Source organism: Mycobacterium sp. 852014-50255_SCH5639931 (assembly GCF_001665605.1).
Classification (GTDB): Bacteria; Actinomycetota; Actinomycetes; order Mycobacteriales; family Mycobacteriaceae; genus Mycobacterium; species Mycobacterium paraffinicum.
In genome coordinates, this window is record NZ_LZSV01000011.1 from 54,861 (window position 1) to 285,546 (window position 230,686).

Genomic DNA, 230,686 nt, shown 5'->3' on the forward strand with positions numbered 1-230,686 from the left:
AAATGGCACGTGTCCTGGCTGAGCCTACGCAAGTCCACCGACGGTGGGCCCACGACTCGGCCACGGGTGTTAGTGCTTGTCGGTGCGCATCACCTTGGTGCGCAAGACCGACTCGTTGAGGCTCAGCTGGCGGTCGAGCTCGGAGACCGTCGCCGGCTCCGCCTTCAGGTCGACGACGACATAGATGCCTTCGGCGTGCTTGGCGATCTCGTAGGCCAGCCGGCGCTTACCCCAGATGTCGACCTTGTCGACGGATCCGCCGTCCTTACGGACGACGTTGAGAAACGTCTCCAGGGATGGAGCAACAGTGCGCTCGTCGAGCGTGGGGTCAAGAATGACCATGATTTCGTATGGACGCATGGAAACCTCACCACCTCCTCTGGTCTTCGCGGCCACGGTCGTTCCGTGGCAGGAGGGTCGCCTGCGTCGGCAACCGCATCAGGCTACCGGATGGGTGGGTTGGCCTCCAAAATCGCGACGGATCCGGCCGCTCGAGCAATCCGGCTATTGCCGCGCGTCCAAGTATTCGGTGGCCCGGTCCACCGTCGCCTGATCGGCCTTGGCGAGCGCGCCCGAATCGAACGGCGGCTGCGGGTCGTATTCGATGAGCAGCTGAGCGGCCTGCGCGGCCCGGCGGTCCACCAGGAGTTCGACCAGCCGTAAGGCCATGTCGATCCCGCTGGACACCCCCGCGGCGGTGATGATCCGCTGCGGCAAGTGCTCGACGACCCGGTCCGGCACGTACCGGGCGCCCAGCTGGTTGAGCAGGTCCCTGGCGCGCCAGTGCGTCGTGGCGGTGAGCCCGTCGAGCAGGCCCGCGGCGGCCAACAGCAGCGCACCGGTGCACACCGACGTGGTGAAGATCGTGGTCGGGTGCACCGCTTGCAGCCATTCGCGGATGGTGCCGTCGTGGATCAGCTGGCGCGTGCCGATCCCGCCGGGGAACAGCACCACATCCGGCGAGGTGACCTCGTCGAATCTCGCGTCGCAGCTGAGGCCGAGCATCCCGTTTTCCGTGCGCACCTCGCCCCGGCGGTGACCGATGAACACCACCTCGACCGACGGGACGCGTTGCAACACTTCGTAAGGCCCCACAGCGTCGAGCGCGGTCACGCGGGCGAATAACGGGACGGCGACCAAAGTCATGGCGCCACTCCGGCCGGCACCGGGGGCTCGATCTCGGGCACCGTGGCGTGGCGCATGCCGGCCGGTCGTAGCCAGTCCGGCAGCCACCGGGGCGGGGCGTCGGGCGCGCGGTTGAAGGGCCCGCCCGACGGGTCGTCCACCCGGCCGTTCCAGCGCACCAAGTCCTCGTCGGGCCGGTAGATCTGGCGGATCACCAACGCGCACAGCGCGATGACGGCGATGTCGCGCAGCAACACCGTCGTGGTGAAGAACTGCTCCGGCAGCGAGCGGTTCGGGTTGCCATATAGGAAGTACATCCGCGGCACCCATACCACCGCATCGATGGTCATCCACGCCAGCAGGATCCGGCGATGCGGCAGAGCCAGCACCGCCAGCGGGACCAGCCAGAGCGAGAACTGCGGACTCCACACCTTGTTGGTCAACAGAAAAACAGCCACCATCAAGAACAGCAGCTGCGCCAGCCGCGGCCGCTTCGGAGCGGTCAGCACGACATATGCGATTGCCGCACAACCGATTACGAACAAGACGGTGACCACGGCGTTCAGCAGGGTGGGCGGCTCCCAAAACCCCAGCTTGGCATCGAACCCGCGCCAGCCGGTGAACGATTTCACCACGTTATAGAGCGAATCCATGTCGTCGCCGCGTCGGGTGTTGAGCCGGAAGAATTCCGACCACCCGCGGGGAAACAGCACCAACACCGGCAGGTTCACCAGCAGCCATGTCACCGCGGCCGTTCCCGCGGTGCTAGCCAAAGCGCGAAAGCGCCCCGTCCGGATCGCCAGAACCACCATGGGACCCAGGAACAACAACGGATACAGCTTGGCCGCGGCACCCAATCCGATCAGCATGCCGGCCAGCACCGGTTTGCGCCGCGCCCACGCCAGCAGCCCCGCCATCGCGAATGCCGTTGCCAGCGCGTCGAAATTGGTAAAGATCTGGAAGATCAGCAGCGGCGACGCGGCCACCAGGGCCGCATCCCATATCCGGCGCCCCGCCAGGCCGGCGGTCGCCCAGACGGTGGCGAGCCAGGCCAGCGCCAGACCGAACGCCGCGACGTTGAAGAACATCACCACCTCGGCGACCACCGGCAGCGGACCCAGCTTGCTCAGCGCGGTATAGGTCTTCGCCAGCGCCATCGACACGTACTGATACATCCCGGTCAGCACCGGATACTCCATGTAGCGCACCGCCGGCCGGCCGTCGTAGCGCGTCTGCGGGGTACCGCTGCCGTCGGTCTCGACCCAGCTCGACTTGTACGGAAACTTGCCCTGGCTCAACAACTCCGCGCCGTAAAGCGGAACGGTATCGGAGTAGCACAACTCGTAGTACGCGCGTTGGTTCTCCCAGTTGGCTACCCGCTGATCCCCCGTGCCGGTGCCGGTGCTCTGCAGGCAGGCCGCCTTCGTCGACCAGCCGAGCGCCAGGAATACCAGTCCGATCAAGAACATCACCCGCAGTGGCGTCATCACCCGGGCGCGCCCGATCAGCGCGTGTCTGCCCACCGGCCCACCGGCGACTTCCGCCAGGGCGGCGCCCAACGAGTCGGTGCGGCTTGGGCAGTCGCGGTTGTCGACGCTACGCAGATCGCCGGCCAGCGGCTCCGGAGAAATGGAGGTGCTGCGCTGCTCGGCCTCGGTCACGGCGGCGGCTGGCCAGCCGGCGGGGGAGCTTGGGGGCCGCCCGGCGGCACGCCCGGCTCTTGACCGCCGGGACCTCCACCGCCCGGCGGTGCCGGCCCAAGAGTGACCGTCGTGGGCGGACCGATCGGGATGGTGATTCCGGGCGCCACTTCGACGGTGGGCTGAATGACCGTCACGGACGGCGGCGGTGGGGGCGGGGGCGCCGGGACGCCGGCATAGCCGCCGATCTCCGTCGGCTTGGGGAACGATTCATTGGAGGTGCCCTTCAGGGCGCCATCCATGGTGGACTTCCAGATGTCCGATGGCAGCCCCGAGCCGTAAACCGGTGCGCCCGAGGCGGTTACGAGCGGCACGTCGCCTTTCGCGGTGCCCACCCACACGGCCGTCGACAGCGACGGCGTGTATCCGACCATCCAGGCGTCCTTGTCGGCGGTGGTGTCACCCAGCTGTGTGGTGCCTGTCTTGGCCGCCGACGGCCTGCCGCCGGACAAGGAGTGGCCGCGCGAATAGCTGGCGATCGGCTCCATGGCCGCGGTGACGTTGTCGGCCACGGCCTTGGGGATGCGCTGCTCGCCATTGTTGTCGGACTTGCTCGCGTCGAAGAGCACCTGGCCTTCGGAGTTGACGACCTTCTGCACAAAATGCGGCCGGTGGTAGACGCCGGAGGCGGCCAGCGTGGCGTACGCCGAGGCCATGTCGATCACCCGGGTCTGGTACTGCCCCAGCACAATTCCATTGTTGGGCGGCCCGCCTTTGCCGTCCTCGGACAGCGTGTGGTCCACGCCGGGGAAGCTGGTCGCGATGCCGGCCTGGTGCGCGGCGTCCGCGACCGCCTGCGGGCCGCCCTTGAGCTTGAGCATCAGCCGGTAGTAAGAGGTGTTCAGCGATTGCTTGAGCGCCTGGGCGATATTGCACGTCCCGCAGCCCTCGCCCTCGACGTTTGTGATCTTGATGCCGTCGACCGTCAGCGGCGAACTGTCGACCTGGTAACCCAGACCGATCCCCTGCTCAAGCGCGGCCACGAGTGCGAACACCTTGAACGACGACCCGGTTTGCAGGCCCGCCTGCGCGAAGTCGAAACCGTTGGCGTCCGTACCGCCGTAGTACGCGCGTATCGACCCGTCGTGCGGGTCGATCGACACCGCGGCCGACCGCATGTCGGGGTCTTGCCCGTCAAGGTATTTCGATACGGCCTTCTCGGCGGCCTGCTGGGCTTTCGGGTCGATGGTGGTGGTGACCTGCAGGCCCTGGGTGTTCAGAGTCCGCTCGTCGATGTTGAACAGCTCCATCAACTCTTTGGTCACCTGGCGCTCGATCAGCCCGTTGGGACCCGTCGTCTGGTTCTCGGCGCGGGCTTGGTCGGGCGGCACCGTCTGCGGGAAATCCTGCGCGGCACGGTCACTGGGCGACAGCGCCTTGGTCTCCACCATGCCGTCGAGCACCCAGTTCCAGCGGGCCCGGGCGCCCTGCGGGTCGACGGCCGGGTCCAGCGACGACGGCCGCCGGATCAGCGCCGCCAGCAGCGCCCCCTCCGAGACGGTCAACTGCTCGACGGGCTTGTTGAAGTAAGCCTTGGCGGCGGCGGAGATCCCGTAGGCGCCCCGGCCGAAGTAGATGATGTTCAGGTAGGCCTGCAGCACATCGTCTTTCGACCACTCCCCCGACATCTTGGTGGCGATCACGAGTTCCTTGGCCTTGCGCATCAAACCGCTGACGCCGTGTTGAGCCGACCCCACCAGCGCGTTCTTCACGTATTGCTGGGTGATGGTCGACCCGCCCTGCAGGTCACCGTTGCCGAAGAGGTTGTTGTTCACCGCCCGCGCGAAGCCGCTGAAGTCGAACCCGGGGTTCGAGTAGAAATTGCGGTCTTCGGCCGCGATCACCGCCTGGCGCACGTGCACCGGCACCTGGTTGATGTTGACGTCAACCCGATTGCCTTCGGGCGGAATGATTTTAGCGATCTCTGACCCGTCGCTGGCCAGGATGGTGGAGACCTGGTTGGTGCGCAAGTCGCCCGGCTTGGGGATGTCGACGATGAAGTAGGCCATGGCGAACGTGACGATCGGCAACAGCACGAGCACCGCCGCCGACAGGTAGGCCGCTCGCCGCACCCACAACCAGTTGATCTGCTGGGTCCAATGGACGTCACGTGGCGGCCGGGGCCCGAAGCCGTCCGGCCCACCGCGGCGACCCCCCGGCCCGGGCGGTGGTGGTGGCCCTTCCGGCGGACGGCCTCCCGCCGTCGGCCGGGCGCGACGCGGCGGCGTTCGGCTATCCAGCGCCGCCTTGACCTCCTCAAGCGCATCACGCTGCAAGGGCGTCGACGAAGGGCTGTCCAGCGCGGCTTTGACTTCCTCGATGCTGGGATCGGGCCGCCGGGGCGACCGGTCATCGACGACCGGCGGAAGAATCGTGGTCATCCGGTCATCGGGCGGAACCCCACGGCGTTGGCCGGCCGACGACGGCGCGCCACGCGGGCGCTCGCCGCTTCCATGTTTTCCCACCCGCTCAGTCGCCGGCCCATCCGCGTCGCCGGACGACTGGTTGTGGGGTCCGTCGTTATTCAATGGCCGTGCGCGCGCCGTTTCGTGCCGTCCGCGTACCGCGGGTGCCCTTGGGTGGGCGCGCCGCTCCGAGCACGTACGACTTGACCAGATGATTCCACTCGCAGGTCCGGCATACCTCCACCACGTGGACAGCGAACTCCTCGAAGCGACTCGCCAGCAAAACCAACTCTTCGGCGGTGCGCGCCGAGCCCGATACCGGACCAAGGTGTTCGCCGAACACCCACGACACCAGCGTCAGCTGCTCCTTGCGGCAGATCGGGCAGATGACCTGGCTCGGTTTCCCGTGAAACTTGGCGGCGCGCAGCAGATAAGGGTTCGCGTCACACACCTCGGACACGCCCGTGCGGCCCGAGTACACCTCGGCCAGCAGTGCTCGCCGCCGGAGCGCGTAGTCCACCACTTGTCGCTGCAGTCGCACGCCCACCAGAGTACGTCGCCATCCGGGCGACCGATACGCAACCAAACCTGTGGCGGGCCGAGCCGAGTACAGGCGGGCGCATTCTGTGCCGTACCGGGCCCGGACTCTACGATCATCCCCGTGGCGAAATGGCTCGGGACGTCGCTGGGTGGCGGTGTGGCGGCAAGCACCCGCGCCAAAGACATCAATCGGCAGGACGCCTGCAAGATCCTCGACAACGCCCTGACCGACGGCGAGCTCTCCATGGAGGAGCACCGCGAACGGGTCAGCGCGGCCACCAAGGCGGTCACGCTCGGCGATCTGCAGGCCCTGGTGACCGATCTGCAAACCGACAGCAGCGCGCTTCCGACGCCCGCCGCCAAAGCCCTGTCGGTGCCGCCGAAGCTGCGCGGTTGGGGGATGCTCGCCGCTGCCTTCGTCGTCTCGGTGCTCCTGGGCGTCGGCATCGGGTGGGGCATGTACGGCAACACCGACTCGCCGCTGGACTTCACCACCGACCCCGGAGCCAAGCCCGACGGCGTCGGCCCGGTGGTGCTGACCCCGCCGACCCAACTGCATTCGGTCGGCGGGCTGACCGGCCTGATCGAGCAAACACGCAAACGGTTCGGCAACGCCGTGGGGTATCGACTCGTGATCTATCCGACGTACGCGGTCCTCGACCGGCCGGACCCCTCCGACGATCGCCGGGTGCTGGCCTACACCTACCGCGGGGGCTGGGGCGACCCGAGCAGCTCGGCGAAAAGCTCCGCGGACGCTCCCGTTCCGGTTGACCTGGGCAAGTTCGACGTCACGGCGACCGTGGGCATCATGCGCGGCGCCCCGCAGACCCTCCACATGAAGCCGTCGGACGTCAAAACCGAGTACCTGAACATCGAACCGGCGACCGACCCGACCACCCCCGGCGCGCTCTCGCTGTCGCTGTATGTCTCGAGCGACTACGGTGGTGGATACATCGTCTTCGCAGGTGACGGCACCGTCAAGCAGCTCAACTTGCCGTCGTAGCCGCCGCGATTCGATTCGGCGCACCCGGACTAATAGTGGACGAACATCCGGTGGTGTTGTGGCGAATATATCGAGGCGATACGATTACGCGAGGCGTCGAACCGTCGTAACCAACCATGCAAAGGGGGTGATTCGATGCTTGAGCTCGCCATCCTGGGTCTTCTCATCGAATCGCCGATGCATGGTTACGAGTTGCGCAAACGGCTAACCGGCCTCCTCGGTGCGTTTCGTGCGTTCTCGTACGGTTCGCTGTACCCGGCCCTCCGGCGGATGCAGGCCGAAGGGTTGATCGCCGAGGACGCCGCCCCGACCGGAACGCCGGTTCGGCGTGCCCGGCGCGTCTACCAGCTAACTGACGAGGGCCGTCGGCGCTTCGGTGAGCTGGTGGCCGACACCGGCCCGCACAATTACACCGACGACGGCTTCGGGGTGCACCTGGCGTTCTTCAACCGGACTCCGGCGGAGGCGCGCATGCGCATCCTGGAAGGTCGCCGCCGTCAGGTCGAGGAGCGGCGGGAAGGCCTGCGCGAAGCCGTGGCGCGGGCCAGTAACTCGTTCGACCGCTACACCCGCCAACTTCACCAACTGGGGCTCGAGTCCAGTGAGCGCGAAGTGAAGTGGCTCAACGAGCTCATTGCTGCGGAGCGGGCGATGCCCGGCCTCTCCGAGCAGACGTAAAACCCCTGCACGAATTCGATCAGCTGCGACACAAGTTATGGAGTTAGGAGAACGCCCAATGAGTGACCAGAACGCGCCACAGGCGTCGACCGAGGTACGAGTCGCCATTGTCGGCGTCGGTAACTGCGCGTCTTCCCTGGTACAGGGCGTCGAGTACTACCAGAACGCCGACGAGAACAGCACCGTGCCCGGCCTGATGCACGTGAAGTTCGGCCAGTACCACGTGCGCGACGTCAAGTTCGTCGCGGCCTTCGACGTGGACGCCAAGAAGGTCGGCTTCGACCTGTCCGACGCGATCTTCGCCTCGGAGAACAACACGATCAAGATCGCCGACGTGCCGCCCACCAACGTGACGGTGCAGCGCGGCCCGACACTCGACGGCATCGGCAAGTACTACGCCGACACCATCGAGTTGTCCGACGCCGAGCCGGTCGACGTGGTCAAGGTGCTCAAGGAGAACAACGTCGACGTGCTGGTGTCCTACCTGCCGGTGGGCTCGGAGGAGGCCGACAAGTTCTACGCCCAGTGCGCCATCGACGCCGGCGTGGCCTTCGTCAACGCGCTGCCGGTGTTCATCGCCTCGGACCCGGTGTGGGCCAAGAAGTTCGCCGACGCGGGTGTGCCGATCGTGGGCGACGACATCAAGAGCCAGGTAGGCGCAACCATCACCCACCGGGTGATGGCCAAGCTGTTCGAGGACCGCGGTGTGCAACTGGACCGCACCATGCAGCTCAACGTGGGCGGCAACATGGACTTCCTCAACATGCTCGAGCGCGAGCGGCTGGAGTCCAAGAAGATCTCCAAGACGCAGGCCGTCACCTCCAACCTGCAACGCGAGTTCAAGACCAAAGACGTGCACATCGGCCCGTCCGACCACGTCGGCTGGCTCGACGACCGCAAGTGGGCGTACGTGCGACTGGAGGGCCGCGCCTTCGGCGACGTGCCGCTGAACCTGGAGTACAAGCTCGAGGTGTGGGACTCGCCGAACTCGGCGGGCGTCATCATCGACGCGGTGCGGGCGGCCAAGATCGCCAAGGACCGCGGCATTGGCGGCCCGGTGATCCCGGCGTCGGCCTACCTGATGAAGAGCCCGCCGCAGCAGCTGCCCGACGACATCGCCCGTACGCAGCTCGAAGAGTTCATCATCGAGGGCTGACCCCCATCCGCCGATCGTGCGGTGAGGTCGCGCTGCTGCGGCTTCACCGCACTTTCGTTTTGCGGGGTCATTCGGTCACGCCAGCGTGACGCTCGGCTCCCGCAGCCACGCTGGCGTGACGCTCGGCGCTACAGCGGAAAGCCAATTCATCGACACGGCGCTGTGCGGGTGCTTAGCATCATCTCTCGATGACCGTTCAACCCGCGGCGTTCCTGCGCACGACGCTCCCCCTGGACCTGTCCCGGCTCAACGAGTTGGACAGCGGCCGATACCACTCGATCTGGCTGCCCGACCACATGGTCAGCTTCTGGCCCGACTCGATCTGGACCCCCGAGTTCACCGACCTGGCCACCGCGTCCCCGTCGCCGCACCGCCACCTGGACGGCTTGGCGGTGGCCGCTGCGGCCGCCGTTTTAACCGAGAACGTTCCGATCGTCAGCGCCGTCGTCGACACCGTGCGCCGCCACCCCAGCATGCTGGCCCAGACGGCCCTGACCATCGACCACCTCGCCAAGGGCCGTTTCATCCTGGGCCTGGGCAGCGGCGAGAGCGAGAACACTCTGCCCTACGGTTTCGACTTCGCAAGACCGGTCAGCCGTTTCGAGGAAGCGCTGACGGTGATCCGGCTGCTCTGGGAAAGCGAAGGCCCGATCGATTTCGACGGGCAGTTCTACTCGCTGCGCCACGCCCGGCTGGACACCGAACCCTACGCTGGGCGGGCACCGCAGATCTGGATCGGCGCCAGCGGCCCGCGCATGCTGGACATCGCCGGCCGGCACGCCGACGGGTGGTGGCCGGCCGGCGCCTGGACGCCGGAGCACTACGCCGAAATGCTCTCCGCGGTAAGGACATCGGCCGAATGCGCCGGCCGCGATCCGCTGGCGATCACAGCGTGCTTCATCCAGGTCTGTCTGATCGGCGAGGACGAGGACGCCCTGGCCGAGATCCTGCAGGCGCCCCTGGTGAAGGCGTTCCTGCTGCAGGTGTCGGCGGAGACGTTGCGCGGCTTCGGGTTCGAGCACCCCATGGGTGATCGCTGGCGCGGATTCCAGGACATCGACCCGGCGGTGCTGACCCGCGAGCGGATCCTCGCGTTCCTCGATAAAGCGCGGCCCGAGATGGTGCTGGCCGCCGTGCCGCACGGCACACCGGCGGAGGTTGCGAAAATCGTCAAGACGTACGTGGACGCGGGCCTGCGCGTGCCCAAGATCCTGGATTACGGCGCCATGGCCGGCCTGAGGTACGCCGAGGCTTCGGCGGCCAACGTTCGCGCCGCCGAAGACGAACTGATGCGGCTGTGCGGGGGCCCTTCGTGACGACGCCGCTGGGCGCCGCCGAGCTGCTCGCCGCCGCGCAGGCCGAAACCGGACTGAGCGACTACGGCGATCCCACGTTGCCGCAACGCTTCACCGCCGCCGTGGACCACCTGAACGACCTGGGCATGGACGCCGGCGGCAACCGGCAAGCCGCGCTGGTGTGTCACTGGCTGCTGACATCGCGGCTGGAATTCATCGAAGACCGCAACCGCTACCCGATCGCCGACGAGTTCATCGCGGAGCCGACGTTCGTCACGGGCGAGCCCCGTTCGGGGACAACACTTATGCACGCCCTGATGTCCGTCGATCCGCTGGCGCGGGCGCTACGCTTCTGGGAAGTGATGTATCCGTCACCGCCACCGGGCCTGGCCGGTCCCGGCGACGACCGCCGGCGGCGTGCCGACGACGACTGGCGCGAGATCAACGCAAAGATGCCCAAATGGCTGCACAGTCACCCCTACAACGACATGCTGGGCGACGGCTTGCCCGAAGACGAGCGCACCTGGGCGTTCGATTTCCGGGTGATGACGCCCACCGCCTGGTGGCGCGTGCCGATGCAGTCGCTGGTTGGCGGGCTGGCCACCGACGCGGCGGCACAATACCGGCTGCATAAGGCCATGCTGCAGCAGCAGCAATACCGTCGTCCGCGTAAGTACTGGGTACTCAAGGGGTTTCACGGCTTCCGGCTCAAGGAACTCTTCGACACCTATCCCGACGCGCGCATGGTCTGGCTGCACCGCGACCCCGTACAGGTCGCCGCGTCGCGGACCATGATGATGGCCGACATCGCCGAAGGCATCGTCGGTCCGGTCGACCTGCACGCGGAAGCGAAGAAGCACCTCGAGATGACCCGCGCCAGCATCGCCAACACGATGAGCAATCCCTTGGTGGACGATCCGCGCATCCTGCACGTGCGCTACGCCGACTTCATCGCCGACCACATCGGCACCGTGCGGCGCTACTACGCGTTCTGCGGTCGCGAGCTGACGAAAGAGGCGGAATCGGCGATGCGCGCCTACCTGGCCAACAATCGCGGCGACCGGTACGGCAAATTCCGCTACTCCACCCAACTGCTGATCGACATCGGCGAAGACCTCGACGCGCTGCACGCCGAATTCCGGCCGTTCCGAGAGCGATTCGGTGTCGCCATCGAGAACCGGGCCTGACATGACCCGAACCCACGAACGCCTGTCCGTGCACAGCGTCACCTTCTATGGCGACCCGCTCGAAGCGATGGAAGCGCATTGGGCGGCACTCGGCGTGTCCCGGCTGAGCATCCTGGACAGCCAGCTGCTCGACCCGGAATTCCCAATGCTGTTGCGGGGCAACGACTACACCGTGGAGGCCGTGTACCACCTGTTTGCCGGCGGCGCACTGGCCAACGACCCGCGGGCCGCCCGCGCCGCGCTGTGTGCCGTGATCGACGCCGCGGCCGCCGTCGGCGCGCGCACCGTCTACTTGCTCACCGGCGGGCGCGGGGACCTCACCTGGGCACAGGCCGCCGAACGGTTCTGCGCCATGGTGGCCCCCTGCGTGGCACACGCCAAGACGGCCGGGGTGGCGCTGGCCATCGAGAACGCTTCCAGCCTGTACGCCGACATCCACCTCGCCCATACGCTGCGAGACACCGTCGCTCTGGCCGAGATGGGCGACCTGAGCGTCTGCCTCGACGTGTTTCACTGTTGGGCGGAGGGCGATTTCGAGGCGATGGTGCAACGGGCACTGCCGCGGACCGCGCTCATCCAGTTGAGCGACTACGTGCTCGGTGACCGGGCGCTGCCGGGCAGGGCGGTTCCCGGTGACGGCACGATTCCAATCGAGGCGTTCGCCGCCGAAGCGCTCGCCGGCGGCTATCCGCACGGATTCGACCTGGAACTGATCGGTCCCCGCATTGACCGTGAGGGGCGCCTGGAATCCGCCCGGCGCGCATGTGACGTGGTCGGCGCGATGCTCGACAGGCTGGGTGCGTGACGATGGCCTTCGGTGACGGTCCCGACGACGCGGCGCTGCAATCAGCCTGGACGGAATTCTGCGCGCGGTTGCAGCTTGCGGGCGAGCAGGTTTTCAAGCAGGCCAACCCGTCGTCCGGTGTGCATCGTGTCGATGCCTACCGGTTTCTCACCCAAAACCTGGGCCAGGCCTTCGATCTCGCGCTCGAAACGCACGACACCGGCTATCCGACGCTGCACAACTTCTGCGGCCCGACCCGCAAGCTCGGCGGCGACTGCGCCGACTTCACCTACCAGCAGGCGTGGATCGATGGGCGATCGACGTACCGCCTTAGCGGCACCAGGGGCACCGCACGGTTCTTCAACGCGACGGTCCAGGGGCCGCGCACGCCCGGCCCGGGCGTGCTGCACGAACCGTTCGGGGACATACCGGAAGCCAACCTGTTCGGCCATCAGCTCCACGTCGGCGACGACGGGCAATTCGAGCTCTACATTGGCGGGCCCGAGCGCGAGCAAAACTGGCTGCCCACCACCGCCGGGTCACGCAAACTGTTCATCCGCCAGGGGTTCGACCGCTGGGACGAGCTGCCGGCCCAGCTTCGCATCGAGCGCATCGACATGGACTCTCCCAAGCCGTTGCCCTCCCCCACCGAGATGCTCGAGGCGATGCGCTGGGCGGGTGATTTCGTCACCGGCTTGATGACCGACTGGCCCGAGTTTCCGTTCACCCACGGCGGCGTGGACGCCAAGCGCCCGAACGCCTTCCCGCAAGTCGACGCGACCGACGCCGACAGCAAGCGCGGACGGGCCGCCGCCAACATGTATTGGGAACTCGCGGACGACGAGGCGCTGATCGTCGAATTCGATGCCCATGACGGGCTGTGGATGCTCACCAATATGGGTGTTTTCTTCAACAGCATGGACTACCTGTACCGGCCGGTGAGCTACACGCCGAGCCGCACGAAGACCGACGCCGACGGCCGCATTCGGCTCGTCATGGCTCATCGTGATCCAGGCGTGCACAATTGGCTCGACACCCAGGGGTTTGGGTGCGGCAACCTGACCTACCGGCACATGCTCGAGGGCGAACCCGTCGCGCTGAACACTCGGGTGGTCAGGCACGACGACGTGCTCGCCGCTCTCCCGGCGGACACCGCCATGGTGGGTCCCGCCGAACGCACCGCCGCGATGTGGGAGCGGTTCGACGGCATTCGCCGTCGTTACGTCCTCTAGTGTCTGTAGATCGTGACCGAAATCTCCGGAGACGAACTGGACGGACTGTCCGAGTTCTCGCTGTTGCGCGAGAACGCCGAGCAGGCCGGCGTCGAGGGTCCGCTGCCCGACGTCCAGCGCGTCGAATCGGGCACGGCTGAGAGCAAGGTCAGCGCGCTGCGCTGGGGCGGCACTCCGCCGCGGATCGTCTTTCTGCACGGCGGCGGGCAGAACGCGCACACCTGGGACACCGTGATCGTCGGCCTCGGCGAGCCCGCACTGGCCGTGGACCTGCCCGGGCACGGCCATTCGGCATGGCGCGAGGACGGCGACTACTCGCCGCAGATCAACGCCGACGCCCTATTGCCGGCGCTACGCGAGCACGCGCCCAGCGCCGATCTCGTCGTGGGCATGTCGCTGGGCGGGCTGACCGCATTACGGCTGGGCGCCGTGGCGCCCGAACTCGTCAACGAACTCGTCTTGATCGACGTCACCCCGTCGGCGCTGCAGCGGCACTCGGAGATGACCAAGGAACAGCAGGGCACGGTGGCGTTGATGCACGGGGAACGCGAATTCCCCAGCTTCCAGGCCATGCTGGACCTGACGATCGCCGCGGCGCCACACCGCGAGGTGAAGGCGCTGCGCCGCGGCGTGTTTCACAACTCGCGCAGGCTGGACAACGGCAACTGGACGTGGCGCTACGACGCCATCCGCAAGTTCCCCGACTTCGACGTCCTGTGGGAGGACGTGGACCGGCTGTCCGCACCCATCACCCTCATCCGCGGCGGCAAGTCGGGTTTCGTCAGCGACGACGACGCTGCCGAACTCACCCGTCGCACAAAGCATTTCCGCACGCAGCACGTCGTCGAGGATTCCGGACATTCCGTGCAAAGCGACCAGCCCCTCGCCCTGATCGATCTGCTGCGCGGGGTGCTCAACGCGGGCTGAGCCTACGGTGGTCTCATGAGCCCTGATCTCCCCATTCGCATCGGCGTGCAACTGCAGCCTCAGCACGCGCCGCAGTATCGCCAAATCCGGGACGCCGTGCGTCGCTGCGAGGACATCGGCGTCGACATCGCCTTCAACTGGGACCACTTCTTCCCCCTCTACGGCGATCCCGACGGTGCGCATTTCGAATGCTGGACAATGCTCGGGGCGTGGGCCGAGCAGACTTCGCGCATCCAGATCGGCGCGCTGGTCACGTGTAACTCGTACCGGAATCCCGAGCTGCTGGCCGACATGGCCCGCACGGTCGATCACATTTCCGACGGCCGGCTCGTGCTGGGGATCGGCTCGGGATGGAAGCAGAAGGACTACGACGAGTACGGCTACGAGTTCGGCACCGCGGGCAGCCGCCTCGACGACCTCGCGGGCGCCCTCCCCCGGATCAAGGCGCGACTGGCGAAACTGAACCCCCCGCCGACCCGCGACATCCCGGTCCTGATCGGCGGGGGCGGTGAGCGCAAGACGCTGCGGCTGGTCGCCGAATACGCCGACCTGTGGCACAGCTTCACCTCCGCCGACGAGTTCCCGGCCAAGGCGGACGTCCTGGCCCGGCATTGCGCCGACGTCGGCCGCGACCCGGCGAGCATCGAACGCTCCGCCGCCGTGCAGGACGGCGGCGAGCTGATCGACAATGCCGAAAAGCTCGTCGGCCTCGGAGTCACGCTGCTAACCGTCGCGTGTGACGGGCCGGATTACAACCTCGGCGCCGCGGAAGCGCTGTGCCGGTGGCGGGATGGTCGTTAAGCCCGTCGCTGACCATTTATCGGCGAAACACCGGAAAATACGAGCCCACTCGTGAGAAACTTCTCGCGCTGATGGCCGCACCGGGTTTGAAAGAGACTCAACGACGAAATGCCAAAGAAATACGGGGTCAAAGAAAAGGACCTGGTTGTTTCGCACATCCTTCACCTCTTGCTGACGGGGAAGTTGCGCACCGGCGACCGCGTCGATCGCAATGAGATCGCGCTGGGCCTGGGCGTAAGCCGCGTCCCTATTCAAGAGGCGCTGGTGCAACTCGAACACGACGGCATTGTGTCCACCCGCTATCACCGCGGCGCGTTCGTCGAGCGGTTCGACGAAGCCACCGTCCTCGAGCATCATGAGCTCGAGGGTCTGCTCAACGGCATCGCGTCCGCACGCGCGGCCACCAGCCCCACGCCGCGGATCCTGGGTCAGCTCGACGCCTTCATGCGATCGCTACGCACAGCGAAGGATTCGCGGGCCTTCTGCGACATCGCCGCGGAGTACCGGCGCACCCTCAACGACGAATACGCCGGGCCGCGCCTGCACGCCACGATCCGCGCCTCGCAAAATCTGGTTCCCCGAGTGTTCTGGCTGATTTATCAGGGCAGCCGCGAAGAGATGCTGCCGTTCTACGAAGAGGAGACCTCCGCGATCAACCGGCGCGACCCCGAGGCCGCCCGGGCCGCGTGCGTCGGCCGCTCCTACCTGATGGCCCAGACCATGCTGGCCGAACTTTCCCGGCGCAGGGTGTTCACCGCCCCCGACGACGGGAGCCCGGTCGTGCCCGGACCGCTCGAGGTACTCGTCGACGCCGAAACCGTCAGCGTCGAGCCGTCGCTGGCGCTGTAGGGCACGCTCACCCGACGAAGCCGCCGCCCTGTCGATACGGTGGCAGGGATGAATGCGCGCGTGGACCGGCGCACCCAGCGCCGCGCAAGGCTGTTCGGACTGGCCGCGACGACGGTGCTGGTATGCGGCATGGCATTAGGCGGGCCGGCCGCGCCCGCGGCTGCCGACTGGAATCAATGCGCGCCGGCCGGCTTGGACAGCGCAAGGGCCTTGCCCAAGGATCTGACCGAGAGCCGGCCCACGCCCCAGGAAGACCGGGACACGACACAATCCGTCGAGCCGCTCACCGCGGTTGACGTCGGAGCGCTCGGGCTCGGCACACCGGGCGTGCTGACGGTGGGCACGCTCTCGGATGCCCCGCCCAACATCTGCATCAATCCGACCGGCGAATTCAGCGGTTTCGACAACCTGCTGCTGCGCGCGATCGCCGACAAGCTGCGTCTGCAGTTGCGCTTCGTCAGCACCGACTTCTCCGCGTTGCTGGCCCAGGTGGCGTCCCGGCGCTTCGACGTCGGATCGGCGTCGGTGAAAGCGACCGACCAACGCCGTCACACCGTCGCTTTCACCAACGGTTACGACTTCGGCTTCTACTCCCTCGTGGTGCCCCCGGGCTCACCGATCCACAAGTTCAGCGACCTCGGCGCCGGGCAGCGCATCGGCGTCGTCCAGGGCACCGTCGAGGAATCGTACGTCGTCGACACCCTGCATCTGCAGCCGGTGAAGTATCCCGGCTTCGCCACCTTGTACGCCAGCCTCAAGACCCGCCAGATCGATGCGTGGGTGGCGCCCGGAACGCTTGCCTCGACCGTGGTTCGGCCGGGTGATCCCGCGGTGACCGTCGCGAACACTTTCAGCCCAGGCAATTTCGTGGCTTACGCGGTCGCCAAGGAGAACAAGCCGCTAATCGATGCGCTGAATTCCGGGCTGGACGCGGTGATCGCCGACGGCACGTGGGCCAAGCTGTACTGCGACTGGGTGCCGCGCACGCTGCCGCCGGGATGGAAGCCCGGGTCGAAAGCGGCGCCGGTCCCGAACCTGCCGGATTTCGCCGCGATCGTCGCGAGCCAGCACCGCGCGCCGACAGGTCCGGCCGCGCCCAAATCGGCGCTGGCCCAGTTGCGCGATTCGTTCTTCGACTGGGACATGTACCGCCGAGCCATCCCCGTTCTGTTGACGACGGGGCTGCCGAACACCTTGATCCTGACCAACTGCGCCATCGTGATCGGGCTGGCGCTCGGGATGGTGCTGGCTATGGCGGGCATCTCGCATCGGCGCTGGCTGCGCTGGCCGGCGCGGGTATACACCGATATCTTCCGTGGCCTTCCCGAAGTGGTGATCATCCTGCTGATCGGAATGGGCGTCGGACCATTGGTCGGCGGCCTGACGAACAAGAACCCTTACCCCTTGGGAATTGCCGCGCTTGGGTTGATGGCCGCCGCCTATATCGGCGAAATCCTGCGCTCCGGAATACAAAGCGTGGACCCCGGCCAGTTGGAGGCCTCCCGCGCGCTGGGCTTCAGCTACACGACTGCGATGCGACTGGTGGTGGTGCCGCAGGGAATACGGCGGGTATTGCCGGCACTGGTCAATCAGTTCATCGGGTTGTTGAAGGCGTCCGCGTTGGTGTACTTCCTTGGCCTGATTGCCGATCAGCGAGAGCTCTTTCAGGTGGGCCGGGATTTGAATGCCCAGACCGGGAGCCTCTCACCGTTGGTGGCCGCCGGCCTCTTCTACCTGATATTGACCATTCCGTTGACGCATTTGGTGAATTACATCGACGCGCGCTTGCGCCGCGGCCGGGGCGCCCCCGACCTCGACGACAATGCCGAGATGCTGGCGACGAAGTTCGGCCAGGAGATCACGTGAGCGGCGCGAGGCGTCGGTCGGTTTCTTTGGCCGCCAAGGATATTCACCAGACCCTGGGCGGGAACAAGGTACTGCGTGGCGTCGATTTCGAGGCTCCGGCGGGCACCACCGTCGCTGTCATCGGACCGTCCGGCTCGGGCAAGTCGACGCTGCTGCGCACCTTGAATCGGTTGTACGAACCCGATAGCGGCGACATCCTGCTGGACGGTCGATCGGTGTTACGTGACGATCCCAACGAGCTGCGCCAGCGCATCGGCATGGTGTTTCAGCATTTCAACCTCTTCCCCCATCTGAGCGTGCTGAAAAACGTTGCGATGGCTCCGCGCAAGTTGCGGCACCTGCCGGCCGACGATGCCCGCGACCTGGCGCTGAACCAATTGGAGCGAGTTGGCCTGAAGCACAAGGCCGATGCCCGGCCCGGCATGCTGTCCGGGGGCCAACAACAACGGGTCGCCATCGCCCGCGCGCTGGCCATGGCACCTCAGGTGATGTTCTTCGACGAGGCGACTTCGGCGCTGGATCCGGAAACGGTCAAAGGGATTCTGCAACTGATCGCGGACCTCGGCGCCGACGGCATGACGATGATCGTGGTCACCCATGAAATGGGCTTCGCCCGCTCGGCATCCGACGCCGTTGTGTTCATGGATCGCGGCAAGGTGGTGGAATCCGGGCCCCCGGAGCAGATTTTCGAAGCCGCGCAGACCGAACGGCTGCAGCGATTCTTGTCCCAAGTACTTTGACCACCCCATTGCTACTAATTAGTCGGCTTAGCTAGCTTGTACGTGCCTGATATAGCGTTAGACTCCCCGTTTATGGCGGACAGCGAATCCACCGCGGCCGATGTCACCGAGCTTGCGGAAGGTTTGCACCGTGCGCTGTCCAAATTGTTTTCGATTCTGCGGCGCGGGGACCCGAGCGGCACCGCGGCCGCGGGCGAATTGACGTTGGCGCAACTGTCGATTCTGGTCACCTTGCTGGATCAGGGGCCGATTCGGATGACCGACCTGGCGGCCCATGAGCGGGTGCGCACTCCCACCACCACCGTGGCGATCCGCCGGCTGGAAAAGCTGGGGCTGGTGAAACGCTCGCGCGACCCGTCCGATCTGCGGGCCGTGCTGGTCGACATCACCCCGCGCGGACGTGCCGTCCACGGCGAGTCCCTGGCCAATCGGCGCGCCTCGCTGGCCGCGATGCTCAGTCAACTGCCCGCGTCCGACCTCGGCACCCTGATGCAGGCGTTGGCTCCGCTCGAGCGGCTGGCCTGCGGCGAACCGGCACCCGCGCCCGCGGGTGCGCCAGCTGCCCGTAAAGAGGCGTGAAAGTAACTGCCTTTCAGCGAGTTTGGCGGCGCCCGTAGACTACGGTGCATGCCAACTGCACTGATCACCGGCGCTGGCGGTGGCATCGGTTCCGCGATCGCCACCGCGCTGGCCCCCACCCACACTCTGCTGCTGGCCGGTCGGCCCTCCGACCGGCTCGACGCCGTTGCCCAGCGGCTGGACGCGACGACGTTCCCAGTGGACCTCACCGACACCGTGGAGATCGAGGCCGCCTGCGAGATCGTGGACGAACTCGATGTGCTGGTGCACAACGCCGGGGTGTCGATCCCCGGTCATGTCGCGGATTCCGACGTCGACGAGTGGCGCGCCACCTTCGCCGTCAATGTGCTTGGGCCGGTGGGACTTACACTGGCGCTGCTGCCGGCGCTGCGGCGTGCCCGCGGCCAGGTGGTCTTCATCAACTCCGGTGCGGGGCGCAACGTTTCGCCCGGCATGGCCTCCTACTCGGCCAGTAAGTTCGCGTTGCGCGCCTTCGCCGACTCGCTCCGTGCCGACGAACCGCAGTTGCGGGTGACGACGGTCTACCCCGGGCGCACGGACACCGAAATGCAACGGGAACTAGTCGCGTTCGAGGGGGGGACGTACGACCCGGCGAAGTTTCTCAAGCCGGAAACCGTCGCGGCAACGGTCGCCAACGTGCTGGCGACGCCACCCGACGGACACGTCCACGAGGTGGTGCTGCGGCCCGCGGGCCGGTGACTCGCAACCGCTAGACGACCAGGTTCACCAGTCGGCCGGGGACCACGATCACCTTGCGGGGATTGGCGCCCGCCAAGAATGCCTGGACCTTCTCGTCCGACAATGCCGCGGCCTTCAGGGTGTCCTGATCGGCGTCGGCCGCCACCACCACTCGCCCACGCACCTTGCCGTTGACCTGGACCGGGTATTCGACGCTGTCGTCGACCAGGTAGGCCGGATCGGCCTGCGGGAACGGGCCGTGCGCCAGCGACGTGGTGTGGCCCAGCCGCAGCCATAGCTCCTCGGCCATATGCGGGGCCAGCGGCGCCAACATCAGCACCAGCGGCTCCACCGCGGCCCGGGGAACGGCGTCGCGGTGCTCCTTGGTGAGGTGGTTGGTGTACTCGATCAGCTTGGCCGCTGCAGTGTTATTCCGCAGTGCGGCATAGTCTTCCGATACCCCCGCGATGGTGCGGTGTAGCGCCCGCAGGGTGTCGGAGTCGAGCTCCTGCTGTCCGGCCACGTCGAGCACCCGGGTCCGGCCGGTCTGTTCGTCGACCACCAGCCGCCACACACGCTGCAAGAAGCGCTGTGCCCCGACGACGTCCTTGGTGGCCCACGGTCGGGAGGCCTCCAGCGGGCCCATCGACATCTCGTACACCCGCAGCGTGTCCGCGCCGTACTCGTCGCAGATCTCGTCGGGTGAGATCGAATTCTTCAGGCTCTTACCGATTTTGCCGAACTCCTGGAACACCTCAATCTCACCGTCGGGGGCCGGGTAGAAGAAGCCGCCGTCCCGCTCGATCACTTCTTCGGCGGGAACATACGAGCCGCGCGCGTCGGTATAGGCGAAGGCCTGGATGTAGCCCTGGTTGACCAACCTGCGGTAGGGCTCCCGTGAGCTGACGTGCCCCAGGTCGTATAGAACCTTGTGCCAGAAGCGGCAATACAGCAGATGCAAGACCGCGTGTTCGGCGCCGCCGACATACATGTCGACGCCGCCCGGGTCGTCCGGCCCGTGCTCGGCTGGCCGCGGGCCCATCCAGTAGGCCTCGTTCTCCTTGGCGCAGAAGCGTTCTGAGTTGTGCGGGTCGGTGTAGCGCAGCTCATACCAGGAGCTTGCGGCCCACTGCGGCATCACATTGGTATCGCGCGTGTACGACTGAAGGCCGTCGCCGAGGTCCAGTTCGACGTGCACCCACTCGGTCGCCTTGGCCAAGGGCGGGGACGGCTCGCTGTCGGCGTCGTCGGGATCGAACGACACCGGTGAGTAGTCCGGCACGTCCGGCAGCTCGACCGGCAGCGCGGCCTCGTCAAGGGCGTGGGCGCGTCCGTCGCTGTCGTAGACGATCGGGAACGGCTCGCCCCAGTAGCGCTGCCGGGCGAAAAGCCAGTCCCGCAGCTTGAATTCGATCCGCGCCCAGCCGCGGCCGTCCGCCTCCAGGCGGGCGGTGATCGCTTCCTTGGCCGCCGGCACATCCATTCCGTCCAGGTAGCCGGAGTTCACCAGCATGCCGTCGCCCGGGTAAGCGGCCTCCGAAATATCGCCCCCGGCAATGACTTCCACGATGGGAAGGCCGAACTCATGGGCGAAGTCCCAGTCGCGCTGGTCGTGGCCGGGAACCGCCATGATGGCGCCGGTGCCGTATCCGGCCAGGACGTAGTCGGCGATGAATATCGGCACTGGCTTGCCGTTGGCGGGGTTGGTCGCGTAGCTGCCGAGGAAGACGCCCGTCTTCTCCCTGCTCTCCTGGCGCTCGAGGTCCGACTTCGCCGCGATCGCCTGCCGGTACGCGGCGACGGCCTCCCCCGGCGTCGCGGCGCCGTAAGTCCAACGGGCGTCGGTCCCCTCGGGCCAGCTGGTGGCGACCAGTCCGTCGACCAGGTCGTGCTCGGGGGCAAGCACCAGATAGGTGGCGCCGAACAAGGTGTCCGGCCGGGTGGTGAACACCTCGATGTCGACCGTCTCGCCGCCGGCGTTGCTCACCGAGAACAGCGCCCGGGTGCCCGTGGAGCGGCCGATCCAGTTGCGCTGCATGGTTTTGACCGGCTCCGGCCAGTCCAGCAACTCCAGGTCGTCGAGAAGCCGGTCGGCGTAGGCGGTGATCCGCATCATCCACTGCCGCAACCGTTTCCGGAATACCGGGAAGTTGCCGCGGTCGCTGCGGCCGTCGGCGGTGACCTCTTCGTTGGCCAACACAGTGCCCAGGCCCGGACACCAGTTCACCATCGAGTCGGCGCGGTAGACCAGTCGGTGGCCGTCGATCACGTCGGCCCGCTCCCCCGCCGACAGCCTGGCCCAGTCCCGTCCATCGTCAAGGCGGCGGGCGCCGGAGTCGAATTCCGCGATCAGCTCGGCGATCGGGCGGGCCTTGCCGGCCGAATTGTCGAACCAGGCGTTGTAGATCTGCAGGAAGATCCACTGTGTCCACTTGTAGAACTCGACATCGGTGGTCGAAAAGCTGCGCCGGCTGTCGTGGCCGAGGCCCAGCCGACCCAGTTGACGCCGGAAGTTCACGACATTGGCCTCGGTCCGGGTGCGCGGATGGGTGCCCGTTTGCACGGCGTATTGCTCGGCGGGCAGCCCGAACGAGTCGAAACCCAACGCGTGCAGGACGTTATGTCCGGTCATCCGGAAGTAGCGGGCGTAAACGTCGGTGGCGATGTAGCCCAGCGGATGGCCGACGTGCAGTCCCTCGCCCGAGGGATAGGGAAACATGTCCTGCACGAACAACTTGTCAGCGGGGACCGGGCTGCCATCCGTAGGAGCCAACGAGCCGACCGGGTTGGGCACGTTGAACGTCCCGAGCTTCGCCCAGTTCTCCTGCCAGGTGCTCTCGATACGGCCTGCCAGCGCCGCGGTGTAGCGATACGTCGGCGCATCGGGGTCCGTCTGAACGGCACCGGAGTTGCTCTCGGCGGCGGTGGTCGGGGATTCGGTCACCTGAACAGGGTATAAGGGTCACCTCGGGCCGACCGCCGGCCACGGGATGATCTCGGTTCCGTTGCGCACCGATCAGGGGTTCATCCCAGGTGTATTTCGGGCCTATCCACGGCCTTTGACCTGTAGTTACAGTCGGCCTCTAATGACCTGGCAGTGCGCCATTGGAAGGACCGAGGCAGATGATCGAGATCGTCCCCGCCCGCCGTGCGCTCCTCGGGGGTATGGTCGCCGCCCTGATCGGCATGGCGGTTGTCACGGGCGCCCAGGCATCGGCAGACCCCGTACTTCCCGCGCCAGCACCCGCTCCTGCCATCCCGGCGCCGCAGAACGTCGCCGCCGCGCCCGGACAGGCGCCCGCCAACCGGTTCCTCGCCGCCCCGCCGGCGCCGAATCCCGTCGCATCGCCGACGGCCCCGGGTGCAACGGTGCCGGCGGCGGCCGCGCCGGTGGCCCCCGCGGTCACTCCGGCCCCGGCCACCTCCGGGACGGTCCGTGAATACCTGCAGTCGAAGGGCGTCAAGCTCGAGGCGCAAAAACCCCAGGGCCTCAAGGCACTTGACATCACGTTGCCGGTGCCGGCCCGCTGGACTCAGGTGCCCGACCCCAATGTGCCCGACGCGTTCGCGGTGATCGCCGACCGGCAGGGCAGCAGCATCTACTCCTCGAATGCACAGGTGGTGGTGTACAGGCTGGTCGGTGATTTCGATCCTCGCGAGGCCATCAGCCACGGCTACGTCGACAGCCAGAAGCTGCTGGCCTGGCAGCCCACCAACGCCTCGATGGCCGATTTCGGCGGCTTCCCGTCGTCGATCGTCGAAGGTACGTACCGCGACGGCGACATGACGCTGAACACCTCGCGGCGCCACGTCATCGCCACCTCGGGGGGCGACAAGTACCTGGTGTCGCTCGCGGTGACGACCGATCGTGCGGTGGCGGTCGCCGACGCACCCGCCACCGACGCCATCGTCAACGGCTTCCGCGTGACCGTTCCCGGGGCCCCGGCGCCGGCGCCGGTCCAGACTCCGGCGGCCTCGCCGGTCGGGCTGACCCCGCCCCAGGCTCCCGTCCCGCAGGTTCCTGCCGCGGCTCCCGTCCCGCAAGTTCCTGCCGCGGCTCCTGTCGGGCAGATACCGGCCACCGCTCCGGTCGGGCAGGCGCCCGCCACAGCTCCGGTTGCCCAGGCTCCCGCCGTGGCTCCGCTCCGGCAAACCTCGGGCACGGCTCCTCCGGTGGGCTTGCCCACGGCGCCGATGCCCAGCCGTCAGCCCACACCGAACCTGTTAGCCCTGGTCCCCGGCCTCCCCCCGCTCCCCAATTTCACGTTCTTGCAGCACTGAGCGGTGCCAAGGCTCCTCCGGAGCCGACTGAGCGGACCGGTGTCCGGGCTCGTATTGTGAGGCCATGCTTATTGCGGGAGTGCTGTGCATGTGCGCGGCGGTGGCCTCCGCCGGGTTCGGAACTTGGTCATTGGCGCGCACCCAGAACGTCGACCCCACCGCGCTCGCGCTGCGGTCTATGGCTCCGGCGCAACTGGCGGCGGCAATCATGCTTGCCGCCGGCGGTGTGGTGGCGTTGGCAGCCTCCCCACACACCGCGCTGGTGGTGTTGATCGTCTGTGTCGCCGGCGCCTTCGGAACGGTGGCCGCCGGATCATGGCAGAGTGCGCGCTTCGCGTTACAGCGAGAAGCTGCGGCACCCGGCTGCGGGGGAACCTGCGCCGGCTGCACGCAGTCTTGTCACTGAAGCCCGAGCGGACCTGGGGGAGGGGCGCTAGTTGCGGCTCAGATCTATCGGGTGGGTAGCAAGCAACGACAAGGGCAACGGCTGGCGGCGCAGCACCTGCGCCCACAGGTCGGACCTCGACCCCGCCAGAACGTCAGATGGCAACGCGGACAATACGATCCAGTCGTCTCGTTCGATTTCACCTTCCAGCTGACCAATGGTCCAACCGGAATAGCCCGCGAAAATGCGGACTCCCTCCACCAGGGGAGCGATCGTGTCGGGCTCGGCGTCGAGATCGACCATCACCACCCGGCCATCCACATGCCGCAGCCCGGCCACCCCCTGCGGATCGGCGCCAACCCGCAACGCCGCCAGGCATAACGCCGCGTCCCGCTTCACCGGGCCGCCGATGAACATCGTCTTCGGCTTGGCCGCCAATTTGGTCCACTGCGGCAGCACGTTGTACACCGCGGTCTCGCTGGCACGGTTCAGCACGACCCCCAACGTGCCGCCGTCGTTGTGCTCGACGATGTAGATCACGCTGCGCCGAAACGTCGGTTCGAAAAGATCGGTGTTGGCAAGCAGTAACGTCCCCGCGCGCACCCGCTGCGCGGCCGGCGCGACATAGTCCTCTGGGTCCTCGGGCGGCACCCAACCATCATCGCATCCGGCGCCTGCCGCCCGGGGGAATCAAGCGCGGGGCGTAAAGATTTGTACTGTTGGTAAGTCGGCTCGGACGGTGACGAGCTTGCTAGCCCCAACTTTGGAAGTCGGTTTTGTGATCCAATCCCGGATGCACTCAAGCGCACCCGTCGAAATATGGCGGTCGGTGCGCAGTTTGCCAGACTTCTGGCGGCTGCTGCAGGTGCGCATGGCGAGTCAATTCGGTGATGGCCTGTTCCAGGCCGGTCTGGCCGGAGCGTTGCTGTTCAATCCGGACCGCGCCGCCGATCCGATGGCGATCGCACGGGCGTTCACCGTGCTGTTCCTGCCGTACTCGCTGCTCGGGCCGTTCGCCGGCGCGCTGATGGACCGGTGGGACCGCCGGCTGGTGCTCGTCGGCGCCAACGTCGGCCGCCTCATCCTGATCGCCGCGATCGGCACGATCCTCGCCGTCAGGGCCGGCGACGTGCCGCTGTTGTTGGGCGCACTCTTCGCCAACGGCTTGGCCCGGTTCGTCGCGTCCGGACTGTCGGCGTCGCTGCCGCACGTCGTGCCCCGCGATCAGGTCGTGACCATGAACGCCTTGGCCAACGCGTCCGGGGCCATCGCCGCCTTCATCGGTGCCAACTTCATGCTCGTGCCGCGGTTCCTGGTCGGCGCGGGCGACAAGGGCGCCTCGGCGATCATCTTCCTCACCGCGGTACCCGTGTCGATCGCCTTGATGCTGTCGCTACGGTTCGGGTCCCGCGCGCTGGGCCCGGACGACACCAAACGGGCGATCCACGGACCGGTCCTCTACGCCGTGGTCACCGGCTGGCTGCACGGTGCACGTACCGTGGCGCAGCGGCCGACGGTCGCCGCCACGCTGTCGGGCCTGGCCGCGCACCGGATGGTGATCGGCATCAACTCCTTGCTGGTCTTGCTGCTGGTGCACCAGCTGACCGACCCCGCAGTCGGGGGACTGGGTACCGCTCTGGTGTTCTTCGGCGCCACCGGCTTGGGCGCTTTTCTGGCCAACGTGCTGACTCCGCCGGCGGTTCGTCGCTGGGGGCGCTACGCGACGGTCAATGGTGCACTCGCGGCGTCCGCGATCATCGAGGTCGCCGGCGCGGGGTTGCTGCTACCGGTCATGGTGGGGTGTGGCTTTTTCCTCGGTGTGACCGGGCAGATGGTCAAGCTGTGCGCCGACTCGGCAATGCAGATGGACGTCGACGACGCCCTTCGCGGGCACGTATTCGCCGTCCAAGACGCGCTGTTCTGGGTGGCGTTCATCGCCGCGATCACGGCGGCCGCGGCGTTGATTCCCGCGGATGGGCATGCGCCCGCATTCGTCCTGGTCGCTTCCGGGCTTTACCTGGCCGGCCTGGCCATGCACGGCATCCTGGGCCGGCGCGGCGAACAGGCGAATAATCGCTACCCGGCGGGGGCAACCGACGATCGGAGGCAATGATGGCGGGTCCGGAACCGATTGTGGCCGACCTACGCGCCGAAAGCGACGAGCTTGACGCCCTGGTAGCGCCGCTGCCAGCCGAACGCTGGGCCGAACCGACGCCCGCGCCGGGTTGGACCATCGCGCATCAGATCGGGCACCTGTTGTGGACCGACCGGGTCGCGCTGACCTCGGTCACCGATGAGGCCGGCTTCGCCGAAGAGCTGAAGGCCGCCGCTGCGGACCCGACGGGCTTCGTCGACGCGGGTGCCGAAGAGTTGGCGGCTCTGGCGCCGGCCGAGCTGCTCGCCGACTGGGGGTCGACCCGTTCCCGGTTGCACGAAGAGCTGCTGATGGTTCCCGCCGGGCGCAAGCTCCCATGGTTCGGGCCGCCGATGAGTGCGGCGTCGATGGCCACCGCGCGGTTGATGGAGACCTGGGCGCATGGCTTGGACGTCGCCGACGCGCTTGGCGTCAAACGGGTGGCCACCGACCGGCTGCGCTCGATCGCCCACCTGGGGGTGCGCACGCGCGACTACGCCTTTTTCGTCAACAATCTCCCCGCTCCGGCCGAGCCGTTCCTGGTCGAGCTGCGCGGACCCGGCGGCGACACCTGGAGCTGGGGATCGCCGGATGGGGCGCAACGGGTCACCGGTTCCGCCGAAGACTTCTGCCTTCTGGTCACTCAACGGCGGCCGCTCAGCGCCCTCGACCTCACCGCCGATGGGCCCGACGCGCAGCGCTGGCTGGAGATTGCGCAAGCCTTCGCGGGCCCTCCCGGCGCCGGTCGATGAGCGCGCGAGCGCGCGAAGAGAGCCGGCGCCCATCCGACACAAGCGCCGGTCGATGAGCGCGCGAGCGCGCGAAGAGAGCCGGCGCCCATCCGACACAAGCGCCGGTCGATGAGTGCGCGAGCGCGCGAAGTTATTGCAGCGGCCCGCCGTACGTTGCCCGGTTCTCGGCTTCCGCCTCTTCGCGCAGCGCCGAGATCGCAAGGTTCAGCCTGTCGGCAAGCTCGCCGTGGGCATATCCGGTCATCACGCCGGGGTGCAGAGTCAGCTTGAGCAATCGGCCGTCGGAATTCGCCACGGCATAAATGTCACCGAGGTCGACGCTGTAGGTGACGGCCTCGGCCTGGGCCACCAGGGCTTCCCACTTGTCGGCCGCCTCGCTCAGTTCGCGGAGAACTGATTCGACGAGGTCCTTGTCGCTGAGATTCGCGCGACCGCCCGAATCCGACACGATCACAGTATCGTCGCCCCCTCCAACCAGCGTCAATTCAAACTCGCGGGTGACCGGTGCACCCCATGGCGGCTAGGGGGCGGGCGCCTGGGCGGCGAGTTTCTGGTACCAGGCGAGGTGATAGTTCGCCGATACCGCGTCTCCGCTCGCGATGCCTTCGGTGGCGGCCATCAACAGACACTTGAGCAGGAGAGCCGGGTTCACGGTCGGGTACTGGACCAAAAGTTGGTAGCGCGCCGTATCGAGGTGCACGCGCAGCACGTCGACCTCTTGGTCGATGACAACCGCTTCCGCGGCGGCCGCGTCCGCCAACCTCTGCACGATGCGGGGGAGTCCGTCAAACCGGCGCGTGGTCTCGCTCAGCACCCTGGCCAGATCGCTTATAAGCGGCAGCTCGCGTGGTTCCAACGACGATTTCGTGGCGGTGAAGTCGGGCGAGCGGCGCAGCGAATCACCAGGAGCGTAGGTCACCACGCGCGCCGCATCGCCGATCAAGGCGGACACCCTGCCGGTGCGTCGCTCGGGTTCCAACAACCGCACCCCAGCCGGAAGGTTGATACCTGCCGGTATCCAGCCGTGCGCGAGGTCGGTGACCAGGACGGTCGTGCCATCCAAGAGTTCGCCGACCGCCCAATTCAGCCGCGACTCCTGCCGAACCACGAATTCGAGGAGCCGATTCAGCCGGTCCGTGTCGAAACTCGTTGCGGCGGTGTCCTTTTGCCTGCTGGGCCGAGCGGCGGGCTCCTGAGGTGCATCCGGCTCGTCCTGGCTCGCCGGGCCCTCGGCCGGCTCGTCAACCACGGGCTCGGGCTCGGTGATCGCGGGGATGATCTGTGTCTCCTCCATCGAGGCCATCGAGTCCTCGACGGGCTCCGGCTGCTGTGCCAGCTGTTGCGCGTCGTCCTGGGCCGATGCCGGCTCTTCGGACACGGCGTGGTGACGACCGTTCGCGACGGGTTCGTCGACCACGGGTTCGGCCTCGGTGATGGCGGGGATGACCTGCGTCGCCTCCATCGAGGTCGCCGGGGTGTCGTCCTCGGCGATGTGGTGGCTGTCCGGCTCGTCAACCACCGGCTCGGCATCGGTGATCGCGGGGATGACCTGCGTCTCCTCCATCGGCGCCCCCGCGACGCCGTCCGCGGCATCGATGTCGGACCCCCGTTCGGGCTGGTCCTGCTCGGTCGCCGGCTCCTCCACCCCCAGGTGGTGACGACCGTTGGCGACGGGCTCCCAATCGGGCTCGGCATTCTCGGTCGGCGCGTCGACGACGGGCTCCACCTGCGTGACAGCAGGAATGACTTGCGTCTCCTCCATATCCGGCGCGCCGGCGTTCTGTTCGACGGCGGTGTCACGGACAGGTGCCTCGGCCTCGTCCCCGCCTTGCGGCACGGAAGGGGCCGGCTTGTCGGCAACCCGCCAGCGCGGCCGGCGCACGTCCCTGGTCGGCGCTTCGGAAGGTCGCGAGTTCGGGACAGCAGCGATGACCTGGGTCTGGTCCATGTCCGATGACTGCGGCTCGGCGGCCTGCGGGCGGAGATGTCCAGCGGTCACCCCGGCCTTCGCCGCGTGCAGCTGGCGAATCGTCGATTCGACGCGGCGGACGGCGCGGGCCCGCGCCTCGTCGATGACCCGGGCCTCCTCCGCCTGACGCGCAAAATCGGCCAAACCCGCGCGCTTGACCATTTTCAGCTGCTCGTTGGCGCTGTCGGCGATCCGCTGCAGGTCCGTCTTCAGATAGTCTGCGAGCGTGGCATTTTCGGCGGTGATCGTCGACAGCTCGGCAGGCCAAAGCCCACCGATCACCCACGGGGTGCAATCGATGGGAGAGCTGAAGGCCGGCATCGCCAGTGATTCCCGGGTAGCTCTCCGGAGGCGCTGACGCGCCGTCATCCGACCGAAGATCGCCACCGGCTCAGCGTACCGGCATCTGCCGGATGGCTTATTCGGTCAGTGAATTGTGCAGCTTTGACGGCCTGAGTACCGTGCAGATATGGCTGAATCTGCCCTGCAGCAGCAACTCGATGAGGTGCGTGCCTTACTCGCCCGCGCACGAGAGTTGTTCGGCCCCAACCCCGTAGAGCCGCCCACCGACATCGCTCCAGATCCCGAGGCGGCCAAGACCTGGCTGTTGTAGGCCTCTAGATAGCGCTGTGACGGCGGCGAAGTTTATGCGCGAGTAACTTCTCGATCGCCGCATCGAGGTCTCGCGGGGTCGGAACCTCGGCCGAGGGGGTGTGACCGGCCGCCACGATCTCGTCGCGAATCTCCAGCAATGCCTTCAGGCAAGACACGTCGGCGGTCAGCAAAATGCCTCGTGCCAGCGTCTCGGCGTCGGTCTCCATCGCCTCTTCGCTCAGCGCAACGCTGTGCATGTACCCGCCGCGGCAGGAGCGGACCAGGATGTGCCCACTCGGGTGAACGGTGTCAAAAGCGGGATTCGCGTCCGTCATCGACCGCGGTCAGCGATGCCGCCGAGGCTGCGCGCCGCATCCTGCTCGTGCTGTTCCCACATCGTCGCCGACGCCGCCAATTTGTCTGCCAGGTCGGCGTGGTCCGCCGCTTGCTGCTCGTAGCACTGTCGTCTGAGCTCAAGCAGCTCTCGCCCTGCGTCGCGAAGGTCACCGAAGATCGGGCCCAGTGAATCCAGACTTTCCTGGATCGCCTCGTGCGACGACGGGACCGTGCGTAAGTAATCGGAGGTTTCCTGGTGGCGCGCAGCGGCTTGACGCAAGTGCGCGGGGACCACATGGATCGAATCTGCCATCCGCTGTCTCCTGTTCACGGCCGCCGGCCAGACCGGCGAGATCACTATTGTCAGGTGGTCGACGAGGTCGCCGGCCGCGTGGGTGTCGGTGTGTCGGGCGTCGCCGGCGCGGTCGCGGCTGCGGCCGGCGGATGTTCCCAGCCTAGGAAGCTCGGGCCGCTCACGGTGGCGATGTCTTGAATTTGGCCATCGAGGAGGGCTTTTCCTGGGCCGAGGGCAAGCGCGTGCCGATCGATGAACATTCCGATATCGGCCGGAGCGACGTGCGAGGCGTCGATCGGGTTGGCCACCGCGGTGCCCGGCGGCGGAATCGTTATTCCCTGCTGTTGGAAGGCATCTGGTATCGCCGCTCCGCCGACCGCGGCTTTGATTGTCGCTGCCAGCTGGGGGCTGGCCGCCGTCACCGTTTCACCGTCGGGCAAAGTCACCGTGGTGGGACCCGCCGGTGGCGATTCGCCCTCGACTGCCGCAACGTCCTGGCCGGTGTCGCCCGGTTGATCGGACGAAGCGTCGATCTTCGGATCCGCATGGTCCTCGGAATCAGGCACTCCTTCGTCGTCGAGGCCCTTCAGCGCCGGATCCGTTGTGTCGTCGCCCTGCAGGGTGGGAAGCGGCAGCCCGGCCGGCGTCGCGCCGAAGCTCGGCAGTCCCGACCCAAAGTTGGGCATGGGCGGCAGCACAGGAGCCATGGGCGCCGCCGGAGCGCTCGCTACCTCCGGCACAGCGCCTCCCGACAGATCATCGGTTGCGGCGCCCGGATCGTCGGCGAACAACGAATCCAGCAGCGGATCCCACCCGGAATCCTCTGTCGTAGCCGCGTCGGCGCCGACCGTCTGGGCCGCCGGCCGTCCATCGGGACTGCTCGGTTGCCCCTTGGATGCGTCATATAGCGATGTCCAGGCGGCCATCAGCGCCGACTTCGACGTGTCGTCGAGGCTCGCGTTGAGGACCACCGCACGAATGTCTCTGAGCTTGCCGATCAGAAATCGCTGGAAGTCGCGCGCTCCTGCCGGAGTGTCCAGGTCCGACCGTGTTCGCACCGCGGCTTCGATGTCTTGCTGCAACTTGGTCAGCGCTTGACTGCCTTCGACGGCGTTGAGGTGGGCGTTCAAGATAGCCGTGATCACCTGCATATCCAGCTGAGAACTTGCCGAATTCTGGCGTGACAGAGCAGCTTCGGCGTGCGCGATCGCTTCCGCCGCCTCGCCCTGCTCCCGATCCGGTGCGGCCGCATCTCGCTGGCGGATCTTGCCCGCGATCGCTTGCAGCTGTTCGGGGTGCGTCGTCGGGGTGATCACCGCGGCCAGCTCACCGGGCGACAGACCCGCCACCCACGCGTTCGGGTCACCGGTGCGGTCTCGGACATATTTCACCGCGGCAAGCAGCTCCTCGTGCGCCGACATCAGCTACGCACGTCCTTGCGGGATGCGTTGCGACCCCTCCATGCCCGGCGACAGTACCCAGGCTTATCCCCGCCAACAATTCACCATGCCAGGCCATTGTGCATGACACCGAAATCGCCGCCTTGCTAGGCATTGCCAGCGGCGTACCGGTCCCGGAGGCCTTCCAGCACAGCCTTTTTCGCTCGGCTGAGTTCGCGGGCACCCTCGACGACCGCGGTGATCTCGCGTTGTTTGGCCAGCAGGAATCGCTGAAACTCGCGGGCGCCCATGGGCGTATCGACCGCGAGGTTCGCTTGGTGCACGGTGGCGTGGTCGATCTGCTCGGCGATCGCATCCAGACGCCTGGCGCCCTCTCGCATCGCGGCATGCGCGCTGGTGAGCACCTCTGCCAGCACGCGGTCGGCGTCGGCCGCCGTGCCGTGCTGGCCGGCCAGAGCCGACTGCCGCGCCTGCATGGCGGCTACCGAAGGTCCTGCTTGTTCCGTCATCGGCTCACCCTGTTTGTCATAGCGGTCGGCGAATCGCAACGTTGGGGCCTAGTGGGCTGATCCGCACCGAGGCGCCCGGGTAGGGCGCCTCGACTACCAGATTGTTGCCGATGGCCAGCTGGACATGCCCGGCGTGCGGGAAGACGAGGTCGCCCGGCCGGACTTGCGAGCGAGGCACCGGGATCCCGTCGTTGATCTGCTGATAAGTGGTGCGGTCCAAGTGAATTCCCGCTTGCGCGTAGCTCCACTGGACGAGCCCCGAACAATCGAACTGCTCGGGCCCCGTCGCGCCCCACACGTAGGGGCGGCCCAGGCGGGACAGTGCGGCGCGCACCGCGATCGCGGCGCGCCCGTTCAATCCGGCGGGGCGGTGGCGCAGGAGTTGGTAGCGCAGCGCCCGCAGCTCGGCGAGGCGTCGACGCGCCCTGAAGCGGGCCGACAGGACGTGCGCGCGCTGGGCCCGCAGTCGCGCCGCCCGACGACGCATCGCCTCGCGCTGCGCCATCGGTGTCGCCGGAGCCTCCACGGCGGCGGCGCGCGCTTCGTCAAGGACACCCCCGGTCAGATCGCGAGCTTCGGCCCGATCCCGCTGGGCACGGGCGATGACGCCCGCCGCGGCGGCGTCCGTGGCGGCGGCGGCAGCGAGCCGTTGCCGGCTGTGGTCCACCGCGAGCCGATAGCCGCCGCGTGCCACTCCGTCGTTCAGCCCGGCCGCGCTCTGCAGCAGATTGCGGTAATGCCCGGTGCCAGCGTCCACCGACGACGGGCGGATGCCGCCGGCGAACATGTCATGAGCACGGCTCAGCACCTCGATCTCGCTTTGGGTCACGGCGCCCCCTCGCCCAGCTGGCCTCCCGACTCCACGGCGTCGGTGAAGGCGCGCACGCGGGGGAGTGCCCCCGGCGGGATCACCCCCCGGTTGCGGATGTCCCAGAGCTCCTCGACGTCGACACCCACCAGTGCAGCGATGACCGTCTCGGGCAGCGATGACTGCACACATGCCCCGTCGAAGCGGGCGCTCAAGCTGGTCGGCATTCGTTTCAGCAGGGCCGTGCGCGTCGCCTCTAGGGCTTGGAGGTGCGTCATAAGCCGGTCCGTCGAGTCCGCGCCCGCGTTCACGGCGACCCGCCACGAGCCGGCGGCCAGCATCTCTGCTTTCACGCACTGAGCGATCACAGACAGAATATACGTCTCATATTCGTTTGATGTTGTCGCAGGCAAGCGATCGATGACGGATTTGAGCGCTTCCAGTTGCGCTTCGGCATATCCTTCCAGCACTTCTGTGTCGCTGTGACGGTCCACAACCACAGGCCCGTTGCGCCTGGCGGGGACGGCGGCAGGCGGTTGCGCGGCCATCAGCCGGGCCAGTTCCGCGTCCGGATCGGCCGCCACCAACAACCGGGAATAGGTGCCCGGGGGGAGGCCTAGGCCATTCTCGACCTTCTGAACTGTGCTTTTATGCGGCTTGCGGGCACCGCGCTCCAGAAAGCTCAGGCCCATGATGCTGACACCGGTCGCGGCCGCGAGGTCAGCTAGCGACCAGTCGCGCGACTCTCGCAGAGCGCGGATCGCCGCACCTGCCGATTCACGGCTCACAGCAGGCTCCGGCCATAGGCCGGATAGTACACAGGCCACAACGTATCGCTCTGTATATACGTTTTTGTCACGTTTCTCTTGCGTTCGGCTGCTGTGTCTGTATACGCTTTTGCCTACGTTTCAAGCTCGACAAGGAGACCGACATGGGACACCCCTGCGCTACCAACCCGGAACTGTGGTTCGGCTACCCCGACGACGACGGTGGCGACGGCGCGGCCAAGGCCCGTGCGTACGAGCGGTCGGCCGTCGAGGCGCGCATCCAGTGTCTGCGGCGCTGCCCGCTGGCGCAGCAGCGTCGGTGCGCCCAACATGCCATCGCGCACCGCGAGGAGTACGGCGTGTGGGCCGGCGTCAAACTTCCCGGGGGTCAATACCGCAAGCGCGAGCAGCTCGCCCAGGCCCACGACATCCTGCGGCGCATCGCGTCCGGCGAGATCAACTCACGCCAGCTACCGGAGAACGCGGCCCTGCTCGCCAACCACGAACATGAGGCCGTTCCGGTGACCGCGGTGGTGTTGCACCTGCCCCTGGCGCAAGTGGGGCCCCGCTCCGCGGCCTGACGTTCCGTCCCGGGTACAGCCGTTTGCTGACTTAGCCAACGGGGTAGAGCTTCGGCACGAACGAGTCTGTCCACCAAAGGCGGGATCCATGACGTTCGACCTGACCCCGACGGCGGCGCAGCACGACCTGGCCCGGCGGACCCACGAGTTCGCCGAAGAAGTGATCCGCCCGGTGGCGCTCCACTACGACCAACGGCAGGAGTTTCCGTGGCCGGTCCTGGAGGAGGCGGCCCAGCGCGGCTTTTACAGCCCCTTGTTCTACCGCGACCTGATCGGCGATCCGACCGGCCTCTCGTTGCCGATGTTCATGGAGGAGCTGTTCTGGGGCTGCGCGGGGATCGGGTTGGCGATCGTAATGCCGGCGCTGGCTCTGTCGGCGATCGGGCAGGCAGCATCTCCGGAGCAGATGTTGGAATGGGCGCCCGAATGCTTCGGCACACCAGGCGATCTCAAGCTTGCCGCGCTGGCGATCTCGGAACCCGAGGGCGGCAGCGACGTACGGAATCTGCGCACTCACGCGCGCCGCGACGGTGATGACTGGATCATCGACGGCCACAAGATGTGGATCGGAAACGGCGGGATCGCCAACGTGCACGTGGTCAACGCGGTGGTCGACGAGGAACTAGGCCATCGTGGTCAGGCGCTGTTTGTGGTGCCCGGTGGCACCCCCGGGCTCAGACTCGTGCGCAAGCTGGACAAGCTCGGCTGCCGTGCGTCACACACCGCGGAGTTGCTGTTCGAAGGCGTCCGCGTACCGGGCGCCAATTTGCTTGGGGGACAGGATAAATTAGAGCACAAACTCGCCAAAGCGCGCGAAGTGGTTGCGGGCGCAAAGCGATCGGGCTCAGCGACATTGGGCACGTTCGAGCAGACGCGGCCGATGGTGGCCGCCCAGGCCATCGGGATCGCGCGCGCCGCGCTCGAGTACGCGACGGCGTACGCCACGGAGCGCGAGGCGTTCGGCGGACCGATCATCGACAACCAAGGCATCGCCTTCCCGCTGGCCGAGCTGGCCACCCAGATCGACGCGGCGCGGCTCTTGACCTGGCGGGCGTCGTGGATGGCAGCCAACAACGTTGCCTTCGAGCGCGGGGAAGGCTCGATGTCGAAGATGGCCGCCAGCGAGGTCGCCGTCAAGGCCACCGAACGCGCCATTCAAACCATGGGCGGCTGGGGCTACATCACCGATCACCCGGTGGAGAAGTGGTATCGGGATGCCAAGCTATACACCATTTTTGAGGGCACGAGCGAGATTCAGCGGATGGTGATCGCGAACGCGCTGGGTGCCGCCGTCGGCACGCCGCCACTGCATGTGGTGCTCGAGCCGTCCGGCGGCCCGCTGAACCGGGTTTTCGGTCGCGGCACCCCGCTACGCTCCCGCGTCGCCGACACAGCGCTTTCCATGCAGGACCGGGTGCCCGAACCCGTCATGCGGCTGGCCATGAAGGTGCTCCGACCGCCAGGGAAGTAACGGGGTTTGGGTACGGTCGAATGGACCATGAGCAACCTTGAGTCGGCACCCGTCGAACTCGCCTGCGCTACCTCGCCAGGCGTGGGCACCGAGGTGTTGACGCCCAGGGAGGTTCCACTGGGCGGCCCGCGGGCCATGCGGGTGCAGCGCACGCTTCCGCAACGGAACCGTTCGCTGATCGGGGCGTGGTGTTTCATCGACCATTACGGCCCGACGTCGGCGCGCATGGACGTTCCACCTCATCCGCACACCGGACTACAAACGGTCAGTTGGTTGTTCAGTGGGGAAGTGGAGCACAACGACAGCGCCGGAGTGCATGCGGCAGTACGGCCGGGCGAGCTCAACCTCATGACTGCGGGTGCCGGTATCTGTCATTCCGAGGTGTCGGTTACGTCGCCGGCAGCCTTGCACGGTGTCCAGCTCTGGGTGGCGCTTCCCGATTCCGATCGCGACACCGGCCGCGACTTCGCCCACTACGTGCCCGAGCCGGTGTTGCTTGCCGGCGCGACGGCGCGAGTGTTCCTCGGCGGACTGGCCGGCACCCGGTCACCGGTGCATACGTTCACGCCGCTGCTGGGCGCGCAGATCGATCTCGACACCGGCGCTCGCCTGGACATCGATGTCGACCCGGCATTCGAACACGGCGTGCTCTGCGATCTGGGCGCCGTGCGGGTGGAGGAGACCGCGCTGGCGGTTGCCGAACTCGCCTACCTGAGCCCCGGTGCTTCGTCGCTGCACCTGCGCAACGTGGGGGATCGGCCCGGCCGGGTACTCCTGCTCGGCGGCACACCGTTCACTGAAGAACTAGTGATGTGGTGGAACTTCGTCGGGCGAAGCCACGACGACATCGTGGGTTACCGCGAACTGTGGGTGGACGGCGACGAACGCTTCGGCGCCGTCCACGGCTATCGGGGTTCGCTCACCCGATTGCCCGTCCCGCCGCTGCCGACCACGCGGCTGCGGCCTCGACCCGTACCGCAACGAAAGGAAGGCAACCATGACCGCCGATAAGACCGGAGCAGAAGCGACCGTCAGCCTCGAGGAGGGCCGGTACACAATTGCCGTGGAAGGCAAGCAAGTCGGCCTCGCCGACTTCGCCGACCGCGGCGACCAGCGCGTCTTCTACCACACCGAAATCGACCCAGCGTATGGCGGACGCGGCCTGGCGACCATCCTCGTCGAGGAGGCGCTCAACGAGGCCCGCGGCGAAGGCAAGCGCATCGTCCCCGTGTGCTCGATGATCGGCACCGTGCTCAAGAAGCACCCCGAGTTCGACGACATCACCGATGCCGTTACGCCGGAGATTCAGCGGTGGGTGCGGTCGTCGTAAATTCAGCAGAGTTCGGCTTTTACCATGACCTAGTCCTATGAAAGGCCCTTACTGGCTAGGTCGAGGATCTCTTCCGCAGACCATTTCATAATGTGACTAAAGATCGTTGCGTCCCCGATTACAAGTACCGCGCAGGCGCCATCCCGGCATAATTCGATATTGCCCTTTTCCAGTTCAGCGACTTGCACATCAGGCGCGTACCCAAGCCCATAGAGATCGGCACCGAGTGCGCCTGAAGCGAGGTCGGAACGAGCGGAAGTAACCCAATCCCATACCAGGTACTTCTCGACCAACTCGAATGTCGAAAATTTAGCGACGCCATTACGCCGCTGCCCACGGTCGTCAACTATGTCGACACTCCAACCTCCGTCGCCATCACGAAGGTGCACTGAATAGTCGCTAGATGTGAAAGCGATCTCACAGTCGTCACAACTCATCGACGTAGACGGATTGGTCAACCCCGCCCGGGGCGCCCACAACAACCAATTATTTGATAATCGAGAGAAGTTCGCCATTTTCACCGTACCCGTACCAATACTCCATAACGTTGCAGTTCAAGCACCGTACCATTTGTGCCGTCTGGTTTGATGATTCGGAATTGTTGGCCGCCGCCAGGCTGATGGAACCAAGGCGCTACTTCAGACTGTTCGATGTGCCAGCCAGGAGGTAGGCGCGATGGGTCCCCCACGGCGTACTCAAAGTAGGGCTTAACAGCACTTTCTGGCGGCAGTGACAGTTCAGCGAAGGGCGTTCCTTCGGGGGCTAAATAAGCCCCAAAAGGGCTACCAAAACGGCCGAGAATGGTGCCCGGTTTAAGGGCCGCATCGGGAATGACGGTACCCGGCACGGCATATGGTTTGGTCGCCAGCATGTCGTCGGGATAGGACAAACTGCCGTCAGCCTCGGTGAATTCTGGGCCGGGTTCGACCGCGTGGTATCCGTGGAACAACTCGTGCTCAGGGGGTAATGGCGGCGGTGGCGGTGCATCGGGGCGTACCGGAGGCCTGGGGCTGTCCGGCGCCACAGGTACATGCGGACCCGCGGGAGCATGTTCGACGGGAATCTCACCACCACCCGGGTGCGGCGCGTGCTCAACGACGGGTGGCGGCCCAGGATGGGCGGCGCCCGGCACGGGCTGCCCGCTGACATCAGGTAGTGGCGAGCCATGCGGGGGAAGGTCCGCTTCGGCGATCGCCGCGCGGATCTCGGCCGCGCTTAGTGCACGGGGGAGGACGTTGTCGGCGGAAAGGCCCTGCAGCGCTTCACGACTGAAGAGTGTCTTCAGGCCCTGCCAGGCCACCTCCCCGCCGGCCTTGAGTTCAGGCCCGCCGACGGCCAGCGTGATAGCGCTCCACAGCGGCTCGGGGGTGGCTTCCACCTTCCCGGGATCCGGTGTGCGCATGCCGGTCAACTTGCCGCCGCTGAACGCATAGGACGTCTCGGTCGCTTGATCGAAGAATTCGCCCGTGCCGTCCTTGAGCTGGCCGAAAACCTGCACCGGCTGGCCGTCGACCTTGTAGGTGAACATGAAATGGCCGTCGGGAGTGGTGCTCACCGACGCCGGATCGATGCTGTTGTAGTTGGGGATCTTGCCCAGGTCGTCGAGGGCTTTGGCTAGATCGGCCTTGAGCTTGGGAAGCCGGGCGCTGGCTGCTTCCCCTTCCGGAGAACCAGGCCCGTGCGCATAGAGGTCCGCCATAGCCTTATCCAGGGCAGTCTGCGCGGCACGCACCTTGCCCATCTGATCCACCACCGCCTGGTCGGTGATCTGCCGAATATTGGCGAGCGCATTGCGCTGTTCCTCCGACGGCGGGGCTACGCCGTCACTATCGAGGCCATGCAGCGGGGCCCCGTCGTACCCATCGGTGTGCAAGCCATCCAGAGATTTCTGCAGTGAGTTGGAGTAGCCGTGGCGGATCGACAGCATCTGAGCGAGAGCCGCTTTCGTGTCCCGCAGTGCGTCTTCTTCACACGTTCTGATGAAGGCGTGCAGGGCATCCACGTCCGCCGCGCTGAGGTGTTTGTCTTGCAACATCGCGGCGGCTTGGCACAGCAAGTTGGAGATCGCCTGCAGCTGGGAGTCCAAATTCGCGATCTGTGCGGCGCCGGCTTGTTGCGCTTCGGCCAAGCCCGCGGCGATGTTCTCCAGATCGGCACCGATCTTGGGTAATTGAAGGGACTGCGCTCCCAACGATTTCGTCACCCGCTGCACTTCGGCGGTGTGGTTGATCGGGTGGTCGCCGGTCTGATTGTTCCACGCGGCGTCGAAACGGCTGCGGGCTTGCTCGAACGCGTGGTCGGCCTCTGCCGTGCAACGACCGGCCTCGCGAAAGACCTCGGCCAGATTGGAAATCTGCAACGGATCGCCGGCCTGCAGGCTGCGGTTGATCGCCCATGGGTCACCGCCGGCCTCAGCGATCAGCGCATCAATGTCTATGTACGGCAGGCCCATAGCACCGCCCGTGGCTGTGCGGCGCTACGCAGATCTCGCCTAATGAGCCGCGAAGCATGAAGGTCCGCCGAACCCGGGCGTACAGCCGCGACAAACATTGCCACCCCTCCTGAGCTGCCAATTACGCTACTAACGGGAACGGAGACGTCAATTCACTTCGCCGACGCGCGTTTAGGGGGTCAAAAAGATATGGCGCTGTTGTTGCTCGTCCTCAAGGTTGCGTTGATCGCCTTCATCGTCGTAGGAACCGGAGTTCTGATTGCCCGCGCGATTAGGCGTTCCCGGACGAACAGATTGGATCCGCGGTGGAAGGGGCGCAGCGCCCAACCCGGTTACGAGGCGTCGGCGCACGGCGCTATGCCGAATACACCGCTTCCAGAGTGGGCCTACTGGGACGATGAGGACGACGAACACGGCGACGGCCGGCTGCGTTGAGGACGTAGGACGTAGTTGCGCCCTGAAGAACACGGCCCGGAAAGCACGAAGGTCACGAGCTCCTTGCGGAGTTCGTGACCTCAGCGCATGCGGCTCGGGGAACCGCTCCAATGTGGGCGAAGGGGGACTTGAACCCCCACGTCCCGAAGGACACTGGCACCTGAAGCCAGCGCGTCTGCCATTCCGCCACTCGCCCGGAAAAACAACCGATGGACCATACCACTCTAATCGCCGCATTCCCCAACCCGCCTGGTCGGGCCTGGAAGCCGTGGGGCGCTGGGGGACAACGCGTCTGAACAGGGCCGACGCAGTTCTCAGAGTTTCGACGGTGCCGCCGCATGGTGCTGTCCCGATACCATGCTGGAGTGGGAGCTCACCGCGTGAATCGTTTGCCGCGCGCCGGCGACATGCCGTGGCAAGTGCGGGCGAACGCCAGCGCATGAGTAGCCAACGGGGGCTGGCGGCGCGGATCGAGCGCAAGCTCGAGGCGACCGTCGACAACGCGTTCGCCCGGGTCTTCGGCGGCTCGATCGTTCCGCAGGAGGTGGAGGCGTTGCTGCGCCGCGAAGCCCGCGACGGTGTCCGGACGCTGCAGGGCGATCGCCTTTTGGCCCCCAACGAATACATCATTACCCTCGGTAGGCACGACTTCGAGAAGGTGGGCGCCGACCCCGGTCTCACGTCGGGCGCTTTCGCTAGGTACTTGGCCGACTACATCCATGAACAGGGGTGGCAAACGTATGGTGAGGTGGTCGTCCGGTTCGAGCAGTCGTCGAGCCTGCGAACCGGCCAGTACCGCGCCCGTGGTGCTGTCAACCCCGATGTGCAGCCCCGCCCGACGGTCAACGATCCCGTCCGGCCACAATCAAATAGTGCGTTCGGCGCAGAACGAGGAGTAGCACCAATGACTGACGATTCGAGCTACCGCGGGGCTCAGGGGCCGGGGCGGCCCAGCGACGAGCATTACGACGACCGCTACGGGCGTCCGCAAGAGGGTGGCCCGGAACCGCAGGGGGGACCTGATCCACGCGGTGGGTATCCGCCCGAGCAGGGCGGCTATCCGCCGCAGCAGGGCTACCCGCCACCCCGTCCCGAGCAGCAGGGCGGCTACCCCGAGCAGCAGGGCGGCTACCCCGAGCAAGGTGGCTACCAAGGCCCCGGCGGCGGCTACCCCGACCAACGCGGCTACCAAGCCGGCCAGGGCGGTTACCCCGAACAGCGCGGCTATCAAGGCGGCCAGGGCGGCTACCCCGAGCAGGGCCAGGGCGGTTACCCGCCGCAGTACGAGCAGCGGCCTCCCGCGCCCGGCGGGTACGGCGGCCAAGGCTACGACCAGGGCTACCGCCAGGGCGGTGCGTACGGCCCTCCTGCCGGCGGTCAGCCCGGCGGCGGCCAGCAGGGCTACGCCGGGTACGGCGAATACGGGCGCGGACCGGCCCGCCCCGAGGAGGGTGGCTACGCTCCGCCCGAGCAGCGGCCGGCCTACCCCGAGCAGGGTGCCGGGTACGAGCAGGGCGGCGGCTACGAGCAGGGTGGCGGCTACGAGCAGGGTGGCGGCTACGAGCAGGGTGGCGGCTACGAGCAGGGATACCAGCAGGGCGGCGGATACGGCCGGCAGGACTACGGCCCCGGGGATTACACGCAGTACTCCGAGAACGTGCCGGGCGGGGGATACCCCGGTCAAGGCGGATACGCCGAGCCCGCCCAACGCGACTACGAATATGGCCAGCAGGCCGAGTACGCCCAGCCGAGTGAGTACGGCCAGCCCGCCGACTACGGGCAGCCGGCCGGTGGCTACGGCGGTTACGGCGGCGGCTACGGCGCGGCCGGAACGACGGTCACCCTCCAGCTCGACGACGGCAGCGGCCGGACTTATCAGCTGCGTGAGGGCTCCAACATCGTGGGCCGTGGACAAGACGCGCAGTTCCGGTTGCCCGACACCGGGGTGTCACGGCGTCACCTCGAGATCCGCTGGGACGGGCATGTCGCGCTCCTATCGGACCTGAACTCGACCAACGGCACCACTGTGAACAACGCGCCGGTGCAAGAGTGGCAGTTGGCGGACGGCGACGTGATCCGTCTGGGCCACTCGGAGATCATCGTCCGGATCCACTAAACGCGCTGGGCTCAACGCTGCCGTGCTTCGCCCCGCGTCGACCGCCGTCCAAGTATCGTGACGTTGCCGATGTGCTCGGGGTCACGGGCGCCAGGGGGACGACGCAGGACGGAAAGGACGCCAGATGCAGGGACTCGTACTGCAGCTGACGCGTGCCGGATTTTTAATGTTGTTGTGGGTATTCATCTGGTCCGTGCTGCGGATCTTGCGGACCGACATCTACGCGCCCACCGGCGCCGTCATGGTCCGCCGGGGGTTGGCGCTGCGCGGCACCCTGCTGCCTTCGCGGCAGCGCCGCCATGCCGCGCGCTACCTGGTGGTGACCGAGGGGGCGTTGGCGGGCGCGCGCATCACACTCAGCGGGCAGCCGGTGTTGATCGGTAGAGCCGACGACTCGACCCTGGTGCTCACCGACGACTACGCCTCGACGCGGCACGCCCAGCTATCTCAGCGCGGTTCGGAATGGTATGTCGAGGATCTAGGATCGACCAACGGCACTTACCTTGACAGGGCAAAGGTGACCACTGCGGTACGAGTTCCAATAGGAACGCCGATTCGGATCGGCAAAACGGCGATCGAGTTGCGCCCGTGACCCTGGTTCTGCGATATGCCGCGCGCAGCGATCGCGGCCTGGTGCGCGCCAATAACGAAGACTCCGTCTACGCCGGTGCGCGGCTGCTCGCCCTGGCTGACGGCATGGGCGGCCACGCCGCCGGCGAAGTGGCCTCCCAGCTGGTGATCGCCGCGCTGGCCCATCTCGACGACGACGAACCCGGCGGCGACCTGCTCGCCAAGCTCGACGCCGCGGTGCGCTCGGGCAACGCGGCCATCGCCGCGCAGGTGGAGGCCGAGCCCGAGCTCGAGGGGATGGGCACGACGCTCACCGCAATCCTGTTCGCGGGCGACCGAATTGGCTTGGTACACATCGGCGACTCGCGCGGCTATCTGCTGCGCGACGGTGAACTCACCCAGATCACCAAGGACGACACGTTCGTCCAGACCTTGGTCGACGAAGGCCGGATCACCCGCGAAGAGGCACACAGCCACCCACAGCGGTCGCTGATCATGCGCGCGCTGACCGGACACGAGGTGGAGCCGACCCTGACCATGCGCGAGGCGCGGGCCGGTGATCGCTACCTACTTTGCTCCGATGGGCTCAGCGATCCGGTGAGCGACGAAACCATCCTCGAGGCGCTGCAGATCCCCGACGTGGCCGAAGCCGCCTACCGCCTCATCGAGCTGGCGTTGCGCGGCGGCGGCCCGGACAACGTGACCGTGGTGGTCGCCGACGTCGTCGACTACGACTACGGCCAAACCCAACCGATTTTGGCGGGCGCGGTTTCCGGCGACGACGACCAGATGACGTTGCCCAACACCTCCGCGGGCCGCGCCTCCGCCATCAGGCCCCGCGAAGAGGCCGCCAAACGTGTTGCGCCACAACCGGAAACACCCGTCCGGCCGCGGTGGCCCAGGCGGCGGATGTTCTTCGCCGTGACACTGGCGGTTTTGTTTGTTCTCTCCGGCATGGCCATCAGCTGGTGGGTCATCCAGCGCAATTATTACGTCGCCGAATACGACGGCAAGGTATCGGTCGTCCGTGGCATTCAGGGGTCCCTGTTGGGCGTGCCCCTGCAGCGGCCGTACCTGGTGGCCTGCCTGAGCGCCCGCAACGAGCTGTCCCTGATCGGTTACGACGAATCCGGTCATCCGAACTGTCAACTGATGACGCTGCGCGACCTTCGCCGGCCCGGACAGGTTCAGGTTCAGACCGGGCTGCCCGGCGGAAGCCTGGACCAGGCCGAGTCCCAGTTACGGCAGTTGCTGGCTGAATACCTGCTTCCTACTTGTCCGTCCCCGCGCGCCACGTCACCGCCGGGCTCCCCGCCCACCGGGAGCGGCACCCCCGAATCAAGTGTCGCGGCATCGCCAGCACCCACCACCGCACCGACCACCGCTTCTTCCGGCCCCAACGGCCCCCCCAGCGCCACAGCCGGCCCCGCGACCACGTCGCCGGTGGGCCCCCCGACCACTTCCCAAACGGTCACCGCGCTTCCAGCACCTCCACTGCAACCGGGCATTGACTGCCGGACGGTGGCATGACGACACAACTCCAGCCGCCCGTCGCGGTCACACCCCCGCTGCCCACCCGTCGCAACGCCGAGCTGCTGCTGCTGTGCTTCGCCGCAGCGATCACGGTCGCCGCGTTGCTGATCGTGGAGGCGAACCAGAACCGCGAATTGCGTTGGAACGTCATCAACTACGGGCTGGTGTTCATGCTCGTGTTCGGGTCCGCGCACCTGGCCATCAGGCGTTTCGCCCCCTATACCGATCCGCTGCTGTTGCCAATTGTGGCGTTGCTCAACGGACTTGGCCTGGTGATGATTCATCGGCTCGACCTGGTCGACAACCAGCTCAGCGGCCGCCACCACCCCAGCGCAACCCAGCAGATGATGTGGACCCTCGTCGGAGTCGTCGCGTTCGCACTGGTGGTCACGTTTCTCAAAGACCATCGGCAGCTGGCGCGGTACGGCTACATCTGCGGAATCACCGGCCTGGTGCTGTTGGTGATTCCCGCACTGCTGCCGACATCGCTGTCCGAACAGAACGGCGCGAAAATCTGGATTCGCTTCCCCGGGTTCTCGATTCAGCCCGCAGAATTCTCCAAGATCTTGTTGCTGATCTTCTTCTCCGCCGTGCTGATCGCCAAGCGGGGCCTGTTCACCAGCGTCGGCAAACATTTCATGGGCCTGACCCTGCCGCGTCCGCGCGACCTCGCGCCACTGCTGGCCGCCTGGGTGATCTCCATCGGTGTGATGGTCTTCGAAAAGGACCTAGGTACCTCGCTGCTGCTGTATGCGTCGTTTCTGGTGGTGGTTTACCTTGCGACACAACGATTCAGCTGGGTGGTGACCGGCCTGGTGCTGTTCGCGGTGGGCAGCGTCATCGCATATTTCGTCTTCGCGCATGTGCGAGTCCGGGTGCAGATGTGGTGGGACCCGTTCTCCGACCCCGACGGCAGCGGCTACCAGATTGTCCAGTCCCTGTTCAGTTTCGCCACCGGCGGGATCTTCGGCACGGGGCTGGGAAACGGGCAACCCGATACTGTTCCGGCCGCGTCGACCGACTTCATCATTGCCGCGTTCGGTGAAGAACTCGGGCTCGTCGGGCTCGCCAGCATCTTGATGCTCTACACCATCGTCATCGTCCGCGGCATGCGCACCGCGATCGCGACGCGGGACAGCTTCGGCAAGCTGCTGGCTGCGGGCCTGGCCTCCACCCTGGCCATCCAGCTGTTCATCGTCGTCGGCGGCGTTACGCAACTCATCCCGTTGACAGGTTTGACCACCCCATGGATGTCCTACGGTGGATCGTCATTGCTGGCGAACTATGTGTTGCTGGCCATCCTCGCTCGCATCTCCCACAGCGCCCGGCATCCGTTACGCGGCCGAGAGCGCAAGGACTCGCCGATCGCGGCGGCCAAGACCGAGGTGATCGAGAAGGTATGAACACCTCTCTGCGCCGCATCTCGATCACCGTCATGGCGCTGATCGTGCTCTTGCTGCTCAACGCCACGATGACGCAGGTGTTCGCCGCCGACTCGCTGCGCGCCGACCCGCGCAATCAGCGTGTCCTGCTCGACGAGTATTCGCGTCAGCGCGGCCAGATCATCGCCGGCGGCCAGTTGCTGGCCTATTCGGTGGCCACCGACAGCCGCTTCCGCTTTCTGCGGGTCTACCCGAACCCGGCCGTGTACGCGCCGCTCACCGGCTTCTACTCGCTGCGTTATTCCAGCACGGGCCTGGAGCGCGCCGAGGACCCACTGTTGAACGGCTCGGACGAGCGGCTGTTCGGGCGCCGGCTGGCCGATTTCTTCACCGGCCGCGATCCGCGCGGCGGCAACGTCGACACCACCATCAGACCGCGGGTCCAGCAGGCCGGCTGGGACGCGATGCAGCAGGGCTGTGGTGGGCCGCCGTGCAAGGGCGCCGTCGTCGCCCTCGAGCCGTCCACCGGCAAGATCTTGGCAATGGTGTCATCGCCGTCCTACGACCCGAATCTGCTGGCGTCGCACGATCCCCAGGTGCAGGCGCAAGCATGGCAGCGGCTCCGCGACGACCCCGACAATCCGCTGACCAACCGCGCCATCTCCGAGACCTACCCGCCCGGGTCCACCTTCAAGGTGATCACCACCGCGGCCGCGCTGCAGGCCGGTGCGACTGACGCCGAGCAGTTGACCGCGGCGTCCTCCATCGCCCTGCCCGACAGCACCGCGACGTTGGAAAACTACGGCGGCCAGCCCTGCGGCAACGAGCCCACCGTGCCGCTCAAGCAAGCGTTCGCCCTGTCCTGCAACACCGCGTTCGTCCAGCTCGGCATGCACACCGGATCCGATGCGCTGCGCAGCATGGCGCGCTCGTTCGGCCTGGACACCAACCCGAGCGTCATCCCGCTACAGGTCGCCGAGTCAACCGTCGGGATCATTCCCGACGCCGCGGCGCTGGGCATGACCAGCATCGGCCAGAAAGACGTTGCGCTGACACCGCTGGAGAACGCCCAGATCGCGGCGACCATCGCGAACGACGGCGTCACGATGCAGCCCTACCTGATCGACAGCCTCAAGGGCCCGGACCTGGCCAACATCAGCACCACCGCCCCCTATCAGCAGCGCCGCGCGGTGTCACCCCAGGTCGCCGCTAAGCTAACAGAGCTGATGGTCGGCGCCGAGAAGGTCGCACAGCAGAAAGGGGCCATTCCCGGCGTGCAGATCGCATCCAAGACGGGTACCGCAGAGCATGGCACCGATCCGCGTAATACGCCGCCGCACGCGTGGTACATCGCCTTCGCGCCCGCGCAGACGCCGAAAGTCGCCGTGGCAGTGTTGGTAGAGAATGGCGGCGACCGCCTGTCCGCGACGGGAGGTGCACTCGCCGCGCCGATCGGACGGGCTGTGATCCAAGCCGCGCTACAGGGAGGACCATGAGCCCGCGAGTTGGTGTGACGCTGTCTGGCAGATACCGCCTGCAGCGCCTGATCGCCACCGGCGGCATGGGCCAGGTCTGGGAGGCGGTGGACAGCCGGCTCGGCCGGCGCGTCGCGGTCAAGGTGCTCAAACAGGAGTTCTCCCAGGACCCGGAGTTCATCGAGCGGTTCCGCGCCGAGGCGCGCACCACCGCGATGCTCAATCACCCCGGCATCGCCCAGGTCCACGACTACGGCGAGAGCCAGCTGGACGGGGAAGGCCGCACCGCCTACCTGGTGATGGAGCTGGTGAACGGCGAGCCGCTGAACTCGGTCCTCAAACGCACGGGCCGGCTGTCGCTGCGGCATGCCCTGGACATGCTCGAGCAGACCGGCCGGGCCCTGCAGGTCGCGCACGCCGCCGGCTTGGTGCACCGCGACGTCAAGCCGGGCAACATCCTGATCACCCCGACCGGCCAGGTGAAGATCACCGACTTCGGTATCGCCAAGGCGGTCGACGCCGCGCCCGTCACCCAGACGGGCATGGTGATGGGCACCGCCCAGTACATCGCCCCCGAACAGGCCCTCGGCCACGACGCGACCCCCTCCAGCGACGTGTACTCCCTGGGCGTCGTCGGCTACGAGGTGGTGTCGGGCAAGCGGCCGTTCACCGGTGACGGCGCCCTGACCGTGGCGATGAAGCACATCAAGGAGCCCCCGCCGCCGCTGCCCGCGGAGCTGCCGCCCAACGTGCGAGAACTCATCGAGATCACGTTGGTCAAGAATCCCGCGATGCGCTACCGCAGCGGCGGGCCGTTCGCCGACGCCGTGTCGGCGGTACGCGCCGGCCGCCGTCCGCCGCGGCCCAGCCAGTCACCGCCCCCCGGCCGGGCATCGCCGGCGGCCATTCCGTCCAGCCCGACGACCCGGGCGGCCGCCGTGTCGAGCCCCCGGAGCGCGCCGCCGCGCCGATCCCGGCCGGCCACCGGCGGTCATCGCCCGCCCCCGGCCCGGCGCACCTTCTCGTCGGGTCAGCGCGCGTTGCTGTGGGCCGCGGGGGTCCTCGGAGCGCTGGCGATCATCATCGCGGTGCTGATCGTCATCAACTCCCGCACGGACACCCAGCAGCAGCCCCCACCCCCGACGGTCACCGACACCGGGACCCCGCCCGCGCCGTCGGCGAGCAACACCCCCAGCGGCTCCGCGCCACGGCTTAATTGGACGGACCGCGGGGCGCTAAGTAATTCTGGACTGCAACGAGGGCCGGCCGAGCACGGGTGGGGTGAACCACCGACGCTCAGCGCATCACCGGCCCGACACGAGATGCCACGATGACCACCCCTCAGCACCTGTCTGATCGCTATGAACTGGGCGAAATCCTCGGATTCGGGGGTATGTCCGAGGTTCACCTGGCCCGCGACGTCCGGTTGCACCGCGACGTCGCGGTTAAAGTGCTGCGCGCCGACCTGGCCCGCGATCCCAGCTTCTATCTGCGGTTCCGCCGCGAGGCGCAAAACGCCGCCGCCCTCAATCACCCCTCGATCGTCGCGGTCTACGACACCGGCGAGGCGGAGACACCGACGGGTCCGCTGCCGTACATCGTCATGGAGTACGTCGACGGCGTCACGCTGCGCGACATCGTGCACACCGATGGCCCCCTACCCCCGCGGCGGGCCATCGAGATCATCGCCGACGCGTGCCAGGCGCTGAACTTCAGTCACCAGAACGGCATCATCCACCGCGACGTCAAGCCGGCGAACATCATGATCAGCAGCACCAATGCGGTCAAGGTGATGGACTTCGGCATCGCGCGCGCGATCGCCGACAGCGGCAACAGCGTCACCCAAACCGCGGCGGTGATCGGGACGGCCCAGTATCTGTCGCCCGAGCAGGCCCGCGGCGACACCGTGGACGCCCGGTCCGACGTCTACTCGCTGGGTTGTGTGCTCTACGAAATCCTCACGGGCGAACCGCCTTTCACCGGCGACTCACCGGTCGCGGTCGCCTACCAGCACGTGCGGGAGGACCCGATCCCGCCATCGCACCGGCACGAGGGCATCTCCGCAGATCTCGACGCCGTCGTGCTCAAGGCGCTCGCCAAGAATCCGGACAACCGCTATCAGACCGCCGCGGAGATGCGCGCCGACCTGGTGCGGGTGCACAATGGCGAACCGCCCGAGGCGCCCAAGGTCCTCACCGACGCCGACCGGAGCTCGCTGCTCGCGACGGGTGGAAACCTGCCCGGCCCGCGCACCGACGCGCTGCCCCGCCAACCCCTACGTCGCATCGACGACCGCAACGGCGGTTCGGTCGGGCGCTGGATCGTCGCGGTCGCCGCGCTGGCGGTGCTGACGATCGTCGTCGTCATCGCCTTCAACACCTTCGGCGGCACCACCCGCGATGTGCAGGTGCCCGACATGCGAGGCCAAGTCTCCGCCGATGCCATTGCCGCGCTGCAGAACCGCGGCTTCAAGACGCGCACCCTGCAAAAGCCCGATTCGACGATCCCGCCCGACCACGTCATCAGCACCGACCCCGGGGCCAACGCTTCGGTGAGCGCGGGTGACGAGATCACCATCAACGTCTCGACCGGTCCCGAGCAACGCGAGGTGCCCGACGTCTCCTCGCTGGGTTACTCCGACGCGATCAGCAAGCTCAAGGCCGCCGGCTTCACCAAGTTCAAGCAGGCCAATTCACCGTCGAGCCCGGAGCTGCTGGGCAAGGTGATCGGCACCAACCCGCCCGCCAACCAGACATCGGCGATCACCAACGTCATCACCGTCATCGTCGGCTCGGGGCCGGAGACCAAGCAGGTGCCTGACGTAGCGGGCCAGACCGTCGACGTCGCGCAGAAGAATCTCACCGTCTACGGCTTCACCAAGGTCACCCAGGCACAGGTGGACAGCAACCGGCCGGCCGGTGAGGTGATCGGCACCAATCCGCCTAAGGGCCAGATGGTTCCGGTGGATTCGGTGATCGAGCTCCAGGTGTCCAAGGGCAACCAGTTCGTGATGCCCGACCTGAGCGGCATGTTCTGGACGGACGCCGAGCCGCGGTTACGAGCGCTGGGTTGGACGGGGGTGCTGGACAAGGGGCCCGACGTGGACGCGGGTGGCTCGCAGTCCCACCGGGTGGTGTATCAGAACCCGCCGGCTGGCACCGGGTGCAACCGGGACGGGATCATCACGCTGAAGTTCGGCCAGTAGCGGCCGGTTCGGCCGGGAAATGGGGCTGCACCGCGGCCCGCACCTCGTTCTCGAGCCGGCGGACCAGTGTGTCGTTGCGCGCCCACCCGCAGTAGGCGAGCCAGTTCGCCAGCATCCGGTGGCCGCCCTCGGTCAGGATCGACTCCGGATGGAACTGGACACCGTGAATCGGCAACTCGCTGTGCCGCACCCCCATGATGACGCCGCCGCGGGTGCGCGCCGTCACCTCCAGCACCGGGGGCAGCGACTCCGGCAGTATGGTCAGCGAGTGGTAGCGGGTCGCCGTGAATGGATCCGGAAGCCCTTGCAGCACACCGGTATTGGTGTGGAAGACGTTGCTGGTCTTGCCGTGCAGCAGCTCGGGCGCGCGGTCCACGGTGGCGCCGAAGGCGACGCCGATGGCTTGGTGTCCGAGGCAGACCCCGAGCAGCGGGGTGCGCTCGGCGGCACACGCGCCCACCAGCCCGATCGAAGCGCCCGCACGTTCCGGTGTGCCCGGACCGGGGCTGAGCAGCACACCGTCGAACCGCTTGGCGACGGCTGCCTCGTCGGAAAGCTTGGTGTCGTCGTTGCGCCACACCTCGGCCTCGACGCCCAGCTGGCCGAGGTACTGCACCAGGTTGAACACGAAGCTGTCGTAGTTGTCGACGACCAGGATCCGCACCGTGCCAGGTTACCGTCCGCTGGAAATCAGTAGCCGATGGTTCCCATGGGCTGCGCGAAATGCAGCCGGTCCGGCTCGGTGTGGCCGACGACCTGCACGTCGGGCTTGACCTCTTCGCGGTAGCCGAGCCCGAATCGGACCACGTACTGGCGGTACAGCGTGACCAGGGGAGCGGCGGCCAGGGCGGCTTGCATGGCGGCTGCGTTGCCGATCGCGGTGATCGTGTAGGGCGGGCTGTAGGTGCGCCCGTTGAGCAGCAGCGTGTTGCCGACGCAGCGGGGCACGGACGTGGCGATGATGCGCTGGTCCTGCATCTGGATCGCCTCCGCGCCGGCGCTCCACAACGCGTTGAGCACGGCCTCGATGTCTTGCTGGTGCACCACCAGGTCGTCGGGCGACGCATCCCGCGGGAAACGGCCGTTGGCGTCCCGCGGCGCGTCGTCCAGGGTGACAGCGAGGCCCGGCCCGTGCACCGGGTTCATGTCCGCCTCGGCGGCCAGCTCGGCGGAGCGGCGCAGCATCGCCGCCAACGCCAGATCCGAGGACCGTCCGTGCGCGGCATCGAGCTTGCCCGCGAGCGAGTCGCGTTGGGCGTTGAGATGGTTCACCGACGCTTGGGCCTCGCGAACCAGATCGACCAGCCGGGGGGCGTCACTGCGACGGATCTCGGCGCCGCCGGACACCCCGTGGGTGGCCGCAAGGAGCAATCCCGCCGACAGGCACACCACCGGGACGCCGAAGCGCCATGGTGACCGGCGTCCGTCGCTCATTCGGCTCTCCAATTTCCTGGTCGGCGTGCCTTGTGAGTTAGTCTCGTAGCCAAGCTGTGTGTGCAGCTGCGGTCTTATCGTTGCACCCGTCCCACTCACCGTTTTGTTGAGGTAATCATGCCCAAGTCCAAGGTCCGCAAGAAGAACGACTTCGCCGTCAGTGCGGTCAGCCGCACGCCGGTGAAGGTCAAGGTGGGACCGTCGAGCGTGTGGTTCGTCGCCTTGTTCGTCGGCCTCATGCTGATCGGGCTCGTCTGGTTGATGGTGTTTCAGCTAGCCGCCGTGGGCAGCCAGGCGCCCACCGCCCTTACCTGGATGGCGCAACTCGGGCCATGGAACTACGCCATCGCGTTCGCTTTCATGATCACCGGTTTGTTGCTGACGATGCGCTGGCACTGAGCGACGTCAGCCGCGGAATGAATTCATTTTCGGGTTGCCCCGTCACTGCGCCAGCAACATTCCCACCCCCCAATCACACGCGTGTGATTTATCCCCACTGTTGATAGCGTCTGTGGATAACTCCATAGGCCGTGGTGGGAGGGGCTGAGCGGCGCATGCAGCAAACACAATGGGAGCCCCGCACGCCCGGAATCGCTGGTTGTGGGGCCGCCGGTGTTCTGATGGCTATCGCCAGTGTGACGGTGGTCACAGACGCGCCGGGGCAGATTCTCACAGGGATTGCCGCGGTGGGTCTGCTCTTGTTTGCGGGCGCGACGTGGCGCGCGCGGCCCAAGCTGGCAATTACCGCCGACGGCTTGTTGCTCCGGGGATGGTTCCGGACGCAGGTATTACGGCCCGACGACATCAAGATCATCCGAATCATCGAGTTCCGCCGCTACGGACGCAAAAACCGGCTACTTGAGGTCGAAACCGCCGACGGCGGGCTGGTTCTGTTCTCTCGCTGGGACCTCGGGACGGACCCGCTAGAGGTGCTCGACGCGCTGACCGCCGCCGGTTATGCGGGCCGTCACCCGCACTGATCAGAGCGGCCGGCGGCCCAGCTTACGAGATGGTGATCGACTCGATGACCACCGGCTCGGTCGGGCGGTCGTTGGCGTCGGTGGACGTCGTCGCGATCGCCTCGACCACCCGCTGCGATTCCGGGTCCGTCACTTCGCCGAAGATCGTGTGCCGACGGTTCAGGTGGGGTGTCTTGCCGACCGTGATGAAGAACTGGGAGCCGTTGGTGCCGGGGCCCGCGTTCGCCATCGCCAGCAGGTACGGCTTGTCGAATTGCAGTTCGGGGTGGAACTCGTCGGCGAACTTGTAGCCCGGGCCGCCGCGACCGGTGCCGGTCGGGTCGCCGCCCTGGATCATGAAGCCCTGGATCACCCGGTGGAAGACCGCGCCATCGTAGAACGGACCGGAGGACCCGCCCGATGCGTTCTGGGTCGAGTACTCCTTGGTGCCCTGCGCCAGGCCAACGAAGTTGGCGACGGTCTTGGGCGCGTGGTTTCCGAACAGGGCGACTTTGATGTCGCCGCGGTTGGTGTGGAGCGTGGCGGTAGCGGTCTGATGGGGGCTGTTGGTCACGGCATGAGAGTCTGCCACTACGCGTGGGCATGCCCGCACCCGGTGTCGCTCAGGTCGAGCCGCCGCCGAAACTGCGTCGCGCGCATAACGGTTTCGCCGGCGTCCCTATGCTGGCAGTCTGTTCAGCACGCACAGAAAGGCGGCAGATGGGCACAAAGGCGGAACCCCGGCTGACCCCGCGGGAGCGACTGGCTCGCGGGCTGACTTACTCGACACTGGGACCGGTGGACGTCACCCGGGGGGTCGTCGGCCTCAGTGTCCAGTCGGCTCAGTCGACCGCATCGCAAATCCGTCGCAAATACCAAGAGGGACGCCTGGCCAAGGAACTCGCCGCGGCCCAAGAGACGCTCGCCCAAGAGCTGGCCGCCGCGCAGGAGGTGGTCGCGGGACTGCCTCAGGCGCTGCAGGACGCACGCCGGGGGCAGCGGCGCGGCAAGCGCCCGTGGGTGATCACCGGAGTCGCTGTCGCGGTCCTCGCCGGCGGCGCGGTCGCGTTCAGCGTGGTGCGGCGCTCGGTGCGGGAGAAGCCTCAGGAGCCCCAGTCGCGGCCGCCCAGCGTCGACGTGCAGCCGCGCCCCTGACGACCGGCCGCCCTACGGCATCGCCTCGGCCCAGTCGATGTGCCCTTCGAAACCAAGCGTTCTCGCCATCTCCCGGTAGCGATCTCTGAAATGCGAGTAGGCCTCCCTATCGCATCGAGCCCGCGCCAGAAGAGCGCGCATCCGCTGCAGCCAAATCTCACGTATCGCCAGACCCTCGTCGGCCGGCGCGACCGCTAACCGCTCGATCGCGGCCTCGGCTTCGGCCACGTCACCTTCGGTCCCCCGGCCCAGCAGGGTCTCCACCAGAACGCCCGTAGTCGGGATGCCCCATGAGAGCAACTGTCCGCCACGGGCGAGATGGTCGACGGCGGCGCGCATCTGCGGTACCGCTTGGTCGCGATCCGCTCGGCGGGCCGTCTCACGCGCCACGTACGCGTCAAGCAGCGGTAGATCGCACAAGAAGTGCCCCCCGCGCACGAACACTTCGTGGACTTCCGCCAGCAGCTTCTGCCCGCGATCACGCTCGCTATCCGTGTGGCGGTGCACCAGCGCAAGCCCCAGGGTCAACCAGGCGAAACCCAACTGGAGGTTGTCGCCGGACCGTTCGGCAATGGTTAACGCATCCTCGATCTCCCGCACCGCGGAATCGTCGGGCCGCAGCGCGCCGGACGGTATCCCCGCGGAGTAGACATAGCTGACGAGGGTGACATAGGACAGGGAGTCGGCGCCCTGCGCCACGGCCAGGCCGCGCCGCAGGTCCTCTTGCCATCCCGGACGACCCAGGGCATAGCGGGCGATGGCGCGCTGCGCGAAGCCGAGCGCCAGAGGAGACCCGAAAAGGAGGTTGCCCTTCGCGGGGTCACCGGCGGCCAGATCGATGACCCGCTGGGACAGGCGAAGCATCTCAGACCACTCACCGCTTGCCATCTTGGCCCGGATGGGCGTGAAGGACAGCCCTACCGTCAAGGTTGGATCGCCGATGGACTCGACGAGGGTCATGGCCTCCGAAGCTAGCCGCGACGCCTCGGGCACCCGGTCCTGGTACGTGTGATCAGCCACTAGCGCTGCCATGGCGATGGCCAGCGACGCCTTGTCGCCTGCGGCGTTGCACAACCTCCGCAATTCATCGAAACGGTCGCCAGCCACGCTCATACGGACGCGCCAGGCGGTCGCGCACAACATAGTGCGCGGTGCGATGCGCATGGCTGCTCGGTCCGGGTCCTCGGCGGGTAATGCATCGGCGATCTTTCTGGCACTTTCCCAACCCAGACGCGCCGCGGCGATGTCGCGGTAAGTCGCCCACATTGCCGCGCGCATGTGCCACCCGTAGGCATCCCGCAGGTCACCCGCAGCTTCGAGGTGTTCGGCGATCAGTGCCGCGTTCTGGTCGGCCGATTCGGGCTCGCGGGCCTCGATAGCGGCGGCCAGACGCCGGTGCATCTGGGCGCGGTCGGATATCAGTTGTGATTCGTAGGCCACGGTGCGGATCAGCGGGTGGCGGAACGCGAACTCGGCTCCCGGAGTGAAACGGACCTGGTCAATCAGCGCGGCGCTGAGGAGCCCGTCGAGGGCAGGGGCATTGCCCACTGCGGCGAGCAACTCGGGCGTGAAGCGCGAACCGATCACCGCGGCGGCGTTCAGGGTTTGCTTGGCATCGGGATCCAGACGGTCGATGCGCGCGGCGATGGTGGCCTGCAGGGTCGCCGGAACGGTGACGTCGGCCAGGTCTGTGGCGCACGTGAAACCGCCGCGGTCGCCCTCGAGCACTCCGCGCTCGGCGAGCTCGCGGACTATCTCCTGTGCGAAGAATGGGTTCCCGCCGGCCCGTTCGGCAACAATCGACTTGATCCCGGTGACCGACGGATCGGCGCCCAACAACTCGTCGAGCAACGTTGCGGTTTCCGACTCACTCAAGGGCGCCAACGAGATCGTCTGCGCGCCAGCTACATTGGCGAGCGCACCGCGGTACTCGGGTCGGTACGTGATCAGCACCATCGACGGCGTTTGGGGGATGACGGTGAGCAATTCGGCCAGCAGCGACTCGCTAACCTCATCGATCCAATGCGCATCCTCGACGACGTAGAGAACCGGTTGGGTGCGCGTCAACGAGATTGAGTTGATCAATGCGGTCAGCCGCCGGCGCCGCGCGTCGGGACGGATCGTGGGGGGCGGCGTCTCCGGGTCTCTGATTCCCATCAGGTCATACAGCAGCAGCACATCCTCATCGGATGCGTCTGGCACGCTGGCGCGCACCTGCGCCCGCGCCGCCTCATCGTCGAGCTCGGTTATTCGCGCAACGTCGCGCAGCAGGCCCGCCGCCACGAGGAAGGGGACATCGCTGGTATGCGACTCGCAGAACACCGACGACACTTCGACACCACGCTGGCGGGCCATCGAGACAGCCTCGCCGGCGAGTCGCGTCTTGCCGATACCCGCCGGTCCGACGACACGAACCACACATCCCCGGCCACTCACTGATCGATCCAAAAGGCCGGTGAGCGTCGTGAGTTCGAGGTCTCGCCCTACCAACGCACCCTGCAGCGGGCTGCGTTCGTCATGCCCATCGGAAAGGCTCAGCAGACGGCGGGCCAGCACCGGGACGTCGCTGCCCTTTAAGTGAACCTCCTCGGCATCGGCCAGCACGGTGGCGTGCTGAACGAGTCGAGCGGTGGATTCGCTGAGCATCACTCCGCCCGGCGGCGCCACCGATTCCATCCGTTGCGCCATTCCGACCTGCTCACCGATTGCGGTGTAACGGAACGGTCCGGAACCGATTTCACCGGCGATGACCTGACCGGAGTTCAGCCCCACCCGCAACTGCAGCTCCACAGCGTCGCGATCCCGGACATCGAGAGCGAGCCGCTTGATCTCGTCCTGAATACCCAAGGCTGCCAGGCAGGCGCGAACAGCGTGGTCCTCCATTGCTACGGGCGCACCGAACACCGCCATGATTCCGTCGCCGGTGAACTTGTCCACGGTGCCCCCGTAGCGGTGCACCACCTCCGTGCAACGGTTGACCAGTTCGGCCATGATCTCGCGCAACCGCTCCGCACCAACGGCGGTGGCGATGTCCATGGAGTGGACTACATCCGCGAACAGCACCGACACTTGCTTGTACTCCGCATGCGCGGCGGGCTCGGCAACCGGCGTGCCGCATCCGTGACAGAACCGCGCATTCTCGAGGAGATCGATGCCGCACGCCTCGCACGCCGCTACGGCCGTCATCCGACCCCTTCGCCAATCCCGTGCCCCGCGTTTGCCGGGGTCCTCAAAGAATAGGCCGTTGGACGCTCCGCGAGGGGGTGTTGGCTTCACTCCGGGTTACGCCGGCGCGCAGGATCAAGGAGCGGCCGCCTCAATCCTTAGCAAATCGGAACAGCCGGTACGAGGCCTCGCCGTATTCCAGTCGGCGGTAGATCAGCGAGCCGGGTCCGCCTGCGTAGTCGTGGGCTATGCCGCGCAGAAAGGCGATATTCGGCAGACGTCGGATGATCTGGTCGAAGAATCGATTCTTCTCCAGGCCGCGCATGACGTCCGCGTTGATGGCCTTACCCGATATCAGGCGCAAGGGGATGCCGGCGAGGTCCGCCTCCCAGGCGGCGATCTGGTCGGCGTAGCGGATGTCGGCGTACAGGAAGTCTCCTCCCGGGCGCAGCACCCGTTCGACCTCGGCGAAGAACCGGGGGACGTTTTGGTAGTTGATCGCGGCTTCGACATTGATCACTGCGTCGAAGGAACGATCGGGGAAGGGCAGGCTCTCGGCATTGCCCTGCACGAAGTTCAGACCGGGTAGCTTGTGCCGCTTCCGGCAGAACTCTATGCCGACCGTGTTGAGATCCAGGCCGGTGTAGGAGGCCGGGTACAGGGTCCGCATCAGATATGAAGCACCGCCGCCGTGGCCGCAACTGACCTCCAGCACCTGTTTCCCGGCGAGATCCGTTTGGGTCGCGGTGCGGTGGTAGAGCTGAATAGGGAATCGGTCGGGCTCGTCGGAGGCCGCTAGCGGCAAGGCCATCGGCGGATCCTCCTCATATCCGTAATTGAGGAAGAGCACGTCGTCCCTCGTGAGCAGGCGGCTGAGCAACCGATAACCGTATTTGAAGCGCAAATCCAAGAGCTGCAGCGAGATTGGGTTGCGGTTCAGCCGCTCGATCAGGCTTTCGGTTGTTGTACGTCGCAGCCGGTCATCGTGTTCAACGCAAGCCCGGCGCGGCGGGAATGGCCGAGGTAACCTGACGCCCATGCTTAAGTGTCCCATTCCGACACTGCTGGCTGAACGCGCCAGTCTGCAGCCCAACCGGACGGCGTTCACGTTTATGAATTACGAACAAGACCGGGCCGGCATTGCCGAGAGCCTGACCTGGTCGCAGCTGTATCGCCGCGCGCTCAGCCTCGCGCAGGAGCTAAGGCTTCACGGGTCAAGAGGTGACCGCGCCGTGATTTTGGCGCCACAGGGACTCGACTACGTCAGCGCGTTTGTCGGCGCATTACAGGCCGGTCTCATCGCGGTTCCCCTCGGCGGCGCCAGCGACGACCGTGTCGGTGCGGTGGTGCGAGACGCATCGCCCTCCGTCGTTCTCACGACGTCCAGCCTGGCGGCCGATATCGCCCAGTATGTCGGCTCGATGTCGAGTGAATCCGCTCCATCGATTATCGAAATCGACTCGCTGGAACTCGACTCGAAGAAAGGGCCCGCGGCGCGGTTCGACATTTCGACGGACACCGCCTATTTGCAGTACACGTCCGGCTCGACCCGCACCCCCGCGGGCGTCATGGTTTCGTACACGAACATCATGGCCAATTTCGAGCAGATCAATGCCGGCTTCTTCGGAGACCACGGGGGTGTTGCCCCTCCGGATACCACGGTGGTGTCCTGGCTGCCGTTCTACCACGACATGGGTTTGCATCTCGGAATCATCTTTCCCATTCTGACGGGATTCCACACCGTGCTCACCAGTCCCGTCTCGTTCCTGCAGCGGCCGGCCCGGTGGATGCAATTGCTGGCAAGGAACATTCACGCCTTGTCGGCAGGGCCCAACTTTGCTTTCGATCTGGCAGCTCGGAAGACATCCGACGACGACCTGGCCGGGCTTGATCTCAGCAGCGTGCTCAGCATCCTCAACGGCAGTGAGCGGGTACAGCCGGCGACACTGCAGCGCTTCAGCGAGCGGTTCGCCTCCTTCAACCTCCGCGACCGGGTGTTGCGACCCTCATACGGAATGGCAGAAGCAACCCTCTATGTCGCGACCCGCGAAGCGGGTCAATCACCCAGAGTTGTTGATTTTGAATCCGAAAAGCTGACCGCGGGCCTGGCGAAGCGCTGCCCCAGCGGAACCGGCACGCCCCTGGTCAGTTACGGCGCGCCCCGGTCACCGATGGTCCGCATCGTCGATCCCGAGACCCGTTACGAGTGCCCGGCCGGAGCGACCGGCGAGATTTGGGTGCACGGCGGCAACGTCGGAGCGGGCTATTGGCAGAAACCCCACGAGTCCGGGCAAACATTCGGCGCAACGCTCGTCGCTCCGTCGGTCGACACACCCAACGGGCCATGGCTACGAACCGGAGATATGGGTTTCCTCTCCGACGGAGAACTTTTCATCATCGGCCGGATCAAGGATCTGCTGATCGTCTACGGGCGTAACCATTCTCCCGACGATCTCGAGGCGACGATTCAGAGCATCGCGCCGGGACGGTGCGCGGCGATCTCGGTTCCGGACGACGGGACGGAAAAGCTCGTCGCCATCATCGAGTTCAAGAGTCGCACCGACTCCAACGAAGCGGCGGTTGACGCCTTCGACGCCGTGAAACGCAAAGTCACCTCTGCGATATCCAACGTGCACGGACTGAGCGTCGCGGATCTTGTTGTGGTAGCGCCCGGTTCGATTCCCATCACCACCAGCGGCAAGGTCCGGAGGGCGGCCTGCGTCGAACGCTACCGGCAAAATCAGTTCGCCCGTTTGGACGCCTAGTACCGCGGGGTTGTTGTGAAACTTCCGAACCTGCTGCGCACCGAATCGGAGCGCACCGTCGCCGCCGTGCGGCATCACCTACACCACAACACCTCTCACTTCATTTGCGAAACCCACCTGCAGCTTCCTTCGCAGCCTCCGGCCGGTTGCCGCACCCTCGTTTTGTTCGCTCACTTCGACCCCCAGGGGATCGTCGATCCTTACGTCGCCCATTACCTCGAGGCGCTGCACGAGCTCGGAGCGACCATCGTCTTCGTCTCCGGGTCACCCACCCTCACGCCGGAATCGGTCGCTTCCATCCGCTCCCTCTGTGCCGGCATTTACACCCGCCGCACGCTGTCCCTCGACTTCGGCTCGTGGCACCTCGCATGGTCCATCCTCAGGCACCACGGCTGGTCGCTCGATCAGTTCGACCGTTTCGTCGTCGCCAACGACAGCGTGTTCGGTCCGCTCTTTCCCCTTCAAGAGATGTGGGACTCGTTCCACGACGCGGACATGTACGGTGCTATCGAAAACACCCAGATGATCCCCCATCTCCAATCATTTTTCCTGGCTTGGGATCTCAATTCGCGCACCCGCCCGTTCCTCAACCAGTTTTGGGACGATTTTCAGTACGTCGTCCACAAAGGCATGGTCATCTGGCGGTACGAGATCGGCATCTCCGCGCGTGCTCGTAGAGCAGGGCTAAGCGTCAAACCGTTCGTCTCCGCCGCCGCCATCGAAGCCGCCCACCCCTCCCCATCGGCATATCCGTGGGCCCGCAGACGATCCGCGCGGAACAACGGCACCCTTTACTTGTGGGACAGCCTCATCGAGGACTTCCGATTCCCCTTCCTCAAGACGAACCTGGCGCGCTATGACATGCCGTGGCATGCGTCCATGGCACGCATGCGCGACGTCATCGAGCAACACACCGCCTATCCTTTCCAACTGATCCAATCGAACATCGACAGGCTCGGTCGGAAAGCGCCCTCCCTGTTCAGCGGCTATGCCAGCCCGACGGCTAGGTGGATACGCCGTGAAGCGCGCGAAGGCTTTTCGGCCAGGACTGCAGGGTCAACATGAACGACGGCGTCAGCTCAAATGCTGCTTACACCCACGGTCACCAGCATTAGCCCCACAACAGCGGGCACGGCGATGAGAATCCGCCGCCGATGGGCGACAGCCCATTTCTCCAGCTGCAGCATGGCCGCCTGGGTTCTTGCCGGCATCACCAGATAGCTGACGAGCGGGACCTCGACGAGAACAAGCACCACGAGGGTGAATATCACGACTGCGCCAAGTTGGGTGCCGATCGCGGCCCTCGAGGAGACGATCATGATGAGCACGAGGAGGTAGTCGACAGGTGGCACCGTCGATAGCAAACCGACCGCAAACGCCACCCACGGATTCCCGCCTTGCAACGCACGACGGACGCGGGCCCTGAAACGTTCTGGTGCGCTTAGTGTGAGCGGTTTGAGAGCCGGCGCGGGCGGTCCGCCCGTGTACGCCGATGCTACTGCCGCGATGAATAGCGCGAGCACGCCGATGGCGATTTGAAAATAGCCGCCTGTGAAGCGGGCGACCGTGGACCTCATACCTTCCATAACCGTCGGTAGGGAATTGCCGAGCAGTGCAAAAGCGGCGAAGCCTGGAGCAATGCCCGCTGCCAGGCCGCCCACCCAGTATGCGAGAAGGTTGTGCCGGGGGCGGGGTCGTGACATCAAGACTCCGCCGATGACAAGACGCGTCGGGTCGAGCGACACCCAAAGTGCGATCGCCAACAACGTGCCCCACATCATCTAACGCCCTCCCCGAGGACGGCATCTTCAAGGAGATCGGCTGCGGCTGCGACGCTTTCGGCAGGCTTGGTCATGTGCCTCGCGATTTCGCGGGCTCGGTTAGCGTATTGCGGGGCTAGCAGCTTGCGGAGGTGCGCGACCAACGATCCCACGGTGGTGGTCGATAGGCGCCGGGCGCGGCCGACTCGCATTCGTATGACCTGCGCCGCCCATAGCGGCTGCTCGGCCACGTCCCAGAGGATCAACGTAGGAATCCCTGCCCGCAGGCCTGCGGCCGTGGTGCCTCCGCCGCCGTGGTGGACGATCGCGCGGCAGATCGGAAGGACGGCCGTATAGTTCAGCGGGCCAACAAGTCTCACCTGTTCGGGATTCAAGCTGCAGTGGGAGCCGCTCGCGCCGGAATAGATCAAGGCCCGTTCGCCGAGCTCTGCGCAAACTGCGGCGATCATCGCGATCGTGTCGGCGGGGGCTTGAACCGGTGTGCTGCCGAAACCGAAGTAGATAGGCGACGTTCCCGCGGCGATCCACGAAGCCACCTCACCGTCGGCATCCGTCGGCAAGTCCATGGTCAGCGCGCCGACGAAGGGTCGCCGGCCGTTCCATTCCGCCGCGAGGCCCGGAAAGCAAACCGCGTCGTAGGCCTGGATTTCGAGCGCTCCGCGTTGTGCCATCCGTTTCACCGCGGGGGCCGCTGTCCGCGGTAGGCCCAGTTCACGACGTTGCGCATCGTCGACGTCCTTGGTGATGCGCCAATACAGCCACCAAGCCGCCCTCAACGTGGAGCGGACCAGGGGAGCCGGCGAGGGTATCGACGGAAGGGCGAGCCGGCCGTTGACGCAGATCGGCATGTGGTGGAGTGCCGCACACGGAATGTCGTAGTACTCGGCGACATTGGCGACGACCCCATGGTAAGTCTGGCCCGTTATCAGCAGGTCGGCCCCGTCCGCGAGTGAAGTCAGCGTCGTGCTCATCTGCGCCCAGCCCTCGACGAACAGCTCCCTGACGTCGCGGACCAGGTTGATCGGATTCTGCAGCGTAAAGACACGGTGATGGAAATCCGCGAGTGCGTTCACCTGCTTATCCGAATCCGGCCCGTACCCGACCGCACCAAGCCCGGCCGACTCCACGAAATCCACCAGGTTAGGCGGAACGGCCATCCGCACTTCGTGCCCTCGCCGCAACAGCTCCAGACCCATGGCGGCGCACGGCTCGACGTCGCCGCGGGTGCCGTGGGCCGCCAAGACAACTTTCATCGACGCAACCCGGCCCGTCAGTCGTCGTCCGCGTAGGCGAGATCCGTGACTGCTGTCAGTGCTGCACCTCCGGGACGACCGCTCACGACTCGGCTGAAGACGGATTTCAACGCATTCAGGTATCGGGTCACCGAATCCCTTGCCACGGGATTGTTGGGGAAATTCACCCATATCGACACCTCGTCGAAGAGGCGAATCACCGAGATATACACGTGCGCCGGATCTCTTGGGTCGCAGTAGATCCGGATGTTCGCATCCTTCATGTGCGAGGCGACGGTCGCGGAGAACGGCGGCAGCCCCGTATCCATGTAGTTGACCATGGTGCAGTTGGGACCCCACGGCCTGAGCCACGGCGCCAACTTCAATACGTCGTTGAATGACACATCCGCCAGATCGAGATTCGAATCGAAGGAAGCCTGCGCCGCACGGGCGGTCTCTTCAAAAGAGGTCGGCTTGACGGGAACAGTCAATGGAACCACGCCGGTGAACCACCCCATTGTGGAGAACTCCGCCAACGACCTGCGTTTGTCGGTGGGGGTAAGCCCGTAATATGTTGTCGCGCCGGTCATTTCATATTGCGCGAGAGCCACACATGCAAACAAGCCGCCGCTGAAGCGGGCGCCCGCTTGCGTGCAGAGGGATTCGAATTCGGCTGTCTGGTCCTGATCCATCAGCCGCTCCACCGCGAGGTCACCACCAGTGGGTACAGACAAGTCACCGAGGGGGAGGGGGAAGTCCGGCAGGGTCCCGCCGTTGTCTTCGGCGAACTGGATCCACTTACGAACCTCGGGAGAGGCCGGGCTCAAAGCCGACAGCCGCTGCTTTTCCCGAATGCAGAAATCGTCGTGACTGGCCGGGGGTGGTGACTGAACGAGCGCACCGCCCTTAACCAGGACGCGGTAGTTCATCAGGATCTCGGTGTACAAGCCCGAGAGAATCGTCGGGTCACAGTGGATGTGATCGACGATCGAGAAGAACGTGAAGTGGTCCGCAAACTGAATGATGCCGAACCTGAAGCAATCCCACTGCACCGGGTCAGGGGTGGACAGCACAAACTGGTGCCACTCGCTTGGCGTCATCTCCTCGTGCCGGATTGGCATGAATGCGATGTCGGCGGGATCATCGATGGTATGCCGCACAATGGTTTCCGGGTCTTGGTATACGAACCAACTGTGATACGTCTTGTGCCGGCGAAGGTGTGCGTTGATGACGTAACTCATGGCTCGGATATCGCACCGCCCGGGTTCGTCACCAGAGCCGATCACTAGCCGGGCGTAGTCGAGGCCCCGGGCCGCATACCGCGAAAAGCCGCGCAGATGGGCTTCTTGCATGGCACTGAGCGGAACGTCGCTTGTCGGGGCCTGCCGGACCTTCTCAACCGAGGCCGGCGACGCTTGCCAAGACACGACCCTGCCCGGCCCTGGTACCAAGTCATGCACCGTTCCCACGAACAGCCCGCGCGCTGGGCCTGCACCTACGAACACCCTTTCCCCTCAATCCTCTGACTCGGCGGACGTTTCGATGTGCGGGGTATCGGGACCGTCCGCTGCCGGCCATTGAGATTCCAGCTTTTCGGACAGCAGCCCGGCGAGACCCCCAATCGTGGTGATGTCGTTCGTGGTGACGCGTATCCCTGTTTCGGCCTCGACGCGGGTCCGCAGCTCAAGGTTGCCCATCGAATCGAGGCCATATTCGGAGAGAGGGTGATCCGGATCGATAGTGCGCCGCAGGATCAGGCTGATGGCATCGGAAATCATTCGACGAAGGCGGATGGGCCGCTCCTCCGGCGGCAGCGCGCACAACTCGTTGAGCAATTCGCTCTTGCCCGCGGATGTCTGGTCGTTGGACCGAAACAGTTCGGCGAACCGACTGCGTTGCGCATAGCCGGCAAACCACGGCGTTCCCGTCATCCTTGCGTATCCGGAATACGGGCGGTCGTGGCACAGCAGGGCCTGGAAAGCATGGGCCCCCTCATCGGCGGTGAAAGCCGTGTCACGCCAGTGCGCCAGGGCGGTGCCTTCGCCGCCCTGTCCGGGGGGCACATCTTCGCCCGCCTCGGCTCGGCGCTCGGTGGCGCGACCCACCTCGCCCCACAACGCCCATCCGATCGCGGTCGCGGGCAGGCCTTGGGTGCGCCGCCACCGCGCGAAGGCGTCCAACCAGCTGTTCGCCGCGGCGTAGGCCGCCTGCCCGGGCGAGCCCACCAGACCTACCGCCGAGGAGAACAAGCAGAACCAGTCCAGGTCAAGAGCAACCGTGGCTTGGTGTAAGTTCCACGCTCCGTGGACCTTTGGCGCCCAATTGCGGTCGATGAGCTCGTCGGTCATGTTGGCCAGCATTGCGTTTTCGAACACCGCTGCCGCGTGCAGGACCCCGCGCACCGGAAGCCCGGTCGCGGTTGCCGCGGCGACCAGGCGCGCCGCCGTGCCGGCTTCGGTGATGTCGCCGCATTCCACCTCGATGTCGGTGCCCATCGCCCGCATGAACTCGACCGTTTCCAGCGTCTTGGAATTGGGCTGGGTGCGCGAACTGAGCACGATGCGGCCGCAACCGGCCGCCGCCATCTTCTCGGCGAGGAACAGGCCGATGCCGCCCAAACCGCCGGTCACGATATAGGAGCCGTCGGCACGGAAAGCCGGGACGTGCTCGGGGGGTACCACGACTTTCGTGTGCCCGGACTGGGGCGCGTCGAGCACGAACTTGCCCGTGCGTTCCGCGTCGCTCTTCACGCGCAGAGCCGTGGCCGCAGCAGCCATCGGGTAATGAACGATCTGAGGTAACGGCAATTCACCGTTTGCCACGTGCCGGTACACCGTGGCCAACAGTTCGTTGATCCGGTTCGGGTGACTCTCGGACAGCATTGGCAGGTCGATGTGATGGAACGTCATGTTGCGGTGGAACGGGAAGGGGACCGGCTGCGTGTTCGCGTGGCCATCGTGCTTACCGATCTCCACGAATCGCCCGCCGGCCGCCAGCGCTTCCAGCCCGGCCCGCTGTGCGGGGCCGGTGAGGGAGTTGAGCACGATGTCCACGCCCACGCCGTCGGTGTCGCGGCGCACCTGCTCTGCGAATGCGGTGCTATGCGAGTCGTAGACGTGCTCGATGCCCCTGTCGCGCAATAGCCTTCGCCGCTGCTGGCTGCCGGCGGTGGCAAAGATCTCCGCTCCCGCGGCGCGGGCGATCGCGATCGCCGCCTGCCCGACGCTGCCCGTGGCGCGGTGGATCAAGACACGGTCGCCAGCGGTGATCCTCGCCTGATCGTGTAGCCCGTACCAGGCGATGGCGTGCGGTGTGCTCACGGCGGCCGCCTGGTCATCGGCGAGGCCGGGTGGCAATGTCACGGCGAGGCGGGCGTCACAGGTGATAAATGTTGCCCAGCAACCGTTTTCGGAGAACCCGCCGACACGGTCACCCACCCGGTGAGTTGTCACGTCCGGGCCGACCGCGCTCACAATGCCGGCAAAATCCTTGCCGAGCTGTGGTGCATCCCCGTCGCTACCGGAGTCCTGGCCCGAGGCGAAGAGGAGATCGGCGAAGTTGATGCTGGATGCGGTCACCGCGACCTCGATCTGTCCAGGCCCCGTCGGAACGCGTTGGAAAGCGGCAAGTTCCATAGTTTCCAGGTCACCAGGCGTGCGGATCTGTACGCGCATCCCGGCTCGCGTGTGGTCCACGACGGCGGTCCGCCGTTCCTCAGGGCGTAACGGGGCGGGCATCAGGCGCGCCACGTACCACTGGCCGTTGCGCCAGGCGGTCTCGTCCTCGTCCGATGGCCCCAGCAGCTGCCGTGCCAGCTGCTCGGCGTCGGTGTTCTCATCCATGTCGATGTGGGCGGCGCGCAGATGCGGATATTCAGTGCTGATCGCTCGCACCAGGCCGCGGAGCCCGGCCTGCTCCAGGTTGGTCGCGACCCCGGGAAGCACCGCCTGGGCGGCGCGCGACACCACGTACAGGCGCGGCGGTTCTGAGTCGATTTCGGTGATCTCCCGGGCGATTCGCACCAGGTGACGCACGTAGTCCCCGCCGCGCAGGGCACACTCCTCGTCCGGGTTGCCGTTCCGGGGACCGGTGAGTATGACTACTCCGGCGACCCCGTGGCCAGCCAGATGGGAGGCGAGCAATTCGGAGTTGGCCCGGTGGTCCGAATGCTGCGGCCACGTCATGGTTATGCAGCCGGCGCCTTCGGCTTTCAACGCATCGGTCAGGCTCGTGGCCATGACCGCTGCCGTGGTAGAAGTGCTGATCAACAAGCAGGCTCCCGGCCCTACGTGGTCCACAGTGGGCAGCGTCCGCTGTTCCCACTCGATGGTCAGCAGCCGTTCGTTCAGGACGCGATCACGGTTGGCCTTCTCGGAGGCGCCGGTGCCGACTTGCAGCCCGCGCACTGCGACGAGGACGGTCCCGTGCTCATCGAGCACATCGAGGTCGGCCTCCAACCCCGGCCCGGTGCCACATGTCACCCTCGTATAGCAGTAGCGCGCGGCGCGGGCGGGAGCGTAGGCACGGATCCGGTGTAGGCGCAGCGGTAGCAGCAGACCGGAGCTACCCGCGGCCCTGGCGGCGGAATGTGCTGCCACCGACTGGAAGCAGGCATCCAGCAAGGCGGGATGCGCGCCGTAGGCGCTCTGTTGCGAGCGGATCGGGCCGGGCAGCCCGACCTCGGCCAGCAGTGTGCCCACCCCCTCGTCGGCGCCGTGCACCGCGGCCAGTCCGGCGAAAGCCGGACCGTACTGCAAACCGTGCTCGTCGAACTGCTTCCGCAACTCGGCCCCCTCCAGCCGGCGCGAGTGGGCCGCGATTAGGGCGGGCATGTCGTAAGCCGGCGGCGGGTCCTCATCCGCTGCCGCATGCAGCACGGCGGTCGCCCGCCGAGTCTGGGAGCCGTCCTGGAAGGTCTCCACAACGAAATCGACGACGCCCGGTGAGGTCACCGACGCGGCCGCGGATATCGGCGTCTCGTCGTCCAGCAGCAGCGTCGCCTCGAAAGTGATGTCCCGGACCTCGGATCGCTCGCCGAGGACGGTACGGGCTGCGGCCCACGCCATCTCGCAATAGGCCGCCCCCGGCAGGACGGGCACATTGTGAATCCGGTGGTCGCCCAGCCAGGGTTGCGCCGCGGTGCCGACCTCACCCTGCCAAACATGGCGATCCGGCTCGTGCAATCGCACATGCGGCCCCATCAATGGGTGCACCGCAACGGTGCAAACACCGCGTGCCCGCGACTCCTGACCGTTGCGGGTCAACAGCAGCTGGCGGTGGTTCCATGCCGGTAGTGGCGCGTCCACCAGCCGTCCCTCCGGACACGTCACCGAGAAATCGATTGCCGCGCCAGCACTGTGCAGATCCGCCAGGAAGCCACGCAGTCCGTGCGGCAGCTCCTGATCTCGGCGCATGGCGGCGAGTGCGGCCAGCGGCATGCCGAGGCCGGCGGCACTCTGCTCGACCGCGTGGGTGAGTAGTGGATGCGGAGCCAACTCCGCGAATACCCGGTAGCCGTCCTCTAACGCGGCCTGCACGGCTGCGGCAAAACGCACCATGTGGCGCAGATTGTCCGACCAGTACCAGGCGTCGCACACGGGTTCCTCCCGCGGGTCGAACGCGGTCGCGGAGTAGAAGGGCACCTCCGGTGGCATGGGTTTGAGCTCCGCCAGCACGTCGGACAGCTCGTCGAGGATCGGGTCGACCTGTGGGGAGTGCGAGGCGACATCGACGGCGATCTCGCGGGCCAACACGTCCCGTTGCTCCCACGCCGCGACCAGATCGCGTACCGCCTCGGTCGCGCCGCCGATGACCGTGGACTGCGGCGAGGCCACCACTGCCAGTACGACGTCGTCGACGCCGCGAGCCATCAGTTCCAGCAGCACTTGCTCGGCAGGCAGTTCCACCGACGCCATCGCCCCGGAACCTGCGATCGTCGACATTAGCCGCGAGCGGCGGCAGATGACGCGTACCCCGTCCTCCAGCGAGAGCGCTCCCGCCACAACCGCGGCTGCGGCCTCGCCCATCGAGTGACCGATGACGGCGCCCGGCCGCACCCCGTAGGCGCTCATCGTCGCCGCCAGCGCGACCTGCATAGTGAACAGCGCGGGCTGGATCCGGTCGATCCCGCTCACGGCGGAGGGCGCCGAAATCGCGTCAGCCACCGAGAATCCGGACTCCCGGGCGATCAGCGGCTCCATCTTGGCCACTGTCGCGGCGAACACCGGTTCGGTCGCGAGCAGTTCGGCGCCCATCGCCGCCCACTGCGAACCCTGCCCGGAGAACAGCCATACCGGTCCTCGGTCATCCCGCCCGACCGTTGGCTGATATGGGAAGTCTCCTTCGGCGACCTCGGCCAAACCCCGGGTCAGCTCCTCGAGATCGTCCGCGATAACGGACGTGCGCACCGTCCGGTGCGCACGTCGGCGAGCAAGGGTGTACGCCAGATCCGACGCCGTCAACCCCTCGGCGTGTACGTCGATCCAGTCGGCGAGCCGCCCCGCGGTCCGCCGCAGTCCGTCGGCCGACGTGGCTGACAGCGGGAAAAGCAGCGGGCCCGCGATGCCGTCCGAGGCTGGCGCGTATTCGGGTACGCCCCCCTCGGGAGCTTGCTCCACGATCGCGTGCACGTTGGTTCCCGAGAATCCGTAAGACGAGACCGCCGCCCGGCGGGGTCCGTGGTGACCTTTGCTGGGCCACGGCGTATTGTCCTGGGGCACAAAGAGGTTGGTTTCGATTTGCGCCATTTCATCGGGCAGCCGGGTGAAGTGCAGATTGCGCGGAATCACACCGTGCTGCACCGCGAGGACCGCCTTCATCAGCCCCAGCGCTCCGGCGGCCGACTGGGTGTGCCCGAAGTTGGTCTTAACCGATGCGAGCGCGCACGGCCCGTCCAGCCCGTACACCTCCGCCAGGCTGGCGTATTCGATGGGATCGCCCACCGGCGTGCCGGGGCCGTGTGCCTCGACCATGCCGACGGTGCGGGCGTCCACGCCCGCCACAGCCAACGCGGCCCGGTAGGCCTCGACCTGTGCGGCGCGCGATGGCGTCACGATATTCACCGTGTGGCCATCCTGGTTGGCGGCCGTGCCGCGTAGCACGGCCAAGATCCGGTCGCCGTCGCGCAGCGCATCCGGCAACCGCTTGAGCAGAAGCACGGCGCAGCCCTCCCCGGCCACAAACCCGTCGGCGGCGACGTCGAACGCATGGCAGCGCCCGGTCGCAGACAGCATTCCGATGGCTGAACCCGAACAGGACTTGCGTGGTTCGAATGACACGGAGGCTCCACCCGCCAGGGCGATATCGCTCTCACCGTCATGCAGGCTGCGGCAAGCCAGATGCACCGCAGCCAGTCCGGACGAGCAAGCCGTATCCACGGTCATCGCCGGGCCGCGCAGCCCCATCGTGTAGGCGATCCGCCCGGAGCCCATGGCGAAGCTGTTGCCCATGTAGCCGTACGGCCCCTCCAAGGCGTTGGCCTCGGCGTGCACGAACTGGTAGTCGTCATGCATCAATCCCATGAAGACGCCGGTCCGCGATCCGACCAGCGTGTTGCGAGTCAGACCGGCGTGCTCCATGGCCTCCCAGGAGGTTTCCAGCAGCAATCGATGCTGCGGATCCATCGCGGTTGCTTCGTTTTCGGTGATGCCGAAAAACTCGGGATCGAAGCCGGCGACGTCATCCAGGAATGCGCCCCATTTGCACACCGACCGACCGGGCACGCCAGGCTGGGGGTCGTAGAACTCGTCGGCGTCCCAGCGATCAGGCGGAATTTCGGTGACCAGGTCGTCACCCCGGAGCAACGCCTCCCACAACCGTTCTGGTGAGTCGATGCTTCCGGGCAGCCGGCAAGCCATGCCGATGACCGCAACGGGAGTGACTAACGGACACGAAGACATTGCCAATCCTTCGTCTGCACCCCGCTCGATATTGGCCCGCACAAAGCAATTTCCTCCTCGCAGCAAAGGTGGAGATGCGCCGTGGGCCGCCTCATCGCTGGCTAGCACCCTCGCCGTCGTCGGGCTGCCTACTGCGACCTCGATCTTGGGGGGTGTGTGGTCGGGCTTGGGCTTTCTCGCAGGTCAACCGCCCCACAGCGGCTGCGATACACCGGTCACGCGATCGGTGTTTTCACATGTTAGCGGGATCACTATCGGTCGGGACGTTAAATGCACGACGACTCCCGGCGTGGCGTGAGTTACCTGAAATCGGTTTCGGCCGGCCGTTATGCCGATCGGCACGATGCGCTTTCGCAATGCCCGATGACTGGGCGCCCGCGATCTGTGGAGCCTAGGGGAATCGAACCCCTGACACCCGCCTTGCAAAGGCGGTGCTCTACCAACTGAGCTAAGGCCCCTCGACGTGACTGGGTGGTTGACCGGTTGCGTCGTCCACCGCCACGTGCCAGACCTCGACCCCGCGTCGCGAGCGCACCACCGCCGCCACCACAGCGATCAGTGTGATTGGCAGGGCAACTCTTACGCAACGTCTTGACGGGCACATGGTTGTGGGCCTAGGAGGACTCGAACCTCCGACCTCTTCGTTATCAGCGAAGCGCTCTAACCGCCTGAGCTATAGGCCCGTACTCGGGGTACGGCCGAGCGACGAGATTACCGCAATCGCCGCCCCACTCCCAAAAACGCTAGTCGCGGTCCGCCAGCGTCACTTCGATACCGCCGATCAGATCGGTGGTCAGGTTGTAGACGAACGCGGCGATGGTGGCCATCGCGGTCAACAACACGATGTTCACCAAGCCGATCAACACGGCGCCGCCGAAGATGGTGCCGCTGGAGACGAGCTCGCCGCTGCTGCCGCTGGTGTTGTTCAGCAGGTCGCCGACATTGCTGTTCAGCTTCGACCACACGCCCATGCCGCCGAGTACCAGGTACAGGAACGCGACGGCGATCATCCAGACGAAGAACAGCGCGACCGAGAGCAACAGGGAGACCTTGAGCGTGCTCCACGGATCGATCCGGCGGATCTGCATGCTGGCCCGCACCGGGCCGCGCGGGCGCCGGGTTACCTGGGTGTGGCTTTCTCGGCCTTCCCGACCCTCCCGGTTTTCGGAGGCCGATGACCGCCCGGACCCCAGCGGACTCGCCGCTTCCGGCGTGCGGTCGGCCGGCGTCTTGCGCTGCGGGCCGCGCGGCGTCGGGCCGGACAGGTCCGGCAACTCGCTGGCGTACGCCTCCGCCGGCGGCCCTTCACCGCGCCCCGGCGGGGCGTCGGTCTCGTGCGGCGGGTTCTTCGCCTGCTGGGGCGCGCCGGCGCCCGGCGCCGCGGTGCCGGAGATGAACCGGTTCAGTCGGGCCTCGACCCCGGTGGGCGGGCCGGACGACCGTGCCTCGGTCGGGGGCTCGCTCTGGCGCTGCGGCGCTTGCGGCGGCCTGGGCCCGCCACGCTGCCACGCCGGCGACTCCCCGCCGTCCGGCGCGCGGCCGGGCTGTGCGGGCGGCGTCGCGCGGTGTATGCCGGCGCGCTCGGCCGAGCCGTCCCCATTGAGGCCATCGCCCTTTTTGGGGGCGCCCGGCTCGTTCGGTGAGCTCACCCCGACTCCTTTGATCTCCTGCCACGACCCCCGGGGCGGTGGCAGTCACATTTTGTCTGGTCGGGCCGAGTCTAATTGCCCGGCTGTTCCTCGGACCCCCGGGATTGTCACCGACTAGCCGTCGGACTCGGCGGCGCCTTCCGCTTCCTCGACGACTTCGTCCGCGTTTTCCTCGGCGTTGCGGGCGATGGCCAGCAGCGTGTTGTCGTCGCCCAGGTTCATCAGGCGAACGCCCTTGGTCTGTCGTCCCGCCTTGCGGACCTGCCGCGCCGCGGTGCGGATGACCCCACCCCCGGAGGTGATGGCGTACAGCTCGCTGTCGTCGTCGACGATCAGCGCGCCCACCAGCTTGCCGCGCCGCCGGTCGAACATCACTGTCAGCACGCCCTTGCCGCCGCGGCCCTGCACCGGATACTCCTCGATCGCGGTGCGCTTGGCGTAGCCGCCGGACGTCGCCACCAATAGGTAGGTCCCCTCGCGAACCACGTTGAGCGACAACAGGTAATCGTCGGTATTGAACCGCATGCCCTGCACGCCGGAGGTGGCGCGTCCCATCGGCCGCAGCGCCTCGTCGGTCGCCGAGAACCGGATGGACTGGCCGTTGGCCGACACCAGCAGCAGGTCGTCCTCCGACGAGCACAGCACCGCGCCGACCAACTCGTCGTTGTCGCGCAGGTTGATCGCCACGATTCCACCGGACCGGTTGGAGTCGAAGTCGGTCAGCTTGGTCTTCTTGACCAGGCCGTTGCGGGTCGCCAGCACCAGGTATTGGGCGTCCTCGTAGCCACGGATCTGAATGACCTGGGCGATGCGCTCCTCGGGCTGGAAGGCCAGCAGGTTGGCGACGTGCTGGCCGCGGGCGGTCCGGGAAGCCTCGGGCAGTTCGTAGGCCTTGGCGCGATAGACCCGGCCCTGCGTGGTGAAGAACAGGATCCAGTCGTGCGTCGAGCTGACGAAGAAGTGCTTGACGATGTCGTCTTGCTTGAGACCGGCGCCCTGTACGCCCTTGCCGCCGCGTTTCTGGCTGCGGTACAGGTCGGTCTTGGTGCGTTTGGCGTAACCGGTCTCGGTGATGGTGACGACGACGTCCTCGCGGGCGATCAGGTCCTCGTCGCTGACCTCGCCGTCGGCCGCGACGATCCGGGTGCGGCGGTCGTCGCCGTGCTTCTCCACGATCTCGGCGAGTTCGTCGCGCACGATGCCGCGCTGACGCTCCGGCTTGGCCAAAATGTCTTCCAGGTCGGCGATCTCGGCCTCGATCTTGGCCAGGTCGTCGACGATGCGCTGGCGCTCCAGGGCGGCCAGGCGACGCAGCTGCATGTCGAGGATCGCCTGGGCCTGGATCTCGTCGATGTCGAGCAACTCGATCAGGCCGGCCCGGGCGATGTCGACCGTTTCCGACGCCCGGATCAGCGCGATGACCTCGTCCAGCGCGTCGAGCGCCTTGACGAGACCGCGCAGGATGTGGGCGCGTTCGTTGGCCTTGCGCAGCCGATAGGTGGTGCGGCGGACGATGACGTCGAGCTGGTGCGCGACGTAATGGCGGATCATCTGGTCGAGCCGCAGGGTGCGCGGAACCCCGTCGACGATGGACAACATGTTGGCGCCGAAGCTGGTCTGCAGCTGGGTGTGCTTGTAGAGATTGTTGAGCACCACCTTGGCCACCGCGTCGCGTTTGATCTCGACGACAATGCGCAGCCCCACCCGATCGCTGCTCTGGTCTTCGATGTTGGCGATGCCCGCGAGTCGGCCGTCGCGCACCTGCTCGGCGATCGAGGTGATGAAGTTGTCGTGGTTGACCTGATACGGCAACTCGGTGATCACCAGCGAAGTTCGCCCGCGCGAATCCTCTTCCACCTCCACGACTCCGCGCATCCTGATGGAGCCGCGGCCGGTCTTGTAGGCGTCGGAGATCCCCTGGTTGCCCACGATCAATCCGTAGGTGGGGAAGTCGGGGCCCTTGACCCGCTCCATCACCGCGGCCAACGTGGCCTCCTCATCGGCCTCGTGGTTCTCCAGGCACCAGAACACGGCCTCGGCGAGCTCGCGCAGGTTGTGCGGTGGGATGTTGGTGGCCATGCCGACCGCGATGCCGCCGGAGCCGTTGGCCAGCAAGTTGGGGAACCGGCTGGGCAGCACCGTCGGTTCCTGCACCCGGCCGTCGTAGTTCGGGATGAAATCGACTGTCTCCTCGTCGATTTCACGCAGCATCTCCATGGCCAGCGGGGTCAGCCGCGCCTCGGTGTACCGCATCGCGGCCGGCGGGTCGTTGCCCGGTGAGCCGAAGTTGCCCTGGCCGTCGACGAGTGGGTACCGCAGCGACCAGGGCTGCGCCATCCGGACCAGGGTGTCGTAGATCGACGCGTCACCGTGGGGGTGGTAGTTGCCCATCGTCTCGGCGACCGACCGGGCCGACTTGGCGTGGCTGCGGTCCGGGCGGAATCCGGAGTCGTACATCGCATACAGCACGCGACGGTGTACCGGCTTGAGGCCGTCGCGTACCTCCGGCAGGGCGCGCCCCACGATCACGCTCATCGCGTAATCGATGTAGCTGCGCTGCATCTCCTGCTGAATGTCGACCGGTTCGATGCGGTCGCCCGCCTCGTCGCCGGGTGGCAGCGTGGTGTCAGTCATCTATTCCCCTTTGTGGGTTGGCCTGACTCGGCAGCTAGGAAGGTCAGACATCCAGGAAGCGAACGTCTTTGGCGTTGCGGGTGATGAAGCTGCGGCGCGCGTCGACGTCTTCGCCCATCAGGATCGAGAACAGCTCGTCGGCCGCGGCGGCGTCGTCCAGGGTGACTTGACGCAGCACCCGCACCGACGGGTCCATCGTGGTTTCCCACAACTCCTTCGCGTCCATCTCACCGAGACCCTTGTACCGCTGGATGCCGTCCTCTTTGTTGATCTTCTTGCCGGACTTCAGTCCCGCCTCCAGTAGGCCATCGCGCTCGCGGTCGGAGTAGGCGAACTCGGGATCGGTGCGCTGCCACTTCAACTTGTAGAGCGGTGGCTGCGCCAAGAACACGTGTCCGTTCTCGATGAGCGGCCGCATGAACCGGAACAGCAGCGTCAGCAGCAGCGTCGAGATGTGCTGGCCGTCCACGTCGGCGTCGGCCATCAGCACGATCTTGTGGTAGCGCAGCTTGGTGAGGTCGAACTCGTCGTGAATCCCGGTACCCAGCGCGGTGATGATCGCCTGGACTTCGGTGTTCTTCAGCACCCGGTCGATGCGTGCCTTTTCGACGTTGATGATCTTGCCGCGCAACGGAAGGATCGCCTGGAACATCGAGTCGCGACCGCTCTTCGCCGAGCCGCCGGCCGAATCACCCTCCACCACATAGAGTTCCGACTTGCGCGGGTCGGTGGAGCGGCAGTCGGCGAGCTTGCCGGGCAGCCCGCCGAGGTCGGTGGCGCTCTTGCGGCGCACCAGCTCTCGTGCCTTACGGGCCGCGATGCGCGCCTGCGCCGACGACACCGCCTTGTTCACAACGGTTTTGGCCTCCGAGGGATTGGCCTCGAACCAGTGCGTCAGCTGTTCGTTGCATACCCTCTGCACGAACGACTTGACCTCGGTGTTGCCCAGTTTTGTCTTGGTCTGGCCCTCGAACTGGGGCTCGGCCACCTTGACCGAGATGACCGCCGCCAAGCCTTCCCGGATGTCGTCGCCGGTGAGGTTGGGGTCCTTGTCCTTGAGCAGCTTCTTGTCTTTCGCGTATTTGTTCACCACCGAGGTCAAGGCGCTCCGGAAGCCCTCTTCGTGGGTTCCTCCCTCGTGAGTGTTGATGGTGTTGGCGAAGGTGTGCACCGACTCCGAGTAGCCGCCGTTCCACTGCATGGCGATTTCGACTTCGTGGCCCGGGCCTTTTCCGTCGAAGTCGATCACGCTCTGCTGGATCGGGCTCTTGGTGCGGTTGATGTGCTTGACGAAATCGACCAGCCCACCCGGGTAGTGGAATGTGCGGTGCTTGACCTTGTGCGGCGCAGTCGATTCCGCCGCCTTCTCCTCGGCGGACTTGGGCGCCTCGGCGGTGTCGCTGACCACCTCGTCGACGACCTCGTCCTGCTCTACTCGTTCGTCGGTGAGATTGATCGTGAGACCTTTATTGAGGAAGGCCATCTCCTGGAGGCGCCGCGCCACGGTCTCGAAGTCGTACTGCGTGGTCTCGAAGATCTCGGAATCGGCCCAGAACCTGATCGTGGTGCCGGTCTTCTTGGTGGCCTCGCCTTGCTTGAGCGTGCCGGGCACGGCGCGGTCGTAGTACTGGAACCACTCGTGGCCGTCACGTTTGATGCTGACTTCCAGGCGGGTGGACAGCGCGTTGACCACCGAGACGCCGACGCCGTGCAACCCACCACTGACGGTGTAGCCACTGTTCTCGCCACCGAACTTGCCGCCGGCGTGCAGCTGGGTCATCACCACGTCAACGGTGGGGGCCCCGGTGGCGTGCATGGCCACCGGAATGCCGCGCCCGTCGTCGGTGACCTCCACGCTGCCGTCATCGAGCAGCCGCACATCGACCTTGCTGGCGTAACCGGCCATCGCCTCGTCGACCGAGTTGTCGACCACCTCCCAGATGAGGTGGTGCAGCCCGCGCTCACCGGTGGACCCGATGTACATGCCGGGGCGTTTGCGAACGGCCTCCAGCCCTTCGAGCACGGTGATCGCTGAAGCGCCGTATTCGTCTTGCGCCTTCTTCTTCTGGGCAGCCACGGTCGGAATGCTCTCCTTGGGGTTTCATGCGGGCGGTTCCAGTCACCGCATCAGCCGCATACCACCAGTCTACCGTGATGGGCCGTCCGCACCGATTCTCTGGGCGCGTTTCTACCCAGCTAACCGCGCCGTGCGGACGATTTCTCTATTCCCGCCGCGTCCCGACGTGCGTCAAGGCACTTCACGTCGTCCTGGCGGCTTTGAGCGGCCTGTTGATAAAGCGGTGTCTGGGGATCGTCGGCGCCGGTCGAGGCGCTAGCCGTAGGTATCGCGCGGACCCCTCCCGGCGATATGACGGGGCCCCTTGCGCCACGACGGCGCGGCCGGGCCGGTGATTTTCAACGACGTCACGACCCCGTTGCCGACCGCCGCGGCGATCTTGGCCAACAGCTGCGACTGAACCATCCGCAGCTGGGTGGCCCACGCCGTGGATTCGGCGGTCACGCTCAGCACCCCGTCATTCAACGCCGTCGCCGTCGCATGGTCGGCGATCTGCTGGCCCACTACCGACGACCAGTTGCCCAACACCGTCCCCTCGGCGACCTGCGTCGACCACCCGCGTTTCTTCGCCAAGTCGCGCGCCAACCTGCCCAGCGGCTGGGGATCCCGGACGTCGGGCCCAGGGCCCGACCAGCTTCGTCGCTGACCCGCGACCCGTCGGGTCGCCGGCGGGGTAGACCGTCCCCGCCCGGCGTCCTTCCCTTGCGCACGGGCCGCGGCGCGGGCTTCCTCGAGGGTGCGCCTGACCAAATCGATGCCCCGCAACGGACCGGGATGTGCGGTGCCGGAACTTTGTTCGTCGCTGTCGGTCACGACCGCACCACCGAGACCCGACCGAGGTCGTCGTCGCGCAAGTCGATGTGCACCCGCGTGGTGTCCCAGTCCGCTGGAATGTCTTCCAGCACCGCGGCGGTCACCAGGACCTGCTCCGCCGATTCCGCGACCGTCGCCAATGCTCGACGGCGGGCCGCGTCGAGTTCGGCGAACACATCGTCGAGCAGCAACACCGGTTCACTCCCGTCGGCTCGCAGCAATTCGTACGACGCCAACCGCAGCGCCACCGCGAAAGACCACGATTCCCCATGGCTGGCAAAGCCTTTCGCGGGTTGATCACCCAGCCACAGCTCCAGATCGTCGCGATGCGGCCCGACCAGACACATTCCGCGATCCAACTCCGCGTCGCGGCGTTCGGCCAGCGCGGCCAACAGGGCCGCCTCCAGAAACTCGCGGTCGTTGCCGCCCCCGTCCGCCGCCGCGTGTCCGCCGAGGCTGGTGCGATACGCGATCGCCGCCGGCCGCGACGCCGGGGCCAACAACTGATAAGCCTTCTCCACCTCCGGCGCCAGCTGGTTGACCAGGTCGATGCGCGCGGCCATCAACTCCGCGCCGTGCTCCGCCAACCGGCTGTCCCACACGTCGAGGGTGTCCAGGGCACCGCGGTCACCCCGGTGCCGGATTCCGGCAGCGGACTTCAGCAATGCGGTGCGCTGGCGCAGAACCTTCTCGTAATCCGCGCGCACCGCCGCCACCGCCGGCCGCCGGACCGTCGCCAGGTCATCCAGGTAGCGGCGCCGCTCCGCGGGATCCCCGCGCACCAAGGCCAAGTCTTCGGGAGCAAACAGCACGGCGCGTAAAACTCCGAGCACCTCGCGCGTGCTACGCACCGGTGAGCGATTCAACCGCGCCTTGTTGGCCCGCCCAGCCGCGATCTCCAGGTCGATCGCGCATTCCCTGCCCTCGTTGACCACGATCGTCGACACCACCGCGCGGTCGGCACCCGCCCGGATCAGCGGTGTATCGGTGCCTACTCGATGCGAACCCAATGTTGTCGAAAACCACAGCGCCTCAATGAGATTCGTCTTACCGAATCCATTGGATCCGATGAACACCGTCCGGCCCGGCTGCAATTCGAGGTCGGCGTGCGCCCAGGACCGGAAATCGCGCAGTCCCAAATGCCGGACGTACACCTATCCGGGCAACCGAACTGGCATCAACAGATAGACATAATCCGTCGGCAACGCCCCGAAGGGCCCGTTGCCGGTGGGCGGACTGTCGTCGGCCGAAGCCGGCCGCAGCAACGCCGGCTTACCCGGCGTCGTGAAACCGAACGACACCCGCTCCGAATGAACGGCCGCGAGGCCATCGGTGAGGTACGTCGGGTTGAACGCAATCGTTAACGGCTCGCCGACGAAATCGACCGCAAGATCTTCCTCAGCCCGGCCGACATCGTCGGCGCCCGCGGACAGCCGCAGCGAGCCCTCGGAGAATTCCATCCGCACCTGGGCGCCCCGATCGGCCACCAACGCAACCAGCTTGATCGCCTCGGTCAACTCGGCCACGTTGATGGTGGCCACCGCCGTGTGCTCCGCCGGCAACAGCTGGCGGAACTTCGGGAACTCCGCATCGAGGAGCCGCGTCGTACTCCGCTTGCCGTTCCCGCTGATGCCGAGCAGACCATCTTTGCCGACCCCACTGCCCGCTCCCAGCGACAAACGGACCTCGGCACCGTCAGCGCCGGCCCTCGCCGCCTCGGCCAACGTCTTCGCCGGTACCAGGACAGCCGCTTCGATATCGGGCGACGACGCGGACCAGGTCAGCTCGCGCACCGCGAGGCGGAACCGATCGGTGGCGGCCAAAACCACCGTGTTACCCGAGATCTCGACCCGGATCCCGGTCAGCATCGGCAGCGTGTCGTCGCGGCCGGCCGCAATGGCCACTTGACTGATCGCCTCCGCGAAGAGCTCAGCGGGCAGCGTCCCAGTCTCTTCCGGCAACCCCGGCAGCGTCGGGTAATCCTCGACCGCCATCGTCGGCAGCGAGAATCTCGCGCTGCCGCAGTTCAGGGCGACGCGATTACCGTCGACGTAAAAGTCAACGGGCTTGTTCGGCAACGCCCGGGTGATGTCTGACAACAACCGTCCGGATACCAAAACACTTCCGGGAGAAGCGATTTCCGCTGCGACCTGCGCTTCGGCGGAAACCTCGTAGTCGAATCCGGAGATGGTCAAGCCCTCATCGGACCCGGATAACAACACTCCCGACAGCACCGGCACCGCCGGCCGGGTCGGCAGATTCTTCGCCACCCACGACACCGCGTCGGCGAAGGACTCCCGCACCAAACGAAACTTCAAGTCGCTGAGGCCAGCTCTTGTCGTCGCCGCGTCCATAGCGTCCCTTCACCTGCCGAGCGTTTAAAAGTCAGTGGCTAGCCTCTCCCCGCTAGCTTGGGGCTCCGCCACGAACGCCACTGACATGTCATGCCACCGGCGACCGCAACGGCAGTCGAAGAACAACCGTAGATCGTCTGGGGCCATCTTGAAAGCTAATCGCGAAGCCCGACAAGCTGGGTTACCGGCGGATCCTCGACGGGCATTCGAGCACGCGTCCCCAACGCTGTATTTCAAAGAAGAAATGACGAAGAGATCTCAGTACTAGTAATAAGGCCTGTGCAGATTGGGGACAGCGACGGCTTGATGCAGCTAGGGCAGGGGATCGGGCTGTGCATCACCGCGTGGACAACTGTGTGTCGAGTGTTGAGCCGCTGGGGAGGAAGGACGGCTGTGCACGCGGCGCCGCTTAGTACACGGGTGTTTGATTGCGTTGTGCACAGTCCTGCGCACAACCCGTGGGTGTGGCGGGTGTGACAGACGTGCGAGAAGTTTTTTGGAATTAATTGCGCGGGCAGGGCGCAGAGAGCCCGGCGTCAGCGCTTGGAGCGTTGCCGGATGCGAGTGGTGAGCTCTTTGACGTGATCGAAGACCTCACGCCGCTCGGCCATCTCGGACAAGATCTTGCGCTGCGCGTACATCACCGTGGTGTGGTCACGACCGAATGCCTGGCCGATCTTGGGCAGCGACAGGTCGGTGAGCTCGCGGCACAGGTACATCGCGATCTGGCGTGACTGCGCCAGCGCGCGGGTCTTGCCGGGGCCGCGTAGTTCTTCCACGGTGGTGTCGAAGTATTCGGCCGTCGCCGCCATGATGGTCGCCGCGCTGATCTGCATCGTGCTGGCATCGGCGATGAGGTCGCGCAGCACGATCTCGGCCAGCGCCTTATCGATCGGTGTCTTGTTCAACGAGGCGAACGCGGTAACGCGGATGAGGGCGCCCTCGAGTTCGCGGATGTTGCGTTCGATGCTGCTGGCGATGAGCTCCAGGACGTCGTCGGGAACCGCGAGCCGCTCCATCTGTGCCTTCTTACGCAAGATGGCGATGCGGGTCTCGAGTTCGGGAGGCTGGACGTCGGTGATCAAGCCCCACTCGAACCGGGTGCGCAGGCGGTCTTCGAGGGTGGCGAGTTGTTTGGGCGGCCGGTCCGAGGAGATGACGATCTGCTTGTTGGCGTTATGCAAGGTGTTGAAGGTATGGAAGAACTCTTCCTGGATACCTTCCTTTCCCTCGATGAACTGAATGTCATCGACGAGCAGCACGTCGACGTCGCGGTAGCTGCGCTTGAACGCGACCTTGCGGTCGTCGCGCAGCGAGTTGATGAAGTCGTTAGTGAATTCCTCGGTGGAGACGTATTTGACCCGCATCCCGGGGAACAACCGCTGCGCGTAGTTCCCTGCGGCATGCAGCAGGTGGGTCTTGCCCAGACCGGATTCACCCCAGATGAAGAGTGGGTTGTAAGCGCGCGCCGGTGCCTCGGCGATCGCGAGAGCCGCGGCGTGCGCGAAGCGATTGGAGGCTCCGATGACGAAGGTGTCGAAGGTGTAGCGGCGGTTCAGGCTCGTACCGCCGGCTACCGCCGGATCGGCGGAGTGCGGACGCTCGGTGAAGTAGTTCGGCCAACTCTGCGGCGCACCCTCGGCCCCGTCACCGTTCTCCTCGGCCTCATCGGTGTCGGTGGCGTCGTCTTCCGCGAACGACGCTTCGGCTTGGGGAAATGGTTCACCTTGCGGAATCACAACATCGTCGGCGTCGTCGTCGGGCGGCGCGATGCGCACCCCGAGCTGGATCTGCTGTCCAAGGCGGCGGCTCAGGGCGTCGGTGATGGGGGCGCGGAGATGACGCTCGATTTCGTTCTGGACGAAACTGCTCGGCACCGACAGCAGCGCGAATCCCTCGACGATGGTCAACGGCTGCACCAGGTTCAGCCAGGCCCGTTGCTGTGGTGTCAGGGGAGTAATGAGCGCGGTGCGGTTGGCGGCTATTCCGTCGGGGGTGGATTCGCCGGTGAGTTCGGAAACAACCGCGTTCCACACGGTCGTGAAACCTGAACCGGGGTCATCGGTCAACGACGCATCCCCCTGGTTCTCGAGCATCCCGGGTCAAGCTACAACCACGCTTGGTGACAAAGAGACTGTCCACATAGTTATACACAGGTGTGGACAGGATGAGCGTATGCGAACCCGAACCTACCGGCGACGGCTTGCGATCTCCGTGCTGGAAGAAAACCGTTGACGGCTGTCTAGGCAGCTAGTCGACCCACCATCCTTGCTTCGTTGTGGAGCGCCGTTGCAGTCTAAAACGACACTGGCAGAAGCTAACAGTTTTCCGTGCGGCTGCCAACAGTTCTGCTGCATTCCAATCGGGTTGTTTAGGGTTGCTTGGGCCCGGTGCCGCTCGCGACCGGGGGGTGCGTTGGGGCAGGCCAGGTTTGACCAGGCGAAGCGTGGTCAGTACCCTCAAACAGTCGCCCGAAAGTCGGCGATGCGGCTGCGACCCAGGTCTGCCTGGGGACCGCGCCGGCCAGCAGCAAGATTACCTCCGACCGACCCGCAGACGAACTTGAGCGAGACGTCTGGCCGGCCGGATGGAAATGCGAGACACAACGAGGAGAACGTCGTGGCCAAGGGCAAGCGGACCTTCCAGCCGAACAACCGGCGCCGAGCCCGCGTGCATGGCTTCCGGTTGCGCATGCGAACCCGCGCCGGACGCTCGATTGTGTCGAGCCGGCGCCGTAAGGGGCGCCGCGCGCTATCTGCCTGATCGCAACGTCGGGTTTTTCGGCGGTGCTTTCCGCACGCAACCGCATGAGGCGGTCAACGGAGTTTGACGCGACGGTGAAGCACGGTGTCCGCGCCTCGCAGCCCGACATCGTGGTCCATGTCCGGCGGGCGGGAGATCACGATGTGGCGACGGCTCCGCGGGTCGGATTGATTGTCGGCAAGTCGGTGGGCTCGGCCGTGGAACGCCATCGAGTGTCGCGCCGGCTGCGGCATGTGGCGCGATCCGCTTTGGGTGACCTCCAAGATTCCGACCAGCTGGTCATCCGCGCGCTGCCCGGCAGCCGGACCGCGTCGTCGGAGGGGTTGGCACAGGAATTGCGCCGAGGTTTGCGACGGGCGCTCGCGTCGGCGGGACGGCAAGGGTGACCGCGCCGGCGCGCGCCGCCATCCATACGCTGGGTGCGGCAACCGTGCGGGGCCTGATCTCTCTGATCCAGCTGTACCGGCACATGGTTTCGCCCCTGCGGCCGGCAACATGTCGCTTCGTGCCGACGTGCAGCCAGTATGCGGTCGACGCGCTGACCGAGTACGGCTTGATGCGGGGGAGTTGGTTGGCTGCGGTCAGGCTTGCCAAGTGCGGACCATGGCATCGGGGCGGATGGGATCCGATACCGGAGCGCTCGGGATGTCACGTGAACTTCGAAGATGCCAGCGACGCTTGGGCCCGCCCGGCGGCGCGAGGGGAGAGTGGAACTCTTGTTTGATTTCTTTAGCCTCGACTTCGTCTACTACCCGGTGTCGTGGATCATGTGGGCTTGGTACAAGCTGTTCGCCTCGATGCTGGGACCGTCGAACTTCTTCGCGTGGGCGCTGTCGGTGATGTTCCTGGTTTTCACCCTGAGGGCGCTGCTGTACAAGCCCTTCGTGCGGCAGATCCGCACCACCCGTCAGATGCAGGAACTGCAACCGCAGATCAAGGCGCTGCAGAAGAAGTACGGGAAAGACCGCCAGCGGATGGCGCTCGAGATGCAGAAGCTGCAACGCGAGCACGGGTTCAATCCCATCCTCGGGTGCTTGCCGATGCTCGCGCAGATCCCGGTGTTCATTGGCCTGTATCACGTGTTGCGGTCGTTCAACCGAACCACCGGGGGCTTCGGTCAGCCGCACCTGTCGGTGGTGCAGAACCGCCTCACCGGAAACTACGTCTTCACTCCGACGGACGTCGGGCACTTCCTGGATGCCAACTTGTTCGGCGCACCGATCGGCGCGTTCATGACGCAGCGGACCGGGCTGGACGCGTTCACCTTCTTCAGCCGGCCGGCGGTCATCTTGGTCGGCGCGCCGGTGATGATCCTGGCCGGCATCGCGACCTACTTCAACAGTCGGGCATCGGTGGCGCGGCAGAGCCCGGAAGCCGCGGCCAATCCGCAGACGGCGATGATGAACAAGCTTGCGCTGTACGTGTTTCCGCTCGGCGTGGTCGTCGGTGGTCCGTTCCTGCCGCTCGCGATCATCCTGTACTGGTTCGCGAACAACATCTGGACGTTCGGTCAGCAGCACTACGTGTTCGGCATGATCGAAAAAGAGGACGAGGCCAAGAAGCAAGAAGCGCTGGAGCGCCGGGCGGCCAACGCGCCGGCGCCCGGGGCGAAACCGAAGCGCAACCCCAAGGCGGGACAGTCGGGGGGCAACGGGTCGTCGACGGGCGCCGAGCGGGAGGCGGACTCCGAAGCCGCCGACGGCGAAGCCCCAGAGGCGAAGCCTGAGGCGGACAAGCCGAATCCGAGTGGACAAAACGGTGGCACGCCCAACCGCACTCCGCGGCCGGGCGCGCGACCCAAGAAACGCAAACGCTGACAAGGGAGACATCGCCATACCGGGCCGCCCTGGGTGGGTGACCCCGATTGGCAGGGACCCGTGGATGAGGGAGAGAAAGACATGACCGACGCAGACACCACCACCGAACGCGACGTGGATACCGAACTCGAAGCCGAGCGGCCGGCCGAGGAAGGCGCCGAGGACTTCGACGACCAGGAGGAGCGGTTGGTCGCCGAGGGGGAGATAGCCGGCGACTACTTGGAAGAGTTGTTGGACCTGTTGGACTTCGACGGCGACATCGATCTGGACGTCGAAGGCAACCGGGCGGTCGTGAGCATCGACGGTAGCGACGACTTGAACAAGTTGGTGGGCCGCGGCGGCGAGGTGCTCGACGCGCTGCAGGAGCTCACCCGACTGGCCGTGCACCAGAAGACGGGAGTCCGTAGCCGCTTGATGCTCGACATCGCCGGTTGGCGCCGGCGGCGCCGTGAGGAGCTGGCGGCTCTGGGCGACAAGGTGGCGCGGCGCGTACTGGAATCGGGCGAACGCGAAGAGCTCGCCCCCATGACGCCGTTCGAGCGCAAGATCGTCCACGATGCCGTCGCGGCGGTCTCGGGCGTGCATAGCGAAAGCGAGGGCGTGGAGCCCGCGCGGCGAGTTGTGGTGCTGCACGACTAGTCGAGTTACAGCCGTGTAGTTCCGGCGGGCACCCGATTCCGCGCCAGGCAAAGCAGAGGATGTTTCACGTGAAACATGTCGGCCCGGTCGAACCCGACGGGGATCAACCCGCCTCGCCGGAGCCGGACGCCGCGGCGTCGATCTTCGGTGCGCGGCTCGATTTGGCGCGGCGGTATGCGGACCTCTTGGCCGGCCCCGGTGTGGAACGGGGGCTGCTTGGCCCGCGCGAAGTGGAGCGCATTTGGGACCGCCATCTGCTCAACAGCGCCGCGGTCGCGGAATTGCTCGAGGCGGGGGAGCGGGTCATCGACATCGGCAGCGGTGCGGGGTTGCCCGGTATCCCGTTGGCGCTCGCACGTCCGGATCTGGACGTGGTGCTGCTCGAGCCGTTGTTGCGCCGCAGCGAATTTCTCAGCGAGGTTGTCGACCAACTAGGGTTAGCCGTCGAAGTGGTCCGCGGCCGTGCCGAGGAACTGTGGGTACGCCACCAGTTCGGGGAAAGGGATGCGGCGGTGTCACGAGCGGTTGCGTCGTTGGACAAGTTGGCGAAGTGGAGCATGCCGTTGCTGCGACCAGACGGTCGGATGCTCGCGATCAAGGGCGACCGCGGACGCGACGAAGTTGAACAGTACCGGCGTGTGATGGCAGCATCGGGCGCCGTTGATGCCAGGGTGGTGACATGTGGCGCGACCTATTTGCGTCCCCCCGCAACCGTAGTGATAGCGCGACGCGGAAAGCAGCCGCGCCACCAGCCGGCACGGATGGGGAAGGCCGGAAATCGATGAGCAATCCGGGAGAATCACCGAGCGCTCCGCACGTCCAGGCACCCGTGGCGGCCGTAGCGCCGGAGGCGGTCGGGGACCCCGCGGCGAATGTTTCACGTGAAACAGCGGACGAATTCGATACGCCGATAGGCGCCGCCGCCGAGCGGGCGATGCGGGTCCTGCACACCACTTATCCGCCGCTGCGCCGGCCAAGTCACCGACGGGTCCTGACCGTTGCCAATCAGAAAGGTGGTGTCGGGAAGACCACCACGGCGGTGAACCTGGCCGCGGCCCTGGCGCTGCAGGGGATCAAGACGTTGGTCATCGATCTTGACCCACAGGGCAACGCAAGCACGGCGCTCGGTATCACCGATCGGCAGTCGGGCACGCCCTCGTCGTACGAGGTGCTCATCGGTGAGGTTGACGTCAAGGACGCGTTGCGACGCAGCCCGCATAACGAGCGGCTGTTCTGCGTCCCCGCCACCATCGACTTGGCGGGCGCCGAGATCGAATTGGTCAGCATGGTGGCGCGCGAGAACCGGCTGCGGACTGCCCTGGCGGAACTGGACGACCTCGACTTCGACTACGTCTTCATCGACTGCCCGCCGTCACTGGGACTGCTGACCATCAACGCGCTCGTCGCCGCGCCGGAGGTGATGATCCCGATCCAGTGCGAGTACTACGCGCTCGAGGGTGTGTCGCAGCTGATGCGCAACATCGAGATGGTGAAAGCCCACCTCAATCCGCGGCTCGACGTGAGCACCGTGGTGCTAACCATGTACGACGGCCGCACCAAGCTCGCCGACCAGGTCGCCGAAGAGGTGCGCCGGTACTTCGGAACCAAGGTGCTGCGCACGGTGATCCCCCGCAGCGTGAAAGTCTCGGAAGCACCCGGTTACAGCATGACCATCATCGACTACGACCCCGGTTCGCGCGGGGCGATGAGCTATCTCGACGCGAGCCGTGAACTCGCCGAACGCGATTGACCACCATCCGTGAAGGGACGACCATGACGCAGCCGTTACGCAAGAAGGGCGGCCTCGGCCGGGGCCTGGCTTCGCTGATCCCGACCGGTCCCGCCGAAGGCGACTCGGGCCCCGCGACCCTCGGTCCGCGGATGGGGGACGCGGCGGCGGACGTGTTAATCGGCGGCCCGGAGCTGGCGCCGGCGGGCGCGGTGTATCGCGAAATCGCACCCACTGACATCGAGCCCAATCCGCGTCAGCCGCGGCAGGTGTTCGACGACGAGGCGCTCTCCGAGCTGGTGCACTCCATCCGCGAGTTCGGTCTGCTGCAGCCGATCGTGGTGCGGGCCGTCCCAGGAGCCAAGACGGGCCCGCGGTATCAGATCGTGATGGGGGAGCGGCGCTGGCGGGCCGCGCAAGAGGCGGGGCTCGCCACCATCCCCGCCATCGTGCGCGAGACGGGCGATGACAACCTGCTCCGCGACGCTCTCCTGGAGAACATCCACCGGGTGCAGCTCAACCCCTTGGAAGAGGCGGCGGCGTACCAGCAGCTGCTCGACGAATTCGGCGTCACCCACGATGAACTCGCCTCGCGCATCGGCCGTTCGCGTCCATTGATCACCAACATGATCCGGTTGCTCAAGCTGCCGATCCCGGTGCAGCGGCGGGTGGCCGCGGGCGTGCTATCGGCCGGCCACGCCCGCGCTCTGCTATCGCTGGAGGCCGGGCCCGAGGCGCAGGAGGAACTGGCCAGCCGGATCGTCGCGGAGGGGTTGTCGGTGCGGGCGACCGAGGAGGCGGTGACGCTGGCCAATCGGAGCGACGCGAGCACGCCGGCTCCCCAGCGGCGTAAGCCGATCCAGATGCCGGGACTCCAGGAAGTCGCCGATCGGCTGTCGAACGCCTTCGATACCCGGGTGACGGTCAGCCTGGGCAAGCGCAAGGGAAAGATCGTCGTCGAATTCGGCTCCGTGGACGATTTGCAGCGAATCATCGACATGATGACCACCGCTAAGGCCTGACCCGCCATACCCTGTAATTACGTCACTGTGACACCGGAGCGGTTACGGATAAGCAACACCCGGCCCGACGGCCCCGCTGAGTTACGAAAGCGCATGAGTTTCAACGATTTTCGGTAACGAACCGTTCGGGGCGGTAACGCGCTGAGCGTTCCGGCGCCGTGATCGGCGCCTCGACGACAAAGCTGGCCGGATTGCGACCTCCTCTCTTATCCTGGAGGGGTTGCCGGTGCCATTGGCTGCAGTACTGCACAGGAGCCAGGAGGCTAGTGTCCGCTCGAATCACCCCGCTGCGCCTCGAGGCCTTCGAACAGCTTCCCAAGCATGCGCGTCGCTGCGTGTATTGGGAGGTCGACCCGGCGACCCTCGGTAATCAGGACCACCTCGCCGATCCGGAGTTCGAGAAGGAAGCCTGGCTGTCGATGGTCATGCTGGAGTGGGGGTCGTGCGGTCAGGTCGCGACCGCGGCCGTCGACGACCGAAGCCAAACCGAACCGCCGTGCCTGGGCTACGTTTTCTACGCGCCGCCGCGGGCGGTGCCGCGGGCACAGCGGTTTCCCACCGCGCCGGTCTCCGCGGACGCGGTGCTGCTGACTTCGATGGGCATTGAGCCGGGGCAGGCCGCCGACGATCTGCTGCACGGGCTGCTTGCCCGGGTGATCGACGAACTGGTTCGGCGCGGAGTGCGGGCGCTGGAAGCCTTCGGCCGCACGCCGGCGGCGTCGGAGTTGCAGGACCCGTTGGCGGCGGCCCCTGATGTGCGGCCGGTGCTGGAGGCCGTCGGTGACTGCTCGGTGGACCACTGCGTCATCGACGCGGAGTTTCTGCAGGATGCGGGTTTCGTTGTGGTGGCGCCGCACACGTATTTTCCGCGGCTGCGGCTCGAGCTGGACAAGGGCCTCGGGTGGAAGGCCGAAGTCGAGGCGGCTTTGGAGCGCCTGCTGGAAGCCGCACAACTGCAAGAGCCGGTGGGAGCCGGGTCTGCGTCAGGAAATGCGTTGCAGGGCGCCGAAATCGGCTAGGAGCCGCCGAGCCGACTGGCGCGTTCCACGGACAGTTCGTGGGCCAGCAGTTCGGCGAATGTGAATGTGCCGGTGGGCCGGTCATTCTTGCCCAGGAGGTAGAGCCGCTTGACCGCGGCGAGAATACCTTCGGCGATGGCGTCGCGGGTCTGCGTCGAGATCAGCATTGCGCGATCCTGTGGATTGGTGATGTAGCCGACGTCCACCTGCACCGTGGGCATCCGGGTCAGGCGCAGCAGATCCCATGTCCGGCCATGGGTTCGGCAATCTCGTAACCCGGTGCGGGCCACCACTTCTCGTTGAATGAAGTCCGCTAGATTGCGCCCGATCGTGGACACCGAGCCGTGCGAGTTTCCGAAATGAAAGGAAGCCACGCCGTTGGCTGCGGGGCTGGACTGGTTTTCACAGCGCAAGCTGATCATCAGGTCCGCCCCGACGTTGTTGGCCGTGGCGGCGCGTTCGGCGTCCGACGGACTGCGGTTGACCGGCCGTGACAAGAAGGTTTCCATGCCGATGGCAGTCATCCGCCCCTCGAGCCGGCTTGCCAAGTCCCACAACACATCCGCTTCGCTGACCGGTCCCGACGGACCCTGCATCAGCTCGCCGTGATCCGTGCCGCCGCGACCCGGATCGATGATGATCCGCTTGCCCGACAGCTTGGGTCCTGATCGGCGGACCAGCTCCTCCTCGCGTATCGCGTGCGGTGAACCGCCCGTGACGCGGGAGCTCAGAAAATACAAGGAACGCAATGTCTCTGGACCACAGATGCCGTCGGCGGCGAGGCCGTACTCACGCTGGTAAGACATCAACGCGTTGTGCGTCTGCAACCCGAAGTGGCCATCGACCAGGCCGGTGTAGAAACCGAGGTCCTGGAGGCGGGCCTGCAGGGTGGCGACGTCGTCACCGTAGAGGGGGGCACCGAATTGGTGATACAGCGTGCGCGCGCCGAGGCGGTAGGACGCCTCCTTCAGGGCCCGATAGGTGGCCTCGCCGACGATGCCGTCCACCAGCAGGCCGCGGTGCTGCTGGAAAGCGCGTACCGCCTGGTCGAGTTCGATATCGAAGAGCTCGGGGGGCACGTGCCGGCCGGTGGTGAGATCATCTTCGGCGCCGTCCAGCAGCCCTAGCGCTGCCAACGTAGCCCGAATCTCGGTCACGGCTGCGCTGCGGTCACCACAGCGCAGCGCATCGCCGTATTCACGGCGCGGACTCGACATACCAAAGGCCCTCCGGGACACACTGACAGGCTCGTATCTGAGCAACAGCTAACAGCAATTGTCGCAGATGCTTCGCATATTCGGGAAAACCCCAGGCTGAACGCCGGGGCGTGGTGCGGCGAACTTAAATCGCGATCAGCTGAGGTTGGGAACCGCGTCCGAGAGCTCCCGCAGCAGCGCTGCCTTACCTTTGGCGCCGACGATCCGCTTCACCGGCTGGCCGTCTTTGAACAGAATCATGGTGGGGATGGAGACGACTTGGAAGTCGCGCGCGGTCTCCGGATTGGCATCCACATCGAGCTTGGCGATGGTGAGCTGCTCGGCGCGCTCGCTCGCGATTTCCTCGAGCACCGGCGCTACCATCTTGCACGGCCCACACCACGTCGCCCAAAAATCAACCAGCACAGGCTTATTGCTGGACAACACCTCCGTGGAGAACGATGCGTCTGAGACTTCGATTGTGGCCCCGGCTTTTTCGGCGGTCATTGAGGTGCTCCAATCATCTCGGTACTGCCAGGAAATTCGGTTGCGTCGCTTTGAGCAGCAGAGCTTGATTCGACATGGTCGGCCAGCCAGCGTTCGGCGTCGATGGCCGCTGAGCAGCCGCTGCCGGCGGCGGTGATCGCCTGGCGGTACGTGCGATCCACCAGGTCCCCGGCCGCGAACACCCCCTCGATCGAGGTGGCCGTGGTGCGGCCCTGAACCAGCACGTAGCCCTCGGGGTCGGTGTCGAGAACATCGCGCACCAACTCCGAGCGCGGATCGTGACCGATCGCCACGAACACACCCGTCACGGGCAGGGTGGATTCCTCCCCGGTGAGGGTGTCGCGCACCCGCAAACCCGTGACGGTCTGATCGCCTTCGACGCCCAGCACGCCCTTGTTGGTCGCGAAGGTGATCTTGTCGTTGGCGCGGGCGCGTTCGAGCATGATGCGCGAGGCGCGGAATTCGTCGCGGCGGTGCACCAGGGTGACGCTGCGCGCGAACCGGGTCAAGAACGTGGCTTCCTCCATCGCCGAGTCCCCGCCGCCGATGACCGCGATGTCTTGGTCTCTGAAGAAGAACCCGTCACAGGTCGCGCACGAACTCACCCCGCGGCCCAGCAGCTCCTGCTCACCGGGGACCCCCAGATACCTCGCCGCCGCGCCCATGGCCAAGATGACGGCCCGGGCGCGGACGGTCTCGCCCTCGGCGGTCGTCACCGACTTGACCGGGCCGTCCAGCGAAACCGATTCGACGTCTTCCATCCGCAGATCCGCCCCGAAACGGAGGGCCTGTTCACGCATCTGGTCCATCAACTCGGGACCGGTGATGCCGTCCCGAAAACCCGGGAAATTCTCCACCTCTGTGGTGGTCATCAACGCGCCACCAAACGACGTCCCTTCGAACACCACCGGCGCCAACTGCGCCCGCGCCGTGTACAACGCCGCGGTGTACCCAGCAGGACCCGAACCAATGATGATCACGTCGTGCACAGTGTCGGCGGTCATAGAACCCTTTCAAGCGATCGTCCCTGGATTCCTACAAACGCCAGCGTAGGCACGGCTGTTCCCGGCGCCGCACTAAGGGCGGGGGATTTCGGTGTTGGCCATGAGGCCGGTGTCGGCGGCATTGCAGTTCAGCGCGACGACGTAGACCGCCAGGCTGTGTGGAGTGTCGCCTGCCACCACCAGCACGACGCCGGGGCGGGCGTTGATCTCGACCCGGCGCGCGCCCAGCACCTGCGTGGACGCTGGATAGCCGAGGCCGGTGAGGCAGGAGGCGCGCCGTGCCGGGTCCCCGAGGGGGCCGTAATCCGGGCTCTGGTTGAGCAGGCCCAGTATTTCGTCCTGCGACAGCGGCACCACCATCGGCGGGGTCGACACCGTGATGTGCTCGGCGGTGACCGGGGTGCTGGGGGCAGGCTCCGGCGCGGTGATCAGAGCCGCGGTGCCCACGCCGACCGCCGCGAGCAGCGCGCCCACGCCCGCCACCACGGCGACCACCCGCGCGGGCCGGATCCGGGGCCGAGCCGAGTGCGCGACCGGCTGGTCTGTCTCAGCCGACGCCAGCGCCGCCGAGATCCGGGCGGCGACCTCGGGCGGGACGTCGGGCGCCGGGTCGGCTCCCAGCGTGGCGACGTCGCAGCGTGCCCGGTTGAGGGCGCGCAGAACCTGCTCGGCCTGCGCGTCATCGCGGACCCGTCGCCGCACGCGGGCCGCGGATTCGTCGTCCAGGAGGCCGGCCTGCAGGTCGGCGAGAAGCTCGACCGTCAGGGGCGGCTCGTCGGCTTCGTTGTCGGCTTCACTCATCCGCCCCAGTGTCCGTCATGCGCTGCCTGACGGCCATGGGTGGGCCCAGGTCGGGCGCGGCTTTGAGATAGCCGAGAAGCTCGGCGAGACGCATCCGCGCCCGGGCGCACCGGCTCTTGACGGTGCCCTCGGCGACGCCCAGCAACGCGGCGGTGTCGGCCACCGAGTACCCCTGCATGTCGACGGCGACCACCGCGGCCCGTTGCTCGACGGGAAGCCGCATCAGAGCGCGCTGCACCACCATCGCGGTCTCGACCTGGGCCGTGCGATCGGCCACCGGGTAGACGTCTTCGAGCGGGACGGACGGGTGGGCCTTGGTGCGCCGCAGCCGGTCCAGGCAGGCGTTGACGACGATGCGGTGCAGCCAGCTGCCGACCGTGGCGTCATGCCGAAACGCGCCGGCGCCGCGGTGCGCCGAGAGCATGGCGTCCTGCAGCGCGTCCTCGGCGTCCTCGGCAGTGCGCGTGGTGAGCCGGGCCAGCCGGTGCAGCTGTCGCTGGTGGCGCAGGAACAACTCACCGAAGGCGTGCCGGTCGCCGGCGACGTGGGCTGCCAGCAGCTCGGCATCACTGCGTTCACGCTGGATGTCTCCCCGGGAGCCCACGGCCGGACAGTAACCAATCGGCTGCGGGGCGGCACTTCACCACGGCGGGGGCGCTGTGAGTGCGATCAGGAAGCGGCCTGGACCGTGATCTCAAAGAAGCCGGCCTGGCTCTTGCCGTTGGTCGTTCCCAGCGTGGAGATCCACACCAGCAGATTCGACGTCGGCGAACCCGCCCGGACCGGTATGACGTTGTGACCCGGCTTGAGCGTGAAGGCGGACGCCAGCACGGTGGTGTCGTTCAGCGACGCCGGCGAGGCCGTGGCCGACGAGCGAATCTCGACCTTGGTCCCGCTGCTCGGCGTGTCGATCGTGACCTGCCCGACGACGGTGGCGCTGGGCAGCTGCAGCATCAGGCCTTCACCCTGCTTGAAGCTGGGGAACGGGACCGCGTCGGTGTAGACCTCGGTCGCCCAGGCGGTCGAGGGATCACCGTCGATCGCCTGCCCGGCCGTGCCCGCGTTGTCGGCATCGCCGTCGGGGGAGTAGACCGTCGCTTTGGTCGGCTTGACGACGCTGCCGGCGGCCGCGGAGCTGGGGGCCGACGACGAGGTGGAGGAGGAGGGGCCGTTCAGCCCGAGCTCGTCCTTGTTGAGGCCACCGCCGACGTTGCCGAAGATCTTGCTCACCACCGACGCCAGGACCAACAACGCCACCACGATGACGACAACGCCCGCGCCCACGCCGATCAACACGTTGCGGCGCCGCCGCGCGAGGGCGGCGTCGTCCTGACCCGCGGACGCACGCGCGGTGGCGGGCGCCGGCGAATCGTCGATCGGACCCAGCACCTCGGTCCGGTCGGCCACCGCAGTCGCTTGTTGCAGCAGGTTCAAAAGCGTTGACGCGCTGCGTATCCCGCCATCCTCTTGAACCGCGCGGACCGCTACGGCCGAAATCTGGAAGGGAATGCCGCGGTCGATGACCATCGGCTCCACCGGCTGGCCCGTCGAATCGCGCTCGGCCGGGGCGAGCCCACTGCGCACGCTGGACTCCGCGAGCGGCCACCGATTGACCAGCAGGGCATACAGCGCTGCGCCGATCCCGCGGATGTCGCCCTGTGGGTTGGCCTCGGGCATGGTCGCCGGGTACGCCAGCACGACGTCGCCCTCGATGCTCACGCGCACCCGGCTCGGGTGGTCGATCGACAACGCGACGCCGGCGCGGTGGGCCGCGTCCGCGGCCGCCGCCAACGATTGCATGGCCCGGACGGCGCCGACGGGCGACGGCGCGGTGTCGGCCACTTCCTGCAGCGAACCGCCCCGCACCCACTCCGAGACGACCAGGCCGCCGTGGCCGGTGTGGACCACGTCGAGCACCCGGGCGATGCCGGGCTTGTCGATGCGGCTGAGCCGCAGGGTGCGGGACAGGATTTCCTGCAGCACCTCGTCGGGCAACGCCCCGTCGGGGTCGACGAAGGTCAGCGCCACCTGCCGGTCCAGCGCGGTGTCGAGCGCCTGCCAGAACTGCAGGGGCGGCGCGCCGCCGTGGAAGACCAGCAGGCGATACCGGCCGCCGGCGATGCGAGCGCCGGGAACCAAATGGACGTCGTCTCCTGCCGGGTCGCCGCCGCGGTCGCGGGGCGCGTCAAACGGGGGCGGACCGCCGCGCGATTCGGGCGCAACGTCGCCGTTGCGCTGGTCGGACGGGCGTGGGGCCGCCGGCTCGGACGGTCGGTCGGCGGGGATGTCGGGTTGGAAGTCGTCGGCAACCGGTCGTGGCACCTCGGCACCCGACGCGGCACTCTCGACAGGGCGGTCGGTCACCTCCGGTCCTTTCGCTATCCGGGCTGGGATTGCCCGCTCCGGAGGTCTGCGCCGGATCGGCTCCTGGACCGCATTTACCCCAGGCGGGGACGAATTCCTCTGCTCAGGGTACGTGACCGGGGACCGGGCAGACGATCGATCCGGTGTCATCGGTTTGCGGGACGGCACCGCATGGCCCCCGAAGCGGCGTCTGACGGCGTCCAGCGCGGCCTGCGCCTCCGGGACACGCGCGCGGAGCATCACCGTCGCCATGATCGGCAGCATGATGACGGCGAGGATGAGCAGGCGCAGCAAGGAACCCGCGCCGCCGCCATGCGCGGTCAGCCGGTCCAGTCCCGCCAGCCGGTCGGCCACATGGGCCACCAGACCGGCCAGCATCGAGGCGGTGATCGTCACCAGGATGGTGCGCAGCTCACCTCTGCCGATCAGGTGGCCGCCCGTCGGCAGCAGGGTGCGCCGGAGCAAGAGGTAGCCGATGACCGCGCCGGCCAGAAACCCGATACCGTTCGCCAGCCCCAGATAACCGGCTACCAGCTTGGGGTCGTCGGTGAGGTGGGGCGCCAGCACGGATCCGACGATCTTGACGGCCGTGATGACGAGGATGATGACGATCGGCGTCCAGGGCTGCTCGCGCGCGTAGAAGACGCGCAGCTGCAACAGCACCAGTCCGTAGGGGATCAGGGTGAATGCCGACAGGGCGATCGCGGCGCCCAGGTATCCGGCGTCGACTCCGCCGAAGTGGCCGTAGGCGAACAGCGCGCTGCCGATCGCTGGACCACCGACGGTCATGAACGCGACGATCGGGATCAGCGTGATCAGCGTCAGCCGCGTGGCCAGCGACAGGTCGGCGAGCACGGCCTTGGTGTCGTCGGCGGCGGCGTTGCGGCTCAGCCGTGGCATCACCACGGTCAGCACGGTCACGCCGATCATGCCGAACGGCAGCATCAGGACCAGCCAGGTGTAGTTGTAGATGGCGGGCCCCGAAGCGGCCGCCGTGCTGGCGATCTGGTTGCCGACCACCAGGCCGAGCTGGCTGATCAGCACGTAGAGCACCATCGCGGCGGCCATCGTGCCGAAGCGCTTGAGGCGCTCGTCGATCCCCCATAGGGGGCGCAGGTCGACCCGCTGGCGCCGCAGCGCCGCCAGCAGCACCGCGGTCTGCGCGAAGACGCCCAGCGTCGTGCCGATGCCGAGGACCAACAGCTTGGTGTTGCCCATCCGAACGGGGTCGACCGACAGTTCGCCCGGGACGACGGCGTAGACCGCCAAGGTCGCGAGGGCGACGACGTTGTTGACCACCGGCGCCCACGCCGTCGGCCCGAACACGTTGCGGGTGTTGAGGATCGCCATGAACACCGATGTCAGGCCGTAGGCGAGCACCTGGGGGAGCAACAGGTAGGCGAACGCGGTGGTCAGCGGCTCGTTGACCTGCGGGGAGCGGCCGAGCATCAGCTGCACCAGCAGCGGCGCGGCGAGCACCGACAGCGCGGTCGCCAAAACCAGCAGCGCGGTCGTCAACGTGACCAGGCGCCGCACGAACGCGGCGCCGCCGTCGGGGTCGCTCTGTTCGGCGCGGGCCAGCACCGGCACGAAAATGGCGGTGAAGGTCGCCTCGAGCACGAGCGCCGCCACCAGGTTCGGCAGCTGATTGGCCACCGAGAACGCGCTGGACAGCGCGGCGCCCAGGATGGCCGCCAGCAGCACGACCCGGGCGAAGCCGGTCAGCCGGCTGACCAGCGTGGCGAACGCCATCGCCCACGACCGCGATACCAGCGCGGCGTCGGACAGTTCGGGTCGCCGGCGATCGATCCCCGCTGGAACGGGCGGCAGGGGACCCGTGGGCGGCGAGCCCGGGCTTCGGGGGCGCCGCGGCGGCTGTGCCGGGCGGGGGTGTTGCGGCGCGGCCTGCCGGTTGGCGGGTTTCATACTCGGTGCTCTTGCTCGACCCGATCGTCGGTCTGGTCGTCCATGCCCGCGGATCTGGCTCCGGGTGGGTCCGGCCGGTCCAGGTCGGCGCGGTCGGGCTGGCCGCGGAAGCGGTGCCACAGGCGCCGTCCGGCCAGCAACACCAGCACGGCGGCAGCGGTCATGGTGATGGCGAACAGCACCTTGCCGTAGGCGTTGGAATGCACCGACAGGCGAACCGGCTCGCCCAGCCGCAAGCCCTCCGGGGTCCGCAGCGTCACGTCGATGGCGACCCGCTGGGTGAAGTTCACTTCGATCGGCACCCGCAGCGGTAGGTATCCGGGGGGCAATTCGATCTGGCCGACGTCGGTGACCGTCATCCCCGGCGGGGCGTCGACCTGCAGCCGCACCCGGATGGGGACGGCCAGGCCGTTGTGCAGCGCCAGCGGTAGGGGGCTGTGCTCGGTGGCCAGGGTGTAGGAGCCGCCCGGGTTGACGATCGTGACCGCGCCGAAGAGGTCGTTGATCGTCTTGCCGACGACGGCCATCCGCTGCTGGGCCATTCCGTTGCGGGTGTCGGGCGGTTCGGATTGGCTCAGCGCGCGCAGCATGTCTTCACGCAGCGGCGCGGTGTATTGGATGCCGGTCAGCCCGGTGCGCTCGTCGGTGCTCAGCGCCGACGTCAGGCCCGACAGCCGGCCGACCTGGCCGGCCACCGCGGCGGTCACATCGTCGCCGAATCGGCCGCGCACGGAGGTGTAGGCCCCGGCCGGCTCGGACTCCTCGGTGCGGGCCGAGGCCTCGGCAACCACCGCCGGCAGCGGTCGCGGTACCGCCAGACCGGACCGGATGGTGGTGGTGAGCGCCGTCAAGATCACGTGGGCGTCGTCGGCCTGCAGATTCCACGTCGCCGGCGGGACCAGGATCTGGGTGCGGGGCGCGTCATCGTGGCGCAAGGCGTGCCAGAACATCGAGCCCAATGCGTCCTGGCGGCGTGCGGTCACCGAGTCGTGCGCGAGCCGGATCGTCAGCGACGAGTCCAGGTAGGTGGGGACGGCGGGAGAGCTTCCCGCCCCGGCCAGCGCGGCGCCCACCGCCGGGTCGAACGGCGCGACCACCACTTGCGGGGACAGCCGCCGCGGTGCGGTGTCGACGGTGGAATCGGAGGATCCCTGCGCATCCGCGGCGGACAGGTCGGCGGCGGCAACGGCGACGGTGGTTTCGTTTGCGCCGAGCAGGTTGACCGCGCGGTTGGTCAGCGGGCCGTCGGGCACCAGGGTGGCGCCGCGCACGGACGGTACGTCCAGGATGCGGTCGACGATGCTGTTGACGTCGGTGGTCGCGGCGGCGCTCAGCCCGCGGTCGTTGACGCGTTGCAGGGCGTCCAGGTCGGCCTGCGCGTAGGGGAGCGGCGCGACACACGTGCGGCGGGCCAGGGTACGCAGCCGGTTGAGCCATTCGACCGCTGCGGCCTGTCCGGCACCGGGGTGGGTCAGGGTGCCCGGAAGCTGACCGGGGCCCTCGGGCGGATCGGTCACCACATAGCCGGCGGTCATCGCGTTGACGGTGACGAGCAGGTCGGGGTCGACGGCCAAACACAACGCCCGGCCGACCGCGCCGTCGGGGTCGACGTCGTGGCTGGTGGCGACCTCGGCCGCGGACAGCAAGATGTCCAGCCGGCCGCCGCTGGCCAGGGAGGTGGCCAGGTCGTCGTCGACGAGGCGCACGGGAATGGTGCCGCCGGGCACGCCAGGGGCCAGCCGGGGCCGATCGGCCAACGGCCACAACATGGTGATCCACACGGGTTTGGAGGTGTCGGGCGCGACGGCGGAGCCCAGATCACCGCCCTGGTCGGGGGGCACACCGACAACCGGCAACAGGAAGCGCGCGTTGTCGAGCCTGGCGGGGGCGCCGTAATCGGGTGTGCCGTTCACGTTGACCAGGACCGGGTAGATGCCGGGCTTCTCGATCCCCAGGGACTGTTTGGTCAACGAGCGCAGCGGCGCCGACAGGGTGAAGCCGGCTTCTTGGCCGCGTTGCAGTTCGGGAGCGACCGTCAGGAAATCGGCGGCCGGCTGATACCCGTCGGTCTCGCCGTCCAGGGTGGTCCGCAATCCCGTGGACGCGGTGATCGCCCCGGCGTGTTCGAGGCGGACCATGACGTCGCGGACGGGGCGGTCGCCGACGTTGGTCACCATGCCGCTGACGGTGACGACGGGTTGGCTGGACGTGGTGACCACATCCGGGGTGACTTGGTCGATGCGGACGCGGACGAACGGTGTCGCGCCCGGCTCGCCCGCGGCCGCGCGCGGCATGACGGGCGCGGTGAGCATCGCGAACCCGGCCACGATGCCGATCACTGCCGCGAGGCGTAACAAGCAGAGTCGGGGCGCCGTCACGGCCCTGGCCCGTGGCCGTTCTTCCGGCTGGTCGCCGGCTTGTCGGCATGCCGGGTGCGCGAGTGTGTCTGCGGGCGGCGCCGGGGGGAGGTGGGTGGCAGCGGTGGCAGGGCGGCGGGGCCGTGGTTTTGGAGCTTGTCGATCAGCTCGTGGGCCACTCGGGCCAGTCGACGTTCGTCGGCGTAGGCCAGCTTCGACGGCAGCTCGTGCATCGGCACCCAGGCCACCTCGGCCACTTCGAGGTCCTCGTCGGACAACTCGCCGCCGGAGAAGCGCATCAAATAGTGGTGCACGGTCTTGTGGACCCGGCGGCCGTCGGTGACGAACCAGTAGTCGATGCGTCCGAGCGCTGCCAGCACGCTGCCGCGGATGCCGGTCTCTTCGGCGACTTCTCTTATAGCCGTCTGCTCGGCCGTCTCACCGAGTTCGATGTGTCCCTTGGGCAGTGACCACAGCATTCGCCCCCGGCGATCGATGCGGCCGATGAGCGCCGCGACCTGAGAGTCGCGGGGCCCGTCGAGGCCGTCGATGACCAGTCCTCCGGCGGAGGTTTCGTGGACGGTCCGAAGCCGGTCCGGTCCCCGGTGAGGCGCACGGGATCGGCGCGATTTGGTCGGCGTCGAGTCGGCGGGGGCTTGGCCGTTCGTCTGGTTCTCCGTCGAACTCGCAGCGCCACGACCGCGCCGCCGCCCCCGGCGTCGACGTGGCTTGCCTTGTTCGCCGTCCGACACCCAAGCGATAGTAGCTGGCACGGCATAGTCTCCCAGGACATACTCGCCGCTAGCGGGGCGCGCGATGGCTCAGGATCGAGTGTGTCTGGTCAGATCGGGCCGGTTGCTGCGGCGATAACAAAAGCGGGAATGAAGATCACGAGGGAGACCGGCCCGGACAGGCTGCCGATCATCATTCCGCGCCCGATCTGACCACATCTGCCCGGTGCCCGCGCGAGGAGGGCGCTGATGCCGACGTATGCCAGCGTTACCGGGAGAACGACAAATACGAAGGGCCACATCGGCAAAACAAAAAGCCAGGTAACGAAATCCACCACGAAGACGTGGACTATGGCCACGGCGAAAGTCAGCGGCCCATAGCGATTGACTAGAGGTTGGTCTGTCATCATCGGTGACCTTCAGCGCAGGACCAGATAAGCGAAAGCCGTTCCGCCCGCGAGCACGACGGCCGAACAGCCCAAGATGCTGATGCCAAGACCACGATTACGTGGTGACGTCGACCTCAGGAACGTGGCGCCGATAAGCAGCGACACCAAAGTCGTCAGGACGGTGGAGGTCAGCATCCAAGCGCGTTCACCGGCGTACGCACTATCCGTGTCGAACGGCCACTTACCCAGTAGCCACATCGCGACGAGCAGCATCGCCAGTATCAGTTGAACGACAAAGGGTGCCGACCACGTAGCCGTGCGCCAAGCGCGGGCGTCGAAGAAGTTCACTCGCTCAGAGGTCGACATGCTGTTGCCTTCGGATCCTTCCCGTGGCGCGTGACGCTACTACCGAGCGTGGGCCGGTCAATTCACCTTGGGCGCGTGCGAGGCTCCTCACACGGGCTTTTCGGCCTCGGCCGACTACGCTGATCGAACGTGTCCGAAGCCGATGTCGAGCTGCTTGCCGCCGCCGCGGTCGCCCTGAATCAACACGCGCCCATGTTGCGCGAGCTGGGCTCGGCTTTCGACGCCGCGGGCCACGAGTTGTACCTCGTCGGCGGCTCGGTGCGAGATGCCGTGCTGGGCAGGCTCAGTCCCGACTTGGACTTCACCACTGATGCCCGCCCCGAGCAGGTTCAAGAGATCCTGCGGCGATGGGCGGATAACTTGTGGGACACCGGCATCGACTTCGGCACCGTCGGTGTCGGCAAGGGCGAACATCGGTTGGAAATCACCACGTTCCGCGCCGACGCCTACGACCGGATCTCGCGGAAACCCGCAGTGCAGTACGGCGAACGACTCGAAGACGACTTGGTGCGCCGCGATTTCACGGCCAACGCGATGGCCGTGCGCATCACGCCCGACGGGCCGGGTGAATTCCTCGATCCCCTCCGCGGTTTGGCGGCGCTGCGCGAGCGGGTGCTCGACACCCCCGCGGCCCCGTCGGTGTCCTTCGGCGACGACCCGCTGCGGATGCTGCGCGCGGCGCGGTTCGTTTCGCAGCTCGGTTTCGCCGTCGCCCCGCGGGTGCGCGAGGCGATCGAGGAGATGGCCCCCGAGCTGGCCCGGATCAGCGCCGAGCGGGTGGCCGCCGAGCTGGACAAGTTGCTTCTCGGTGATGACCCGGTCTCCGGCATCGACCTGCTGGTGCAGACCGGCATGGGTGAGGTGGTGCTGCCCGAGGTCGGCGGGATGCAGATGGCCATCGACGAACACCACCAGCACAAGGACGTCTACCAGCATTCGCTGACGGTGCTGCGGCAGGCGATCGCCCTGGAGGATGACGGACCGGATCTGGTGCTGCGCTGGGCGGCGCTGCTGCATGACATCGGCAAGCCGGCCACCAGGCGGCACGAAGCCAATGGCGGCGTGAGCTTCCACCACCACGAGGTGGTCGGCGCCAAGATGGCCCGAAAGCGGTTGCGGGCGTTGAAGTATTCCAAGCAGATGGTCGACGACGTCTCGCAGCTGGTGTATCTGCACCTGCGGTTCCACGGGTACGGCGAAGGGAAGTGGACCGACTCCGCGGTGCGCCGCTACGTCACGGATGCCGGGCCGCTGTTGCCGCGGCTGCACAAGCTGGTGCGCGCCGACTGCACAACCCGCAATAAACGCCGGGCCGCCCGGCTGCAGGCCAGCTATGACCGGCTGGAGGCGCGGATCGTTGAGCTGGCCGCCCAAGAGGATCTGGCCCGCGTGCGTCCCGATCTAGATGGCAACCAGATCATGAAGCTGCTCGACATCCCGGCGGGCCCGCAGGTCGGCGAGGCGTGGCACTTCCTGAAAGAGCTGCGATTGGAGCGCGGGCCGTTGACGGCCGATGAGGCGACCGCGGAACTGCTGACTTGGTGGCAATCGCGCGGGAACCCATAGCGGTGATCTCGCGTCCCATCTTTCGTGGACTACTGCATGGCTGGCGACGACGGCACGGCGGATATGTGGCACCGGGACCTCGACCTTGACCTGGACGGCGACGGCCGGCTCGATGCTCTCGGGCTGGATTTCGACGGTGATGGATTGCACGACGATGCACTCGCGGATCTCGATGGTGACGGCATCGCCGATCACGCGGTGCTCGACCTCGACAACGACGGCACTCCCGAGGCGTACTTCACCGACGACGGGTCCGGGACCTGGGGGGTGCCTACGGACCAGGGGCGGCAGCTCCGGTGGTTCGGGCTTGATGGCGTCGAGCACACCGGCGGACCGCTGGTCGATTTCGACGGCCACGGCCGCGCCGACGATCAGCTCTTCGATATTGACGGCGACGGAGTGGCCGACAGGGTGCTGTGCGCCGATGAGGGCGGCGTCACCGGATACGTCGACACCGATGGCGATGGCAAGTGGAATGTCCGGCTGAGTGATAGCGATGGGGACGGCTTGGCTGACGGTGCAAATGCGTTGTGACGCGTGCACACTCTTCTCCGAATCGAGGAGCTGCACCGCGCATCCATCGCCGTCTGCTATTGGTTGCCTCGGACACCGAGACATAGGTGCGGTCGGTTAACCCGGAATCTTGCCCAGGCTGTAGTCGGTGACGTCGAGCACAGCTCGCTGGCCCCTGTCGGTGTTTATGAGTCCGACGTTGACGTCAATCAGCACGTTGTTTTTGGCGGCTATCGCGCGGTCAAGGCGCGCTCGAAGCAAAGGCCCCTGCGCCGTCGCCACCAGAGTGGTAATCCCGTCCTCGACGATGTCGGGGACGCCCATAGCCGTCTTAACGGGCTTAGACCCGGGCGCATGCCCGAACACGGTCATGGTCGAGCCCCCGCACCGGCGCCAGATCGACAATGAATTCGCGAGCTGTTGCTGGGCTGCTGCGGGGTCGCGAAAGGTTAGGACTACTTCGCCCACCATCTGGAGGGGGGGTCCGTCGCGGGGCTCGTTGATGACCAATGAGTAGTAGCCAGTGACGTCCCGCATGTCGTATGAATTGTGAGCCCCGCCCCCGAGAATCGGGCGGCACTCCTCGGGGTCTACGTCGCCAGAAGTTTGGCTGGGCTGGAATGTGGGCGGTTCGGCTAACAAGTTCTGGATACCGACGAAGTTTTTTACATCATCCAGGGGTGGTAACAACCGGGGCAAGTCCGCTGGCTTAACCATGGGCGGTGGAGATGGCGTCGGTGAGGTCACAGTCGTTGGAGGAGCAAGGGTTGTATCGATGATCGATTTGCCGGGCGGCCCTTGGTGGGAGGTCAAGATTGCCGCGGTGAGTGCACCGCCTACGGCCAATATTAGGGCCGCGACTGTAGCCGGTATTCGTCGGCGGGACTTTGGTCCTGCCGGCGCGAAGTTTGGCTGGCCGTTAACGGGAGGTGAGGCGAGTTCGGTCGGCGGGCCGCTCGGATGCTGGTGCCACCACCGCGAGTCAGGTGGGGTGCCAGAGGAAATACCATATGGCTCAAGGCGCGGCGGAGTGCGCCCCGCGGTGACGCATCCCTCCAGGGCCGCAGCGGCGGCATGAGCGAGCTCGCGCGCTGAGGTGAACCGGTGCGCCGGGTCCTTGGCCATGGCGGTGGCGATCACGCCGTCCATAGCCGTCGACAGCCCGGGGAGCCTATCGGTGATCTTTGGGGGTGGCCAATGCAAATGTGCTGCGATCACCGCCACGGCACCACCTCCGGCCGCAAACGGCACTTCGCCTGTGAGAAGTCGAAACAGTGTGCATCCCAAGGAGTACAGATCGGCTCGGCCATCGAAAGACTGCCCGGCAAGAACCTCCGGCGCCGCATAGGACAAGGTGGCCAAGACCGAACCGGTTGCAGTCAGACCGGCATCATCAAGCGCACGGGCGATTCCGAAATCTCCTAGGAGCACTCGCTGATCGGCCCCAGCTTGCCCTGACAACAAAAAATTTGCCGGCTTGATATCGCGGTGCACAACGCCACGTTGGTGCGCATAATCGACTGCCTTGGCGATCTCGCCGATTACGTATACCGCCTGCGCTGCGGGCATGGGCGCGGCTCGCAGCGCGTCTTCAGCATTAACACCGTCTACGTACTGCATTGCGATCCACAGCTGGCCCTCCCACTGACCACGCTGATGAATCGAAACGATGTTGGGATGATCCAGCGCTGCGGCGACATCGGCCTCTCGGATAAACCGCTTCCGGAAATCGGGATCGCGTGACAACTCCGCTGCGAGCACCTTCAAGGCTTCGCTGCGAGGCAAGTCCGGATTACGCGCCAGATAGACGGTTCCCATCCCCCCGGCACCCAACACCCGCTCAATGCGGTACCCAGCAAAGACCGAACCCACGCTCAGCATGACGGCAACCGGCTACCCGCGACTAGTCGCAAAAATCGCGCCCCACACGTACGCCGCAATGACCAACCCCTAAGAACAGCAATGACAATTAACGATAACCAGGCTCGAGATTGGCCGCGGCAGGAATTGCTGTTATAGAGCCGGACGCGCCCTTCGGCGGCGTCCGGCGGACTACCAGCGTCTTTCCCGAAGCACTCGGAAAGGCCAAGACCGCCTGAGGGTCACCGCTTGGGATTGCTGAGACGGGGATACAGACAGTGCCGGCAAGATGGGATGCCCGGCAGGGCGGTTCACCGTGAAGATCCCAAGGGCCGCGCCGAACGCGCTGCAAGGTCGCTGTGGGGTTACGGCGTGAATTGACCACTGTCGCCGACCTATTTAGCCTGGTCAGTAGTGGCGTGCCATGCGAATGGCTATGCAGCGCTTCTTGCCGCGGGCAATCGAGAGAGGGGTGGCGATGTTCGTCGACACAGCGCTATTGCACTCCGGAGGCAACGATTCGCATCGTGCCGGTGGGCATGCGCAAGAGGGAGCCGACCAGCTCGCGCGGGGACCGCTGGGGTCGGGGATGTTCGGTGACTTCGCCGCGGCCGATTCGTTCCATTCGGCGATCACCGCCGCGCATGCGCAGCATGTGCAGACCCTGCAGGGTCACCAGCAGACCCTGACCGATGTCGGCGCGAAGGCTCATCACGCGGCCAAGGGTTTCACCAGCATGGACGAGAACAACGCCGGTGACATGCAGGCGGTGCGGCCGGGGGCGGGTACTTCGACGCCGCGGGTCTGAACCCTTCAGCCTTGTCGGCTCTGGCCGCGGGGACGGGTGTTACTACACGGGGATCGTTTTGAAACGGTTTCTGTTGGTGTTGATCTGCGGTGCGCGTGGATAATTCAACGGAATGGCGCCTACGGGCTGAGGCACTGCGGGGAGGGCGGCATGGGGGACCTGCCTCCAAACTTCGGTGGCGAACCGCCAAGTGCCCCCCGGTCAGTGGCAGCCCGCCTACCCACCCCAATCTTTGACGCGTCCACGGACATGGCCGGCGATTGCACTGGCATCAATCGCCGTTCTGCTGGGCGCTGTTGCTCTAGTTGTGGCGGCTACACGGTCTACACATAACTCCACGCCGAGCTCACCGACCACGTCAGCGGCGCCGACCTATACGGCCGCGGAGTCGGCTGCCGCGCACAAAAAGTTGTGCGACTCGTATCGGCTCGCAGCTCGTGCCGTTCAAATTGAAACCAACGGCACCAGCCCAGAGCGTGCAGGGATCGCGGAGGTCAACGGGGCGATGATATTGAAAGACGCCGTTGATGCGTCTCCTGCCATAACGCCAAGCGATCGGGCCGCCGCGGTTGCGTTGGCTCGTGCCTATAGCAACCTCGCGGCTGTGGCGAGCCTGAACGACAACTCGCAGTGGCAGCCAGCGCTGAATGATGCAAATGCCAAAGACGCAGCAATGAAGAAGGTCTGCGGTGGGTCTTGACCTGCCACCCGCCACGTGGACGCAGGCGCTAATCGGACCTGGGTGGCCAGCGCCGCCAGCGGGTCTGAGGGACGCTGCTCAGTATCGGAAGCAGGCATGCGGACAGCAGGAGCAGTACGCGCAGGATTTGCGCAATCAGCGGACTGTGCTGACGGCACACAATCAGGGACGCCGCGGGTCTGAACATTCGAGCCTGCAGGTACCCGTGGCAACAGCCGCGTCGCACTTCAGTGGGTCGGCGAAGTCGCTTCTGACCGCGTCTCGGTAACGATGTTCGATCTGTATGTCCACCTGCGGTGATTTGTCCGCGTTCGCATCTCCTGTTCCACTAGTAAAGGGGATGTATCGGTGCCAATCTGGCAACCGTTGTTGAATGCAAGGAGGGCGCATGGGGGAGGACCTCACTCCTAACTTCGGCGGGCGACCGATTGAGGGCCCGCCCCTAGGGCATTGGGCACCGGCCTATCAGACGCAACCCGTGCGCCGCCCGAGCATGTGGCCAGCCATTGCCGTCGCGGGGTTAGCCATGGCAGTGGCGCTTACTGCACTGATCGTGGTGCTTACCCGGCCGACGGCCTCGGCCCCGGCAACTACGCCACCTACCTACGCTTCGAGCGACGTCTCGACGGCCCAACGGGAATTGTGTGACACGTATGACCTGGCAGCGCGCTCGGTTCGGGCCGAAACTAACGGGACTGACAGAGCCCTGGCCCGCATCGCGCTTTCCAACGCCGCCGGCATGCTTGACACCGCTGCTGCTGCGCCAGCCCTCGACGCCAAACCCCGAGACGCAGCGCATGCGCTCGCGGTGGCGTACCGCAATGCGAACGCGCTCGCCAGCGTTGCCACCGATGAACAGTATCGGGCGGCAGTCGATGACATAAACGCTAAAGATGCTGCGATGAAAAAGGTATGCGGTGGGGGTTGATCTGCCACCCGGGAGGTGGACATTCCCACTCGTCGGGCCTTGGTGGCCGGATCCACCGACGTTTCTGCGTACTGCCGCTGAATATTGGAAACAAGCGTGTGTCCAGCAGCAGCAATATTCACAGAGTCTTCGCAATCAGCGGAGTACCTTGACGGCACACAACCAGGGCCGGACGGCAGAGGACCTCAGTGCTCGCTATTACCAGGGTGAACAATTTCACTTGGATCTGGCCGAGAAATATCGAGATAAGGCTACCGCTTTAAATGCGTGTGCTGATCAAATTGATGCCCTGCGATCAAGGTTGGCGCAGGTAGCAGCTGAGGGAAACCAAGAAATTGATCGAATACTCGCCTCTAAGGAACCAGAACCTGCGAAATTGGCCGAAATACAAGCTGTCCAGGCCACCTGCAACGCGAAGGCGGAAGTCGCATCCGACTGCGCTGTAAACAGCATGCTGACTGCTACGCAGCCGATGCTGGTGAATGAAGGTATCCATGGCGATGCCCGAGCCTGGGCGCAGGAGAGAGGATCCGGCATTGGTGAGGTTCCGCGGCCCCAGACGATCAGCAAGGACGACCTGAATCCGGCCGTTGGTGGTGCCGGCGGTCCCGGCGGCGCCAGCAGTCATCAAGGTGTAGTTGGAGGGGCCCAGGGACCCGGCGTAGAGGGGCCTACACCAGCGTTGGCGGGAACTTCGGGTGGTCCGAGTGGTGGTGGAAGCGGTGGGGCTGCCAATGGTGCCGCAGCGCAGGCGCTGCCGCCCACGTCCACGGGGCTCGCTGGGGGCCCCGGGACGGGACCCGTATCACCGGGTGGGCTCTCACACGGTGGCACCGCCTCTCCGGCCCTTCCGTCCAACGCGCAGTTCCCAGGCGCAGGTGGATCAACAATGCCCGGGATGTCGTCGATGAATGCGCCGATGTCACCCGCGGCTCCGGGGCAGGGCATGTCGCCCGGATTAGGCCAATCGTTCGCGAGCGGAATGGCGACGGGGCAATCGGCGGGCGCGGGTCCCCAAGCGCTGTCAACAAACGCTATGAATGCTATGGAGGGTGGGTCACCGCCGGCTGGCCAAACGCCTGCTCCGGCTCCTCCGCCTGTAGCGCCAAGCGTTCCGACTGCCGGGTCATTCCTTGGGGCTAATGCGCCGGTGGACACACCACCGGCACCGGCGGATGCGGCGGCCCCGGGCAGTGGCGGCGCTACCCCGGTAGCGCCTGCGGTGGTGACCGGGGGCTCGTGGTCGGCGCCGGCCGTACCCAGCGCCAGCGGCCCTGCTGGCCCGCTACCCGCTTATGGCTCTGACCTGCGGCCTCCGGTGGCGGCGCCTCCGACCATGCCCTCAGGCCCTGTGGGACCGGTATCTGGCGCTGCGGTCGCGCCTTCGCCGGGTTCATCCCCTTCGGCCGGTGGACCGCTGGTTTCTCCGGTGGAACGGGCTGCGCAGGGAGCCGCGCCTGGGCAGGCGGGGACTGGCGCCTCGACGATGGCGGGCGCCTCCTCGGCCTCCGCGGCAACCGGGGCGACAGCCGGCGCCACGTCCAGTAGGGCGGTCGAAGAGCAACGGCTGCAACGGATTGTCGATGCGGTGGCCCGCCAGGAGCCGCGGCTGTCCTGGGCCGCCGGTCTACGGGACGACGGCACCACCACTCTGCTGGTCACGGATCTCGCCGGCGGATGGATTCCCCCACACGTCCGACTACCCGCCTACGTCACTTTGCTTGAACCGTCGACACGACGCCGTGATGCCAGCGCGGTTGAATTGCTAGGAGCCGTCGTCGTCGCAGCGGCGCACCATCCGAATGCCTACGTTGGCGAGCCTGGCACTGAGGAGCCGCCGCTGACGGGCGATCGCCTAGCGCGCTCCGCTGCGCCCCACGTGGATGAACTTGGGCCGACCCTCGTAGAGGCTGTGCGACGTCGCGATGGCCTACCGCGAATCGCCCAGGCCGTTGCCGCGCCGGCGGTGCGAAAAACGGGTGTCCTTGAGAACGAGGATCAACTTCTGCGCGAATGCATCGCGGATATCCAACACACGGTGCTGAACACCTACCCGCACCACGACCTTGCGGTGGTCGTGGATTGGATGCTTCTTGCGGCTATCGAGGCGCTAATCGACGAGCATGAATTTCTTGCGAATTACCACATGGCTTGGTTCGAAGTCAGCACCGGCCAGGGCGGCCCTTAGAGGGCGTTGGCCCTGGTCAGTGTTGTTTCGTTATTGCGAGGCGCAAAGGTGACTACTACGCAGGACGTCTTGTGAGAAAATTGAGTCCACCGCGGTCAGCGCCGTGGTGTCGCGAGAAGCGGAGCGGGGTGGATCTGTGACGACGATGCGATCAAATCCGTTGGTTTATGGATACTTGGCAGACGCGCCGGCGGATCTGCCGCCAGTCGCGCCACCGCTAGGCGCCCCGCCCGACACGTCGCCCGCGGGTGGCCCAGCTACTCAAACGGCGATAGCCGCTGCCAACGCCGGTGTGCCGAAAGACGCCGCAGACGCCGCAGCCGCGGAGGCAGACCGCCGGGCCCACGCCGCCGACGCGGCCGCGAAATTCCCTGCGAACGAAGCTGAATCACAGCAACAGATGCAGAACGTCGGTCAGCAAGCCCCGCAGATGATGCAGCAGATGCTGCAAAGCATCACCGGCGCCCTCGGCGGCGCGGTCGGCGGCATCATGCAGCCGCTGACGCAGCTGCCACAGCAAGCGATGCAGGCGGGCCAAAGCGCTATCCAGCCGCTGATGAGCGCGGTTCAGGGGGCCCACGGAGCCGGGCTTGCCAGCGACGCGCATCTTGTCGACAGCGTCGGCCCAGGTTCCGGAGCCGGGGCCGGCGGTGGCTCGGGCGGCGGTGGCTCGGGCCTGGGCGGCGGCGGGGGCACCACCCCGGCCAGCTCGCTGGGTCCGCCACCGGTGCCGACATCCTCCCCGCCGACGACCCCGGCCGGGGCGGCGAAGGCGGCCATGATGCCCCCGGTCAGTGGCGCGCCGACCACGGGGGGTCAGACCGGCATGGGCGGTATGGGCATGATGCCGCCCGGCGCGATGGGCGCCCACGGTGACGGCGGCAATAAGGAGAAGTCCCCGGAGAAGCGCATCTCGGCCCCGGGCGTGCCCAACGGCCAGCCGGTCAAGGGGCGCCTGACGATGCCGCCGAGCCCGCCGGGGCCAAAGCCCGGTGAGGACAAACCTACGGTCGTCACCAACCGGCCGAACCGACGGATCGTGATCATGCCGACCGAGGACGAGGCAAAGGAATAAGGGCACCGCAAGCCATTCCCACTCCACCGGAAGGTGAGTGGTCGGTACACGCAGCCGGCAGTAGGGTCGCTACGTAATCACTCGTTATTGACAGCGGAACTGCCTATTCGTGCATGCTATTGAGTACGAATTTTCGCGGCCAGGGTGTGGGAAAAAGGGGAATCAGGGTGGGGCAGTCGTTGACTGATCCGCTGACGAGGCAGGCGGTGACGGCGCTATCCCGCGGCCATGGCCTGTTCGCCGGCGAGACCATCGCCGCCCCGGTCGGCAGCGGGCAGGAACACCCCGAGGTCAGAACCGACGGTCTTCCGGCCGCCGCGGCCAAAGGCTCGATGAACGCGCTGAATGAACTGCGCCAGTCGACCGAAACCGACCGCGCGCTGGCACGCATCATGGCGACGGCGCGGGACGACCACGCGCAGGCAAGGACGGCCACCAGGGCGGTCTTGGAAGACGCGAAGGCCGACGCCACGCCGGCCGATACCCCGATGGCGCGGCGCGAGGCAATGGCGCGGATGGCGGCGAGGCTGCGCACCCAGCACCGGCACATCCTGAACTCGCGCCGGCGGGCACGGCTCCTGGCGCTTCGAATAAGGCGGCTGCGCTACCGACAAAGGCGGGCGGCGATGCGAGGCGACCAGGGCAACGGGCGGGCGGCGGTCTTGGCGGCGATTCGCAAAGCCTTGGATATCAAGGGCATTCACGACCCCGCCGCGCGAGCACGCTGGGAGCGCGGCATGGATCTGGTGGCTCGCCGCGAATCCAACTACAACGCAAACGCCGTCAACGACTGGGACTCCAACGCGGCGCGCGGCACCCCGAGCAAGGGCGCCTGGCAGTTCATCGGGCCGACATTCGCCGCCTATCACCAGCCGGGAACGTCACGCGACATCCACAATCTGGTGGCGCAGGCGTGCGCGTTCATCAACTACGCGATGGGCCGCTACCACGTCGCCGCGGACGCGTCGAATTTGGCCGATCGGATTCAGCAGGCCGATCCGCGCCGATCACCTAAGGGGTATTGAGCATGCCGCTGAGTTTGTCGAACCGCGACCAGAACTCGGGTCACCTGTTCTACAACCGACGGCTGCGCGCGGCGACCACCCGGTTCTCGGTGCGGATGAAGCATGACGACCGCAAGCAGACCGCCGCGCTGGTGTTGTCGATCTTGTTGGTGGCCATCGCCGCCGGTTGGATGATGCTGCTGAATGTCCTGAAACCGACTGGCGCAGTGGGTGAATCGGCAATCATCGGCGACCGCGATTCCGGCGCGATCTACGCCCGCATCGACGGCCGGCTTTATCCCGCCCTGAACTTGACGTCCGCCCGGCTGGCCACCGGAACGGCGAACCCACCGACGTGGGTGAAGCGCAGCGAGATCGCGAAGTATCCGACCGGGCCACTCATCGGTATCCCGGGTGCGCCGGCGGCGATGCCGGTGAATCGCGGCGCGATTTCGGCCTGGGCCGTGTGCGATACGGCCGGGCGCCCGCGCAGCGGGGAGAAGCCGGTCGTCACGTCAATCGAGGGCACGCTCGACGGCGGCGGCCGCGCGACCCCGCTGGCCGACGATGCGGGAGTCCTCGTGACGTTCGAGGGCAACACGTATGTGATCTGGGGCGGCAAACGCTCGCAGGTCGATCCGGCCAGCAGGGCGATCACCCTCAGCCTGGGCCTGGACCCCGGAGTGACGTCGCCAGTGGAGATTTCGCGCGCGCTCTACGACGGACTCCCCGCAACCGAGCCGCTGCGCGTCCCGGACGTGCCGCAGGCGGGCGCGCCGTCGACGTGGGTCTCGGGGTCGCAGGTGGGCGCGGTGTTACAGGCCCAAACCGCCGGTGGTGGCAAGCAGTTCTACGTGCTCCTGCCCGACGGGGTGCAGAAGATCACCAGCTTCGTCGCCGATCTGCTCCGCAGCGCGAACTCCTATGGGTCGACGGCACCCCGCGTGGTAACCCCCGACGTGCTGGTCAACATCCCCCAGGTGAACTCGCTGGCCGTGGATTACTACCCGACGAAGCGGCTGAATTTCGTTGACACGGCGGCGAATCCGACCACTTGCGTCGGCTGGGAGAAGGGCTCCACGGATCCGCAGGCCCGCGTCGTCATCTACAACGGTCGGGGCCTGCCGGTGTACTCGTACCTGGACGACCGGATCGTGCACCTGGTGCGCGACGACCGCGACCCGGCATCGGTGGTCGCCAACCAGGTGCTGGTGCTGCCGGGGGCGGCCAACTTCGTCACCTCGACCAGCGGGGTCATCACGTCCGATTCCCGCGAGTCGTTGTTCTGGGTGTCCGACAACGGCGTGCGGTTCGGCATCGCCGCCAACGACGACACGATGCGCGCGCTCGGGCTCGATCCGGCCTCGGCGGTTCAGGCGCCGTGGCCGTTGCTGCGCACTTTCGCTGCGGGCCCGGCGTTGTCGCGGGAAGCGGCGCTCGTGGCGCGTGACACGGTGCCGGCGCTGGGAAGGGCGGCCGTGGTGACGACATCAGCGAAGGCGGGAGGCTAGGGGATGTCCAAGAAAGCGTTTCCCATCAACCGAGTCAAGATCGAGCCGCCGAAACCCGTTCGGGTAGCACCGAATGCGCCGATCGCCTTGCCGGAGCGCGAGCCACGCAACATCTGGGTGATGATCGGGGTGCCGGCGCTGATCGTGGCGCTTATCGGCACCATTGTCATGCTCTACGTGTCCGGGGTCCGAAGTCTCTCCACCGGGTTCTTCCCTTTGATGGGTATCGGCGCGTTCAGCATGCTGGCGTTTTCCGGCCGCTTCGGGCGTGCGCGCAAGATCACCTGGGGCGAAATGGAAAAGGGCCGCCGCCGCTACTTGCGCGACCTCGACACGAACCGCGACGAGATCCAGTCCGCGGTGTGCGCGCAGCGGGAATGGCAAAGCGCGTTGCACTCCGATCCGCGTGGGCTCGGGGCCATCATCGGTGGGCCGCGGATGTGGGAACGCGGCCGCGGCGACGTGGATTTCCTGGAGGTGCGGCTGGGCACCGGGGTGCAGCACGCGCCCGACTCGGTGTTGTCGGTGACGTGGCCCGACATCGCCTCCGATGAGGAGCTCGAACCCGTCACCGGACAGGCACTGCGCGATTTCATCTTGGAGCAGCGCAAGATTCGCGACATCGCCAAGGTGGTCAACCTGCGGTCGGCGCCGGGCTTCAGCTTTGTCGGCGACGACCTGGACCGGCTGCGCTCGCTGATGCGTTCGGTGTTGTGCTCTCTTGCGGTGTTCCACAACCCGCGCGACCTCAAATTGATGGTGGTCACCCGCAGTCCCGAGGTGTGGTCGTGGATGGTGTGGCTACCGCACAATCTGCACGACGAGTTGTTCGACGCGTGCGGCTGGCGGCGCCTGGTGTTCACCACGCCCGAGGAGCTGGAGGAGACCCTCGGCGCCGAACTGCACATGAAGGGAAAGCGTGGCGCGTGGACGCCCCCCGCGGCGGCCAGCCCGACCGCGATGGGATCGGCGCTCGAAACCGGCGGCGACACGGTGGATCTGGGACCGCACCTGGTGATCGTCGACGACAACACCGGCAGTCCCGACGCGTGGGAGAGCGTGGTCGGGCAGGTCGGCAAGGCCGGAATCACCTTGCTGCGCATCGCGTCCCGAATCGGCACCGGCGTGGGCTTCGCGCAGGACCAGGTCTTCGAGATGGGCGAGCGGCACAGCGCGCCGGTCAACGGCGAAGTCAAATTCGGCCGGAACGGCTTCGACGCGGACGGCGAAGACGGCCGCCCGGCGCCCCTGCTGCGGGTGCGCGACAAGTTCTTCGCCCACGCCGACCAGCTGTCGCTCCACCGCGCCTACCGGTATGCGCGGGCGATGGCGCGGTGGTCACCGACCACGCGTAGCGAGATCGCCGATTCGACCGGCGGCGCCACCGAGTTGCTGCGCGCGCTGGGCATCGTCGATCCCCGCCAATTGGACGTCGACCGGTTGTGGGCCGAGCGGCGTGGCCGCGGTGACGAGAGATGGTGTGAAATCCCCGTCGGCGCGAAACCCACCGGCGAGCTGCAGAACGTCATCATCCGCGCGAAAGACTTCGGCGGCTTCGGATTTCACTCCGTGGTCATCGGCACCAGCGGCTCGGGAAAGTCGGAGTTCTTCCTGTCGTTGGTCTACGGCATCGCGCTGACGCACTCGCCGGAGACGTTCAACGTCATCTTCGTCGACATGAAGTTCGAATCGGCGGCCCAGGACATCCTGGGCCTCCCGCATGTGGTGGCCGCCCTGTCGAACCTCGGTAAGGACGAGCGGCACCTGGCCGAACGCATGCGCCGGGTCATCGACGGCGAGATCAAGCAACGCTACGAGCTGTTCACCTCGGTGGGCGCCCGCGACGCCAACGACTACGAAGAGATCCGGCTGGCCGGACGAGACCTGCCACCGGTGCCGGTCCTGCTCGTCATCGTCGACGAGTACTTGGAACTCTTTGCCAATCACGAGAAGTGGATCAACCTGATCATCCACATCGGTCAGGAAGGCCGCGGCGCCAATGTCTTCTTCATGTTGGGCGGGCAGCGGCTGGACCTGTCGTCGCTGCAGAAGGTCAAGTCCAACATCGCGTTCCGGATCGCCTTGCGCGCGGAGTCCGGCGACGACAGCCGCGAGGTGATCGGATCGGACGCCGCCTACCACCTGCCGTCGAAAGAGAACGGCTTCGCCTTGCTGAAGGTGGGGCCGCGCGACCTCGAACCGTTCCGCTGCTTCTACCTGTCGGCTCCCTTCGTAGTGCCCAAGGGCAAGGAAGTCGCGACCACCGTCGACATGACCCTGACCAAGCCGCGGCTGTACAACTGGCAGTTCCAGCCGCTCGAGGAATCCGACGCCGCGGCCCTGGAAGCGGCTGCCGCCGCGGACACCGAGCCCGACGAATTCCTTTACCACGATGACGGTTTCAAGCGGAAGAAGGTCGTCGACGTCCTGCGCGAGTCGCTGCACGACGTCCCGCACCGGTCGCCGCGCCGGCCGTGGCTGGAGCCGCTGGAGGACCCCGAGCCCGTCGACGTTCTGGTGTCGGCCTACCGCGGCAAGCCGTGGCATGTCGACTACGGCCAGAACGCGGGCCTGATGTTCCCGGTGGGCGTCATGGACATCCCCGAGGAGTCGAAGCAGATCGTGCACGCCGTCGATGCGCTGCGCAGCAACGTCATCGTGGTAGGCGCCAAGCAACGCGGCAAGACGACCACCCTGATGACGCTGATGTGCTCCGCCGCAACGATGTACAGCCCGGCGCGCGTGACGTTCTTCTGCATCGGCGGCGCGACCCTGGCCCAGGTGGCGTCGCTGCCGCACGTCACCGACATCGTGTCGCCGAAGGACGCCGAGGGCATCGAGCGGATCTTGAGCAGCATGGACGCGTTGATCGACGCGCGCGAGGATTCGTTCCGGCGGCTGAAGATCGACCTCGACGGCTTCCGTGAGCGCCGGTTCGCGCCGGGCAGTGACGGGCTTGGCGGTACCGACCCCACCGACCCCTTCGGCGATGTGTTCGTGGTGGTGGACGATTACGACGACGTGTATTCGAAAGACACCATCCTGGGCGATCGAATCATCTCGTTGAGCAGCCGCGGTCCCGAGTACGGGGTGCACGTGATGTGCAGCGCCGGCGGCTGGATCCACGGGCAGCGGCAGAGCCTGTTGCAAAACGCCACGGCGCGAATCCAATTGCGCCTGGCCGACCCGAGCGAAAGCCAGATGGGGCACTCGTCGCTGGAGTCGCGCGACGCCGCCCGGCGGACGCTGAGCCGCCCGGGCTTTGGTCTGACCGACAGCCTGCACGAGCTGCGAATCGGGGTCCCGGCGCTCGCCGATCCAGCCACCGGCGCGCTGGTGAGCATCATCGATGTCGGCGCGCAGATCGCCGACGTCGCGGGTGTGACCAAACATGCGACCTTGCAACGGCTTCCTCAGCGCGTCGAGTTGCGGGCGATCCTGGAGTACGACGCGGCGCATCGCAGCGGTGACGACCTGTCGATCGCGTTCGCCATCGGTGAGCGCCACGAACTTGGCCCGGTCCCGCTCAAGCTCCGGGAGAGCCCGGGCTTGATGATTCTGGGCCGCCAGGGTTGCGGCAAGACGCTGTCGCTCGTGTCCATCGGTGAGGCGATCATGAACCGCTTCGGCCCCGAGGAAGCGCAGCTGACGCTCATCGACCCGAAGACGGCCCCGCACGGTCTGCGGGATCTGAGTGGGCCCGGCTACGTGCGCGCGTACGCCTATGACCAAGACGAGATCGACGAGGTGATCACCCAACTCGCACAACAGATCCTGCTGCCCCGACTGCCTCCGAAGGGCTTGAGCCAGGAGGAGCTGCGCGCGCTCAAGCCGTGGGAAGGCGCCCGGCATTTTGTGCTGATCGACGATGTCCAGGACCTGCGCCCGGATCAGAGCTACCCGCCCAAGCCTCCGGTGGGGGCGGCGTTGTGGAAGCTGATGGAACGGGCCCGGCAGATCGGCCTGCACGTGTTCACCACCCGCAACAGCGCGAACTGGGCGACGCTGCAGATGGATCCGTGGATGCGGTTCCAGAATTCGGCGAAGGTCGGGCAGCTCTACATGGACAACGACCCGCAAAACCGGATCAACCGCTCGGTCCGCGCCCAGGCGCTCCCACCCGGGCGAGGCCTGCTGGTGAGCGCCGACGGCGACGTCGAAGGCGTGCTGGTCGGGATACCGTCGACGGTCATCCAACAGCAGTAGCGACCGGAACCGGTTGCTGCTCAGGGAGTTTCGTGGCACCGCCGGGCCGACCGGGGAGTGAGCGCGGCCACCAGAACCAGCGGCCCAGCAGCGCCACGATGGACGGCACGATGAACGCCCGCACGACCAGGGTGTCCAGCAACAGCCCGACAGCGATCGTCGTGCCGATCTGGGCGATGCTGAGCACGCTGCTGCTCAGCAATGCCAGCATGGTGAGCCCGAAGACGATGCCGGCAACGGTGACCACACCGCCGGTGCCGCCGAAGGCGCGAATGATGCCGGTCTTCAGGCCCGCTGCCGCTTCCTGTTTGATGCGCAACGCCAGCAACAGGTTGTAATCCGCGCCGACGGCGATCAGGGCGATGAACGCGATCGGGGCGACGGCCCAGTGCAGATTCTGGTGCAGCAGGTGCTGCCAAATCAGCACGCTGGCACCGATAGCCGACGCGTACGAGGTGACGACGGTCCCTACGACGACAAGGCCCGCGACCGGGCTCCCCAGCATCGCCGTGACGATCAGAAAGATGAGCACCAACGCGGCGCCCACGAGCAGCTTGGTGTCACCGGCGACGAAGCGCTGCAGATCGGCAGTCACCGGGCCGACGCCGGCAAGGTCGACCTCCACCGGCGTCAGGGTGCCTTCCTTGGTGGCCTCCTTGATGGCGGCGCGCACCTGGTCCGCCCGCTTGGCTCCGTCACCGCCCCACTCCGAACCGTCGCCGTAGACCAGCAGGTAAGCGGCGCGGCCGTCCTCGGAGATCAAGTGACTCAACGCGGTGGTGTACCGCGGATCGGTCAGTGCTCGCTGCGGCATATAGAAGTCCGCCGCCCCACTGCCCTGAAATTGCGTCGCTATCTCGTCCAGGTAGTCGGTCAGCTGACGCATCTGGGGTCCGAGCGTGTCGGTCAGGCCCAGTAGGTCATGGGTAGCCGAACGGGCCTGCCCCAACGCGTCTTTCATCGAGCTCACGCGCTGCGGCAGACTGGCCATCGCGGTAGCGGCCGTGCTGGAGCCGCTAGTCAGTTTCGCGGCGCCGGCGTCCAGGCGCGATGACGTCTGGACCAGGCTGTCGACCGGCTCGAGCACGCGGTCCACCGTGGAGCAGATCGGATTGGCGGCGCAGTCGGGCGTTCGCCCGACGAAGTCCCGCAGCGGGTCGAGGTAACCCGACACTGTCGTGACGTTGCGCTGCAGGCCGTCCATGCCGGCGCGCATGTCGTCGGCGGCACCGGACACCTCGGCTAATCCCGCACCGCCACCGCGCAATCCATTACCTAGCCCGTCCACCGCAACCTGGGTCTGCGCCAGCGCGCTGTCCAGCTCGGAGACCCGCTTGAGGCGCTGGGTCAGCGCATCCATGGAGTCGCCGAACTGGCGGCCGAGCACGCCGGCCTGATAGCTCAAAGTCGCCTGTTCGGGCACCTTGCCGTCGGGGCGGCTGGCGGACTGGACCGCGCGTACCCCCGGTACGGCCATGATGTGCCTGGTGATCCGCTCGATGGCGATCAGGCCGGCCGGGTTGCGCAGGTCGTGGTCGGCTTGGATCGCGACAACATCGGGCAACAGGGAGTTGGCGGCGAAATGCCGGTCTGCGCTGACATAGCCGCGGTTGGAGTCGGTTGCAGACGGCGTGGCGGCGGGTTCGTTGAAGCCGACCCGCATGCCGGTCAGCGGTAGCGCCACCAGCAGGGTCATCCCGCCCGCGGTGACCAGGATCGGTCCGGGCCAGCGCGCCACCGCCGTCCCCACGCGGCGCCAGCGCCGCGCCGTCTTCGACGGACGCGGTTCGAGATATCCCCGCCGGATGGCCAGGCTCATGAGTGCGGGTGTCAAGGTCAGCGCCGCGACCATGGTGGCGAGAATGCCGATGGAGCAGGGCAACCCGGCGCTCCGGAACGAGCCCACCTGGGCGAACACCAGGCAGGCCAGTGCCACCGACACGGTCAATGCCGACCCGATCACCACGGGCGCGATGGAACGGTAGGCCTCCGTCAACGCCTGGGCCGGCGCGACGCCGCGGCGGCGGCCTTCGTGGTAGCGCCCGACCAGGAAGATCGCGTAGTCGGTGCCCGCACCCAGGGTCATGGCCGCCATCAGCGCCACCGAAAATAGCGACACCTCAACCACATTGGACTGGCCGAGCGCGGCGACGACGGCGCGGGCCAGCGCCAGGGCGAGCCCCACCGAGACCAGCGGAATCGCGGCCGCGATCGGCGATCGGTACACCGCGAGTAGCAACAGCAAAATGAGACCGATGGTGGCGGCGGTGATTCCGAGCATCTGTCGATCGATCGCGGAGAACTCGTCGACGATCGTGGCGCCCGGCCCGGTGACATGGACTTCCAGGCCCGCCGGCGGTGAGAGGTTCTGGACGGTGGCGCGGACAGCGTTCACCGAATCGCGCGCCTGGGCGGTGCCGAGCATTCCGGCCAGCCGCACCATCACGCTGACGGCCCGGCCGTCCGAACTCTGCGCGCCGGCGGCGGTGGCGGGCTGCGACCACAGGTCGGTCACCGCGTACACGTGACGGTGATCGGAGCCCAGTGCCGTCGTCATCGCATTGTAGAACTGACGGTCGCGAGGCGTCAGCTCCTGATTGCGTTCTAGCACAACGTAAACGAAGTTGTTGCTCGGTGTCTGATCGAACAGCTGGGCGGCCCGCGAGGCGGCGACCGCGCTCGGCGCGTCCGTTGGCATGAATGACCTGGCGTGCGAGTCGACGACGCGCTCCAGTTGCGGGAACGCCAGGTTGGCGGTGGCCGCCACCAGGACCCACAGGCCGACGATCAGAACCGCGTAGCGGCCGGTGAGCCGGGTCAGTAATCCCCGTCCGTCATGCAACGGTCTGCCGATCGCCGGTCGGTCCGCCGAAGAGGCCGACCGCGACATGCTCGCCGCGCGTCAAGGAACGTACCCGCAGCGACCTGCGGGAGCCGATCCGTATCAGCGCGTGCAGGCCGGGCTCGGCGGCCTCGAGATCGGCCCGCACCTGTTCGGCCGCCACCCCCTCGTGCGCCGCCTGATCCAGCTTGGTCACCAGCATGGTGATCCACCGCTGTCCCAGCGAAAGGAGCAGCTCCTCCTCGTCACCGAAGAGCCGGGCCACCTCGGATGAGTTGGCGACCAACGCAAGTGCCGCCTCGGGATCGGCCTCCGCGGCCTTGATCACTTCGGCCATGAAGGCCATTCGGTCGTGCAGCAGTGTCCATGTCATGACTCGACGCTAGGAAATCGGTCGCCCGCTGCGCGTCGTGCCGAAGTGCAGTCTTTGCCTCCTACCACGGGCGGAGGCAATTGCCGCCCACGGCATGATGTGGGCAGGTAGCGCGCTCTTTTAAGATTGGACGATGTTGCGTACCGCAACGCGATATTTGCGTGAACAGTTTCGCCGGCGAAGCGAATTGATTCCCGTCGGCATTACCTGGGCGGCGCTCATCACCGTCGACGCAACCGAGGTGGTCGGTGGCGTGATCGCGATCCTGCAGCGACCCACCGCCGACTTGCCCGTCGCGCTGGCCGCGTTCACGGTATGCATCTCACCGACGCTGATGTTCTTCTTCCTGAACATGAAGCTCAGCCCTGTGCTGATGTGGGCGACCTGGTCGACGGCCACCGCCATGATGCTGTTCGGGACGTCGACGCCCATTCACGCCGATTTCGCCCCGGCGCTGATGGTGCTGATGGTCTTGTCGGTGACGACGTTGAGTTCCATTGCGGCCGGCTTGCTGTCCGCCGCGTCGGCCACCGCGATGCTGCTCGCCGCTTCCGCACTGCACCGCCTGGACGCGGTGGTGCTGTATCTGGGCTTTGTGGCGGCGGGTTGGCTGCTCGGCTACCTCATGCGCGCGCAACGGTTGCTGCTGGCCGAGCAGATCGAGGCGCAGAAGATGCTGGCCGAGCACGCCGCCGCCGACGAGCGCCGGCGCATCGCCCGCGAGGTGCATGACGTCATCGCCCACTCGCTCAGCATCACCTTGCTGCACGTGACGGGCGCGCGTCGCGGACTGCAGGAGGACCGCGACGTCGACGACGCGGTCGAGGCGCTCGAACAGGCCGAACGCCTGGGCCGGCAGGCAATGGCCGACATCCGGCGCACCGTCGGACTGTTGGACAGCTCGCCCACGAAATCCGCGCAGACCACGCCCGAGCCCGGCATCGACGACGTCGGCGTCCTCGTCGCGGATTTTCAGCGCGCCGGCCTGGACGTCGTGCTGCGCATCGACGGCGCCACCGAACGCGTCTCGGCGGCGGTCGGCCTCGCGCTGTACCGCATCACCCAGGAATCCCTGACGAACATCGCCAAACACGCACCGGATTCGAAATCGACAGTGGCGCTGAATATCTCGGTGGGCTCGGCGAGTCTCACAGTCGACAACCGGTTACCGGCGGCGATCGCCGCCCCGCATTCGGCCGAGGGGCGCGGGTTGCGCGGCATGCGCCAGCGTGTCGAGCTGCTGGGCGGGGCCATCGATGCCGGCCCGACCCACGACGGATGGTCGGTGCGCGCCGACATACCGCTGCACGAAGGTGATGCCGGCTGGCGCCCGTGGTGGTGCAAGGCGTGATCCCACATACCTTAGAGACTCCCGAGATCACCGCCCTGCTCGTCGACGACCAGGAGCTGGTGCGCTCGGGGCTACGCCGGATCTTGCGGCGCAAGGACGGTTTCGTCATCGTCGCGGAATGCTCCGACGGTGACGAGGTGCCGGCGGCGGTGGCCGAACACCGACCCGACGTCGTGGTGATGGACCTGCGCATGCGCCGAGTCGACGGCATCGAGGCGACTCGCAGGCTCGGGGGCGCGCCCCCGGTGCTGGCGCTGACCACATTCAACGAGGACGAGCTGCTGTCCGAGGCGCTGCGCGCAGGCGCGGCCGGCTTTGTGCTCAAGGACTCGTCCGCCGAGGAACTGATCCGTGCCGTGCGCGCGGTCGCCAGGGGCGACAGCTACCTGGATCCCGCGGTCACCGCGCGCGTGCTCACCACCTACCGCAGAGCCGCCCCGGGTCCGCGTGGCACCGCGATCGGGGAGTTGACCACTCGCGAGCTCGACGTACTGACATTGATAGGCCGCGGCCTCTCCAACGCCGAGATCGCCGACCAACTCTGCATCTCCGGCGTCACGGTCAAAAGCCATATCGGCCGGATCTTCGGAAAACTCGACCTGCGCGACCGCGCCGCGGCGATCGTCTACGCGTACGACAACGGCATCGTCGTCCCGCGCTGAGGGGCCTAGAGGGGCGCGCCCTGATCGGCCAGGTTCAGCAGGCCGTAGGCCATGCACATCAGGAAGTTCAACACCACCAGGACCAAACCGGCGAACATCAGCGAGCGGGTGCCCTGTCGCTTCAGCCGCTTGTACCGCGCGGCGCGTGTTTCACGCTCGAACCGTAGGGCGATCAGCGCGAAATTGATGTCCATCGCTTCGTGAGCCGCAAGGGGCGCACCAGCCAGCATCTCCCTCACGCGGTCGGGAGCGGTTCGGACGCCGACGCGCTCGAAGTTCTGGCACATTCGCCGCGCGCGTCTTCGCGCGAGTGGTTGATATCGCATCTGTAGCTGATGCGCGAGTTGCCCTCGGTCGTCCCCCCACGGGTTTGACGGGGTCATCACGAAACGGATTCTAAATCGCATCCGACCGATTACGGCGTGTCTACACGAATTTATGTTGGCGACGGTTGATTCGCCGGGCCGCCGCTCATTCGCTCAGACTGGGGTAGATCCAGATAGCGCTCCAGGTTGCGGTGCATGTTGATCACGCGACGCTCCTCGCCGGACAGCACCAGGTGGGTGAAGCCCGGTTGATGCATGCCGCGCTGCAGTCCGGCGAGCAGCCGGATGTCTTGGGTAAGTACCACGCCGGGCTCGGCCTCACCGGCGGTTACCCGGACATCGGTCGGCTTGGCGCGCGCGGCGCCCGGCGGCATCCGCGTCATCAGGAACATGACCAGCTCGCCCCTGTCGGGATCGGGGCCGGGGCGCGAGCACATGACCGTCAGGTGATCGGCGTTGGCCAGCAGCGTCATGTTGGGGAAGACGTTGTACTGGTGCAGGCGGGTGATCCGGTCCGTGTCGGCCCAGTCGAGGTCCACGCCGCGGGTCGCGGCGTACGCCCGGGTGTGTGCGGCGATCAGATCCTGGACCGTCTGCCCGGGGCGGCGTTCGGCGCCGGGAAAGGGGGTGCCTTCGGCGGCTCCCATGAGCGCGCCCTGCGTGTAAACGTAAGCGTCCCAGACTTCTTCGTCGCTCAGCGCGCCGTCGAAGCGTGGGCTCTGTACCCCGTAGGGCTGGTCGGATTTTCCGGTGTGGCCCCAGATCTGTTGTGGCGCATGGATGTCGTCGACGCAGCGCAGCAATTCCGGGTGCAGCGTCTGAATGTGGTAGGTCTCGCTGTAGCCGTCGGCGATCGTCTTCCAGTTCGCGTCGACCTCGACGGTCAGCGTGGCATAGCAGCGGAAGTCGCTCAGCCGGCACCAGGCGATGTCGTCGGGCACCGCCTCCAGGAACTCGAGCAGCGGCATCGCGTCGACGTCGGGATTGACGAAGACGAGTCCCTCCCAGGTGTACACCCGCACCGGCACCAGCGGGAAGTCAGACATCTTCAGCGACCCGAAGCCCTTGCGGTTGGGCACCCGCTTGAGCGTGCCGCCCAGGTCCCAGGTCCACCCGTGATAGCCGCACTTGAGCTCCCGCAGCCCCGAGCCCGAACCCACGCACACGGAGTTGCCGCGGTGGCGGCAGGCGTTCTGGAAAGCGCGCAGCACCCCGTCGTCACCGCGCACGATCAGCACACCGTATGGGCCGCAGCGGTATTCGAAATAGTCGCCCGGCTCGGCGACGTGGTCGACCATGCACGCCAGCTGCCAGACCTTCGGCCACATTCGCTCGACCTCGAGTGCGGCGAACGCGGGGGAGTAATAGCGCTGCGCCGGCACCAGGGTCGGGCTTTCCGGCGGGGTGCCGATCGCGTCCTCGTCGCGGGTGCGGGTCGGGTGTCCGGCGGGCGCGTTCATGCGGGGAGCCTTAACGCGCTCCGCGTACCAAACGTCCGGGACGGGCCCCGGTGTCGACGTCGTCGCGCCGGGTCACGGTCCCGCTGACGATGGTGGCCGCGTATCCGCTCGCCCCCTGCAGGATCCGGTTACCGCCGGCGGGCAGGTCGAAGGCCATCGCGGCGGGATGCAGCGTCAGGGCGTCCATGTCGATGACGTTGATGTCGGCCTTCTTGCCCGGCTCGATGGTGCCGCGATCGGTGAGGCCGAAGAGGTGGGCGGTGTCGCGGGCCTGCTTGCGGATCACGTACTCCAGCGACAGCTTCTCGCCGCGGCGCCGGTCCCGCGCCCAGTGCGTGAGCAGGAACGTGGGATACGAAGCGTCGCAGATCATCCCGCAGTGGGCGCCGCCGTCGGAGAGCCCGAGCACGCCGGCCGGGTGCAGCAGCATCTCCCGGATCGCGTCGCAGTTGCCGTCGGCGTAGTTGAACAAGGGGAGCATCAACATGGCGGTCGCGTCCGACTCGAGCATGAGGTCGTAGAGGGTGGACAGCGGGTCCTCGCCGCGGGCCTCAGCGATGGCCGCAACGGTGCGATCCGGGGTGGGCTCGTAGTCCGGCGGGTTACCGAGTGAGTAGAGGCGATGCAGGGAGTGCTGCACCAAAGCGAACATCCCGTCGAACAACAGGGTCGGGTCGGCGGGTAGGTCGTCCTCGGAAAGGATCGCGGCCTTCACCGCGGGGTCGGCCAGGCGCCGCGCGAGTTCCTCACGGCCGCATTCGGCCTGCAGTCGGCGGTAGGTGGGCCGGTGGCTGAAGCCGTGGTGGCCCTGGAATCCGATCATCATCCCGAACGGGCGCGCCGCGACTTGCGGGTACAACCGGCTGCCCGCAGAATGCGCGTCGGCGGAAAGGTCGAGCATCTCGCGCCACAGGTTCGGATCGGCGTCCACCTGGATGAGGGCGAACGACACCGACCGGTCGATCTCGCCGCTCAACCGCCGCATCCAGTCCAGTTCCTTTTTGGGGGCGACGATGTCCTCGCCCGCCGATCCCTGCGGCGCCAGCTCGAACACCGCCTGGCCGCCGGCGGCCATGGCCCGTCCGAGGCCGAACAGTTCATCCTCGGCGGCGTAGGTGCCGGGGACCGGTTCGCCGTCCATCGCGCGGTGCCCCATCGTGCGGGAGGTGGAAAATCCGAGCGCGCCGGCCTCGATCGCTTCCCGAACCAGCCGGCCCATGGCATCGATGTCCTCTGGGGTGGCCGGCTCGTTGCGCGCACCCCGCTCGCCCATCGCGTAGGCGCGGATGGCGCCGTGGGCGACCTGGCTGCCAACGTCGACCGCGAACTTGTGCTTGCCGATCGCGTCCAGGTATTCGGGATAGGTTTCCCAGCCCCAGGTGATGCCCTCGGTGAGCGCGGTGCCGGGGATGTCTTCCACGCCTTCCATCAGCTCGATCAGCCACTTCTCGGTGCCGGGCCGCACCGGCGCGAAGCCGACGCCGCAGTTTCCGGTCACGATCGTGGTGACGCCGTGGCCGCTGGACGGCTCGAGCAAGCTGTCCCAACTCACCTGGCCGTCGTAGTGGGTGTGGATGTCGACGAAGCCGGGCGCAACCACCCGGCCGGTGGCATCGATGGTTTCGGCGGCCTCACCGCCCATCTCAGGGGCATCGTCCCCGCGGCGGACGACATCGACGATCTTGCCGTCCTTGATGCCGACGTCGGCGCGATAGCGCTCCGCGCCGGTGCCGTCGACCACGGTGCCACCAACGATCTTCAGATCGAACATGAGACTCTCCTTGCCGCCATGGGCTGAAGGCGCAAAAGACCCGCAGCATTACGCTACGGGAAGTAGCGTAACTCTTGCCGCGGCCATCGCAATAGGTTCGGCGAAACTTGCTCGCCTCAAAGCGAACTCTTCAGCGCCGCGACCGTTTCCAGATCGTCGAGCGCCTCGACACCGCGTCGCAGCCCTTCCATGGCGATGTCTTCGACCTGCATGCCGCCCATGCCCGCGGTGATCAGCGGCGCCACGTACGCGTACAGCGCGGCCTGGCGGAAGCGCAGCCAGAGTTCGTCGCGGTCCAGTTCGGGTCCACCGGCCGCGGCGAGCGAGCGGCGGTAGTCATCGAGCAGTTCGCGCTGGGTCGCCCGGCGGTCTTCGGGCGTGAGGCTGGTGATCAGCGTGTAGGCCAGTTCCCGCGACGGGTGCCCACGCCGCACCGCCTGCCAGTCCAGCAGTCCGGCCTTGCCGCCGTGGAAATACATGTTGCCGGGGTGCGCATCGCCGTGCATGACGGTGTGTGGGGGAGTGTCGATGAGGGCGGCGACGGCCCGGTAGTTGTCGGCGATGAAGCGGCCGCTTTCGACGGGGATCTCGGTGCGCTCGGCAAGGCGCTTGATCGAGGCGTGCATCAGCGAGCCGGTCAGCAGGGAAGTGACGTCGCCGGACGGCGTGTAGAGCCAGCCCAGGGGGCCGCGTCCGTCACGGGGGAGGCGGTTCCAGAAGGTGGCGTGCAGGTCGGCGAGCAGGTCGACGATCAGGCTGGCCTGCTCGGGCGAAAGCGGGTGCAGCGTGTCGGGGAACTCGCACGACTCGGCGGGAAGGTCCTCCAGCACCAGCAGGTAGCGCCCCGTCCACGGGTCGAATGCCGCACCGTAGGCATACGGGGCGCCGACGATCTGCGGCGCGAGCTGCCGGTAGAACCGCACCTCTGTGTGCCCGAGCCGGCCCAACTCGCCCATCAACCGGGTGGCCGCAGTCTTCGCCGCGAGCTTGACGAACACCGAGTCGGGGACATTCTTTCCGGTCAGCACCAGCCGAGCCCGCGACGACGTCCCCGCGTCGCTGCCCAGGATGCGGACCGTTCTGACGGCGGTGCCCATCACCTTGGAGAGCACTGCCGCGTCGACGTCCCGCACCCGCCGGGGCAAACCCAATCGGCTGCCGACCACTGCGTCGGTGGCTACCCGGCCCACGCCGCGGCCCAGGTGAGCGGCCAGACCGGCGGCCGAAATAGCCCGCGTCACAGGGTTATTCATATTTGTTCGTTTCTTGGTGCGGACGTGTCACCCGCACCGCGAGCCGTTCGGACGTCGCGGCACGGGGTCAGTCAAAAATACTCGAAGGTCGCGATATCAGACAATACGTAGTTATTGTCTGATCTCCGGTACCAGGGCCCGCACCACGAATTGCTCGACGAACTCGCGTTTGTCGGCGACCGGGCGGTACCGCCAAGAGGGCGCCAGGAGGAACAGCGTCGTCGCGTGCAGCCATTGCACGACCGACCGCGGGTCGAGATCGGCGTGCAGACGGCCGGCCGACTGCCACCGATCCAGCAGCGGTTGGTAGTGCCGCAACAGCGTCTCCACGATGGGCTCCGAACCCTTCTCGAGGGCCGTCGCCACGGCGGTGCTCTCGGCGGCGAACAGTGCCTCGTTCAGTGGATCGCCGTCCACCGACTCGACGCGGGCCAGCACCATCTCGGGCACCGACCGCACCGGATCGTCGGGGGCGCCCAGCGACCGGACCAATTCGCCGAGCGCACGGTCGACCCGCTTCAGGATCAGGCCCAGCAGGACGTCGTCGCGGCCGGGGAAGTACCGGTAGACCGTGGACCGTGACACCCCTGCCTCGTCGGCCACCTCACCCATCCGGAACTGAGTGTTGCCGCGATGCGCGATGCAGCGGCCCGCGGCGTCCAGGATCCGCCTGCGGGCCTCCTCGTCGTCGAGGATCGCGCGGTCGTCGCCCCACCGGCGACTCGGTTCCATGACGCAGATGTTACGGGGTCGGTTCCCCATAACAACGAATTCCATTGCGAACCAAGCACATCGGACGCACCGGGTGGCGCGGGTTCAAGCACCCTGGCGTTGTGTCAGATCGGTCCAGGTCAAGGTGACGCGGGTGCCGCGCGGGGTGCGGTCGATGGTCACCTCGTCGGCGAGTGTCTCCATCAACGGGATGCCGCGTCCGCGGAGTTGCTGCTGGTACTGGGGCGGCATTTGCTGACGCCAACGGCCGCGATCGTCGACGGTGACGGACAAGGTGTCGGCCTGCCGGTGATAGCCCGCGCTCACGTCAAGCGTCCCGCGCTGGGAGGTCTCGCAATAGGCGAATTCCGCGGCGTTGGCGATGGCTTCGTTTACCGCCAGCAGGACGTCGCTGAACCGGTCGGAACTGAGACTGAAATGCGTTTCGAGCCAGACCCCGAATTCGGCTCGGGCCCGAGCAGCGCTACGCGGGTCGGCGGCGACCCGATTCCGCGCGAAGCGGAATCGGTCATCGATGTTCGACACGTCATGCGGTTGAGGATCAGAGCGCCCCATCGTTCCCAGTTGTGCCCCCATCTCGAGGTTCACCCACCAGCAATGCCGCTCAGTGCGTCGTCAAGCGAGCTGTAGAGCGCGAGCACGCTGTCGATTCCCATCAGTTTGATCGGTCTGCTCGTCGCCGAGCCGTTGGCGACGACAGCGAATTTTGTCGGCGGCTCGGTCTCCGCCTGCGCCGTCACCAGGACGGTCATCCCGGCTGACGCCAAGAAGTCCACTTTCGACAGGTCAACGATCAGCGCGGCGGGTTTGGTCGCCATCGCGGTCTGGATGGCCTCGGCCAGATGCGGCGAGCTGAGCATGTCCACTTCACCCGAGACGGTCAGCACGACCGCCTCGTCTACCTGCTGTTTTCCTACTGAGAAAGCGGTCGGATCGATTGGATCGCCGGTTAGTTCGCCCATGGTCTATCACTCACATTCGGTCCCTGGTGGGACACCGGTAGCTCTAAAACAGCCACTGCCAACACCGGGGGCTGCTTGTTCAACCCCACGGAAAGCGCTTGCCCTTCGGAGGAGAGACACTCCGTCGATCTGCGCTCTAGCTACAGATGCAGCCGCAAGTTGTTTATTCGATGGTATGACACGCGGCGAACCACACCCAAAACGAGTGAACGAATGGCCCCGGCGCGACGTCCTGTGAGTGTGTGCGACGCCCCCCGCAGAAGTTGCGCATGGCATTGGCCCATGCGTGAATGGCCTGTACCGGATTCGTGTCCAGCCCGGGCCACCTGGCCTGCACAAACGCGGAAGGACGGTCGGCGTGGAGCCCGGTGATCGCGGTGGCGAGCAGGACGACCCGCGGGCCGATGTCGAGCCCTCCGGTGCCGGTACCGACGCAGTGACACGACGGCGCGCTTTGCTGGGCATGGGAGCGGTGGCCGGCATCGCCGCGGTCGATGTCGGGGGCTTCGCCTACGCGGGCGGCTGGCTGCGACCCGGTGCTCTGACGCCGCCCCGGTTCGCCGACCGCTTCGAACACGTCTACGGACGCCACGACGGCTTTCGCCGCAATCACGCCAAGGGGCTCAGCGCGGTCGGAACATTTACGAGCACCGGGGCGGGGGCGGCGATCTGCCGGGCCGCAGTCTTCCGGGCGGGGATGGTGCCGGTGATCGGCCGGTTCTCCCTGTCGGGTGGCCTCCCGGACCAGGCGGACGCGCCCACCACGGTGCGCGGACTCGGCTTGCTCTTCCAGGGCCCCGACGGCCAGCAATGGCGCACCGCGATGGTCAACATCCCCGTCTTCCCGGACAGCACGCCGCAGGGCTTCTACGACCGGCTGCTCGCTTCCAAACCGGTGGCCGGGACGGGCAAGGCCGACCCCGAGAAGATGGCCGCCTTCCTCGACCGTCACCCCGAGACGGTCGCGGCGATGAAGATCATCAAGCAGGCCCCGCCCAGCGTGGGGTTCGCCGACAGCGCGTTTTACGGCCTGAACGCGTTTCGGTTCACCAACGGCGCCGGGGCAACCGTTCCGGTGCGCTGGGGCGCCGTTCCGCAGGAAGCGGCGGGCGCGCCGGCGTCACCGGCCGGCAAGGACTACCTTTTCGACGACCTCATCCTCGCGCTCGCGCAGCGACCACTCAATTGGCGGCTGGTGCTCACGGTGGGGGAGCCGGGTGATCCGACCCACGACGCCACGAAACCCTGGCCGCGATCGCGCCGCACCATTGACGCCGGCACCATCACCGTCACGGCGGTGCAGACCGAGGCGCCCGGCAACGCCCGCGATATCAACTTCGACCCGCTGGTGCTGCCGGACGGCATCACCGCCTCCGACGACCCGCTGCTCGCCGCGCGATCGGCCGTCTACGCCCGCTCATTCACCCGCCGCGCGGAAGAACCCAAGACGCCCAGCGCAGTCGACGTTTCCCGGGTGCTTCGGTGAGCGACGTCAACGCCACGGCCCGGTTCGCGCTCCCGTCCCGCCTGCTGCACTGGCTGATGGCGCCGATGGTCATCGCCCAACTGCTCATCGGCGTCACCATGGTCGCGGCGCTGAGCTACTACCCGCTGCTGCTGGCCATCCATCGCCCGCTGGGCGTGCTGATCCTGGTGTTCGCCGTGGTGCGGCTGGCAAATCGGGTCAGGCACCGGCCGCCCCCGTTTCTGTCCACGATGAGCCGCGCCGAACGGCGCATCGCGACGTGGTCGGAATACCTGCTCTACGCGCTGCTGCTGGTGCAGCCCCTCACCGGCTGGGCCATGCTGTCGGCGGCGCGGTTTCCGGTCACGCTGGTAGGGCCGCTGCGACTGCCCGGCATCGCGCCGCACAGCATCGACGTGTTCGCGGTGCTGCGCGAGTGCCACGGCGCCTTCGCGTTGCTGCTGTTTCTGACGTTCACCGCGCACATGTGCGCGGTGCTCTTTCACACGCTCGTGCTGCGCGACGGGCTCCTTGATCGCATGGCGCTGTGGCGCGTCAGACCCGCCTCCGCGCGGGCAGACCAAGCCGAGCTGTAACGACCTGCCTCCCCGGGCTCTGATCGGCCGAATATGATCGGCACGATTAGCGCAGGGTGCTGGGCGCCGCAGGCGCCGTGACCATACGCCGACCACGAAGGAGTGGAGAACTTCCATGCCGAACGAGAAGCAAGCGGAGCGGATGACGTCGGGGAAGGGGTTCATCGCGGCGCTCGACCAGAGCGGCGGCTCGACGCCCAAGGCGCTGCGCCTCTACGGCATCCAGGACGACGCGTATTCCTCCGAAGAGGAGATGTTCGACCTCATCCACCAGATGCGTTCGCGGATCATCACCGCCCCGGCGTTCACCGGTGACCGCATCCTGGCCGCGATCCTGTTCGAGCAGACCATGGACCGCGAGATCGAGGGCACCCCGTCCACCACCTATCTGTGGGAGACCAAGGGCGTGGTGCCCATCCTCAAGATCGACAAGGGCCTGGCCGAGGCGTCCGACGACGTCCAGCTGATGAAGCCGATCCCGGGACTGGACGGACTCCTGGAGCGCGCCGTGAGCAAGGGCGTCTTCGGTACCAAGGAACGGTCGGTGATCGGCGGCGCCAACGCCAAGGGCATCGCAGCCGTGGTCGCCCAGCAGTTCGAGCTCGCCCATCAGGTGCTCTCGCACGGCCTGGTGCCCATCATCGAGCCCGAGGTCACCATCTCGATCGCGGACAAGGCCGAGGCCGAGGGCATCCTGCGCGACGAGATCACCAAGCAACTCGAGAACGTGCCCGACGGGCAGCGCGTCATGCTCAAGCTGAGCCTGCCGACCGAGGCCAACTTCTACCTCCCCCTGATCGAGCACCCGAAGGTGATGCGAGTGGTCGCCCTCTCCGGCGGTTACTCGCGCGAGGAGGCCAACGAGCTGCTGGCGAAGAACCACGGGCTGATCGCCAGCTTCAGCCGCGCGCTGACCGAGGGGCTGACCGCCGACCAAACCGACGAGCAGTTCAACGCCACGCTGGACGAGGCGATCCAGTCGATCTACGACGCGTCGGTCGCCGGCTGACCTAGTAGCGGTGGTCGGCCATCCGGGGCGGGCCGTCGCCGGCGTCACGTTCGTCCGACACCACCGCGGGCACCATCTCGCTCGTCACCAGCCCGTCGTCGCGGGTCAATTCGTCGATCACGTCAAAGGATTCGGCGATGTTGGCCGGGGTGTCGATGACGATGGTCACCACGGGGACGCGCCGGCGTAGCGAGAGGAACCTGTCACCGTGCGGTTGATGGTCGCCGTGGTAGCCCCAGATGCCCCGCACCACCGTCGCGCCGTCGGGCGCTTCGCGTTGACGAAGCCGCTGCACGATCGCCCGGTGAATCGGCACCCCGCCGCGTAAAGCCGACTCGGACGTGTAGATCGTCAACTTCTGGAACAGTGGCAGACCGCGTTCGTCGACCCCCGGGAGGGCGTGCGGCCGTTCCAGGAGTTCGCCGTCGCGTTTGCACACGCGGACCCGCTCCAGCGTGACCATGGGTTGTCGGAGCAGCCCCATCAGCTCCGGCAGCACCGCTGCGATGCGCTCGCCGGATCCGACGGCCACGATCATCATCGGCACGTTCGCGTTACGGCCGAAGAAGCGCGCACGGTGCCGCTGCCCGTCGGTGACGCCGTCGACCCCCAGCAGCACCGACGCGCCGGCTATCCGGCGCCGATGCAGCACATCGCAGATGGCGACGTAGGCGGGGGCGCCGTTGACGCGTTCCTTGCGGCCGACGTAGACGGTCAGCTTGACGGCTTCGCGCAATTCGTCGGGGAGCTGCAGCGGCTCCAGGAGTGCTCCGTCGTCGCGTAGCAGCCGCGCCCGCTCCAAGGTGACCAGGCCGCGCTGCTTGACGGCGAGCACCGGGTCGAGCAGGGCCTCGATCTTCGTCCTGGTGTCGACGGCGATGATCGCGACGGGCGGGTCCTCGGACAACGTCAGCGACTCGTCGGTCCTCAGGTGGCGCCCGGAACCGAAGCCGCCGATGCCGCGCAGCACCACGCCACAGGCGATGCGATGCCGGGCATAGAGATCGAGCAGCACATCGGACACGAAGCCTTGGTCGGTCCGCCGACGCTCGGCCAGGTAAGTGGTGAGCTTCAGACAGTCTTCGTCCATGGCAGCTCCCGTCGCTTTGCGGCGATCCTACTCGGTTGGAGACCCCAAGCGTCGCAACGGTGTTCGACGCTGTCCGGCTCACCGTAGCTTTTCGGTCGGCACCGCGTAGCGGTCCTGGTAGGCGCGTACCCGCTCGCGCACCTCGCCGGCCTCGAGGCCGGTGTCCGACCAGGTGTAGCGGCCGCGCCCGCCGTCACCGGGGTGGGCGGCAAGGAAGTCACGCATCTCTTGCTCGGCATCGGGGCGCAGCTCGCGATCGAGCCGCTGATAGATGTCCTTGATCGTGGTCCACGGGTCGTTGATGAAGTCGGCGTACTGCACGTCGATCACGCGGTCCGCCGGCACCGCACCGCTGTCGCGCAGGGCCATCTCACGCTCCAGCCCGACGACGATCTCCTCGTAGGACTGCGCGGCGCACTCGGCGATGCTGGACTCGTCGCTGCACATCCGGCGCAGGTGGTGGGTCAGCGCGGCGATCGACGAGATGACGTTGAGCGGGTCGCGATGGGTCTGCACGATCAACGCGTCGGGGTACTCGGCCAGCAGCGTGTCGAGCTGCCACAAATGCGCCGGGGACTTCAGCAACCACTGTCCGGGAACGCCGGATTGCAAGTGCTGCAGAAAGATTCGGTGAAAGCGGTAGGCGCCCGCGTGGTCCGCCTCGTAGAGCAGCCAACGGTAGTAACTCGGTAGGCGGTACTGCACCGAAAAGATCATGCTGACGAACTCTGCGGCCGTGATGCGCACACACTCCTGGCCGACGAGGGCGCCCATCGGATGAAACGCCAGAAAGCCCGGCATGATCTGCTCGGACATGTCGATGGCGGCCTGCGCCTGCGCGATGCGCGGATCGTCGTGATAGGTCTCCGGCTGCGGAACCGGGCAGGGTTCGTCGACCTCCCAGGTCAATGGGGCGCGCAGCGCAGGGTCCTGGGCGAGCAGGTCGTAAAGGATCGTGGTTCCCGTACGGGGCTGACCGACGATGAATATCGGCGCTGCAACCGGTTTCGTCGCGATCTCCGGATGCTGCTTGCGCCAGGCGATCACGCCAAGGCGATTCTTGAGGGCCCGCATGATGTCGAGGTGGGCGATCTCCACGCCGATGTCCGACAGCCGCGCCTCGTTGATCAGCCCGTCGGTGAGGCGGTGCAGGCCCGGCCGCCACCCCTCGGCGCCGAAGTCATCGCTTCCGGTTTCCTCGCAGGCGGTGGCTATCAGCCGTTCGGGGGCGAATCGGTCCTTCAGTGTCATACCGGCTCCTCACATCGGCGCACCGTCACTGCTACGTCGGGAGGGCTGGGGTTGTCCAGCCAGCGCAAGACGACGAAGCCGCGATGCCGGCCACCGGTGTCGAGCCAGTGGCCGACTCCGAAGTCCTTCGCGGAGATCGCGATTCGCACCCGGCCGTCCGCATCGGGTGAGACGCCGCGGTTGGTCACCGAGCTGTGCCGGGCGCGCGGTTCCAGGCACTCGTGCCAGATGCTTTCCAGCGTGACGTTCCAATAGCGGGTGTCGGGGGGAGCGATGTCGAGGACCAGGGCCTCGTTCGGTTCGAGCCGGTAGGTCCCGATCATGTACAGGTTGTCCGGGGTGGTGTCGGCGGCGCCGAGGTTGGCGGCCTCGGCGGTCAGCAACGTGTTGGGCATGTCGAGCAGTTCCGGCTTGATCGTGCGGTGCAACGTCGCGAGCTTCATCAGTGACCACGCCATCGCGGTGAACTGATCGGCGAGCTCGCCGTCCGTCAGCGGCGCCGGCGGGACGGGGTCCAACGCCTCGATCCGCAGCGTGGCGAGCTCTTCGCGCGCCCGATCACCGATGTACTCCCGGACCACCACCGACGAGGCGTCTTCGGGAATCTTCACCCATTGCGCACCGGCGAGGTCAGGCGGTTCGTCCGCCGACAGCACGAGCGCGAATTCGCCTGAGTCCAAGGCCAAGTCGACGTCGCTGACGTACCCTGCCATGCGGCGCGGCGTGAGTCCCGTCCCGGCCAGGATCTGCAGCCCGAGGTAGGCGCTGGTGCCCCGCGATCCGCTGATCCGGTACCTCCGGTCCCCACGAATCATCGCCAGGTAGTAGTTGCCGTCGGGATTGGGACCGCCGACCATGCGGTTGTCCGAACACATATCGAAGAAGGAGGGCCGCTCGGCGTCCGCCTCGACGGACATCTGCGCACACAGGGACGAGACGCGGGCGATCAGCCGCAGGCCTTCGAGCAGTTCCCGCTCGGATTCGGCGTCCTCGCTCACGACCTTGGTGATGTCCGCAAGCATCTGCTGGACGAACTGCCACGCGGCGGGCGCCTTCGGGGCCGTCTGATCGGACGAATCGGGATCGTGAGACATCGTCTCATGCTAAGACTATGTCTTACGACCTAGGCGTCGATTCGCGGAAAAGGTGGGGGAATGGCTGCCACGACATCGTTGGCCGAACGCAAGCGAACGGCCATGCGTCAGCGCATCGCCGCCGCCGCGGCTCAGCTGGTCGCCGATCGCGGCCTGGCGGGCACAACCGTAGAACGCATCGCCGACGAGGCCGACATCGGACGGGCGACCTTCTTCCGCTACTTCAACTCCAAGGAGGACGCCGTCGCCGAGGGCATGACGGTCCATTGGCTCAACCGGATCACCGCCGCCCTGGCCGCCCAGCCCGAAGGCCTGACCGCCACCGACGCCGTCATCGGCGCCTTCTCCGAGCTTGCCGGCGGATTCGCCGACATCGAGGACCAGATTCGCGAATTAGCGGTCCTGACAAGGTCTTCCGAGACATTGGACGCGTGGACACTGCACATCTATGTGCGTTACGAGCTGGCGATCGCTGAGCTGATCGCGCCGCGGCTGTCGCGATTGGCGGCCCAGGATCCCCGGCCCCGCCTGATCGGCGCCCTGGCGATGGCGACCGTGCGGATCGCACTCGACGACTGGCTCAGCCACGGGGGCTCCCTACCGGACCGCGTGAGTCAGGGCCTGGCAGCGATCACGATCAGGTGATCAGCCCTTGAGCGCCTCGACGATGAGCCGCGTCGTGCGCTCGGCTCGTCGCCGCGAGTAGGGGTGGGCGCCGGAGAGGATCGGATACACCACACCGCCGACGATCGCATCCGCAGCCGATTCGGCCGTGGCGGCGCCGATGCCATCGGCGAGCAGCCGGGCCCGCACGCTCTCGTGCAGCGGCGCGCTGAATCCGGCGCGCAGTCTGACGGCGGTGTCCTCGTGTTCCATGCAGGCGACGGTCAGGGTCCGCAACATCGCGGCGCCGCGGGCGGTCGTCAGGCTGGTCACCAGCTTGCCCACCCAGCGAACCAGGTCGGCGGTCAAGTCGCCGGTATGGGATACCGACGCCAGCAGCTGATCGGCGTCCTCGAGCATGACGTCGGCGACCAGCGCCGGGCGGCTGGGCCACCACCGGTAGATGGTCTGCTTGCCCACGCCGGCCCGGGCGGCGACGGCTTCGATGGTCAGACCGTCGAAGCCGCGCTCGAGAAGCAGCTCACGCGTGGCGGTGACGATCGCCGTCCGCGACTTCTCGCTTCGCCGCCTCGGCGTGCTCACCTGGGTGAGATCGCTTGGCATATGGTGATCCTCACTGCCGCGGTGGCCCGCTTTACATAGCCTGACTACCCCCGGTAGTCTGCCACAAGACGAGACGGTCCGTCTTGTAAGTCCCGGAAGGATATCAGTCCGTGCGGCCAACCATAGTCACCTCTCGGCCGTCACCGTGACCCTGGGACTGAGCCCGGAGCAGCAGGAGCTCTGCGACGCCGTCGGGCAGTTCGCCGGCCGGCACGCCCCCATCGCCGCCACCCGTGACAGCTTCGACGACCTCGCGGCGGGGCGCCACCTCGGATGGTGGGATGCTCTCGTCGGCAACGGCTTTCACGCCGTGCACTTGCCCGAAAGCCTGGGCGGCCAGGGCGGCCGGCTGATCGACGCGGCCTGCGTTCTGGAGGCGGCGGGCAAGGCGCTGTTGCCCGGCCCGCTGCTGCCGACGGTCGCCACGGGGGCCGTCGCCTTGCTCGCCGATCCGACACCGGCCGCCGAAGCGCTGCTGCGCGACCTCGCCGCCGGCGTCACCGCGGCCATCGTGCTTCCCGACGACGGTGACTTCAGGGCGCGTGCCGACGGCGGGGGATGGCGGATCACCGGGGCGTCGGAGGTGACCGCGGGCGTGTGCGCGGCGCGAACGGTCCTCGTCGCCGCCCGCGCGGAAGACGACGGCGTGGTCTGGGTGGCTGTCGACAGCGAAAACCCGACGGCGACAGCGGAGCCCGTCAACGGCACCGACCTGGTCGCGGACGCCGGCATCTTGCGGCTCGACGACTACCGCGCGGCCGGCGCGCAGGTACTCACCGGGATCGATCCCGAGCGTGCGCAATGCGTCACGCTGGGCCTGCTGGCCAGCGCGATGGCCGGCATCGTGCAGTGGTGCGTCGAAGCGGTGACCGCGCACCTGCGCATCCGCGAACAGTTCGGCAAGGTGATCGGTACCTTCCAGGCGTTGCAGCACAACGCCGCGATGCTGCTGGTCAGCAGCGAGCTGGCTACCGCGGCGGCCTGGGACGCGGTGCGCGCCGCCGACGAACCGATCGACCAGCACCGCATGGCCGCCGCCGGTGCGGCGGTGATCGCGATCTCACCGGTGCCCGACCTCGTCCTCGACGCGTTGACCATGTTCGGGGCCATCGGGTTCACCTGGGAGCACGATCTGCACCTGTACTGGCGGCGGGCGATCAGCCTCGCGGCCTCGATCGGCCCGGCGAATCGCTGGGCCCGCCGCCTGGGCCAGCTGACCTGCACCCAGCAACGCGACATGTCGGTCGACCTCGGCGACGCGGAATCGCAATTCCGTTCCTGGGTCGCCGAGACGCTGGATGCGGCAATGCAATTGAGCAACGACCAGCCGGCACCGCACGGCGACTACCCGGACCAGGCCTCCGGGCCCCAGCGCACGTTGATGGCCGATGCCGGCCTGATGGCGCCGCACTGGCCGGCGCCCTGGGGCGTCGACGCGGGTCCCCTCAAACAGCTCATCATCGACGAAGAGTTCGCCAAGCGACCCGGGTTGGTCCGGCCGTCGCTGAACATCGCCGAGTGGATCCTGCCCTCGGTACTGGCTGCCGCACCAAAAGAACTGCAAGAGAAGCTGATTCCGCCTACGCAACGCGGCGAGATTCATTGGTGCCAGCTGTTCAGTGAGCCGGGTGCCGGCTCCGACCTTGCGTCGCTGGCCACCCGGGCGGCCAAGGTCGATGGCGGTTGGCGGATCAACGGCCACAAGATCTGGACGTCGTTGGCGCAGTACGCCGACCTTGGCGCCCTGCTGGCGCGCACCGACCCCGAAGCCGGCAAGCATCGCGGCATCGGTTACTTCATCCTCGATATGCGGTCGCCCGGGATCGAAATCCAGCCGATCAAAACGGCCACCGGGCAGGCGCACTTCAACGAGGTGTTCCTCAACGACGTCTTCGTCCCCGACGAGATGTTGCTGGGCGCCCCCACCGACGGATGGAACCTCGCGATCGCCACCATGGCCGAAGAGCGTTCGGCCATCAGCGGTTACGTGAAGTTCGACAGGGCGGCGGCGCTGCGCCGGCTGGCGGCCGAGCCGGGACCCGACCGCGACGACGCGCTGCGCGCGCTCGGGGAACTCGACGCGTACACCAACGCTATCAAGGCACTGGGTGTACGGGAGACCATCCGGCTGCTCGACGGCCAGGCGTCGGGCCCGGCATCGAGCATCGCGAAGGTGGCGATGAACGTGCTGCTGCGCAGGACATTCGAGGCCACGCTGCGGTTGACCGGACGCGCGGCGATGGTCGCCGACGCCGACCCCGATATCGTGGAGGGCTACCTGCACCTGCCCGCCGAGCTGATCGGCGGCGGAACCCGGGAGATCCAGCTGAACATCATCGCGCAGATGATCCTCGGACTCCCCCGAAAGTAGGATGGCCCATGGGATTACGCGGAGAAGCGGCGATTGTCGGCTATGTCGAGTTGCCGCCCGAGCGGCTCAACAAGGCCTCGCTCGCGCCGTTCGCGATCGAACAATGGGCGGAACTCTCCGCAGCGGCGCTCGAGGACGCCGGACTGTCCGGCGATGTCGTCGACGGGATCGTGGCGTCGCACCTGGCGGAGTCGGAGATCTTCGTGCCCTCCACCATCGCCGAATACCTCGGCGTCGGAGCGAGATTCGCCGAGCACGTCGACCTCGGCGGAGCCAGCGCGGCGGCCATGGTCTGGCGGGCGGCCGCGGCGATCGAACTGGGCATCTGCGACGCGGTCCTGTGTGCGCTGCCGGCCCGGTACATCACCCCCTCGTCAAAGAAGAAGCCCAGGCCGCTGGTGGACGCGATGTTCTTCGGCTCGTCGAGCAACCAATACGGGTCTCCCCAGGCCGAATTCGAGATCCCCTACGGCAATCTCGGCCAGAACGGGCCCTACGGGCAGGTGGCCCAGCGCTACGCGGCCGTCTACGGGTACGACGAGCGGGCGATGGCCAAGATCGTCGTCGATCAGCGGTTCAACGCCAACCACACCGAGGGCGCGATCTGGAAGGACAAGCCGCTCACGGTCGACGACGTCCTGGCCAGCCCGGTGATCGCCGACCCGCTGCACATGCTGGAGATCGTCATGCCCTGCGTCGGGGGCGCCGCGGTGGTCGTCGCCAACGCGGATCTCGCCAGACGCGCGCACCATCGGCCGGTGTGGATCAAGGGATTCGGCGAACACGTGCCGTTCAAGACTCCGACCTACGCCAAGGACCTGCTGCACACCCCGATCGCGGAGGCCGCTGACACCGCGTTCGCCATGACCCACCTGAGCCGCGAGCAGATGGACATGGTGTCGATCTACGACTGCTACACCATCACCGTGTTGCTGTCGCTGGAGGACGCGGGCTTCTGCCAGAAGGGCAAGGGCATGGAATTCGTTGCCAGCCATGATCTCACCTTCCGCGGTGATTTCCCGCTCAACACCGCGGGCGGGCAGCTGGGCTTCGGTCAGGCCGGGCTGGCCGGCGGCATGCACCACGTCTGTGACGCCACGCGCCAGATCATGGGCCGCGCGGGCGCGGCGCAGGTGGCCGACTGTCACCGCGCCTTCGTGTCCGGGAACGGCGGAATCCTGTCGGAACAAACCACGCTGATTCTCGAGGGGGATTGATCGCAGATGGCCACCTTCGAGCGCCCGATGCCGGTCAAAACCCCTACCAGTGCCCCGTTTTGGGACGCGCTGGCGCAGCACCGGATCGTCATTCAGTACTCGCCCTCGCTGGGAAGCTACGTGTTCTACCCACGGGTGCGGGCGCCGCGCACGCTCGCGGACGATCTGGAATGGCGAGAGATCTCCGGCATGGGAACGTTGTATTCCTTCACCGTGGCGCGCCGGCCGGTAAGCCCGCACTTCGCCGACGCCGTGCCCCAGCTGCTGGCCATCGTCGAATGGGACGAGGGGCCAAGGTTTTCCACCGAGATGGTCAACGTCGACCCCGCCGACCTGCGGGTGGGGATGCGGGTGAAGCCGGTGTTCTTCGACTACCCCGAACACGACGTCACGATGCTGCGGTACGCGCCCGCCGACTGATCCTCGCGCGCGAAAGTGCGGCCAGCCGCACACCCCGCGGCAGCGACTATTAGTCGCTACTTTGCCAACGGCAGGGCGCAAAGCGACAGCGTCCCCGACAACGACCCGATATTGCGATACAACCCTTTATCCGCGGCCGCGAACTGGCGAGCGCGGTTGACACTGTGATCGGCGCCATTATCTACTAGTCACTACGGCGGCGAGGAGTTCGGCATGAACAAGGACGATCTGATCCTGATCAGCGTGGACGATCACATCGCCGAGCCCGCGGACATGTTCGACGCGCACGTCCCCGCGAAATACAAGGACCGTGCCCCCCGGGTGGTCATCGAACCCGACGGCATCCAGCAGTGGTATTACGGCGAGGTCCGCGGGCGAAACATGGGCCTCAACGCCGTGGCGGGAAAGCCGCGGGAGATGTACAACATCGACGCCTCCCGCTACGACGAGATGCGGCCCGGGTGCTTCAACGTCGACGAGCGGATCCGCGACATGAACGCCGGCGGTCAGCTGGCCGGCCTGAACTTCCCCAACTTCACCGGGTTCTCCGGGCAGGTCCTCAACCAGGGTCCCGACCGCGAGGTCAACCTGGTGATGATCAAGGCCTACAACGACTGGCACGTCGACGAGTGGTGCGCGGCCTACCCGGGCCGCTTCATTCCCTGCGGCATCCTGCCGCTGTTCGACGTGGCCGAGGCGGCCAAGGAAGTCGACCGGCTCGCTAAGAAGGGCTGCCACGCGGTGACGTTCTCGGAGAATCCAGAGGCGTTGCAAATGCCCAGTATTCACACCAAATACTGGTATCCGCTATTCGAGGCGGTCTGTGAGAACAAGACGGTGCTGTGCACGCACGTCGGCTCCGCATCGCGCTCTCCGCAGGTGTCGACGGATGCCCCGCCCAGTGTGCAGATGACGGCGTCGTCCATGATGAGCATGTTCACCTTCACCGAGCTGATCTGGGCCGAGTTCTGGGCCGACTTCCCGCAGCTGAAGTTCTCCCTCACCGAGGGTGACGTCGGCTGGATACCGTACTTCCTGTGGCGGGCCGAGCACGTCTACAACCGCCACTCGGGGTGGACGCTGGCCAAGTTCCCGCCCGGTTACAGCGGACCGGCCGACGTGTTCAAGCGGCACTTCTACACGTGCTTCATCAGCGACAAGGTCGGCGTGCGCAACATGGACTGGTTCAACGAGGACATGCTGTGCTGGGAGTCGGACTTTCCCCACTCCGACAGCAACTGGCCGTTCGCGCCGGAGGACGTCATCGCGACCATGGGGCATCTCGACGACTCGGTGATCGACAAGATCACCCACGAAAACGCCATGGCCGCCTACTCATTCGATCCGTTCCGGCACGTCCCCAAGGAACACGCCCGCGCCGGGTATCTGCGCGCCCAGGCGACCGACGTCGACGTCGTGACGCATGTGGGGCGCCAGGCGAGCCAGCGTGACCGCGACGCGTGGACCCGGATGACCCAGTTCGCGCTGCAGGCGCAGGTGACGGCGGAAGCTTCTGATATTTCCCGGCGATCCGCCGGGTTCCGGGCCACCACCCTGGGCAACTGAACGTGTCACCCCGAGCGCCGTTCGCGGGCTGGCGCGTGCTGGAGTTGTCCAACGGAATCGCGGTGTCCTACTGCGGCAAGATGTTCGCCGACGCCGGCGCCGAGGTGGTGAAAATCGAATCGCCGGAAGGCGATTCCCTACGCGCGCGGTCGGCCGGCGGGCCACCCGGCGCGCTGTTCGGCTATCTGGCCGCGGGCAAGAAGTCGGTGACCAAAAGCCGGCAGGCGGAGATCTCCGCGCTGCTGGCCGGCGCCGACATCGTGCTCACCGACCTGACCGACGGGTGGGCCCTCGACGAGATCGGTTCGGTTACCGGCCCTTCGACCGTGGTGGTCGCCGTGACGCCGTTCGGCACGACGGGCCCCTACGTCGACGATCGATTGGTCGCCAACGAGTTCATCCTGCAGGCCCTGTGTGGCTCGACCGCCGGCCGCGGCTGGCCGGAGGACGAGCCGGTGCAGGCCGGCGGTCAACTCGGTGAGTGGTTGGCGGGCACCTTCGCGGCCGCGGTCGCCGCGGCGACCGCGCGGCATGCCGCGCGTAGTGGCCGCGGGGAGGTGATCGACGTGTCGACGTACGAGGCGATGGTGGTCGCGATGGGTGGCCTGTCCGCCATGTCGGCCAGCGTGCTGGGCGCGGATTCCCTGCTGGGACGGCGCAGTTTGGAACTGCCGTCGATCGTTCCCACGGCCGACGGCATGGTCGGGTTCTGCACCATCACCGCGCAGCAGTTCCAGGACTTCCTGGTGCTGATCGATCGCGCCGATCTCCTCGACGACGCCGAGCTGGCGTCGTTCGACGGCCGCGTCGCCCGCCGCGACGAGTTCGTCGGCATGGTCACGCAGTGGACCCAGTCCCGCACCACGCAGGAGATCGTCGACCTCGCGGTCGCTTTCCGAATCCCGGTCGCCCCCATCGCCACACCCGAGATGTTGCCCACCATCGACCATTTCGTGCAGCGCGGCGTGTTCGCCGAGTCCGATGCGGGCGTGTTGCGGCCCAGGGTGCCATATCGCAGCGACGCGATGGCGACCAGGCCGCCCGGGCGGGCGCCGCTGCTCGGTGCGAACGACGGCGGCGTTCACTGGCCGCCACGGCCTGCCCCGCCCCCGGGGGCCGACAACGACGCGCTCCCGCTGGCCGACACGCGGATCACCGATTTCACCGCCTTCTGGGCGGGGCCGGTCGCCACCCAACTGCTGGGCGCCCTGGGTGCCGACGTGATCAAAGTCGAGGGTGTCCGCCGGCCCGACGGGATGCGGTTCTCCGCCGGGCGCCCACCCAGCTGGGACCAATGGTGGGAGTGGGGTCCGGTCTTCCTGTGCAGCAACAGCAACAAGCGCGGCGTCAGCGTCGAGCTCAGCACCGACGCGGGACGGGCCGTCGCGCTGGAGCTCATCGCCGCAAGTGATCTCGTCGTCGAGAACTTCTCGCCCCGGGTGATGACGAACTTCGGTTTGGGCTGGGATGCCGTGCGCGCGGCCAACCCTCGCGCCGTGATGGTGCGGATGCCCGCATTCGGTCTCGACGGGCCGTGGCGCGACCGGGTGGGTTTCGCCCAGACGATGGAGCAGGCCACCGGCATGGCGTGGATGACCGGACACGCCGACGGCCCTCCGGTGATTCCCCGCGGTGTGTGCGACCCGATCGCGGGCCTGCACGCGGCCTTCGCCGCCGTGGCGGCACTGGTGGTGCGCGACCGCGACGGAACCGGGATGCACGTCGAATCGACGATGGTCGAGGCGGCGCTGAACGTGGCCGCCGAAATGCTGGTGGAGTACTCCTGTAACGGAATTGAGATGCGCCGCAACGGGAATCGAGGCCCCGGCGCCAGGCCCCAGGGGGTTTACCGCTGCCGGGGGGAGGACGACTGGGTGGCGCTGGCCGCGGTGGACGACGCCGCCCGCGCGTCCCTGGCCAGGCTGCTGGTGCAACCGGATCTTCGCGCCGGTGACTGGCTGGAGCACCCGGACGAAATCGACAAGCTGATCTCTGACTGGACGGCGGGCCGGTCGGTGGCCGAAGCGGTCGAGGCGCTGCGCGGCGCCGGAGTGGCCGCGGCGCGCGTCACGCCGGCCCCGGACCTCCTGCGCGACCCGCACCTGCATGCGCGCGGTTTTTGGGAAACCGTCGACCACCCGGTCGCCGGTTCTTTCCTGTGCACCGGAATGCCGTTCGCGTTCCTCGGTCGGCCGCGGCGCTGGATCCGCCGGGTGCCGCCCCTGTACGGCCAGCACACCGGCGAGGTCCTGACGGACCTGCTGGGGCGGAGCGCAGAAGAGTTGTCCGCGTTGCGGCAGTCGGGGGCCATCAGCGCGCGGCCGGCGGGCCTCTGACATGGCGGTCACCCTCTGCGTGCCGCCCCGACCCGGCGAACTGTGTGCACCGGTGCGGTTTTTGGTGCGCGAGGACTCGGTGGTGATGGAACTGACCGCCCGGCACCGCATCACCGGCGTCGAATGGGACGAACACGAGCGCGCGGTGGCGATGGTCGTCGAGATCACCGACCCGCAGACGGCGCGTCCGGTGGACGTGCGGATCGATGTGGTCGATGCCGGCGCGGCGCCCGCCGACGCGCGAACCACGACGATCGGGACCATCACCCGCGACGGGCGACCGTACGACGTCGTCGGCACCTACCTCGGCGTCGTGGCGGACGAAAACTAACGCGAAGGATCACGGAAGTGGCAGGCACAACACGCACCGCGGCGATTGTCGGCGTGCACAACACCCGGCAGGGCCGCCGCCTGGACGGCGAGACCTCACGCAGCCTGGCACTGGCGGCCATCCGTGGCGCACTCGACGACGCGTGCCTGCGCCTCGAAGACGTCGACGGGATCAGCGCGGGGCCACTGTCCACCGCGCTCATCTACGACCTCCGCCTCGGCCCGGCCTGGCAGGGCCTCGCCTTCGGCGTCGGCATGATCACCGAGGCTGTCACCGCCATCGAACACGGCATGGCGGACGTGGTGGTGCTGGTGGCCGCCCAGGCCGGCGAGTACCGCGACCACGAGGCCACGGCGCCCTGGACCCGGCCCGAGAACGAATTCGTCGCGCCGTGGGGCATGTTCACCACCGCCGAGTTCGCGCTCATCGCGCGCCGGCACATGCACACCTACGGCACGACGCGCGAACAACTCTCGATCGTGGCCGCGACCATCCGCAACAACGGATCGCGCAATCCCGAAGCCGTCTACTACCGACGCGGACCCTTCGCGCCCGACGACATCACCGCATCCCGGCCCATCGCCGACCCGTTTCACCTCCTCGACTGCGCCACCACCTCCGAAGGCGGATGTGCACTGGTCGTGGCCAACGTCGAAAAGACCGATCGCGCAAGCCAACCCATCTACGTGCTGGGCAGCGGCGCCGACTTCCACGGCCCGTCCTACCAGCACCCGCCGGCGTGGGACCTCACCGGGCGACGCGACCGACATGTAAACGGTGTGGTCGGCAGGCGTGCGGCCGAGCGCGCGTTCGACCACGCCGGGCTGCGGCCCGCCGATGTCGACGTGCTGGAACTCTACGATCCGTTCTCCTTCGAAATCATCCGCCAGCTCGAGGCTTTCGGGTTCTGCGGCGAGGGCGAGGGCGGACCGTTCGTCGCCGACGGCCACATCGCCATCGACGGCAGCCACCCCATCACGACCGATGGAGGAACCATGTCGTTCAGCCACGCGGGCTCCAATCCGCAGATGATGCAGCGGGCCGTCCGCGCCGTCCAGCAGCTACGCGGCCAGGCGGGCGAGCTTCAGGTTCCCGACGCGCACATCGCGTTGTGCAGCAACGGGGGAGCGGGGGCCTTGTTCACCACACTGCTGATTCTGGGAGACGAACCGCTGTGACTTCCGAAGCTTTGCGCCCGCAAACCGGCCCCGTGCCCCACGCGAGTAGCCACCTCAGCGTTCCGTTCTGGGAGGGCTGCCGGTCCGGCGAATTGCGGTATCAGCGCTGCGAGGCCTGCGGCCTGGCGAACTTCCCGCCGACCGAGCATTGCCGCCAATGCCTTTCGGCGCAGGTGCGTTGGGAGCGCAGCGCCGGACAGGGCGACATCTACAGCTGGACGGTGGTTCACCGTCCGGTGACTGCGGAATTCGAACCGCCCTACGCGCCTGCGATCGTCACGCTGGACGAGGGCTACCAGATGTTGACCAACGTCGTCGGGGTAGCCCCGGAGGATTTGCGGATCGGCATGCGCGTGCGGGTGCAGTTCCACGCCGTCGGGCCCGACGTCATGCTGCCGTACTTCACCGGCCAGAAGTAGGCCAGTCGTGAGCCCCCGGCGCACCAGCAACGGCCTCCCGGTAACCGCCTACCTCGTGCTGGGTGTGCTGGCCGCCAATGACGAGCAGCTCACCGCCGGCGAGATCAAAATGCGCGCCGAGTTGTCGGTGGGCCACTTCTACTGGTCTCCGTCGGTCAGTCACGTACGGCGCGAGCTGAACCGCTTGTTGGCTCGCGGCATGGTGAGCGAAATCGGCGCCCAATCCGGCAAGCGGGCGATCACGCTCTACGAGACCACCGATGCCGGGCTCGACGCACTACGCCGGTGGGTGCAGCACTTCCCGGGCGAGGACCAGGTCGTCATCAAGCACCCCGTCATCCTCAGAACCTGGCTCGCCCGTGGCGAGGACCCCGAACACATCGTCGACACGTTGGACCGGCACCTCGAGGCGACCCGGGCGCGGCTGGACGAGGCGTTGTGGTCGCGGCAGCGGTCGCGTGAACTCGGCATCAGCGACGACCCGGACCAGCGCTTCTCGTTGGCGGTGCTGGACTACGCGATCCGCGGCTTGTATGCGGAGATCTCCAACATCGCGCAGTTGCGTGACGAGATCGCCGCCGGCACAACGCGGGATCCGGTCAGGCGGGTGCGACGGTCGAAGGGCCAGATCCGCCGGCGGGTGTCGGGGAGTCAGAGGTAGGCGTCGCGACGGCATAGGCGGTCCCGCGTGGTTGGCGTTCCCACAGCACCTCCCCCGCCGCGATGTCCGTTCTTTCGGCGATCAGTTGACGCTTGAGCACTTTGTGGGTGGCGGTGCTGGGCAGGTCGGTGGCGATGCGGACGTAGCGCGGGCGGGCCTTGGGGGACAGGTCCGGCTGCGCGTCGAGGAACGCTTCAAAGGAATCGGCATCGAGGGTGTGCCCTTCGTTGAGTACGACCGCGGCCGTCACCTGGTCGCCGACGCGCTCGTCGGGAACGGCGTACACCGCGACTCGGTTGATTGAACTGTGCCGCAACAGGATCCGCTCGATCGGGGCGGCGGCGAGGTTCTCCCCGTCCACCCGCATCCAGTCGGCCGTGCGGCCGGCCAGGTATATCCAGCCGTCGGAGTCGCGGTAGGCGAGGTCGCCGGACCAGTACATGCCGTGGCGCATGCGTTCGGCGTTGGCGTCCGGGTCGTTGTAGTAGCCGGTGAAGAAACCCGAGCCGGCCGTGTTGACCAACTCGCCCACGGCGTCGTCGGCGTTGACCAGGGCGCCGTCGGCGTCGAAGCGGGCGACCGCACACTCGGTGACGGTGTCGCTGTTGTAGATCGCCACCCCGTCGATCCCCTTGCCGATCGAGCCCTTCGGCGTGCCGGGTTCGCGGATCACGATGACCGCGTTCTCGGTGGAGCCGAAGCCGTCCTCGACCTGCACGCCGAAGCGCCGCGCGAACTCCTCGATGTCCTTGTCGTTGGCCTCATTGCCGAACGCGACCCGCAGCGGGTTGTCGGCGTCGTCGTCGCGTTCTGGCGTGGCCAGAATGTAGGCGAGCGGCTTGCCCACGTAGTTCATATACGTTGCGCCGTAGTGGCGGACGTCGTCGAGGAAGCTGCTCGCCGAGAATTTCGCCGGCACGATCGCGGCGCCGGAGACCACCGCGGGCGCCCACCCCGCGACGACCGCGTTGGAGTGGAACAGCGGCATCGACACGTAGCAGGTGTCCTGCTCGCAGAGCGCGAAGCGCTGGACCAAGTTGACGCCGGCGAACGTCGCCATCAGGTGTGACACCTGCACCGCCTTGGGGTTTCCGCTCGTTCCCGACGTGAAGATCATCATGAACGGGTCCATCGCGGTCACTTGCCGGAGCGGCACGAGTTCGCCGGCTTCCTTGACAAATTCGGTCCACTGCGGCGTCGAGGTGTCGAGGATCTGCGTTCCCTCGAGGTCCAAGCCGTCGAGCAGCGGGCGGTGTTCGGCGTCGGTGATGAGGAACTGGCAATGGGCGCGCCGCACGTCGGCCGCGAGCGCCTCGCCGCGCCGGGTGGTGTTCAGGCCGCAGAGGACGTAGCCGCCGAGGCCGGCCGCCGCCATCTGGCTCAGCATCTCCGGGTTGTTTCCCAGCAGGGCGCCCACGTGCATCGGCCGGTCTCGGTCGGCGGCGGATATCAGGGCCGCCGCGCGCGCCGCCGAACCCGCCAGGTACTGACTCCAACTCCACTGCAGGGCACGGTGTTTGACCGCAACCCCCGGATCGGACAAGCGCCTCTGCAGCAGCGCCTGAATCGTTTCCTCAGTCATCGGTCTCAAGTCACCTTCACTATGCCTAGCCTTCTGCGAGACGAGACGGTCCGTCTTATGGTAGCGGCGGCCGAGCGCCGTCTCGTTATCCGCCCACCATCATCAGGCCGCCATCGACCGCCAGCAGCTGCCCGGTAATGAATCCCGAACCGGGCCCGGCCAGAAAGACCAGCATCGGGCCGAGATCCCGCGCGGGATCCCCCAGCGTCCCGCCCAAGGGAATCATCATCTGCATCTGCTGGTCGATGAACGCACTCGCGTCGGGGCCGAGGAACTCGCGCAGCCGGTCGGCGCCGGCCGTCTGCACCGCCGGCGCCAGCGCGTTGACGGTGACCTTGTCCGCCGCCCACGCTTTGGCGGCCGACCGCGTCCACGCCTGGACCGCACCCTTGGTGGCTGCGTAGACGGCCGAGATCGGGCTGCCCATCACGGCTTCCGACGAGCCGAAGTTGATAATCCTGCCCCCCCTTGGGGTCCTGGTCTTTCATGACGGCGTAGGCGGCCTGATTGGTGAGGATGGTCGCCTTGACGTTGGTGTCCAACAGGAACGAGATCTCGTCGACGCCGATGTAACCGGGAATCCCGGCCTGCCACAGCCCCGCGGCGTTCACCAACACGTCGAGTCCGCCCAGGCCCCCGGCGGCTTGTCGCACCATCGCCGAGACGGCGTCGGCGTCGCGCACGTCGCACTGCAGCCAGCTGGCCGTGACGCCGTCCGGCGGCGGGGTCTGGTGATAGGTGGCGGCGATCTCGGCGCCGGCCTCGCTGAGAGCTCCCACGGCGGCCGCACCGATGCCGGTCGCTCCGCCGGTGACCAGGATCCGCCGGCCCCGCAGCGGTGGCGTCGTATCTGACATGCGCAAGACGCTACCGCCGGCGGGGCGGGCGGTTACGTGCGCACCGCGATCGTCGACAACAGGTCGGCGAGCCGGTCCGGCTGGTCGATCATCGAGAAGGTCCTGGCGCCGCCGATGACCTCGAGGCGGGCGTTCGGGATGGTGGCGGCCAGGCGGGCCCCGTCCTCCTGCTCGAAGAACACGTCGTCGGCCGACCAGGCGATGAGGGTGGGCTTGTCGAACTCGGGCAGGCGGACGGCCACCCCCGTCGTCACCTCCGTGCGCATCGACAGCGTGAACTGGCGCAAGTCTTCGGCGATGCGGGGGTCCGATAGCCCCGGTCGCACCCACGCCTCGGTGAGGTCGTCGATGTTGCGGTGCGCCAACCCGTCGAACGCGCGCTTGCGCGCCGCCGGCACTCGCATGGCCTGGGAAACCGCCCGGAACGTCGTCTTCGACTTGGCCGCCAGGATCACCGGCTTGAGGATCGGCGGCGGAAAGTGTTCGAACGCATCGCAACTCGTGAGCACCAGGGCGCCGAGCCGCTCGGGGTGGTGCACGGCCACGAGTTGGGTGACGACCCCGCCCGTGTCGTTGCCCACCAGCACCACGTCCTCGAGGCCGAGCGCGGTCAGCACCTCGGCGACCATCCCCGCGACTCCGGTGATGGTCCGGTCGGCGCCGCGGCGCAACGGCTCCGGATGCGCGCCCAGCGGCCACGTCGGGGCGATGCACCGCAGCCCGCGGTCGGCCAGGCGTTCGCTGACCTGGCGCCACAGCTGGCCGCCCATCATGTACCCGTGCACGAAAACGACCGGCCGGCCGCTTTCGGGTCCGATTGCTTCGTAATGGATGGTTCCGGCACTAATGTCGATCGTCGACATAGAGAACTCCTACCTCGGGATACATTTACAAACAGGCTGTCTGTTCGTAAGTTACCAACAGGTTGTATGGAAAGCAAGAGACGGACTCAGGAAGAGCGCTCCGCGGCGACCCGCGACGCGCTGATCGCCGCCGCCCGCAAGCTGTGGGGGCTACGGGGTTACGCGGAGGTCGGAACGCCGGAGATCGCGGCCGTCGCGGGGGTTACGCGCGGCGCGATGTACCACCAATTCGCCGACAAGGCGGCGCTTTTCCGCGAGGTCGTCGAGGCGGTTGAGCGGGACGTGATGGCGCGGATGGGCACCCTGGTGGCCGAGTCGGGTGCGACGACACCGGCGGACGCGATCCGTGCGGCGGTCGACGCGTGGCTGGAGGTTTCCGGGGATCCGGAGGTGCGTCAGCTGATGTTGCTGGACGCCCCGAGTGTGCTGGGCTGGGCCGGTTTTCGCGACGTCGCGCAGCGGTACAGCCTGGGCATGACCGAACAGTTGATCACCGAGGCGATCCGGGCCGGCCAATTGGCCAAGCAACCGGTGCGGCCGTTGGCGCACGTGCTGATCGGTGCGCTCGACGAGGCGGCCATGCTCATCGCGACCGCCGAGGATCCGAAACGCACGCGCCGCGAGACGCGGCAAGTGCTGCACCGGCTGATCGACGGCATGCTTGCGGGGTCATGAAGCGCTGAACCGATGGGGCCACCAGCTCCGCTCCCGTAAGAGCGTCGCGATAGCGGGAACGGTGAGCGTGCGAACGACGAACGTGTCCAGCAGCAGCCCGCAGCCGATCACGAATCCGGCCTGGACCATCATGTCGAGCGACCCGATCATGAGGCCAAACATGCTGGCGGCGAAGATCAGGCCCGCCGAGGTGATCACGGAGCCGGTACTGGTGACGGTGCGGAGCACGCCGACACGCATGTTGCCGGCGGACTCCTCGCGTAAGCGGGAGATCACCAGCATGTTGTAGTCGGCGCCGACCGCGATCAACAGGATGAAGGCCAGGAGCGGGACGGGCCAGGCGATGGCGTGGCCGAAACCGTACTGGAACAACAGCACTCCCAGGCCCAAAGCGGCGAAATAGTTCAGTACGACGGTGCCCAGCAGGTAGAGCGGGGCGACCACAGAACGCAGCAGCAGGATCAGGATGACGCCGACGACCAGCAGGGTGGCGGTGGCCAGCCGGGTGAAGTCCGCGGACAGCATGTGTTGGAGGTCGGAATTGACGGCGGTGAAGCCGGCCATGGAGATGGAGGTGCCTTCCAGCGAGGTATTGGGTCGGGCGGCGTTCGCCACGTCGGTGATCTTGCGGTCCAGGGCCATCGCGTCAGCGGAGTAAGGGTCGTATGAGGATGTGACGGCGAATCGGGCGGTGCGCCCGTCAGAAGAAATGAAATGCCGTGCCAGGTCGCTGAATTGGCGATTCTCAAATGTCGTCGGAGGTAGGTAGAACCCAGAGGCGGCGTCCGATCCGGAGGTGGCGCGAGCGGCGTTCTGCAGCTGGGCGGCAACCTGGCTCATGCCCCCGAGTAGCCGAATGTTGCTGTCGGCGAGGGTATGTACCCCGCCGGCCAGTGCCTGGGCGCCCGACGCGAGCCGGCTGACGCCGCCTTGCAGGCGGTGGATGTTGCCGATCAGGTCTGCGGGGTCGCCGGTCCCGCCGACCGTCCGCTGCATGGTGGTGGCGGCGTTTTGGATATCGGTGAGTGTGCCGGCAAGGGTGGCGGTTTGGCTGAACTGATCGCTGAGCCCGGCAACCTGGTCGAAGAATCCACCGTTGCGCAGTGTGACGAGCACTCGGGTTTCGTCGCGCAGTTGCGCGCACTGCGGCGTGGTGGCGCACCAGGGTGAGGCATTGAGGCCTTCGACGAGTGGTTCGATTGCCGCAATGGCGGCGGCGGCTTGTTGGGCCAGGGGCCGCAATCCCGCGCCGGTGTGCACGGCTTGATCCACGGCCGGTGCCGTGGCGTTGAGTTGTTGCAGCAGGGGCCGCGCGCCCTGCAGCTGTTGACCTCTGCTTCCGGTTTGGTTCAAGAGATCGGTCAGCGGTGTGAGCGCACGCCGCAGCGTGGTGTCGAGTTGGCCCAAGCCGGTCGCGAGTTGGTCGGCACCGTTGGTGAGCTTGGCAAGGTCGTCCCTATGGGCTTCGCCATCGGCGACGGCACCGGCCATCTTGTCGCCGATTTGCCCGTTCTGCCATGACAATTGCGCTTGATCGAGCCGGTTCCCGGTCGGGCGGGTGACACCCGAGACCCGGGTGACCCCGGGTAGCTGGGCCACCCGCGAGGCCAGCGCGTCGAGGTCGGCGAGGCCTTTGGCGGTCCGCATGTCGGTGCGGGATTGCACAAGCAGAAATTCGTTGATGACGGTGTCTTTGGGGAAGTGCCGATCTAACAGCTGGTAGCCCTGATTGCTGGCGGTGCTCGCGGGTTGCCCCTTGCGGTCGTCGTAGCTGATCGTCATGGTGGCCACGACGCCGGCCAGGGCCAGCAAGACCACCAGGCTCGCGGCCAGCACCCGCGTTGGTCGTCGTACCACCATGACGGCGATCCGGTTCCAGTACTGGCGCGATAAGTCGGCGCGCGGCTCGGCGATGCCGCGTTTTGCCGCCAGCGCCAATAGCGGCGGGAGCAGCGTGACGGTGGCCAGGAATCCGATCAGCACGGCAATGGCACATGCGGGACCAACACCTTGAAAGACGCTCAGGCGAGCGAACACCATGGAAGCCAGCGCCAAGGCAACCGTCGCCGCTGAAGCCAAGATGACGCGCCCGATGCTGCCGCAGGCATGAATGATGGCCCGTTCGGGGGCGTTTCCATGCCGTCGCTGTTCGTGATAGCGGCTGATCAGAAAAACGCTGTAGTCGGTGCCGGCGCCCAACAGAACCGCGGTCATGAACGCGATGGTGAATTGCGATACCGGAACGCCCAATTCGCCGAGAGCCGACAGAACGCCTCGGCCGACGGCCACGCTCGCGCCGATCACCAATAGCGGCAACAGGGCGGTGGCCACCGACCGATATACCAGCAGCAGGATGAGCCCAATGAGGGCGGCGGTCGCGATCGAGATGACGAGCAGCTCATGCTCGCCGGAGCCGATCTGATCACGGAATGTCGCCGCCGGGCCGGTGACGTAGGCGATGGTCGATGACCCGGTGACGACGGAGGAGACGTGCGCGCGCACGGCGTCGACAGACTCGGCTGCCTTGGGGTCACCCAGTGTGCCGGCGATCCCGATGGGCAGGAACCACGCCTTTCCGTCTTCGCTTACCGCGCGGCTTCTGGTGGTCGGCTCGGCGAGTAGATCCTGCACCAGCAGAACGTGAGTTCTGTCGGCGCGCAGCGCGACCACGAGGGCGTCGTAGCGTTGCCGCGCGGGTGGGGTCAGCCCGGCGGGGTCTTCCATCGCGATGACGATCGAGGTCTTCGCGCCCCGCTCGTCGAACGCCGCCGCCATGCGATCAAGCGCTTGAAACGACGGCACGTCACCGGGCAAGAGCTGGACCGACTGCTGGCGCACGACCGTCTCCAGCTGTGGGAAGGCGATTGCGAGGATCGCCGCCACGCCGATCCATGTGCCGATCACCCATGCGCTGCGCCGGACGGCAAGTCCGCCCAACGCGGCAAGGCGCGCACTGTATTCACCGGTGCGCTCAAGCTGGGGTTCGGCCCGTCGCGTCGCGCCAACCAAACCCGTTCCCGAAAAGATCCCCCGTTGCACCGCTCCCCCTATGATTGGTTGGTGAAGCAGTTCACCAAACCATATTGGTGAGATCTTTCACCAAAGTGGGATGCGGGCGCAAGTCCGCGAGTCAGACGACAATGGAGTGAAGCCTGAATGGCAGTGCACCGTGGCCTAACCCCTGATCAGCGGCGTGAACAGCGCCGCGGGCAGCTCATCGACGCTGCTTTCGACACGATCGCCGAGCATGGGGTGAACAATCTCCGGGTGCGGGCCGTCAGCGCAAGCGCGGGGCTCAACGACCGCTACTTCTACGAGAGCTTCCGCGATTGCCACGAGTTGCTGATCGCGACTTTCGAAGACCAATTCAGCCGTGCGTTGACGGGGATCATGGCAACGGTCGCGGAGTCACCGCACGAACTCGAGGCCCGCGCCCGCGCCGTCATCGAGTTCGCGTTCGGCTTCATCGACGAGGATCCGCGGCGCCCGCGGCTGCTGATCGAGCTGCAAACGGCCGAAGCGCTCGCCGGGCGTCGGGACGAGGTGATCGACGTTCTCACCCAAGTCATGGTCGGGCAGGTACGGGCACTGCTCGGTGCGGCCGCCGGCACCGATGACAACGTGATGCTGACCGCGCTGACGGTGGTCGGCGGCCTTCTTGAGCTGGTCACCCAGTGGTACCGACGCCAAATCAAGGTCAGTCGACCTCAGCTCATCGAGTTCATGACGGCGCTGGTCGTGACAACGACGGACATCGCCGGCGCCCTCGAACGCCGACTCACCGCGGAGGATCGTTAGTCACCGCGAACGGCGGCGTGCGGGCGTGAGCGCCTAGCGGTGGTTCTGGGCGAAGAACTGCCAGATGGTGTCGGTGGCATCCAGCGCCGTCGAGGGCGGCGGGATACCCGCGAGCTTCTCGGCGAGGGGGCTGGGTTCACCGCCCGGCCATTGATGGCCTGCGCCGGCCACCGAGATCAACTCGACGGTGCGTCCGTCCGCGCAGCCGGCGATTTGCGTGGTCACGTCGCCGGTGGTGCTCGAGTTCGGCGCTCCGCACGCGTCAATCGCGCGCCAGGTGGCATTGACGGACTGCGCCGACGGCCCGTCGACGCGGGCAGTTCCGTTGAGCGCGAAGGCCTTTCCGGGACCGCCGTCGTAGGGCACCCGGTCATCGGCCATGCCGTGGATTTGCAGCACCGACGCGCGCCGTGCTTGGGAGCAGTCGGTCAGCAGCGTGCCCGCCACCGGGGCGATCGCGGCGAACACGTCCGACTGGCAGCCGAGCCGGAGCGCCATCATGGCCCCGTTCGACATGCCGGTGACATAGACGCGCGCCCGGTCGATGGGCAACGCTTGCTCGATGGCGCCGACCATGGTCGTGATGAAGCCGACGTCGTCGGCGCCGACGCGCTGCGGTTCGCCGCAGCACGTCCCGGCGTTCCACGCGCGGTTGATGCCGTCGGGGTAGGCGACCAGGAAATGCCCGGCGTCGGCCTCGGTGTCCCAGTGGTAGGCGCGCTCCGCCTGCTGACCCGTGCCGAAGCCCCCGTGCAGCATCACCACCAGAGGGGCCGCATCGGTGAGTCCCTGCGGCCGGTACAGGTGATAGGTGCGGCTCACGCCGCCCGACTCGACGCTCTGGGTGGACTGCCCGACCGGGATCGATTGCGAGCCGGGCGTTCCCAGCGCATGGCCGCCGCCCAGGCAGCCGCCGAGCACGACGGCCAGGACGGCGACGAGGCAGACGCTGACGGCCCGGGCGCGGCGCGATCGCATGACGCCATCGTGGCAGCCAATACGCATTTTGACAAGTTACTTGTCAATTGCGGTGAGGGTGGCACACTCTTCCCATGCGACGCCCTCTGCATCCGGACTGGCAACCCACCGTTCCCGCGCTGGTGAACCTGGTGGCCGCGTCCGGGGCGCCACGCTTGCGGGCGGCGTTTGCCGCGGCGGGACTCGACGGGATCCGCCCGGGGCAAGCGGTCGCGCTCGTACCGCTGGCGGCCGGTGGCCTGCACGCGTCGGATCTGGCCGATCGGCTCCAAGTGAGCCGGCAGGCGGTCGCCCAGGCGATCACCGGACTGGAGCGACATGGCTACGTCACCCGAGTCCCCAACCCGCTGGATGCGCGGGCCCGAATCATCGAGCTGACGCCACGCGGCCGACAAGCGTTGCGGGTAATGCGCTCTAGCGCAGTCGAATTGGAGCGGCAGTGGGAGCAGACCCTAGGCCGTCAGCGATTGGCTGCGCTACGTGAGACCTTGCAGATGTTGCTCGCGGCTCAGACCGAGGCGGCGGGGGAATAGCCGCCGCCGGAAATTCCCATGTCTTGATCGTCGCCGACGGCCTAGGCTCGACCCAAGACAGTGAACAGGAGTCGCCGTGCCCATCTTCATGGTCGAGCGCAACTTTGCCGAGGAACTGGAGCCCGGCCTCGAGGTTGCCGACGGTATCAATCGGATCAACGACCTCGAGGGCGTTCGCTGGATGTACTCGTTCCTGTCGGCCGACAAGCGGAAGACGTACTGCCTGTATGAGGCGCCGTCGCCGGAGGCCATCAGGTCCGCGGCGGCGCGCGCCGGCCTGCCCGCCGACTCCGTCGTCGAAGTGAAAGAGCGCCTGATGCCGGACGGGGCGCTGTCCGACATCTGAGGGCGCTAGCCGAGAAGCTCGTGGTCGGCCGCGTACATCGCCGCCTGCGTGCGGTTGGCGGCGCCGGTTTTGATCAGGATGTTGCGCACGTGGTTCGCGGCGGTGTTGGTGCTGATGAAGAGGCGCTCGCCGATCGCGCGATTGCTCAACCCCTCGGCGAGCAGCCGCAGCACCTCCACCTCCCGTTCGGTCAGGCCGTCCGGACCCACGGGACCCGCGGCCAGCACCGAATCCGCCAGGTCGACGACGCGGGCCTGCCCGATCGCAGCGGCGATGGCGCGCGCCTCGTCGGCCAGCCGCCGGGCGTCGTCGGTGCGACCACACGACGCGGCGAACAACGCGTGCCGGGCCAGCGTCTCGCTGACATGCACCACCGAGCCCATCCGGCGGTCCATCTCGATTGCGGCGGCGAAGTGCCGCTCGGCAGCGGCACCGTCCCCGCAAAGCGCCGCCATCCGGGCCAGATATCGGTCGGCGCTGCCGAACAACGCGACGAACTGGCCGGCCACCAAATTCTTTCCGGCATAACGCGAGACGAATGGGCGCAACGCGTGGACCGCTTCGCGCTGGGAAAGCCCTAACGCCGCCTCGACCATGAACACCAGCTCCATCGGCCACTGCGCATCCTCTAGGCGGTCGCCGAGGTTGCGGTTGAGCAGTTGATTGAGCGCACGGTTCATGCCGCGTTCGCACTGCAACTCGGTGTACAGGGCAAGCAGCCCGGGCACCCAGCGGCCGGCGAACGTTTCACTGCCGTCGATGAAGCCGCCGAACCTTATCAGGTCGCCGGTTTCGCGGCGGATCATGAACATCTGAACCCCGTTCGAGCCCTCGGTGTCGTCGGTGCCGAACAAATCGCCTGTGCGCAAAGCGATGTCGGCCCATCGTTCGGCGCCGGTGAAGTCGCCGCGCAGGTAGGCCAACGCTTGTTCGATGCACGCGCCGACAAAGCCGAAGGCGGGCTGACCGCAGCTTTGGGCCGCACGCCGCATGTCGGCGGTCGCGGCGGCCAGGCCGTCGGGCCGGCCGGCCAGGTAGCTGACCATGGCGTGGAAGTGTGACGCCGCACCCAACGACTCGTAGTCGCGGCGCGATAGCGCCATGTGCGATACCTCGGCGGCACGCTCCGCCTGGATTTCACTCATCTCCGGGGTGAGGCCCTGCCACAGGCTCGTCTTCAACGTGTGCAGCAGCACCGCCTCGTCGCCGACGGCCCGCGCGCGCTCGATCGCGTCGGCGCCGACCTCGCGGGCCCGCTCCGCCTCGCCGGCGAAGGCCAGCGCGCGCCCGAAACTGCCGAGCGCCTGCACATAGCGTGGGTCATCGGCTTGCAGCCCGCACGATTCCAGGGCCGACGCCAGCAGGTCGGCCGCCTTCGAAGTCGACTGGCCGGGGCGCCAATTCGCTTCCTCGTAGCCGACGGCAGCCTCCAGCCGCATCAGCGGGTCGTCCATCGCGCCGATGCGTTCGTAGATGGTCCGCGCCCGCACGAAGGAGCCGGCGCGCACGTGGTTGGCGGCCGCGTCGAGGTGCAGCCTGGCCCGCTCCGCGAGGCTGAGCTCGGGAAGCGAGGCGGCCCGCTCGAACCACTTGGCCGCGTCCTCATAGGCCAGGCTGTGCTCGGCCATCCGGGCCGCCCGGCGCGCATAGCGCAACGCCTGCTCGTGGTAGCCCAGCACGTGCGCCATCAGGAAGTGATTGGCCAGACGGGGAACGAGCGACGGGTCGCCACGTCCCTCGAGCGCCTCGGCGGCGCGCGCGTGCATGATCCGTAACCGCGATGCCGCCATCCCGCCGAGCACCGATTCCCGGGTCAGCGCGTGCACGAACGCGAACTCGTCGTCCGAGTCGTGCACCGCGCGGACCAGCCCGACCGCCTCGGCCGAATCGATCGCCGCCAACGTCGCGGCGACCTCCGCCTCGCAGGTCGAGATGAGCGCCGGCAGGTCGAACGTCTGGCCCAGCACCGCCGCCTGCTCGATGACCGCCCGTACGCCGGCCCCCAGCCCGGCGAGGCGGCGGGCGATGGCGTCTCCGATGGACCCGGGGACCGTATGCTGCGTGCCCAAAGTGGCTAGCCCACCTCGGATTTCGAGGTCATTGACCAATTCGGTGAGGAAGAACGGATTCCCGCCGGTCCGCTCGCGCAGCAGGGCGGCGGCTGTGCGCACCGACGCCGGGGCCAGCTGCTGGGTTCGTGCGACGAACTCGGCGATCGCCTCGGTGTCCAGGCCCGCCAGGTCCAGGCGCCGCACCCCGTCGAACCGGTGCAGCTCGGCCAGCCGGGTGGCCAGGTCGTCGGACCGGTCGGGCTCGGTCGTGCGGAACGTGACCACCACCAACATGCGCACATCGGCGCAGCCGATCAGCACGTGCTCGAGCAGCGCGAGCGTGGGGAGCTGCGCCCAGTGCAGGTCGTCGAGGATCAGCGCGATCGGGCGATCGACGGCCAAACGCCGCAGGAAGCCGGTCAGCGCGTCGAACAGGGCCTGCCGCGCCGACCCGACGTCCGGGGCCGGGCCGCCGTCGGGCAAATGTCGAACGACTTCCGACGAGAGCCGTCGCAGCTGCGGCCCCGCGTCGCTCAACGGCTCCCCCATCGAACCCGGCGGACCGGCGATCAGCAGCCGGTCGAGCGCTTCGGCGAAGGGCGCGTAGGGCAGGTCCTCGTCGGCGGTCGAACTGCCCACCAGCACCGCGACACCGTGGTCGAACAGCGTTCCGGCCACCTCCGCGGCCAGCCGCGTCTTACCGGCACCGGGCTCGCCGCCGATGAAAACCGCCTGGCGATTACCCCGCTCGACGCGCTCCCAGGCCTGCTCGAACACCGCCAGTTCCGCGTCGCGACCCACGAGGGGGCCCCGGCGGCGAGCGATCAGTTCGGCCGGGAGCGGGGGCGGCACCCACTGCGCCATGCAAACAAGGTAGCCGCGACGGTATTGGTCGGTCGATAGTCAGATGTGACTATCGTGGAATGCCTCGGAAATGCTCGGTTGTGGTCATGACGCGCGGTTCACCGACCTCGTAACGTCGGCGCATCAAGACCGGCGAGCAAACAAGGAGGTGTGGGCCATGAGCCTCACAACCGCAACCGATGAACTACGCGCCAGGCTCGGCTCGCAGGTGATCCTGCCCGACGACCCGCGGTACGAGGAGGCGCGGGCGGTCCACAACGGCATGATCGACAAGCGGCCGGCGGTGATCGCCCGCTGCGGCTCGCCCGCCGATGTCGCGACCGCCCTGGAGTTCGCGCGGGACCGCAACCTCGTTGTCGCCGTGCGCGGGGGCGGTCACAACGGCCCCGGCTTCGGCACCGTGGACGGCGGACTGGTCATCGACCTGTCGCCAATGAACCGGATCGACGTGGACGCCGACAGCCGCACCGCCCGGGTCGAAGGCGGGGCGACGTGGGCGCAAGTGGACGGCGCGACGCACGCATACGGGTTGGCGGCGCCGTCGGGCATCATCTCTTCCACCGGAGTCGGGGGCCTGACCGTGGGCGGCGGTCACGGCTACCTGTCCCGCAAGTACGGCCTGACCATCGACAATCTGGTCGAGGCCGAGCTGGTGCTGGCCGACGGCCGCGTGGTGCGGGCGTCCGAATCCGAGCATCCCGACCTGTTCTGGGCGCTGCGCGGCGGCGGCGGAAACTTCGGCGTCGTAGCGTCATTCACGTTCCGGCTGCATCCCGTGCACACCGTGATCTGCGGTCCCACGGCATGGCCGGCGTCGGCCACCGCCGACATCCTCTCGTGGTACCGGGACTTCATGCCTGCGCAGGACGAGGATCTCTACGGATTCTTCGCGGCCATGACCGTCCCGCCGGCGCCGCCGTTCCCCGAGGCGTTCCACCTGCAGAAGGCGTGCGCCGTGGTCTGGTGCTACACGGGCGATCCCGCCGGCGCCGAGGAAGCGTTCGCGCCGGTCCGGCAGATGGAACCGGCCTTCGACGGGCTGGGCGCCGAGCCTTTCCCGGCGCTGCAGTCCACCTTCGACGGCCTGTATCCCAAAGGGCTGCAATGGTATTGGCGCGGAGACTTCTTCCGCACGGTGCCCGACGGCGCGGTTGCGGCCCACGCCCGCTTCGCCCAGGAGCTGCCGACCATGCATTCCACGATGCACCTGTACCCCATCGACGGTGCGGTCCATCAGGTCGGCCAATCCGAGACGGCGTGGGCGTACCGGGACGTCAACTTCTCCCAAGTGATCGCGGGGGTGGACCCGGACCCGGCGAACGCGGAGTTGTTGAAACGCTGGGCGATTGACTACTGGGACGCCACCCATCCGTACTCGGCTGGTGGTGCCTACGTGAACTTCATGATGGACGAGGGGCAGGAGCGGGTCCGGGCGACCTATGGCCCGAACTACCAACGGCTCACCGAGGTCAAGGCGCAATACGATCCCGGCAACGTGTTCCGGATCAACCAGAACATCCGGCCCGCGGGGTGACCCGCATACTGGGCGTCGGGGGAGCTTACCGGGAGGGCAGCCTTTCGTGATCACTCGTGATGTCGAGGCCGTTGCGGTGGCCGACTTGGCGCTGTCGCCCCCGCGGGTGGCGGTGGCCGTCACCGTGGACGGGGAGATTCTGGTCCTGCCGGCAAGCGTGAACCTTGACGAGCCTGTCGATCCCGCTTGGTCGACCCGCATCGTCCAGGTGCCGGATGGCAGCCCAGACCTTGCCGACCGCAATGTCGTTGTGGTCGCCGACGACGGTCCACAGTGGTTCCGGTTGCGTTCGTTGACGATCCGCGGCACAGCCCAGGCCATGGGGGATCGCACGTACCGGGTCGCGCCCGAGCGGATCGTGGCCTGGGACTACGGTTCGCTTCGTGCGGTACCGGCACCGCCGGTGACGCCGGCTCGGCGACCGGCCTCTAACCCGCCCGCCGACGAGGACGACGTCCATCCGTTTCGGTCGCCGAACGTTGAAGCGGCCGTTCGCAGCTCGCGGGTGATGATCGTGGCCAGCCGTTCGCGGAGGGGAACGCCGTTCGCCGTGCCGCTGTGGTTCGTTACGGACGGCGGCCGCATCTATGCGACGACCTCGGCGTCGTCCTGGACGGTCCGGAACGTGGATGCCTCGCCGCGGGTCGCCCTACTGCTGGGCGGCGAGGCTGGCGCAAGCGCCGACCGACTCGTGGTGCGCGGACACGCCACAGCCGTCCGAGGCGTACCGCCGCCGGCGGTGCTCGCCCAAATCGCTTGGCGCTACTACCTGCAACCGCGGTTCGCAGTGGTCGAGCTCAGTCACCTGCGGCTGTGGGCGCTGCGGATGCGCTATTACCGCCAGTCGAGTCCGGCGTACCTGGTGATCACGCCGGAAGCGGCAACCGAATGCCGGTTCCCTTAGCCGCTTTCCCTGCGACCGCTACGGCGTCTTGAGGAAGACGTCGTTGAGTGTGACGGTGCGCAGGTTGCGCTCGCGGATGGTGTCGACGAGCTGCGGGTAGACGTGCGTCACGGGCAGGTGATTGAGGTGCCCGATGACGATGGCCTGCGGCGTGAAGTACTGATCGGCCATCTGCACGATGTACTCCTCGGTGATCAACGTCGAATCCGACAGCGACCCCGACCATAGCGTCGGCACGGTATAGCCAAGGTCGGCGGCCACGGCGTCGACGACGGCGTTGCGCTTCGCGTACGGCGGCCGCCAGTACGGCTTCGCGCCGATGCCGTACGTCTTCTTCAGGAATTCGTCGTTGCGGCTGAGCTGTTGGGCGACTTGCTCTTTGGACAGCGTCGTGAGGTCCGGGTGTGACCAGGTGTGGTTACCGAGTTGGATCTGTCCGCTGTCGACCAGGGGCCGCAGCATCTCCTTGTTCTCGGTCCAGGAGTCGTAGGTGCCGTTGACGAAGTAGGTCAGCCGCACACCGGTGTCTTTGGCGAACTGGGTGTACGCGCGCACCACCTCGCTGTTGACGCCGTCGTCGACGGTCAGCGCGAGCAGATCACCCTCGCCGGGGATCTTCATCAGCGCGCCCCCACCGGGCAGCGGGATGCGGGCGCTCAGCGGCGGCGGCGGCAACAGAGCCGACGGGGCGGTCGGGCCAGAGGTCGCCACGTCGGAAGGCCCGGGCACCTGGGCGAACGTTCGCGGCTGCGGGTCGACGACGAGCCGGGCCGCGCCCACCCCCGCGACGACAGACGCGGCGAGCGAACCGAGGAATTGACGGCGATTCATCGCGGGCAGGCGAAGGCCGGGCGCAAACGTCGGACCGGGTGATCCGGACTGGGCACGGTGTTGGCTGCGCCGCTGCGCGCTTAGAGCCGACCCCCGGAGGGGTCGCCCGTCGTGCACAAAATCGCCAGCCATCAGCAGCGAACCGTACCACTACCAGGAACAATATGTCGGTTGCGTTACGGGAGGGTCAGCTGTGAATTTCGCGATCAGTGTGATTCCGCGCCGCCGCGTTGGGGCAGCTGCACCGGCTCGGCGGCGGGTGTGCCCAGCGTCGAGGCCAGCCACGGCAGCGCCGCCTCAAACGCCCCGGCGGCAAACGGCCAGTCATGCTTGCCCGGCTGACTGACCACGGCGCAGCTGATGCCGTTGGCGCTGGCCGCAGCGCACAACGCGTTGGCGGCGGCGTCCTGGCCCTCCGGATTGGCGGTCGGGTCCGTGCTGGGAGCGCTCGCGGTGGAGTTGGCCTCCTCGGCGACGTTGCGCGGCTCCGAGGATCCCGGGACGTCGAACCAGCCCGACAAACCGGTGTAACGACCATGCCGCGCGATCACGGTGAGGGGGTCGAACGCGGCCCAGGCGGTGCGGTCGCCGCCGAACAGCTTGGCGATCGTCTGATCCTTGGGGCCGACGTTCGGGCTGCGGTCGCCGGCGATGTCCACGAATGCGCTGAACAGCTCCGGATGCATGACGGCCAGGTCAACCGCGCAGGTGCCGCCCATCGACCATCCGGTGACGCCCCAGTTCGCCCGGTCGGCGCTGACGCCGAAGTTCGACACCATGAACGGCACGATGTCCTTGGAGAGGTGATCGGCGGCGTTGCCCCGGCTGCCGTTGACGCACTCGGTGTCGTTGTCGAACGAACCGGTGGGATCGACGAACACCAGCACCGGCGAGAAGCCGCGATGCGCGGCGGCGAAGTTGTCGATGGCGGTGAAAGCGCCGCCCGGGCCGAGCCAGTCGGCCGGGGTGTTGAACGCCGAGCTGATCATCATGACCGCCGGCAGTCGGGGTGGCGGATTGCTGTTGAACCATGCGGGCGGCAGATAGACCAGTTCTCGGCGGTGGCGAAAGTGGGAGGCGTTGTCGTCGATGTCCACCGGCACCACCACGCCCTTGGTCGGCCTGGTCCCGGCGACCTGCATCTCGGTGACCCGCAGCCGGTCGATCTGGTCAGGCAACGGCACGGAGGTCAGTTGGTTCCACGCGGCAAGCGCCGTCGGGAAGTAGCCCACCCAGCCGTTCAACGCCAGTCCCGCGCACAAGGCGCACAGCGGTATGGACAGCACGGCCACCCCGCGCCGCCACCAGCGGGCGCCCCGCCAGCCCACCAGGAAGACCGCGGCGGCCAGGCCGCTCATCGCGATCCACAGCCACAGCGTCGTCGGCGCCGGGTCCCCGGCCACGCCGAGCGACGTGATGTACCGGTACGCGAGCGCGGTCACCGCGGCGGCCGCGATCAGGGCCACGGGCAGCACCCGCTTGAGCCAGCGCGGCGCACGCCACTGGATCGCGATGATCAACGCCAGCAGCGTCAGTCCCTGCACGGTCGGCGGAAACCAGCCGTGCAGCAGGGACAGTCGTCCGAAGAATTGGTCCAACGGTCGTTGCCTTTGCTGAGTCGATCGCTGCGCGGGGCGGACCCGTGGTCTTTTCGAACGCGGGGGGTCGGAACAACTATCCCACACCAGCCCCACCCGTCCGCCCGCCAGCGTGGCGTGTGGGCGCGGTGATCTAGGCGGCCGTGACGCTGCTGAACGAGCGCAGCCGCAGGCTGTTGGCGACCACGAAAACGCTGGAAAAGGCCATCGCGGCGCCCGCCAGCATCGGGTTGAGCATGCCGAGCGCGGCGAGCGGGATCGCGGCGATGTTGTAGCCGAACGCCCAGAACAGGTTGGTCTTGATGGTGCTCAGCGTGCGCCGGGAGAGCCGAATCGCATCGACGGCGGCGCGTAGGTCACCGCGCGTGACGGTGAGGTCGGCGGCTTCGATCGCGACGTCGGTGCCGGTGCCCATCGCCACCCCGAGATCGGCGGTCGCCAGAGCCGCGGCGTCGTTGACGCCGTCGCCGACCATCGCGACGACCTTCCCTGCGGACTGCAGCCGCCTGATGGCGGCGACCTTGTCGGCCGGCGTCGTCTCGGAGATGACCTGCGTGATTCCGACCTGGTCGGCGATCCGATCCGCGACGGTCCGGTTGTCGCCGGTCAGCAGGATCGGCGTCAGGCCCAGCCGCTTGAACTGCCGGACCGCTTCGGCGCTGGTCGGTTTGACGGTGTCGGCGACCACCAGGATCCCGCGGGCGCGGCCGTCCCAGCCGACGGCGACCGCGGTCTTGCCCTCGCCCTCGGCGCGGGCCTTGCCCGCCGACAGCGCGGCATCCAACGGCTGACCCCCGTCGGCCAGCAGGTTCGCCCGCCCGATGACGACGGTGTGGCCGTCGACGTCTCCTCGCACGCCGATGCCTTGGAGGCTGGCGAAGCTATTGGCGGCGGGCAGGGCACCGAGCTCAGCTCTCGCGGCCTGCGCGATGGCCCGCCCGATGGGATGTTCGGACGCATCCTCGAGCGCACCGGCGTAGCGCAGCAGCGTTTGGCGGTCGGTCCCCGGCCCACTGATCACGTCGACGAGGGTCATCTTCCCGGTAGTGACTGTGCCGGTTTTGTCGAGCACGATCGTGTCGACGTTGCGCGTGGACTCCAGGACTTCGGGGCCCTTGATCAGCACGCCGAGCTGAGCCGCGCGCCCGGTGCCGACCAGCAGGGCCGTCGGGGTAGCCAGCCCCAGCGCGCACGGGCAGGCGATGATCAGCACCGCGACGGACGCGGTCATGGCCGCGGTGAGCGGGAAGCCCAGCGCGACCCACCCGCCGAGCGTCGCCAGGGCGATGCCGATCACCACGGGGACGAACACGCCGGAGATGCGGTCGGCGAGCCGCTGCACCTCGGCCTTGCCCGATTGGGCCTCCTCGACCAGCGTGGCCATGCGCGCGAGCTGGGTGTCGTCGCCGACCCGGATGGCGCGCACGACGAGGCGCCCGCCGACATTGACGGTCGCGCCGGTGACGGTGTCGCCCTCGCCGACCTCGACGGGGACGGATTCGCCGGTGAGCATCGAGGCGTCCACGGCCGAAGAACCCGAGACCACGACGCCGTCGGTGGCGACCTTCTCCCCGGGCCGGACCACGAAGTCGTCCCCGACCGCGAGGCGGTCCACGGCGATGCGGGTTTCGGCGCCGTCCCGCAGCACCGCGACGTCCTTGGCGCCGAGCTCCAGCAGGGCGCGTAGCGCGGCGCCCGCCGTCCGCTTCGAACGCCTCTCGAAGTACCGCCCGGCCAGCACGAACAGGGTCACACCCGCGGCGACTTCGAGGTAGATGTTGCCCGCGCCGTCGGAGGGGCGGACGGTCAGCTCGAAAGCGTCGCGCATGCCCGGTTTGCCGGCCGTCCCGAAGAACAGCGCATACAGCGACCAGAGGAAGGCCGCCAGCGTGCCGATCGAGACGAGCGTGTCCATGGTGGCGGCGCCGCGTTTGAGGTTGGCCCAGGCGGCGGCGTGGAAGGGACGGCCGCCCCATACGACGACCGGCGCGGCCAGGACCAGCGATGCCCACTGCCAATAGCGGAACTGCAACGCGGGAATCATCGCCATGGCGATCACCGGGCCGGCGAGCGCGGCCGTGGTCATCAGCCGGGTGTGCAGCGCGCTCAGCTCGGGGTCGTCGGCCTGCACGGAACTTTCCTGCGGGGGCGGCAGCGCGGCGGTGTAACCGGCCTGTTCGACGGCCGCGATCAGCAATCGCGGGTCGTATCCCGAGGGGACCGTGAGTGCGGCCTTTTCCGTGGCGTAGTTGACGGTGGCGACCACGCCGTCGAGCCGGTTGAGCTTCTTCTCGATCCGGGCGGCGCAGGACGCGCACGTCATCCCCGCGATCTTCAGCTCAATTTGGCTCACCGGCGCCGCGCTCATGCCACCAGGACGGCCTCGTAGCCGGCCTCGTCCACCGCGCCGAGGACCGCGGCCGCGTCGACGGGAACAGAACTCGTGACCACCAGCCTGCCCGTGTCGGCGCTGACGTCCACGCGCTCCACACCCGGGAGGCGGCCGACCTCATCCTTGACGGCCGCCTCGCAGTGGCCACAGCTCATCCCGTCGACCCGGTATTCGCTCGTGGTCATGGTCTCCCTCTCCCGATACCCCGTCGGGGTATACTTCTGTCCAACGTCCGCGTCTCCCGAGGTATTCCCCCCCCCCCGGGCCTTTAGCGCAACCGGGCGTCCGGGGAGAAGCCTGGGCCCGACCAACGCGACGGGGGCGCCACCATTCTGCCTGGTGGAAGCGCCAGGACCGCGACCGGGATCAGCCCACGACGGGGTCAGACGTAACCCACGCCGATATCGACCGAAAGCTGGGTCGCCGTGACCAACCGGGACTGGTCGGAAACAAGCCAGGCGACGGCGTCCGCGATGTCCTCCGGCTGGGCGATCCCCTCGGGCAGCAGTGGCTTGTGCAGGCCCCGCAAGTGCGGGTAGGTATCGGCGGCGGCTTGCAGCGCCTCGCGCATGCGTCCGGTACCCATCGGTGTCGACACCGCTCCGGGGTTGACGCTGTTGACGCGGATGTTGTGCCGGCCGAGCTCGGCGGCGAATGCGCGGGCCATCCCGACGACCGCGTGCTTGCTCGCCGTGTAGTGGATCATGAACGACTGCATGTTGATGCCGGCGGCCGAGCCGATGAGGATGATCGACCCGCCGCGCCCGCCGTCGATGATGTGCCGAGCGCCGGCCATCACCGTGTTCCAGGTGCCGGTCACGTTCGTGTCGATGGTGTCGCGGAACGCTTCCGCGGTGATCTGATCCCACGGAGCCGGACTGCAGATCCCGGCGTTGGCGACGATGATGTCGAGGCGGCCCAGTTCGGCCACCGCCGCGTCGACCGCATCCTTGAGTGCCTCGAGGTCGCGGATGTCGACGGCCGCGGTGATGACCCGTTTGTCGTTGGCGCTCACCAGTCGTGCCGTCTCGGCCAGATCCTCGGGTGTCGGCGAGTCGTACGGAACGCTCGGCGGCAGCGGCCCGGCGATGTCGACCGCGATGATGTCGGCGCCTTCGGCGGCCAGGCGCACGGCGTGCGCCCGGCCCTGCCCCCGCGCGGCGCCGGTGATCAGGGCCACCTTTCCCGAAATGGATTGACTCATTGCTACTTTCGGCTCCTCCCGACGCGGGCTTCCTGTCGCGGCCACCCGCGGCGGGATGTCTGCTGTTCTGAGTTCGACTCGGCGAGCGTAGCGTCGACCTGACGCTGCCGGACAGCCGAAAGGAAAGATCATGACCGTCACCGTTGTCGATGCGGGCCCGCGGCAGGTAAGCCGGTCGGTCGAAGTGGCCGCGCCGGCCGCCGAACTGTACGCGATGGCCGCCGATCCCCGACGACACAGCGAACTGGATGGGTCGGGCACCGTGCGGGACAACATCAGCGTGCCCGCGGAACTGACTGTGGGGTCGAAGTTTTCGACCAAGATGAAGATGTATGGCCTGCCGTACCGCATCACCAGCACGGTGACGGCCCTGAAACCGAACGAACTGGTCGAATGGCGTCACCCGGTTGGGCACCGCTGGCGGTGGGAATTCGAGGCGCTCTCGCCGACCCGGACCCGGGTCACGGAGACGTTCGATTATCGCGACGCCGGTGCGGTCAAGAACGCGTTGAAGTACTACGAGCGGATCGGGGCGTGCAAAGGCAACGTCGCCGGAATCGAAGCGACGCTGGCCCAGTTGCGCGATCGTTACGCCGCGCGCTAACCGGGTCTCCGACGCGTCACCCCATGCCGAGGCGTCGCAGATGTTCGATCATGGTGTCGACCGCGGCCTCCAAAGGCGCGGTGTCGCGACGGACCTGGCTGAGCAGTAAGCCGCCCTGGATGCCGGCGAGCATCGCCAGCGCGACGCGCTCGATGTCCGTTCCGTCGGCCAACTCGCCGCGCGCGGCAATCGCTATCAGGCTGTCGTGGATCATGTTCTCCCACTGGGCAAATGACCGCGCAAGCTGCGCTCGCGCGATAGGGTCCGACTCAGACAGCTCGTTGGCCATTGAGCCGATCGGGCAGCCGCCCGCACAGCCCATGCTGCGCACCAGGTCCACCATGATGCCGCGCCAGCGGTACAAGTCCTCGATGCTGTCGATTCGGTCGAGACCCAGGTGCTGCACGCCGAGCACATGATCGGTCTGAAAGTCGATGACGGAGGCCACGAGATCGCTCTTGTCGGCGAAGTAGTGATACATCTGCGAGGTGCTGACGGCCGCGGCCTCCTGAATGTCTTCGATGGTTGTCCGCGCGACGCCGCGCTGCAGCATCAATTCGGAAGCGGCGGCCACGATGCGCTCGCGGGTTGCGCGGCCCTTCGCGGTCAGCTTCTCGTAGGGGACCGGAGCCATAAGCTTCCTTCCGTGGAGGGACCCCCACAGACTACTCTTTTTGGAGTTGACACTCCATTTTCGGTTGGGCAGGCTGAACGTCATCGTCTACTAATCGATGCCGGAAGCCGTTGTGCGCCAAGCCGGCACGCATGTGAAGGGCAATGAACTCATGACCAGCACCGCCGACACCAACGAGACCACGATCGCCTACCGGGTCGCGCAATTCCAGCAGGGAATGGCAAGCCAGTTGCCCGAGGACGTCGTCAGCACCTTCGGCGCCGAGCAGGAGCAGCTACGGGCCGGCGGCATACCGGTCGGCGTCGCCGCCCCTGGCGACGCAATGCCCGATGGCCAGCTACTGGATGCGCGCGGAGTGCCCACCACCCTTGCCCAGAGTGTCGGGGGACGAAATGCAGTGGTCGTGCTGTACCGCGGTGCGTGGTGCCCGTACTGCAACCTGACGCTGCGCGCGTATCAGGAGCAACTGGTCCCGCAGCTGGCGCGGCGCGACGTCGCGCTGGTGGCGGTCAGCCCGCAAAAGCCCGACGGTTCACTGTCGACGCAGGAGATCAACGAGTTGAGTTTCACCGTGTTGTCCGATCCCGGCAATCAGGTCGCGGCCGGGTTGGGCGTACTCACCGCACCCAGCGAGGGGGCCAGGGCGGCCCAACGCAACCTGGGCCTCGAGCTGGCCGAAGTCAACGCCGACGGAACGTTCGGACTGCCAATGCCGACCGTGGCCATCGTCGACCACGCCGGGACCATTCGCTGGATCGACGTCCACCCCGACTACACCACCCGCACCGAGGTCGCCGACATCGTCGCTGCCCTGAGCAGCCTCGAGTGAACCCAGGGCTTCGCGAATTCGTCCTCACTTTGTGGACGAAAACCCCGTCGTAACGCGCGCCAGCTCAAACCCGTTGGCGCAAACGCTTACCCGGTGGGGGCAACTCACCAGCCGCTACGGCCTCGTCATCGTTCTGGCCTGGATCGGGTTCGGGAAGTACGTGAAGATGGAATCCCGCGTGCTCATCGAGCACAGCCCGCTGATGAGCTGGATCTACGAGGTTTTCAGCGTTGCCACCGTCGCGCGCGGGCTGGGGACGATGGAAATCGTTGCCGCCCTTCTCATCGCGCTTCGGCCCGTGTGGCCGCGCGTATCGGCGGCCGGCAGCGCGCTGGCCGTGATGCTGTTCCTGGGAACGCTGAGCTTCCTCTTCACCACACCGGGGGTGGTCGCGACCCATGCCGGTGGTCTTCCCGTGCTGTCGGCGCTGCCGGGGCAGTTCCTGCTGAAGGATCTGGTGCTGATCGGCGTCGCGGTGTGGAGCCTGGGTGACGCGCTGTCGGCGGGCAGGTCACACGTTGGGCAGAACCTCGTCGGCCATTAGGTGCAGGCTGGACCAGCCCGCGTCGATCGGAAGGCCGCCGATGAGGGGGTTGATCACGACTTCCCTTCGGCCACCGAGGATCTGATCGATCAACTGTTCCGGGGTCAGTATCTCGACATGGTTGAGGCGGCGCAGGTCCCGGATCGAGGCCGGCGCGGTTTCGTTGGGCCGCGGTACGTCGGCGCGCTTCCAAGCGCTGTACTCGACCGCCTCCGCCAGGATGAAGTCGCCGTAACGCGACCACGCTTCGTCGGGATCGGCGTGCAGCAGGGTGACGGTGCTGCCGTTTTCGGGGTGGTAGACGAAACCCTCGTTCCCGCGGTTGCGCAACTCCTGCGTGTACACCGCTTCGACCTCGGGCATGGCCATCGGCGGTGAAAACGGAAGCCCGAAGCGGGCCGCGCGCCGGCCGCCGCGGCGGTCATACCGCCGACGAAAAGGATCGGATGCGGACGGGTAAACGGTTTCGGGGTGACGTTGATGAGCGCGCCGTCGTATTCGAAGGGTTGATCACTCCACGCCTTGAGCAGCACCGTCAGGCAGTGGTCCATCAGGGTCGCACGGCCCGACCAGTCCTTGCCGACGGCCTGATACTCCTCGGGCCGGTAACCCATGCCGGCCACGAAACTGAACCGGCCCCGGGTGAGGTTGTCCAGCACGGCGACGTCCTCGGCCAGCCGAATCGGATCGTAGAGCGGGACGATCAACGCGTTGACGCTGATGCGAACGTTGCGTGTGCGCCCCGCTATCGCGGCGGCCAAAATCAACGGCGACGGAAGCCAACTCGTGGCCGCCAGATGATGTTCTTCTGCGCTGACGGCGGTGAAGCCGCGGCGATCGGCGAACTCCGCCATGTCCAGCGCAGCCCGGTAACGATCCGCTTGGCGCGCTGTGGGATCGGCGACATTGGTCATGTTGAGCCGCAGGGCGGTGAGTAACTTCATCGGTGTGCGCCGGCCGGGCGCGCGAAGAGCGTTCCGCTGATCAGGTCTTTGGCCGAATCCAGTGCGGCCGCGTACGCGTCCGGAGCCAGAGTGGCGGCCCGCTCCGTGAGACCCCGCGCCAGCGCGTGAATCGCATCGGCCGCTGCGTCCGGGCGGGTGTCGGTAGGCAGCGCGCCCTGCGCCCGGGCCTCGGTGATGATCTCAGTGATCGTGTCGCGCAACGCTTTCAGCCCGGCGTACCGCGGCCGGCCGCTGGCCGGATGCTCGTTGCTTTCACTGCGAATCGCCCGATCGAAGGCGGCCAAATAGGGGTACTCGCGCATCAACCTGCTCGACTCGTCCAACACCGCCGTCAGGCGATCGACCGCGCCGTCGGCCCGCGCGGCGGCGGCCCGCAGCCGAGGTGACGCGATGTCCTCCATTTCGGTAACGGTCGCTTCCAGCAACTCGGACTTGTTCGGAAAGTAGTGGTACAGACTGCCGCTGGTCATGTCGGCGGCCCGGGCGATCTCGCGAATCGTCGTGCGGGAGTAGCCCATCTCGGCCACACACCGCATCGCCGCGGTGATGATCCGCGCGCGGGTCTGCTCCCCGTCGGCGCCCACCGGGCGGCCCAATTGCGACGGCGCGACGCTCATGCCGTGCGGAACCCGCCGCAGGTCCGTCCATCACACACTGCGCACCTCCGCACGGAAGCCCAAACTAATCGATCACTCGATTATATTCGACCGTGCCGGGCACTCAGAGCCGGCGGACAGGACGCGCGAGTGGGGAGAGCACGGTGACGCGGGCGCAGCGTGGACGCCCGGTCGGCGCCAGCGGCGAGGAGACCCGCCGGCGGATCGTCGTCGCCACCATGCGCTGTGTGGCCACGGCGGGGTACTCACGGGCCACCATCCGTGAGATCGCCCGCACCGCGAACGTCACCAGCGCCAGCCTGTACAACTACTTTCCGAACAAGGCCGAGTTGATCAAGGCCGCGATCGCGGCACGCACCGATGTCGCATTGCCTCGACTGCGGGCGGCCGCCGCGGGCGCCGGGACCGCCATCGATCGGATCGAGGCGGTGCTCGACGAATCGGGCCGGCTCATGCGCGAGTACCCGGATCTCGCCGCCTTCGAGTGGGTGATCCGCGCCGAGGGCGTGGCCGACGTCGATGCGCGGCTCGCGGGTGGCGCGCGCTTTCAGGCATTCCGAGAGATCATCGAGGGCGTCGTCGATGACGCCTACCGGCAAGGCGAACTCGCGCATCGGCCGGATCGGGACAGCGTCGTCGAAGCCGTCTACGCGCTCATCTACGGGTTGACCGAGCTGGCGGCCACGTCGCCGCCGCGGGGCTACCACGCCGCGCTGGACTCCGCCAAGAAAATGATCAGGGGAACGCTGTTCGCCCCGGGTGAGCCGGGATAGCCGCAGGCAGAGGACACGGCGGGCCGACGCCGCCCTTGATACGATCAAGCGATTGATTATATAGTCGGGGCCACGAGAGGAAGCCTGGCCGTGACTGAAACCGTTGCCGTGACGTTCGACGTCGACGCGCTGCGACGCAAGTACGCCGAAGAGCGTGCGCGGCGATTGCGCCCGGACGGCATCGCGCAGTACGTGGAGATGGCGGGTGCGTTCGCCCGCTTCGCCGAAGACCCCTGGGCCGACGGGAAATTCGATCGCGAACCGCTGACCGACGAGGTGGACGTCGCGGTCATCGGCGCCGGCTTCGGCGGGCTGTTGACGGGGGTGCGGCTGCGCCAGCTCGGCGTGGAGAGTGTGCGGCTGATCGACCGGGCGGCCGACGTGGGCGGCACCTGGTACTGGAACCGGTATCCCGGAATCGCCTGCGACGTCGAGTCGTACGTGTATATGCCGCTGCTGGAGGAGCTCGGCTACGTTCCCACCGAGAAATACGCCAAGGGACCGGAGATCTTCGCGCATTGCCAGCGCATCGCGCGGCACTACGACCTGTACCGCGACGCGTGCCTGCAGACCGACGTGCGTGAGATCCGCTGGGAAGCCGATGAATCACGGTGGATCATCCGCACCGACCGGGGCGATGAGATGCGGGCCCGGTTCGTGTCCATGGCCAACGGCTATCAGGCCAAACCCAAGCTGCCCGGCATCGAGGGCCTCGGGGCTTTTCGCGGTCACGCGTTTCATACCAGCCGGTGGGACTACGCCTACACCGGAGAGAACCTCGAGCGGCTCGCCGACAAGCGCGTGGGCATCATCGGTACCGGCGCCACGGCGATCCAGTGCGTCCCGCACCTCGCCCGGGCGGCGCAGCGGCTGTACGTCTTCCAGCGCACGCCGTCATCGGTGGACGTGCGGGCCAACCGCGCCACGGATTCGCAGTGGGCCAGCACATTACGGCCGGGCTGGCAGCGCGAACGCATCGAGAACTTCCAGATCCTGACGGCGGGCGGCCAGGCCGACGAGGACCTGGTCGCCGACGCCTGGACGAGCATTACGCGCAAGCTGCCGGTGATGCGCCATGACGGGGACGGGGCCGTGGACCCGGCGCAGCGCGGCCGCGACATCGAGATCGCGGATTTCGCCAAGATGGAGGAGATCCGGGCGCGGGTCGACGGCATCATCAGCGATCCGGCCACCGCGGAGGCACTCAAACCGTGGTACGGGTATTTCTGTAAACGGCCCTGCTTCCACGACGAGTATCTGCAGACCTTCAACCGCGACAACGTCACGCTGGTCGACACCCGCGGCCGCGGCGTGCAGCGCATCACCGAGTCCGGTGTGGTCGTCGACGGTGTGCCCTACGAGCTCGACTGCTTGATCTTCGCAACGGGTTTCGAGGTGGGCACCGACTACTGTCGGCGCACCGGCTTCGAGCTGATCGGCCGAGACGGAGTGTCGCTGACCGAGCACTGGCGCGACGGGGTGCGCACCTTTCAAGGCCTGTGTACGACGAACTTCCCGAATCTCTTCATCGAAAGCATCGCGCAGGCGGGCCTGACGGTGAACTTTCCCTACCTGCTGGACGTGCAGGCGACCCACGCGGCGTGGATCATCGCCTGGGCGCTCGAGCGCGGCGTCACCGAAGTCGAGGCGGCACCAGCCGCCGAATCCGCCTGGGTCCACACCGTTGTCACCCGGTCGGCCGCGAGCGCGGAGCGCGCCCAGACCTGCACCCCCGGCTACTACAACCGGGAGGGCAAGGCGGACAACAAGATTCGGCAGGGCAGTTTCTTCTTCGGCGCACCCACGGAGTACGCCGACATGCTGCGCGCGTGGCGGGCCAGCGGTGGCCTGGATGGCTACCTGATACGCGGCGGCAAGGCCGGGCCGTGACCAGCCGGCAGGCCCGCTGGCGCTACGGCGTCGGCCGGCTGCGGGCGGCGACCCGGCGCCGGCGACCACCGAAGGTGGCCATCATCGGCGCGGGCTTCGGAGGCCTCGGCGCCGCCGTCGCGCTACGCCAGGCCGGCATCGACGATTTGGTCATCATCGAGGGCGACGACGGTGTCGGGGGCACCTGGCGGCGCAACACCTATCCCGGCGCCGCGTGCGACGTGCAAAGCCACCTGTATTCGTTTTCGTTCGCCCCGAACAGATCCTGGAGCCGAACCTACGCACGGCAACCCGAGATCCTTGCCTACCTCGAATCCGTGGCCGACGACTTCGACCTGCGGCGCCACCTGATCTTACGGACTTACGTGCGGCACGCGAGATGGGACGAGGGTGGCCGCCAGTGGGAATTGCAACTGCAGCAAGCGAATAGCGACACCGTCACCACGCTGCGCGTCGATGTGGTGGTCAGCGCTGTCGGCCTGTTCGGCGCTCCCAGACTGCCAGACATCGAGGGCCTCACCGGCTACCGCGGCCACTTGATGCACACATCGGCGTGGGATCCGGGCGTGGACCTGTCCGGCCGGAAAGTCGCGGTGATCGGCACCGGCGCCAGCGCAGTGCAGGTGGTGCCCGAAATCGCTCGAATCGCCTCCGGTGTCACCGTGTTTCAGCGAACGCCTCCCTGGATGGTGCCCAAGGACGACCGTCCGTTCAGTGCTCGGGAGCTGGCGAGGTTTCGCCGGCATCCGTGGGCGGCTCGCAGGGAACGGTGGCGAATCTGGAAGCAGTTCCACGACTTCGCCGGAAACGCCGTCGAAGACCCACAGGTGGCAAATCGATCACGGGTCGCGACATCGTTCTTGGAGCGCACCGTTTCCGACGAGCGGCTGCGCCGCGCGCTGATGCCCGACTATCCATTCCGCTGCAAGCGGGTGCTCCTCGGCGACGACTACTATTTGGCGGTACAGAAGGACCACGTCGATCTGGTGACCGAACCGATCGCGCGAGTTACCGAGACGTCGATCGAGACCATCAGCGGCAAATCGGTGGACGCCGACGCCATCGTGTGCGCCACCGGATTCCAGACCAGCCGCTACCTCGCCGGTATCGAGGTGATCGGACGAGGCGGCCAAAGCCTGCACGAGCGCTGGGGTGACGACCCGAGCGCCTACCTGGGCGTCGCGGTCAGCGGTTTCCCGAATTTCTTCATGCTCTACGGCCCCAACACCAACCAGGGCGGCAACTCGATCGTCTACATCCTGGAGGCCGCCGCGCGTCTGGTTGCCAGCGCGGTCAGCCGGGTGGCGCGCAATGGCGGCTATGTGGACGTCCGCCCGGACGCCGAAAAGCGCTACAACGACCAGCTTTCCGCAGACCTGGAGCGCACCATATGGACCAGGTGCGACAGCTACTTCCGCTCGCCCACCGGCCGCATCGTCACCCAGTGGCCCTACACCGAGCTGGAGTACGCCCGCCGGACCTGGCGGCTCCGGCCGCGGGACTGGCTACTGGCCCAGACCGAAGTCGATGACCCCGCGGATCAGGCGGCCGGCGGCCAGGTCGGCATAGGCGTCGTTGATGTCGTCGAGCCGGTAGCGTTTGGTGATCATCTCGTCGAGGAGTAGCCGACCCGACTCGTACAGCGCGGCCAGCAGCGCGATGTCACTCTTGGGATTGCACGAGCCGAACACCGTGCCGCACAACGTCTTGTTCATCAGGATGAAATCTTGCAGGGCGACGGCGATCGAGGCCGTCGCGGGTGCCGGGAGCCCGGTCAGCACGCACGTGCCGCCCTTGCGGGTGAGCGCCAGCGCCGTCCCGACATCGGCCTCGCCGATCATGGTGGGGGAGACCACGACCGCATCCGCCATCACGCCGCGGGTCAGGTCGCGCACCAGCGCGAGCGCGTCGGTCGCCGTCGCGGCGACGTGGGTCGCGCCGAAAGTCATTGCGGAGGTGCGCTTGAAGTCGCTCACGTCGACCGCGATGATCCGCGCGGCACCGCTGATGCGGGCGCCCTGAACGGCCGCGGTGCCGATCCCGCCGGTGCCGATCACCACCACCGTGTCCCCACCCCGCACCCCGGCACGCCGGGCCGACGACCCGTACCCGGTGGGCACCGCGCACGCCAGCAGGGCGGCGGGCACCAGCGGAAAGCCCGGGTCGATCTTGACCAGCGAATTCGCCGCCACGACAGTGTGTTCGGCGAACGCACCGATCTTGGACACGTGGCCGAGGTCGCGCCCGTCGACGGTGTGATGGCGAAAGGTGCCGTCCGTCGGCATGCCCGGCGCCAACGTTCCCGACCCCGTGTCGCACAGGTACTCCATCCCCGAGGCGCACCAGCGGCACTGGCCGCAGACCGCGACGAAGGACGTCACGACGTGGTCGCCCGGCGCGAACCCGGCGACGCCCGCCCCGACATCGACGACCACACCGGAGCCCTCGTGCCCGCCGATCGTCGGCGACATGGCGGGTAACCCCAAGGCGCGCAGAGTTTCTGGCGGTGTGGCCAGCTTCCCCTGTCGGATGTGTTCGTCGGAGTGGCAGAGCCCGCAGGCGGCCAGCCGCACCAGCACCTCGCCCGCCCTCGGCGGGTCCAGCTCGAATTCCTCGACGGTCCACGGACGGCCGTACTCGTAGAGGATGGCCGCACGGCTTCGCATCGTCGTGCCGCCTTTCTGCCGGGGCCATTCGATGGCACAGATGTCCGAGCGGCGGACTCAACCGGTGGCGGCGGCCACCCTTGCGCGCTCGGTCATCGAGGCGATCACTCCGCCGTCGTTGAGGATGTCGGTGCCGGTCAGGTAGCCGGCCTTGTCACTGGCGCAGAAGGCGAGCAGCTCAGCCATCTCCTCGGGCTTGCCCCATCGCGGGACCGCGGCGTTGGTGACCATCGCGCCGGCGCCCGCCTGCTCCTCGAGCCGGCCCATCTCGGTGTCGACCGACCCCGGCGAGACCGAGAGGATGCGCAATCCGCGCGCGTTGAATCTCTCCGCCTGCGACTGGCTGTACCACTTCACGAAGCTCTTGCTGACGGCGTAGGCGATGCCGGACCTCGCCTCCTCGGGCACGATGTTGCAGGTCGTCAGCATGGCCTCCATGAAGGCGTCGGCGTCCTGCAGCGCAAGCGGGAATTGGTCCACCGGAACCATTTCCGCCGGGAGCAGGTGGGCCGCCATCGACGCCACGTTGACGATCACGGAGCCCTCGCCGGCCGCCGCGTAGAACGCCTCGTTGACGTTGAGCGTGCCGAGGGCATTCGTCCGCATGACATAGTCGGCGGCGCCCATGCTCGGGCTCACTCCCGCCGTGTGGATGACCGAGGCGAGCGTCCCGAGGTTGCCCGCAGTGCCGAACAGGTCGGCGACCGCCCCCCGGCCGGTGACGTCACAGTCGACGGCCGTGACGGTCATCCCGAGCCCTTCCAGCGTTGCGGCCGCGGCCGTGAGCCGGTCCTGCCGGACATCGCAGAGAACCAGGATGTGGTCGCGGCCGACGATCTTGGCGGTGGCCTGGCCCATGCCACCCGCGCCGCCCGTGATCACTGACACTCGATTCATACGTGGACCGTATACGGCGAGCGTTCGTCGGGGATTACGGGTCCGGCACCGGATGGTGGGGGTGACCGCTGTGGCGGATGGCCTTCCCGTAGAACGGCGCCCGGAGGGTGGCCGGCAGGTCGCGGCGGTATCGGATCAGCGCGACGATGGCGACCGCGGTGTAGACGGCGCAGAGCAGCAGCCGGCCATGCGTCGTGGCTATCGGGAATTGCATGACGAACAGGCCGAGCAGGGTGACCGCGGCGGCGCGGTGGAATCGCAGCGCCAACAGCAGCGCCACCCCCATCATGGTTTGGGTGGCCGTGAGCAACACCTCTTCTACCTGACGCGGGTCAAGCTGCAACGAGAATCCGCCGCCGCCCAGCAGGTGGGCGATCGGCAGCGACCCGATCAGCAGCGTCCACTGGTTGACCTTGGAGGAAATCAGGGTGGCGATGGCCGCCGTGCCCTTGCCCCGCGTGGCGAAGATGATCGCGACGATGAACTCCGGGGCCTCCGAGGCGAGCGGGGCGAGCCACTGAACTAGCAGGAACTTGTCGATGCCCAGCTCGGTGCCCGCGGCGACCAAGTTGTCGGCGAACGGTTTGGCGCACAGCAGAATCACCGCGCCGGACGCCAGGAAGAGGCTGACAACGACGATGCGCCGACGGCGATCGGGTAGCTCGCCCAGGGCGGCGGCGGTCCCGATCAGGTCGGGCTCCTCCACGACCCCGTGGCTGACCTTGTAGAGGTAGAAGCCGAACCATGCCAGCAGCGCCAACCCCAGCCCGAAGTGAATTTCGCCGCTCGCCGGTATCGCGAACGCGATGATGCCGGCGATCAACAGGAATCCGAGTTCGACGCGGTTGGTCGGTTGCAGCGCCAGGCCGGTGGCCTTGCCGGTGCCGGCCTTGCGCGCCACCAGGATGCTGACCAACACGACGACGGGCCAACCGAGACCCATCAGCAGCCGGTTGGACCCGGTCATGTTGGCGGCCGCGTATTGCGTGTAGTCCGGGTTGTGGCCGGACACGTACGCGTAATACAGGTCGACGGCGTACTCGGGCAGCACCGCGATCAGCGCCAGTATCGCCGTCGCCAGCCCACCGGAGACATCGATCTGCGCGGCTTCGGCCGCCCAGGCCAGCAGGAAGCTGGCCGACACCACCGCGGCCCCGAAGATCAGCAGCGCTACGACCGGGTCGGGGTGCAGGCCGCCGAGTCGCGTCACCACCGCCGGGACGACGAATGCCGTGGTGATCAGTGCCGAACGCGCCAGGGTGCGACGCCGCGAGCGTTCTGCCGTCGCGACCGTGGTCGCGGGCCTGTCTGTGGCGAGCATCGTCATCCTTCGATATGGAGGGGTGGCGACCGAGGCGGCCACTCCGGATGGGGCAGCCTTGCCGAACGAGTACCCAAGTTACCCGCGAAGCCCGTCCCCAGCAACGTCGTTGTTCGACGGAGCGCCGCCGCAGCGGGCTATATCTTTGCTGGCTAACCGGCCGCGGCGCGAAAGTTAGGGTGTCCTGATCTCGAAGTTTGGCAAACCTTCTGGCGCGCAAATCGGCCCTAAGCAGTACGACGCGTTGCGAGACGGGGAGGTTCCCGCTACTTGTCCGGGCCCATGGCCGCGGCCGCGGCTTGGGCGAACAGTTCGACGGCTTGGTTGCGGGTTAGCGACGCCAGCATTTGTTCGGCGGCGCGCATCATGTCGCCGACCATCAGGGTCGGCCCGTTTCCGAGGTTCTCGAATGCCTCCGCGATGACGTCGGCCACGGCGGCCGCGCCCGGCGGCACCTCGTCGAGCGAACCGATCTGGCCGCGGCTGTGCTCGAGTTGCCGCAACGCCGGCGTGTCGGTCTTGCCCAGGATGAGGCCGAGGACATCGACGCCCTTGTCGTGCAGCTCGGCCCAGAGCGCCTCGGCGAAGACCATGTCGAACGCCTTCGAGGCGCCGTAGGCGACCATGTTGGCCCCGCCGGCCAGGCCGGCGCCCGACCCGAAGAGCACGATCCCGCCGCGGCCCCGCTCGACCATGGGGGCCGCGAAGTGGTGGCACAGCTGCATCGGCGCCATGCAGTTGCGTTGCACCATCGCCTCGGCGGCTTCGACCGGATTGGCGAGGAACGGCTCGAAGTTCGGGTCGGCGCCCGCGCAGTACACCAGGAGGCCGACCTCCAGGTCGCCGGTCGCCGCGGCGATCGCCGCCGCCGCGCCCGGTTCGACGAGATCGATGGCGAGGGTCCGCGTGGACGCCGCCGTTTCCCGCTCGATCTGGGCCGCGACTTCGTCGAGGACGGCCTGCCGGCGGGCGATCAGCACCACGTTGATGCCACGCTCGGCGAGCCCGCGGGCGAACGCCGCGCCCACCCCGTCCGATGCGCCGGCCACCAGCGCCCACGGCCCGTACCTGGTTGCGAACGTCATCAAGGGCTCCCCACTGTCGTCAGGCGCACCTGGGTATAGCGCCGGCGGGCGATGCGCCAGCCGTCGGGGGTGCGCACGATCTCGTCGTCGTAGAAACCGATCGCATTGACGCCGGAGTTGTTGTCGGCGGCCATGATCAGCCCGTCGATGTAGGTCCGCGCCGTGGCCCGGTCGCCGTCGACGGTGATGGCCTGGTTGGTCAAGCGGTGCAGCGTGTGCCCGGCCAGGGCGTGCACCCGCTCCATGAAATCCGCGACGGCGTCGACTCCGGTCCACGACCCGATCTCGCCGTAGTCGAGCTCGCAATTCGCGGTGAACACACTGCGAAACAGCGGCCAGTCGCGCCGGTCTATTCCGGTGGCGTAGCGCACGAGCAACTCGGAGATGTCCTGACGGTCATCACGTTCGGTCATGGCAGGTCTCCGTTCGGATGGACGACGATCCGCGGCGGACCGCCCGACCGGCGGGCGAGCTCGAGAGCGTCGGGCACTTCGTCGAGGCCGATGACCTTGCCCACGCTCGGGAGCGGGTCCAGCCTTCGCGCCGCGATGGCGTCGAGCGTGCCATACCAGTCCTGCGGGTGTGGGCCGCCGCCGAACTGGATGGTGACGCCTTGGCGAGTCGCAGTGGTGATGTCGAGCGTGTCACCGGTGTACCAACCGCCCGCGCAGTAGAGGCGGGTTCCCATCTCGGCGGATTCGACGATCTTCTGGATCAGCCCGCTCGCGCCGACGCACTCGAAAACGACTGCCGGGCCGGGCAATCCACGCTGGGCACGCACCTCGTTGAATGCATCGAACGGCGACTTCTCACTCGCGTCCACCACGACGTGGGCGCCGAAGCGCTCCCGGGCCAGTTCGCGGCGGTCGGACTTGTAGTCCGCCACGAGAATCGGCTCGATCCCGCGGCTGGCCAGCGCGGCTACGGCCGACAGGCCGATCGCACCCGCGCCGATCACGATGGCGACCTCACCCGGTTGCATCCGCGCCGACCGAACGTAGAACTCGCCGACGGCGAACGCGTCGGTCAGTGCGACGGCGTCACTGGCAACGTCGCCGGGGACAGGCTTGGCCGCCACCTCCGAAACCACCAGTAGCTCAGCGAAACTGCCCTGCGCTTCCGGATGCTGGCCGATGATCCGCATGCCGCCGGCGCCACCGTCGACGAGCCGCACCGGCATGGCCGTCACGCGCGCACCCACCGCGAACTGATCCGTGCAGCCGGGTCCGTGGCCGACGACCTCGCCGACGAACTCGTGCCCGAGCACGATGTCGCGGTCGGTGTCGTAGAGCGAGCGACCGGTCGGATCGTCGACGGCGAGTTCCGGATGGTCCATGAAATGCACGTCGGACGCGCAGATGGCGGTGCTCAGCGTGCGCAGCAACATCTCGCCCGGTCCGGGTTCGGGGTCCGTCGTCTCGCGGACCTGGAGCCGGCCGCCCCTCAGCACCACAGCGCGCAATGCGTTACTTTCTCGAATAACCGATATATGATCTCGAAAATATTCGTCTCACTCTAAATCGTGTGGCAGAGGAGTCAAGCCATTCGCGGATCGACGTCTGCGCCGACCGCCCGGGTGCTCGACGTTGTCGAGCTCCTGGCCCGGTCCGGGAATGCGCGGCTGCGGTTCTCCGACATCGTGCGCGAGCTCGGGCTCACCCAGGCGACCGCACACGCGATTCTCAAGACGCTGTGCGACCGGGGATGGGCCAGCCGCGATCCGGTCGCCAAGACGTTCACCCTCGGCCCGGCGTTGGCCGTCGTGGCGGCGCGGACGGACACCGCCCGGCCGCTCGCGCACGCGGCCCGTGCCGCGGCACTGCGGTTGTCCCGTGACGTCGGCTACGCCTGCTCCGTGGTCGAGCGTTTCGGAGATTCGTTGGTGGTCACCGCTTTTGAGGGCGAGCCCGCCACTCAACCGTCCGGAATTCCGGGCGATCGGATCCCGTATGCCCCGCCCTTCGGGGTCGCGCTCGCCGCGTGGGACGACGAGGAGCAACAACGCGCGTGGATCCGCCGCGGTGCGGGCAACAATCCCGATCGCACCCGGCGGCTCGAACAGGTGCTGGAGCACACGCGCGAGCGCGGCTTCGACGTCGACTGGACGACGCCCGCACTGGCCCAGGCGGTGCAGGTGGTCGGCACGCTGGACAGCGACGAGATGCCCACGCCGGTGCGACACATCTTGGATCAGTTGCTCGTCGAGTTCACCACCATCGGCTTCCTCTCCGACGACAACCCGGGGCGGCGCAAGCAACCCGTGGTGACCATCGCCGCACCGGTTTTCGAGGAAGGACACGTTGCGCTGATGGTGGCCGTCCATCCGCTGTGCCCGCTGTCGGCGCGGCAGATCCGGGTCATCGGCAAACGCCTGACCGACGAAACGATGGCGATCAGCCTGCCCCCGGCGCGACCCGACGCGGTCGATCGCGCCGTCTAGGCTCGGCGTATGGAACTGCGGCAGTTGCGCTACTTCGTGGCCGTCGCAGAGGAGTTGCACTTCGGCCGCGCCGCGCAACGCGTGCACATCTCCGGACCGGCCCTGTCGCAACAGATCATCTCGCTGGAGCGGGAGTTGGGCGCCGACCTGTTCGTGCGGGACCGCCGGAGTGTTCGGCTGACCGAGGCCGGGCGGACCTTCCTTCCGGATGCGCGCCGAATCCTGTCTCTGGCCGACGATGCCAAGCACCGGCTGCGGCAGGCGGCCGCGCGCAGCACGCCGGTGCGCCTGGGTTACGTCAGCTGGCTGCCCGAGGACATCACCACGATGGTCGGGCCAGCGGCGGACGTGCGCCTCGACGAATGGGTGCTGCCCTCGCACACGCAGGCCGACCGCGTGGCCGAGGGCACCCTCGACATCGCGCTGGCATGGGTGACCGCCGGCCAGGTCGAGGAGCGCGGCCTGACGGCGCATCTGCTGCGGACCGAGCCGCTGCACGCGGTCATTCCCGGCATCAGTTCGACGGAACCCGTTGCTGCGCAACGGGTCAGCGTACTCATCGACGCGGACGAGTCGGCGTGGTCGTCGTGGAACCGGTACGCCGAGGAGTTCGCCGGCCACGCCGGCGCCCGCGTCGTCCACATCGATGACGGCGGCATCACCGGCGACGCGTTCTACGCGCACGTGCGCAGGGTCTGCGCGCCCGTGCTCGCTTCGCCCAAACGCCACACCGCGGCGCTCCCGCCCAGCCTGGGTCAGCGTCCCGTCGCCGAACCGGTACCGCTGTGGACGTGGTCGCTGCTGCACCGCCGCGACGACGACCGCGCCAGCGTGCGCGGCGTCGTGGAAGCGCTGCTGGCGGTCGCGCGTACCCGCGATTGGCCGGCCACTCCCGCCGGCCCGTGGTGGGCGCCGGCCGACGACCCCCACCTGCGGTGAGAAGTCCCACCGAGCACTGGTAGGAGAACGGTCCTGGACGCCGGGCCGACGCTGCGGTTCAGTAAAAGTAAGCAGCCCGGAAGGCGAAAAAGCATGGCAGAGAACTACGTTGTGGATGACCTGGCCGGCTTCGTCGTAGGCGCGGAGTGGGCCGATCTGACCGGACGTCCGCGCGCGCTGATGAAACGCAATGTGCTCGACAGCATCGCCTGCGCCGTCGGTTCCCTGGACGGGGAGCTCGTCGCGACGATTCGCGAACACACCGACCAGTTCAGCGGCGTGCCCACCGCGACTCTGGTGGGCGGCGGACGGGCGTCGGTGGACCAGGCCGCTTTCTTCAACGCGGTGCTGGTGCGCTACCCCGACCTGCTGGACACCTATCTGACGGTCGGAGGGCTGTGTCATCCCGCCGATAACTTCGGCGCCGTCCTGGCCGTCGCCGAGCACACGGGCGCCAGCGGGGCGGACTTCCTGCTGGCACTGGCGGTCGCCTACGAGGTGCAGTGCCGTTTCAGCGCCCAGGTGCCGGTCATGGCTCGCGGGCTCAATCACGCGCTGCAGCTGTCGATGTCGGTGGCGGCAGGCACGGCGAAGCTGCTCGGTCTCAGCGTCGAGGAGACCGCCAACGCCATCTCCGCCGCCACGACCGACAACGTGTCGCTGGCGACGGTGCACGCCGAGCCGGTCTCGAACTGGAAGGGCATCTCGCCGGCCATCACCGGCATGCGCGCGGTGTACGCGACCATGCTGGCCGCCCGCGGCGTCACCGGACCCAGGTCGCTGTTCGAGGGTCCACACGGCCTGATGCAACTCTTCGACCAGCCCATCGATCTCGCGAACACCGACCGGCGGCTCACCTGCGTCGAACAGACCTACCTCAAGCAGTACTGCTCCCTCATCCACGGGCAGGTGGTCATCGACGCGGTCTTGGCCCTGCGCGCCGAGAACGACCTGCGCGGCGAGGATGTCGCCAGGGTGACGCTCGAGGTGTTCCAGGGCGCGTACGACTTCGCCGGCGGGGGAGCGTACGGCGCCAAGGACGATCCGCGCACCAAGGAGCAGGCGGACTACAACCTCAAATACCTCAGCGCGGTGGCACTCCTCGACGGCGGGGTGGGCCCCGAACAGCTGGAAACCGAGCGGGTTTCGCGAGCGGACGTGCGGGACCTGTTGACGCGTGTCGACGTCAAACCGGCCGCCGACCTGACCGCCGACTATCCTCGACGCACCGCGGCCCGGGTCCACCTGGTGACCCGCGACGGGCGGGAATTCGACCGCGAGCAAGCCGATTACGAGGGATCCCCGACCCGCCCCATGTCCTGGGAACGCGTGGCGGACAAGTTCGGGTGGCTGGCCGAGCCGTTCTGTGACAGGGCGCTGCGCGCCGACATCGTCGCGGCCGTCGACCACCTCGACGAGATCCCCGTCGCCGAACTCGCGGGCCTCCTGGGCGCGGCGAGCCCCACCGCCCAACGGCCGCGCACCAAGCCCCGGTTCTGAAGGCGCGCCTGCGCGCCCCCTTGCATGGCCCGCCGCCCGCGGTCGATGATCGGCCATGCGCAAAGATCAGGGCGGCAATCGGTGGGAGTTGGTCACCTGTGCGGTCGCGGGCCACACCACCTACGCGCCTGACGAGGAGGACCTGGCCGCGCGGCTGAGCGGCACCACCGGACTGGGCGAGGTCTGGCGCTGCCTGCGCTGCGGTGAATTCACCGTGGGCGATCCGCACGGGCGGGGTCGGGCCGAGGACGCTCCGATGATTATGCGCGGCAAGGCTTTACGCCAGGCCATCATCATCCGGACACTCGCGGTGGAACGCCTGTTCCGGGCGGTGGTGATCGCGCTCGCCGCGTACGCGGTGTGGAAGTTTCGCGGTGCGCGGGGCGCCATCCAGGCCACCCTCGACCGCGACCTGCCGATCTTTCGCGCCGCAGGATTCAAGGTCGATCAAATGACCATCGTGCACGAACTGGAAAAGGCGCTGGCCGCCAAGCCTTCCACCCTGGTTTTGCTGACCTTGATGCTGGCCGCCTACGCGCTGCTGGAGGTCGTCGAAGGCGTCGGCCTGTGGTTGCTCAAACGCTGGGGCGAGTACTTCGCGGTGATAGCCACCTCGGTGTTCTTGCCGCTGGAGATTCACGACCTCGCCAAGGGCATCACGATGACCCGGCTGGTCACCTTCACCATCAACGTGGCCGCCGTGATCTACCTGCTGTTCTCGAAACGCCTGTTCGGCTTGCGCGGCGGCCGCGAGGCCTACGACGAGGAACGACGCGGCGAGCAGCTGCTCGATGTGGAGAAGGCCGCCGCCAAAGCCTGACGTCAGGTCGGCGACTGCCTGGGGTGGATGAAAATGCCTTCCGCTTCGACCGTGACGCCATCCTCATCGGCCAGGTGACCGACGGCGAACGTCTTGACGCCCTCGGTGCGCTCGACATGCGCCTGCACGCGTAGCGGCCGCTCCAGCTCGGTTCGGCGCCGGTAGCGCAGGGTGAGGGTGCCGGTGTAGGCGGGCCGGCCGGGCCGGTGCGCGGTCGCGCCGAGCACATGGTCGAGCACCAGCGCGCAGATGCCGCCGTGAACGTGGCCGGGCGGTCCCTCGTAGGCCGCGCCCAGGGTGAATTCCGACCACACCACGCCGTCCGGCTCGTGGTGGACCACCAACGGCGGTGCCACCGGGTTGCGCACCCCGACCACCGCGTTACCCCACGCGACGGTCTGGCCGTCGGGCAGGTAGTGCACGCCGACGGGCCCCGGCCGCGCCGCCTCGCCCAATTCGGCCGCGGCCACGTCGATCTTGGCCTGGGCCGCCGCCACCGCCGCCGGTTCCGCCTCGGTGCGGATGCTGATGTCGATCAGCCGGCGGATCGACTCGGCCAGCGGCGCGTAGACGGACTCGAGCCGGCTGAGGTCGATGCAGGGCGTTTGGTCATGCATCCCGGCAACCTAACAGGACGGCTACTGGTAAGAACGGAGCGATGGGCACTTATGCGGTCACCGGATCGGCTTCCGGGATGGGCCACGAGACGGCGCAGCGGCTCAAGGCCGACGGGCACACCGTGATCGGCGTCGACATCAAGAACGCCGATATCGTCGCCGACCTGTCGACGCCGCTCGGTCGCACGCAGGCCGCCGACGGCGTGCTGGCGGCCTCGGGCGGCAAGCTCGACGGTGCGGTGCTGGCCGCGGGCCTCGGGCCCAGCCCCGGTCGAGAACGCCTGCGCCAGATCGGGCAGGTCAATTATTTCGGCGTCGTCGAGCCGCTCGTCGCCTGGCAGCCGGCGCTGGCCGCGGCCGAAAGCGCGAAAGTGGTCGTCGTGGGGAGCAACTCGTCGACGACCGTGCCCCTCGTGCCGCGCCGGACGGTGAAGGCGCTGCTCGCCCATGATGCCGAGAAGGCGCTGCGGTCGGTGCGGCCGTTCGGTCCGGCCGCGTCGACGATGATGTATGCGGCGTCGAAGATCGCCGTCAGCCGCTGGGTGCGGCGACACGCGGTGCTGCCGGAATGGGCGGGCTCGGGTGTGCGCGTGAATGCCCTGGCGCCGGGAGCCATCATGACGCCGTTGCTGCAGGAACAGCTTGCGACGCCCCGGCAGGCCAAGGCCGTGCGGTCCTTTCCGGTGCCGCTCGGTGGCTTCGGCCAGGCGGGCCACATGGCCGACTGGATGTGCTTCATGCTGTCGGAGTCCGCCGAATTCCTCTGCGGCAGCGTGATTTTCGTCGATGGTGGCACCGACGCGTATTTCCGGGCCGACGATTGGCCGAAAGCGCCGGCGGCGCACGGGTTGCCGGGCTACCTGCGACGGTTCAGACGTTCGGGAAGTGTGTGACAAACGGCCGGCACTCGAGGCGCTCATCAGCGAACCGCCTTTGAATTCGTCCATGCCCCACACGCACCAGGTGTGACGGACGGCGGACCCTGCGGCGGGTGTGCGTCGCACCACAGTACGGCTTTTCGTGGCGTTCACCCCGGCGCGGCGCATCCGTAAAGCGGCCGCGGTGGAATTCAATGATTCGGCGCACAGGCCGAACAGACGAAGGATCGAATCGTGGCAACACTGCCGTCCTGGATCAGCCAGAGCCCTGCCAACTTCGACATGGTGACACCCATCAAGGCGCGCGCCTGCGACGCGTGGCAGGCGGTGCGCAGAAGCGCGCCGCGCCGGGCCCGCACGAACGTGACGCTCATGCAGAGGGGCATCGAGCGCTGCTGACGGGCGACTACTGGAACCACAACGCCGCGTATCACGGCTGGCTGGTCGAACTCGCCGCGCGCCGCGGCGGCGATGTCCTGGATGTTGGGTGCGGTGAGGGGCTGGTGGCCCAGCGGCTAGCCGCGGTGTCGCGCAGGGTCGTCGGCATCGATGCCGACCCGTCCGCGGTCCGGCGGGCCGGGGATCGACTGAAGACCGCAAGCAACGTGTCGGTGCGGCTCGCCCGCTTCGAAGAGTTTCAGGCGCAACCACATTCGTTCGATCTCATCACATTCGTGGCGAGCCTGCACCACCTGCCACTGCGTGAGACACTACGCAAAGTACGCGGAATGCTCAGGCCGGCAGGAGAACTCGCCGTCGTCGGTCTGTCGGCCAACAAGACCGTCGGCGACTGGGCATGGTCCGCGCTGTGCACACCGGCGGCGCGCGCCGGGTCGTTACTGCACCGGGAGACCCGCGACATCGGCGTGGCCGTCGCCGATCCCCGGGAAAGTTTGCACGAGATCCGCCGGGTAACCGCGGACGTGCTGCCTGGCGCGGTCATTCGGCGAGGCCTGTACTACCGATACCGCCTACTGTGGCGAAATCGCTGAGCCGGTCGCGCGTTCACGTTCGCGGCGGCGGGCCCGGGACGCGCGCAGGTTGGCGGCGTTCCCGCACGTCTTGACGTCGTGCCAGACCCCGCTGTTGTTCTTGGAGCGGTCGTAGAACGTCGACGCGCAGCGGTGGTTATGGCAACGTTTGATCCGCCGCCAGGTACCTGCCTGCTGGCTGAGCAGAATCTCGGCCCACAGCGCCGAGGCGAGCCAGCGCCAGCCGGTGCCGCTGGGCTCCAGCCGCACCTCACCGGCTTCGGTGACTACGAGAGCTGCGGGGACGGCGCTTCGTCCACTGGGTGCCTCGCCGGCCACCAGTGAATCGAGCCTGGCCCTCAAGGCGCGCAGCTTGGCCAGGTCCCCGTCGTCGAACGTGGGCACCGGCACGTCAATGCCGCGGGCGGCCGACCAGGCGTACACCGCGTCCGCTACCCATTCGCCCGCGAGCGCGGCGTCGGCGAGCAGGTCCGGGCCGTACCCCTCGATTCCCCTCGTGTTGACGAAGTCCTGAACCAGGCCCAGACCTCCCGGTGCCGCGGTGATGCCGTACCGCTGTGACGCGGACCATGTAACAGACATAACTAAAAGTTACTTGACTATGTCTCACTCGTCAATTACGTTGACAGAATCAAACGCTTAATACCTACGTCAAGGAGTGCGCATCATGGTCAACATCAAGGGGTCGACGGTCGTGGTCACGGGCGGACAGCGCGGGCTCGGCAAGACCCTCGTGGACGAGTTGTTGCGGCGGGGCGCGGCCAAGGTGTACGCCACGGCGCGGGCACCCAAGCCGAGCGCGGATCCGCGGGTGGTCAGTGTCGAGTTGGACGTCACAAAGCCGGAGTCGGTTGCGGCCCTTGCTGTTTCGGCTCCGGATGCCGAGATAGTGATCAACAACGCGGGTGTGCTCGGTGCGCGGAAGCTGCTCGAGAACGACATCGAGGAAGTGCGCGCGGTGTTCGAGACGAACTACTTCGGGGCGCTGCGCGTCGCAAAGGCGTTCGCGCCGATCCTGGCCGGCAACGGTGGAGGAGCCCTGGTCGACATCGCCTCGATCTTGTCCTGGATGCCCGGCTCGGGTGGGTACGGGGACTCCAAGGCGGCGCTGTGGTCGGCGACTAATTCGTTGCGGATCGAACTGGAGAAGCAGAGCACCCTGGTCGTCGCCGCGCACCTCAGCTTCACGGACACCGAGATGACCTCTGGCTTCGACGCGCCCAAGAACGACCCGCGCGACGTGGCGCGGGCGATCGTCGACGGCATCGAACACGACGACACCGAGGTGTTGGCCGACGACGACAGCCGTTACGTCAAGGCGGCGCTGTCCGGGCCGGTCGAGGCGCTGCCCCGGATGCCGTAAGCATGAAGGTCTGCCCGAAGGCAGATCCCCGTCTTAAGACGGTGGGTCAATCAGGCCCTTGCGGATGGCCTCGCCCAAAAATGGGCTTGCTGCACTTCGGGCAGACCACCGGGTTGACCCGGCATCACCACGGTCGCACGCACCGGCCGGCGCTTCGACGGGCGAAGGTCCCGAATGCATCGGCCGAAGGTCACATTCACACCGTGCCCCGCTGACGGTCCGCGTGTTTGGATAGCGACATGCCCGACATGGAAATCGAAGGCGCCGTGAGCGCCACGCGCGTCATCGCGGCCAACGCCGCGCGAATCTTCGAACTGATCGCCGATCCCGCCCGCCAGCCGAGCTGGGATGGGAACAACAACCTCGCCTCGGCCGCCCCGGGTCAGCGGGTCCGTGCGGTCGGTGACGTGTTCAAGACGACGCTGACGAACGGCGCTGTGCGTGAGAACCACGTCGTGGAATTCGTCGAGGGCAGCAAAATCGCTTGGTGCCCAGCCGAACCCAGGAAGCAGCCGCCCGGCCACCTGTGGCGGTGGGAGCTCAGCCCGGTGAACGCCGAGCTCACCACGGTGACACACACCTACGATTGGACGGCACTGGCCGACCCAACCCGCCTCGAGCGCGCTCGCGCGACGACGCCGGACATGTTGCGCGAATCCATGGACCGGCTTGCCGTGGTCGCGCAGGCCCCCGACTCGGGAGGGTAAGGCGAAAGCGCGCCGGACTCAGCCGTTCTTGCCGCGCACCCACTGAACCGTGCCGAGGCTTTTCACCCGCACGCTGACGAACCCGCGGTCTTCCAGAATGTCGGCGATCTCGTCCTCGTCGAAGACATGCGCCCCCATGTTCGGCAGCCTCTGGAACAGCCGGGCGGCCGGACCGACGGTGGGGACCATGACGGCGAGCCTCCCGCCCGGTCGCAGCACCCGCGCCATCTCGCCGAGGGCCGCCGCCGGATCCGGAACCAGTTGCAAGACGGCCGTCGAGATGACGGCGTCCACCGTGTCGTCGCGCAGCGGAAGTCGTTGCGCGTCGGCCTTGATGAAGCCGACCTGCGGCCCCGCTTCGTTGCGGACCGCGCGGGCGAGCATGGCCTCGGAGATGTCGATCCCCAGGGCCAGCCCGTCCGGACCGGCCGCGCGCGCCAGGGAGGCGGTGACGTTGCCAGGGCCCGAGCCGACGTCCAGCGCGATGCCGCCCGGCGGGATGTTCAACCACTCGAGGGGTGTCTGCCACGCGGCGATCAGCCGCCGCGACAGGGCCTGGGCGTTGTCGTAGAGCATCGACCCGATCGGTGACGCCCACGCGGCCTGGATCGGTCCGGTGTTTTTCGCGACGCGTTCGTCCTCGTCGGATCCGCTGCCGAGCAGGTCGAGATAGCCCTTGCTCACGTCGGGATCCGCCGGCGGATCGGCGAGCAGATCCAGCGCTCGACGCAGCGCGGGAGGCAGCGACACGTGCACATCAGTCATGCATACTCCTTTGACCAAAAACCAAGCTATGCGCCGGAACTCGCCCGGAAAGCCGGGAGCCTGACTCCGCTGGGCCCCGATGGCAGCTTACGCCGAGCCGCGCCTGCTCACCGCCGGACGATCGCGTGCTCGCGCACCAGGGAGTACAGCCGCCAGTGGCCCGGCACGCCCTTCAGTGCGGTCTCGCCGCGGTCGCCGAAGCGGTGTCGCGACCCGGTGACGATGTCGCGCAGCGTCGAGGACACCAGCACTTCGCTGGGGCCGGCGAGTGCCGCCACCCGCGCGCCGATGTGGACGGCCATGCCGGCGACGTCTTTGCCGCGCACCTCCACTTCGCCCGCGTGAATGCCGACCCGCACCTCGATGCCCAGCACGCGGACCGCGTCGACGATGGCGTCGGCGCAGGCGATCGCGGCGCTCGGGCTGCTGAATGTGGCGACGAATCCGTCGCCGGCCGTGTTGACTTCGCGCCCGGCGAATCGCTGCAACTCGTGGCGCACCAGGATGTCGTGATTGTCGAGCAGGTCGCGCCAGCGGTGGTCGCCGAGCAGTGCGGCGCGCTCGGTGGAGCCGACGATGTCGGTGAAGACGATCGTGGTGAGCAGACGCTCGGCGTCGGAGCCGCCGCGCACACCGGTGATGAACTCCTCGATCTCGTCGAGAAGGGGCGCGGTGTCGCCCACCCAGTACAGGGTGTCCCCGCCCGGGCACTCGACGAGCCGTGCCCCGGGAATGTGCTCGGCGAGATACCGCGCGTGCCCGACGGGGCTGAAGCCGGGGTTGTCGCGATGCAGGATCAGGGTCGGCACGGCGACGCGGGGCAGTCGGTCGCGGACGTCGCCTTCCCTGACCTTGTTGATGAACGCGCGGGCCATGCTGGGTGACGCGGCGCGGTTTCCGGCCATGTCCCACCACGCACGAAACGCGTCGTCGCCCGCCGCGGAGGGCGCGATGATGCCGAGCATGTCGAAACCCTGCTCGACGGCGTCCGGCTCCATCCCGACCGTCGTGAAGCGGTCGGCATCGTCGAGGTCACTGCCGATGGGGTAATCGGGACCCCGCAGCGTGCGGGCCGCGCCGTTGGAAATGACGAGGCTGTTCACCCGGTCGGAATGGTCGGCCGCCAGAACGACGCCGGCCAACGACGTGAAACCCGGGGCGAAGACGGTCGCACGCTCGCATCCCACCGCGTTCATGACCGCGATGGCGTCCTGCGCCCAGGACTCCGGGCCGAGCATGTCCAGCGACGGCACCCGCGAGGACAGGCCGATGCCGCGCTGGTCGAACCGGATCACCCGGCAGAACGATGCGAGCCGGCGATGAAAGCGGTACATCGACGGCTCGAGGTCGACGCAGTCGATCGGGATTAACGGGCCCGGCAGCACCAGCAGGTCGATCGGGCCATCGCCGAAGACCTGATAGGCGATGTCGATCTCGCCGCAACTGGCGTACCGGGTCCGCGGAGCCGCAGAACTCCCAGCCACGTATTCAGGCTAGTGCAGGTCACCGACAAGCCGGAACGGGTCAACCCCGGATGATCGGCACCAGATAGCGGGCGGCGTACTCGCGGACGGCCGTGGAATCCGACGTGTCGAGCCGGTCGGTGGGAAACACGATGATGCCCAGGGCGACGCGAAGCAGGATGTCGGCGATGTTGGTCAGGTCGCGGTCGGGGATGTCGGCCCCGCACCGGCGCAGGGTGTGCGCGATCCCGTCGGCGAACTGACCGATGGGGAAGGCATGCGAGCGGGAGAACATCCCCAACAGCTCAGGTTCGCTGTCCGCGATCCGGGAGTACAGCGGGGAATCGTGGACCAGGCGCACCCCGAGCGCGAACGCCTCGATCACGGCCTGCTGCGGGTCGCAGCCCGTCGCGGCCCGGTCCAGTGTGGTGAAGAACGATTCGGCCTCACGCCGCACCACGTGCCCGAACAGGTCGTCCTTGGTGGGGAAGCGCCGGTAGATGGTGCTCCGGCTGACCCCGGCGCGCGCGGCGATGTCCTCGATGTTGGCCCGGCGCACGCCGTAGGTCTCGAAGACGACGCGCGCGGTGTCCAGGATGGTCCGGTCGAGGTCGGTCTTGTCGCCGAGATCGCCGGCAAGGCTGTGGTTCTGCACGGATTACGCCCCTCACGGCAGTCTCGGCACAACAACGCTCGTTTGACACAAAGATACGCATTTGTTTCACTGCTTCACAACGGGGTGTGCGCGCGTGGGGGCGAGGAGATTCGGATGACAGCGCAATGGGCCGGCCAGGATTTCGACACCGGTGTGCGGGAGGCGCTGCCCATGCCGGTCGACGGGCCGGACGACGAAGCCGACGACTTCACGCGGCTGGGTCCCGAGTCGTTGATCTGGAAGTTCTACGGGGACAACCGCACCCAGTTCTTCGGGTTCCAGCGCACCGCCGGGGTCGAGAACTGCATCGAGCAGCTCGCCCAGGGCGTGCTCGACCACTCGGTCGTCTTCAGCGACACGTTGGGGCGGGCCAAGCGGACCGCGCCGCCGCTGATGAAGACCGTCTACTCCGACCAACCGCGCGAGTGGGGCCGCAAGGTCCGGGACTTCCACAAGACGATCAAGGGCACCATCAGTGACGGCTCGAGGTATCACGCGCTGAATCCGGAGCTCTTCTACTGGGCGCACGCCAGCTTCGTCGATCAGGTCATCTACAACACCGACACGTTCATCCGCCGGCTGTCCCGTGCGGAGAAGGAGCAGATCTTCGACGAGGGCAAGGTGTGGTACGGCCTCTACGGGGTCAGCGACCGCGGCCAGCCGCAGACCTACGACGAGTTCCTCGCCTACTGGGACGAGATGCTCGAGCGGTTCGTCCCGCATAAGACCGTCCTGTACGGCACCGGCTACATCAGGAAGGGGATTCCGGGCCCGCGCTGGATCCCCATGCCGATCTGGCGGGTTTTGTCATCGCCGCTCAACGCCTACACCCGCCTGGTCCTGGTCGGGACCATGCCGCCGCAGATGCGCGAAGTCTGCCAGTTGGAGTGGAACACGAAGAAGGAGAAGCGTTTTCAGCGCTTCGCCGCCGCCATGCGCGCGCTCAACCCACTGATCAACCGGCTGCCCGTCGGGGCGATCTACACTCCGTGGGCGGCCAGGGCGTGGCGGCGCTCGGGCGTCGATCCGCGCCGGCTACACAACCGCGCGGCCTGAGGCCGCGCTTAACCCCGCGAAAGTGAACAGCGGGTACACGGCGCCGAAATTCCGTGCGAAGTAAGCCAATACGGCGGCGGGCGCTTGGCGAGCGGTTGAGGATGGGCGAGGATCTCTTGATATGGCCGATATCGACTTCTCGCTGTTGGACGTTCCGAGATCGGAACCGGTCGACGATCCCGAGGCCTATCTGCGCGCGGCGATCGCCTGGCACTTCGGTGAAGACACCGGTTCGGCGTTCTGGTTGCGGACCGCTGCGACGCTGGACTTCGACCCGATGGCCGACGTCAACACGTTCGCCGATCTGAAACTGTTTCCCAACCTCGTCAACGAATTGCGCGGCGTGCCGGTGGAGGACCTCATCCCGCGCGGCTACGGAACGCCGCCGCCGGTGCCCCAGATATTCGAGTCCGGCGGCACCACCGGCGCCCCGAAACGGACTGTGCAGCTGCCGGATTGGGTCGCCCAGGTGGTGCGATGGCAGACCGAGGACTTCGCCACCGGCGGGTTTCGCCGCGGCGAAGGCTTCCTGTGCCTGATGCCCAGCGGACCGCACGGGGTGGGCTATTTCTCGCGGCTGGTCTCCGAGCGGCTCGGCGCGACGTTCCACGCGATCGACATCGATCCCCGCTGGGTGAAGAAGATCGCCGCCCGCGGCGCCGCCTCCGAAGTCGCCGCCTACGTCGACCACGTCGTCGAGCAGGCCGTGTTCGTGCTGGAGACGCAGAACGTCGCGAACCTGCACGCCACCCCGCCGCTGCTCGAGGCCCTGGCCCGGGACGACCGGCTGGTCGACCTGCTGAACGACAAGATCCGCTACCTGTTGCTCAGCGGCGCGCACGTGGACGCCGACACCCTCGACCTGCTCCGCGGCATCTTCCCGGAAACGACGATCACCATGGCCTTCGGCAGCACGATGGTGCTATCCCAAGCGGTCACGCGAACGGCCGACGGCGACGTGTTCGTGTTCGACCCTCGCACACCGTACGTCGTGTTCTGGGTGGTCGATCCCGACACCGGAGAACGGGTGCCCTACGGGCAGACCGGTCAGGTGGTGATGAACCACGTCAGCAAGGGCATGTTCATCCCGAACAACCTGGAGCGCGATCTGGCGGTCCGGCTGCCCGGTCCGGCGGGCGAGCTCAGTGACTCGGTCAGCGAGGTGCGGCCGGTGGCCACGTTCGAGGGCGAGGCCGTCATCGAAGGCGTGTACTGAGCATGACCGACGAACGTGCCGGCACCGCAACCGATTTGGCCGCGATCGATGCGCTCGGCCCCGACGGGGAGTACCGGACCCGCCGTCGGGAGGTCATCTTCAGCACCGCCGTCGCCGCCGTCGCCGAGTTGAGCCTCGTGCCGCCGCTATATGTTTCGCGCACCTTGGCCGCGCAACGCAAGGTGGCGCCGCTGCCGGTCGAGCAGCGCGCGGCGGCGCTGGCGCAGGCCGCCGGCATCTTCGCGGACGGGGTCGTCGCCGGCCTGGACTTCGAGGCGTACGTCCGGCTGGCCAGCCGGATTTCGGGGGTGCCCATCGCGGTGACCCGCGCCGGGGCGCGCAGCGTCGCCGACGCCGTCGGCGGCGCATTCGACGCGGTCGGCCCGGCCCGGCCGGTGGGCGCGGCGCTCGATTGGCGCGACGAACGCGCCCGGCGCGGTGGCGCGGTGTGGGTGCGGCGGGGGGAGGTCTTCGCCGTGCACGCGGCCGGAAACGGCCCGGGCGTGCACGGCCTGTGGCCGCAGGCACTGGCCCTCGGCTACCGGGTTGCGGTGCGCCCGTCCCGCCGCGAGCCGCTGACGGCGCACCGGCTGGTAAACGCCTTGCGGCGGGCGGGTTTCCGCCCGGAGGACGCCGTCTACCTGCCCACCGACCATGCCGGCGCCGACGAGATCATCCGCTCGGCCGACCTCGCCATGGTGTACGGCGGCCAGCAGGTCGTCGACAAGTACGCCGACGACCCGTCGGTCATCGTGAACGGCCCCGGGCGCAGCAAGATCCTCATCACCGCCGACCACGATTGGCGCGATCACGTCGACGTGATCGTCGACTCGATCGCCAACCTCGGGGGCATGGCCTGCGTCAACACCACCGCCGTGCTCTACCAGGGTGACCCCGGCCCGCTGGCGCGTGCGATCGCCCGGCGGCTGGCGGCAATCGAGCCGCTGCCCACCGACGACGAGCGTGCGCTGCTGCCCACCCAGCCCCTCGATCAGGCCCGGGCGCTGGCGGACTACCTGGCGGCCAAAGCCATCGGATCGACGCCGCTGCTGGGCGCCGATCAGGTGGTTGCCGACCTCGGCGACGGCTACGCGGCGCTGCGTCCGGCCGTACACCTGCTGCCCGCGCCCGCCGCGGACACGCTCAACGTCGAGCTGCCCTTTCCCTGCGTGTGGGTATCGCCATGGTCGCCCGGCGCTGGCGTGGAACCGTTGCGGCATTCGTTGGTCGTCACCGCGATGACCGATGACGAGCGCCTGATCGACGACCTGCTCGCCGAACCGACGATCGCCAACGTGTACGCCGGGCCCCACCCGACGTGGCACGCGGCGCCGGGCATCCCGCACGACGGGTTCCTGGCGGACGCCCTGATGCGCAACAAGGGCTTCATCCAGGACAGCGGCTGACGCGCCGACTCAAGGCCGGCCGGCCTCGCCGCGCTCCGGGCGAGGCACCAGGGTGGGTGGAACCAATTGCCCCGGCTGGGGCCAATTGCTGAACGCCTCGGCGTAGCTATGACTCATGACTTCGAGGACGGTGCCCCAGGGGTCAGCCGTGTAGGCGAGCGCCCACGGGCGTCCGGGCACGAATTCATAGGGCGCCGCCAGCATTGTGCCGCCATGGTCGACGACGCGGTCGACATGGCTTGGACATCGGGGTGGGTGATGCACAGATGCCAGATTCCGCGGTCGAACCACGGCTCCCGCTCCTGCGGCCGTCCCGTCTGCCGCGTCGGCGGGTCGATGAATTGGAAGAGCTCGATGCCGACGGAGTTCCCGGTGAGCAGATGCGCCTGCCAGGCGCGGCGGAACCCGCCGCCGAACACCGAGGCTGCCTCCGGATGACCGACGCCCTCGAGCACGCGGGGTCCCATGATGCAGCGAAATCCGAAAACCGCGCCGTACCAGTCGATCGCGGCGTGGATGTCGGGGACCGTCACTCCGACATGGTTGATGGCCAGTGCCGCCGCTTTCTCGGTCGACATTGGCAACCCTTCAGGTTTGGATCGGCGGGCCGGCCGGCGGCGGGCACCAGAACCCGCGCCGGCCGGCGTGTCCGTCGAGCGACGAACTCAACAAAGTGATCGCTCAGCTTCCGAAGCCACCCCTGCCGCTCGCGACCGTCGAAGCTCCAGCGGTCCCCGCGTCGAGGTGGCTGGATGCGAAGGCGACGCCTTTGTCGATCATGGCGCCATCGTCGGCGTAGGTGTTGTGGGCGGAGAAGTTCATGCCGTCGGAGCAGACCGGGTCTTCGGTGGCGCAGACCTTGACGGTCTTGTCCTGATAGGCCGGGCCGATGACGACGGGGGGTTCGCCGAGGAAGTTCATGGCGCGCACGTTGGGCATGCCGAAGAGCACGACCGAGGAGACGTGGCTGGCCACCGAGGGGCCCAGGGGCTTGGGCACGGTGTTGGGGTCGACGCCGTCGGGAACCGAGGGTGAGGTGACAAAGCCCATCACGGCCGCGCCCTGGGAGTAGCCGCCGAGCACCATTCTGGTGTTGGGGCAGTCGTGGGCCATCGAATTGATATGGCCCGCGGCGTCTCTGATGCCGTCGACGCCGGTGTCCCATTGGTCGCTGGCGGGGTAGTTGACCGGGTAGACGTCGAAGGACTTGGCGCCGACGCGCGAGTGCAGGGCGTCGACGAACGCTTGTCCGGTGGGGCCGACGCCGGGGGCTTCACCGGTGCCGCGGGCGAACACCACCTGCACGTCCGGACACTGGGCGGCGGCGGAGGGGAGGGCAGAGCCGGTGATGGCCGACGCGCCGAGGCCGGACGCGGCAACTACTGCTGGACCTACAAAACGGGCTATTTGACGTGCGATCATGCCGCAATTGTGCCCAATCGACCCCTCGCCTAAACAGGTGAAAGCATGGAAATTACTGCGAATTCACACAACCCCGGTTTCCTTGCGGTTTGCGGGCTGAGATCGCTTGCGCGGGCGCCCCATCCGGCGCCGCGGCGGCCGGTGATCCGGCGCCGGTCCCGCCCGGAGCGACAACGCCGGGGCGGGGCGCGGGCCCGGATCGCGATGTGGTCTGCTAACTGTGACGAGTCGGGCGCACGGTGAAGCCATCCGCCGCCGCTCGACACGCGGCCCGAGTGAATGCGGCGGCAAAGTTGAACGTGATAGTGCAGGCCCTCAATAAGGTCACGGACCACGTGGCCAATCCGGCCCGAGTGTCGGATGCCGACAAGCTGCGCCGCGCCGTCGCCGGCAAGACCGCGCTGGTCACCGGTGCCTCATACGGCATCGGCGAGGCGACCGCGCGCAGGCTGGCCGCCGCGGGGGCCACCGCGCTGGTGGTCGCCCGGTCCGAGGAACGGCTCGACGACCTGGCGGCGTCGATCAACGCCGCCGGCGGTCGCGCGATCGCATACCCGACCGACCTCACCGACGAGGCCGCCGTCAGCGCGCTGACGAAGGAGATCACCGAGCAGCACGGCGCGATCGACATCCTGGTGAGCAACGCCGGCAAGTCGTTGCGCCGCTCGCTGCATCACCAATACGACCGGCCGCACGATTTTCAGCGCACCATCGACATCAACTATCTCGGGCCCATCCGGCTGCTGCTGGGACTCCTGCCGGCCATGCGCGAAAGCGGGCGCGGGCACATTGTGAACGTCTCCAGTGTCGGCGTGCGCGTCGTGCCGGGGCCGCAGTGGGGCGCCTACCAGGCGTCGAAGGGGGCTTTCGACCGGTGGCTGCGCAGCGTTGCCCCGGAACTGCACGCCGACGGTGTGGAGGTCACCTCCGTCTACTTCGCCCTGGTCCGGACCCGGATGATCGAACCAACGCCCATCCTGGGCCGGCTCCCCGGGTTGTCGGCCGACGAGGCCGCCGACGCGATCGCCAAAGCGATCATCGAGCGGCCCCGCAGCAACGAGCCGCCGTGGGTGTTGCCGGCCGAGTTGGCCTCGGTGCTGTTGGCCGGGCCGGCCGAACGCGCGGCCCGGCTGTGGTACCGGCGGTTCTTCTCGGATTCCAGCAACGGCGAGGCCCGGCGATGAGCCACCAGGGCGTGGTCGGCACCGCGGCCCGGGCGCTGGTGCGGTCGCGACTGCTAGCTCCGCCGTCGCCGCTGGCAGCCCTGCGGCTGATCCGGGCGGCGCGCCGGGGCGGCACCAACCCGTACACCCTGCTGGCGGTGACCGCGATTCGATGGCCCAACCGGGCCGCGATCGTCGACGACGACGGCGTCTGGGATTACCGGCAGCTGCAGTCGGCGACCGAATCGCTGGCACGCAGGTTGTCGCGGGAGGGGGTCGGACCCGGCGACGCGGTGGGCATCATGTGCCGCAACGGCCGCGGTTTCATCGCCGGCGTCTTCGGCGCCGCGCTGGTGGGCGCCGACGTGGTCCTCGTCAATACGGACTTTCGCAGCGACGCCCTGGCCTCCGCGATGAGCGGTCACCGGATCACCACGATGGTCGCCGACGCCGAATTCGGCGAGCGTGCCCTGGCCGCCGACGGATCGGTCGTCGTGATCGACCCGGCGACGATCACCGCTCAGGAGGGTGAGCCGCGGCCCGACGTGGCCACGCCGGGCCGGATCATTCTGCTGACGTCGGGCACCACCGGCACGCCCAAAGGGGTGCCGCGCTCACCGCAGCTGCGTTCCGCGGTGGGCGTTTGGGTGACGATCCTCGATCGCACCGGCCTGCGCACCGGGTCGCGAATCTCGGTGGTGATGCCCATGTTTCACGGGCTGGGGCTGGGCATGCTGATGCTCACCGTGGCCCTGGGCGGCACGGTGCTCACCCACCGCCACTTCGACGCTGAAGCCGCGCTCGCGCAGGCGTCGCTGCATCGCGCCGACGCGTTCACCGCGGTGCCGGTGGTGCTCGCGCGCATCCTCGCGTTGCCCGAGCGGGTGCGCGCCCGCAACCCCGTGCCCTACCTGCGGGTCGTGATGTCGAGTGGGGACCGGCTCGATCCCACCCTGGGGCAGCGGTTCATGGACGCCTACGGCGACATCCTCTACAACGGCTACGGCTCCACCGAGGTCGGCATCGGCGCGCTGGCCACCCCCGCGGAGCTGCGCGAAGCGCCCGAGACCGTCGGGAAGCCGGTCGCCGGCTGCCCGGTGCGCATCCTCGACAAGAACGGCAAGCCGGTCGGTGCGCGCGTCACCGGCCGCATCTTCGTGGGCGGCGAGCTGGCCAGCGAGGGGTATACCGGCGGTGGCGACAAGCCCGGCGCTAAGGCCGTCGTCGACGGCATGACCAGCACCGGCGACATGGGCTACCTCGACAACGCGGGCCGCCTGTACATCGTCGGCCGCGAAGACGACATGATCATCTCCGGCGGGGAGAACGTTTATCCGCGCGCGGTCGAAAACGCCCTCGCCCAGCATCCGGCGATCGCCGACAACGCGGTCATCGGTGTTCCCGACGAGAAGTTCGGTCATCGACTGGCCGCGTTCGTGGTCCTGCACCCGGACAGTGACACCGATGAGGCGGCGTTGCGGGAGTACCTCAAGGGCAAAGTCTCGCGATTCGAGCAGCCCCGAGATATCAACGTGGTCACCAGCATCCCGCGCAATCCGGCGGGCAAGGTCGTGCGCAGGGAGCTGTCCGGCTAGGCGCGCGGCGAAAGCCTCACTGCTGCTTGGGTTCCAGGGCGGCGACCTGCTTGGCCAGCCAGTTGGGTGCCAGCACCGAGACGACGGTGGTGCCCGCGGTGGCGCTGATGACGCCGGTCCAGGCGACCGGGCCCAGCGGCGTGCAACCGAAAAAGTGGCTGACGCCGGGGGTTTGGACGATGGCGACCAGCACACCCGCGCTCCCCAGCGCCGTGCCCAGCACCAGCGGGCTGTGGCGGCGCGTCAGCAGGGTCTGCGCGAGCTGCGTGGTCACCAGCGCGGTCAGCCCCATTGTCGACGTGCGGCGTTCGGTGCCCGGTGTCCAGCGACCGATGGCCCAGGCCGCCGTCGCACCCGCGGCCGTGATGGCGCCTCGGGTGACGATCTGCCGCATCAGCGGCGCGTCGAGGGAGGGCGGGGGCCCGGACAGCGTGGCCAACTGGAAGGCGCGGTGCAATTCCTCGGCGTCGCGGTCGACCCCTTCCTCGGCCTCCTCCGGTTCGGAGAACTGCGGGGTGACGGCGACCGCAAGCGCAGGGAACATGTCGGTGAGCAGGTTCACCAGCAGCAGCTGGCGGGTGCCCACCGGCGCCCGGCCGGTGCCCAGGGCGGTGCCGATGAGGGTGAACAGCACCTCGCCGACGTTGCCGCCGACCAGGATGCCCACCGCGTCCCGTACGCCACCCCACATCCCGCGCCCCTCGACCAGCGCGTCGAGCAGCACGCCGAGATCGTTGTCGGTCAGCACGATGTCGGCGGCCCCGCGCGCGGCGGACGAGCCGCGACCGCTCACGCCGATACCCACATCGGCCATCCGGATCGCGGCCGCGTCGTTGGCCCCGTCGCCGACCATCGCGACCGCCTGACCGCTATCTTGCAGCGCCGCGACGATCTGCACCTTCTGCTCGGGGCTGACGCGGGCGAAGACCTGGACGTCGGCGGCGACCTTGGCGCGATCCTCCTCGCCGAACGCGACGAGTTCGGCGCCCGTCATCTCGCGCGCGTCCGCCGGCAGGCCCAGTTGCCGGGCGATCGCCCGCGCGGTCACCGGGTGGTCGCCGGTGATCAGCACCACCCGCCGGCCGGCTTCCACCAGCGCCTCGATCAGTGGCCGCGCCGACGGCCGCGCGGTGTCCGCCAAACCGACATAGCCGATCAACTCGAGGTCGTGCGCGGCGGCGTCCACGGCGTCGGCGTCGGTGTCTTCCTCGCCGGTGCCGTGCTCCCAAGGGCGCTGAGCCACCGCCAGCACCCGCAGGCCCTGCTCGGCAAGGCGCAACACCAACGACTCGGCGCGGTCGAGGTCGGCGTCCGCATCGGCGAAGCGGCAGCGCGGAAGCACTTCTTCCGGCGCGCCCTTGACCATGAGCATCGGCCCGCCGTTGCCGCCCGCCGTGCCGATCGCGGCGGAGTAACCGCGGCTGGATTCGAACGGTACGTCCGCGATCACGGTCCAATCCGAGTCCCACTGGCGGTCAATGGAATTCGCTGCCGTGAGGATCGCCTCGTCGGTCGCGTGCGCGTGGCCGCCCCCATTGTGTGGCTGCGTGCTGCTGCGCGCCGCGGCCCGCACCACCGCGGCGGACGCCGGGTCGGTCACGTCGGGGAAAGGAGCGTCCGCGCCGGCCCCGTGCGGGACACCGCGGACGACGCGCAGGCGGTTCTCGGTGAGCGTGCCGGTCTTGTCGAAACACACCGTCTCGACCCGGCCCAGCGCCTCGACCGCCCGCGGCGTGCGGACCAGGGCCCCGCGCCGCGACAATCGCTGGGCGGCGGCCAGCTGGGCCAGGGTGGCCACCAACGGCAGGCCCTCGGGGACGGCGGCCACGGCGATGGCCACGCCATCGGCGACCGCCTGACGCAACGTTCCTTGATGCAGCAGCGCCAATGCGGTCACCGTCGCGCCGCCGGCCAGGGTCAGCGGCAGGACCTTGCTGGTCAACTCGCGCAGCCGGGCCTGCACCCCGGCCGCGGACTCGACCTCGGCGATCGCCGAAATCGCGCGCTGCGCGGCGGTGCCCGCACCCGTCGCCACGACGATCGCGCGGGCGTGCCCGGCGACGATGGTGCTGCCCTCGAACAGCATGCTGGCGCGGTCGGAGTCGGCGACGGCCACGGGCTCGACCTGCTTGTCCACCGGCAGCGATTCGCCCGTCAGGAAGGACTCGTCGACTTCGAGGTCCTCGGCGACCAGCAGGCGGGCGTCCGCCGGGACCACCTCGGGGGCGGCCAGGTCGATGATGTCGCCGGGGCGCAGCGACTTCGCGTTCACCGAGACCGTCCGTTCGACGGTGCGGGCCGCCTCCAGCCGGCGGTGTGCCGTGGCCACCGCGGGGAGCACCACGCGCCGCGCGTATTGATCCTGCTCGGCGAACAGCTCGGCGACGGCCGCCTCGGCCCGCAACCGTTGCACCCCGCCGGCGACGGCGTTGGCGGTCATCACGCCCGCCACCAGCAGTGCGTCGACGCTGCTGCCGACGATCGCCGAGGCCGCCGCCCCCACGGCCAGGATGGGCGTCAGCGGATCCGACAACTCGGCCCGCGTCGCGGTCAGCAGCCGCCCCACCCGGCTGGCCGGCCCGCGCAGCGGAGCGACCAGCGGGTTGTAGGACAGGTCGTCGAGGAGTTGTCGCCAGGGCGCGGCGCCGGGTTCGACGGCCAGGGGCCGTGTGCGGCTGGCCAGCCGGGAATAGACGATCTCCGGATCGAGGGCGTGCCAGGCGGTCAGCGGCTGTGGTGTCGGGTCGGGGAGCCGAAGCACCCGGGAGGCCGCGAAGGTGCCCTGCATCAGCGCGGCCGCCGCGGCGGCGTTGACCGGGTTGAGCCAGCGCTGCACGGCGAAGGGGCTCAGCGTGCGCGGGTCGCCGGTGACCAGCAGCAGGCCCGCGAGCGTGCTGCCGCCCTTCGCGAGGCGCACCGCGGACTCGGTCGCCTCCCGGGCCACCGGCAGCGCCGACAAGATGCGCACCGCTGCGGCCAGGTCCGTGCCGGTGATGATGTCCGCCGTCCACGGCGTCGCCGCCTGTGGGTCGTCCAGCGCCACCCCGACGTCGGCGATGGCCAGCGCGGCCAACGTGTCGGTGGACGCGAAGTCGCGGTGCAGCGCGGTGATCAGCAGCACGGGCCCGCGATCCGTGCGCAGGTCGCGTACCAACTGCAGCAGCGGCGTGCCCGGCGGGTGGCTCACGGCGACGCTGGCGGTCAGGTCCTCGGTGCCGGCGACGTTGCGTAACACCACCCGGGCGCCCGTCCGGTGCGCGATCTGCAGGAGCGGGATGGCGAACGGGTCGACCTCCCACCCGACGTCGACGCTGCCGACGCGCTCGCCGTCGACCACGAGATCGGCATGTTCGAGCCCCTGCGCCGGCGTCGCGGACGACCCTTGCGCCCGGGCCCACCGCAGCCGGGCGCCGGTGGCGGGCAACTCGTCCGGGTCCGGTTCGGGGGCTTCCTCACCGTGCAGCAGCGCGTCGGCGACCTCGTAGACGCGGTCCTCGTCCCACCCGGGTACGTCGCCGCGCGCCTGCAGCACGGCGCGGTTGTCGCCACGCAGTGCGGCGCCGTCGACCACGACCACCTTGACCCGGTCCAGCCGCCGCAAGGCGCCCGGGTCGAGAAACAGCTGCCCGGCGTTGGCCAGTCCGCGGCCGAGAACGGCGGCGAACGACTGCCGGCCCGTGTGTGCGGCCCGGGGCACGCCGGCCAGCAGCGCGCCGGCCGCGTCCTCGGTGCCGCCGCCGGCCAGCAGCGCACCGGCCGCGGCCACCAGCGAGGCGTTGGCGGCCTGGTCGGCGTACTCCTCCACCGGCCCGGCCATCGAGCCCTTCGCGGTGTCGATGGCGGCATCGATGGCCCCGCCCACCACCACGTGGGAAGCCTCCCCCGCCGCGGCCGCGGCCCAATTGTGCCGGGGCGCTTGCGATTTGGGGCCGGCCGAGGAGATGATCGGAACGACCGGGGCCTGCGGCCGGTTGGGTGAGGCCAGCTCCGGTTCGCGGTCCCGCCAGCGCTGGCGGTGCGCCGCGGCCTCGGAGACCTGCAAGCTTCGTTGTGCCAGGTCCAGCAGCGGTGTGCCGACCGCCTGCGTCAGCCCGTTGGCCAGTGCGGTCGACGCGCTGAGGGCGATGTCCGTGCCGACGCGACCCAGCCGCGACTCCAGCACGGCAACCACCCGCGGCTGATGATTCAGCAGCGCGGCGGCGGCGCGTGCGCTTCGCGGTGCGACGGGGAGGCGGCCCAGCCAGCCGGTCACCGCGGCTCCGATGGCTGCCACGTCCATGGCCGCCGCGCTGAACGGGACCAGGATCGCCAACGGATTTCCGGGGTCGGCGAACGGCGCGGTCCGGGGTGCCTCCTTGGGGGCGACGAGGGTCAAGTCCGCCGCGACGCGGCAGATCGTTTCGCGCACCCGGTCCAGCACGGCATCGTTATCGGGTTCGTGCTCGAATTCGACCACCAGCCGGCCGAGGGCGCCCTCGACGTGGGCCGAGGCCACGCCCGGAATCCGGCGGACCGGCTCCTCGACCGCCGGCGCGTGCTCGTGCCAGCCCGGGAACGGCAGCAACGGGTCCAGGTCCAGATGCACGCGCCGCCCGCTCTGCCACCGGACCGGCGGGGTGACGCTGGGCCCGGAACCGTTGGTGGAACCGGTCAATCCGACGGCCCGGCCCGTCGTCTGGGCCATCGACTGCACAACCGGGACCGCGAGTTCGGCGACCGGGTTGGTCAACGCCTGCAGAGCGCCCGCGGCCCCGGCGGCGGTGGACACGCTGGCGCGCACCACCTGCGCGGCCCCGTCGGTCATGCCGGCGACGACGCTGGCAACGCCCGGAATCCTCACTCGGTCACCCTTCGATTACCTCTACCGCGCCTAATGATCCTGGGGGGTTGGGGGCCTGTCCACATTTGCAACGGTGGACTTGCGACGACAGCGGTGACGCCGGTGGGTCGTGCCTTCCTTCGGTGACCGGTGGTGCAGTCGCTTCCCCTGCGGACAGGTTACCGGCTCGCCGGAAAACCAAACCTGCTGAACAGGCCGGGGTCCAGGAAGACGGTGATGGTGGCGATGCCGGCGGCGTCCGCGGCGAGGACGTGAATGGAATGGGCCCGCATCGTCCCGTCGGGACCGCGGCGGTACTCGGCGACCGCGGGTTGCGCGTTCGCGGCCGTCGGGATCATCGCGATATCACCGGCCTTGGCGAAAGCGCGCGCGGCCAGGAACCGCAGCACCGCGTCGCGCCCGGCGAACCACACAGGGAGAGGCGGCATTTCGAGCTTCACATCCGCCTGCAGCAACGCGGTGAGGGCGGCCATGTCCGCGTTTTCGAAGGCCGCGCAATAGCGGTCGAGCAGTTCACGGCGCTCGGCATCGTCGGGTTCGGACAGGCTTTCCTCGGTAGGGGAGAGCTCGGCGAGCCGGGCCCGCGCCCGTTGCAGCGAGCTGTTCACGGCGGCCGGTGTCGTTTCGAGCAGCTCGGCAACCTCGGCGGCACTGAACTGCACGACGTCGCGCAGGATTAGCACCGCTCGCTGGCGGGCCGGGAGCTCCTGCAGGGCCGTCATCACGGCCAGCCGCAGGCTTTCCCGCGCGGTGACGTTGTCCTCCGGCGTGAACATCAGCGAGTCGGGAATGGGCTCCAGCCACTCGTGCGCACCACCGACCGCGTCGAGGCTGGCGTCCGGGTCGGTCGATCCGTCACCCAACCCGGCCGGCAGCACGCGGCGGGCGCGGTTCTGCAGCGCCCGCAGGCAGGCGGTCGTCGCGATCCGGTACAGCCACGTTCGCAGCGCAGCGCGTTCCTCGAACGCCTGGTAGCCGCGCCAGCCGTTGAGATAGGTCTCCTGCACGAGGTCCTCGGCGTCGTGCACCGACCCGAGCATGCGGTAACAGTGCGCGATCAGCTCGGCCCGAAACGGCGCCGCCTGCGCGATGAAGTCCTCTTTCGCCGGCATGGCTTCTCCTGTCTCGGCTGCGACCGAACGCTACTCCAGTACAGAGACGGCGGACCGGGGAAATTCATCGGTCCGCGGGCGATGAATTTCGGTGCGGCGACGTCTCTCAACTAGTGGACGCACATTCCATGAGAGCGAGAAAGAACATGAACGAGCCACTGATAACCCATGGGCTGGCCGGCACCACGGCGATCGTGACCGGGGCGAGCCGCGGATTCGGCCGCGCCATCGCCGGCGCGCTGGCGGTGGCCGGCGCCGAGGTGGTCGGCGTCGCGCGCAACGGATCCGGTCTCGACGAGGTGCGCGACGAGCTAAGCGGCTTCCTCCCGGTGGTCGCCGATGCCGCCGACCCGGCGACGGCGCAGCGGCTCATCGACGAGTACCGGCCGCGCACACTGGTCCTGTGCGCCGGGGCGACGCCGCAGATGAGTCCACTGCAGGACCAGAGCTGGCACAGCTTCAGCGAGAACTGGAATGTGGATGTCGCGCAAGCGTTTCACTGGATCCGCTACGCGCTGCGACGGCCGCTCGCGCCGGGCAGTTCGGTGATCGCCGTGTCGAGCGGCGCCGCCGTGGCCGGGTCACCGCTGAGCGGGGGCTACGCGGGCGCGAAGGCCACGGTCAGGTTCATCGCCGGCTACGCCGCGGTCGAATCGGAGCGGTCCGGCCTGGGGATCCGCTTCGTGTCCGTCCTGCCGCGGTTGACCCCGGCCACCGACCTCGGCGCCAAAGCCGTCGCGGCGTACGCCGAACGGCAGGGGGTCGACGTCGAGTCGTTCGTGCGGGCCGGTGGACCCGCGCTCAGTGCGGAACAGGTGGGCGAATCCGTCCTTTCGATCGCCACCGATGGCCGGGGCGGCGGGGACGCGTATCTGCTCACGTCGACCGGCCTGTCGGCAGTGGCCTGAGACCCTCGAAACCCCAAGGAGGACAACGTCATGAACACACCCCCCATCGTGTCGGCGCGGGACTGGGCGGCCGCACGCGAACAATTGCTGGTGAAGGAGAAGGAAGTGTTGCGGGCCCACGACGCCCTGGCGGCGGCCCGCCGGCGGATGCCCTGGCTGGCGGTCGACAAGGACTACGCGTTCGAGGGGCCCGAGGGCCGGGTCAGCCTGCTGGGCCTCTTCGGGGGCCGGCGTCAGCTGATCGTGTACCGCGCATTCTTCGAGCCGGGCGTGGACGGCTGGCCCGACCATGCCTGCCGCGGCTGCTCGATGATGGCCGACCACGTGGGGCACCTCGCCCATCTGAACGCTCGTGACACCACCCTGGTGTTCGCGTCGCGGGCACCGCAGGCCGACATCGCGCGGCTGAAGGCGCGGATGGGTTGGCACATGCCGTGGTACACGCTCACCGACGATTTCGATGCCGACTTCGGCGTGGACGAATGGCACGGCACCAACGCGTTCATCCATGACGGTGACCGCGTGTTCCGGACCTATTTCATCAACAACCGCGGCGACGAGGTGATGGGCAACACCTGGAGTTACCTCGACATGACCGCGCTCGGGCGCCAGGAGAACTGGGAGGACTCGCCGAACGGCTACCCGCAAACCGCGCCGTACGAGTGGTGGGAATGGCACGACGCATACGGGGAGCGCGCGCCGTCACGGTGGTTCGGGGATCCCGATCCGGACAATCCCAACGACCCGCGGCCGGCACGCGGCGGCTAAATCCGGCAGACCGCAATTCGCGTTTCAGGCCCGAATAACACGAATGCGCGGTAGCCGTCCACCGGCTACTCGCGCAATATTCGGCTGAGTAAATTCGCTATAAAATTCGGTGGTTCGCCCTGTTGACGTGGTACCCGGCCGGGAACGACTTCTCGATGACCTGCAGCTGGTGGTCCACCCTGGACTCGAGCTCGAGGACCACGCAACTGTCGCCGACGGCCTTCGATTCGAGGACTATGTACCGCTGACCGCAATCCATGATGGGATCACCTGAGTGCAATGTTTCGACGGGCACCAATTCCGGGCTTCCGTTTGATTCCACCCATCACACGCTAGGTCAATTCCGCGAGCGAGGGAATAGTTTCCCCGCCACCCTCACGATTCACTGCGCTCCGGGCTGCTTGAAGAACACACTGACGCGCGAGATCAGCCCGTCGTCGCCCCGCTCGAACAGGATGCATTCCGGCCACCGCTTGGTGACGCCGTCGATCTCGAACGCCTCGGTCAGCTCCACGTAGGACAGGCGGGTGTTCACGTGCGAAACCCGATGCACGTCCAGCCGATGACCGGCCAAGTTGGTGAGGACCTTACGCAGGTAGGCGACGTAGTGCTGCTTGCCCTCGACGACGTCGCAGAACGGGCCCTCGCGAGTCAGGCCTTCGTCGGCGATCGTCGTGGCAAGGCCGTCCCAGTCGTGTGCGGCCAGGCAGTCCAGGTAGCGCTCGATGACTCCGGTGGTCACGTCGACTTCACGCACAACACAGTAGGCGACCGACGAGGGTCAGAAAACAGGTTTGCCCAAGCGCTGCGCCGGGCGCGGCGAAGCGGGCCAGAATAGGGCGATGAGCGCACCCAGCGCACCCGATTCGCCGCCCACGGCCCCGAGTTGCTATCGGCACCCGGGCCGCCCGACGTATGTGCGCTGCAACCGTTGTGAGCGCTACATCTGCGGGGACTGCATGCGCAGCGCCGCCGTCGGTCAGCAGTGTGTGGAGTGCGTCCGGGCGGGCGCCCGGACCATCCGGCAGCCCCGGACCCGCTTCGGTGGGCGGCAACGGTCGGCGACGCCGGTGCTCACGTACGCCCTGATCGCGGTCAACGTGGCGGCGTTCGTGCTGCAGATGGCGTCGGGGCAGCTGGAGAGGCAGCTCGCGCTCTGGCCGCCGGCGGTCGCCGAAGGCCAGTTCTACCGCCTGGTGACGTCGGCATTCTTGCACTACGGGGCAACGCACCTGCTGTTCAACATGTGGGCGCTCTACGTGGTGGGGCCGCCGCTCGAAATGTGGCTGGGCCGATTGCGTTTCGGCGCGCTCTACGCGCTCGGCGGGTTGGGCGGCTCGGTGCTGGTCTACCTGGTGTCGCCGCTCGAAACGGCCACGGCGGGCGCCTCCGGGGCGATCTTCGGTCTCTTCGGTGCCACCTTCGTGGTGGGCAAGCGGCTGGCCGTCGACGTCCGCTGGGTGGTCGCGGTCATCGCGATCAACCTGGTCTTCACTTTCGTTGTCCCGCTGATCAGTTCGCAACGCATCAGCTGGCAGGCGCACGTGGGCGGGCTGGTCACGGGTGGGTTGGTCGCCGCGGCCTACGTCTACCCGCCACCGCAGCGGCGGAACACGGTTCAGGCCGCGGTGACGATCGTGGTGCTGGCGGCGTTCGTCGTGCTGATCTGGTGGCGCACGGCGGAATTGCTCGCGGAGTTCTCCGCATGAGCTGGTGGGTCGCCCACGCCGAGCACACGCTGACCGAGGACGTGCCCGCGCCGCCGGGCGAAGTCCGTGACTTCTACGTGGACCTGGACAACATCAAGATCGTCCACCCGCTGATCGTGTCCGTGGAGACGCTGTCGCGCACCGAAACCGCGGACGGTGTCGTCCACAGCTATCGGGTTCGGGACCGGATTCCGTTGGGGCCGTTCAGAATGACCATCACCTACCGGGCCCGGTTGCGGGTGCCGGCGGCGGGCGATGTGCTGACCGAGGCCGACCAGTCCCCGGGGGTTCACCTGCGCGGGACGGTCAGCTTCGAGCCGATCGCGACGGGCACCCGTGTCACCGAGCGAATCCGGATAGCGGCGCCCCGGCTGCTCGCCCCGATGACAACACGCGAGGCCGTCAAGGCGCACATCGAGATGCTGGCCGGCATCCGCCGGCACTTCGAGACGGGATGATCAGCGCGGCTTCCACTCCGACGTCAGCGCCGACTCCGAGAGATACTTCGTCGAACTCCACCCGCCGTCGACGACGATCGTCTGGCCGTTGATGAAGGCCCCACCGGGCGAGCACAGGAACGCCACCGTGCTCGCCACGTCGTCGACCGTGCCCAGGCGCTGATGCGGTGTCATCTCGATGTTGATGCGCCGGAACCGCTCGTCGTGCAGGCGATGCTCGGTCATCGGCGTCTGAATCACCCCGGGCGCCACCGCATTACAACGTATCCCCTGCGCCCCGTACTGGCAGGCGATGTGGGTGGTCAGCGCCGTGAGGCCGCCCTTGGCCGCCGAGTACGCGCCGCCACGCAGGCCGCCGACCACGGCGAAGGTCGACGTGACGTTGATGATTGCCGACCCGGGAGGCATGTGCGGCAACACCTCCCGGATGAGGCGGAACGGGGCACGCAGCATCAAACCGAGGAAATGGTCCAGCGATTCGTCGTCCGTCTCGTGCACCGGCTTGGGGCTGCCTATCCCGGCGATGTTGATCAGAAAGTCGATGTGGCCCCACCTGTCCAGGGCGGTGTCGGTGATCCGCTTGGGCGCATCGTCGTCGGTGAGATCGACGGCTACCGTCGCCACCCGGTCGGGGTCGCCGATGTGGCGCGCCAGCCCGGCGAGCTTCTCCTCGTTTCTCCCGGTCGCCACGACCGCCATGCCCGCCTCGGCGAGCTTGACCGCGCAGCCGAAGCCGATCCCGCCGCTCGCCCCCGTCACCACCGCTACCTGCATGTCACTGCTCCGCCTTCATGAGCGCCGCCTTGATCTGGTGCTTCAATATCTTCCCCGCGTCGTTCTTGGGCAGCACATCCCAAAGCACAAGCTGCTCAGGGGCTTTGAACCGCGCCAGCCCCGACTCTTCCAGGAAGCCGCGCAGGCTGGCCACATCGAGGCCGGGACCGCCCACGGGCACCACGACGGCGCAGGCCCGTTCCCCGGTCCGGTCGTCGGGCAGCCCGACGATGGCGATCTCCGCGATGCCTGGGTGTCCGGCGAGGATGTCCTCGACTTCCTTCGGTGAGATGTTCTCACCGTTGCGGATGATGATGTCCTTGGCGCGTCCGGTGACGACCAGGTAGTCGTCGTCGAGCCATCGCGCCAAATCTCCGGTGCGGAAGAAGCCCTCGTCGTCGAAGGCGTCCACCTCGTCTTCGGGGTGGTGGTAGCCGGTCAGCATCTGCGGCCCCCGCGCGTGGATCTCCCCGCCGACGATCTTGACCTCGGCCAGGCCGACGCGACCGTCGGTGTCGGCGGCGTGATCGATGTCCCGCACCGACCCGACCGTGGTGACCGGGACTTCCGTCGATCCGTACACCCGGGTGACGATCGCCGACTCGAAAAAGGCCGCGGCCCTGCGGATCAGCGCGGGCGCCACCGACGCGCCGCCACAGACGAACAGCTTCAGATCCGGGAGCCGGGTGCCGGCGCGCTCCGCCGCGGCCAGCATGTGCTCCAGGAACGGTGTCGCCCCGGCTATGTGTGTGCACCGCTCGGCCTGCACGAGGGCGACGGCGTCGTCGCCGTCCCACCGCTCCATCAAGACCGCGGTCGTGCCCAGCAGTAGCGGGCATTCGAACGCGTAGATGGAACCGCCGATGTGCGCGATCGGCGACGCCACCAGGAACGCGTCGCCCGGCTCGATGAGCCAGTGCTCACCGAGCTGGCGGATCAGCGCGTGAATCGAGTTATGGCTATGCAGAACGCCTTTCGGCCGTCCCGTGGTGCCCGACGTGTAAAGGATCATGCGGACGGCATCGGGATTCAGCGTGGGCAGCGCCGCGCCCGAGGGCCGCTCCTCGAGCAGCGCTTCGTAGGGGACGCTATGCCCATCCGGGTCCCCCCGCACCAGCACGACCTCGGGCGGCGACTCCAGCTGCGCGGTCACCCGGCCCAGCATCGCGGCATAGTCGTGATGACCGAACTGCGCTGGGACAAAGATCATTCGGCTGTCGGCGTCTTCCAGGACGAACCGGAGTTCGCGGTCGCGCATGGACGGCAGGATGGGGTTGGCCACCATCCCCGCCAACGTACTGCCCAGGTAGATCACCGCGGCCTCGTGCCAGTTTGGCAGCATGAAGGAGACCACGCTGCCCGGTGGGATCCGCGCAAGCAGCGCATGCGCCAGCGCCGTTGCCTGTCGGTACAGGCTCACACAGTCCAGCCGCCGGTCCCCGTCGACGAGCGCCACCCGTTGCGGCGTACGCTCGGCGGCCTCGCGCAGCGCGTCGGCCAGCGTGCCGGGGACCCACCAACCGCGCGCGTAGGCCTCGGCGGCGCGTTCGTCGTCCCACCGGACCCACCGCCCGCCGATCAGCTTCCGGGTGGATGCCATTGCGGCAGCTTAGCCACGAACCCGCCGCATCGTCATCGAGTGCCGGAAGCGCGACGCGGGATGGGTGTTGATGGTGACCTGGGCGACCCGCCCGTCGGAGGTCGTGTAAGTCCGTTGCACCTGCAATGCCGGTGTCCCCGAATCGATCTCGAGCCCGGCCGCCAGGTCCGGGGAGATGACCACCGCGGCGATCTCCTGCTGGACCTCGACGATGCTGAGGCCGAACAGGTCCTCGATGAGCGGGAAGATGGGGCCCTCGTGGCGCTGCAGCAACCGGCCGACGCCGGCGAACGCGCGGTTGATGTAGTACTCGGTGCGGCAGAGCGCGTACCCAGGTGACTCCGTGGCGACGGCCCGCCGGAAGCCGCGCACGGTCAGCCATTGTTCGCCGGTCGTCAGCCCGGTCCGGGCGGACAGTTCGTCGTCGATGGTGACCATGGCGACCGATTCGATGGCGAATCGGGCGTCCGTCGCGAACGCCAGCAGGTCGTTGATCGACATGACGTGCTGGACGTAGGAGTCGGCCGACGGCCGCGGCACCACGAGGGTTCCGGTCCGTGGGCGCGACGACACCAGGTTGTCCTCGCGCAGGCGCCGCAGTGCCTCCCGAATGGTGTAGCGGCTCACCGCGAATCGCTCACACAGTTCGTGTTCGGTTGGCAATTGCGAGCCCACCGGATAGACGCCCTCCACGATCTCTTTCCGCAATGTGCGGGCGACCTGTAGGTATCGGTGGTCGACGACTCTGGCTTCGGTCATCTCTCCCCTTCAGGATCCCGCCGCAATGCCAGCACGCTGCCGTCGGCGTCCGCCGAGATGTACAGCGTGCCGTCCGGCCCGGCGGTGATACCGGCGAACGGGCCCTGCGGCCCGGAGAAGGGCGGCATCCCGAGCAGCGGCTTCGGCGTCACGCCGGGCGGCGCACCCACCGGCAGGCCCGACGCGATGGTGCGGCGCGCGCCGGTGTCCAGGTCGACGGCGACCAACTCCTTGGCGCCCGCGTCCACCACGTACAGCTGCCCGTCGCGCACCAGGATGCCCTGGGGCCGCTGCAGGTCGTCGCATACCGTGCCGCCCGCGCCGCCCAGTCGGACCACTCGCCCGGCGCCCGCCTCGGAAACCAGGCATCCCCCATCGGGGGTGATGGCCACCCCGACCGGTTCGCTCAGCCCGGTCGCGACCACCTCGACCGCGCCCGACCGGATGGACAGCACCCGTCCCGCGCCCAGTTCCGCCGCCACCACGGCACCGCCCGGGGCGACGGCAACCCCGTAGAGCTGATCGAAACCCTCTGCCATCACCTGGCTTTCGCTGCTGGCCGGCCGATAGCGGGCCACCTGCCCGTTGGAGGTGGTGACGACGAACTCGCCGTCGGCCACGGCGGCCAACCCGCGCAGGAAGCCCGGATAGCCCGGGCTGAACAGCATTCCGGCGGTTCGCAATGAACCGTGCTTGATGGGCGACGACCCGCTTTGCCCGGCTTCGCCGCGCTCGTGATCGTCGCCGGGCGAGAGGAGCACATAAAAGTACGTCCCGTCGGCGATGTAGAGATTGCCGTCGGAACCGACCGCCAGGTCCAGCGGCCAGTTCAGCCCGCCCGGCAGCACGGTCTGAGTACGGCCGTCGCCGAGGATCTCGGTGATCTCGCCGGTGAAGTTCGAGACGAACAACCGCTCACCTACGAACGTGAGGTTGTCCAGGCCGGGATTCAGCGTGGCCAGCACGGTCCGGTCGCCGTTGCGGGGGTCGATACGCAGCACCTGGCCGCTGTGTACCTGTGTCGACACGATGCGCCCGCGGGAATCGAACTTCACCGCGTCGGGGACACCCAGGTCACCGGCCACCCGCTCGGGTTCGCCGCCGGCGGGGTCGATGCGCCATATCTCGTTGGCCCCCATCAGCGGGAAATACAGCATGCCGTCGGGCCCGACCTCCATCGCGTTGGGCGACGGCGCGCTCTCCAGCAGCACGCGCGCCGCGCCGCCCGCCGGGTCGAGCTCGAGCAGGCGGCCGCCGTCGCGGCATTCGCCGATGAACAACCGGTCCCGGTGGAACGTGATGCCGTTGGCCGACGGCACGTCGTCGCGCAGCACCCGGGTGCGACCCGCCGCATCCCGCACGCTCACCCGGCCGTCCATGACCTCGGTCGCGAACAGGTTGCCGTCCGGGTCGAAGGCCACGTCGTCGGGCGCGATGATGTCGCCGCCCTTGGCGCTGACGACGTCCAGCCGACCGGTCGCAGAGTCGAGGGCGCTGATCTGGCTGCCGGTCACCTGGGCGATGTAGATGCGGCCGTCCGGGCCGGTGCGCAGGCCGTTCGCGCCGAAGAGCCGGCTCGGGGGCGTCAGGCGGGCGAGACTCCAGCCGTCGGCGACGCTCGGCGCCCGCTCGGCGGAGAAGCGACCCTGCGACTGTGACAATCCGGCCATCACCGCTCGCACGTTAGCAATCGACCAATAGTCCAGACAATAGCCTCGACCCGATGCAATCCGGCACTTGACGGGTCGCCATCCACGAGAGAATCATGCTCTCTGATGAGTGCACATCATTATCTTGTCCGGACAATTGGTTGACCCAATGGTAGGCGGCCTGCTGAGCCTGGACGGGCGCATCGTCGTGGTCTCCGGTGCGGCGGGGGGCGGCATCGGGACCACCGTCACCCGCATGGTCGCCGAGGCCGGTGCGACCGTGGTCGCGGTGAGCCGGGGGCAGGACAACCTCGACCGGCACCTCGGGCCGCTGCGGGCCGCGGGCCTGACCGTCGTGCCCGTCGCGGCCGACGCCTCCACCGAAGACGGGGTGCGGGCCACGATCGACGCCGTGCGGCGGGCCGACGGTGAACTGCACGGGCTGGTCAACGTCGCCGGCGGCGCGGACCCGTCGACGTGGATGCCGTCGACCCGGGTGACACGCGCCGACTGGCGCGACCTGTTCACCCGCAACCTCGAAACGATGTTCTTCATGAGTCAGGCGGTGGCCGCGGAACTGAAGGGCCTCGACCGTCCGGGCTCCATCGTGTCGATCTCGTCGATCAGCGGGATGAACACGGCGCCTTTCCACATCGCCTACGGCACAGCCAAAGCCGCGATCGTGGCGGCAACCCGCACCATGGCTCTCGAACTGGCCGACAGCGCGGCCCCGATCCGCGTGAACGCGGTCGCGCCGGGTGTGACCGAGACACCGGCGTCGGCCACCTATGTCGACTCCGATCCCGAGCGCGACCGCCGCGCCATCGCGATGGGTCGCCGCGGGCGGCCCGCGGAGGTGGCCAGTGCGGTCCTCTTCCTGCTGTCGGACCTGTCGAGCTACATCACCGGACAAACACTGCTGGTGGACGGCGGATTGAACCTCAAGTGGGGACACCTGGGCGCCGACAACACCTCTGTGTTCCTCAAGGACGAAACATTCCGCGCGGCGATCACGCGCTGGGACGGGTAGAAAGCGAGGGACCCGATGACACAGAACGGCGCGGCCGCGCCCGAGGAGCTGACCGGGCCGGTCACGATCCCGGTGGAGGCGTACCTCTCCGAGGAATACCTGCGCGCCGAGCGCGACAAGCTCTGGCGCAAGGTGTGGCAGCAAGTCGGGCGCGTGGAAGACCTGCCCAAGGTCGGCAGCTACCTCACCTACGACATCCTGGACGACTCCGTCGTCGTGATCCGCACCGGACCCGACACGCTCAAGGCTCACCACAATGTGTGCATGCACCGCGGGCGCAGGCTGGTCGACACCCCGGACGGCGCGAGAAACGCTTGCGGCCACAAGAAGTCGTTCGTGTGCGGGTTTCACGGCTGGACCTACGACCAGGACGGCGCCTGCACCCACGTGCCCGAGCGGCAGGACTGGCAGGGCGCCCTGACGCCGGAGAACACCCACCTGGCGCCGGTCAACGTCGACACCTGGGGCGGCTGGGTCTGGATCAACATGGATCCGGCGTGCGAGCCGTTGCGGGACTACCTCGAGCCCGCCGCGACAATGCTCGACCCGTTCCGCCTGCAGGACATGCGCTGCAAATGGCGGAAATGGCTGCATTTCGACTGCAATTGGAAGGTCGCGATGGAGGCCTTCAACGAGACCTACCACGTCGCCACCACCCATCCGCAGTTCAACAAATTCGGCAACTTCCGCGGCTGGGCGATGGCGCAGGGCAAGCACAGCAACATCGGCTACGACGCGCCCAAGGGGCTCGAAGAGACCAAATCGAAGATCCGCCTGGGCACCGGTGCGGACCCGCGGATTTCGACGGCCGAGATGCAGATCTACACGCTGGAGGAAACCAACGCCACCACCACCAAGACCCTGGTGGAGGCGGCGCGCCGGCTGGTCGACGAGCTGCCCGCGGACACCCCAGCGGGCCGGGTGCTCGAGCACTGGCTGTCCTCGGCGCGGCGCGACGACGCCGCGCGGGGCGTCGAGTGGCCGACCATCGACCCCGAACACCTGGCCAAGAGCGGGACCGCGTGGCAGATCTTCCCGAACTTCCAGATCGGCCAGGGCCTGACCACCGCGCTGTGCTACAGCGCCCGCCCCTTCGGCTACGACCCCGACAAGTGCATCTTCGAAGCCTCGTGCTACGAGCTCTACCCCAAAGGCGAAGAGCCGCAGACCGAATGGGTGTACGCACCGCCGGACGACCCGAACTGGCGCAGCGTGCTGCCGCAGGACTTCTCCAACATGGCCGCCGTCCAGAAAGGCATGAAGTCGTACGGCTTCCGTGGCCCCAAGCCCAACCCGTACATGGAACGTAGCACCGCCAACCTGCACCGCAACCTCGCCCGGTACCTGGGCACCGGTGCCCCGAAGGAACTAGCAACGGAGATACAACGATGAAGGTCAATCTTGGTTTCGGCGCGCACAACTCCCACGACTGGGAGCGCGTGCTCGCCGAAGACTTCAGCCGGCCGCCGGCCACCCCGGACTGGGAGTGCGTCCAGGCGACGCTGGCGATCGCCGACCTGGCGGAGCCGCTCGGGTTCGACGGCATCTGGATGCCCGAGCACTGCGGGACGCCATATGGCATGACGCCCAACCCCATTCAGGCGCTGAGCTATTTCGCCGGCCGCACCGAGCGGGTCGGCCTGGGCACCTTCGTGGTCGTCGCGCCGTGGTGGCATCCCGTCCGGCTAGCGCACCAGATCGCCTACCTCGATATCCTCTCCAACGGCCGCTACACCACGATCGGGATCGGCCGCGGGGTCTCGAAGGGAGAGTTCGACGCCGTCGGCGTGCCGCGGGAGGAGAGCAGGCAGCGGTTCAACGAAACCCTCGACATCCTGCAGCTCGCGTTCTCCGGCGAGCGGTTCTCCTACGAGGGGGAGATATTCAAGGTCCCCGAAATGTCGCTGCGCCCCGAACCGCTCAGCAGTGACCTGTTTTCACGCATCTACAGCTCGTCCTCGACCGCCGAGTCGCTGGAGATCCTGGCCCGCCGCGGCATGGTGCCGCTCTTCGTCGGCAACAAGCCGATCGAGGACGCCGGACGGGAAGTGCAGAAGGTCAACACGTTCCGCAAGGAGGAGGGCCTGCCGCCCTGCCAGCCGAAGAACGTGATGTTCATGTACTGCACCACCGGTGACCCCGCGGCATCCGAGGAGTGGATCTGGACGGCTAACCGCGACGTCACCGTGCACTACGGGTTCGCGGACGCCTCAAACTTCAAGGGCGTCAAGGGTTACGAGGCTTACGCCGCGCGGGAGGCGACCGCGACGGCCGTCCTCGCGTCGTCCGTCACCGGTGACGCCAAGGCCGGCCCGTCCAAGACGCCGGGCTACCACGCGTCGAACCTGCTGATCGGCACGCCGGAGGAGATCTTCAACCGGATCAAGGCCGCCCAGGAGGCGTGCTCGTTCGCGGAGCTGACAATCGTCCCGCAGTTCGGCACCATGCCCTACGCCGAAGCGATGGCCAGCACCCAACTGTTCGCCAAGGAGGTGCTGCCCGCCGTGCAGGAGATGGCCGCGCCCCTGCACGCCGCGGCGCTACCGGAGAACGCCCTGGCATGACGAACCCGGATTGCCCGCCATCGCAGACGCCGGACGACGTCGACTTCGAGGCGCTTCGCGAGAAGTACCGCCGGGAGCGCGAGAAGCGGCTGCGCCCGGAGGGATCCAAGCAGTACGTCGAACTGGTCGACGACTTCGCGGGATATTACGAAACCGACCCGCATTCACCGCCGTTGGTGCGGGATCCGATCTCGGCGGACATCGACGTCGCGGTGATCGGCGGCGGCTTCGGTGGCCTGCTGTGTGGCGCCTACCTGAAGAAGGCGGGCGTCGACGACGTCCGCATCATCGAGCTGGGTGGTGACTTCGGCGGGGTCTGGTACTGGAATCGGTACCCGGGCATCCAGTGCGACAACGAGTCCTATTGTTACGTGCCACTTCTCGAGGAGCTCAATTTCATTCCGTCGAAGAAGTTCGCCGACGGCGCCGAGATCTACGACCACTGCCGGCGCATCGGGAAGCACTACGGTCTCTACGACTCGGCCATCTTCTCCACCCAGGTCCGCGAGCTGCACTGGGACAAGCCCGGCAAGCGCTGGCGGATCAGCACGGACCGCGGCGACGACATCAGGGCCCGCTTCGTGGTGATGGCCTCGGGACCGTTCCACCGGCCCAAACTGCCCGGCATACCGGGGATCAACGACTTCGCGGGCCACAGCTTCCACTCCTCGCGCTGGGACTACGAGTACACCGGCGGGGACACGTCCGGTGGGTTGGACAAGCTCGCCGACAAACGCGTCGCGGTGGTGGGCACCGGCGCGACGGCCATCCAGATCGTGCCGTTCCTGGGCCGGCATGCCAAGCACCTCTACGTCTTTCAGCGCACGCCCTCTTCGGTCGGTGCGCGCAACAACGCGCCGACCGATCCGGAGTGGGTGAAGACGCTCAAGCCGGGCTGGCAGAAGGAGCGACAACGCAACTTCCATGCCTGGACGTTCGAGGGGATGGCGCTGGGCCAGCCGGATCTGGTCTGCGACTTCTGGACCGAGCTGGGCCGCAACACCGCGGCGCGGGTCCTCGCGCTGGCCGATCCGGCCGCCATGACGCCGGAGCAGTTCATGGCCATCCGTGACGAGGAAGACTTCAAAGTGATGGAGCGGCTGCGGCGCAGGGTCGAAAGCCTGGTCGAGGATCCCGAGACCGCCGAAGCGCTCAAGCCCTACTACCGGTTCCTGTGCAAGAGGCCGACCACCAACGACGAATACCTGCAGACCTTCAACCGTCCCAACGTGACCCTCCTCGACGTGTCGGCCAGCAAGGGCGTCGAGCGGGCGACCGCAAAGGGATTGGTGGCCAACGGTATTGAGTACGAGGTCGACTGCATCATCTACGCCAGCGGCTTCGAGATCACGACCGAGATCAGCCGCCGGTATTCCATCGACGCGATCGAAGGCCGCGACGAGGTGTCGCTCTTCGACTACTGGCACGACGGGTACAAGACGTTGCACGGGATGACGAGCCGCGGCTTTCCCAACCAGTTCTTCACCGGGTTCACGCAGGTGGGCATCTCCGCGAACATCGCCGCCAACTATGAACTGCAGGGCGAGCACATCGCCTACATCATTTCCGAGGCCCTGGCCCGCGGCGCGACCACCGTCGAACCCAGCGAGGCCGCCCAAGACCAGTGGTGCCAGACGGTCAAGGACACGGCGATCGACAACAGCCAATTCGACATGGAGTGCACGCCGGGCTATTACAACAACGAAGGTGGTGGCGGCGGCGAGGGCATCCGCTCCCACCTCGGCGAACCGTACGGGCCGGGGTTCTACGCCTTCAGCGACCTGCTGGCCGAATGGCGCGCCAAGGGTGACCTGGACGGCCTAGTGCTGGGATCGTGATGGCGCAACTGAGATTCGACGATCGGGTGGCGGTGGTGACCGGCGCCGGAAGGGGGCTGGGCCGCGAGTACGCGCTGCTGTTGGCCGCCCGCGGCGCCAAGGTCGTGGTCAACGACACGGGGGGCGCACTGACCGGCGCAGGCGCCGACGCCGGTCCCGCGCACGACGTGGTGAGCGAGATCAGGGCCGCGGGTGGCGACGCGGTCGCGTGCACCGAATCGGTCACCACGCCGCAGGGCGGCCAGGCGATCATCCAAGCCGCGCTGGACAACTACGGACGCATCGACGTCCTGATCCACAACGCCGGCAACGTCCGGCGGGGGTCCTTGAAGGAGATGAGCTACGAGGACTTCGACGCCGTCATCGACGTTCACCTCCGGGGCGCCTTCCACGTTGTGCGGCCGGCGTTACCGCTGATGTCCGACGCCCGCTACGGCCGCATCGTGTTGACCTCGTCGATCGGCGGCCTGTACGGCAACCACGGCGTCGCGAACTACGCCGCCGCCAAGGCGGGCCTGCTCGGTCTGTCCAATGTCGTCGCGCTGGAAGGCGCGGCTGACGGGGTGCTCTGCAACGTCATCGTGCCGTCGGCGGTGACGAGAATGGCCGAGGGACTGGACATCTCGGCCTATCCGCCGATGGGCACCGAGCTGGTTGCGCCCGTGGTGGGCTTGCTGGCGCACGAAAGTTGCCCGGTCACCGGTGAAATCCTGGTTGCCATCGCCGGTCGCGTGGCCCGCGCGGTGATCGCCGAGACCCCCGGCGTGCATCGATCGTCGTGGTCGATCGAGGACGTAGCCGAGCAGATCGACGCCGTCCGCTATCTGGCCGCGCCACTGGTGTTTCCCGTCGTGCCCGACGGGCACGGTGACCACATCCGCTACAGCTTCGGAACCGCGGCACGCAAGGAAGGCGCGCGCAATGTCTAGCCGCGGGGCCGGCCCCGGCCACCGCGGCGGCCCGCTCACGGGCGTGCGCGTGGTCGACCTCACCGCGATGGTGATGGGTCCCTACTGCACGCAGATCATGGCCGACATGGGCGCCGACGTCATCAAGGTCGAACCCCCGCAAGGCGACGACACGCGTTATGTGTCGGTCGGGCCGGCCCGGGGCATGGGTGGCGTCTTCGTCAACGTCAACCGCGGCAAGCGGGGGATCACCGTCGACCTGCAGTCGGACTCGGGCAAGGCCGTCCTGCGCGCGCTCATCGAACGGTCCGACGTTTTCATCCACTCGATGCGCTCCAAAGCGGTTGCCCGGCTGGGGTTCAGCTACGACGAGGTGGCGGCGATCAATCCGGGCATCGTCTACACCAACTGCTACGGCTACAGCCGGCGCGGCCCCAACAGGGACCTGCCCGCCTACGACGACACCATCCAGGCCGCGTGCGGGTTGCCATTCGTCCAAGAGCAGTTGACGGGTGAACCCAATTACGTCGGAACGATCATGGCCGACAAGGTCGCCGGTCTCACCGCGCTCTACGCCACCATGATGGCGTTGTTCCATCGCGAGCGCACCGGCGAGGGACAAGAGGTCGAAGTCGGCATGTTCGAGACGATGGCGTCGTTCATGCTCGTCGAACACGCCAACGGCGCCATGTTCGATCCGCCGCTGGGCCCCGCGGTGTATCCGCGGACGGTGGCGCCGAACCGGCGGCCGTACCGCACCAGTGACGGCTACATCGCCGCGCTGATCTACAACGACAAGCATTGGGCCGCCTTCATGGACGCGGTGCGGCCCCCGTGGCAGAGCGATCTGTACGCCACACTCGAGCGGCGCGCGCGCCAGATCGACGCCGTGTACGCGCTGCTGGCCGAGACAATGGCGCAGCGGACGACGCAGGAGTGGCTGGATCTGTTCCGCGAACTCGAGATACCGGCCGCGTCGCTGTCCAGCCCGGCGACCCTGTTCGACGACGAGCATCTCAACGCCGTCGGCTTTTTCGAGACCGTGCACACGCAGTACGGCCCGGTGCGGTTCCCCGGTGTGCCGACCTGGTTTTCCCGCACGCCGGGCCGCGTCGCCGGGCCGGCCCCGGAGCTCGGCGCGGATACCGAAGAGGTGCTCGAAGAGCTCGGGCTGGCCCTCGTCGATGTGAAGGCCGACGTGAAACCGGCCGGGCCCGTATAGCACGCGCGGCACCGGCCAAAAGCGAAGCGGGTCTTCGCGTGTCTCCGGTCGATCCGGCCGCATCGCCTTTAAGCTGGCTCCGATCAAGAGGAGGGGCAGCGACGTATCGGCATCAACTATGGCGCCGGGCGAGATGGTGGTCAGGGCGCGCTAACCGCGAGCGCTGAGCCGGGCGGGACCGATCCCGTGCCGGCCCGTCGTGCTCGGCAGCCCCGCTGGGTCGCTCCCGTGCGCAGGGCCGGTCGGCTGGCGATCTGGGACAAGCCGGAGCGACGCGGCGGCATTCCGGCACTCGATGGGTTGCGCGCGATAGCGGTCGCGCTGGTGCTGGTCGGCCATGGCGGTATCCCCGGCGTGAGCGGCGGATTCATCGGCGTCGACGTCTTCTTCGTGCTCAGCGGGTTCCTGATCACCTCGCTGCTTTTGGACGAGCTGGGACGCACCGGCCGTATTGAGCTGACCGGCTTCTGGATTCGCCGTGCGCGCCGGTTGCTGCCGGCCCTGATGTTGATGGTGCTCACGGTGGCGGCGGCCCGCCAACTGCTTCCCGATCGGTCCTTGACCGGCCTGCGCGACGACGCGATCGCGGCGTTCGTGTGGATGGCGAACTGGCGGTTCGTCGCTCAGAAGACCGACTACTTCACGCAGGGCGCCCCGCCGTCGCCGCTGCAGCACACCTGGTCACTTGGGGTCGAGGAGCAGTACTACTTCGTGTGGCCGGTGCTGCTGATCGCGGTGACGCTGCTGTTGGCCGCGCGAGCCAGGCGCCGCTCCACCCGGGCCACCGTGGGCGGGGTCCGTTTCGCCACGTTCGTCATCGCCACCGTCGGGGCGCTGGCTTCGGCCGCGGTCGCCATGGTGATGGTGTCCGACGACACGCGCGACCGCGTCTATTTCGGCACCGACACCCGCGCGCAGGCGCTGCTGACCGGCGCCGCGGCGGCGGCCCTGCTGGTCCGGGACTGGCCGTCACTGAACCGGGGCTGGTGCCTGATCCGGACCCGGTGGGCCCGGCGGGTCACCCGCGTTCTGCCGCTCGCCGGCTTGGCGGGCCTCGCGGCGGCGACTCATTACGCCACCGGCAGCAGCGGCGAGTTCCGCCACGGTCTGCTCCTCGGGGTCGCGATCGCCGCCGTCCTCGTGGTGGCGCCGGTGGCCCTGGAGCAGCGGGGAGCGGTCGCCCGCGTCCTGGCCGCGCCACCGCTGGTGTGGCTGGGCACCATCTCCTACGGCGTCTATCTGTGGCACTGGCCGATCTTTTTGGCGCTCAACGGCGAACGCACCGGCTGGAGCGGGCTGCCACTCTTCGCCGCCCGGTGCGGCGCGACGGTGGTGCTGGCCGCGGTGTCGTGGTGGCTGATCGAGCAACCCATCCGGCGCTGGCGGCCGGCGCGAGTGCCGCTGTTGCCGCTGGCGGCGGCGACGGGGGCCAGCGCCGCCGCGGTGACGCTGCTGGTGGTTCCGGTGGGGACCGGGCCCGGCCTGCGTGAGGCCGGGCTGCCGCCGGGAGTCTCGGCGGTCGCCGCGGTGTCTCCCTCCCCGCCGGGTGGCACCCCCCCTCCCGGCCCCCGGGACCCCAACCGGCCGTTCACCGTTTCGGTGTTCGGCGATTCGATCGGGTGGACGTGGATGCACTACCTGCCACCCACCCCGGGATTCGCGTTCCTCGACCACACCGTCATCGGCTGCAGCCTGGTGCGCGGCACGCCGTATCGCTACATCGGCCAAACCCTGCAGCAGAGAGCCGAATGCGACGGCTGGCCGATCCGATGGTCGAACCAGGTCAGCCAGGACCAGCCGGACGTCGCGCTGCTGATCATCGGCCGCTGGGAAACAGTCGACCGCGTCAACGAGGGGCAATGGACGCATATCGGTGACCCCACCTTCGACGCGTACCTCAACGGCGAGCTGGAGCGGGCGCTGAACATCGTGAGCTCCACCGGCGTTCGAGTGGTGGTCGCCACCGTGCCGTACAGCAGGGGCGGCGAAAAGCCGGACGGCCGGCTGTATCCGGAGGACCAGCCCGACCGGGTGAACCTGTGGAACACCATGCTGCGCAAGACCGTCAGCCACCATCCGAACGTCCAAATCCTGGACCTGAACAAAAAGCTTTGTCCGGACGGCGTGTACACCGCCAAGGTCGACGGCATCAAGGTGCGCAGCGACGGTGTGCACCTCACTCCCGAAGGGGTGAAGTGGTTGACGCCGTGGCTCGAGGAATCCCTGCGGTAGGCCCTAATCACCGGTGCGGCAGCTGATTTCCATGCTGTCGCTATCCCGTACTGCGAAGTTGAAGCTGACGTAGCCGTTCGCGGGGTTGCGCACCCGGTCCAGATACGGCTGGGTGTCTGCGGCGCTGGTGTTGTCGGCCACCACCAACGCCCCCGTCGACAGCCGCGGTTCGAGCAACTCGATCACCGGCAGATACAGGTCCTTCCAACCGTCCAGCAAGACGAAGTCAATCGACCCGTCCAGACCGGCCAGCGTGGCCAGCGCGTCTCCTTCGACGATGGTGATCACGTCATCCAGGCCGGTTTCGGCGAACGTCCGTCGCGCGGCGGCGATCTTGGTGTCGTTGAGCTCGGTCGTCACCACCTGTCCAGCGCCGTTGTCCCGCACCGCCGACGCCAGGTGGAGCGCGGAGATGCCGAACGACATCCCGAACTCGACGACCGTCGCCGGACGGGTCGAGCGCACCAGGGCGTAGAGCAGCCGGCCCGCTTCGGGTGTGACCGGGATGTAGAACTCGCTCATCGCGTCGGCGCGCTCCTGCGCGGTCATCGGCCGGTCGAAGTCGCCATGCCGCTGGCGTAACAGCGACATCTGGTTCTTCGCTTCGGTATACATGCGGTCGAGCACGCTCGCGACCTTCGGATCTTGCAGAGTGTTGGCCATGCTGTCGAGGGTAGGCGCCGGCGGTGGGCAACCGGCCGCGCGCAGGCCGGAGCGGCGGTGAGCTGCCGTAAGGGATATGTCAATCAGTTTGACGGGCCCTGGACCGCGGTGTAAAAAGGGTTTCGCAAGCACCTCGGTAGGTGAGGCGTCTGCATGGACACAGGCCACTGACCCCGAACGTCGAGAGACGCCCCGGGTCAGGACAGCTCTTCCCGGACCCAAGGGTTGAGCCCAAGTGGCTTCCGGAACGAGGAGCGATCGCAAGCGCGGCGAAGCCGGGCGAAGCGGGTCGCGACCGTCGATCATTTTCGGATACGCCGTGCAGTGCCGAAGCTCCGACGAGAGGGGTGCGCCGGCCGGCACGTCGCCGGCATTCGTGCCTCTCCCGTTTCAGGTGAAATGTGACACCCGCGTGTGTCGTGGCCGTGAGGAGGTGAGGGCGAGATGAGCGAGACCAGTCCAAGCGATAGTCCGTATCCCAATTCCGTCTTGTCCCGATCCGGTTCCGGCACTCCTTCTGCCGCCTGAGCTTTCACGGGCGTTCCGGTGATTCGCGCGCAATGCCTGCCCGCGAGCTGCCGCCCCTGACCCGCGCCATGAGCTGAGCCGATCGGACCTCCCCAAAGGAGAAGATCATGGCTTTTGTTGTCACACAACGCGTTCACGGTCGGACCGGTGGGCGCGGACGGGCGCTGCTGCGCTCGGCGCGGCTGCTGGCCGGCAAGGTGCACGCACGGACCACCCTGACTCCCCAGGAGCGGGCCAACCTGTACGTGTCACGGACGCCGATCGCGGTCGTCACCGCCTCGCTCGGCGGGCACGCCTCGACCGGCAACCGGCGGTGACGGATTCCATGAGAACACCGTGACCTCCGTCTCTTCTGAGGCCGTCGGCGCCGTCAACGCCGCTGCGCCAACGCATTCCGATGCCGCCCAGACCGGCGACATCGTCGGCGCGTTCGGCCGTATCCGGCGTGACGGCGCCGGCGCATCGGGTGGGCGCTGGCGCCGTGTGCGCACGCTGCTCGTCATCAGCGGTCCCGGGCTGATCGTCATGGTCGGCGACAACGACGCGGGCGGTGTCGCGACCTACGCCCAGGCCGGGCAGAACTACGGGATGGCCCTGCTATGGACGCTGGCGCTGCTGATTCCGGTGCTGTACGTGAACCAGGAAATGGTGCTCCGGCTCGGCGCCGTCACCCGGGTCGGTCACGCGCGGTTGATCTTCGAGCGCTTCGGCAAATTCTGGGGCGCGTTCAGCGTCGGTGACCTGCTGATCCTGAACGCCCTGACGATCGTCACCGAATTCATCGGCGTCGCACTGGCGCTCGGGTTTCTGGGCTGCCCGAAGGTGATTGCGATCCCGGCCGCCGCCGTCCTGCTGTTCGCGGTGGTGGCCGGCGGGTCGTTTCGCCGGTGGGAAGGGCTGATGTTCCTGCTGATCGCGGTGAACGTACTCGTCATCCCGATGGTGCTGTTGGTGCACCCGACAGCCAGAGGGGTTGCCGGCGGCCTCGTTCCGCGATTCGCGGACGGAGTCAACTCCACGGTGCTGCTGTTGGTGATCGCGATCGTGGGCACCACGGTGGCGCCCTGGCAGTTGTTCTTCCAGCAGTCCAACGTGGTGGACAAGCGCATCACCGCCCGCTGGATGTCCTATGCCCGAGCCGATTTGGTGATCGGGATCGTCGTGGTCATGGTCGGTGCGACGGCCCTGATGGCGGTCGCCGCCTTCGGCTTGGCCGGCACCACCGACGTGGGTCACTTCACCGACGCCGGCGCGGTGGCGGCCGGATTGTCCAAGCACCTCGGCGGCACGGTCGGGACGCTGTTCGCGATCATCCTGCTCGACGCGTCGCTGATCGGGGCCAACGCCATCGGGTTGGCCACCACCTATGCCATCGGGGACGCGATGGGCAGGCGGCACTCGCTGCACTGGAAAATCACCGAGGCCCCCTTGTTCTACGGCGGTTACGCCCTGCTGCTCGCGGTGTCGGCGGCGGTCGCGTTCAGCCCCGACCACATCCTCGGTCTGGTGACCCAGGGTGTGCAGGCGCTGGCCGGTGTCCTGCTGCCCTCGGCGACGGTCTTCCTCGTGCTGCTATGCAACGACCGGGCGGTGCTGGGCCCGTGGGCGAACAGTGTGCGGCAGAACATCGTCGCGTGGACCATCGTGTGGTCGCTGGTGCTGCTGTCGCTGGCGTTGACGGCGACGACGTTCTTCCCGGGGCTGTCGACGTCCACCATCGAGACCGGCCTCGCGGTCGGCGCGGCGATCGGCGTCGTCGGCGGCGCCGCCGTCATCATCGCCGGCCGCCGCTATACCGGGCTCCGCGACGCGGAAGCCGTCGTGCGGACGCTTGGGGGCGGCCTCGACCCTGAGGAGGTCGACGAGCTCGACGACACCCCGACGCTCACGCGTGCCGAGCGGCGCGCCGTGCGCCGGCAGGACCGGATGACGTGGCAGACCCCCAGCCTCGCGGGTCTGGCGCGCCCGGCCATGTCGCCGACCCGCCGGGCTGGGCTGTTCACCCTGCGCGCTTACCTGGTCGTGGCGGTCGCGCTGGTGGTCGTCAAGATCGTGCAGGCCGGCGTGGTGGGCCCGGCCGCCTCATTGTGAAACGTTGGGCAGCAGAACGATTTTGCCGCGGGTGTGCCGCTTCTCCGAATCTTCGTAGGCGTCGGCGACCCGATCCAGCGGATAGGTGGCGGCGACCTCGAAATCGATGGTGCCGCTGACGACGAGGTCGGCCATCTCGGCCAGCACCTCCGGGGTCGACGCCTCGGCGCTGCCTTCGGTCTTGGCGCCGACTTCGCCGGCCTTCTGAAACGAGATGATGGTGTCGATTCGCTCGGGTGCGACGCCGAGGTCGACGGCGAGCTGCACGTATTCGGGGCCGAACAGATCGATGAATGCGTCGATGCCGGTGGGCGCCGTCGCGCGCAGCCGATCGGCCAGGCCGTCGCCATATGGGATCGGGGTGACGCCGTGAGCCCGCAGCCAGTCGGCGTTGCCCGGCCCGGCGATGCCGAGCACCCGCGCCTTCCGCAGCACCAGAAGTTGCACGACGAGGCTGCCCACCCCGCCCGCCGCCGCTGAGACGGCCACGGTCTCACCCGGTTGCGGCGCCACCGCGCGGACGGCCGCGTACGCGGTCACGCCGACGACATAGAGCGAACCCGCTACTTCCCAACTGAGTTCGGACGGTTTGCGAATCAGCTGGCCGACCGGCACCGCGGCATGGGTCGCGTGGCTGGAGCGGCGAAAGCTGAACCCCAAAACCTCGTCGCCGACCGAGAATTCGGTGACCCCGGGGCCGAGCGCGGTCACCACGCCGGCGAGGTCGCTGCCCTCGCCGGACGGAAACGTCGCGGGAAACATCTCATGTATCGCCCCGGTTCGGATGGCGGCCTCGCCGGGGTTGATCCCGGCGGCGCGGACCTCGACGAGCACCTCGCCGGGCGCGGGGGCGGGCATGTCGATTTTCGCCACGTACAGCACCTCGCGGCCCCCGTACCGGTCGAACCGAACGGCGCGCGCAGTCGCAGCCGTCATCTCGATCTCCTCCCCGCCACGCCCATGGCCTCCCACGCCAGCATAGGCACT

Annotated in this window: 197 protein-coding genes, 3 tRNA genes, 5 pseudogenes and 1 riboswitch; of the genes and pseudogenes, 108 read left to right on the top strand and 97 right to left on the bottom strand. The window is 67.5% G+C overall.

Annotated elements, in window-relative coordinates; all coding sequences use genetic code 11:
• Positions 1-69 precede the first annotated feature (69 nt).
• From rpsF to A5758_RS05890, 5 genes and pseudogenes are all read right to left on the bottom strand, one after another.
• Positions 70-360, bottom strand: coding sequence for a 30S ribosomal protein S6 (gene rpsF, locus A5758_RS05870; RefSeq protein WP_061557737.1), 291 nt, complete (start codon positions 358-360; stop codon positions 70-72).
• Positions 361-504: 144 nt separating this feature from the next.
• Positions 505-1,146 carry a DJ-1/PfpI family protein gene (locus A5758_RS05875; RefSeq protein WP_067737660.1) on the bottom strand — a complete coding sequence of 214 codons (642 nt, stop codon included), beginning with the start codon at positions 1,144-1,146 and terminating at the stop codon, positions 505-507.
• 9 nt (positions 1,147-1,155) lie between these two features.
• Positions 1,156-2,786 (bottom strand): annotated as a pseudogene (locus A5758_RS05880) (glycosyltransferase family 87 protein); the annotation flags it as partial.
• Complete coding sequence (locus A5758_RS05885) at positions 2,783-5,353, bottom strand: transglycosylase domain-containing protein (RefSeq protein WP_369816387.1); 2,571 nt, start codon at positions 5,351-5,353, stop codon at positions 2,783-2,785. The gene A5758_RS05885 and the pseudogene A5758_RS05880, both read right to left, overlap by 4 nt.
• A complete protein-coding gene (locus tag A5758_RS05890; protein WP_067208750.1) occupies positions 5,346-5,771 on the bottom strand; it encodes a DUF5318 domain-containing protein in 426 nt (141 codons plus the stop codon). The genes A5758_RS05885 and A5758_RS05890 overlap by 8 nt, the downstream gene beginning before the upstream one ends.
• A 120-nt stretch (positions 5,772-5,891) precedes the next feature.
• Between A5758_RS05890 and A5758_RS05895 the strand changes: the two genes are divergently transcribed.
• The 14 genes from A5758_RS05895 to A5758_RS05960 all read left to right on the top strand — a co-directional run bounded on the left by A5758_RS05895 (position 5,892) and on the right by A5758_RS05960 (position 19,587).
• On the top strand, positions 5,892-6,773 hold the full coding sequence (locus tag A5758_RS05895) for a DUF1707 domain-containing protein (RefSeq protein ID WP_067737670.1): 882 nt from the start codon (positions 5,892-5,894) through the stop codon (positions 6,771-6,773).
• Positions 6,774-6,908: 135 nt separating this feature from the next.
• Positions 6,909-7,451: a PadR family transcriptional regulator gene (locus A5758_RS05900; RefSeq protein ID WP_066950869.1), complete on the top strand. Its 543-nt coding sequence runs from the start codon at positions 6,909-6,911 to the stop codon at positions 7,449-7,451.
• A 58-nt stretch (positions 7,452-7,509) separates the two neighbouring features.
• Positions 7,510-8,607, top strand: coding sequence for an inositol-3-phosphate synthase (locus A5758_RS05905; protein WP_067737672.1), 1,098 nt, complete (start codon positions 7,510-7,512; stop codon positions 8,605-8,607).
• Positions 8,608-8,795: 188 nt separating this feature from the next.
• On the top strand, positions 8,796-9,923 hold the full coding sequence (locus A5758_RS05910; RefSeq protein WP_067737674.1) for an LLM class flavin-dependent oxidoreductase: 1,128 nt from the start codon (positions 8,796-8,798) through the stop codon (positions 9,921-9,923).
• Positions 9,920-11,089, top strand: coding sequence for a sulfotransferase (locus A5758_RS05915; RefSeq protein WP_067738291.1), 1,170 nt, complete (start codon positions 9,920-9,922; stop codon positions 11,087-11,089). Before A5758_RS05910 ends, A5758_RS05915 begins: the two co-directional genes overlap by 4 nt.
• Position 11,090: 1 nt before the next feature.
• Positions 11,091-11,894 carry a sugar phosphate isomerase/epimerase gene (locus A5758_RS05920; protein ID WP_067737676.1) on the top strand — a complete coding sequence of 268 codons (804 nt, stop codon included), beginning with the start codon at positions 11,091-11,093 and terminating at the stop codon, positions 11,892-11,894.
• 2 nt (positions 11,895-11,896) lie between these two features.
• Positions 11,897-13,105 (top strand): DUF1214 domain-containing protein, encoded by a 1,209-nt coding sequence (locus A5758_RS05925; RefSeq protein ID WP_067737679.1) that lies wholly within the window; start codon positions 11,897-11,899, stop codon positions 13,103-13,105.
• 12 nt (positions 13,106-13,117) lie between these two features.
• Entirely contained in the window at positions 13,118-14,032 is a 915-nt protein-coding gene (locus tag A5758_RS05930) for an alpha/beta fold hydrolase (protein WP_067737686.1), read from the top strand.
• A gap of 15 nt (positions 14,033-14,047) precedes the next feature.
• Complete coding sequence (locus tag A5758_RS05935; RefSeq protein ID WP_067737688.1) at positions 14,048-14,833, top strand: LLM class F420-dependent oxidoreductase; 786 nt, start codon at positions 14,048-14,050, stop codon at positions 14,831-14,833.
• A 108-nt stretch (positions 14,834-14,941) separates the two neighbouring features.
• Complete coding sequence (locus A5758_RS05940) at positions 14,942-15,682, top strand: GntR family transcriptional regulator (protein WP_067737690.1); 741 nt, start codon at positions 14,942-14,944, stop codon at positions 15,680-15,682.
• Positions 15,683-15,730: 48 nt separating this feature from the next.
• Positions 15,731-17,548, top strand: a complete 1,818-nt coding sequence (locus A5758_RS05945; protein WP_067737692.1) for an ABC transporter substrate-binding protein/permease — start codon at positions 15,731-15,733, stop codon at positions 17,546-17,548.
• Complete coding sequence (locus tag A5758_RS05950) at positions 17,545-18,288, top strand: amino acid ABC transporter ATP-binding protein (protein WP_067737704.1); 744 nt, start codon at positions 17,545-17,547, stop codon at positions 18,286-18,288. Before A5758_RS05945 ends, A5758_RS05950 begins: the two co-directional genes overlap by 4 nt.
• A gap of 72 nt (positions 18,289-18,360) precedes the next feature.
• Positions 18,361-18,867, top strand: a complete 507-nt coding sequence (locus tag A5758_RS05955; protein ID WP_067737711.1) for a MarR family winged helix-turn-helix transcriptional regulator — start codon at positions 18,361-18,363, stop codon at positions 18,865-18,867.
• Positions 18,868-18,915: 48 nt separating this feature from the next.
• On the top strand, positions 18,916-19,587 hold the full coding sequence (locus A5758_RS05960) for an SDR family oxidoreductase (protein ID WP_067737712.1): 672 nt from the start codon (positions 18,916-18,918) through the stop codon (positions 19,585-19,587).
• Positions 19,588-19,597: 10 nt separating this feature from the next.
• On the opposite strand, the gene leuS is transcribed toward A5758_RS05960, so the two are convergent.
• A complete protein-coding gene (leuS, locus tag A5758_RS05965) occupies positions 19,598-22,510 on the bottom strand; it encodes a leucine--tRNA ligase (RefSeq protein WP_067737713.1) in 2,913 nt (970 codons plus the stop codon).
• Positions 22,511-22,689: 179 nt separating this feature from the next.
• Here leuS and A5758_RS05970 point away from each other — a divergent pair, with 179 nt between their 5' ends.
• Together A5758_RS05970 and A5758_RS05975 are read left to right on the top strand one after the other, a co-directional pair.
• Positions 22,690-23,847, top strand: a complete 1,158-nt coding sequence (locus A5758_RS05970) for an LpqN/LpqT family lipoprotein (protein WP_067737715.1) — start codon at positions 22,690-22,692, stop codon at positions 23,845-23,847.
• Positions 23,848-23,911: 64 nt separating this feature from the next.
• Positions 23,912-24,253 (top strand): hypothetical protein, encoded by a 342-nt coding sequence (locus tag A5758_RS05975; RefSeq protein ID WP_067737718.1) that lies wholly within the window; start codon positions 23,912-23,914, stop codon positions 24,251-24,253.
• Between the two features lie 27 nt (positions 24,254-24,280).
• Here the strand turns inward: A5758_RS05975 and A5758_RS05980 are convergent, their stop codons facing one another.
• Complete coding sequence (locus A5758_RS05980; RefSeq protein ID WP_067208571.1) at positions 24,281-24,883, bottom strand: YqgE/AlgH family protein; 603 nt, start codon at positions 24,881-24,883, stop codon at positions 24,281-24,283.
• Between the two features lie 142 nt (positions 24,884-25,025).
• Between A5758_RS05980 and A5758_RS05985 the strand changes: the two genes are divergently transcribed.
• The gene (locus A5758_RS05985) at positions 25,026-26,345 is read left to right on the top strand and encodes an MFS transporter (RefSeq protein ID WP_067737721.1); all 1,320 of its coding nucleotides are present in this window, start codon (positions 25,026-25,028) and stop codon (positions 26,343-26,345) included.
• Positions 26,345-27,118 carry a TIGR03084 family metal-binding protein gene (locus A5758_RS05990; protein ID WP_067738295.1) on the top strand — a complete coding sequence of 258 codons (774 nt, stop codon included), beginning with the start codon at positions 26,345-26,347 and terminating at the stop codon, positions 27,116-27,118. The genes A5758_RS05985 and A5758_RS05990 overlap by 1 nt, the downstream gene beginning before the upstream one ends.
• Positions 27,119-27,248: 130 nt before the next feature.
• Here the strand turns inward: A5758_RS05990 and A5758_RS05995 are convergent, their stop codons facing one another.
• Together A5758_RS05995 and A5758_RS06000 are read right to left on the bottom strand one after the other, a co-directional pair.
• Positions 27,249-27,569 carry a DUF2710 family protein gene (locus tag A5758_RS05995; RefSeq protein WP_369816399.1) on the bottom strand — a complete coding sequence of 107 codons (321 nt, stop codon included), beginning with the start codon at positions 27,567-27,569 and terminating at the stop codon, positions 27,249-27,251.
• A 69-nt stretch (positions 27,570-27,638) separates the two neighbouring features.
• Positions 27,639-29,474 carry a DUF5631 domain-containing protein gene (locus A5758_RS06000; protein WP_067737729.1) on the bottom strand — a complete coding sequence of 612 codons (1,836 nt, stop codon included), beginning with the start codon at positions 29,472-29,474 and terminating at the stop codon, positions 27,639-27,641.
• An 82-nt stretch (positions 29,475-29,556) separates the two neighbouring features.
• Between A5758_RS06000 and A5758_RS26005 the strand changes: the two genes are divergently transcribed.
• Positions 29,557-29,700, top strand: coding sequence for a hypothetical protein (locus tag A5758_RS26005; RefSeq protein WP_167374087.1), 144 nt, complete (start codon positions 29,557-29,559; stop codon positions 29,698-29,700).
• A gap of 4 nt (positions 29,701-29,704) precedes the next feature.
• Here A5758_RS26005 and A5758_RS06005 read toward each other — a convergent pair whose 3' ends face one another.
• The 6 genes from A5758_RS06005 to A5758_RS06030 form a co-directional block, all read right to left on the bottom strand.
• Positions 29,705-30,016 (bottom strand): DUF2694 family protein, encoded by a 312-nt coding sequence (locus A5758_RS06005; RefSeq protein ID WP_067737733.1) that lies wholly within the window; start codon positions 30,014-30,016, stop codon positions 29,705-29,707.
• Positions 30,013-30,330 (bottom strand): ESX-1 secretion-associated protein, encoded by a 318-nt coding sequence (locus tag A5758_RS06010; RefSeq protein ID WP_067208759.1) that lies wholly within the window; start codon positions 30,328-30,330, stop codon positions 30,013-30,015. The genes A5758_RS06005 and A5758_RS06010 overlap by 4 nt, the downstream gene beginning before the upstream one ends.
• A 50-nt stretch (positions 30,331-30,380) precedes the next feature.
• Positions 30,381-31,733, bottom strand: coding sequence for a DUF4226 domain-containing protein (locus A5758_RS06015; protein ID WP_067737736.1), 1,353 nt, complete (start codon positions 31,731-31,733; stop codon positions 30,381-30,383).
• A 125-nt stretch (positions 31,734-31,858) separates the two neighbouring features.
• On the bottom strand, positions 31,859-32,221 hold the full coding sequence (locus A5758_RS06020; RefSeq protein ID WP_066951365.1) for a DUF4226 domain-containing protein: 363 nt from the start codon (positions 32,219-32,221) through the stop codon (positions 31,859-31,861).
• A 16-nt stretch (positions 32,222-32,237) separates the two neighbouring features.
• On the bottom strand, positions 32,238-33,050 hold the full coding sequence (locus A5758_RS06025; protein ID WP_067737739.1) for a C40 family peptidase: 813 nt from the start codon (positions 33,048-33,050) through the stop codon (positions 32,238-32,240).
• On the bottom strand, positions 33,047-33,817 hold the full coding sequence (locus A5758_RS06030) for a helix-turn-helix domain-containing protein (protein WP_067737741.1): 771 nt from the start codon (positions 33,815-33,817) through the stop codon (positions 33,047-33,049). The genes A5758_RS06025 and A5758_RS06030 overlap by 4 nt, the downstream gene beginning before the upstream one ends.
• 143 nt (positions 33,818-33,960) lie before the next feature.
• Here A5758_RS06030 and A5758_RS06035 point away from each other — a divergent pair, with 143 nt between their 5' ends.
• The 4 genes from A5758_RS06035 (at position 33,961) to A5758_RS06050 (ending at position 37,178) form a co-directional block, all read left to right on the top strand.
• Positions 33,961-34,377: a WhiB family transcriptional regulator gene (locus tag A5758_RS06035; protein ID WP_067737744.1), complete on the top strand. Its 417-nt coding sequence runs from the start codon at positions 33,961-33,963 to the stop codon at positions 34,375-34,377.
• An 88-nt stretch (positions 34,378-34,465) separates the two neighbouring features.
• Positions 34,466-35,848: an acyl-CoA dehydrogenase family protein gene (locus A5758_RS06040; protein ID WP_067737746.1), complete on the top strand. Its 1,383-nt coding sequence runs from the start codon at positions 34,466-34,468 to the stop codon at positions 35,846-35,848.
• A 27-nt stretch (positions 35,849-35,875) separates the two neighbouring features.
• Positions 35,876-36,859: a pirin family protein gene (locus A5758_RS06045; protein ID WP_067737748.1), complete on the top strand. Its 984-nt coding sequence runs from the start codon at positions 35,876-35,878 to the stop codon at positions 36,857-36,859.
• On the top strand, positions 36,846-37,178 hold the full coding sequence (locus A5758_RS06050; RefSeq protein WP_067208598.1) for a GNAT family N-acetyltransferase: 333 nt from the start codon (positions 36,846-36,848) through the stop codon (positions 37,176-37,178). Before A5758_RS06045 ends, A5758_RS06050 begins: the two co-directional genes overlap by 14 nt.
• A gap of 517 nt (positions 37,179-37,695) precedes the next feature.
• Here the strand turns inward: A5758_RS06050 and A5758_RS06055 are convergent.
• Positions 37,696-39,630 (bottom strand): TNT domain-containing protein, encoded by a 1,935-nt coding sequence (locus A5758_RS06055; RefSeq protein ID WP_067737751.1) that lies wholly within the window; start codon positions 39,628-39,630, stop codon positions 37,696-37,698.
• 189 nt (positions 39,631-39,819) lie between these two features.
• Between A5758_RS06055 and A5758_RS06060 the strand changes: the two genes are divergently transcribed.
• Positions 39,820-40,065 (top strand): hypothetical protein, encoded by a 246-nt coding sequence (locus A5758_RS06060; RefSeq protein ID WP_067208605.1) that lies wholly within the window; start codon positions 39,820-39,822, stop codon positions 40,063-40,065.
• A 113-nt stretch (positions 40,066-40,178) separates the two neighbouring features.
• Here the strand turns inward: A5758_RS06060 and A5758_RS06065 are convergent.
• A tRNA-Leu gene (locus A5758_RS06065) sits at positions 40,179-40,261 on the bottom strand.
• 243 nt (positions 40,262-40,504) lie between these two features.
• Here A5758_RS06065 and A5758_RS06070 point away from each other — a divergent pair.
• From A5758_RS06070 to pknB, 7 genes are all read left to right on the top strand, one after another.
• A complete protein-coding gene (locus tag A5758_RS06070; protein ID WP_067738301.1) occupies positions 40,505-42,181 on the top strand; it encodes a DUF3662 and FHA domain-containing protein in 1,677 nt (558 codons plus the stop codon).
• A 124-nt stretch (positions 42,182-42,305) separates the two neighbouring features.
• Positions 42,306-42,773 (top strand): FHA domain-containing protein, encoded by a 468-nt coding sequence (locus A5758_RS06075; RefSeq protein WP_067208608.1) that lies wholly within the window; start codon positions 42,306-42,308, stop codon positions 42,771-42,773.
• Positions 42,770-44,281, top strand: a complete 1,512-nt coding sequence (locus A5758_RS06080) for a PP2C family serine/threonine-protein phosphatase (RefSeq protein ID WP_067737754.1) — start codon at positions 42,770-42,772, stop codon at positions 44,279-44,281. Before A5758_RS06075 ends, A5758_RS06080 begins: the two co-directional genes overlap by 4 nt.
• Positions 44,278-45,687, top strand: coding sequence for an FtsW/RodA/SpoVE family cell cycle protein (locus tag A5758_RS06085; RefSeq protein WP_067208614.1), 1,410 nt, complete (start codon positions 44,278-44,280; stop codon positions 45,685-45,687). Before A5758_RS06080 ends, A5758_RS06085 begins: the two co-directional genes overlap by 4 nt.
• Positions 45,684-47,162 carry a D,D-transpeptidase PbpA gene (pbpA, locus tag A5758_RS06090; RefSeq protein ID WP_067737757.1) on the top strand — a complete coding sequence of 493 codons (1,479 nt, stop codon included), beginning with the start codon at positions 45,684-45,686 and terminating at the stop codon, positions 47,160-47,162. The genes A5758_RS06085 and pbpA overlap by 4 nt, the downstream gene beginning before the upstream one ends.
• Positions 47,159-48,475, top strand: coding sequence for a serine/threonine-protein kinase (locus A5758_RS06095; RefSeq protein ID WP_067737759.1), 1,317 nt, complete (start codon positions 47,159-47,161; stop codon positions 48,473-48,475). The genes pbpA and A5758_RS06095 overlap by 4 nt, the downstream gene beginning before the upstream one ends.
• Complete coding sequence (gene pknB, locus A5758_RS06100) at positions 48,472-50,346, top strand: Stk1 family PASTA domain-containing Ser/Thr kinase (RefSeq protein WP_067737766.1); 1,875 nt, start codon at positions 48,472-48,474, stop codon at positions 50,344-50,346. The genes A5758_RS06095 and pknB overlap by 4 nt, the downstream gene beginning before the upstream one ends.
• On the opposite strand, the gene A5758_RS06105 is transcribed toward pknB, so the two are convergent.
• On the bottom strand, positions 50,324-51,010 hold the full coding sequence (locus tag A5758_RS06105; RefSeq protein ID WP_067737769.1) for an aminodeoxychorismate/anthranilate synthase component II: 687 nt from the start codon (positions 51,008-51,010) through the stop codon (positions 50,324-50,326). The genes pknB and A5758_RS06105 overlap by 23 nt on opposite strands.
• Before the next feature lie 26 nt (positions 51,011-51,036).
• Positions 51,037-51,780 carry a DUF881 domain-containing protein gene (locus A5758_RS06110; protein WP_067208629.1) on the bottom strand — a complete coding sequence of 248 codons (744 nt, stop codon included), beginning with the start codon at positions 51,778-51,780 and terminating at the stop codon, positions 51,037-51,039.
• Positions 51,781-51,897: 117 nt separating this feature from the next.
• On the opposite strand from A5758_RS06110, the gene crgA reads away from it, so the two are divergent.
• Both crgA and A5758_RS06120 read left to right on the top strand, forming a co-directional pair.
• Entirely contained in the window at positions 51,898-52,179 is a 282-nt protein-coding gene (gene crgA / locus A5758_RS06115) for a cell division protein CrgA (protein ID WP_067737772.1), read from the top strand.
• Positions 52,180-52,334: 155 nt separating this feature from the next.
• A complete protein-coding gene (locus A5758_RS06120) occupies positions 52,335-52,760 on the top strand; it encodes a PH domain-containing protein (protein WP_067208765.1) in 426 nt (141 codons plus the stop codon).
• 22 nt (positions 52,761-52,782) lie between these two features.
• Here A5758_RS06120 and A5758_RS06125 read toward each other — a convergent pair whose 3' ends face one another.
• Positions 52,783-53,331, bottom strand: a complete 549-nt coding sequence (locus A5758_RS06125; RefSeq protein ID WP_067208637.1) for a peptidylprolyl isomerase — start codon at positions 53,329-53,331, stop codon at positions 52,783-52,785.
• Between the two features lie 128 nt (positions 53,332-53,459).
• Between A5758_RS06125 and cwsA the strand changes: the two genes are divergently transcribed.
• The gene (gene cwsA / locus A5758_RS06130) at positions 53,460-53,894 is read left to right on the top strand and encodes a cell wall synthesis protein CwsA (protein WP_067208640.1); all 435 of its coding nucleotides are present in this window, start codon (positions 53,460-53,462) and stop codon (positions 53,892-53,894) included.
• 12 nt (positions 53,895-53,906) lie between these two features.
• On the opposite strand, the gene A5758_RS06135 is transcribed toward cwsA, so the two are convergent.
• Together A5758_RS06135 and A5758_RS06140 are read right to left on the bottom strand one after the other, a co-directional pair.
• A complete protein-coding gene (locus tag A5758_RS06135; protein WP_067737775.1) occupies positions 53,907-57,080 on the bottom strand; it encodes an adenylate/guanylate cyclase domain-containing protein in 3,174 nt (1,057 codons plus the stop codon).
• 130 nt (positions 57,081-57,210) lie between these two features.
• Positions 57,211-58,011 (bottom strand): phthiotriol/phenolphthiotriol dimycocerosates methyltransferase, encoded by an 801-nt coding sequence (locus tag A5758_RS06140; protein ID WP_369816400.1) that lies wholly within the window; start codon positions 58,009-58,011, stop codon positions 57,211-57,213.
• A gap of 85 nt (positions 58,012-58,096) precedes the next feature.
• On the opposite strand from A5758_RS06140, the gene A5758_RS06145 reads away from it, so the two are divergent.
• A complete protein-coding gene (locus tag A5758_RS06145) occupies positions 58,097-59,824 on the top strand; it encodes an AMP-binding protein (RefSeq protein ID WP_067737778.1) in 1,728 nt (575 codons plus the stop codon).
• Positions 59,825-59,839: 15 nt separating this feature from the next.
• Entirely contained in the window at positions 59,840-60,889 is a 1,050-nt protein-coding gene (locus A5758_RS06150; protein ID WP_067737785.1) for a rhamnan synthesis F family protein, read from the top strand.
• 14 nt (positions 60,890-60,903) lie between these two features.
• Here A5758_RS06150 and A5758_RS06155 read toward each other — a convergent pair whose 3' ends face one another.
• From A5758_RS06155 to dnaA, 13 genes are all read right to left on the bottom strand, one after another.
• Positions 60,904-61,605 carry a GAP family protein gene (locus A5758_RS06155; RefSeq protein ID WP_082939599.1) on the bottom strand — a complete coding sequence of 234 codons (702 nt, stop codon included), beginning with the start codon at positions 61,603-61,605 and terminating at the stop codon, positions 60,904-60,906.
• A complete protein-coding gene (locus A5758_RS06160; protein WP_067737789.1) occupies positions 61,602-62,858 on the bottom strand; it encodes a glycosyltransferase in 1,257 nt (418 codons plus the stop codon). Before A5758_RS06160 ends, A5758_RS06155 begins: the two co-directional genes overlap by 4 nt.
• 17 nt (positions 62,859-62,875) lie before the next feature.
• Positions 62,876-64,189, bottom strand: coding sequence for a condensation domain-containing protein (locus A5758_RS06165; RefSeq protein WP_304441247.1), 1,314 nt, complete (start codon positions 64,187-64,189; stop codon positions 62,876-62,878).
• 162 nt (positions 64,190-64,351) lie between these two features.
• Entirely contained in the window at positions 64,352-70,735 is a 6,384-nt protein-coding gene (pks2, locus tag A5758_RS06170) for a type I polyketide synthase (protein WP_082939600.1), read from the bottom strand.
• A 385-nt stretch (positions 70,736-71,120) separates the two neighbouring features.
• Positions 71,121-71,193, bottom strand: a tRNA-Ala gene (locus tag A5758_RS06175).
• 151 nt (positions 71,194-71,344) lie between these two features.
• Positions 71,345-71,418, bottom strand: a tRNA-Ile gene (locus A5758_RS06180).
• Positions 71,419-71,478: 60 nt separating this feature from the next.
• Positions 71,479-72,384, bottom strand: a complete 906-nt coding sequence (locus A5758_RS06185; protein WP_067737798.1) for a DUF3566 domain-containing protein — start codon at positions 72,382-72,384, stop codon at positions 71,479-71,481.
• A 114-nt stretch (positions 72,385-72,498) separates the two neighbouring features.
• Complete coding sequence (gene gyrA, locus A5758_RS06190; protein WP_067737801.1) at positions 72,499-75,018, bottom strand: DNA gyrase subunit A; 2,520 nt, start codon at positions 75,016-75,018, stop codon at positions 72,499-72,501.
• Positions 75,019-75,061: 43 nt separating this feature from the next.
• Positions 75,062-77,095: a DNA topoisomerase (ATP-hydrolyzing) subunit B gene (gene gyrB / locus A5758_RS06195; RefSeq protein WP_067737804.1), complete on the bottom strand. Its 2,034-nt coding sequence runs from the start codon at positions 77,093-77,095 to the stop codon at positions 75,062-75,064.
• A gap of 255 nt (positions 77,096-77,350) precedes the next feature.
• Entirely contained in the window at positions 77,351-77,908 is a 558-nt protein-coding gene (locus A5758_RS06200) for a DUF721 family protein (RefSeq protein ID WP_067737807.1), read from the bottom strand.
• A complete protein-coding gene (recF, locus tag A5758_RS06205; RefSeq protein WP_067737810.1) occupies positions 77,905-79,062 on the bottom strand; it encodes a DNA replication/repair protein RecF in 1,158 nt (385 codons plus the stop codon). The genes A5758_RS06200 and recF overlap by 4 nt, the downstream gene beginning before the upstream one ends.
• Entirely contained in the window at positions 79,063-80,262 is a 1,200-nt protein-coding gene (dnaN, locus tag A5758_RS06210; RefSeq protein WP_067737813.1) for a DNA polymerase III subunit beta, read from the bottom strand.
• A 536-nt stretch (positions 80,263-80,798) separates the two neighbouring features.
• Entirely contained in the window at positions 80,799-82,331 is a 1,533-nt protein-coding gene (gene dnaA / locus A5758_RS06215) for a chromosomal replication initiator protein DnaA (protein ID WP_067738314.1), read from the bottom strand.
• Between the two features lie 550 nt (positions 82,332-82,881).
• On the opposite strand from dnaA, the gene rpmH reads away from it, so the two are divergent.
• The 9 genes from rpmH to A5758_RS06250 all read left to right on the top strand — a co-directional run bounded on the left by rpmH (position 82,882) and on the right by A5758_RS06250 (position 89,251).
• Positions 82,882-83,025, top strand: a complete 144-nt coding sequence (rpmH, locus tag A5758_RS25005; RefSeq protein WP_073880743.1) for a 50S ribosomal protein L34 — start codon at positions 82,882-82,884, stop codon at positions 83,023-83,025.
• A gap of 23 nt (positions 83,026-83,048) precedes the next feature.
• The gene (rnpA, locus tag A5758_RS06220) at positions 83,049-83,411 is read left to right on the top strand and encodes a ribonuclease P protein component (RefSeq protein ID WP_067737817.1); all 363 of its coding nucleotides are present in this window, start codon (positions 83,049-83,051) and stop codon (positions 83,409-83,411) included.
• A complete protein-coding gene (yidD, locus tag A5758_RS25010) occupies positions 83,408-83,749 on the top strand; it encodes a membrane protein insertion efficiency factor YidD (protein ID WP_082939399.1) in 342 nt (113 codons plus the stop codon). The genes rnpA and yidD overlap by 4 nt, the downstream gene beginning before the upstream one ends.
• Positions 83,733-84,842, top strand: coding sequence for a membrane protein insertase YidC (yidC, locus tag A5758_RS06225; RefSeq protein WP_156622514.1), 1,110 nt, complete (start codon positions 83,733-83,735; stop codon positions 84,840-84,842). Before yidD ends, yidC begins: the two co-directional genes overlap by 17 nt.
• A gap of 81 nt (positions 84,843-84,923) precedes the next feature.
• Positions 84,924-85,481: a R3H domain-containing nucleic acid-binding protein gene (locus tag A5758_RS06230; RefSeq protein ID WP_067737825.1), complete on the top strand. Its 558-nt coding sequence runs from the start codon at positions 84,924-84,926 to the stop codon at positions 85,479-85,481.
• Positions 85,482-85,540: 59 nt separating this feature from the next.
• Positions 85,541-86,266 (top strand): 16S rRNA (guanine(527)-N(7))-methyltransferase RsmG, encoded by a 726-nt coding sequence (gene rsmG / locus A5758_RS06235; protein ID WP_067737828.1) that lies wholly within the window; start codon positions 85,541-85,543, stop codon positions 86,264-86,266.
• The gene (locus A5758_RS06240; RefSeq protein ID WP_082939601.1) at positions 86,263-87,231 is read left to right on the top strand and encodes a ParA family protein; all 969 of its coding nucleotides are present in this window, start codon (positions 86,263-86,265) and stop codon (positions 87,229-87,231) included. Before rsmG ends, A5758_RS06240 begins: the two co-directional genes overlap by 4 nt.
• A 23-nt stretch (positions 87,232-87,254) precedes the next feature.
• Positions 87,255-88,232, top strand: a complete 978-nt coding sequence (locus A5758_RS06245; RefSeq protein WP_067208707.1) for a ParB/RepB/Spo0J family partition protein — start codon at positions 87,255-87,257, stop codon at positions 88,230-88,232.
• 266 nt (positions 88,233-88,498) lie between these two features.
• Positions 88,499-89,251 carry an acetyltransferase gene (locus A5758_RS06250; RefSeq protein ID WP_067737831.1) on the top strand — a complete coding sequence of 251 codons (753 nt, stop codon included), beginning with the start codon at positions 88,499-88,501 and terminating at the stop codon, positions 89,249-89,251.
• Here A5758_RS06250 and A5758_RS06255 read toward each other — a convergent pair.
• The 10 genes from A5758_RS06255 to A5758_RS06300 form a co-directional block, all read right to left on the bottom strand.
• The gene (locus A5758_RS06255) at positions 89,248-90,468 is read right to left on the bottom strand and encodes an N-acetylmuramoyl-L-alanine amidase (protein ID WP_067208714.1); all 1,221 of its coding nucleotides are present in this window, start codon (positions 90,466-90,468) and stop codon (positions 89,248-89,250) included. The genes A5758_RS06250 and A5758_RS06255 overlap by 4 nt on opposite strands.
• A 135-nt stretch (positions 90,469-90,603) precedes the next feature.
• Positions 90,604-90,954, bottom strand: coding sequence for a thioredoxin (gene trxA, locus A5758_RS06260; protein ID WP_066951113.1), 351 nt, complete (start codon positions 90,952-90,954; stop codon positions 90,604-90,606).
• On the bottom strand, positions 90,951-91,958 hold the full coding sequence (gene trxB, locus A5758_RS06265) for a thioredoxin-disulfide reductase (RefSeq protein WP_067737834.1): 1,008 nt from the start codon (positions 91,956-91,958) through the stop codon (positions 90,951-90,953). Before trxB ends, trxA begins: the two co-directional genes overlap by 4 nt.
• A 72-nt stretch (positions 91,959-92,030) precedes the next feature.
• Positions 92,031-92,759, bottom strand: a complete 729-nt coding sequence (locus A5758_RS06270) for a hypothetical protein (RefSeq protein WP_067737837.1) — start codon at positions 92,757-92,759, stop codon at positions 92,031-92,033.
• Positions 92,752-93,363, bottom strand: a complete 612-nt coding sequence (gene sigM, locus A5758_RS06275; protein ID WP_067737839.1) for an RNA polymerase sigma factor SigM — start codon at positions 93,361-93,363, stop codon at positions 92,752-92,754. The genes A5758_RS06270 and sigM overlap by 8 nt, the downstream gene beginning before the upstream one ends.
• Positions 93,364-93,428: 65 nt before the next feature.
• Entirely contained in the window at positions 93,429-97,049 is a 3,621-nt protein-coding gene (locus A5758_RS06280) for a murein biosynthesis integral membrane protein MurJ (protein ID WP_067737841.1), read from the bottom strand.
• Positions 97,046-99,427 (bottom strand): hypothetical protein, encoded by a 2,382-nt coding sequence (locus A5758_RS06285; RefSeq protein WP_067737846.1) that lies wholly within the window; start codon positions 99,425-99,427, stop codon positions 97,046-97,048. Before A5758_RS06285 ends, A5758_RS06280 begins: the two co-directional genes overlap by 4 nt.
• A complete protein-coding gene (locus A5758_RS06290; RefSeq protein WP_067737849.1) occupies positions 99,424-100,158 on the bottom strand; it encodes an NUDIX hydrolase in 735 nt (244 codons plus the stop codon). Before A5758_RS06290 ends, A5758_RS06285 begins: the two co-directional genes overlap by 4 nt.
• Before the next feature lie 89 nt (positions 100,159-100,247).
• Positions 100,248-100,475, bottom strand: a complete 228-nt coding sequence (locus tag A5758_RS06295; protein ID WP_067738317.1) for a hypothetical protein — start codon at positions 100,473-100,475, stop codon at positions 100,248-100,250.
• 81 nt (positions 100,476-100,556) lie between these two features.
• The gene (locus tag A5758_RS06300) at positions 100,557-100,799 is read right to left on the bottom strand and encodes a hypothetical protein (RefSeq protein ID WP_067738322.1); all 243 of its coding nucleotides are present in this window, start codon (positions 100,797-100,799) and stop codon (positions 100,557-100,559) included.
• A gap of 222 nt (positions 100,800-101,021) precedes the next feature.
• Between A5758_RS06300 and A5758_RS06305 the strand changes: the two genes are divergently transcribed.
• Both A5758_RS06305 and A5758_RS06310 read left to right on the top strand, forming a co-directional pair.
• Complete coding sequence (locus A5758_RS06305; RefSeq protein ID WP_067737852.1) at positions 101,022-102,458, top strand: CCA tRNA nucleotidyltransferase; 1,437 nt, start codon at positions 101,022-101,024, stop codon at positions 102,456-102,458.
• 24 nt (positions 102,459-102,482) lie between these two features.
• Positions 102,483-102,992 carry a pullulanase gene (locus tag A5758_RS06310; RefSeq protein ID WP_067737855.1) on the top strand — a complete coding sequence of 170 codons (510 nt, stop codon included), beginning with the start codon at positions 102,483-102,485 and terminating at the stop codon, positions 102,990-102,992.
• Positions 102,993-103,088: 96 nt separating this feature from the next.
• Here the strand turns inward: A5758_RS06310 and A5758_RS06315 are convergent, their stop codons facing one another.
• Entirely contained in the window at positions 103,089-104,852 is a 1,764-nt protein-coding gene (locus tag A5758_RS06315) for a serine/threonine-protein kinase PknH/PknJ (RefSeq protein ID WP_067737858.1), read from the bottom strand.
• A gap of 457 nt (positions 104,853-105,309) precedes the next feature.
• Here A5758_RS06315 and A5758_RS06320 point away from each other — a divergent pair, with 457 nt between their 5' ends.
• From A5758_RS06320 to A5758_RS06325, 3 genes and pseudogenes are all read left to right on the top strand, one after another.
• A complete protein-coding gene (locus A5758_RS06320) occupies positions 105,310-105,639 on the top strand; it encodes a DUF2563 family protein (RefSeq protein WP_067210002.1) in 330 nt (109 codons plus the stop codon).
• Positions 105,640-105,789: 150 nt separating this feature from the next.
• A pseudogene (locus A5758_RS26480) lies at positions 105,790-106,339 on the top strand (hypothetical protein).
• Between the two features lie 526 nt (positions 106,340-106,865).
• A complete protein-coding gene (locus A5758_RS06325; protein WP_369816388.1) occupies positions 106,866-107,267 on the top strand; it encodes a hypothetical protein in 402 nt (133 codons plus the stop codon).
• Between the two features lie 295 nt (positions 107,268-107,562).
• On the opposite strand, the gene A5758_RS26485 is transcribed toward A5758_RS06325, so the two are convergent.
• Entirely contained in the window at positions 107,563-107,895 is a 333-nt protein-coding gene (locus A5758_RS26485; RefSeq protein ID WP_156622516.1) for a hypothetical protein, read from the bottom strand.
• Between the two features lie 960 nt (positions 107,896-108,855).
• On the opposite strand from A5758_RS26485, the gene A5758_RS26490 reads away from it, so the two are divergent.
• The 5 genes from A5758_RS26490 (at position 108,856) to eccCa (ending at position 117,251) form a co-directional block, all read left to right on the top strand.
• The gene (locus tag A5758_RS26490; protein WP_082939602.1) at positions 108,856-109,455 is read left to right on the top strand and encodes a DUF5631 domain-containing protein; all 600 of its coding nucleotides are present in this window, start codon (positions 108,856-108,858) and stop codon (positions 109,453-109,455) included.
• 136 nt (positions 109,456-109,591) lie between these two features.
• Positions 109,592-110,530, top strand: coding sequence for a hypothetical protein (locus tag A5758_RS06335; protein ID WP_369816389.1), 939 nt, complete (start codon positions 109,592-109,594; stop codon positions 110,528-110,530).
• Positions 110,531-110,643: 113 nt separating this feature from the next.
• Entirely contained in the window at positions 110,644-111,555 is a 912-nt protein-coding gene (locus A5758_RS06340; protein ID WP_369816391.1) for a transglycosylase, read from the top strand.
• A 2-nt stretch (positions 111,556-111,557) separates the two neighbouring features.
• Positions 111,558-113,045, top strand: coding sequence for a type VII secretion protein EccB (gene eccB, locus A5758_RS06345; protein ID WP_067737864.1), 1,488 nt, complete (start codon positions 111,558-111,560; stop codon positions 113,043-113,045).
• 3 nt (positions 113,046-113,048) lie between these two features.
• A complete protein-coding gene (gene eccCa / locus A5758_RS06350) occupies positions 113,049-117,251 on the top strand; it encodes a type VII secretion protein EccCa (RefSeq protein WP_067737867.1) in 4,203 nt (1,400 codons plus the stop codon).
• Here eccCa and A5758_RS06355 read toward each other — a convergent pair.
• Positions 117,235-120,093 carry an RND family transporter gene (locus tag A5758_RS06355; RefSeq protein ID WP_067738333.1) on the bottom strand — a complete coding sequence of 953 codons (2,859 nt, stop codon included), beginning with the start codon at positions 120,091-120,093 and terminating at the stop codon, positions 117,235-117,237. The two genes, eccCa and A5758_RS06355, sit on opposite strands and share 17 nt — an antisense overlap.
• On the bottom strand, positions 120,086-120,466 hold the full coding sequence (locus tag A5758_RS06360; protein ID WP_067737870.1) for a hypothetical protein: 381 nt from the start codon (positions 120,464-120,466) through the stop codon (positions 120,086-120,088). Before A5758_RS06360 ends, A5758_RS06355 begins: the two co-directional genes overlap by 8 nt.
• A gap of 133 nt (positions 120,467-120,599) precedes the next feature.
• Here A5758_RS06360 and A5758_RS06365 point away from each other — a divergent pair, with 133 nt between their 5' ends.
• The gene (locus tag A5758_RS06365; protein ID WP_067737875.1) at positions 120,600-121,817 is read left to right on the top strand and encodes a sensor histidine kinase; all 1,218 of its coding nucleotides are present in this window, start codon (positions 120,600-120,602) and stop codon (positions 121,815-121,817) included.
• A complete protein-coding gene (locus tag A5758_RS06370) occupies positions 121,817-122,479 on the top strand; it encodes a response regulator transcription factor (protein ID WP_067738336.1) in 663 nt (220 codons plus the stop codon). The genes A5758_RS06365 and A5758_RS06370 overlap by 1 nt, the downstream gene beginning before the upstream one ends.
• Before the next feature lie 5 nt (positions 122,480-122,484).
• Here the strand turns inward: A5758_RS06370 and A5758_RS06375 are convergent, their stop codons facing one another.
• From A5758_RS06375 to A5758_RS06405, 7 genes are all read right to left on the bottom strand, one after another.
• Positions 122,485-122,673 carry a hypothetical protein gene (locus A5758_RS06375; RefSeq protein ID WP_231987240.1) on the bottom strand — a complete coding sequence of 63 codons (189 nt, stop codon included), beginning with the start codon at positions 122,671-122,673 and terminating at the stop codon, positions 122,485-122,487.
• Between the two features lie 242 nt (positions 122,674-122,915).
• Positions 122,916-124,265, bottom strand: coding sequence for an SRPBCC family protein (locus A5758_RS06380; RefSeq protein ID WP_067737878.1), 1,350 nt, complete (start codon positions 124,263-124,265; stop codon positions 122,916-122,918).
• Between the two features lie 10 nt (positions 124,266-124,275).
• Positions 124,276-126,036 carry an amidohydrolase family protein gene (locus A5758_RS06385; RefSeq protein WP_067737881.1) on the bottom strand — a complete coding sequence of 587 codons (1,761 nt, stop codon included), beginning with the start codon at positions 126,034-126,036 and terminating at the stop codon, positions 124,276-124,278.
• Between the two features lie 116 nt (positions 126,037-126,152).
• Positions 126,153-127,289: a phosphotransferase gene (locus A5758_RS06390; RefSeq protein WP_067737884.1), complete on the bottom strand. Its 1,137-nt coding sequence runs from the start codon at positions 127,287-127,289 to the stop codon at positions 126,153-126,155.
• 111 nt (positions 127,290-127,400) lie between these two features.
• Positions 127,401-128,021, bottom strand: coding sequence for a TetR/AcrR family transcriptional regulator (locus A5758_RS06395; RefSeq protein WP_067737887.1), 621 nt, complete (start codon positions 128,019-128,021; stop codon positions 127,401-127,403).
• Between the two features lie 84 nt (positions 128,022-128,105).
• Positions 128,106-128,546, bottom strand: coding sequence for an ATP-binding protein (locus A5758_RS06400; protein WP_082939603.1), 441 nt, complete (start codon positions 128,544-128,546; stop codon positions 128,106-128,108).
• A 59-nt stretch (positions 128,547-128,605) separates the two neighbouring features.
• Positions 128,606-128,983 (bottom strand): STAS domain-containing protein, encoded by a 378-nt coding sequence (locus A5758_RS06405; RefSeq protein WP_067209877.1) that lies wholly within the window; start codon positions 128,981-128,983, stop codon positions 128,606-128,608.
• A gap of 358 nt (positions 128,984-129,341) precedes the next feature.
• On the opposite strand from A5758_RS06405, the gene A5758_RS06410 reads away from it, so the two are divergent.
• The 3 genes from A5758_RS06410 (at position 129,342) to A5758_RS06420 (ending at position 132,053) form a co-directional block, all read left to right on the top strand.
• A complete protein-coding gene (locus tag A5758_RS06410; protein WP_304441248.1) occupies positions 129,342-130,469 on the top strand; it encodes a catalase family peroxidase in 1,128 nt (375 codons plus the stop codon).
• A complete protein-coding gene (locus A5758_RS06415; protein WP_067737890.1) occupies positions 130,466-131,044 on the top strand; it encodes a cytochrome b in 579 nt (192 codons plus the stop codon). The genes A5758_RS06410 and A5758_RS06415 overlap by 4 nt, the downstream gene beginning before the upstream one ends.
• A gap of 115 nt (positions 131,045-131,159) precedes the next feature.
• A complete protein-coding gene (locus A5758_RS06420) occupies positions 131,160-132,053 on the top strand; it encodes a fructose bisphosphate aldolase (protein ID WP_067737893.1) in 894 nt (297 codons plus the stop codon).
• 1 nt (position 132,054) lies between these two features.
• On the opposite strand, the gene A5758_RS06425 is transcribed toward A5758_RS06420, so the two are convergent.
• The 3 genes from A5758_RS06425 to A5758_RS06435 all read right to left on the bottom strand — a co-directional run bounded on the left by A5758_RS06425 (position 132,055) and on the right by A5758_RS06435 (position 135,488).
• Positions 132,055-133,143, bottom strand: a complete 1,089-nt coding sequence (locus tag A5758_RS06425) for a DUF190 domain-containing protein (protein ID WP_067209888.1) — start codon at positions 133,141-133,143, stop codon at positions 132,055-132,057.
• Between the two features lie 78 nt (positions 133,144-133,221).
• On the bottom strand, positions 133,222-134,394 hold the full coding sequence (locus A5758_RS06430) for a sulfotransferase (RefSeq protein ID WP_067737896.1): 1,173 nt from the start codon (positions 134,392-134,394) through the stop codon (positions 133,222-133,224).
• A complete protein-coding gene (locus A5758_RS06435; protein ID WP_067737899.1) occupies positions 134,391-135,488 on the bottom strand; it encodes a DUF1214 domain-containing protein in 1,098 nt (365 codons plus the stop codon). The genes A5758_RS06430 and A5758_RS06435 overlap by 4 nt, the downstream gene beginning before the upstream one ends.
• A gap of 60 nt (positions 135,489-135,548) precedes the next feature.
• On the opposite strand from A5758_RS06435, the gene A5758_RS06440 reads away from it, so the two are divergent.
• Positions 135,549-136,133 (top strand): TetR family transcriptional regulator, encoded by a 585-nt coding sequence (locus A5758_RS06440; protein WP_067209899.1) that lies wholly within the window; start codon positions 135,549-135,551, stop codon positions 136,131-136,133.
• Here the strand turns inward: A5758_RS06440 and A5758_RS06445 are convergent, their stop codons facing one another.
• Entirely contained in the window at positions 136,134-136,715 is a 582-nt protein-coding gene (locus A5758_RS06445) for a TetR/AcrR family transcriptional regulator (protein ID WP_067737903.1), read from the bottom strand. It abuts the gene before it with no gap.
• A gap of 145 nt (positions 136,716-136,860) precedes the next feature.
• Between A5758_RS06445 and A5758_RS06450 the strand changes: the two genes are divergently transcribed.
• From A5758_RS06450 to A5758_RS06490, 9 genes are all read left to right on the top strand, one after another.
• The gene (locus A5758_RS06450; protein WP_067737906.1) at positions 136,861-139,086 is read left to right on the top strand and encodes an acyl-CoA dehydrogenase; all 2,226 of its coding nucleotides are present in this window, start codon (positions 136,861-136,863) and stop codon (positions 139,084-139,086) included.
• Positions 139,087-139,094: 8 nt separating this feature from the next.
• Entirely contained in the window at positions 139,095-140,303 is a 1,209-nt protein-coding gene (locus tag A5758_RS06455) for a thiolase family protein (protein ID WP_067737909.1), read from the top strand.
• Between the two features lie 6 nt (positions 140,304-140,309).
• A complete protein-coding gene (locus A5758_RS06460; RefSeq protein WP_067737913.1) occupies positions 140,310-140,723 on the top strand; it encodes a Zn-ribbon domain-containing OB-fold protein in 414 nt (137 codons plus the stop codon).
• 213 nt (positions 140,724-140,936) lie between these two features.
• Entirely contained in the window at positions 140,937-142,289 is a 1,353-nt protein-coding gene (locus tag A5758_RS06465; RefSeq protein ID WP_067737916.1) for an amidohydrolase family protein, read from the top strand.
• A 2-nt stretch (positions 142,290-142,291) separates the two neighbouring features.
• Positions 142,292-144,625 carry a CoA transferase gene (locus A5758_RS06470; RefSeq protein WP_067737919.1) on the top strand — a complete coding sequence of 778 codons (2,334 nt, stop codon included), beginning with the start codon at positions 142,292-142,294 and terminating at the stop codon, positions 144,623-144,625.
• A 1-nt stretch (position 144,626) separates the two neighbouring features.
• The gene (locus tag A5758_RS06475; RefSeq protein WP_067209927.1) at positions 144,627-144,956 is read left to right on the top strand and encodes a hypothetical protein; all 330 of its coding nucleotides are present in this window, start codon (positions 144,627-144,629) and stop codon (positions 144,954-144,956) included.
• 17 nt (positions 144,957-144,973) lie between these two features.
• Complete coding sequence (locus A5758_RS06480; protein ID WP_067737921.1) at positions 144,974-146,134, top strand: thiolase family protein; 1,161 nt, start codon at positions 144,974-144,976, stop codon at positions 146,132-146,134.
• Positions 146,131-146,553, top strand: a complete 423-nt coding sequence (locus A5758_RS06485) for a Zn-ribbon domain-containing OB-fold protein (RefSeq protein ID WP_067737923.1) — start codon at positions 146,131-146,133, stop codon at positions 146,551-146,553. Before A5758_RS06480 ends, A5758_RS06485 begins: the two co-directional genes overlap by 4 nt.
• Positions 146,554-146,560: 7 nt before the next feature.
• Complete coding sequence (locus tag A5758_RS06490; protein ID WP_067209939.1) at positions 146,561-147,214, top strand: PadR family transcriptional regulator; 654 nt, start codon at positions 146,561-146,563, stop codon at positions 147,212-147,214.
• Here A5758_RS06490 and fadD1 read toward each other — a convergent pair.
• The 3 genes and pseudogenes from fadD1 to A5758_RS06505 form a co-directional block, all read right to left on the bottom strand.
• Complete coding sequence (gene fadD1, locus A5758_RS06495; protein WP_067737925.1) at positions 147,153-148,796, bottom strand: fatty-acid--CoA ligase FadD1; 1,644 nt, start codon at positions 148,794-148,796, stop codon at positions 147,153-147,155. The two genes, A5758_RS06490 and fadD1, sit on opposite strands and share 62 nt — an antisense overlap.
• An 85-nt stretch (positions 148,797-148,881) precedes the next feature.
• Positions 148,882-149,653 (bottom strand): annotated as a pseudogene (locus tag A5758_RS06500) (SDR family NAD(P)-dependent oxidoreductase).
• A gap of 32 nt (positions 149,654-149,685) precedes the next feature.
• Positions 149,686-150,516 (bottom strand): alpha/beta fold hydrolase, encoded by an 831-nt coding sequence (locus A5758_RS06505; RefSeq protein WP_067737928.1) that lies wholly within the window; start codon positions 150,514-150,516, stop codon positions 149,686-149,688.
• A 66-nt stretch (positions 150,517-150,582) separates the two neighbouring features.
• Here A5758_RS06505 and A5758_RS06510 point away from each other — a divergent pair, with 66 nt between their 5' ends.
• Complete coding sequence (locus A5758_RS06510) at positions 150,583-151,191, top strand: TetR/AcrR family transcriptional regulator (RefSeq protein WP_067209955.1); 609 nt, start codon at positions 150,583-150,585, stop codon at positions 151,189-151,191.
• Here the strand turns inward: A5758_RS06510 and A5758_RS06515 are convergent.
• On the bottom strand, positions 151,186-154,200 hold the full coding sequence (locus tag A5758_RS06515) for an RND family transporter (protein ID WP_156622524.1): 3,015 nt from the start codon (positions 154,198-154,200) through the stop codon (positions 151,186-151,188). The genes A5758_RS06510 and A5758_RS06515 overlap by 6 nt on opposite strands.
• A gap of 147 nt (positions 154,201-154,347) precedes the next feature.
• Between A5758_RS06515 and A5758_RS06520 the strand changes: the two genes are divergently transcribed.
• On the top strand, positions 154,348-154,989 hold the full coding sequence (locus A5758_RS06520) for a TetR/AcrR family transcriptional regulator (RefSeq protein WP_067737931.1): 642 nt from the start codon (positions 154,348-154,350) through the stop codon (positions 154,987-154,989).
• 33 nt (positions 154,990-155,022) lie between these two features.
• On the opposite strand, the gene A5758_RS06525 is transcribed toward A5758_RS06520, so the two are convergent.
• Complete coding sequence (locus tag A5758_RS06525; protein WP_197503789.1) at positions 155,023-155,967, bottom strand: PHB depolymerase family esterase; 945 nt, start codon at positions 155,965-155,967, stop codon at positions 155,023-155,025.
• A 74-nt stretch (positions 155,968-156,041) separates the two neighbouring features.
• On the opposite strand from A5758_RS06525, the gene A5758_RS06530 reads away from it, so the two are divergent.
• Both A5758_RS06530 and A5758_RS06535 read left to right on the top strand, forming a co-directional pair.
• Positions 156,042-156,500 carry a MarR family winged helix-turn-helix transcriptional regulator gene (locus A5758_RS06530; RefSeq protein ID WP_067737938.1) on the top strand — a complete coding sequence of 153 codons (459 nt, stop codon included), beginning with the start codon at positions 156,042-156,044 and terminating at the stop codon, positions 156,498-156,500.
• Between the two features lie 76 nt (positions 156,501-156,576).
• Positions 156,577-156,846: a DUF4242 domain-containing protein gene (locus tag A5758_RS06535; protein WP_067209967.1), complete on the top strand. Its 270-nt coding sequence runs from the start codon at positions 156,577-156,579 to the stop codon at positions 156,844-156,846.
• 5 nt (positions 156,847-156,851) lie between these two features.
• Here A5758_RS06535 and A5758_RS26410 read toward each other — a convergent pair whose 3' ends face one another.
• On the bottom strand, positions 156,852-159,761 hold the full coding sequence (locus A5758_RS26410; RefSeq protein ID WP_067737941.1) for a helix-turn-helix transcriptional regulator: 2,910 nt from the start codon (positions 159,759-159,761) through the stop codon (positions 156,852-156,854).
• Positions 159,762-159,918: 157 nt separating this feature from the next.
• On the opposite strand from A5758_RS26410, the gene A5758_RS06545 reads away from it, so the two are divergent.
• Together A5758_RS06545 and A5758_RS25025 are read left to right on the top strand one after the other, a co-directional pair.
• Entirely contained in the window at positions 159,919-161,295 is a 1,377-nt protein-coding gene (locus tag A5758_RS06545; protein WP_067738351.1) for an FAD-binding oxidoreductase, read from the top strand.
• A 46-nt stretch (positions 161,296-161,341) separates the two neighbouring features.
• The gene (locus A5758_RS25025; RefSeq protein WP_197503790.1) at positions 161,342-162,199 is read left to right on the top strand and encodes a pyridoxamine 5'-phosphate oxidase family protein; all 858 of its coding nucleotides are present in this window, start codon (positions 161,342-161,344) and stop codon (positions 162,197-162,199) included.
• Positions 162,200-162,217: 18 nt separating this feature from the next.
• On the opposite strand, the gene A5758_RS06555 is transcribed toward A5758_RS25025, so the two are convergent.
• The 5 genes from A5758_RS06555 to A5758_RS06575 form a co-directional block, all read right to left on the bottom strand.
• Complete coding sequence (locus A5758_RS06555) at positions 162,218-163,030, bottom strand: polysaccharide deacetylase family protein (RefSeq protein WP_067737944.1); 813 nt, start codon at positions 163,028-163,030, stop codon at positions 162,218-162,220.
• A gap of 206 nt (positions 163,031-163,236) precedes the next feature.
• Positions 163,237-164,628 carry an alpha/beta hydrolase family protein gene (locus tag A5758_RS06560; protein WP_067737947.1) on the bottom strand — a complete coding sequence of 464 codons (1,392 nt, stop codon included), beginning with the start codon at positions 164,626-164,628 and terminating at the stop codon, positions 163,237-163,239.
• 133 nt (positions 164,629-164,761) lie between these two features.
• A complete protein-coding gene (locus tag A5758_RS06565; RefSeq protein ID WP_067737949.1) occupies positions 164,762-166,996 on the bottom strand; it encodes a cation-translocating P-type ATPase in 2,235 nt (744 codons plus the stop codon).
• Positions 166,993-167,205, bottom strand: a complete 213-nt coding sequence (locus A5758_RS06570) for a heavy-metal-associated domain-containing protein (RefSeq protein WP_067737954.1) — start codon at positions 167,203-167,205, stop codon at positions 166,993-166,995. Before A5758_RS06570 ends, A5758_RS06565 begins: the two co-directional genes overlap by 4 nt.
• Positions 167,206-167,402: 197 nt before the next feature.
• Positions 167,403-168,224, bottom strand: coding sequence for a mycofactocin-coupled SDR family oxidoreductase (locus A5758_RS06575; RefSeq protein WP_067737957.1), 822 nt, complete (start codon positions 168,222-168,224; stop codon positions 167,403-167,405).
• 130 nt (positions 168,225-168,354) lie between these two features.
• Between A5758_RS06575 and A5758_RS06580 the strand changes: the two genes are divergently transcribed.
• Positions 168,355-168,828 carry an SRPBCC family protein gene (locus A5758_RS06580; RefSeq protein ID WP_067737960.1) on the top strand — a complete coding sequence of 158 codons (474 nt, stop codon included), beginning with the start codon at positions 168,355-168,357 and terminating at the stop codon, positions 168,826-168,828.
• Positions 168,829-168,844: 16 nt separating this feature from the next.
• On the opposite strand, the gene A5758_RS06585 is transcribed toward A5758_RS06580, so the two are convergent.
• A complete protein-coding gene (locus A5758_RS06585) occupies positions 168,845-169,546 on the bottom strand; it encodes a TetR/AcrR family transcriptional regulator (protein WP_231987241.1) in 702 nt (233 codons plus the stop codon).
• Positions 169,547-169,613: 67 nt separating this feature from the next.
• On the opposite strand from A5758_RS06585, the gene A5758_RS06590 reads away from it, so the two are divergent.
• A complete protein-coding gene (locus tag A5758_RS06590) occupies positions 169,614-170,291 on the top strand; it encodes a peroxiredoxin-like family protein (RefSeq protein ID WP_067738357.1) in 678 nt (225 codons plus the stop codon).
• 73 nt (positions 170,292-170,364) lie between these two features.
• Complete coding sequence (locus tag A5758_RS06595; protein WP_067210044.1) at positions 170,365-170,835, top strand: DUF417 family protein; 471 nt, start codon at positions 170,365-170,367, stop codon at positions 170,833-170,835.
• On the opposite strand, the pseudogene A5758_RS26495 reads toward A5758_RS06595, so the two are convergent.
• Positions 170,803-171,779: pseudogene (locus tag A5758_RS26495) on the bottom strand (LLM class flavin-dependent oxidoreductase). The gene A5758_RS06595 and the pseudogene A5758_RS26495 overlap by 33 nt on opposite strands.
• Complete coding sequence (locus A5758_RS06605) at positions 171,776-172,417, bottom strand: TetR/AcrR family transcriptional regulator (protein ID WP_067737963.1); 642 nt, start codon at positions 172,415-172,417, stop codon at positions 171,776-171,778. The pseudogene A5758_RS26495 and the gene A5758_RS06605 overlap by 4 nt, the downstream one beginning before the upstream one ends.
• Before the next feature lie 143 nt (positions 172,418-172,560).
• On the opposite strand from A5758_RS06605, the gene A5758_RS06610 reads away from it, so the two are divergent.
• From A5758_RS06610 to A5758_RS06620, 3 genes are all read left to right on the top strand, one after another.
• Positions 172,561-173,190, top strand: a complete 630-nt coding sequence (locus tag A5758_RS06610) for a TetR/AcrR family transcriptional regulator (protein WP_067737966.1) — start codon at positions 172,561-172,563, stop codon at positions 173,188-173,190.
• A gap of 90 nt (positions 173,191-173,280) precedes the next feature.
• Positions 173,281-175,080 (top strand): NAD(P)/FAD-dependent oxidoreductase, encoded by a 1,800-nt coding sequence (locus A5758_RS06615; protein WP_067737969.1) that lies wholly within the window; start codon positions 173,281-173,283, stop codon positions 175,078-175,080.
• Entirely contained in the window at positions 175,077-176,705 is a 1,629-nt protein-coding gene (locus A5758_RS06620) for an NAD(P)/FAD-dependent oxidoreductase (RefSeq protein WP_067737972.1), read from the top strand. The genes A5758_RS06615 and A5758_RS06620 overlap by 4 nt, the downstream gene beginning before the upstream one ends.
• Here the strand turns inward: A5758_RS06620 and A5758_RS25030 are convergent.
• The 6 genes from A5758_RS25030 to A5758_RS06660 form a co-directional block, all read right to left on the bottom strand.
• Complete coding sequence (locus A5758_RS25030; RefSeq protein WP_082939605.1) at positions 176,586-177,746, bottom strand: Zn-dependent alcohol dehydrogenase; 1,161 nt, start codon at positions 177,744-177,746, stop codon at positions 176,586-176,588. The genes A5758_RS06620 and A5758_RS25030 overlap by 120 nt on opposite strands.
• 57 nt (positions 177,747-177,803) lie before the next feature.
• Positions 177,804-178,643: an SDR family oxidoreductase gene (locus A5758_RS06640; RefSeq protein ID WP_082939606.1), complete on the bottom strand. Its 840-nt coding sequence runs from the start codon at positions 178,641-178,643 to the stop codon at positions 177,804-177,806.
• Positions 178,644-178,677: 34 nt separating this feature from the next.
• On the bottom strand, positions 178,678-179,970 hold the full coding sequence (locus A5758_RS06645) for a sodium:proton exchanger (RefSeq protein ID WP_067737983.1): 1,293 nt from the start codon (positions 179,968-179,970) through the stop codon (positions 178,678-178,680).
• Between the two features lie 260 nt (positions 179,971-180,230).
• Positions 180,231-181,049 (bottom strand): SDR family NAD(P)-dependent oxidoreductase, encoded by an 819-nt coding sequence (locus tag A5758_RS06650; protein ID WP_067737986.1) that lies wholly within the window; start codon positions 181,047-181,049, stop codon positions 180,231-180,233.
• A complete protein-coding gene (locus tag A5758_RS06655; protein ID WP_067210398.1) occupies positions 181,049-181,462 on the bottom strand; it encodes a nuclear transport factor 2 family protein in 414 nt (137 codons plus the stop codon). Before A5758_RS06655 ends, A5758_RS06650 begins: the two co-directional genes overlap by 1 nt.
• On the bottom strand, positions 181,459-182,502 hold the full coding sequence (locus A5758_RS06660; RefSeq protein ID WP_067737989.1) for a zinc-binding dehydrogenase: 1,044 nt from the start codon (positions 182,500-182,502) through the stop codon (positions 181,459-181,461). Before A5758_RS06660 ends, A5758_RS06655 begins: the two co-directional genes overlap by 4 nt.
• Before the next feature lie 123 nt (positions 182,503-182,625).
• On the opposite strand from A5758_RS06660, the gene A5758_RS06665 reads away from it, so the two are divergent.
• The 4 genes from A5758_RS06665 to A5758_RS06680 all read left to right on the top strand — a co-directional run bounded on the left by A5758_RS06665 (position 182,626) and on the right by A5758_RS06680 (position 186,748).
• On the top strand, positions 182,626-183,489 hold the full coding sequence (locus A5758_RS06665; RefSeq protein ID WP_067737992.1) for a helix-turn-helix domain-containing protein: 864 nt from the start codon (positions 182,626-182,628) through the stop codon (positions 183,487-183,489).
• Between the two features lie 9 nt (positions 183,490-183,498).
• On the top strand, positions 183,499-184,428 hold the full coding sequence (locus tag A5758_RS06670; RefSeq protein ID WP_067737995.1) for a LysR family transcriptional regulator: 930 nt from the start codon (positions 183,499-183,501) through the stop codon (positions 184,426-184,428).
• Positions 184,429-184,539: 111 nt separating this feature from the next.
• Positions 184,540-185,928 (top strand): MmgE/PrpD family protein, encoded by a 1,389-nt coding sequence (locus tag A5758_RS06675; protein ID WP_082939615.1) that lies wholly within the window; start codon positions 184,540-184,542, stop codon positions 185,926-185,928.
• 55 nt (positions 185,929-185,983) lie between these two features.
• Positions 185,984-186,748, top strand: coding sequence for a DUF2127 domain-containing protein (locus A5758_RS06680; protein ID WP_067210419.1), 765 nt, complete (start codon positions 185,984-185,986; stop codon positions 186,746-186,748).
• Positions 186,749-186,750: 2 nt separating this feature from the next.
• Here A5758_RS06680 and A5758_RS06685 read toward each other — a convergent pair whose 3' ends face one another.
• Complete coding sequence (locus A5758_RS06685) at positions 186,751-187,365, bottom strand: PaaI family thioesterase (protein WP_067738001.1); 615 nt, start codon at positions 187,363-187,365, stop codon at positions 186,751-186,753.
• 41 nt (positions 187,366-187,406) lie between these two features.
• Here A5758_RS06685 and A5758_RS06690 point away from each other — a divergent pair, with 41 nt between their 5' ends.
• Positions 187,407-188,258 carry an SDR family oxidoreductase gene (locus A5758_RS06690; protein ID WP_067738004.1) on the top strand — a complete coding sequence of 284 codons (852 nt, stop codon included), beginning with the start codon at positions 187,407-187,409 and terminating at the stop codon, positions 188,256-188,258.
• 380 nt (positions 188,259-188,638) lie between these two features.
• Positions 188,639-189,235: a class I SAM-dependent methyltransferase gene (locus A5758_RS06695; RefSeq protein ID WP_369816402.1), complete on the top strand. Its 597-nt coding sequence runs from the start codon at positions 188,639-188,641 to the stop codon at positions 189,233-189,235.
• On the opposite strand, the gene A5758_RS06700 is transcribed toward A5758_RS06695, so the two are convergent.
• On the bottom strand, positions 189,215-189,817 hold the full coding sequence (locus tag A5758_RS06700) for a CGNR zinc finger domain-containing protein (protein WP_231987242.1): 603 nt from the start codon (positions 189,815-189,817) through the stop codon (positions 189,215-189,217). The two genes, A5758_RS06695 and A5758_RS06700, sit on opposite strands and share 21 nt — an antisense overlap.
• A gap of 85 nt (positions 189,818-189,902) precedes the next feature.
• On the opposite strand from A5758_RS06700, the gene A5758_RS06705 reads away from it, so the two are divergent.
• Together A5758_RS06705 and A5758_RS06710 are read left to right on the top strand one after the other, a co-directional pair.
• Positions 189,903-190,598 (top strand): SDR family oxidoreductase, encoded by a 696-nt coding sequence (locus A5758_RS06705; RefSeq protein WP_067738367.1) that lies wholly within the window; start codon positions 189,903-189,905, stop codon positions 190,596-190,598.
• 239 nt (positions 190,599-190,837) lie between these two features.
• Entirely contained in the window at positions 190,838-191,305 is a 468-nt protein-coding gene (locus A5758_RS06710; protein ID WP_067738008.1) for an SRPBCC family protein, read from the top strand.
• An 18-nt stretch (positions 191,306-191,323) separates the two neighbouring features.
• Here A5758_RS06710 and A5758_RS06715 read toward each other — a convergent pair whose 3' ends face one another.
• The 3 genes from A5758_RS06715 to A5758_RS06725 form a co-directional block, all read right to left on the bottom strand.
• A complete protein-coding gene (locus tag A5758_RS06715; RefSeq protein ID WP_067738010.1) occupies positions 191,324-192,070 on the bottom strand; it encodes a methyltransferase domain-containing protein in 747 nt (248 codons plus the stop codon).
• Positions 192,071-192,177: 107 nt separating this feature from the next.
• Positions 192,178-193,554 carry an adenylate/guanylate cyclase domain-containing protein gene (locus A5758_RS06720; RefSeq protein ID WP_067738013.1) on the bottom strand — a complete coding sequence of 459 codons (1,377 nt, stop codon included), beginning with the start codon at positions 193,552-193,554 and terminating at the stop codon, positions 192,178-192,180.
• A gap of 40 nt (positions 193,555-193,594) precedes the next feature.
• Entirely contained in the window at positions 193,595-194,188 is a 594-nt protein-coding gene (locus A5758_RS06725) for a TetR/AcrR family transcriptional regulator (protein WP_067738016.1), read from the bottom strand.
• A 114-nt stretch (positions 194,189-194,302) separates the two neighbouring features.
• On the opposite strand from A5758_RS06725, the gene A5758_RS06730 reads away from it, so the two are divergent.
• The 3 genes from A5758_RS06730 to A5758_RS06740 all read left to right on the top strand — a co-directional run bounded on the left by A5758_RS06730 (position 194,303) and on the right by A5758_RS06740 (position 197,866).
• Complete coding sequence (locus A5758_RS06730) at positions 194,303-195,244, top strand: oxygenase MpaB family protein (RefSeq protein ID WP_067738370.1); 942 nt, start codon at positions 194,303-194,305, stop codon at positions 195,242-195,244.
• Positions 195,245-195,365: 121 nt separating this feature from the next.
• The gene (locus tag A5758_RS06735) at positions 195,366-196,460 is read left to right on the top strand and encodes an AMP-binding protein (RefSeq protein WP_067738019.1); all 1,095 of its coding nucleotides are present in this window, start codon (positions 195,366-195,368) and stop codon (positions 196,458-196,460) included.
• Positions 196,461-196,495: 35 nt separating this feature from the next.
• Positions 196,496-197,866 (top strand): aldehyde dehydrogenase family protein, encoded by a 1,371-nt coding sequence (locus A5758_RS06740; RefSeq protein WP_067738373.1) that lies wholly within the window; start codon positions 196,496-196,498, stop codon positions 197,864-197,866.
• 113 nt (positions 197,867-197,979) lie between these two features.
• Here A5758_RS06740 and A5758_RS06745 read toward each other — a convergent pair whose 3' ends face one another.
• Entirely contained in the window at positions 197,980-198,444 is a 465-nt protein-coding gene (locus A5758_RS06745) for a VOC family protein (protein WP_231987243.1), read from the bottom strand.
• 103 nt (positions 198,445-198,547) lie between these two features.
• Positions 198,548-199,288 carry a cutinase family protein gene (locus A5758_RS06750; protein ID WP_067738022.1) on the bottom strand — a complete coding sequence of 247 codons (741 nt, stop codon included), beginning with the start codon at positions 199,286-199,288 and terminating at the stop codon, positions 198,548-198,550.
• 293 nt (positions 199,289-199,581) lie between these two features.
• Between A5758_RS06750 and A5758_RS06755 the strand changes: the two genes are divergently transcribed.
• Both A5758_RS06755 and A5758_RS06760 read left to right on the top strand, forming a co-directional pair.
• Positions 199,582-200,472, top strand: coding sequence for an SDR family NAD(P)-dependent oxidoreductase (locus A5758_RS06755; protein ID WP_067738377.1), 891 nt, complete (start codon positions 199,582-199,584; stop codon positions 200,470-200,472).
• On the top strand, positions 200,469-202,046 hold the full coding sequence (locus A5758_RS06760; protein WP_067738025.1) for an AMP-binding protein: 1,578 nt from the start codon (positions 200,469-200,471) through the stop codon (positions 202,044-202,046). The genes A5758_RS06755 and A5758_RS06760 overlap by 4 nt, the downstream gene beginning before the upstream one ends.
• A 16-nt stretch (positions 202,047-202,062) precedes the next feature.
• On the opposite strand, the gene A5758_RS06765 is transcribed toward A5758_RS06760, so the two are convergent.
• Together A5758_RS06765 and A5758_RS06770 are read right to left on the bottom strand one after the other, a co-directional pair.
• On the bottom strand, positions 202,063-206,886 hold the full coding sequence (locus tag A5758_RS06765; RefSeq protein ID WP_067738028.1) for a cation-translocating P-type ATPase: 4,824 nt from the start codon (positions 206,884-206,886) through the stop codon (positions 202,063-202,065).
• 158 nt (positions 206,887-207,044) lie between these two features.
• Positions 207,045-208,025: pseudogene (locus tag A5758_RS06770) on the bottom strand (sigma-70 family RNA polymerase sigma factor); the annotation flags it as partial.
• A 119-nt stretch (positions 208,026-208,144) separates the two neighbouring features.
• Between A5758_RS06770 and A5758_RS06775 the strand changes: the two are divergent.
• Complete coding sequence (locus A5758_RS06775) at positions 208,145-208,906, top strand: SDR family NAD(P)-dependent oxidoreductase (RefSeq protein ID WP_067738033.1); 762 nt, start codon at positions 208,145-208,147, stop codon at positions 208,904-208,906.
• Positions 208,907-208,936: 30 nt separating this feature from the next.
• Positions 208,937-209,674, top strand: coding sequence for a DUF899 domain-containing protein (locus A5758_RS06780; RefSeq protein WP_067738037.1), 738 nt, complete (start codon positions 208,937-208,939; stop codon positions 209,672-209,674).
• A 97-nt stretch (positions 209,675-209,771) separates the two neighbouring features.
• Here A5758_RS06780 and A5758_RS26215 read toward each other — a convergent pair whose 3' ends face one another.
• Positions 209,772-209,996, bottom strand: coding sequence for a hypothetical protein (locus A5758_RS26215; protein ID WP_007167137.1), 225 nt, complete (start codon positions 209,994-209,996; stop codon positions 209,772-209,774).
• A gap of 60 nt (positions 209,997-210,056) precedes the next feature.
• Positions 210,057-210,431 (bottom strand): nuclear transport factor 2 family protein, encoded by a 375-nt coding sequence (locus A5758_RS06790; RefSeq protein ID WP_067738040.1) that lies wholly within the window; start codon positions 210,429-210,431, stop codon positions 210,057-210,059.
• An 85-nt stretch (positions 210,432-210,516) separates the two neighbouring features.
• On the opposite strand from A5758_RS06790, the gene A5758_RS06795 reads away from it, so the two are divergent.
• Together A5758_RS06795 and A5758_RS06800 are read left to right on the top strand one after the other, a co-directional pair.
• Positions 210,517-211,383 (top strand): rhomboid family intramembrane serine protease, encoded by an 867-nt coding sequence (locus A5758_RS06795; protein ID WP_067738042.1) that lies wholly within the window; start codon positions 210,517-210,519, stop codon positions 211,381-211,383.
• Positions 211,380-211,841, top strand: a complete 462-nt coding sequence (locus A5758_RS06800) for an SRPBCC family protein (RefSeq protein WP_067738045.1) — start codon at positions 211,380-211,382, stop codon at positions 211,839-211,841. The genes A5758_RS06795 and A5758_RS06800 overlap by 4 nt, the downstream gene beginning before the upstream one ends.
• Here A5758_RS06800 and A5758_RS06805 read toward each other — a convergent pair whose 3' ends face one another.
• From A5758_RS06805 to A5758_RS06820, 4 genes are read right to left on the bottom strand one after another with little or no spacing between them, the layout of a single operon-like run.
• A complete protein-coding gene (locus A5758_RS06805) occupies positions 211,842-212,615 on the bottom strand; it encodes an SDR family NAD(P)-dependent oxidoreductase (protein WP_067738048.1) in 774 nt (257 codons plus the stop codon).
• A 1-nt stretch (position 212,616) separates the two neighbouring features.
• Positions 212,617-214,215 carry an AMP-binding protein gene (locus A5758_RS06810; RefSeq protein WP_067738051.1) on the bottom strand — a complete coding sequence of 533 codons (1,599 nt, stop codon included), beginning with the start codon at positions 214,213-214,215 and terminating at the stop codon, positions 212,617-212,619.
• A gap of 9 nt (positions 214,216-214,224) precedes the next feature.
• Complete coding sequence (locus tag A5758_RS06815; RefSeq protein ID WP_067738054.1) at positions 214,225-214,974, bottom strand: GntR family transcriptional regulator; 750 nt, start codon at positions 214,972-214,974, stop codon at positions 214,225-214,227.
• Positions 214,971-216,644, bottom strand: coding sequence for an SMP-30/gluconolactonase/LRE family protein (locus tag A5758_RS06820; RefSeq protein WP_067738057.1), 1,674 nt, complete (start codon positions 216,642-216,644; stop codon positions 214,971-214,973). Before A5758_RS06820 ends, A5758_RS06815 begins: the two co-directional genes overlap by 4 nt.
• Positions 216,645-216,792: 148 nt before the next feature.
• On the opposite strand from A5758_RS06820, the gene A5758_RS06825 reads away from it, so the two are divergent.
• From A5758_RS06825 to A5758_RS06855, 7 genes are all read left to right on the top strand, one after another.
• A complete protein-coding gene (locus A5758_RS06825) occupies positions 216,793-217,653 on the top strand; it encodes an SDR family NAD(P)-dependent oxidoreductase (RefSeq protein ID WP_067204945.1) in 861 nt (286 codons plus the stop codon).
• A gap of 15 nt (positions 217,654-217,668) precedes the next feature.
• The gene (locus A5758_RS06830) at positions 217,669-219,045 is read left to right on the top strand and encodes an SRPBCC family protein (RefSeq protein WP_067738060.1); all 1,377 of its coding nucleotides are present in this window, start codon (positions 217,669-217,671) and stop codon (positions 219,043-219,045) included.
• On the top strand, positions 219,042-220,217 hold the full coding sequence (locus tag A5758_RS06835) for an LLM class flavin-dependent oxidoreductase (RefSeq protein ID WP_067738063.1): 1,176 nt from the start codon (positions 219,042-219,044) through the stop codon (positions 220,215-220,217). Before A5758_RS06830 ends, A5758_RS06835 begins: the two co-directional genes overlap by 4 nt.
• Entirely contained in the window at positions 220,214-222,055 is a 1,842-nt protein-coding gene (locus A5758_RS06840; protein ID WP_067738074.1) for an NAD(P)/FAD-dependent oxidoreductase, read from the top strand. The genes A5758_RS06835 and A5758_RS06840 overlap by 4 nt, the downstream gene beginning before the upstream one ends.
• A complete protein-coding gene (locus A5758_RS06845) occupies positions 222,055-222,984 on the top strand; it encodes an SDR family NAD(P)-dependent oxidoreductase (RefSeq protein ID WP_067738077.1) in 930 nt (309 codons plus the stop codon). The genes A5758_RS06840 and A5758_RS06845 overlap by 1 nt, the downstream gene beginning before the upstream one ends.
• A complete protein-coding gene (locus tag A5758_RS06850) occupies positions 222,977-224,185 on the top strand; it encodes a CaiB/BaiF CoA-transferase family protein (RefSeq protein WP_067738080.1) in 1,209 nt (402 codons plus the stop codon). The genes A5758_RS06845 and A5758_RS06850 overlap by 8 nt, the downstream gene beginning before the upstream one ends.
• 186 nt (positions 224,186-224,371) lie before the next feature.
• Positions 224,372-226,417, top strand: a complete 2,046-nt coding sequence (locus tag A5758_RS06855; RefSeq protein WP_156622520.1) for an acyltransferase family protein — start codon at positions 224,372-224,374, stop codon at positions 226,415-226,417.
• Between the two features lie 3 nt (positions 226,418-226,420).
• On the opposite strand, the gene A5758_RS06860 is transcribed toward A5758_RS06855, so the two are convergent.
• Positions 226,421-227,080, bottom strand: coding sequence for an O-methyltransferase (locus A5758_RS06860; RefSeq protein WP_067738086.1), 660 nt, complete (start codon positions 227,078-227,080; stop codon positions 226,421-226,423).
• A 125-nt stretch (positions 227,081-227,205) separates the two neighbouring features.
• Positions 227,206-227,434: riboswitch (M-box (ykoK) riboswitch) on the top strand.
• A 281-nt stretch (positions 227,435-227,715) separates the two neighbouring features.
• Here A5758_RS06860 and A5758_RS06865 point away from each other — a divergent pair.
• The gene (locus A5758_RS06865) at positions 227,716-227,925 is read left to right on the top strand and encodes a hypothetical protein (RefSeq protein WP_067204917.1); all 210 of its coding nucleotides are present in this window, start codon (positions 227,716-227,718) and stop codon (positions 227,923-227,925) included.
• Between the two features lie 19 nt (positions 227,926-227,944).
• Positions 227,945-229,699, top strand: coding sequence for an NRAMP family divalent metal transporter (locus A5758_RS06870; protein WP_067738088.1), 1,755 nt, complete (start codon positions 227,945-227,947; stop codon positions 229,697-229,699).
• On the opposite strand, the gene A5758_RS06875 is transcribed toward A5758_RS06870, so the two are convergent.
• Positions 229,691-230,635: an NADP-dependent oxidoreductase gene (locus A5758_RS06875; RefSeq protein WP_067738091.1), complete on the bottom strand. Its 945-nt coding sequence runs from the start codon at positions 230,633-230,635 to the stop codon at positions 229,691-229,693. The two genes, A5758_RS06870 and A5758_RS06875, sit on opposite strands and share 9 nt — an antisense overlap.
• Positions 230,636-230,686: the final 51 nt, after the last annotated feature.

What these genes read in the sequence shown, in the direction of transcription:
- A5758_RS06020 (WP_066951365.1), bottom strand. Translation starts at nt 32,221, where the DNA reads ATGACGGAACAAGCAGGACCTTCGGTAGCCGCCATGCAGGCGCGGCAG.
- A5758_RS06365 (WP_067737875.1), top strand. Translation starts at nt 120,600, where the DNA reads ATGTTGCGTACCGCAACGCGATATTTGCGTGAACAGTTTCGCCGGCGA.
- trxA (WP_066951113.1), bottom strand. Translation starts at nt 90,954, where the DNA reads ATGACCGCCGAAAAAGCCGGGGCCACAATCGAAGTCTCAGACGCATCG.
- A5758_RS06380 (WP_067737878.1), bottom strand. Translation starts at nt 124,265, where the DNA reads ATGAACGCGCCCGCCGGACACCCGACCCGCACCCGCGACGAGGACGCG.
- pks2 (WP_082939600.1), bottom strand. Translation starts at nt 70,735, where the DNA reads ATGTCTTCGTGTCCGTTAGTCACTCCCGTTGCGGTCATCGGCATGGCT.
- A5758_RS05940 (WP_067737690.1), top strand. Translation starts at nt 14,942, where the DNA reads ATGCCAAAGAAATACGGGGTCAAAGAAAAGGACCTGGTTGTTTCGCAC.
- A5758_RS06155 (WP_082939599.1), bottom strand. Translation starts at nt 61,605, where the DNA reads ATGATGTGGGGCACGTTGTTGGCGATCGCACTTTGGGTGTCGCTCGAC.
- A5758_RS06830 (WP_067738060.1), top strand. Translation starts at nt 217,669, where the DNA reads ATGACACAGAACGGCGCGGCCGCGCCCGAGGAGCTGACCGGGCCGGTC.
- gyrA (WP_067737801.1), bottom strand. Translation starts at nt 75,018, where the DNA reads ATGACTGACACCACGCTGCCACCCGGCGACGAGGCGGGCGACCGCATC.
- A5758_RS06095 (WP_067737759.1), top strand. Translation starts at nt 47,159, where the DNA reads ATGAGCCCGCGAGTTGGTGTGACGCTGTCTGGCAGATACCGCCTGCAG.
- A5758_RS06005 (WP_067737733.1), bottom strand. Translation starts at nt 30,016, where the DNA reads ATGACGGACGCGAATCCCGCTTTTGACACCGTTCACCCGAGTGGGCAC.
- A5758_RS06455 (WP_067737909.1), top strand. Translation starts at nt 139,095, where the DNA reads ATGGGATTACGCGGAGAAGCGGCGATTGTCGGCTATGTCGAGTTGCCG.
- A5758_RS06255 (WP_067208714.1), bottom strand. Translation starts at nt 90,468, where the DNA reads ATGTCGAGTCCGCGCCGTGAATACGGCGATGCGCTGCGCTGTGGTGAC.
- A5758_RS06685 (WP_067738001.1), bottom strand. Translation starts at nt 187,365, where the DNA reads ATGCATGACCAAACGCCCTGCATCGACCTCAGCCGGCTCGAGTCCGTC.
- A5758_RS06085 (WP_067208614.1), top strand. Translation starts at nt 44,278, where the DNA reads ATGACGACACAACTCCAGCCGCCCGTCGCGGTCACACCCCCGCTGCCC.
- A5758_RS06525 (WP_197503789.1), bottom strand. Translation starts at nt 155,967, where the DNA reads ATGCGATCGCGCCGCGCCCGGGCCGTCAGCGTCTGCCTCGTCGCCGTC.
- A5758_RS06680 (WP_067210419.1), top strand. Translation starts at nt 185,984, where the DNA reads ATGCGCAAAGATCAGGGCGGCAATCGGTGGGAGTTGGTCACCTGTGCG.
- A5758_RS06300 (WP_067738322.1), bottom strand. Translation starts at nt 100,799, where the DNA reads ATGCTGCTCGTCGCGATGTGGCTACTGGGTAAGTGGCCGTTCGACACG.
- A5758_RS06510 (WP_067209955.1), top strand. Translation starts at nt 150,583, where the DNA reads ATGGAAAGCAAGAGACGGACTCAGGAAGAGCGCTCCGCGGCGACCCGC.
- A5758_RS06050 (WP_067208598.1), top strand. Translation starts at nt 36,846, where the DNA reads ATGACCGCCGATAAGACCGGAGCAGAAGCGACCGTCAGCCTCGAGGAG.
- A5758_RS06650 (WP_067737986.1), bottom strand. Translation starts at nt 181,049, where the DNA reads ATGACGTTCGCAACCAGGTACGGGCCGTGGGCGCTGGTGGCCGGCGCA.
- A5758_RS06795 (WP_067738042.1), top strand. Translation starts at nt 210,517, where the DNA reads ATGAGCGCACCCAGCGCACCCGATTCGCCGCCCACGGCCCCGAGTTGC.
- A5758_RS06445 (WP_067737903.1), bottom strand. Translation starts at nt 136,715, where the DNA reads ATGCCAAGCGATCTCACCCAGGTGAGCACGCCGAGGCGGCGAAGCGAG.
- A5758_RS06580 (WP_067737960.1), top strand. Translation starts at nt 168,355, where the DNA reads ATGACCGTCACCGTTGTCGATGCGGGCCCGCGGCAGGTAAGCCGGTCG.
- A5758_RS06520 (WP_067737931.1), top strand. Translation starts at nt 154,348, where the DNA reads ATGGCAGTGCACCGTGGCCTAACCCCTGATCAGCGGCGTGAACAGCGC.
- A5758_RS26485 (WP_156622516.1), bottom strand. Translation starts at nt 107,895, where the DNA reads ATGACTGCTGGCGCCGCCGGGACCGCCGGCACCACCAACGGCCGGATT.
- A5758_RS06820 (WP_067738057.1), bottom strand. Translation starts at nt 216,644, where the DNA reads ATGGCCGGATTGTCACAGTCGCAGGGTCGCTTCTCCGCCGAGCGGGCG.
- A5758_RS05935 (WP_067737688.1), top strand. Translation starts at nt 14,048, where the DNA reads ATGAGCCCTGATCTCCCCATTCGCATCGGCGTGCAACTGCAGCCTCAG.
- A5758_RS06655 (WP_067210398.1), bottom strand. Translation starts at nt 181,462, where the DNA reads ATGACCGAACGTGATGACCGTCAGGACATCTCCGAGTTGCTCGTGCGC.
- A5758_RS06015 (WP_067737736.1), bottom strand. Translation starts at nt 31,733, where the DNA reads ATGTCGGCGCACGAGGAGCTGCTTGCCGCGGTGAAATATGTCCGAGAC.
- A5758_RS06120 (WP_067208765.1), top strand. Translation starts at nt 52,335, where the DNA reads ATGCAGCAAACACAATGGGAGCCCCGCACGCCCGGAATCGCTGGTTGT.
- A5758_RS06530 (WP_067737938.1), top strand. Translation starts at nt 156,042, where the DNA reads ATGCGACGCCCTCTGCATCCGGACTGGCAACCCACCGTTCCCGCGCTG.
- fadD1 (WP_067737925.1), bottom strand. Translation starts at nt 148,796, where the DNA reads ATGACTGAGGAAACGATTCAGGCGCTGCTGCAGAGGCGCTTGTCCGAT.
- A5758_RS05955 (WP_067737711.1), top strand. Translation starts at nt 18,361, where the DNA reads ATGGCGGACAGCGAATCCACCGCGGCCGATGTCACCGAGCTTGCGGAA.
- A5758_RS06430 (WP_067737896.1), bottom strand. Translation starts at nt 134,394, where the DNA reads ATGACACTGAAGGACCGATTCGCCCCCGAACGGCTGATAGCCACCGCC.
- A5758_RS06850 (WP_067738080.1), top strand. Translation starts at nt 222,977, where the DNA reads ATGTCTAGCCGCGGGGCCGGCCCCGGCCACCGCGGCGGCCCGCTCACG.
- A5758_RS06270 (WP_067737837.1), bottom strand. Translation starts at nt 92,759, where the DNA reads ATGAGTGAAGCCGACAACGAAGCCGACGAGCCGCCCCTGACGGTCGAG.
- A5758_RS06375 (WP_231987240.1), bottom strand. Translation starts at nt 122,673, where the DNA reads ATGGACATCAATTTCGCGCTGATCGCCCTACGGTTCGAGCGTGAAACA.
- A5758_RS06745 (WP_231987243.1), bottom strand. Translation starts at nt 198,444, where the DNA reads ATGTCGACCGAGAAAGCGGCGGCACTGGCCATCAACCATGTCGGAGTG.
- A5758_RS06245 (WP_067208707.1), top strand. Translation starts at nt 87,255, where the DNA reads ATGACGCAGCCGTTACGCAAGAAGGGCGGCCTCGGCCGGGGCCTGGCT.
- A5758_RS06575 (WP_067737957.1), bottom strand. Translation starts at nt 168,224, where the DNA reads ATGAGTCAATCCATTTCGGGAAAGGTGGCCCTGATCACCGGCGCCGCG.
- A5758_RS06385 (WP_067737881.1), bottom strand. Translation starts at nt 126,036, where the DNA reads ATGTTCGATCTGAAGATCGTTGGTGGCACCGTGGTCGACGGCACCGGC.
- A5758_RS06570 (WP_067737954.1), bottom strand. Translation starts at nt 167,205, where the DNA reads ATGACCACGAGCGAATACCGGGTCGACGGGATGAGCTGTGGCCACTGC.
- A5758_RS26410 (WP_067737941.1), bottom strand. Translation starts at nt 159,761, where the DNA reads ATGGCGCAGTGGGTGCCGCCCCCGCTCCCGGCCGAACTGATCGCTCGC.
- trxB (WP_067737834.1), bottom strand. Translation starts at nt 91,958, where the DNA reads ATGACCGCCGACACTGTGCACGACGTGATCATCATTGGTTCGGGTCCT.
- dnaN (WP_067737813.1), bottom strand. Translation starts at nt 80,262, where the DNA reads ATGGACGCGGCGACGACAAGAGCTGGCCTCAGCGACTTGAAGTTTCGT.
- A5758_RS05975 (WP_067737718.1), top strand. Translation starts at nt 23,912, where the DNA reads ATGCTTATTGCGGGAGTGCTGTGCATGTGCGCGGCGGTGGCCTCCGCC.
- A5758_RS06605 (WP_067737963.1), bottom strand. Translation starts at nt 172,417, where the DNA reads ATGAGCGTCGCGCCGTCGCAATTGGGCCGCCCGGTGGGCGCCGACGGG.
- A5758_RS06160 (WP_067737789.1), bottom strand. Translation starts at nt 62,858, where the DNA reads ATGAAAGTTGTCTTGGCGGCCCACGGCACCCGCGGCGACGTCGAGCCG.
- A5758_RS06545 (WP_067738351.1), top strand. Translation starts at nt 159,919, where the DNA reads ATGAGCCTCACAACCGCAACCGATGAACTACGCGCCAGGCTCGGCTCG.
- A5758_RS05920 (WP_067737676.1), top strand. Translation starts at nt 11,091, where the DNA reads ATGACCCGAACCCACGAACGCCTGTCCGTGCACAGCGTCACCTTCTAT.
- A5758_RS06645 (WP_067737983.1), bottom strand. Translation starts at nt 179,970, where the DNA reads ATGACGATGCTCGCCACAGACAGGCCCGCGACCACGGTCGCGACGGCA.
- A5758_RS05990 (WP_067738295.1), top strand. Translation starts at nt 26,345, where the DNA reads ATGGCGGGTCCGGAACCGATTGTGGCCGACCTACGCGCCGAAAGCGAC.
- A5758_RS06240 (WP_082939601.1), top strand. Translation starts at nt 86,263, where the DNA reads ATGAGCAATCCGGGAGAATCACCGAGCGCTCCGCACGTCCAGGCACCC.
- A5758_RS06845 (WP_067738077.1), top strand. Translation starts at nt 222,055, where the DNA reads ATGGCGCAACTGAGATTCGACGATCGGGTGGCGGTGGTGACCGGCGCC.
- A5758_RS06040 (WP_067737746.1), top strand. Translation starts at nt 34,466, where the DNA reads ATGACGTTCGACCTGACCCCGACGGCGGCGCAGCACGACCTGGCCCGG.
- A5758_RS06435 (WP_067737899.1), bottom strand. Translation starts at nt 135,488, where the DNA reads ATGTCTCACGATCCCGATTCGTCCGATCAGACGGCCCCGAAGGCGCCC.
- A5758_RS05925 (WP_067737679.1), top strand. Translation starts at nt 11,897, where the DNA reads ATGGCCTTCGGTGACGGTCCCGACGACGCGGCGCTGCAATCAGCCTGG.
- A5758_RS06420 (WP_067737893.1), top strand. Translation starts at nt 131,160, where the DNA reads ATGCCGAACGAGAAGCAAGCGGAGCGGATGACGTCGGGGAAGGGGTTC.
- crgA (WP_067737772.1), top strand. Translation starts at nt 51,898, where the DNA reads ATGCCCAAGTCCAAGGTCCGCAAGAAGAACGACTTCGCCGTCAGTGCG.
- A5758_RS06875 (WP_067738091.1), bottom strand. Translation starts at nt 230,635, where the DNA reads ATGACGGCTGCGACTGCGCGCGCCGTTCGGTTCGACCGGTACGGGGGC.
- eccB (WP_067737864.1), top strand. Translation starts at nt 111,558, where the DNA reads ATGCCGCTGAGTTTGTCGAACCGCGACCAGAACTCGGGTCACCTGTTC.
- A5758_RS06730 (WP_067738370.1), top strand. Translation starts at nt 194,303, where the DNA reads ATGACAGCGCAATGGGCCGGCCAGGATTTCGACACCGGTGTGCGGGAG.
- A5758_RS05875 (WP_067737660.1), bottom strand. Translation starts at nt 1,146, where the DNA reads ATGACTTTGGTCGCCGTCCCGTTATTCGCCCGCGTGACCGCGCTCGAC.
- A5758_RS05970 (WP_067737715.1), top strand. Translation starts at nt 22,690, where the DNA reads ATGATCGAGATCGTCCCCGCCCGCCGTGCGCTCCTCGGGGGTATGGTC.
- rpsF (WP_061557737.1), bottom strand. Translation starts at nt 360, where the DNA reads ATGCGTCCATACGAAATCATGGTCATTCTTGACCCCACGCTCGACGAG.
- A5758_RS06145 (WP_067737778.1), top strand. Translation starts at nt 58,097, where the DNA reads ATGCTTAAGTGTCCCATTCCGACACTGCTGGCTGAACGCGCCAGTCTG.
- pbpA (WP_067737757.1), top strand. Translation starts at nt 45,684, where the DNA reads ATGAACACCTCTCTGCGCCGCATCTCGATCACCGTCATGGCGCTGATC.
- A5758_RS06070 (WP_067738301.1), top strand. Translation starts at nt 40,505, where the DNA reads ATGAGTAGCCAACGGGGGCTGGCGGCGCGGATCGAGCGCAAGCTCGAG.
- A5758_RS06505 (WP_067737928.1), bottom strand. Translation starts at nt 150,516, where the DNA reads ATGTCGACGATCGACATTAGTGCCGGAACCATCCATTACGAAGCAATC.
- A5758_RS06825 (WP_067204945.1), top strand. Translation starts at nt 216,793, where the DNA reads ATGGTAGGCGGCCTGCTGAGCCTGGACGGGCGCATCGTCGTGGTCTCC.
- A5758_RS06060 (WP_067208605.1), top strand. Translation starts at nt 39,820, where the DNA reads ATGGCGCTGTTGTTGCTCGTCCTCAAGGTTGCGTTGATCGCCTTCATC.
- A5758_RS06390 (WP_067737884.1), bottom strand. Translation starts at nt 127,289, where the DNA reads ATGAATAACCCTGTGACGCGGGCTATTTCGGCCGCCGGTCTGGCCGCT.
- A5758_RS06555 (WP_067737944.1), bottom strand. Translation starts at nt 163,030, where the DNA reads ATGAATCGCCGTCAATTCCTCGGTTCGCTCGCCGCGTCTGTCGTCGCG.
- A5758_RS06715 (WP_067738010.1), bottom strand. Translation starts at nt 192,070, where the DNA reads ATGACTGATGTGCACGTGTCGCTGCCTCCCGCGCTGCGTCGAGCGCTG.
- A5758_RS06710 (WP_067738008.1), top strand. Translation starts at nt 190,838, where the DNA reads ATGCCCGACATGGAAATCGAAGGCGCCGTGAGCGCCACGCGCGTCATC.
- A5758_RS05900 (WP_066950869.1), top strand. Translation starts at nt 6,909, where the DNA reads ATGCTTGAGCTCGCCATCCTGGGTCTTCTCATCGAATCGCCGATGCAT.
- A5758_RS06045 (WP_067737748.1), top strand. Translation starts at nt 35,876, where the DNA reads ATGAGCAACCTTGAGTCGGCACCCGTCGAACTCGCCTGCGCTACCTCG.
- A5758_RS06340 (WP_369816391.1), top strand. Translation starts at nt 110,644, where the DNA reads ATGCTATTGAGTACGAATTTTCGCGGCCAGGGTGTGGGAAAAAGGGGA.
- A5758_RS06465 (WP_067737916.1), top strand. Translation starts at nt 140,937, where the DNA reads ATGAACAAGGACGATCTGATCCTGATCAGCGTGGACGATCACATCGCC.
- A5758_RS06035 (WP_067737744.1), top strand. Translation starts at nt 33,961, where the DNA reads ATGGGACACCCCTGCGCTACCAACCCGGAACTGTGGTTCGGCTACCCC.
- A5758_RS06690 (WP_067738004.1), top strand. Translation starts at nt 187,407, where the DNA reads ATGGGCACTTATGCGGTCACCGGATCGGCTTCCGGGATGGGCCACGAG.
- A5758_RS05910 (WP_067737674.1), top strand. Translation starts at nt 8,796, where the DNA reads ATGACCGTTCAACCCGCGGCGTTCCTGCGCACGACGCTCCCCCTGGAC.
- A5758_RS05985 (WP_067737721.1), top strand. Translation starts at nt 25,026, where the DNA reads ATGCACTCAAGCGCACCCGTCGAAATATGGCGGTCGGTGCGCAGTTTG.
- A5758_RS06440 (WP_067209899.1), top strand. Translation starts at nt 135,549, where the DNA reads ATGGCTGCCACGACATCGTTGGCCGAACGCAAGCGAACGGCCATGCGT.
- A5758_RS06700 (WP_231987242.1), bottom strand. Translation starts at nt 189,817, where the DNA reads ATGTCTGTTACATGGTCCGCGTCACAGCGGTACGGCATCACCGCGGCA.
- A5758_RS06750 (WP_067738022.1), bottom strand. Translation starts at nt 199,288, where the DNA reads ATGATCGCACGTCAAATAGCCCGTTTTGTAGGTCCAGCAGTAGTTGCC.
- A5758_RS06010 (WP_067208759.1), bottom strand. Translation starts at nt 30,330, where the DNA reads ATGGCAGATTCGATCCATGTGGTCCCCGCGCACTTGCGTCAAGCCGCT.
- cwsA (WP_067208640.1), top strand. Translation starts at nt 53,460, where the DNA reads ATGGGCACAAAGGCGGAACCCCGGCTGACCCCGCGGGAGCGACTGGCT.
- A5758_RS06165 (WP_304441247.1), bottom strand. Translation starts at nt 64,189, where the DNA reads ATGCAAGAAGCCCATCTGCGCGGCTTTTCGCGGTATGCGGCCCGGGGC.
- A5758_RS06780 (WP_067738037.1), top strand. Translation starts at nt 208,937, where the DNA reads ATGAACACACCCCCCATCGTGTCGGCGCGGGACTGGGCGGCCGCACGC.
- pknB (WP_067737766.1), top strand. Translation starts at nt 48,472, where the DNA reads ATGACCACCCCTCAGCACCTGTCTGATCGCTATGAACTGGGCGAAATC.
- A5758_RS06670 (WP_067737995.1), top strand. Translation starts at nt 183,499, where the DNA reads ATGGAACTGCGGCAGTTGCGCTACTTCGTGGCCGTCGCAGAGGAGTTG.
- A5758_RS06405 (WP_067209877.1), bottom strand. Translation starts at nt 128,983, where the DNA reads ATGGGCGAACTAACCGGCGATCCAATCGATCCGACCGCTTTCTCAGTA.
- A5758_RS06315 (WP_067737858.1), bottom strand. Translation starts at nt 104,852, where the DNA reads ATGCTGAGCGTGGGTTCGGTCTTTGCTGGGTACCGCATTGAGCGGGTG.
- A5758_RS26005 (WP_167374087.1), top strand. Translation starts at nt 29,557, where the DNA reads ATGGCTGAATCTGCCCTGCAGCAGCAACTCGATGAGGTGCGTGCCTTA.
- A5758_RS06230 (WP_067737825.1), top strand. Translation starts at nt 84,924, where the DNA reads ATGACCGACGCAGACACCACCACCGAACGCGACGTGGATACCGAACTC.
- A5758_RS06640 (WP_082939606.1), bottom strand. Translation starts at nt 178,643, where the DNA reads ATGAATCGAGTGTCAGTGATCACGGGCGGCGCGGGTGGCATGGGCCAG.
- A5758_RS06810 (WP_067738051.1), bottom strand. Translation starts at nt 214,215, where the DNA reads ATGGCATCCACCCGGAAGCTGATCGGCGGGCGGTGGGTCCGGTGGGAC.
- A5758_RS06075 (WP_067208608.1), top strand. Translation starts at nt 42,306, where the DNA reads ATGCAGGGACTCGTACTGCAGCTGACGCGTGCCGGATTTTTAATGTTG.
- rsmG (WP_067737828.1), top strand. Translation starts at nt 85,541, where the DNA reads ATGTTTCACGTGAAACATGTCGGCCCGGTCGAACCCGACGGGGATCAA.
- A5758_RS05905 (WP_067737672.1), top strand. Translation starts at nt 7,510, where the DNA reads ATGAGTGACCAGAACGCGCCACAGGCGTCGACCGAGGTACGAGTCGCC.
- A5758_RS06360 (WP_067737870.1), bottom strand. Translation starts at nt 120,466, where the DNA reads ATGACATGGACACTGCTGCACGACCGAATGGCCTTCATGGCCGAAGTG.
- A5758_RS06055 (WP_067737751.1), bottom strand. Translation starts at nt 39,630, where the DNA reads ATGGGCCTGCCGTACATAGACATTGATGCGCTGATCGCTGAGGCCGGC.
- A5758_RS06815 (WP_067738054.1), bottom strand. Translation starts at nt 214,974, where the DNA reads ATGACCGAAGCCAGAGTCGTCGACCACCGATACCTACAGGTCGCCCGC.
- A5758_RS06805 (WP_067738048.1), bottom strand. Translation starts at nt 212,615, where the DNA reads ATGCAGGTAGCGGTGGTGACGGGGGCGAGCGGCGGGATCGGCTTCGGC.
- A5758_RS25030 (WP_082939605.1), bottom strand. Translation starts at nt 177,746, where the DNA reads ATGCGAAGCCGTGCGGCCATCCTCTACGAGTACGGCCGTCCGTGGACC.
- A5758_RS06425 (WP_067209888.1), bottom strand. Translation starts at nt 133,143, where the DNA reads ATGGACGAAGACTGTCTGAAGCTCACCACTTACCTGGCCGAGCGTCGG.
- A5758_RS06475 (WP_067209927.1), top strand. Translation starts at nt 144,627, where the DNA reads ATGGCGGTCACCCTCTGCGTGCCGCCCCGACCCGGCGAACTGTGTGCA.
- A5758_RS05945 (WP_067737692.1), top strand. Translation starts at nt 15,731, where the DNA reads ATGAATGCGCGCGTGGACCGGCGCACCCAGCGCCGCGCAAGGCTGTTC.
- A5758_RS06590 (WP_067738357.1), top strand. Translation starts at nt 169,614, where the DNA reads ATGACCAGCACCGCCGACACCAACGAGACCACGATCGCCTACCGGGTC.
- eccCa (WP_067737867.1), top strand. Translation starts at nt 113,049, where the DNA reads ATGTCCAAGAAAGCGTTTCCCATCAACCGAGTCAAGATCGAGCCGCCG.
- A5758_RS06280 (WP_067737841.1), bottom strand. Translation starts at nt 97,049, where the DNA reads ATGAAACCCGCCAACCGGCAGGCCGCGCCGCAACACCCCCGCCCGGCA.
- A5758_RS06135 (WP_067737775.1), bottom strand. Translation starts at nt 57,080, where the DNA reads ATGACGGCCGTAGCGGCGTGCGAGGCGTGCGGCATCGATCTCCTCGAG.
- A5758_RS06585 (WP_231987241.1), bottom strand. Translation starts at nt 169,546, where the DNA reads ATGACGTTCAGCCTGCCCAACCGAAAATGGAGTGTCAACTCCAAAAAG.
- A5758_RS06325 (WP_369816388.1), top strand. Translation starts at nt 106,866, where the DNA reads ATGGCAGTGGCGCTTACTGCACTGATCGTGGTGCTTACCCGGCCGACG.
- A5758_RS06760 (WP_067738025.1), top strand. Translation starts at nt 200,469, where the DNA reads ATGAGCCACCAGGGCGTGGTCGGCACCGCGGCCCGGGCGCTGGTGCGG.
- A5758_RS06835 (WP_067738063.1), top strand. Translation starts at nt 219,042, where the DNA reads ATGAAGGTCAATCTTGGTTTCGGCGCGCACAACTCCCACGACTGGGAG.
- A5758_RS06565 (WP_067737949.1), bottom strand. Translation starts at nt 166,996, where the DNA reads ATGAGCGCGGCGCCGGTGAGCCAAATTGAGCTGAAGATCGCGGGGATG.
- A5758_RS06775 (WP_067738033.1), top strand. Translation starts at nt 208,145, where the DNA reads ATGAACGAGCCACTGATAACCCATGGGCTGGCCGGCACCACGGCGATC.
- A5758_RS05960 (WP_067737712.1), top strand. Translation starts at nt 18,916, where the DNA reads ATGCCAACTGCACTGATCACCGGCGCTGGCGGTGGCATCGGTTCCGCG.
- A5758_RS06320 (WP_067210002.1), top strand. Translation starts at nt 105,310, where the DNA reads ATGTTCGTCGACACAGCGCTATTGCACTCCGGAGGCAACGATTCGCAT.
- A5758_RS06865 (WP_067204917.1), top strand. Translation starts at nt 227,716, where the DNA reads ATGGCTTTTGTTGTCACACAACGCGTTCACGGTCGGACCGGTGGGCGC.
- A5758_RS06735 (WP_067738019.1), top strand. Translation starts at nt 195,366, where the DNA reads ATGGCCGATATCGACTTCTCGCTGTTGGACGTTCCGAGATCGGAACCG.
- A5758_RS06705 (WP_067738367.1), top strand. Translation starts at nt 189,903, where the DNA reads ATGGTCAACATCAAGGGGTCGACGGTCGTGGTCACGGGCGGACAGCGC.
- A5758_RS06840 (WP_067738074.1), top strand. Translation starts at nt 220,214, where the DNA reads ATGACGAACCCGGATTGCCCGCCATCGCAGACGCCGGACGACGTCGAC.
- A5758_RS06395 (WP_067737887.1), bottom strand. Translation starts at nt 128,021, where the DNA reads ATGGAACCGAGTCGCCGGTGGGGCGACGACCGCGCGATCCTCGACGAC.
- A5758_RS06800 (WP_067738045.1), top strand. Translation starts at nt 211,380, where the DNA reads ATGAGCTGGTGGGTCGCCCACGCCGAGCACACGCTGACCGAGGACGTG.
- A5758_RS06460 (WP_067737913.1), top strand. Translation starts at nt 140,310, where the DNA reads ATGGCCACCTTCGAGCGCCCGATGCCGGTCAAAACCCCTACCAGTGCC.
- A5758_RS06860 (WP_067738086.1), bottom strand. Translation starts at nt 227,080, where the DNA reads ATGGCCAACACTCTGCAAGATCCGAAGGTCGCGAGCGTGCTCGACCGC.
- A5758_RS06110 (WP_067208629.1), bottom strand. Translation starts at nt 51,780, where the DNA reads ATGAGCGACGGACGCCGGTCACCATGGCGCTTCGGCGTCCCGGTGGTG.